At 45.3% G+C, this 230,686-nt stretch carries 181 protein-coding genes, 2 tRNA genes and 1 pseudogene (2 of these 184 running past the window's edge); 97 read left to right on the forward strand and 87 right to left on the reverse strand.

The features are described 5' to 3' along the window. Positions 1 to 2,450, reverse strand: partial view of a DUF2723 domain-containing protein gene (locus tag NQ542_RS14635; protein ID WP_005639749.1) — the 5' portion only. It extends 790 nt beyond the left edge of the window; the window shows 2,450 of its 3,240 coding nt (coding positions 1-2,450); its start codon is at positions 2,448 to 2,450; its stop codon lies beyond the left edge, outside the window. Positions 2,451 to 3,586: 1,136 nt separating this feature from the next. Here NQ542_RS14635 and NQ542_RS14640 point away from each other — a divergent pair. Both NQ542_RS14640 and NQ542_RS14645 read left to right on the forward strand, forming a co-directional pair. Continuing rightward, complete coding sequence (locus tag NQ542_RS14640; RefSeq protein WP_036723859.1) at positions 3,587 to 3,991, forward strand: hypothetical protein; 405 nt, start codon at positions 3,587 to 3,589, stop codon at positions 3,989 to 3,991. Positions 3,992 to 4,118: 127 nt separating this feature from the next. After that, positions 4,119 to 4,753 (forward strand): annotated as a pseudogene (locus NQ542_RS14645) (hypothetical protein); the annotation flags it as partial. On the opposite strand, the gene NQ542_RS14650 reads toward NQ542_RS14645, so the two are convergent. After that, complete coding sequence (locus NQ542_RS14650) at positions 4,750 to 5,223, reverse strand: arsenate reductase ArsC (RefSeq protein ID WP_005649828.1); 474 nt, start codon at positions 5,221 to 5,223, stop codon at positions 4,750 to 4,752. The pseudogene NQ542_RS14645 and the gene NQ542_RS14650 overlap by 4 nt on opposite strands. 355 nt (positions 5,224 to 5,578) lie before the next feature. Here NQ542_RS14650 and NQ542_RS14655 point away from each other — a divergent pair, with 355 nt between their 5' ends. The 9 genes from NQ542_RS14655 to NQ542_RS14695 all read left to right on the forward strand — a co-directional run bounded on the left by NQ542_RS14655 (position 5,579) and on the right by NQ542_RS14695 (position 13,670). Continuing rightward, positions 5,579 to 5,752: a hypothetical protein gene (locus NQ542_RS14655; RefSeq protein WP_224204145.1), complete on the forward strand. Its 174-nt coding sequence runs from the start codon at positions 5,579 to 5,581 to the stop codon at positions 5,750 to 5,752. Positions 5,753 to 5,881: 129 nt separating this feature from the next. After that, on the forward strand, positions 5,882 to 8,614 hold the full coding sequence (locus NQ542_RS14660) for a DNA gyrase/topoisomerase IV subunit A (protein ID WP_005639773.1): 2,733 nt from the start codon (positions 5,882 to 5,884) through the stop codon (positions 8,612 to 8,614). Positions 8,615 to 8,642: 28 nt separating this feature from the next. After that, entirely contained in the window at positions 8,643 to 9,521 is an 879-nt protein-coding gene (locus NQ542_RS14665; protein WP_005639775.1) for a DUF3316 domain-containing protein, read from the forward strand. A 13-nt stretch (positions 9,522 to 9,534) separates the two neighbouring features. After that, the gene (locus NQ542_RS14670) at positions 9,535 to 10,551 is read left to right on the forward strand and encodes a S41 family peptidase (protein WP_005639777.1); all 1,017 of its coding nucleotides are present in this window, start codon (positions 9,535 to 9,537) and stop codon (positions 10,549 to 10,551) included. 83 nt (positions 10,552 to 10,634) lie between these two features. Further along, positions 10,635 to 10,716: transfer RNA gene (locus NQ542_RS14675), tRNA-Leu, on the forward strand. Positions 10,717 to 10,803: 87 nt separating this feature from the next. Next, entirely contained in the window at positions 10,804 to 11,709 is a 906-nt protein-coding gene (locus NQ542_RS14680; protein ID WP_005649830.1) for a metal ABC transporter solute-binding protein, Zn/Mn family, read from the forward strand. Then, positions 11,693 to 12,454 (forward strand): metal ABC transporter ATP-binding protein, encoded by a 762-nt coding sequence (locus NQ542_RS14685; RefSeq protein WP_005649832.1) that lies wholly within the window; start codon positions 11,693 to 11,695, stop codon positions 12,452 to 12,454. The genes NQ542_RS14680 and NQ542_RS14685 overlap by 17 nt, the downstream gene beginning before the upstream one ends. Beyond that, complete coding sequence (locus NQ542_RS14690; protein ID WP_005645287.1) at positions 12,447 to 12,647, forward strand: PLDc N-terminal domain-containing protein; 201 nt, start codon at positions 12,447 to 12,449, stop codon at positions 12,645 to 12,647. The genes NQ542_RS14685 and NQ542_RS14690 overlap by 8 nt, the downstream gene beginning before the upstream one ends. A gap of 12 nt (positions 12,648 to 12,659) precedes the next feature. Then, positions 12,660 to 13,670: an NAD-dependent epimerase/dehydratase family protein gene (locus tag NQ542_RS14695; protein WP_005639784.1), complete on the forward strand. Its 1,011-nt coding sequence runs from the start codon at positions 12,660 to 12,662 to the stop codon at positions 13,668 to 13,670. 28 nt (positions 13,671 to 13,698) lie between these two features. Here NQ542_RS14695 and NQ542_RS14700 read toward each other — a convergent pair whose 3' ends face one another. The 4 genes from NQ542_RS14700 to NQ542_RS14715 form a co-directional block, all read right to left on the reverse strand. Next, on the reverse strand, positions 13,699 to 14,484 hold the full coding sequence (locus tag NQ542_RS14700; protein ID WP_005639785.1) for a head GIN domain-containing protein: 786 nt from the start codon (positions 14,482 to 14,484) through the stop codon (positions 13,699 to 13,701). A 79-nt stretch (positions 14,485 to 14,563) separates the two neighbouring features. Then, positions 14,564 to 15,373 carry a head GIN domain-containing protein gene (locus NQ542_RS14705; protein WP_005639786.1) on the reverse strand — a complete coding sequence of 270 codons (810 nt, stop codon included), beginning with the start codon at positions 15,371 to 15,373 and terminating at the stop codon, positions 14,564 to 14,566. Positions 15,374 to 15,510: 137 nt separating this feature from the next. Next, positions 15,511 to 16,572 carry a DUF6807 domain-containing protein gene (locus NQ542_RS14710; RefSeq protein WP_005639788.1) on the reverse strand — a complete coding sequence of 354 codons (1,062 nt, stop codon included), beginning with the start codon at positions 16,570 to 16,572 and terminating at the stop codon, positions 15,511 to 15,513. Positions 16,573 to 16,672: 100 nt separating this feature from the next. Further along, a complete protein-coding gene (locus NQ542_RS14715; RefSeq protein ID WP_036723957.1) occupies positions 16,673 to 18,061 on the reverse strand; it encodes a Gfo/Idh/MocA family protein in 1,389 nt (462 codons plus the stop codon). Between the two features lie 282 nt (positions 18,062 to 18,343). Here NQ542_RS14715 and NQ542_RS14720 point away from each other — a divergent pair, with 282 nt between their 5' ends. From NQ542_RS14720 to NQ542_RS14750, 7 genes are all read left to right on the forward strand, one after another. Beyond that, positions 18,344 to 19,105, forward strand: coding sequence for a LiaF transmembrane domain-containing protein (locus tag NQ542_RS14720; RefSeq protein WP_005639793.1), 762 nt, complete (start codon positions 18,344 to 18,346; stop codon positions 19,103 to 19,105). 3 nt (positions 19,106 to 19,108) lie between these two features. Next, a complete protein-coding gene (locus tag NQ542_RS14725) occupies positions 19,109 to 19,906 on the forward strand; it encodes a LytR/AlgR family response regulator transcription factor (protein WP_005639795.1) in 798 nt (265 codons plus the stop codon). A gap of 811 nt (positions 19,907 to 20,717) precedes the next feature. Beyond that, positions 20,718 to 21,500 carry a HipA family kinase gene (locus NQ542_RS14730; RefSeq protein WP_005639797.1) on the forward strand — a complete coding sequence of 261 codons (783 nt, stop codon included), beginning with the start codon at positions 20,718 to 20,720 and terminating at the stop codon, positions 21,498 to 21,500. Continuing rightward, positions 21,478 to 21,861, forward strand: a complete 384-nt coding sequence (locus NQ542_RS14735; protein WP_005639798.1) for a DUF3037 domain-containing protein — start codon at positions 21,478 to 21,480, stop codon at positions 21,859 to 21,861. Before NQ542_RS14730 ends, NQ542_RS14735 begins: the two co-directional genes overlap by 23 nt. 105 nt (positions 21,862 to 21,966) lie before the next feature. Continuing rightward, the gene (locus tag NQ542_RS14740) at positions 21,967 to 25,245 is read left to right on the forward strand and encodes a SusC/RagA family TonB-linked outer membrane protein (protein WP_005639799.1); all 3,279 of its coding nucleotides are present in this window, start codon (positions 21,967 to 21,969) and stop codon (positions 25,243 to 25,245) included. Positions 25,246 to 25,264: 19 nt separating this feature from the next. Next, on the forward strand, positions 25,265 to 27,019 hold the full coding sequence (locus NQ542_RS14745; RefSeq protein WP_005649837.1) for a RagB/SusD family nutrient uptake outer membrane protein: 1,755 nt from the start codon (positions 25,265 to 25,267) through the stop codon (positions 27,017 to 27,019). Between the two features lie 26 nt (positions 27,020 to 27,045). Beyond that, positions 27,046 to 27,924 (forward strand): endonuclease/exonuclease/phosphatase family protein, encoded by an 879-nt coding sequence (locus NQ542_RS14750; protein WP_005639836.1) that lies wholly within the window; start codon positions 27,046 to 27,048, stop codon positions 27,922 to 27,924. A 3-nt stretch (positions 27,925 to 27,927) separates the two neighbouring features. Here the strand turns inward: NQ542_RS14750 and NQ542_RS14755 are convergent, their stop codons facing one another. From NQ542_RS14755 to NQ542_RS14770, 4 genes are all read right to left on the reverse strand, one after another. Beyond that, entirely contained in the window at positions 27,928 to 28,698 is a 771-nt protein-coding gene (locus tag NQ542_RS14755; protein WP_005639839.1) for a helix-hairpin-helix domain-containing protein, read from the reverse strand. A gap of 118 nt (positions 28,699 to 28,816) precedes the next feature. After that, positions 28,817 to 30,184 (reverse strand): sodium-dependent transporter, encoded by a 1,368-nt coding sequence (locus tag NQ542_RS14760; protein ID WP_005639842.1) that lies wholly within the window; start codon positions 30,182 to 30,184, stop codon positions 28,817 to 28,819. Positions 30,185 to 30,240: 56 nt separating this feature from the next. Beyond that, on the reverse strand, positions 30,241 to 30,909 hold the full coding sequence (locus NQ542_RS14765; RefSeq protein WP_005639844.1) for an ABC transporter ATP-binding protein: 669 nt from the start codon (positions 30,907 to 30,909) through the stop codon (positions 30,241 to 30,243). A gap of 63 nt (positions 30,910 to 30,972) precedes the next feature. Next, on the reverse strand, positions 30,973 to 31,698 hold the full coding sequence (locus tag NQ542_RS14770; RefSeq protein ID WP_005639846.1) for a tRNA threonylcarbamoyladenosine dehydratase: 726 nt from the start codon (positions 31,696 to 31,698) through the stop codon (positions 30,973 to 30,975). 145 nt (positions 31,699 to 31,843) lie between these two features. On the opposite strand from NQ542_RS14770, the gene NQ542_RS14775 reads away from it, so the two are divergent. Further along, complete coding sequence (locus NQ542_RS14775; RefSeq protein WP_005639848.1) at positions 31,844 to 33,817, forward strand: family 20 glycosylhydrolase; 1,974 nt, start codon at positions 31,844 to 31,846, stop codon at positions 33,815 to 33,817. 187 nt (positions 33,818 to 34,004) lie between these two features. Beyond that, a complete protein-coding gene (locus NQ542_RS14780; protein WP_005639852.1) occupies positions 34,005 to 34,331 on the forward strand; it encodes a hypothetical protein in 327 nt (108 codons plus the stop codon). A gap of 96 nt (positions 34,332 to 34,427) precedes the next feature. Here the strand turns inward: NQ542_RS14780 and NQ542_RS14785 are convergent, their stop codons facing one another. The 7 genes from NQ542_RS14785 to NQ542_RS14815 all read right to left on the reverse strand — a co-directional run bounded on the left by NQ542_RS14785 (position 34,428) and on the right by NQ542_RS14815 (position 48,568). Beyond that, positions 34,428 to 36,290: an FAD-dependent oxidoreductase gene (locus tag NQ542_RS14785; RefSeq protein WP_005639854.1), complete on the reverse strand. Its 1,863-nt coding sequence runs from the start codon at positions 36,288 to 36,290 to the stop codon at positions 34,428 to 34,430. Positions 36,291 to 36,296: 6 nt separating this feature from the next. Continuing rightward, positions 36,297 to 39,299: an FAD-dependent oxidoreductase gene (locus NQ542_RS14790; RefSeq protein ID WP_005639856.1), complete on the reverse strand. Its 3,003-nt coding sequence runs from the start codon at positions 39,297 to 39,299 to the stop codon at positions 36,297 to 36,299. 51 nt (positions 39,300 to 39,350) lie between these two features. Next, positions 39,351 to 41,351 carry an FAD-dependent oxidoreductase gene (locus tag NQ542_RS14795; RefSeq protein WP_005639858.1) on the reverse strand — a complete coding sequence of 667 codons (2,001 nt, stop codon included), beginning with the start codon at positions 41,349 to 41,351 and terminating at the stop codon, positions 39,351 to 39,353. Between the two features lie 115 nt (positions 41,352 to 41,466). Further along, positions 41,467 to 43,305 (reverse strand): RagB/SusD family nutrient uptake outer membrane protein, encoded by a 1,839-nt coding sequence (locus NQ542_RS14800; RefSeq protein ID WP_005639861.1) that lies wholly within the window; start codon positions 43,303 to 43,305, stop codon positions 41,467 to 41,469. Positions 43,306 to 43,321: 16 nt separating this feature from the next. Continuing rightward, on the reverse strand, positions 43,322 to 46,669 hold the full coding sequence (locus tag NQ542_RS14805) for a SusC/RagA family TonB-linked outer membrane protein (RefSeq protein WP_005639863.1): 3,348 nt from the start codon (positions 46,667 to 46,669) through the stop codon (positions 43,322 to 43,324). Between the two features lie 117 nt (positions 46,670 to 46,786). Further along, positions 46,787 to 47,770, reverse strand: coding sequence for a FecR family protein (locus NQ542_RS14810; protein ID WP_005639865.1), 984 nt, complete (start codon positions 47,768 to 47,770; stop codon positions 46,787 to 46,789). 237 nt (positions 47,771 to 48,007) lie between these two features. Next, positions 48,008 to 48,568: an RNA polymerase sigma-70 factor gene (locus tag NQ542_RS14815; protein WP_005639867.1), complete on the reverse strand. Its 561-nt coding sequence runs from the start codon at positions 48,566 to 48,568 to the stop codon at positions 48,008 to 48,010. A gap of 196 nt (positions 48,569 to 48,764) precedes the next feature. Here NQ542_RS14815 and NQ542_RS14820 point away from each other — a divergent pair, with 196 nt between their 5' ends. Next, on the forward strand, positions 48,765 to 51,020 hold the full coding sequence (locus tag NQ542_RS14820; protein WP_005639868.1) for an inorganic phosphate transporter: 2,256 nt from the start codon (positions 48,765 to 48,767) through the stop codon (positions 51,018 to 51,020). Positions 51,021 to 51,177: 157 nt separating this feature from the next. Here NQ542_RS14820 and NQ542_RS14825 read toward each other — a convergent pair whose 3' ends face one another. Beyond that, positions 51,178 to 52,056, reverse strand: coding sequence for a hypothetical protein (locus NQ542_RS14825; protein ID WP_005639870.1), 879 nt, complete (start codon positions 52,054 to 52,056; stop codon positions 51,178 to 51,180). Between the two features lie 197 nt (positions 52,057 to 52,253). On the opposite strand from NQ542_RS14825, the gene NQ542_RS14830 reads away from it, so the two are divergent. The 4 genes from NQ542_RS14830 (at position 52,254) to NQ542_RS14845 (ending at position 56,473) form a co-directional block, all read left to right on the forward strand. Next, positions 52,254 to 53,600, forward strand: a complete 1,347-nt coding sequence (locus tag NQ542_RS14830) for a DUF5690 family protein (protein ID WP_005639871.1) — start codon at positions 52,254 to 52,256, stop codon at positions 53,598 to 53,600. Positions 53,601 to 53,636: 36 nt separating this feature from the next. After that, the gene (gene phnX, locus NQ542_RS14835; RefSeq protein ID WP_005639872.1) at positions 53,637 to 54,425 is read left to right on the forward strand and encodes a phosphonoacetaldehyde hydrolase; all 789 of its coding nucleotides are present in this window, start codon (positions 53,637 to 53,639) and stop codon (positions 54,423 to 54,425) included. Positions 54,426 to 54,442: 17 nt separating this feature from the next. Then, positions 54,443 to 55,540: a 2-aminoethylphosphonate--pyruvate transaminase gene (phnW, locus tag NQ542_RS14840; RefSeq protein ID WP_005649844.1), complete on the forward strand. Its 1,098-nt coding sequence runs from the start codon at positions 54,443 to 54,445 to the stop codon at positions 55,538 to 55,540. 129 nt (positions 55,541 to 55,669) lie between these two features. Next, complete coding sequence (locus NQ542_RS14845; protein WP_005639874.1) at positions 55,670 to 56,473, forward strand: phosphatase PAP2 family protein; 804 nt, start codon at positions 55,670 to 55,672, stop codon at positions 56,471 to 56,473. A gap of 36 nt (positions 56,474 to 56,509) precedes the next feature. Here the strand turns inward: NQ542_RS14845 and NQ542_RS14850 are convergent, their stop codons facing one another. Continuing rightward, on the reverse strand, positions 56,510 to 58,024 hold the full coding sequence (locus tag NQ542_RS14850; protein WP_005639875.1) for a GH3 auxin-responsive promoter family protein: 1,515 nt from the start codon (positions 58,022 to 58,024) through the stop codon (positions 56,510 to 56,512). A gap of 79 nt (positions 58,025 to 58,103) precedes the next feature. Here NQ542_RS14850 and NQ542_RS14855 point away from each other — a divergent pair, with 79 nt between their 5' ends. Continuing rightward, positions 58,104 to 59,117 (forward strand): ATP-dependent 6-phosphofructokinase, encoded by a 1,014-nt coding sequence (locus NQ542_RS14855; protein WP_005639876.1) that lies wholly within the window; start codon positions 58,104 to 58,106, stop codon positions 59,115 to 59,117. Here NQ542_RS14855 and rnc read toward each other — a convergent pair. The 3 genes from rnc to NQ542_RS14870 are packed head-to-tail and all read right to left on the reverse strand — an operon-like array spanning position 59,114 to position 61,544. Continuing rightward, the gene (gene rnc / locus NQ542_RS14860) at positions 59,114 to 60,019 is read right to left on the reverse strand and encodes a ribonuclease III (RefSeq protein WP_005639877.1); all 906 of its coding nucleotides are present in this window, start codon (positions 60,017 to 60,019) and stop codon (positions 59,114 to 59,116) included. The two genes, NQ542_RS14855 and rnc, sit on opposite strands and share 4 nt — an antisense overlap. Position 60,020: 1 nt before the next feature. Further along, complete coding sequence (gene fabF / locus NQ542_RS14865; RefSeq protein ID WP_005639878.1) at positions 60,021 to 61,286, reverse strand: beta-ketoacyl-ACP synthase II; 1,266 nt, start codon at positions 61,284 to 61,286, stop codon at positions 60,021 to 60,023. Between the two features lie 21 nt (positions 61,287 to 61,307). Then, the gene (locus tag NQ542_RS14870) at positions 61,308 to 61,544 is read right to left on the reverse strand and encodes an acyl carrier protein (protein ID WP_005639879.1); all 237 of its coding nucleotides are present in this window, start codon (positions 61,542 to 61,544) and stop codon (positions 61,308 to 61,310) included. Between the two features lie 154 nt (positions 61,545 to 61,698). Between NQ542_RS14870 and purN the strand changes: the two genes are divergently transcribed. Beyond that, positions 61,699 to 62,271 carry a phosphoribosylglycinamide formyltransferase gene (gene purN, locus NQ542_RS14875; protein ID WP_005639881.1) on the forward strand — a complete coding sequence of 191 codons (573 nt, stop codon included), beginning with the start codon at positions 61,699 to 61,701 and terminating at the stop codon, positions 62,269 to 62,271. A 9-nt stretch (positions 62,272 to 62,280) separates the two neighbouring features. Here purN and NQ542_RS14880 read toward each other — a convergent pair whose 3' ends face one another. Together NQ542_RS14880 and NQ542_RS14885 are read right to left on the reverse strand one after the other, a co-directional pair. Continuing rightward, complete coding sequence (locus NQ542_RS14880; RefSeq protein WP_005639882.1) at positions 62,281 to 64,950, reverse strand: TonB-dependent receptor; 2,670 nt, start codon at positions 64,948 to 64,950, stop codon at positions 62,281 to 62,283. Between the two features lie 11 nt (positions 64,951 to 64,961). Beyond that, complete coding sequence (locus NQ542_RS14885; RefSeq protein WP_005649849.1) at positions 64,962 to 66,152, reverse strand: DUF4925 domain-containing protein; 1,191 nt, start codon at positions 66,150 to 66,152, stop codon at positions 64,962 to 64,964. Positions 66,153 to 66,308: 156 nt separating this feature from the next. Here NQ542_RS14885 and NQ542_RS14890 point away from each other — a divergent pair, with 156 nt between their 5' ends. Then, on the forward strand, positions 66,309 to 67,160 hold the full coding sequence (locus NQ542_RS14890; protein ID WP_005649851.1) for a helix-turn-helix domain-containing protein: 852 nt from the start codon (positions 66,309 to 66,311) through the stop codon (positions 67,158 to 67,160). 10 nt (positions 67,161 to 67,170) lie between these two features. Here the strand turns inward: NQ542_RS14890 and NQ542_RS14895 are convergent, their stop codons facing one another. From NQ542_RS14895 to NQ542_RS14925, 7 genes are all read right to left on the reverse strand, one after another. Continuing rightward, entirely contained in the window at positions 67,171 to 68,370 is a 1,200-nt protein-coding gene (locus NQ542_RS14895; protein ID WP_005639887.1) for an MFS transporter, read from the reverse strand. An 18-nt stretch (positions 68,371 to 68,388) separates the two neighbouring features. Continuing rightward, positions 68,389 to 69,501, reverse strand: a complete 1,113-nt coding sequence (pdxB, locus tag NQ542_RS14900; RefSeq protein ID WP_005639889.1) for a 4-phosphoerythronate dehydrogenase PdxB — start codon at positions 69,499 to 69,501, stop codon at positions 68,389 to 68,391. Positions 69,502 to 69,536: 35 nt separating this feature from the next. Then, positions 69,537 to 70,391 (reverse strand): exodeoxyribonuclease X C-terminal domain-containing protein, encoded by an 855-nt coding sequence (locus NQ542_RS14905; RefSeq protein ID WP_005639891.1) that lies wholly within the window; start codon positions 70,389 to 70,391, stop codon positions 69,537 to 69,539. 859 nt (positions 70,392 to 71,250) lie between these two features. Then, entirely contained in the window at positions 71,251 to 73,743 is a 2,493-nt protein-coding gene (locus tag NQ542_RS14910; protein WP_005639894.1) for a carboxypeptidase regulatory-like domain-containing protein, read from the reverse strand. 18 nt (positions 73,744 to 73,761) lie between these two features. Beyond that, complete coding sequence (locus NQ542_RS14915; protein WP_005639896.1) at positions 73,762 to 74,619, reverse strand: GLPGLI family protein; 858 nt, start codon at positions 74,617 to 74,619, stop codon at positions 73,762 to 73,764. 95 nt (positions 74,620 to 74,714) lie between these two features. Continuing rightward, entirely contained in the window at positions 74,715 to 75,035 is a 321-nt protein-coding gene (locus NQ542_RS14920) for a HepT-like ribonuclease domain-containing protein (RefSeq protein WP_005639898.1), read from the reverse strand. A 60-nt stretch (positions 75,036 to 75,095) separates the two neighbouring features. Further along, on the reverse strand, positions 75,096 to 75,326 hold the full coding sequence (locus NQ542_RS14925) for a nucleotidyltransferase family protein (protein WP_005639901.1): 231 nt from the start codon (positions 75,324 to 75,326) through the stop codon (positions 75,096 to 75,098). Positions 75,327 to 75,473: 147 nt separating this feature from the next. Here NQ542_RS14925 and NQ542_RS14930 point away from each other — a divergent pair, with 147 nt between their 5' ends. From NQ542_RS14930 to NQ542_RS14960, 7 genes are all read left to right on the forward strand, one after another. Continuing rightward, positions 75,474 to 79,100, forward strand: a complete 3,627-nt coding sequence (locus NQ542_RS14930) for a glycosyl hydrolase 2 galactose-binding domain-containing protein (RefSeq protein WP_005639902.1) — start codon at positions 75,474 to 75,476, stop codon at positions 79,098 to 79,100. Positions 79,101 to 79,364: 264 nt separating this feature from the next. Then, positions 79,365 to 80,789 carry a sensor histidine kinase gene (locus tag NQ542_RS14935; RefSeq protein WP_005639906.1) on the forward strand — a complete coding sequence of 475 codons (1,425 nt, stop codon included), beginning with the start codon at positions 79,365 to 79,367 and terminating at the stop codon, positions 80,787 to 80,789. A 6-nt stretch (positions 80,790 to 80,795) separates the two neighbouring features. Next, positions 80,796 to 81,479 (forward strand): response regulator transcription factor, encoded by a 684-nt coding sequence (locus tag NQ542_RS14940; protein ID WP_005639908.1) that lies wholly within the window; start codon positions 80,796 to 80,798, stop codon positions 81,477 to 81,479. 52 nt (positions 81,480 to 81,531) lie between these two features. Beyond that, entirely contained in the window at positions 81,532 to 82,137 is a 606-nt protein-coding gene (locus tag NQ542_RS14945; protein WP_005639910.1) for a DUF4254 domain-containing protein, read from the forward strand. Continuing rightward, positions 82,137 to 83,165 (forward strand): glycosyltransferase family 9 protein, encoded by a 1,029-nt coding sequence (locus NQ542_RS14950; protein WP_005639912.1) that lies wholly within the window; start codon positions 82,137 to 82,139, stop codon positions 83,163 to 83,165. The genes NQ542_RS14945 and NQ542_RS14950 overlap by 1 nt, the downstream gene beginning before the upstream one ends. A gap of 90 nt (positions 83,166 to 83,255) precedes the next feature. Beyond that, the gene (locus tag NQ542_RS14955; RefSeq protein WP_022321706.1) at positions 83,256 to 84,245 is read left to right on the forward strand and encodes a hypothetical protein; all 990 of its coding nucleotides are present in this window, start codon (positions 83,256 to 83,258) and stop codon (positions 84,243 to 84,245) included. Then, a complete protein-coding gene (locus NQ542_RS14960; protein ID WP_224204158.1) occupies positions 84,229 to 85,149 on the forward strand; it encodes a lipopolysaccharide kinase InaA family protein in 921 nt (306 codons plus the stop codon). Before NQ542_RS14955 ends, NQ542_RS14960 begins: the two co-directional genes overlap by 17 nt. Here the strand turns inward: NQ542_RS14960 and NQ542_RS14965 are convergent. Next, positions 85,140 to 85,907 carry a glycosyltransferase family protein gene (locus tag NQ542_RS14965; protein WP_005639918.1) on the reverse strand — a complete coding sequence of 256 codons (768 nt, stop codon included), beginning with the start codon at positions 85,905 to 85,907 and terminating at the stop codon, positions 85,140 to 85,142. The two genes, NQ542_RS14960 and NQ542_RS14965, sit on opposite strands and share 10 nt — an antisense overlap. A gap of 27 nt (positions 85,908 to 85,934) precedes the next feature. Beyond that, positions 85,935 to 86,705, reverse strand: a complete 771-nt coding sequence (locus NQ542_RS14970) for a DUF5672 family protein (RefSeq protein ID WP_005639919.1) — start codon at positions 86,703 to 86,705, stop codon at positions 85,935 to 85,937. Between the two features lie 246 nt (positions 86,706 to 86,951). On the opposite strand from NQ542_RS14970, the gene NQ542_RS14975 reads away from it, so the two are divergent. Both NQ542_RS14975 and NQ542_RS14980 read left to right on the forward strand, forming a co-directional pair. Beyond that, the gene (locus NQ542_RS14975) at positions 86,952 to 87,650 is read left to right on the forward strand and encodes a glycosyltransferase family 32 protein (RefSeq protein ID WP_005639923.1); all 699 of its coding nucleotides are present in this window, start codon (positions 86,952 to 86,954) and stop codon (positions 87,648 to 87,650) included. A 21-nt stretch (positions 87,651 to 87,671) separates the two neighbouring features. Further along, positions 87,672 to 88,961, forward strand: a complete 1,290-nt coding sequence (locus NQ542_RS14980) for a nucleotide sugar dehydrogenase (RefSeq protein WP_005639925.1) — start codon at positions 87,672 to 87,674, stop codon at positions 88,959 to 88,961. A gap of 1 nt (position 88,962) precedes the next feature. Here NQ542_RS14980 and NQ542_RS14985 read toward each other — a convergent pair whose 3' ends face one another. Beyond that, positions 88,963 to 89,598 carry a ribonuclease H1 domain-containing protein gene (locus NQ542_RS14985; RefSeq protein WP_005639927.1) on the reverse strand — a complete coding sequence of 212 codons (636 nt, stop codon included), beginning with the start codon at positions 89,596 to 89,598 and terminating at the stop codon, positions 88,963 to 88,965. Between the two features lie 279 nt (positions 89,599 to 89,877). On the opposite strand from NQ542_RS14985, the gene NQ542_RS14990 reads away from it, so the two are divergent. From NQ542_RS14990 to NQ542_RS15035, 10 genes are all read left to right on the forward strand, one after another. Then, complete coding sequence (locus tag NQ542_RS14990; RefSeq protein WP_005639931.1) at positions 89,878 to 90,399, forward strand: shikimate kinase; 522 nt, start codon at positions 89,878 to 89,880, stop codon at positions 90,397 to 90,399. 82 nt (positions 90,400 to 90,481) lie between these two features. Next, a complete protein-coding gene (locus NQ542_RS14995; RefSeq protein ID WP_005639933.1) occupies positions 90,482 to 91,681 on the forward strand; it encodes an alanine dehydrogenase in 1,200 nt (399 codons plus the stop codon). Between the two features lie 89 nt (positions 91,682 to 91,770). Next, positions 91,771 to 93,627: a 2-oxoacid:acceptor oxidoreductase subunit alpha gene (locus tag NQ542_RS15000; RefSeq protein ID WP_005639936.1), complete on the forward strand. Its 1,857-nt coding sequence runs from the start codon at positions 91,771 to 91,773 to the stop codon at positions 93,625 to 93,627. A 3-nt stretch (positions 93,628 to 93,630) separates the two neighbouring features. Continuing rightward, complete coding sequence (locus tag NQ542_RS15005; RefSeq protein WP_005639939.1) at positions 93,631 to 94,647, forward strand: 2-oxoacid:ferredoxin oxidoreductase subunit beta; 1,017 nt, start codon at positions 93,631 to 93,633, stop codon at positions 94,645 to 94,647. Positions 94,648 to 94,758: 111 nt separating this feature from the next. Next, the gene (locus NQ542_RS15010; RefSeq protein ID WP_005645412.1) at positions 94,759 to 95,052 is read left to right on the forward strand and encodes a nucleotidyltransferase family protein; all 294 of its coding nucleotides are present in this window, start codon (positions 94,759 to 94,761) and stop codon (positions 95,050 to 95,052) included. 46 nt (positions 95,053 to 95,098) lie between these two features. Then, positions 95,099 to 95,275: a hypothetical protein gene (locus tag NQ542_RS15015; protein WP_227945697.1), complete on the forward strand. Its 177-nt coding sequence runs from the start codon at positions 95,099 to 95,101 to the stop codon at positions 95,273 to 95,275. Positions 95,276 to 95,290: 15 nt separating this feature from the next. Continuing rightward, positions 95,291 to 95,440 carry a HepT-like ribonuclease domain-containing protein gene (locus NQ542_RS15020; protein WP_005639945.1) on the forward strand — a complete coding sequence of 50 codons (150 nt, stop codon included), beginning with the start codon at positions 95,291 to 95,293 and terminating at the stop codon, positions 95,438 to 95,440. A 245-nt stretch (positions 95,441 to 95,685) separates the two neighbouring features. Continuing rightward, a complete protein-coding gene (pckA, locus tag NQ542_RS15025; protein ID WP_005639947.1) occupies positions 95,686 to 97,293 on the forward strand; it encodes a phosphoenolpyruvate carboxykinase (ATP) in 1,608 nt (535 codons plus the stop codon). Between the two features lie 153 nt (positions 97,294 to 97,446). Continuing rightward, positions 97,447 to 98,553 (forward strand): TlpA disulfide reductase family protein, encoded by a 1,107-nt coding sequence (locus NQ542_RS15030; protein WP_172676537.1) that lies wholly within the window; start codon positions 97,447 to 97,449, stop codon positions 98,551 to 98,553. Positions 98,554 to 98,645: 92 nt separating this feature from the next. Continuing rightward, the gene (locus NQ542_RS15035; protein ID WP_005639951.1) at positions 98,646 to 100,184 is read left to right on the forward strand and encodes a YifB family Mg chelatase-like AAA ATPase; all 1,539 of its coding nucleotides are present in this window, start codon (positions 98,646 to 98,648) and stop codon (positions 100,182 to 100,184) included. Positions 100,185 to 100,200: 16 nt separating this feature from the next. Here NQ542_RS15035 and NQ542_RS15040 read toward each other — a convergent pair whose 3' ends face one another. Next, positions 100,201 to 100,398, reverse strand: coding sequence for a VapE domain-containing protein (locus NQ542_RS15040; protein ID WP_005639952.1), 198 nt, complete (start codon positions 100,396 to 100,398; stop codon positions 100,201 to 100,203). Between the two features lie 241 nt (positions 100,399 to 100,639). On the opposite strand from NQ542_RS15040, the gene NQ542_RS15045 reads away from it, so the two are divergent. Continuing rightward, positions 100,640 to 101,287, forward strand: a complete 648-nt coding sequence (locus NQ542_RS15045; RefSeq protein WP_005649862.1) for an HU family DNA-binding protein — start codon at positions 100,640 to 100,642, stop codon at positions 101,285 to 101,287. Positions 101,288 to 101,409: 122 nt separating this feature from the next. Here NQ542_RS15045 and NQ542_RS15050 read toward each other — a convergent pair whose 3' ends face one another. Continuing rightward, positions 101,410 to 102,258 carry a helix-turn-helix domain-containing protein gene (locus tag NQ542_RS15050; RefSeq protein ID WP_005639958.1) on the reverse strand — a complete coding sequence of 283 codons (849 nt, stop codon included), beginning with the start codon at positions 102,256 to 102,258 and terminating at the stop codon, positions 101,410 to 101,412. Between the two features lie 288 nt (positions 102,259 to 102,546). Between NQ542_RS15050 and NQ542_RS15055 the strand changes: the two genes are divergently transcribed. The 12 genes from NQ542_RS15055 (at position 102,547) to NQ542_RS15110 (ending at position 121,303) form a co-directional block, all read left to right on the forward strand. Next, entirely contained in the window at positions 102,547 to 105,204 is a 2,658-nt protein-coding gene (locus NQ542_RS15055; RefSeq protein ID WP_005649863.1) for a DUF4493 domain-containing protein, read from the forward strand. A 2-nt stretch (positions 105,205 to 105,206) separates the two neighbouring features. After that, entirely contained in the window at positions 105,207 to 106,001 is a 795-nt protein-coding gene (locus NQ542_RS15060; RefSeq protein WP_005639962.1) for a DUF4493 domain-containing protein, read from the forward strand. Positions 106,002 to 106,062: 61 nt separating this feature from the next. Further along, positions 106,063 to 107,343, forward strand: a complete 1,281-nt coding sequence (locus tag NQ542_RS15065; RefSeq protein WP_224204161.1) for a DUF4493 domain-containing protein — start codon at positions 106,063 to 106,065, stop codon at positions 107,341 to 107,343. 15 nt (positions 107,344 to 107,358) lie between these two features. Then, positions 107,359 to 109,524, forward strand: coding sequence for a PCMD domain-containing protein (locus tag NQ542_RS15070; protein ID WP_005649865.1), 2,166 nt, complete (start codon positions 107,359 to 107,361; stop codon positions 109,522 to 109,524). 14 nt (positions 109,525 to 109,538) lie between these two features. Continuing rightward, a complete protein-coding gene (locus NQ542_RS15075) occupies positions 109,539 to 110,276 on the forward strand; it encodes a hypothetical protein (RefSeq protein ID WP_005639968.1) in 738 nt (245 codons plus the stop codon). 9 nt (positions 110,277 to 110,285) lie between these two features. Beyond that, the gene (locus tag NQ542_RS15080) at positions 110,286 to 111,920 is read left to right on the forward strand and encodes a PCMD domain-containing protein (protein WP_005639970.1); all 1,635 of its coding nucleotides are present in this window, start codon (positions 110,286 to 110,288) and stop codon (positions 111,918 to 111,920) included. Positions 111,921 to 112,014: 94 nt separating this feature from the next. Continuing rightward, positions 112,015 to 112,308, forward strand: a complete 294-nt coding sequence (locus NQ542_RS15085) for a nucleotidyltransferase family protein (RefSeq protein ID WP_005639972.1) — start codon at positions 112,015 to 112,017, stop codon at positions 112,306 to 112,308. After that, positions 112,301 to 112,678 carry a HepT-like ribonuclease domain-containing protein gene (locus NQ542_RS15090; RefSeq protein WP_005639974.1) on the forward strand — a complete coding sequence of 126 codons (378 nt, stop codon included), beginning with the start codon at positions 112,301 to 112,303 and terminating at the stop codon, positions 112,676 to 112,678. The genes NQ542_RS15085 and NQ542_RS15090 overlap by 8 nt, the downstream gene beginning before the upstream one ends. 330 nt (positions 112,679 to 113,008) lie before the next feature. After that, positions 113,009 to 116,851 carry an InlB B-repeat-containing protein gene (locus NQ542_RS15095; protein WP_005649867.1) on the forward strand — a complete coding sequence of 1,281 codons (3,843 nt, stop codon included), beginning with the start codon at positions 113,009 to 113,011 and terminating at the stop codon, positions 116,849 to 116,851. A 63-nt stretch (positions 116,852 to 116,914) separates the two neighbouring features. Continuing rightward, positions 116,915 to 118,954: a methionine--tRNA ligase gene (gene metG / locus NQ542_RS15100; protein ID WP_005639978.1), complete on the forward strand. Its 2,040-nt coding sequence runs from the start codon at positions 116,915 to 116,917 to the stop codon at positions 118,952 to 118,954. 59 nt (positions 118,955 to 119,013) lie between these two features. After that, entirely contained in the window at positions 119,014 to 120,180 is a 1,167-nt protein-coding gene (locus tag NQ542_RS15105) for a DegT/DnrJ/EryC1/StrS family aminotransferase (RefSeq protein WP_005639980.1), read from the forward strand. A 106-nt stretch (positions 120,181 to 120,286) separates the two neighbouring features. Next, a complete protein-coding gene (locus NQ542_RS15110; protein ID WP_036723888.1) occupies positions 120,287 to 121,303 on the forward strand; it encodes a Gfo/Idh/MocA family protein in 1,017 nt (338 codons plus the stop codon). A 28-nt stretch (positions 121,304 to 121,331) separates the two neighbouring features. On the opposite strand, the gene NQ542_RS15115 is transcribed toward NQ542_RS15110, so the two are convergent. Then, complete coding sequence (locus NQ542_RS15115; protein ID WP_005639984.1) at positions 121,332 to 121,802, reverse strand: Lrp/AsnC family transcriptional regulator; 471 nt, start codon at positions 121,800 to 121,802, stop codon at positions 121,332 to 121,334. Between the two features lie 175 nt (positions 121,803 to 121,977). On the opposite strand from NQ542_RS15115, the gene NQ542_RS15120 reads away from it, so the two are divergent. Continuing rightward, on the forward strand, positions 121,978 to 123,267 hold the full coding sequence (locus NQ542_RS15120; RefSeq protein WP_005639985.1) for an O-acetylhomoserine aminocarboxypropyltransferase/cysteine synthase family protein: 1,290 nt from the start codon (positions 121,978 to 121,980) through the stop codon (positions 123,265 to 123,267). A 128-nt stretch (positions 123,268 to 123,395) separates the two neighbouring features. Here NQ542_RS15120 and NQ542_RS15125 read toward each other — a convergent pair whose 3' ends face one another. From NQ542_RS15125 to NQ542_RS15140, 4 genes are read right to left on the reverse strand one after another with little or no spacing between them, the layout of a single operon-like run. Further along, positions 123,396 to 124,313, reverse strand: a complete 918-nt coding sequence (locus NQ542_RS15125; RefSeq protein WP_005639988.1) for a hypothetical protein — start codon at positions 124,311 to 124,313, stop codon at positions 123,396 to 123,398. A 31-nt stretch (positions 124,314 to 124,344) separates the two neighbouring features. Then, the gene (locus NQ542_RS15130; RefSeq protein WP_005639990.1) at positions 124,345 to 124,968 is read right to left on the reverse strand and encodes a slipin family protein; all 624 of its coding nucleotides are present in this window, start codon (positions 124,966 to 124,968) and stop codon (positions 124,345 to 124,347) included. Further along, positions 124,952 to 125,233 (reverse strand): hypothetical protein, encoded by a 282-nt coding sequence (locus NQ542_RS15135; RefSeq protein WP_005649870.1) that lies wholly within the window; start codon positions 125,231 to 125,233, stop codon positions 124,952 to 124,954. The genes NQ542_RS15130 and NQ542_RS15135 overlap by 17 nt, the downstream gene beginning before the upstream one ends. A 2-nt stretch (positions 125,234 to 125,235) precedes the next feature. Continuing rightward, complete coding sequence (locus NQ542_RS15140; RefSeq protein WP_005639997.1) at positions 125,236 to 125,619, reverse strand: GntR family transcriptional regulator; 384 nt, start codon at positions 125,617 to 125,619, stop codon at positions 125,236 to 125,238. A 137-nt stretch (positions 125,620 to 125,756) separates the two neighbouring features. Here NQ542_RS15140 and tnpA point away from each other — a divergent pair, with 137 nt between their 5' ends. From tnpA to NQ542_RS15155, 3 genes are all read left to right on the forward strand, one after another. Then, complete coding sequence (gene tnpA / locus NQ542_RS15145; protein WP_005635862.1) at positions 125,757 to 126,113, forward strand: IS66 family insertion sequence element accessory protein TnpA; 357 nt, start codon at positions 125,757 to 125,759, stop codon at positions 126,111 to 126,113. Between the two features lie 4 nt (positions 126,114 to 126,117). Beyond that, positions 126,118 to 126,465, forward strand: coding sequence for an IS66 family insertion sequence element accessory protein TnpB (tnpB, locus tag NQ542_RS15150; RefSeq protein ID WP_081446965.1), 348 nt, complete (start codon positions 126,118 to 126,120; stop codon positions 126,463 to 126,465). Positions 126,466 to 126,540: 75 nt separating this feature from the next. Next, positions 126,541 to 128,154 carry an IS66-like element ISBvu3 family transposase gene (locus NQ542_RS15155; RefSeq protein ID WP_005639999.1) on the forward strand — a complete coding sequence of 538 codons (1,614 nt, stop codon included), beginning with the start codon at positions 126,541 to 126,543 and terminating at the stop codon, positions 128,152 to 128,154. Between the two features lie 77 nt (positions 128,155 to 128,231). Here the strand turns inward: NQ542_RS15155 and NQ542_RS15160 are convergent, their stop codons facing one another. The 8 genes from NQ542_RS15160 to NQ542_RS15195 all read right to left on the reverse strand — a co-directional run bounded on the left by NQ542_RS15160 (position 128,232) and on the right by NQ542_RS15195 (position 148,247). Beyond that, positions 128,232 to 129,452, reverse strand: coding sequence for an IS256 family transposase (locus tag NQ542_RS15160; protein ID WP_005650368.1), 1,221 nt, complete (start codon positions 129,450 to 129,452; stop codon positions 128,232 to 128,234). A 294-nt stretch (positions 129,453 to 129,746) separates the two neighbouring features. Further along, positions 129,747 to 133,832, reverse strand: coding sequence for a hybrid sensor histidine kinase/response regulator transcription factor (locus tag NQ542_RS15165; protein WP_005635421.1), 4,086 nt, complete (start codon positions 133,830 to 133,832; stop codon positions 129,747 to 129,749). A 155-nt stretch (positions 133,833 to 133,987) separates the two neighbouring features. Continuing rightward, complete coding sequence (locus NQ542_RS15170; protein ID WP_005635423.1) at positions 133,988 to 135,592, reverse strand: right-handed parallel beta-helix repeat-containing protein; 1,605 nt, start codon at positions 135,590 to 135,592, stop codon at positions 133,988 to 133,990. 48 nt (positions 135,593 to 135,640) lie between these two features. After that, positions 135,641 to 137,332 carry a RagB/SusD family nutrient uptake outer membrane protein gene (locus NQ542_RS15175; RefSeq protein WP_005651377.1) on the reverse strand — a complete coding sequence of 564 codons (1,692 nt, stop codon included), beginning with the start codon at positions 137,330 to 137,332 and terminating at the stop codon, positions 135,641 to 135,643. A 23-nt stretch (positions 137,333 to 137,355) separates the two neighbouring features. After that, positions 137,356 to 140,118, reverse strand: coding sequence for a SusC/RagA family TonB-linked outer membrane protein (locus NQ542_RS15180; protein ID WP_005635428.1), 2,763 nt, complete (start codon positions 140,116 to 140,118; stop codon positions 137,356 to 137,358). A gap of 37 nt (positions 140,119 to 140,155) precedes the next feature. Next, complete coding sequence (locus NQ542_RS15185) at positions 140,156 to 141,985, reverse strand: RagB/SusD family nutrient uptake outer membrane protein (protein ID WP_005635431.1); 1,830 nt, start codon at positions 141,983 to 141,985, stop codon at positions 140,156 to 140,158. 11 nt (positions 141,986 to 141,996) lie between these two features. Then, positions 141,997 to 145,125: a SusC/RagA family TonB-linked outer membrane protein gene (locus NQ542_RS15190; RefSeq protein WP_005635433.1), complete on the reverse strand. Its 3,129-nt coding sequence runs from the start codon at positions 145,123 to 145,125 to the stop codon at positions 141,997 to 141,999. Between the two features lie 854 nt (positions 145,126 to 145,979). Continuing rightward, the gene (locus NQ542_RS15195) at positions 145,980 to 148,247 is read right to left on the reverse strand and encodes a cation:proton antiporter domain-containing protein (protein ID WP_005635442.1); all 2,268 of its coding nucleotides are present in this window, start codon (positions 148,245 to 148,247) and stop codon (positions 145,980 to 145,982) included. Positions 148,248 to 148,700: 453 nt separating this feature from the next. On the opposite strand from NQ542_RS15195, the gene NQ542_RS15200 reads away from it, so the two are divergent. Then, positions 148,701 to 149,132: a copper resistance protein NlpE gene (locus NQ542_RS15200; protein ID WP_005635446.1), complete on the forward strand. Its 432-nt coding sequence runs from the start codon at positions 148,701 to 148,703 to the stop codon at positions 149,130 to 149,132. Positions 149,133 to 149,568: 436 nt separating this feature from the next. On the opposite strand, the gene NQ542_RS15205 is transcribed toward NQ542_RS15200, so the two are convergent. Beyond that, positions 149,569 to 149,644: transfer RNA gene (locus NQ542_RS15205), tRNA-Lys, on the reverse strand. 78 nt (positions 149,645 to 149,722) lie between these two features. After that, a complete protein-coding gene (locus tag NQ542_RS15210) occupies positions 149,723 to 150,871 on the reverse strand; it encodes an AI-2E family transporter (protein WP_005635451.1) in 1,149 nt (382 codons plus the stop codon). Positions 150,872 to 150,960: 89 nt separating this feature from the next. Between NQ542_RS15210 and dacB the strand changes: the two genes are divergently transcribed. Then, on the forward strand, positions 150,961 to 152,418 hold the full coding sequence (dacB, locus tag NQ542_RS15215) for a D-alanyl-D-alanine carboxypeptidase/D-alanyl-D-alanine endopeptidase (protein WP_005635453.1): 1,458 nt from the start codon (positions 150,961 to 150,963) through the stop codon (positions 152,416 to 152,418). Between the two features lie 54 nt (positions 152,419 to 152,472). Here dacB and NQ542_RS15220 read toward each other — a convergent pair whose 3' ends face one another. The 14 genes from NQ542_RS15220 to NQ542_RS15285 form a co-directional block, all read right to left on the reverse strand. Then, positions 152,473 to 153,186: a LytR/AlgR family response regulator transcription factor gene (locus NQ542_RS15220; protein WP_005635454.1), complete on the reverse strand. Its 714-nt coding sequence runs from the start codon at positions 153,184 to 153,186 to the stop codon at positions 152,473 to 152,475. Positions 153,187 to 153,228: 42 nt separating this feature from the next. Then, on the reverse strand, positions 153,229 to 154,278 hold the full coding sequence (locus NQ542_RS15225; RefSeq protein ID WP_039849810.1) for a sensor histidine kinase: 1,050 nt from the start codon (positions 154,276 to 154,278) through the stop codon (positions 153,229 to 153,231). 264 nt (positions 154,279 to 154,542) lie between these two features. Then, the gene (locus tag NQ542_RS15230; protein ID WP_005635460.1) at positions 154,543 to 155,763 is read right to left on the reverse strand and encodes an ABC transporter permease; all 1,221 of its coding nucleotides are present in this window, start codon (positions 155,761 to 155,763) and stop codon (positions 154,543 to 154,545) included. 108 nt (positions 155,764 to 155,871) lie between these two features. Then, positions 155,872 to 156,612, reverse strand: coding sequence for an ABC transporter ATP-binding protein (locus NQ542_RS15235; RefSeq protein ID WP_005635464.1), 741 nt, complete (start codon positions 156,610 to 156,612; stop codon positions 155,872 to 155,874). Positions 156,613 to 156,657: 45 nt separating this feature from the next. Next, a complete protein-coding gene (locus NQ542_RS15240; RefSeq protein WP_005651393.1) occupies positions 156,658 to 157,890 on the reverse strand; it encodes an efflux RND transporter periplasmic adaptor subunit in 1,233 nt (410 codons plus the stop codon). A 170-nt stretch (positions 157,891 to 158,060) separates the two neighbouring features. Further along, positions 158,061 to 159,416, reverse strand: coding sequence for a TolC family protein (locus NQ542_RS15245; protein WP_005635468.1), 1,356 nt, complete (start codon positions 159,414 to 159,416; stop codon positions 158,061 to 158,063). A gap of 259 nt (positions 159,417 to 159,675) precedes the next feature. After that, the gene (locus tag NQ542_RS15250) at positions 159,676 to 160,227 is read right to left on the reverse strand and encodes a chromate transporter (protein ID WP_005635470.1); all 552 of its coding nucleotides are present in this window, start codon (positions 160,225 to 160,227) and stop codon (positions 159,676 to 159,678) included. A 1-nt stretch (position 160,228) separates the two neighbouring features. Further along, complete coding sequence (locus NQ542_RS15255) at positions 160,229 to 160,759, reverse strand: chromate transporter (protein WP_005635471.1); 531 nt, start codon at positions 160,757 to 160,759, stop codon at positions 160,229 to 160,231. Positions 160,760 to 160,765: 6 nt separating this feature from the next. After that, positions 160,766 to 161,044, reverse strand: a complete 279-nt coding sequence (locus NQ542_RS15260) for a type II toxin-antitoxin system YafQ family toxin (RefSeq protein ID WP_005635473.1) — start codon at positions 161,042 to 161,044, stop codon at positions 160,766 to 160,768. Beyond that, positions 161,041 to 161,235, reverse strand: coding sequence for a hypothetical protein (locus NQ542_RS15265; RefSeq protein WP_224204166.1), 195 nt, complete (start codon positions 161,233 to 161,235; stop codon positions 161,041 to 161,043). The genes NQ542_RS15260 and NQ542_RS15265 overlap by 4 nt, the downstream gene beginning before the upstream one ends. A 74-nt stretch (positions 161,236 to 161,309) precedes the next feature. After that, complete coding sequence (locus NQ542_RS15270) at positions 161,310 to 162,902, reverse strand: S41 family peptidase (RefSeq protein WP_005635477.1); 1,593 nt, start codon at positions 162,900 to 162,902, stop codon at positions 161,310 to 161,312. Between the two features lie 12 nt (positions 162,903 to 162,914). Next, a complete protein-coding gene (gene coaD / locus NQ542_RS15275; RefSeq protein WP_005635479.1) occupies positions 162,915 to 163,448 on the reverse strand; it encodes a pantetheine-phosphate adenylyltransferase in 534 nt (177 codons plus the stop codon). Between the two features lie 22 nt (positions 163,449 to 163,470). Beyond that, positions 163,471 to 165,336 (reverse strand): DNA topoisomerase IV subunit B, encoded by a 1,866-nt coding sequence (locus NQ542_RS15280; RefSeq protein WP_005635480.1) that lies wholly within the window; start codon positions 165,334 to 165,336, stop codon positions 163,471 to 163,473. A gap of 72 nt (positions 165,337 to 165,408) precedes the next feature. Continuing rightward, positions 165,409 to 166,548, reverse strand: coding sequence for a hypothetical protein (locus tag NQ542_RS15285; RefSeq protein ID WP_005635482.1), 1,140 nt, complete (start codon positions 166,546 to 166,548; stop codon positions 165,409 to 165,411). A gap of 343 nt (positions 166,549 to 166,891) precedes the next feature. On the opposite strand from NQ542_RS15285, the gene NQ542_RS15290 reads away from it, so the two are divergent. From NQ542_RS15290 to NQ542_RS15355, 14 genes are all read left to right on the forward strand, one after another. Further along, positions 166,892 to 168,205 (forward strand): UDP-glucose dehydrogenase family protein, encoded by a 1,314-nt coding sequence (locus tag NQ542_RS15290; protein ID WP_005635484.1) that lies wholly within the window; start codon positions 166,892 to 166,894, stop codon positions 168,203 to 168,205. A gap of 386 nt (positions 168,206 to 168,591) precedes the next feature. Next, a complete protein-coding gene (locus NQ542_RS15295) occupies positions 168,592 to 168,819 on the forward strand; it encodes a hypothetical protein (RefSeq protein ID WP_005635486.1) in 228 nt (75 codons plus the stop codon). Between the two features lie 16 nt (positions 168,820 to 168,835). Next, positions 168,836 to 170,281, forward strand: a complete 1,446-nt coding sequence (locus tag NQ542_RS15300; protein ID WP_005635487.1) for a lipopolysaccharide biosynthesis protein — start codon at positions 168,836 to 168,838, stop codon at positions 170,279 to 170,281. Positions 170,282 to 170,482: 201 nt separating this feature from the next. Further along, positions 170,483 to 171,136 carry a CatB-related O-acetyltransferase gene (locus NQ542_RS15305; protein WP_224204168.1) on the forward strand — a complete coding sequence of 218 codons (654 nt, stop codon included), beginning with the start codon at positions 170,483 to 170,485 and terminating at the stop codon, positions 171,134 to 171,136. 4 nt (positions 171,137 to 171,140) lie between these two features. After that, positions 171,141 to 172,337, forward strand: a complete 1,197-nt coding sequence (gene wecB / locus NQ542_RS15310) for a non-hydrolyzing UDP-N-acetylglucosamine 2-epimerase (protein WP_005635495.1) — start codon at positions 171,141 to 171,143, stop codon at positions 172,335 to 172,337. Continuing rightward, positions 172,334 to 172,978, forward strand: coding sequence for a hypothetical protein (locus NQ542_RS15315; RefSeq protein WP_005635497.1), 645 nt, complete (start codon positions 172,334 to 172,336; stop codon positions 172,976 to 172,978). Before wecB ends, NQ542_RS15315 begins: the two co-directional genes overlap by 4 nt. Positions 172,979 to 173,013: 35 nt before the next feature. Continuing rightward, a complete protein-coding gene (locus NQ542_RS15320) occupies positions 173,014 to 173,544 on the forward strand; it encodes a glycosyltransferase (protein ID WP_167454923.1) in 531 nt (176 codons plus the stop codon). Position 173,545: 1 nt separating this feature from the next. Continuing rightward, a complete protein-coding gene (locus tag NQ542_RS15325) occupies positions 173,546 to 174,553 on the forward strand; it encodes a glycosyltransferase family protein (RefSeq protein WP_005635501.1) in 1,008 nt (335 codons plus the stop codon). Then, the gene (locus NQ542_RS15330; protein WP_005635503.1) at positions 174,550 to 175,380 is read left to right on the forward strand and encodes an alpha-1,2-fucosyltransferase; all 831 of its coding nucleotides are present in this window, start codon (positions 174,550 to 174,552) and stop codon (positions 175,378 to 175,380) included. Before NQ542_RS15325 ends, NQ542_RS15330 begins: the two co-directional genes overlap by 4 nt. After that, a complete protein-coding gene (locus tag NQ542_RS15335; protein WP_005635505.1) occupies positions 175,381 to 176,670 on the forward strand; it encodes a nucleotide sugar dehydrogenase in 1,290 nt (429 codons plus the stop codon). It abuts the gene before it with no gap. A 1-nt stretch (position 176,671) separates the two neighbouring features. Further along, complete coding sequence (locus tag NQ542_RS15340; protein WP_005635507.1) at positions 176,672 to 177,577, forward strand: glycosyltransferase family 2 protein; 906 nt, start codon at positions 176,672 to 176,674, stop codon at positions 177,575 to 177,577. A 148-nt stretch (positions 177,578 to 177,725) separates the two neighbouring features. After that, complete coding sequence (locus NQ542_RS15345; RefSeq protein ID WP_224204866.1) at positions 177,726 to 178,541, forward strand: glycosyl transferase; 816 nt, start codon at positions 177,726 to 177,728, stop codon at positions 178,539 to 178,541. Positions 178,542 to 178,544: 3 nt separating this feature from the next. Further along, positions 178,545 to 178,910, forward strand: coding sequence for a sugar 3,4-ketoisomerase (locus NQ542_RS15350; RefSeq protein WP_005635509.1), 366 nt, complete (start codon positions 178,545 to 178,547; stop codon positions 178,908 to 178,910). After that, positions 178,903 to 179,982, forward strand: a complete 1,080-nt coding sequence (locus NQ542_RS15355; protein WP_005635510.1) for a DegT/DnrJ/EryC1/StrS family aminotransferase — start codon at positions 178,903 to 178,905, stop codon at positions 179,980 to 179,982. Before NQ542_RS15350 ends, NQ542_RS15355 begins: the two co-directional genes overlap by 8 nt. Before the next feature lie 560 nt (positions 179,983 to 180,542). On the opposite strand, the gene NQ542_RS15360 is transcribed toward NQ542_RS15355, so the two are convergent. Both NQ542_RS15360 and NQ542_RS15365 read right to left on the reverse strand, forming a co-directional pair. Then, positions 180,543 to 180,995 carry a glycoside hydrolase family 73 protein gene (locus NQ542_RS15360; protein WP_005635516.1) on the reverse strand — a complete coding sequence of 151 codons (453 nt, stop codon included), beginning with the start codon at positions 180,993 to 180,995 and terminating at the stop codon, positions 180,543 to 180,545. Between the two features lie 242 nt (positions 180,996 to 181,237). Beyond that, positions 181,238 to 181,687, reverse strand: coding sequence for an HU family DNA-binding protein (locus NQ542_RS15365; protein WP_005645551.1), 450 nt, complete (start codon positions 181,685 to 181,687; stop codon positions 181,238 to 181,240). A 221-nt stretch (positions 181,688 to 181,908) separates the two neighbouring features. Between NQ542_RS15365 and NQ542_RS15370 the strand changes: the two genes are divergently transcribed. The 7 genes from NQ542_RS15370 (at position 181,909) to NQ542_RS15400 (ending at position 189,555) form a co-directional block, all read left to right on the forward strand. Beyond that, on the forward strand, positions 181,909 to 182,133 hold the full coding sequence (locus NQ542_RS15370) for a DUF4248 domain-containing protein (RefSeq protein ID WP_005645553.1): 225 nt from the start codon (positions 181,909 to 181,911) through the stop codon (positions 182,131 to 182,133). A gap of 258 nt (positions 182,134 to 182,391) precedes the next feature. Then, positions 182,392 to 182,766: a hypothetical protein gene (locus NQ542_RS15375; RefSeq protein WP_005635522.1), complete on the forward strand. Its 375-nt coding sequence runs from the start codon at positions 182,392 to 182,394 to the stop codon at positions 182,764 to 182,766. Positions 182,767 to 183,046: 280 nt separating this feature from the next. Then, the gene (locus NQ542_RS15380; RefSeq protein ID WP_005635526.1) at positions 183,047 to 183,520 is read left to right on the forward strand and encodes a hypothetical protein; all 474 of its coding nucleotides are present in this window, start codon (positions 183,047 to 183,049) and stop codon (positions 183,518 to 183,520) included. After that, positions 183,520 to 184,887, forward strand: a complete 1,368-nt coding sequence (locus tag NQ542_RS15385) for a replicative DNA helicase (protein WP_005635529.1) — start codon at positions 183,520 to 183,522, stop codon at positions 184,885 to 184,887. The genes NQ542_RS15380 and NQ542_RS15385 overlap by 1 nt, the downstream gene beginning before the upstream one ends. Then, positions 184,884 to 186,167, forward strand: coding sequence for a DNA primase (locus NQ542_RS15390; protein WP_005635533.1), 1,284 nt, complete (start codon positions 184,884 to 184,886; stop codon positions 186,165 to 186,167). The genes NQ542_RS15385 and NQ542_RS15390 overlap by 4 nt, the downstream gene beginning before the upstream one ends. 80 nt (positions 186,168 to 186,247) lie before the next feature. Then, positions 186,248 to 187,009, forward strand: coding sequence for a glycosyltransferase family 2 protein (locus NQ542_RS15395; RefSeq protein WP_005635535.1), 762 nt, complete (start codon positions 186,248 to 186,250; stop codon positions 187,007 to 187,009). 26 nt (positions 187,010 to 187,035) lie between these two features. Beyond that, complete coding sequence (locus NQ542_RS15400; protein ID WP_039849802.1) at positions 187,036 to 189,555, forward strand: YfhO family protein; 2,520 nt, start codon at positions 187,036 to 187,038, stop codon at positions 189,553 to 189,555. 125 nt (positions 189,556 to 189,680) lie between these two features. Here the strand turns inward: NQ542_RS15400 and NQ542_RS15405 are convergent, their stop codons facing one another. The 6 genes from NQ542_RS15405 to rpsO form a co-directional block, all read right to left on the reverse strand. Next, positions 189,681 to 190,679, reverse strand: a complete 999-nt coding sequence (locus NQ542_RS15405) for a glycosyltransferase family 2 protein (RefSeq protein WP_005635541.1) — start codon at positions 190,677 to 190,679, stop codon at positions 189,681 to 189,683. A 2-nt stretch (positions 190,680 to 190,681) separates the two neighbouring features. Beyond that, positions 190,682 to 191,455, reverse strand: a complete 774-nt coding sequence (locus tag NQ542_RS15410) for a class I SAM-dependent methyltransferase (protein ID WP_005635544.1) — start codon at positions 191,453 to 191,455, stop codon at positions 190,682 to 190,684. 65 nt (positions 191,456 to 191,520) lie between these two features. Continuing rightward, positions 191,521 to 192,939 (reverse strand): adenosylhomocysteinase, encoded by a 1,419-nt coding sequence (ahcY, locus tag NQ542_RS15415; protein WP_005635546.1) that lies wholly within the window; start codon positions 192,937 to 192,939, stop codon positions 191,521 to 191,523. Positions 192,940 to 192,983: 44 nt separating this feature from the next. After that, on the reverse strand, positions 192,984 to 194,639 hold the full coding sequence (locus NQ542_RS15420; protein WP_005635548.1) for an AMP-binding protein: 1,656 nt from the start codon (positions 194,637 to 194,639) through the stop codon (positions 192,984 to 192,986). Between the two features lie 12 nt (positions 194,640 to 194,651). Further along, positions 194,652 to 195,236 carry a helix-turn-helix domain-containing protein gene (locus tag NQ542_RS15425; protein ID WP_005651432.1) on the reverse strand — a complete coding sequence of 195 codons (585 nt, stop codon included), beginning with the start codon at positions 195,234 to 195,236 and terminating at the stop codon, positions 194,652 to 194,654. Between the two features lie 157 nt (positions 195,237 to 195,393). Further along, positions 195,394 to 195,663, reverse strand: a complete 270-nt coding sequence (rpsO, locus tag NQ542_RS15430) for a 30S ribosomal protein S15 (RefSeq protein ID WP_005635554.1) — start codon at positions 195,661 to 195,663, stop codon at positions 195,394 to 195,396. Positions 195,664 to 195,834: 171 nt separating this feature from the next. Here rpsO and typA point away from each other — a divergent pair, with 171 nt between their 5' ends. After that, positions 195,835 to 197,631: a translational GTPase TypA gene (gene typA, locus NQ542_RS15435; protein WP_005635555.1), complete on the forward strand. Its 1,797-nt coding sequence runs from the start codon at positions 195,835 to 195,837 to the stop codon at positions 197,629 to 197,631. 251 nt (positions 197,632 to 197,882) lie between these two features. Next, entirely contained in the window at positions 197,883 to 199,493 is a 1,611-nt protein-coding gene (locus NQ542_RS15440; protein WP_005635557.1) for a dipeptidase, read from the forward strand. Between the two features lie 13 nt (positions 199,494 to 199,506). Here the strand turns inward: NQ542_RS15440 and NQ542_RS15445 are convergent, their stop codons facing one another. Further along, on the reverse strand, positions 199,507 to 200,427 hold the full coding sequence (locus NQ542_RS15445; RefSeq protein WP_005635559.1) for an AraC family transcriptional regulator: 921 nt from the start codon (positions 200,425 to 200,427) through the stop codon (positions 199,507 to 199,509). 197 nt (positions 200,428 to 200,624) lie between these two features. On the opposite strand from NQ542_RS15445, the gene NQ542_RS15450 reads away from it, so the two are divergent. After that, positions 200,625 to 203,783: a SusC/RagA family TonB-linked outer membrane protein gene (locus NQ542_RS15450; protein WP_005635561.1), complete on the forward strand. Its 3,159-nt coding sequence runs from the start codon at positions 200,625 to 200,627 to the stop codon at positions 203,781 to 203,783. Positions 203,784 to 203,796: 13 nt separating this feature from the next. Beyond that, positions 203,797 to 205,638 (forward strand): RagB/SusD family nutrient uptake outer membrane protein, encoded by a 1,842-nt coding sequence (locus tag NQ542_RS15455; RefSeq protein WP_005635563.1) that lies wholly within the window; start codon positions 203,797 to 203,799, stop codon positions 205,636 to 205,638. Positions 205,639 to 205,709: 71 nt separating this feature from the next. Here the strand turns inward: NQ542_RS15455 and NQ542_RS15460 are convergent, their stop codons facing one another. Together NQ542_RS15460 and NQ542_RS15465 are read right to left on the reverse strand one after the other, a co-directional pair. Continuing rightward, the gene (locus NQ542_RS15460) at positions 205,710 to 207,395 is read right to left on the reverse strand and encodes a DUF6057 family protein (RefSeq protein ID WP_005635566.1); all 1,686 of its coding nucleotides are present in this window, start codon (positions 207,393 to 207,395) and stop codon (positions 205,710 to 205,712) included. A 13-nt stretch (positions 207,396 to 207,408) separates the two neighbouring features. Next, positions 207,409 to 208,572 carry a TolB family protein gene (locus NQ542_RS15465; RefSeq protein WP_227945698.1) on the reverse strand — a complete coding sequence of 388 codons (1,164 nt, stop codon included), beginning with the start codon at positions 208,570 to 208,572 and terminating at the stop codon, positions 207,409 to 207,411. Between the two features lie 426 nt (positions 208,573 to 208,998). Here NQ542_RS15465 and NQ542_RS15470 point away from each other — a divergent pair, with 426 nt between their 5' ends. The 4 genes from NQ542_RS15470 to NQ542_RS15485 are packed head-to-tail and all read left to right on the forward strand — an operon-like array spanning position 208,999 to position 215,709. After that, complete coding sequence (locus NQ542_RS15470) at positions 208,999 to 210,480, forward strand: glycoside hydrolase family 28 protein (RefSeq protein ID WP_022322477.1); 1,482 nt, start codon at positions 208,999 to 209,001, stop codon at positions 210,478 to 210,480. 57 nt (positions 210,481 to 210,537) lie between these two features. Continuing rightward, the gene (locus NQ542_RS15475; protein WP_005635570.1) at positions 210,538 to 211,290 is read left to right on the forward strand and encodes a glycosyl hydrolase family 28 protein; all 753 of its coding nucleotides are present in this window, start codon (positions 210,538 to 210,540) and stop codon (positions 211,288 to 211,290) included. Between the two features lie 16 nt (positions 211,291 to 211,306). Further along, entirely contained in the window at positions 211,307 to 214,189 is a 2,883-nt protein-coding gene (locus NQ542_RS15480; protein ID WP_005635571.1) for a glycosyl hydrolase, read from the forward strand. A gap of 50 nt (positions 214,190 to 214,239) precedes the next feature. Further along, on the forward strand, positions 214,240 to 215,709 hold the full coding sequence (locus NQ542_RS15485) for a glycoside hydrolase family 28 protein (protein WP_005635572.1): 1,470 nt from the start codon (positions 214,240 to 214,242) through the stop codon (positions 215,707 to 215,709). 411 nt (positions 215,710 to 216,120) lie between these two features. On the opposite strand, the gene NQ542_RS15490 is transcribed toward NQ542_RS15485, so the two are convergent. The 4 genes from NQ542_RS15490 to NQ542_RS15505 form a co-directional block, all read right to left on the reverse strand. Next, positions 216,121 to 217,773, reverse strand: coding sequence for a glycoside hydrolase family 10 protein (locus tag NQ542_RS15490; RefSeq protein ID WP_005635575.1), 1,653 nt, complete (start codon positions 217,771 to 217,773; stop codon positions 216,121 to 216,123). A gap of 14 nt (positions 217,774 to 217,787) precedes the next feature. Beyond that, positions 217,788 to 220,109, reverse strand: a complete 2,322-nt coding sequence (locus NQ542_RS15495; protein WP_005635576.1) for a GH92 family glycosyl hydrolase — start codon at positions 220,107 to 220,109, stop codon at positions 217,788 to 217,790. A 310-nt stretch (positions 220,110 to 220,419) separates the two neighbouring features. Further along, on the reverse strand, positions 220,420 to 222,111 hold the full coding sequence (locus NQ542_RS15500; RefSeq protein ID WP_005635578.1) for a tetratricopeptide repeat protein: 1,692 nt from the start codon (positions 222,109 to 222,111) through the stop codon (positions 220,420 to 220,422). A gap of 243 nt (positions 222,112 to 222,354) precedes the next feature. Further along, positions 222,355 to 224,013 (reverse strand): trypsin-like peptidase domain-containing protein, encoded by a 1,659-nt coding sequence (locus NQ542_RS15505; RefSeq protein ID WP_005635580.1) that lies wholly within the window; start codon positions 224,011 to 224,013, stop codon positions 222,355 to 222,357. A gap of 127 nt (positions 224,014 to 224,140) precedes the next feature. On the opposite strand from NQ542_RS15505, the gene NQ542_RS15510 reads away from it, so the two are divergent. Beyond that, positions 224,141 to 224,578, forward strand: coding sequence for a PepSY-like domain-containing protein (locus NQ542_RS15510; protein WP_005651441.1), 438 nt, complete (start codon positions 224,141 to 224,143; stop codon positions 224,576 to 224,578). A 28-nt stretch (positions 224,579 to 224,606) separates the two neighbouring features. Continuing rightward, positions 224,607 to 225,449, forward strand: coding sequence for a PepSY-like domain-containing protein (locus tag NQ542_RS15515; protein ID WP_005635584.1), 843 nt, complete (start codon positions 224,607 to 224,609; stop codon positions 225,447 to 225,449). Positions 225,450 to 225,652: 203 nt separating this feature from the next. Here the strand turns inward: NQ542_RS15515 and cobC are convergent, their stop codons facing one another. The 7 genes in view from cobC to NQ542_RS15550 are tightly spaced (at most 56 nt apart) and all read right to left on the reverse strand, a layout consistent with a single transcriptional unit that may run on beyond the window. Beyond that, on the reverse strand, positions 225,653 to 226,186 hold the full coding sequence (cobC, locus tag NQ542_RS15520; RefSeq protein WP_005635587.1) for an alpha-ribazole phosphatase: 534 nt from the start codon (positions 226,184 to 226,186) through the stop codon (positions 225,653 to 225,655). 12 nt (positions 226,187 to 226,198) lie between these two features. Then, entirely contained in the window at positions 226,199 to 226,951 is a 753-nt protein-coding gene (locus NQ542_RS15525) for an adenosylcobinamide-GDP ribazoletransferase (RefSeq protein ID WP_005635588.1), read from the reverse strand. A 28-nt stretch (positions 226,952 to 226,979) separates the two neighbouring features. After that, positions 226,980 to 228,017: a nicotinate-nucleotide--dimethylbenzimidazole phosphoribosyltransferase gene (cobT, locus tag NQ542_RS15530; RefSeq protein WP_005635589.1), complete on the reverse strand. Its 1,038-nt coding sequence runs from the start codon at positions 228,015 to 228,017 to the stop codon at positions 226,980 to 226,982. Between the two features lie 15 nt (positions 228,018 to 228,032). Then, the gene (locus tag NQ542_RS15535; protein ID WP_005635591.1) at positions 228,033 to 228,548 is read right to left on the reverse strand and encodes a bifunctional adenosylcobinamide kinase/adenosylcobinamide-phosphate guanylyltransferase; all 516 of its coding nucleotides are present in this window, start codon (positions 228,546 to 228,548) and stop codon (positions 228,033 to 228,035) included. 4 nt (positions 228,549 to 228,552) lie between these two features. After that, positions 228,553 to 229,158: a S4 domain-containing protein gene (locus NQ542_RS15540; protein WP_005651443.1), complete on the reverse strand. Its 606-nt coding sequence runs from the start codon at positions 229,156 to 229,158 to the stop codon at positions 228,553 to 228,555. 15 nt (positions 229,159 to 229,173) lie between these two features. After that, a complete protein-coding gene (gene cbiB / locus NQ542_RS15545; RefSeq protein ID WP_005651445.1) occupies positions 229,174 to 230,127 on the reverse strand; it encodes an adenosylcobinamide-phosphate synthase CbiB in 954 nt (317 codons plus the stop codon). Between the two features lie 56 nt (positions 230,128 to 230,183). Continuing rightward, on the reverse strand, positions 230,184 to 230,686 hold the end of the coding sequence (locus tag NQ542_RS15550; protein ID WP_005635596.1) for a sensor histidine kinase. It continues 784 nt past the right edge of the window; the window shows 503 of its 1,287 coding nt (coding positions 785-1,287); its start codon lies beyond the right edge, outside the window; it ends in the stop codon at positions 230,184 to 230,186.

A 230,686-nucleotide genomic window follows, 5' to 3' on the forward strand; every position in this document is an offset into this window, starting at 1 on the left:
TCGGCCGGGATATAATCGAGTTCCTGGTTGATACCCGGAATCTTCTTGAACTTCGGATCATCGCTACGGACAAAGTTCAAGGCCGTGTTCAGGTCGATCGAATCTTTTGTCAACGGGAATACATAAGCTGCATCGCGGGTCCCTTGTATATACTGGTCGCGTGTCCAGGTGATCGGCAGCGGAGCGGACTCGTAAGCCTGTTTCTTCATCTGGTCGATATACCAGTCTGTTTGCAGGTAGCTGGTGTTACATACGCGGACATCGGTACGGACGCCTTCTACCTCCTGGGCATACCACAAGGGGAATGTGTCGTTGTCACCATTGGTGAAGATGATGGCATTCGGCTCGCAGGATTCCAGATAGTTAGAACCGAAATCACGGCAGACATAGCGGCCTGAACGGTCGTGGTCGTCCCAGTTTTGTCCGGCCATCTGGATAGGTATGAACAAGCAAAGCACGGTTGCCACCGATCCGGCGATGACCGGATTCAGTTTGCCGTATCGCTCCAGTCCCTTTGCCAGTGCCGCGACACCGAACCCGATCCAGATACAGAACGCATAGAACGATCCGGCATACGCATAGTCTCGTTCACGCGGCTGATATGGCGTCTGATTCAGATACAGAACGATAGCCAGACCAGTCATGAAAAACAGGAAGAAAGTCACCCAGAAACTCTGGATTCCTTTTTCGCCCGAATAAGCCTGGAACAGCAAACCTAAAATACCTAACAGCAACGGCAGCATATAATAGACATTGTGCCCTTTATTATTGATAATATCGAACGGCATATCTTTCTGCGGGCCCACCAGAACTTCGTCGATAAACGGAATGCCGGTAATCCAGTTGCCGTTCAGCACCTCTCCATTTCCCTGGATGTCGTTCTGACGGCCGGAGAAGTTCCACATGAAGTAGCGCCAGTACATAAAGTTCAGCTGGTAGGAGAAGAAGAACTTCAGGTTTTCCGCGAATGTCGGTTTCATTACGCTCTTCATCTCTCCGCAATAGTTATATTTCACCGGTTGGCCTTTTACCTGCGCCCATTCCTTATAGGCCTGTACATGGCGCGGATCGGAGCTGTACATACGCGGGAACAGCATGTTCAGTTCGTCGACATATTTGTATTCCTGATCGGTGCGGGACACGAAATAACGGTCTTTCTCGTTTTTGTCCTTCTTGATCACACGGCTCCAGGTCGGTTCGCCTTCTGTCGTGACAGGTACGCAGCTTCCTCCCTGGTTTTCGCGCTGTACTTCCGAAACGTAGGTCTGCCCATAAAGAAGCGGGGTTTTACCGTACTGTTCACGTGCCAGATAGGTACGCAACGTAAAGATATCGCTCGGCGCGTTCTGGTTCATCGGCGTATCGGCCGTTGCACGGATCAGTGTCAGTGCATACGAAGAATAGCCTACAACGACTACCATCAGGCAGACCAGGATCGTATTCAGCGTCTTGATATCCACCTTCTTGCTCTTGAACAGGTACAGGCTTAATGCAGCAGTCAGAATGACCGCCAAAACATAACCGCTACCGATAAACGGAATACCGATCAATACGACCGACAGGATGAAAGCGATCTTCATGCGTGTCGGATGGATCTCGTCGCGCATGGTTTCCCAGATAGACCAGATCAACACGCCTGCCACAATGATCACATAAGCGAATACCCCGGAATTGTAAGGCATGCCTAAGACATTGACAAACAACAGTTCGAAATAGCCGCAAACCTCGACCAGCCCCTGTACGACACCATACATCATCAGCGCAACGATGGCGAAGGAAGCGAGCAAAGCAACCAATGTACCCTTCATCGTCGGGTTCGGGAATTTCTTATAGTAATATACCAGCACGATAGCCGGGATACACAGCAAGTTCAGCAAGTGGACACCGATACTCAACCCCATCAGGTAAGCGATCAGTACGATCCAACGGTCTGCATGTGGTTTGTCGGCAACAGCTTCCCACTTCAGGATTAGCCAGAAAACAACGGCTGTAAAGAGTGATGAATAGGCATACACTTCTCCTTCCACGGCACTGAACCAGAACGTATCACTGAATGTATAAGCCAGTGCTCCGACCAGACCGCTACCCATAACGGTAATCATCTGGCCTAAAGACGCTTCTTCTCCGTCTTTCACCATGATCTTGCGGGCAAGGTGAGTGATACTCCAGAAAAGGAACAAGATCGTCAGTCCGCTAAACAAGGCGGACATCGTATTTACCATCTTCGCCACTGTGGACGGATCGGATGCAAGTTGTGTGAACAGGTTGGCCGTCAACATAAAGAACGGTGCTCCGGGCGGATGCCCTACTTCCAGCTTGTAAGCTGAAGAAATGAACTCACCGCAATCCCAGAAGCTGGCAGTGGGTTCCATAGTCATCAAATAGACGGTTGAAGCGATCGCAAAAACGATCCAGCCCAACACGTTGTTGATCAATTTATACTTTCCCATACTTTGTATAAAGTGTAATAATTAATTGTCTTAATTCTGTATCCTCACACGGATAGTCGGCCGCAAAGGTAAGCATTTACGTTTAATACCAACGTCCTGATACGCTATAAATTGTGTGGAAGAGATTAGAAATATATTAAAAGAATCCGTTGAATGACAGTCTGAAATCTGTCAGTTTGCCGACATTCGGATGGTGGCAAACTGACATTTGCGGACAGGATTCCATTTAAACTACTCTGTTTACCGTCCCTTCGAGTAAGGCGTTATTATAGTTTGTGTCAACAGCCGCCTGTACCGCACCTTGTCGGCTGTAATGTTATATGCGAATCCGACCAGACTGTTGCTTGCGGATTTTTCAGCCTCTCGTTTTGACGAAAATGAACCTTGAGCCATTTACTTATTCCAAGAAATGGATCGGTATTACATTTTTTAGGCTACCTTTGACCGTTGCAGATATTTACTTGCATTATAGCATCTTTTACCACTATCATTCTACCATCATACTAAATTGGCAAAATACGGTTCTTCATTCTACAAAAGCCCTCTCTTCTTTTAGCGAAAACAAGCAGATAATTCCGTAAACATCCCCATGTTGCCATCCTTTACATCCGGGTGTAGGGAGCTGGTACATCCGGGTGTAAAAGGGGGTAACATGGGGGTGTCCGGCAACTAAAGTACCGTGCCGGAGAATGAAAACCACCCGGTTTTACCTATTTTATAGCCGTTTTTACATAAAATAATCGAGTGATTTGCAGAGATGGGGATCTGGTGTTTATTGTTTGTTTTTATTTGTAATATGTCGATATACAGATATGTATAAGCGGAATGCCTGTTCTCCATCCAAGTTGCCAGTGATAGGGTTGTGATACTGTAGTGATAGAGAAAACGGGCATATATCACAAATAAAACAAGTTGAATATCAATTGGTAAAAAGGAATCAGTGATACAGTGACAGAGGAAATGGGAAAAACTTTGGTTCTTCGTCACTTCTGCAAGGGCTTGAAATAGCGGGTCATCCGCTTACGCTCATGGTCAATGTGAGTAAGTTCCGCTGCAGAAATACCGCGTGTCAAAGAAAAGTCTTCAGCGCCCCCCTCTCTCCGCTGGCTTCTTCGCACGCGCGAAATACCCGGAAAGTGGAGGAACGCATCCGGAGCATATCCTTGAAGACCACTTCCCGTATCGCCAGTAATCTGCTGCATGAACAAAACATCGTCTGCAGCCAATCTTCTTGCCTGAGACGTGCCAATGTCCGTATACTGGTTGCGGACAGCATAGGGTTACAGAGCCCATCTCAGTCGGTGCAATGGTCCGTAATAACTTCGGCAAACGTCGAATGCAAAGGAAATACTGCCGTTCTCAGGAAAGACGGTAAATCTTTTTCCTTGAAGATTGTTTCGCCTGTCTATGCTTCTTTTACGACAAGGGCGGCAAAAAGAGGAACGGAAGCAGAGAAACCGATAGAGGGATATACGATCCTATCTGCATCGGTATCAGGTGACCCTGTACAGGTGATTAAAGTTCTCCTGTCGGGAGAATAGAAGAGTAGTTACATTAAAAATAAATCATGGTAAAAGTGAAGTATTTAATGGGCATGGTACTCAGTGTTGCGTTGATTTCCTGCGGGGGGGGACAGGAGACGGGTTTGTTGAAGAGAACGTAGAATTTGCCCGTAAACAGATCAAAAACATCAAGTGGAACCATGATGTCGGTTTTATGATCTATTGCAGTTTTGGGAACGGTTTGCGTCTGACGGGCGATCCAGAATATAAGGAGGTGATTGTTGAGGCTGCCCGTTCCTTGTCCACCCGCTTCCGTCCGGTGGCAGGGATTATCCAGTCGTGGGATGTGGATAGAGGATGGATTTCGGAAAGGGGTTGGGAGTGCCCGGTGATTATCGATAATATGATGAACCTCGAGCTGTTGTTTGCCGCTACACGGTTGTCCGGCGACTCAACTTTCTATAAGGTTGCCGTTTCGCACGTCGACCGCACTATGAAAGAACAATATCGTCCGGATGGCAGTTGCTATCATGTGGTGGATTACAGTATGAAAGACGGTTCCGTACGCAATCGCCATACGACACAGGGATATGCGCACGAATCGGCGTGGAGCCGTAGACAAGCTTGGGGTATTTACGGTCTGATGCTGTGTTATCGAGAAACTTCTTGCTGATGCATTGTGTCGGAAGCATTCCGCATAATGGAGAAATAGATGTCCCGTTGAACTATGCCGACTATTACTTCTTGGAGGCTTTGAAGCGGAAACGGGATATCGAGCAGAAGGGCTCCAAAGGCTGCTAATTGCATCTGCAAAACCGGTTCGCGCCACAGGTACAAGTCGGTCCGTATCCGCCGTTTTGTATTTCGTCGCAGTACAGGTCGTACATTTTCATTTTGATTTGGTTGCTGATCCGACGAAATTCATTAGCAATGGATTCAGGCGTGCCTTTCGCACGTGTCGGGTTGTAGAAATTGCTGTGTATCAGATTGCGTACTTTTCCTGTGAAAGCAGGACAGTTTTCTTCCGCATCTCTGCTGACGGTGATTACATAGTCCCAAGGTTCATCTATATATTCTTCTACAGCTTCTGGTTTATGATGGCTGATATCGATGCCGGAGGATGCCAGTGTCTGGACGGCGAGCGGATGTACCTCTATGGCCGGACTGATTCCGGCGGAACAGACTGTGAGTGATTTGTCGAATGATTGCAACCAGCCTTGCGCCATTTGGCTAAGGCAGCTGTTGTCGGAGCAAAGAATCAATATTTTCATCGTTTTCTTTTTATCGTTACGGATGCAAAAATAATAAATGCCGGGCTTTGATGACTTTACAGTAAATTGATTTTGTTTATCGCATGAAAGATATTTTCTATATATGTTCGTTATTGTTTGCTCTGGCAGCTTGTCTCTTGTGAAAAACAGGTAGCCTCTTTTCCTGATCAATGAAGTTGTCGAATCTCTTTTACTGCTGCGTTTGCCCTATGCGTTTGTACTGGCTGGGATGCAGAAGAATTGGGTTAGGGATGTGTTGGAAGAGAAAATACGGTATTATGGAAGAAGGATGAAATATTATATGTGACCGGTTGTTGTTATGCCCAGTCGGGAAAACCTGTATATGTTGTCCGTTATGTACAAACATAAGCGAATCACTGTCGGTGTGGGAATGGGCAACCCGTTTGTCGATAACTACAAGCGGATTAATGAAACCTGGAATTTCCCGTTTGGACGGAACTATCAGAGTGGTGGAAAGAAAATCTGGAATCAGGATACGGATACTGGCGTGATGAATACTTCCAAATAATGAATTTTTGCAGGCCTTGTCTTGTTCTTTTTATTATTTCGGCAATATTTCGTATATTTACAGCCTATTATGGCTTATGAGCAATTACCGCAGAGCCCGGGATGATGCAAAAGATTTGGATAGAGATATATGAGACCAGAAGATATTACTGAACAGGACGAAAACGGAAAAATAAAAGATACGGAAGGACAACTGGCTGCTGATGAAAACAGGAATGAGACTGTCGAAACAGAAGTAAGCCAGGAGACACATTCGGAATATAAGATACCGGGCAAATCGGAAAGCCGGGTATCTTATCATTTGTCGGGTATGTATCAGGATTGGTTCCTCGATTATGCCTCCTATGTGATTTTGGAGCGTGCCGTTCCGCATATCAACGACGGGCTGAAACCCGTACAACGTCGAATTTTGCACTCAATGAAGCGGTTGGACGACGGACGCTACAACAAGGTGGCGAACATTGTCGGACATACCATGCAATTCCATCCGCATGGCGATGCTTCCATCGGTGATGCACTGGTACAACTCGGACAGAAAGACCTGTTGATCGACTGCCAGGGAAACTGGGGTAATATCCTCACCGGTGACGGTGCTGCGGCTCCGCGTTATATAGAGGCGCGCCTCTCCAAGTTTGCGCTGGAAACGGTCTTCAATCCGAAAACGACTCTCTGGCAACTTTCCTACGACGGGCGGAACAAGGAGCCGGTGACGCTTCCCGTCAAGTTCCCTTTGCTGCTGGCGCAAGGTGTGGAAGGTATTGCCGTAGGGCTTTCTTCCAAAATATTGCCGCATAATTTCAACGAACTTTTGGATGCCTCCGTCGCTTATCTGCGGGGGGAAGAGTTTACCCTGTATCCCGATTTCCAGACTGGCGGGTATATTGATGTCTCAAAATATAATGACGGCGAACGTGGAGGTTCCGTAAAAGTACGTGCCAAGATTACGAAACTGGACAACAAGACGCTTGTCATCAGCGAGATCCCTTATGGAAAGACAACCTCTACTTTGATCGAATCGATCCTGAAAGCAAACGATAAGGGAAAGATCAAGATCAAGAAAGTGGATGATAATACGGCTCGTAACGTGGAGATTCTCGTGCATCTGGCTCCGGGTGTATCTTCCGACAAGACGATCGACGCGTTGTATGCTTTCACGGATTGCGAGATCAGCATTTCGCCGAACTGTTGTGTCATTATGGACAACAAGCCGCACTTCCTGACGGTAAGCGATGTGCTGAAACATTCGACTGACGACACGCTGCATCTGCTCCGTACCGAACTGGAGATACAGAAAGGGGAACTGGAAGAATCGCTCTTCTTTGCCTCCCTGGAAAAGATATTCATCGAAGAACGTATTTATAAAGACAAGGAATTTGAGGAGGCGAAAGATATGGACGAGGCGATTGCTCATATCGACCGACGTCTCGATCTGTTCAAACCGCACTTTATCCGCGAAGTGACTCGCGAAGATATCCTGAAACTGATGGAGATTAAGATGGGACGTATCCTCAAGTTTAATACGGACAAGTGTAATGCGACTATTGCCCAATATAAGGAAGATATTGCCAAGATCGACGATCATCTGGCGCATATCGTCGATTATACGGCTGACTGGTTCATGATGCTGAAAGAAAAATACGGCAAGAACTATCCACGTATGACCGAGGTGCGCAACTTCGACACGATCGAGGCGACCAAAGTGGTTGAGGCGAATGAGAAACTGTATATCAACCGTGCCGAAGGATTTATCGGGACAGGTTTGAAGAAGGATGAATTTGTCTGCAACTGTTCCGACATCGACGATATTATTCTTTTCTATCGCAACGGTACATACAAGGTTGTGAAAGTGAGCGAGAAAATGTTCGTCGGAAGGGATATCCTTTACCTGAATGTGTTCAAGCGGAATGATAACCGCACGATCTATAATGTGATCTACCGAGATGGAAAGGTGGGTTATAATTATATCAAGCGTTTTGCCGTAACAGGTGTGACACGTGATAAAGAATATGACATTACCAAGGGAACGGAAGGTTCGCGTATCCTTTATTTCAGCGCCAATACCAATGGCGAAGCCGAGACGGTGAAAGTGATCCTGAAGCCGAAACCCCGCCAGAAGTTGTTGGTGTTCGAAAAGGATTTCAGCACGATCGCGATCAAAGGACGCGGTTCGATGGGGAATATCCTGACAAAGGCGGATGTGCATAAGATCAGCCTGAAGCAGAAAGGGAGTTCGACACTAGGAGGCCGTATGGTTTGGTTTGACCGTGATGTGTTACGCCTGAATTATGACGGGCGTGGAGAAGAGTTGGGCGAGTTCCAGAGTGACGATCTGATCCTGGTGATCCTTCAGAATGGCGATTTCTATACGACCAATTTCGATTTGAGCAATCATTACGAACCTGATATATTGAATATTGAGAAGTATGATGCGAATAAGGTTTGGACGGCAGCCCTTTACGATGCCGACCAGAAGTATTACTACCTGAAACGTTTCCAGCTGGAGGCTGGAAGCCGCAAGCAGAATTTTCTCGGCGAGAACCCGAAAAGCCGCCTGATGCTGCTTACCGACGAGGCCTATCCGCGAATCGAGGCAGTGTTTGGCGGGCATGACGCTTTCCGTGAACCGCTGGTGTTGGATGCGGAAGAATTCATTGCCGTGAAAGGATTCAAAGCGAAAGGAAAACGTATTTCGACTTTTGATATAGAGACGATCAACGAACTCGATCCCGTCCGTTTTGCTCCGGCGGAACAACCGCAGGAGCAGAATGACGACGATGGAGAGGATCCAGATCTCGATCCGGATGCCGATAAGAGTAACTCGGATATTATTGATGAGATTACCGGGCAAATGAAGCTTTTTTGAGAATGAATAATTAAAAACGAATGATTTAGTGGCAACTGTTAAACGTCAACTATTAATTGTTAATTCCCTCTGCCTTCTCTTCTTTTGCCTCGCTTTCCCGGCAACCGCTCAGGCAGAGGACGTACCCCGCTCGATCAATGAGAGCACTATGGTTGGGATCGGCGGTTATAATTTGAGGGACACCTATCTATCGCCCAGTACGGACATTAATTATACGGGCTGGGTGGCACGGGTCCTCAATGAACGGATGAAGATCGTTCGGTTGGCAGACTATAATGTGTCCCGCCAGCAACTGATCAACGTGGAGTTCGGTTCGACCCGCAACGGCGCGGAGACGGCAAACGAATATGCCGGATTTGTGGACTACAGTCTGGGTTATCATTACCGTTTTCCGCAAGTGCTGTCCGGATTAAAGGTCTTGACCGGGGCATCCGCACGTCTTTCAGGTGGTTTTATCTATAATACGCGTAACAGTAATAATCCGGTTTCCGGCAAGGCGGATTTCGACTTGAATCTGTCAGCCATGGCGATCTATAATTTCAGGATCAAGGATTTTCCGCTCACGCTCCGTTATCAGGCGGAGATACCGTTTGCCGGTGTGCTCTTCTCAGTGCATAAAGGCGAACCCTATTATTTCTTGACGCAAGGCAGTGCGGACGGGGTTGTGCGATTCAGTTCGTTCCATAATAAGTTTGCGATGAAGAATTATTTCACGCTCGACATTCCGGTATCGAGCTTTACGGTCCGTGTCGGTTACCTGAACAGTATGTACCGGACGGATGTGAACAGCATCAAGACTCATGTCCTTTCCAATTCGTTTATGATCGGGCTTGTGAAAGAGTTTGTTTCTTTCGGAGGCAAACGGTTGAAGAGCGAGCGATATCGGTACAAAAGCGCATACTATTAAAGATTTATGATTTATGAAGCCTTTCTTCTTTTTCCTCTGTTTTCTCTTTCTCTTCGGTTGCGAGAAAGCGACAAAATATAACTCGTCTCCCCGTGATAATTTCGAGGCGCTTTGGCGTATCATGGACGAGAATTACTGCTTCTTTGCCTTCAAGGATGTGGACTGGGACGATGTGTATGACCGCTATAATCTGCTTGTTAAAGACACGATGAACCAGTACGAATTGTTTGATATCCTCGGAAAAATGCTTGCCGAGGTGAAAGACGGACATACCAATCTGATCTCTTCTTTCGATATGTCCCGTTATTGGGCTTGGTATGAAGATTATCCGGCTAACTTCTATAAAGAAATACAGGACAATTATCTTGGTACGGACTACAAGATTGCCGGGGGAATGAAGTATAAGCGTCTGGCGGACGATCAGATTGGATATGTCTATTACGGTAGTTTTTCAAGTGGCGTGGGTGAAAACAACCTCGATTATATGTTTGCGCATTTCAAGGAATGCAAAGGATTGATATTCGATGTGCGCGACAATGGGGGCGGTTCCATGCTCTATTCCGACCGCATCGCCTCGCGTTTCCTTGAGGAAAGGATTCTGACGGGTTACACGCAATATAAGAAAGGAAACGGGCATAACGATTTTACCCAGCCCAATCCGGTCTATCTTTCCCCGTCTGACCGCACTCGTTGGTTGCGCCCGGTCATCGTCTTGACTAACCGGCATTCTTACAGCGCTACGAACGATTTTGTCAATGTGATGCGTCTCCTTCCGCAAGTCACGGTCATGGGTGACCGTACGGGAGGTGGCAGCGGCCTGCCTTTCAGTTCGGAATTGCCGAATGGGTGGAGTGTCCGTTTCTCGGCTTGTCCGGTCCTGGATGTGAACAAACAGCACACGGAGTTCGGAATCGATCCCGACACCGCGGTAGCCATTACGGGCGAGGATATCATGAAAGGACGGGACACGATTATAGAGGCGGCGATAGGGTTGTTGCTGGCAAAGGGGGATTCGGCCATCTCATACTAAACTGGCGTGAAAACGAAAATTCATTTAAATCCTATGGCAACATTTGCATATTAACAGAATTTGTTTACCTTTGCAAACGCAATGCGGCTGTGGTGTAATTGGTAGCCACGTCAGACTTAGGATCTGATGCTTCACGGCGTGGGGGTTCGAGTCCCTTCAGCCGCACAAAAGAGTTTGTTCGATTGAGAGCAAGCTCTTTTTTTATTTGTCGGATGTTCCTATCTTTGTGTCCTTGTCAAAATAATGAATAAGATGAAATATACCGGAATATATATCCTGTTGACGGTGCTGTTGTTACTTGCCGCATGTACCGGAAAGCTGACGGAAGGAAAGGTGGTGACGGTGACGATAGAGACGCAACGCTTCTTTGCAGAAAGGATTGCAGGAGATAAGTTTGTTGTCCATTGTGTAGTTCCATCCGGGCAGAGTCCGGAAACGTATGATCCTACTCCGAAGCAAATGGTGCAGATCGGACAGAGTGAAGCGTATTTGCAAATCGGTTATATTGGCTTCGAGCAGGTATGGATGCAGAAGATTCGCGAGAATAATCCCGATTTGAAGATATTCGATGTCTCGAAGGGCATGCAGTTTGTAAAAGAAACGGAAGAAGGGGAGCACCGGCACGAGGGGCATGAAGCGGATGACGGACATCATCATCACCATGCGGGTGGTATCGATCCGCATATATGGAGTTCCATCGAAGGGGCAAGGGTCGTTGCCTGGAATACACTGAACGCTTTTATCGAGCTGGATAAGGAGAATACGGAGTATTATTGGAAAAATTATAACGATTTACTGGCGGAGATCGATAAGACAGAGGCCGAGATCAAACGTTTGCTCGATCCGCTGAACGACCGTACTTTTATCATCTATCATCCAGCATTGACTTATTTTGCAGCTGAATTCGAACTCGTCCAGCTTTGTATCGAAATGGATGGGAAAGAACCTTCACCTGCTCAATTGAAACAATTGGTGATGACGGCAAGGGAGAACCATGCGAAAGTCGTTTTTATCCAGCAGGAGTTCGATCAGAAAAATGCCGAACTGATTGCGAAGGAAACAGGTTGCCGGCTCGTGAAAATCAACCCGCTGGATTATCATTGGAATACGGAACTGATTCATATAGCGAAAGCATTGGCTGATGGAGAAACTGATTGACATAGATCATGTGACGGCTGCCTACGGCAATAAAACCGTATTGCGGGATATTTCCCTGACAATCTGGAAAGATGATTTCCTGGGGATTATCGGACCGAACGGGGGAGGGAAGACGACTTTGCTGAAGGTTATACTCGGCTTGTTGCCGCCTGTCTCCGGCGTGATCCGCTTTTATGAAGACGGACGATCTGTCCCTTCTCTACGGATCGGTTATCTTCCTCAGTTGAACAATATAGATAAGAAATTTCCGATCTCTGTGCGCGAAGTGGTGACTTCGGGGTTGGCCTCGGAAAAGCCGCTTTTCCGTTCCTACAGTGCAAGCCAGAAACAGCGCGTGGAGGAGGTGCTTGGAAAAATGGGACTGGAAGATTTGGCGAACCGGGCAATCGGCGAACTGTCCGGCGGACAGTTGCAACGTGTGTTGTTGGGGCGTTCTATCGTTTCCCGTCCGCAAGTGCTGATCTTAGACGAACCGAATTCGTATGTGGACAAACGGTTCGAGTCTCATTTCTATAAGCTCTTGGACGAGATTAATAAAGAAAGTGCAGTCATTCTGGTTTCACACGATATCGGGACTGTATTGGCGATGGTGAAAAACATCGCTTGTGTAAACGAAACATTACATTACCATCCCGGAGCGGATGTGTCCGAAGAGTGGCTGGGCGAGAAATATGCTTGCCCGATAGAGCTGATCGGACATGGCGATTTGCCGCACCGGGTTTTGAAAAAACACGAACATGAGTAATCTTTGTTTGATAGGCCTACCGGAAGTCGGATATATTGCTGGTATCGCTGTTCTTATTTTCGGCATTACTGCGGTGAGGCAAAATCCTTTCATCAGTCGCGGACAGAAGATTCTTTGGATACTGACTATTGTCGTATTGAATTGGATCGGTCTGTTGCTGTATTACTATACTTATTACATTAAGAAGAATTGACAATTGACAATTATGAAAAAGATATTGATTACGGGGGCCAGTGGCTTTATTGGCGGTTTCCTGGTGAAGGAGGCGCTTAACCGGGGATATGAAACCTGGGCAGGTGTCCGTTCGACAAGTAGCCGCGTTAATTTGCAGGATGAACGGATTCGTTTTATCGACTTGAAATATTCCGACCGTGAGTCGTTGACCGCCCAGTTGGCTGATTTTGTCCGTGAGCATGGTCCTTGGGATTATGTGATCCATAATGCCGGACTGACGAAGACGCTTGATAAAAGAAACTTTTATCGTATCAATGCCCAGAATACGGCCAACTTGATCGAGGCACTTGCCGCATCGGGTTGCAAGCCTGAGAAATTTCTTTTGATGAGCAGCTTGAGCAGCTACGGGCGTGGAGACGAGAAAACATTCCGCCCTATCTCTCTGGATGATCCTCAATTGCCCGATACAGATTATGGAAAGAGCAAGCTGGAAGCGGAGAATTATTTGCGTCACCAGTCTTATTTCCCGTATGTGATCCTGCGTCCGACAGGGGTGTATGGACCGGGTGAGAAAGATTACTTCATGGAGATTAAAAGTGTAAAGTCCGGTTTTGATTTTGCTGTCGGCTTTACGCCCCAGCGTATTACTTTTATATATGTAAAGGATTTGGCTACCGTTGCTTTCCTTGCTTTGGAGAATGAGGCTGTCCGGAACCGCCATTATTTTGTAGCGGACGGTGATGTCTATACGGATGAATCGTTCGCCCGGATGATACAGGAAATCCTGCGGAAGAAACATGTCCTGCATGCCCGTATTCCAATGGGACTGGTGCATATAGCCTGCCAGGGGTCCGAATGGATAGGCAAGCTGCTGAAGAAGAGTATGACATTGAATACGGATAAATATATAATCCTGAAACAGCGTAACTGGATTTGTGATGTTACACCGCTTCAGGATGAATTGGGCTTCGTTCCGGCTTACCCGTTACGCCGTGGCCTGGAAGAAAGCATAGAATGGTATAGGAAAGAAGGTTGGCTGTAGACCAACTTTTCTTTTGCCGATTCGTATTTTATTTTACTTCTTCAACAGTTCCTTTGCCGATGACTTTCTGTTGTACGGCTGTCGGGCCTTTATAGCGGATATTTCCTTTACCTACGATTGTTGCTTTTAGGTTGTCGGTCGGATGGATCTGGGCGGAACCTTTGCCTGTGATTTTACAGTTCACTTCGGGCACTGCCACCCCGAAAGCCATGATTTCACCGTCGGTCGTGATGCTGTAGTCTGCTTCTTCGGCGTTTCCAGCTTTTAGGTTGATCGTGCCGGAACCGTTAATGCTGCATTCCAACTTGTCGGTTTTGAGTTCATTCACGACCATATTGGCGCTACCGGACACGTTCAGGTCGAGCTTGCCGACTTCGACTTTCTGCTTTAGCTGGACGAGGCAGTTAGAGTTGGCGTTGATTTTCAATTCGTCACCCTTCAATGGGCTGTTGGCTATGAAGTTAGCATTGCCAGAGGCTTTTACCTCTTTCAGCCATTTGGAGTTAGTCTTGACGATGAATTTGGTGAAATGGTCGACTTTGGCACCTTTGAATCCAACGGTCAGGACACGGTCTTGGATATCGATGTTTACGTATGGGTGCAGGTTTTCATCTACGGTTATTTCGATATGCGGAGTAGATTCCGATTGTTCGTAGTTGAAGTCGATCACCCCGTCGAACTTGATGGCATTGAAGTCGTCGATCGTTATTTTCTTGGTCGAGAGCTTTCCGTTTCCTTTCACATGATCTGCTGCCTGGGTAGAGAAAAACATTCCCATTAGGAAAGCGATCATTAGTAAACCTTTTGTTTTCATGTCTATCTTCTTTATGTTACACTTAGGAATGCGTTTGCCGCACTTTGGTTACAAATGTAGAATGAATTTTATAGAAATACTAATTCTTTTTGATCGAACCTCCGCCTATGACGCTTTTGCTTAGCTCTGGATCGCCTTCATATTGTATATGGCCACCGCCGGCTATACTGGCATCCAGTTGTTCGGACGCATGTACTTCGATGTCTCCGCCACCGGCTACGCTGCATTCCGCTTTCCGAAGGACACATCCGAAAGCACTGATATCCCCACCGCCAGCTACGCTCAGATCTCCTCTTTCTGCCTCTCCTTTGAGCAGGATGGAACCACTGCCTGCCACGCTACAATCCAGGTTGTCTACTTTCAGTTGGGTTGCGTTGATATCTCCTGATCCAGCCACGCTAAAGTTGATTTTGCGCGCTTCCAGCTGCTTATCGAAGTTTATTGTGCTGCTTCCGGCAATACTGATATCCAGTTTGTCGGTTTTAAGAGGGCTTTTGGCGATAAACTCTCCGCCTCCTACTGCACTTATCTCTTTCAGTTCACGGGAGCTGGTCTTTATCTCGCATACGGTCGGTTGGAGATTGAGTCCGTAAGAATTTCCGTTAAAATATTTTTTTTCATTTTTGGGCTGTATGATCAATGTCTTGCCCTTTATCTTTATGTCGAGGTGGGGTAGTATGTTCTCGTCTATTGTTATCTTAAAAAAGGGGGAGGCGTTGGATTGTTCATATTTGATGTTTACTTTTCCTACATATGAGATCTCATCATAATCGGATATGGAAATTTCTTTCGTGATGATGTTCCCGTCCCCTTTTATTGTATTCTGGGCAAATCCGTTAGTTGTCAGCAACCAGATACAAACCATAAAGAAAAATGCTTTTGTTTTCATGTCTTGTTATATTTTCGTTTATTTTCTTTTATAGACGAGAGGGGGCATATTACGGTTGCATATTTTCTTTACTTTTTGATGAATTAGTTTTTATTATATGCTTTACAACACAAATTAGTACTTTAACTATTGACGAATTAGGAAAAGCCCGTATCTTTGTATCGTGGTTTTTTCATAATAGTATTAGATTTAAGGTTAACAAAGTTGGTTAGGGGTTGTCGTGAGACAGCCTTTAATTTTTTATAGGATTTCTGTACTACAGAAATATTTTCTATTTCCTGGTTGGAAAGATAATCTCCGTCCTTTATCAAAATCTGATGGGTGAAAGTGATGGAATCCTCTTTTTTTAGCAGGATTTGAACTTTTTCCGCCTGTTTATCGAAACACCGTCCTCCCAGGTTATTAATCGCAAACAGGCCGTATTCACGTGCATGCGACCAACCCGGATAATTGGGATTTTCAGGATGGTCTATGATAGCTATCGATATTTTCTCATCTTTTATCTTCCCGTTCAAAACAACCCAAGCCGAACGTTTTCCCCAAACATCGTTACCGGTATCTCCTTCTTTATTTTGATAGATTCCGGAAATGTCGGCTTCAAGGTTTCGATCTAAACGCATACCGAGTAAGCCTTCTTTATTTTCCGTAATGAAAATAGAATCGTTGAAAGCAGTCAGTGTAGTGGTTCGCTGAATGCCTCTTTCGTGTGGCTTACCGGTGAATGCGTAGGTGGTTTTTTCTTTTAGTAGGATATATCCATTGTGGTTTGTCCAATTTGCTTCGACTGTAAATTGGTTTTCTTTTTCGTTTATATTTTTGATGCCGGTAAACCGGATAATGCCGTAATGTTCTTTTTTATCGAGGGGAATGCGATTCGAATTATTCCAAAAATCCAATCCGTTGATGCTTCCGAAGCTAAACCATAGTCCCATCTGATGAGGATGGTCTGTCCGTTCATCGGCTTTCGGGCGGGCAGGATAGCCGCGAGTAATTTCGGTACCGGATGCAGTATAGATAGGATAAAGGACTTGTTTATATAAAGTGTCAGAGTAAAGAAATTCTGTAAAAAGAGTCTGGTCTATGTATATGCTTATTTTTTGTGAGTCGGGCTTCTCTATAAAGTGTATGTGTGAATCCTGACCTATTACAGAATTGCAATAAGACAGAGAGAAGAGGATAAGTAGAATCAGTTTGTTCATGGAGTAAAAATAATTAAAATGGGCTAAAAAGAAGGGCTAAACCTACCCTGTCCCCACACTTGACGCGGGGACAGGGTAGGTTGACATCCTCTTTGAATGTTTATAAGATACGTTTATACAACTTCTTTTCCTGTGGTTGGATCGATGTTAAATCTGCAATTTTTACCGGTTGTCCGGATGCTATACTGTTGCGGGCCGCGATTCCGACCAGACAGGCCAAAGCTCCGTCGCGGGTATTTGCACACTGTTGGAACGGATCGTCGATATTGGGCAGGAATATCTGGTCTTTTAATAATGCATCCCCGCCGCCATGTCCGGATGTTCCGAACGGAATCTGGATATATTGCCGTTTATTGAAGTTCTTGAACAAAACGATTTCGTCATAATTGGCATCCGATGTCGGTTTGGATTCCTGAATCCAGGCTTCCAGACGTCCTTTTGTTCCGTTGAATGCAATCCGGTAACCTTCGTATGGAGAATAGGTTGTCAACGAATAGGCTACTTGTACACCATTTTTATATTTGATTGTTGCTGCCATTTTGTCGAAGATGTTTACATCTTTTTTGAACACACAACCGTCGCGCAGGTAACCGTCGTGCTTTTCATTGGCCACGTACAGTTCCATGTAGTTCTTGTTCTTGGTGATGTCAAAAAAGAACTTGCATTTGTCTGTATGCGGGCATGTACGGCAGTTTTCTGCCCGTATGGTTCCATTCTTTCCATAATGGTTGAGAGCCCCAAGCGCATAAACACTTTCGGGATCGCTGTCGATCCACCAGTTCAGGAGGTCGAAATGATGGCTGGCTTTGTGTACCCATAACGAACCGCTACATTCAACGAGCCTGTGCCAGCGGCGGAAATAATCGGCTCCGTGTGAGGTATCCAGATACCAGTGGAAATCGACGGAAGTGATATCACCGATTTCTCCGGCACGAAGCAGTTCCCATATTTTTGCCCGGTGAGGGGAATAACGGTAGTTGAACGTGACCCGGCATGTCTTGCCCGTCCGCTTTTCAGCATCCAGAATCGCTTGGATTTTCTTTTCATCGGTCGTCATCGGTTTTTCCGTGATAATGTCGGCTCCCAACTCCATTCCCCGGATAATGAATTGATGGTGTGTGCTGTCCATTGTCGTGACAATCAATACATCCGGTTTTGTCTCGTTTATCATTTTTTCAAAATCGGTATATGTCGGACAAGAAGTGCCGATGATACGTTTGCCGGTTTCAACACGTCCTTCGTTTTTATCGCAAAGGCCTACGAACTCAAGGTAATCAGGATAACTTTTCAGAATGTCCCTTCCCCACATGGATGTCCCGCGGCCCCCTGTCCCGACAAGTGCGATCCGGAGTTTTTTACCTGTCGGTGCTGAAATACCGGTAGTTTTTGCTTTTATATCAGATAAGGGATTGAGCAAGGCCGTTCCGGCAATCGCCCCTGTGGTTGCAAGAAAATGTCTTCTTGACATTTGGTTTGTTGTGTTATGCATGGTAATGATGTTTTGTATGTTTTTGTGGTCTGTTTTTAGATTTTCGATGATTTCATATTCAGCTATACTTGAATTTTTCTCGAATAGTTCCTCCGAACATTGCAAATATATGCAATTTTGGGGCATTGGCAAAGATCGAATGAATATCTTTGGGGAGGCTATCAATGCTTTTTTATCGGGATTATTCCGTTATTCGCCGGGATTTAGTAGTTACTGACCGTTTTTTTATTGTGTAAGCGGTTATGTGGCGGTAGTTTTGCAACAAATTAAAAATGTACGAGTATGAGAACGAATCAACAAGGGAATTTTATCAGAGGCGGTTATCCCAGCCACAGTAGACTGAACACGGTTACGACAGCTGCTGTGTTTATCATAGTAGGTCTGTTGTTTCTTGGGCGGAATTTCGGGATAATAGACTCTGATCTGTTCGGTATCCTGGTTTCCTGGCAGATGTTGCTGATTGTGGTTGGCGTTGTCAATTTGATTAAACGGCATTTCTTCGGGGGAGTGATTACGATTGCCATAGGAGCCTATTTCCTATTGCCGGAAATAAGCTGGGTAGAGGGCGAATGGCTCGATATGTTCTGGCCGGTATTGTTTATTTTTGTGGGAATCATGATACTCTTTAAACCGGAACGTCACCACTTCAATGCTCATTGGGATGGCAGAAGGCCGGAGTATACAAAAGAGGTATATGGTTCTGAAGACGGTTTTATCGTATCGGACAATACTTTTGGATCGGTTCAGCAGATTGTTTTGGACCCTGTGTTCAGAGGGGCACGACTTAGGAATGCGTTTGGTGGGACTGTCCTGGATTTACGGAGGAGCAAGCTGGAAGCTCCCCAGACGTTTATAGATATCGACTGTACTTTTGGAGGGGTCGAGATTTATTTGCCGTCGGATTGGAATTTGCTGACGCAGATTGATGCATTTATCGGCGGATGTGACGATAAACGCTATAATTCGTCTGTGGAGATAGACAAGGAACACATTTTGATCGTGAGAGGAAAAGTCTCTTTCGGAGGTATTGAGTTTAAAAGTTGATTTATGCAGACGCATCCATTTATAGGGTCGGTCATCAATCGCGTGATGGGGATTACCCTGTCGGTTGTGGCCTGGATGATGTGTTCATGGCTCCTGTTCTGCTATGGAGGAGAGGAGATATGGATAGCCTGCCTGGATGGATTGGTCTCTGTCGGATTATTGGCTGCCGCCGGTTTCCTGTACGGATATGTTGACGGGACTATTCATGCTCTGCAAATACAGGTCGCATTGGCGGTATTGGTTCAGGCGATCAGTCTGGCAGGGGCTTTCGAGCTACAGGTGCTTTTGGAACGAGGAAATGCCGGTGATTTTATGGATAGTGTTTCCCTCCGTCTGGTCTTTGGCATATTATGCTGGATCATCCTGTTGCAATGGTATCGGATGAACCGGACGGATGAATCGGATTTTGAGGAGATATCCGGAACTGAGGCGGATAAGGGACAAGAAGAAGCGGTTCCCGCTGGTGAAACTTTTCTGGATCGCGTAGCGGTAAAAGACGGTTCCCGCATTCATATCATCCATCTCGAGGAACTGTTATATCTGCAAGCCGGAGGCGATTATGTGACGATTTTTACTCCGGATGGCCAGTATGTGAAGGAACAGACGATGAAATATTTTGAGACACATCTTCCACCTGCTCTGTTTGTGCGGATTCACCGTTCTTGCATTGTCAATACCGAACAGATTTTACGAGTGGAGCTATTCGGAAAAGAAAATTATCAGGTCCGTTTGAAAAACGGAGTTTGTTTGCGGGCAAGCAATGCCGGTTATAAGCTCCTGAAAGAGCGTCTTTCTCTTTAAGAAAGAGGAATTGAAATGTTAATTTTAGCAGAATTTGATACCATTGTGTAAAGTTTTGCCCTTTGTAACACTTTTTATTGCAAAGCTCTTCCGGACTTAACATATATTGTCTGTAAAAGGCTTGACAAACGGTCTTGACGCATGTATCTTTGCATTGTGGTTTTTTCATAATAGTATTAGATTTAAGGTTAACAAAGTTGGTTAGGGGTTGTCGTGAGACAGCCTTTAATTGTTTATAGAGGGGAGCTTTTCCCCTTTTTTATTTTTCATATGACGGATCTTGTTATGTTTTGGCTTCACCTTGTCCTTTCACTCTTTGATTATCAAAGTGTACAAGGGTGAAGGTGAACATCGGGACTGCCTTCACCTTAAAAATTTGCTTTCACCCAGTGTCTCGTCCTGAAATAGGTTGACTATGCTCCCCCTTCTGTCTCTTATCCGAAGCAACCTATTTAAGTGAAAAATAAAGAGATTATGAATGTGTATAATGGTTTAATATATAATCATTTAATGTTTGTCTTATATCCTTCTATCTTATCGACCTAAGTCGAAAACCTTTTTGCCCATTGTCGAAAGCCTTTTTGCCCAAGGTCGAAAAGGTATTCGACTTAGGTCAAAAGCTCTATGGCATTATAGTTTGGCGATAGAAGCATGGCAGTTGTAGCTTTATAACACACTTTCCGTACTCGGTTTACTTTTTCCGGTGAAGGCGGTTGGCAGATTATGGCGAAAAAACAAACAGATAGTGTGTAGTCAACCTTCGTTTGTTTAAAAAGAACGTGTATCTTTATCTTCAAATAACTGGAATGTGATGGAATTACGAACAGAGAATGTGACGCGTTATATCATGCCTCTTCGGGAAGGCGGATCGTTGCCGGCATTGGCGGAAGCTGATGACGAGTTTAAATATGTCGTGAAGTTCCGTGGGGCAGGCCATGGGACGAAAGCGTTGATAGCCGAGCTGATTGGCGGTGAGATAGCCCGTGCACTTGGTTTCCGGGTTCCCGAGCTGGTCTTTCTGAATCTGGACGAAGCTTTCGGGCGTACCGAAGGTGATGAGGAAATCCAGGATCTGCTGCAAGGCAGCCGGGGATTAAACCTCGGCCTGCATTTTCTGTCGGGAGCTCTTACTTACGACCCGGTAGTGACGAAGGTCGGGGCTGAGTTGGCGTCCCGTATCGTGTGGCTGGATGCGTTTCTGACCAATGTAGACCGTACATTCCGGAATACCAATATGCTGATGTGGCATAAGGAACTGTGGCTGATCGATCATGGCGCTTCGCTTTATTTCCATTATTCATGGGTGAACTGGCAAAAGCATGCCGTAAGTCCGTTCGTGCAGGTCAAAGATCACGTGCTGTTGCCCGAAGCTTCCGGGTTGGAAGAGGCAGATGCCGAGATGAAACGCCTGCTGACGGAAGAGAAGATCCGGGAGATCGTGGCTCTGATTCCCGACGACTGGTTGCACTGGAGTGAAAGTCCCGGTAGGCCGCAAGAGATAAGAGAGATTTATATCCGGTTCTTATGTGAGAGACTGGCACATTCCGAAACATTTATAAAAGAAGCACAAGATGCAAGGAAAGCACTTATATGAATATGCCGTTATCCGTTTGGTCCCCAAAGTAGAACGTGAGGAGTTCTTTAATGTGGGAATTATTCTGTTCTCGAAAAGAGCGAAGTACATCAAGGCGCTTTATAAGGTAGACGAGAACAAGTTGAATCTGTTTTCTTCTGAGTTGGATCGTGAATCGTTGTTTGCCAATCTGCATGTTTTCGATAAAATCTGTTCCGGTACGAAGGAGGGCGGTCCTATCGCTGCTCTGGACGTCCCGGAACGGTTTCGGTGGCTGACAGCAGTGCGGAGTGCATCTATCCAGACTTCACGTCCGCATCCGGGTTTCTCCGATGACTTGGACCAGACGTTGGAGATACTGTTCAGGGAATTGGTTCTGTAACGATATTGTAATTGATAGTAAACAGCGATTTAATACTCCGGTTGTTCCTTTGCAGCGGTTTTAATTAGGTGAAAATATATTTGTTTTAACGCAAAAAGAACAAACATGGAGATTAAGAGTAGAGTGACCCGATTTGCGGGTTTGCTATGTATCGCAGGTGCATTACAGGGATTCCCTGTAATCTATTCCGCCAATCCGGGCGGAATCATAAGCGTAGCCCGGCAGGGCACGTATCATCTGACAGGTACGATTGTGGATGGATACGGAGAACCCGTTATCGGAGCCAATGTAGTGGAAAAAGGAACGACTAACGGGGCGGTGACCGATATTGACGGGAAGTTTTCGCTGGAGGTAGCCCCTGACGCTGTGTTAACCATCTCTTTTATCGGATATATCTCGAAAGAAATCACACTGAAAGGAGAGAAAGAGCTGAAAGTGGCCTTGGTGGAAGATACGCAGACGCTGGACGAAGTGGTCGTGGTCGGTTATGGCACACAGAAGAAAGTGAACCTGACCGGAGCTGTCGAACAGGTGACCAGCGAAGTGTTTGACAATCGTTCCGTTCCCAATGTGACACAAGCCCTGCAAGGTTCGATCCCCAACTTGAACATCCAGTTGACTGACGGCAAGCCGACCCGTTCGGCGAGTTATAATGTCCGCGGTACGACTTCGATCGGGCAGGGTGGTAGCGCGTTGGTCCTGATCGACGGTGTGGAAGGTGATCCCTCGATGTTGAACCCGAACGATATCGCCAGCGTGTCTGTCTTGAAAGATGCCGCTTCGGCTGCCATCTATGGGGCGCGTGGTACTTTCGGGGTCGTACTGATCACCACCAAAGAGCCGACTAAGGACAAGACTTCCATTACCTATTCCGGAAATTTCGCCATGCAGAAACCGGTGACGGTTCCCGACTTCGTGACCGACGGATATGAATATGCCAGTCATTTCTATGAAGCCTATCATGCATGGAACAACTATTCGGCCGACCCTAAGAACATTAACAAGACGCAGGAATTCTCCCTCGGCTGGCTGGAAGACTTCAAAAGACGGAAGGAGCAGGGCATAACTGACGAGGTGACGGTCGATGCTACCGGCAAATATGTCTATTACGGCAACGAGGATTATTATGACGCCCTGTACAAGAAAACGACTTTCGCACAGGACCATAACTTGTCGGTGACCGGTAACAACGGGAAACTGAACTACTACGTTTCCGGACGGTTCTATGGCTACGACGGTTTGTTTCGCTATAATACCGACAATTATAAGATGATGAACCTGCGTGCGAAAGGTTCCGTACAGGTGTTCGACTGGCTGAAGATCGAGAACAATATGGATTTTTCCAATATGGATTACCATAACCCGATCAACGTCGGCGAAGGCGGCTCCATCTGGCGTAACATTTCCGATGAAGGTCATCCGACCTCGCCTATCTTCAACCCCGACGGTAGCCTGACTTTCTCGGCCGCTTATTCGGTCGGTGACTTTATCTATGGCAAGAACGGTATCGATACCAATAACAAGGTGTTGAAGAATACGACCGGCTTTACTGCTTCCTTTCTGGAAAACAAGTTGCACGTACGGGGCGACTTCACGTTCCGCAACACGGACGAGGGACAAACGCAACGCCGTATACCGGTTCCCTACAGCACGCACGAAGGGCAGACGGTCGAACTGAGCGCCAAATACAATGACTTGAAGGAAAGTAATATGCGGACCGAGTATATTGCGACCAACCTGTATGCCGATTATGAGGATACATTCGGTGATGCGCATTATTTCAAGGGTATGGTCGGTTACAACTATGAACAGTCTACTTATAAGAGCACCTATGTGCAGCGCAACGGGTTGCTGCTCGACGATTCGGAAAACATCAACTTGGCGCTGGGAGATGCGATCACTACGTCGGGAGGTTATAACAGATGGCGCGTGGCAGGTGGCTTTTTCCGTCTGAACTATGCGTTCAAGGATCGCTATCTGTTGGAAGTGAATGGACGCTATGACGGTTCTTCCAAATTCCCGACCGATCAGCAATGGGCGTTCTTCCCTTCTGTCTCCGGTGGATGGCGCGTGTCGGAAGAGGCGTTCTGGAAGGTGAACCCGGATTTGTTCTCCAATCTGAAAATACGTGCTTCATACGGTTCGTTAGGGAATGGTAATGTTTCTCCCTATAGCTTCCTCGAGTTGTTGAGCATCAGCACTTCCGGTCGTGTCCTGAACGGTTTGAAGAACAAGTATACGAGTGCTCCTGCCGTCATGCCTGACGGACTGACCTGGGAAACGGCAACGACGACCGATGTCGGACTGGACTTCGGCATGTTGAACAACCGCTTGCAATTTAACGGTGACTATTACATCCGTAAGACAACGGATATGTACACGGTCGGCGAAACGCTTCCCGATGTGTTCGGCGCCTCTTCTCCCAAAGGCAACTATGCCGACATGACGACCAAGGGATGGGAAATCACGCTGACTTGGCGCGACCAGTTCACATTGGCGGAGAAACCGTTCAACTACGAGATCCGTGGTACGCTGTCCGACTATATCTCGACCATCGACCGCTATAACAACCAGACAGGTAACCTGGATGACTACTATGCCGGCAAGCGTGTAGGTGAAATCTGGGGATATGTGACTGAAGGGCTGTTCAAGGATCAGGCTGATATTGACAGCCATGCCGACCAGACACTGATCCAGTCTTCATCCAAGCGCATCACCTATCCGGGAGATGTGAAGATCAAGGACCTGAACGGTGACCATGTGATCGACTACGGCAATAATACCGTGGACGACCACGGTGACAAGACCGTGATCGGAAATGCGTTGCCTCGCTATGCGTATAGCATCAACCTTTCCGGTGACTGGAACAACTTCTTCCTTTCCGCCTTCTTCCAGGGGGTGGGTAAACAGGATTGGTATCCCAGTTCGGAATGTATTTTCTGGGGACAGTATAACCGCCCGTATAACAACATGCCTACTTGGCATCAGGGCAATTATTGGACAGAAGACAATACGGATGCTTATCTGCCCCGTTATGCCGGCTATAATGCTTCCCTGAAGTCTACACCGCAGACCCGCTACTTGCAGAATGTCGCTTATATCCGTCTGAAGAACCTGCAATTCGGCTACACCTTGCCACAGCCGATCGTTTCGAAAGCCAAATTGCAGAATGTACGGGTTTATATTTCGGCCGAGAATCTCTGGTGCTGGTCCCCGCTCTACAAGCATACGCGTGACCTCGACGTGACGAACATCTACGGTTCCGATCCCGACCTGACGGATGCCGATATGTCGTCCGGACTGAACGGGAACCGTGGTAGCGGTGACGGGAACAGCTATCCGCAGATGAAGAGTGTGAGTTTAGGTTTATCAGTAACATTTTAATTAAAGAACTATCAACGACATGAAACGGATTATATATTCTTTTGTATCAGTCTGTTTACTCCTTTCGTCCTGCTCAATGGACGAGACACCGCAGGCTTCGGTGGACAAAGACACAGTCTTCAGGACGGAGAAAGGGCTGGAAACATATTCCTATTCTTTCTATAATATGCTCCCTTCCGTCAGTGACGGTTTCAGGCAGGATGCCATGTGCGATTATGGAGCGGTGACCAGCTTCGACAACTTTATCCGCGAAGGGGCTTACTCGGCCGAGTTGAGCAGCGGGTGGTCGTGGAGCGATCTGCGCAACATCAACTACTTTATTGAGAACTGTACGAACGAGGCGGTCGATGAATCTGTCCGTAACAACTATATCGGCTTGGCCCGCTTTTTCCGCGCTTACTTCTATTACGAGATGGTAGTACGTTTCGGCGATGTGCCTTGGATAGACCGTACGTTAGGTGTGGACGACGAGTTGCTGTATGCTCCCCGCGATTCGCGGACTATCGTCATGGATCATGTGTTGGAAGACCTGGACTTCGCTTGTGAGAATATCTCGCGGACGAAGGACGAAACCGGTTCTCTGGTGACGAAATGGGTGGCTTATGCGTTGAAATCCCGTATCTGCCTCTTCGAAGCTTCTTTTCGCAAGTATCATACGGAGTTGGGATTGACCGACTCGGCCGACGAATGGTATCAGGAGGCTGTCCGTGCTGCCGAAACGGTTATGAAGGAAAGCGGCCATTCTATTTATACGGGTGAGGGTACGGATGCTTCTTTCCGCTCGCTGTTCATCAGTGATAAGCCGGTAACTAGCGAAGTAATGCTGGCGAGCTGTGCCGATGCCGGGCTGGCTGTGTTGGGCGAAGCTAACTGGTGGTGGACTTCAGGCACGTACGGAGCGCGTTTCAGTATGATCCGTACCTTTGTCAATACTTTCCTGAATACGGATGGGACACCGTTTACGGATCGTGCCGGTTACGAGACGATGGAGTTCTATGACGAATGCCAGAACCGTGACGCACGCCTTGCCCAGACGATCCGCACACCTGGGTATGAACGCGACGGGGTGCCTGCCGCTCCTAACTTCAACGGTTATTCCTATACGGGCTACCAACCGATCAAATATACGTTGGATGATACCAAATACGATGCCGGTGCTTTGAATACGAATGCGATTCCGTTGTTCCGTTATGCCGAAGTCCTGCTGAACTATGCCGAGGCAAAAGCTGAGTTGGGGACGCTGACGGATGCGGATTGGGCGAATACGGTCGGTGTGCTGCGTGCACGCGCCGGTATCACTGGCGGTCTTTCTGCCAAGCCGACCAAGGTGGATGCTTATTTCCAGCAAAACTATTTCCCGAATATTTCCGATCCGGTCATCCTCGAAGTGCGTCGTGAGCGCTCCATCGAATTGGCTCTGGAGGGGTTCCGCTTCACCGACCTGAAGCGTTGGAAACGCGGTGAGCTGATGACGATGCGTTGGACTGGTATATATGTTCCCGCCTTGAATGTCCAGATGGACCTCGACAAAGACGGTACGCCGGACGTGATCTTCTATAAGGGAGAGAAGCCGACCGGTCTGCCTGCTTCCTGTACGCCTGTTTCGGTAGGAGAGGGCACGCAGCAGGGATTGACCGGGGCGGATTCGGGTAATCTGACTTGGTCGGACGATGATCCGCGTATCTGGTATGACGATGGCCGCCAGTATTACTACCCGATCCCTCAGTCGGCAATCATCAAAAATGGAAACCTGAAACAGAATCCGGGTTGGTAAATGTGTAATCGATAAATGATAAGGATATGAAAAAGACAATAAGTGTATTTGTTTCGGTCCTCCTGCTGGCAGCTTTGCTCCAGTCATGGGCCATGAAAGAATCCCATCCGGCCACTGGTGGGAAGAGCGAACTGAACGTGGCGACTTTCAACCTCCGTATGGACACGGAGAAGGATGGCGTGAATGCCTGGCCGAACCGCAAAGAGATGGTGAAAGGACTGATCCGCTTTCACGATTTCGATATCTTCGGGACACAGGAAGGGTTCAAGCACATGTTGGACGGGGTTGCCGAGTTGGATGGGTATGCCTATATCGGTGCTGGGCGCGATGACGGCGAGGATGCGGGCGAACATTCCGCTATCTTCTATAAGACCAGTCGTTTTGATTTGTTAGACAAGGGGAATTTCTGGTTTTCCGAAACACCGGATGTTCCGGGCAAGGGCTGGGATGCTACTTGCTGCAACCGTATTTGTTCCTGGGGTAAGTTTCGCGATAAGGAGAGTGGCAAGGTGTTCTATTTTTTCAATTCCCATTACGACCATCAGGGGAAGGTGGCACGCCGGGAATCCTCCAAACTGCTGATCGCTCGTATCAAGCAGATTGCCGGAACGGATGCGACGGTCTTTGCGACGGGAGACTTCAATGCCGTTCCGACCGATGAACCGATGGTGACGCTAGCATCCGACGGTCTGTTGCTGGACTCGTATGACCTGAGCGAGCAGCCGCGTTATGGTACGGAAGGTACTTACAACAGCTTCAAGACGGATTCCGAGATGATGAACCGCATCGATTATATCTGGGTGACGAAGGGGACGAAGGTGAAAAAGTATGCTGTTCTCAACGATATGCAGTACGGTCGTTTCCCGTCGGATCATTTTCCCGTGATGATACAAGTCACGTTTTAAAGTTTATTTGAATGACAGGTACGGTGTGAGCCGTTTCTTGTCCGTATCTGTAAATTCTTCTATCAATTGCAGGTTCTCCCATCCGGAGAGCCTGCTTTTTTGTTTCCGGAGCTGTTCGATCGCTTTTGCCTGTCGGTAGTCGAGGTAAGGGTGTTTGCGGAGAGCGGCGGCGGGTAAGGCGTTGACCTCTAACCGGCGTACATGGAGCGTGTCGGCAATGAACCAGGGGGCGAGGGCTTGGTAGCGTTCTTCATCGATCCCATACACTTCCGCCAACTGGCTGACATCGTAGAAGCCCCCTAAGAGTTCTCTGTATTTCATGATCCGCCGAGCGAAGGTGCTGCCGATGCCAGGGACTTTTTTCAGGATCGTGGTGTCGGCGGTGTTGAGTTCGACGAGGGTTCCCGGCGCGTACTTTTCCGTTCGAGTGTATAGGGTATATCCTTTCCTCTTCTTGCCTGTAGGGTAGGAGTTGTTACCTGTAAGGGTAGGACTTTTATCTTTAAGGGTATTCTTGGTTTTATTCGGATGAGGTCCGGATTCTTTCCGGATGAAATTTTTTCCCCCTTCGGATGTATTTTTTCCGGTGATGATCCGTCTTTCGCCCGGTGCTTGTCGGTTTTCCGTTCGATGGGCATCTGTCTGCGCTTCGATAGGCATCCGTTTCGTGTTTGTCCAAAGCAATAAGATCCAGGAAATAGTGATGAGGCAAAGGAGTAAAGCCAGTGCTCTCCGTTCGCCTTTGGAGAAGTAGAGAAGGTCGCGCCAGTTCATGGTAAGAAAGTATTTTTTCGAATGGTTTTGGTCTCCATAAGACAGTTATTATTAAATGAATACTATTTTACAAAGGTATAAGTTCCCTGCCGATATGCAAGGAACTTACGGGTTTATTTTAAAATAGTTTCTTCAGCTGGTCAAGCAGGCCGAGTTCGTTTAGGAATACGATGCCGATGGCGATCGGGGAAACGTATTTCATGAAGAAGACATAAATGGAGAAGAGACGGAACTTGATCGTCCCTTCGTTGGTCAGCTCGGCTTTCAGGATTTTCTTGTCGACACGTGTTCCGACGAAGATGCAGGTCAGCATTCCTCCTAACGGCAGCATGATCTTGGCCGTCAGGTAATCCAGTGCATCGAAAAAGATCAGTCCACCTATCGTGAACTCTTTTAATAATCCGAACGAGAGTGAACTGAGAATGCCTAAGATGAATACACCGATCGAAACGAGCCAAGCCGCTCTTTTCCTTGTCATACGGAACTCTTCATGGATATAGGCGGTCACCACTTCATGCAAGGAAATGGTAGAAGTCAGTGCCGCCATCGCCAGCAAGATATAGAAAATAAGCGACCACAAGCTGCTGAACGGTAACTGCTCGAATACATTGGGCAAAGTGATGAATACCAGTTGGGCGCCTGCCGATGGGGCAATCCCGAAGCTGAAGACTGCCGGGAAGATCATGATCCCTGCCAGGACTGCCACAAAAGTATTGATGATCGTCACCTGCCAAGCTGTTGCCAACATGTTGGTGTCTTTCCCGAAATAAGAAGAGTAGGTGATAAGGCAACCCATGCCGAGACTCAGCGAAAAGAACGCCTGCCCGACGGCACTCAGTACAACGGATGAAGTCAGCTTGCTGAAATCCGGTTTGAACAGGTACACCAGTCCCGCTTCTGCATTTGGCAGCGTGACGGAGCGTACACACATCACGACCAGGATAAAGAACAGGAGTGGCATCATGATCTTGGAGGCCCGTTCGATGCCTTTCTCCACACCTGAGGCAATCACGAAATGCGTCAGTCCGATAAAGACTGCTGTCCAGAAGATCGGCCGGAGTGCATTGGAAGAGAAGTTGTCGAAGCCGGCGGTAAAGTCCACACCCGGCGTACTGTAGAGGTTGCCGTTTACTGTCTGCCAGACGTATTCGAGTGTCCAGCCGGAAACGACCGCATAGAAGCCCAGGATCAGGAAAGCGGCCAGGATGCCGTTGTATCCGATCCAGCACCATTTCGTCCCGGGGGCCATTTTCTTGAACGAACCGACCGTATTGCTGCGGGAGTAGCGGCCGATAAAGAATTCGGTTACCATTACCGGAATTCCTAAGAATATCATGAAGAGAATATAGATAAGCAAGAATGCGGCACCGCCGTTCGTCCCTAACATATAAGGAAAACGCCAAATACTTCCCAGTCCTACGGCGCATCCTACGGTAGCTAGGATAACTCCGAGTTTACTACCGAATGTGACTCTGTTGTCCACCATGTTTGAATGAATAATTAAGAATTAAAGATTAAGAAATAATTGCCCTCTTTTCACTTTCAACTTTCCCCTTTCAACTGTTGAACCGTTCCGTCCTTGATATGGATCACGCGGTCTGTATCGGTTGCCAGTTGCTCGTCGTGTGTGACGATGACGAATGTCTGGTGCATCTGGTTGCGCAAGTCGAAGAAGAGCTTGTGCAGCTCTTCCTTGTTCTTGGTATCCAGGCTTCCTGATGGTTCGTCTGCGAGGATTACGGACGGGTTGTTGATGAGGGCGCGGGCAACGGCTACGCGCTGTTTCTCTCCGCCTGACAGTTCGTTCGGTTTGTGGGACATCCGATCGGTCAGGTTCATGAAGTCAAGAATCTCCTTCGCCCTTTTCTCGGCTACAGCCGGTTTTTCACGGGCGATCAGTGCCGGGATCATCACGTTCTCCAAAGCCGTGAACTCCGGGAGAAGCTGATGGAACTGGAAAACGAAGCCGATGTTCCGGTTGCGGAATGCCGCCAGTTTTTCTTCCGAAAGGCGGACGGTTTCGGTCCCGTTTATATATAGTTTGCCGCTGTCCGGAGCATCAAGTGTCCCGATGATCTGAAGCAGGGTAGTTTTTCCCGCCCCGCTCGGACCGACAATCGCTACGATCTCACCTTCGCCTATCGTCAAGTCGATTCCTTTCAATACTTGCAGGGAGCCGAAGCTTTTGGTTATTCCTTCTGTTTGTATCATATCAGTTGAAAGTTGAAAGTTGAAAGTTGAAAGTTGTATAAGGAAAAGAATAACTTCTCATTTTCAACTTTCAACTTTCAACTGGTTAATAACATATGAGGCTAAGTAGCATCCGAATATTGCCGGCATATAGGAAACGGTTCCGGTCGTTGTCCGTTTGCATTGTTCGCCTTCCACTTCTACGACGGCATCAGGATTGGCTATCTCGGTAGAGAAGACAACCGGAATCCCTTTGTTGACGCCCAGACCGCGCAGTCGTTTGCGTACGGCTTTTGCCAATGCGCAGTTGCAGGTCTTCGAGATATCCGCGATCCTGACTTGTGACGGGTCCATCTTGGCTCCGGCACCCATTGAGGAAACGACAGGGATATTTCTCTGATAAGCGTGATACAAGAGGAATACTTTCGGACTGAGGGAATCGATCGCGTCGACGACAAAATCGTACCGGGTCGCCGAAAGTACCTCTTCCGTCCGTTCGTCGCGCAAAAATTCGTTCAGGACACCTAGTTTCAGACGGGGATTGATATCTAACAGGCGACGGGCTACGACTTCAGCTTTCGGCATCCCCAACGTCGAATGTAACGCCGGCAGTTGGCGGTTGATATTGCTTTCGTTCACCGTGTCGGCGTCGACGATCGTCATGTGGCCGATTCCGGCGCGGCATATCTGTTCGGCTGCATAAGCTCCCACACCTCCTAGTCCCACTACCAGCACATGGCTATGTGCCAGCCGCTCCATCCGGTCGGCGCCTAACAAAAGTTCCGTCCGTGTGTTCCAATTGTAACTCATTAAAATGATTTTGGATGCAAAAGTAATAAATCAATCAGAAATGCCCTGCTATTTAGCCATCTTTTAACGAAAAAGGGGCGATACACTCCGATTGTGAGAGATAAGGAATAATTTGTATCTTTGTCCGCAATAAATTCAAATACTTATGAAGATACAACTCTATTGGCTGCTTTTGGCAGCTTTATTGTTATTGTCTGGAAAAGCAGACGCCGCAAATAACAAGAAACCGTTTGTCATCCCTGAATTGCAGGAATGGAGAGGAGCTCAGGGGATGTTCACTCCTACGGCTACATCCCGGATCGTGTATACCGGAAAAGATCCGTCTGTAGCCCGTGTTGCCAATCAGTTTGCCGAAGACTACGAGCTGATGTTCGGCCGTCGGATGCAGGTCGTGCAAGGTCGTGCGGCTGCCGGCGATTTTGTGTTCTCCCTCTCGTCCGACAGCCGGTTGGGAGAGGAAGGCTACACGATGAAGATCACTGACCGCGTCATCGTTACTGCTCCTAAGAGCAAGGGGCTGTATTGGGCTACCCGCACGTTGCTACAACTGACCGAACAGCAGGGTAATCAGGCTTTGCCGAAAGGGACAGCCCGTGATTATCCCGACTATGCGATCCGTGGTTTTATGATGGATTGCGGGCGTAAATTTATTCCAATGAGCATGTTACGTGATTATGTGAAGATGATGGCCTACTATAAGATGAACACATTCCAGATCCACTTGAACGATAATGCTTTCAAGCAATATTACAATCACGACTGGAACAAGACCTATTCGGCTTTCCGCCTCGAATGTGAAACTTTTCCCGGACTGACCGCCCGCGATGGCTATTATACAAAAAAGGAGTTTATCGCCCTGCAACAACTCGCCGATAGCCTGGGTGTGGAGATCATTCCGGAGATAGATGTCCCGGCACATTCGCTTGCTCTTACACAGTATAAGCCGGAGATCGGCAGCGAAGAGTATGGCATGGATCATCTTGACTTGTTCAAACCTGAAACTTATGAGTTCGTGGATGCTCTTTTCCGCGAGTACCTGGAAGGACGTAATCCCGTCTTTACCGGCAAACGTGTCCATATTGGAACGGACGAATATTCCAATAAAAAGCAGGATGTGGTGGAGAAATTCCGTGCTTTCACCGATCACTATATCCGTTTTGTGGAAGGTTTCGGCAAGCAGGCTTGTGTCTGGGGAGCTTTGACGCACGCAAAGGGTGAAACACCTGTAAAATCTGAAAACGTGCTGATGAGCGCTTGGTATAACGGGTATGCCGATCCGAAAGAGATGATCAAACAAGGCTATGACCTGATTAGTATCCCTGACGGGTATCTGTATATCGTTCCCGCAGCAGGCTATTATTATGATTATCTGAATACGGAAATGCTTTATAAAGAATGGACGCCCGCCCATGTAGGGAAAGAAGTGTTTCCCGAAAAGCATAAGCAGATCAAAGGCGGTATGTTTGCTGTCTGGAACGACCATGCGGGTAACGGCATCAGCACGAAGGATATTCACTATCGCGTGTTTCCTGCTATGCAGACGTTGGCTGTTAAGATGTGGACGGGAAAGGATTGTACGGTTCCGTATGCGGACTTTAACAGCGCCCGTATGGCGATCAGCGAAGCACCTGGCGTGAACGTGGCCGGACGTATCGGGACGGAGCCGCGTTCCGTTTACAACCTCGAAACTTTGAAGCCGGGAATGGAAACGGGGTTGAAAGAGATTGGCTATCATTATACCGTCTCTTTCGATATCAAAGCGGAGGCGGAGGAAAAGGGAACCGAATTGTTTCGTTCGCCTGATGCTGTCTTTTACCTGTCTGATCCGGCTTCCGGAAAGTTGGGATTTATCCGGGATGGATATCTGAATACCTTCAACTACCAGTTTTATCCAGAAGAGACCGCATCGGTAACCATTACTGGGGACGAGAAATCTACGCGGCTTTACATCGACGGTAAGTTGAAAGAGGATCTGGCTATCCGGAAACAGTATTTCAATGGAGGAAAAGATTCGATGAATTATGTCCGCACATTGGTATTCCCATTGGAAAAAGCGGGAAATTTCAAGAGCTCGATCCGTAATGTGGAAGTGCTGAACTATTGCAAGTCGGAGATGTAGGCTTAACTGGTGACAATTGTGGAATTATAGACGGGGCGTGTGGATTTTTTCTACACGCCCCGTTTGTTTTATGGGGTGACTTCCCGCTTTGCAAGCGCTTTTATCGGTTTGGCATGGCGTTTGTATTTATGTCAATGTAATGGAGTTTAGGTTATAAGAAGATTGTTTAGATTTAGGTTTTAAGATTATGAAAAAGATTGTTTTAGCATTAGTCGTTGCAGTTGTTGCATGTGTGGTGGTATTTGCATCTCAGGATGCGAAGTGTAGACAGGCTGCTGTATATTCATCTTTCGAACAGGTTACTCCCGATGGGTTTCGGAGAATAGATATGCAAAACCTCCCACATGCCGTATTACGGACAATGGGAACCTCTTCTTCTTATGAGGGTTGTACTTTTGAAGGAGCTTATATGATGGGGAATCCCGGACATGAAACTTATAAGATCGAGATTGGTAATCCGGACCGGAGCGAGGAGTTTGTGTTGATGAACGGCCGTGGAGAAGTGATCAAGTAAGAAATTATATTGGATGATTATATTGGAAGGAAGTGTGTCGAAATCTATCTATTGTCCTATCAGGGAATAGATGGTTTTGACACATTTCCTTTTAGGTTATTTTATTTTCCGATAAATCATTTCCAAAGCCACTAATCTTGTCGTTTTACCGGCTTCTATGCCCGGCAGGTCCTTTCCGCTCAGTTTTTTCCAGGCGGTTAGAGTCGCCATATCCACCGGCTCCTGCAAACGTGCAGTCCATTCGGGAAGATAGCCGCGAAGTCCCAGATATTGCACCATGCGGAAGTGAGGACTCGTGTAATCCACATCCTTGAAATACATAAGTGTCGCCTTCTGGTCGACCAGCTTGTCCTGCAGACGGGAGAGGTCGATGTTCTGCACCTTCACCTTTCCGTCAATCGAAAGGGCGGAGGCGATACCAGCGGCCTGTCCCATTGCCATCCAGCAAGGCTCCATGCGCAGGGTGGAAAATCCGATGTGCGAACCCGACACCGGGACGGGCAACAGGAGGTTGCCCACTTCTTTCGGGACCATCACGCCATAGGGGACTGTGTATACTGCCGACGGATAGCTCAGGAAGCCGTCCAGATGCACTCTTCCTTCTTCTCTTTTCCGTACCGCATGCGAATCCAACGCATAATGGCTCGCCGTTATGCTGCTTTGGTGGATGGGCGGGCGGCTACCGATCGTTACCGGAATGGCATCGTTGGCGGTAAAGAAATATGCACCTTCGAAACGACGGCCTTCACGGACGTAGACCTGGCGCGGGAAATGTCCGTTGTCCGCATATTCGTCTTTCGAAAGTCCCCATTCTTTTGCTGCTTTGCGGAAGTGGGCGGGCAGTTCGGGGTCGTTTTGGGCGAACCAGAAAAGGCCTTCGGTGTATTCACGCAGACGTTGGGCGAACTTGTCGCGCCATTCCCACGAAGAGGTGGGCCAGGGCCAGTTCTCCTCAGGCAGGTCGGTCGATACGAACACACCGTGCTGGTTATTGGCGTCCGTCTTCATGTTCGGGACATGGACGATGTTGGTGATCTTGGCGATCCCCCATTTGTCTCCCGGAAGTTTGGAGGGGTTGCCGGCCTTGATATGTTTCCGGTTCTCTTCCATCATTTCGGGTGTCACGCGTTGCATGGCGGCATCCGTGTTGCGTCCGGTCCAGACATCCTCCACGATGGAGGCATAGTCTTCGCGGTTATAACGGGCCGGCTTGGTGAAGGCCACGCGGTTCGCAGGATTATTGGTCAGACAGAGGCGGTAATTGTAGGACTGCACGGCATTGTCTTTCTTGAACGTGCTGCCGTCCCCTTCCGGACCGCCCCAATATTTGTAGACGCGCCCGGCTCCGGGCTCGCCGAACTCGTCTTTCCCTTCGCGCCCTACACGGAAAGGAACGCCGGCGGCAGCTCCGAGGTCACCTTCGTAGGTGGCATCCAGGAATACAGAACCGGTATATTCCTCCATCTCCCCGGTTTCGCGGTTCAGGATACGGATCTTTTCGATGCGGTTGTCGCGCATGACTATGTTTTCATCTTCGGCATCGAACTGGCGCATGGTCAGGACAGTGATCTTGTCCTTCTGCCCGTCGAGCATCTTCTGGAAGATGCGTGCCCCGACGGAGGGTTCGAAGTGGTAGCCGTCGCTGCATACTTTCACCTGCTCGGAGCCAGGACCGTAGGTGTCGATATAGTGTTGTTTCACTCCGTCCACAAACTCACGGAACAAGCCGGTCGTTGCGGCACGGGTGGCGATGTCGGTTGCTCCGAGTCCGTTGGCGGGAAGTCCGCCTACATAGCGGGTACGTTCGAGTATTACCGATTTTTTCCCCATCCGGGCAGCCGAGATGGCTGCCATGATCCCTCCGGGGTTGCCGCCGACGATCACCAGGTCGTAGGACGACTGGCCGAAAGCGGTCGCACAGGCCAAAAGGAGGGAGAGTACAAGTGTTTTCTTTCTCATAAAGTGCTATTTACTGTTTAATATTTCTTGGGCATAACGGGCATAGTGGCCTTGCAGACCGTCGGCATACCGGCGGAGCACCTCTTCTCCGATACCGTCCTGGTCGCCGCATAGGTAAAGGGCTCTTGCCAAATGCAACTCCTTCAATGCGAGGTTACGGGTAGACGTGTCGTTGAGGTCGGGGACCGCATTGCTACGTGCTTCGGCAAATGAAAGGATCGAATGGCCCCGTACACCCGGTGTCGTCAGCATGGCCAGCAGTACGGGGACAGCTTCGCGGCTGCCGATTGCTTCGGTGGCCATAGTGATGGCACGGAAGTGGGAAAGATAGTCTTCCGGCTCCAGCTTCTTTGCTTTTTCCAATATGGTGGGAAGGACGGATGTATCGCGGGCGTTTCCCAATGCGGTGATAAGGGCATCCAAGCGGCTGAGGCACATCCCGAATTGTCCCATGCCGGTGTAGTGCCAGCCCTCGTCCCAGTTTTTATATTGCCGGATGGCTTCAGCCAGTACCGGGGCATGTTTCCCTTGTCCTAAGATACACAGGATGCTGGCAAGGATCACTCTCTCTTCCGGCATAGTGGCTCCGGCGATTTGTTTGCTGGCGAGCTGTATGCAACGTTCGGGATCGGTTAGTAATATTTCGAGCCCTTTATAATTATCCGTCACGCTGGCGATAGCCTTCTTCATCTCGGAATTACTGAAACCTTTAAACTCCTTATCCGTCAGCACCCGTTGCGGCAGATTCCCGATCTCGACCAGGTGACGCTGCACCTTTTTGATATCTATCTTGCGCGGAGATTTATTTTCTTTGACACATAGGGCGGAGAGGTAGCCGACTGCATATCCCTGGTTTTGCAGGCAGGGCTGCATACGAATCACCGGCATGACATCTCGGTGCGCACTTGCTCCCAGGCCGGTGGTCAGGATACCTTCCAATCCTTTCGGTAACAGGCAGCGCAAGGGGACATCTGCATCATAAATCTTGTGGCGCTTTTCCGGTGGGTTTAGGATGAAGAGCGGGTCTATGATCATACCGTGTGTATCGAACGAACTTTTGTGATAAGAAATCGTGTCGGGATAGCGGCGATGGTTGATCACGTCGTATACCGAGATGATGTAGTCTCCGATTATCCGCCGGCGTTCGCGTGTCTGGGGGATTTTGACCAGATCGTATTGTCCTTGCAGTTTTGTTTTGGCTTGGACAAAAGCGCGTGATACATCCAGAATATCCGTGTCGTCTACGAACAGCCAGTCGTTGTTGTTGTAATAGTCGCCCGGCGCCCATTTTCCAGTTCCCGCACCTTGTACGGCGATTGTTTTTTTACCTGTATAATCGAATGCCGCTCCGGCAGCAATGGCTATATCTGCGCTTCCAGTGCTGTCTATCAATATTTTGGATAGGATGACGCCTCGTCCGAAGGGAGTGGCGACTACGACTCCCTTTACTTGGCTTCCTTCTATCAAAGCACCGCATCCCATCACGCCGAACCAGAGTTTGCCTCCTGCCTGTAACAGCTCTTTACGATGCCATTCCATTTTCCAGTCGGCAGGGAAACGTCCTTCTCCTTTGGGTTGTCTTGGATGGTCTTTAGGTGCCATTGCCAGGACACTCTTGTCTATATGAGCGGTATATCCGCCTCGGAACCCATCCCAATAGACACCGATCATTCCTAGTGTACTCAATCCTCCAAGCCCGTGCAGGTATTCCAATACCAATGTATTGGCTCCCTGTTTGGCTGCAGATATTCCGGCGGACGCACCTGCTGTGCCGCCTCCCATCACAACTACATCGTAGCTGCCTAAAACCGGAAGCGCACCTGCTGGAGAGGCGACGAACCCCTTTTGCAGGGACGGACGGAGTGGGGAGAGCAGTTCGCCTGTTTGTCCGTAGTTTGAAGCGTTTACTTTAAGCTGGCGGACAGTGGCCTGAGCTGGTACGGGTATATCCTTTATCTGCCTGGCTACTGTTTCGCCCATCATTTCTCCTATGAACAGGGCCGGAACGGGGCGCATCACTTTGGCTGCCAACTCTCTTGGTATCTCAGCACAGGGACCGAGTACCCATAGGTTTGCAATATTCTTAGATTTGAATGCTTGCATCGGTAACTTGCGCCAGGACACCGGATTCCCGTTATATGCTTTCTCGCTGTTAATCGTTTGTTTCGGAATATACCAGAGCAGATCCGAGCTGTCGACCTGGTCTATATCCCATGTCCGGTTACGGATGATCTGTTCGACCTCGGCCAGTGATGCATACGAGTCGTCTTTGAGTGGTAAATGGAATGTATAGCGGGTGACCGGATAGCTTTTCTCACCAACCTTGATGGGCTGGGATAATTCTTCGGCCTGGATAATTTCCGGTGCTTCTTTCGGGGTATTTCCTACTACGGTATAGCAGAATTCTTGCGAACCTGCGATAAAAGGTTTACGTTCTGCTCCTAATAGTCCGGCAACGGATGCATTGTGCGTCGCATCGATAATCGCTTTGCAACGGATAGCCTGTCTGCCCGAACGGTTTGCAATCACGACTCCCGCAGGTTTACCGGACGGGTCCGTCAGCACATTCGTTACATAGCTGCTGTAGAGGAACTGTACGTTGTTGTCGATCAGCTCGTCTTCCAGCGTTTTCTTTATATGAAGCGGAGTCGGGAAATTTTTCCCCGGAAAGAGCTTGCGTGCAAGTGCTGTCTGCAGTTTTTCCCCTGCTTCTCGCTCGTAGAGATGTGAGCCGCATATGTCTTCACCCAGATAGGGCATATAGCCAACCAGGTAAACTCGACTACCTGTTTTCGCTGCGGCAACAGCAGCGGCAATAGCACGTGAACTTCCACCCGCGACCACAAGATCTACTTCTGCAATCACCGGAATCTTACGCGCCCCTTCATGGCAGAACCCTTCATCTGGAACGGCTGACTTCATGGCCGCTTTTGCTTCCGTCACGCTACCTAAAGAGGCTAATGCGCCTCCGGCTGCCGTTACTTTTAAAAAATCACGTCGTGTAATCATGGTATTCTCTTTTTATACTTGGTTTTTATGGGAACTATAAAGATAAGAATTTTATTTTTTAGGAACTAATATAATAGCATCGGCAAATAAGGCACCCTTCGAACGGCAGCCGTCAATCTTGATAGAAGATGTCCAGTTGCCTTTCTCAAACGCGTATGTGCCTAAACTTACCCATGCACCTTTGTGAGATCTGGGAGATATTTCTACTTGCTTGGTCCCCTCTTTACCCGTAATGTCAAAAGCCATAACTTCGGGCATTTCCTGGTCGGGAAGAGCTGTGCAGTAAAAGAACACTTCGTATGTATCCGCCTTTTTAATAACAGGCATAAAGGTGAAAGAGCAATTGTTCTTTTGGTTCGCCGACTTTAAGAAGCTGTTCTTATAATGCGCTCCAAAGCTTTTTTGCCAATGTCCGGATCTTTCTATTTTGTCGATATCGCTGTCATCGACTAATATTTCGGGAGTAGAACCGTCCAGATAAGGATTCTCTTTCAGGATTTTCCTTAGCTTGGTTACGTCTATTGTCTGGACGTCGGTATTATCGTCGATCGCTAATGCCGATGCTACGGCTGCCGACTGTCCCAGCACCATAAAGACCGGTTCCATCCGGATCGATCCGAAAGCGATATGGGTGGAAGAAATACATACGGGGACCAGTAGATTAGTACATTCTTCGCGTTTAGGCGTAATGCTCTTGTACGAGATCGGATAGGGTGGGAAGCCATGATATTGGACATCCCCTTCATTTTTTACCATACCGTTTGTAACGATACGTTGGCAATTATGAGAGTCCATTCCGTAGGCGGCCATTCCGATTGCATCTCCCACAGTCTCTTCCCCTTGGCAATTTTTTTGTGTCATGATATATTCCCCGTTCAGGCGTCGGGCTTCGCGCACATATAGTTGGGTCGGAAAGTTATCATTGTCAACAAATTCATCTTTCGCCCATCCGAATCTGGAAACCTGGTCGCGAAGTTTGGAAGGGACTCTTTCATCGTGTGTGAGGAAATAGAGCAGTCCTTTTGTATAGTCTACATGTTCTTGCCAGATCCGTTCGCGGGTTGCATAGTTGCCATCCGGATATTCGTAATTCATACCGATCATATCAGTTGATAGTGGTCCGCGATTATTCACGTCATACTTATTATCTGGCATCATACCCCAGTTAAATAAGAGATAATTATCTATGTGTAAATCCATTTTACGGATAGCACGTGCCAATAGTTCATATTTGGCCGGATCATAGTTTTCAGGTTTTTCGAACGGACGTTGATTTTCTTTATTGTCGGTAAGGCATAAACGGAAATTGTATGCTTGTACGAGTTTATCTCCACTTCCTCTTTCTTTCAGTGTATTAGGTTGGATTCCCCAACATAAGCCACTATTCGGATCGCCTTCTTTTAGATATGGGTCTACTCCGTCCGGAAATTGATGCCAGAAAGACATCTGGACTCCATTAAGAGTCTCGTCGTATTCTTCGTTTCCTTCACGTCCGACAAAGTAGGAAACACCGGCTTTTGCCATTAAATCTCCTTCATACGAACAATCGATGAATTGTTTGGCTTTAACTTGTATCAAGGTCTTTTTGTCTGGTTTCTGGGAGTCTTCCAAAGTGATACTTTGTATTCTCTTATTCTGAACTTTAGCATTTGTTATCCGGCGATAATACAGGACATCTAAATCTGCATCTTTCACAAAGCGGTTCATGGTTGCTGTTGCGACACTCGGCGGAAAGGTCCATTGCTCGAATTTATTATAATGCTCTCCAATGCGACGATAGAAAAGGCGTGCCAATCCGGTAACTGCATATTTGTTTCCGATATCTGTTGCACCTAATCCACCAGTAGTCATACCTCCTAAATATTTACCAGGCTCTACCAAAAGAACGGATTTACCCATCTTTTTTGCAGAGTAAGCAGCTACAACACCTGCGGATGTTCCTCCGTATATGCAAATATTGACTTCTTTGACAGCGGATGTATTTTCCTTTTTTTGAAAATGGCAGGAAAATAATGTTATACAAAGAATACAAGGAAATAATTTATACTTCATAATGGCGATATTTATTAATCGAAGTTTTAAAAATATTATTTCAATGGATAATCGAAGCCTCAATTATGGATTTTCAACATTGAAAATCCATAATTGAGGCTTCGATTGCTAGAGATTAATACCCGTCGTTTTGCGTTAGGTTACCGTTGACCAAAATATCGTTAGCTGGAATAGGCCACAAATAGTTTTTCTTTGGGTCAAAAGACATTTTGTAGAATGTAGTGATATATCCAGCGGTTTCCATAGGTGCAAGATTGGGCAGTCCGTTTTCATCGATTGTCGGTATGCCACCGATAGGATAGTAACCTTCGTCCCAGTTCTTTAACAAAGTTATGAAGTCTTGAGACAATTCGATGTTTGATTCACTGCCGGTCAAACCATTCCAATTGGCGGAGTTAGACCAGGCACGATTCAAGTAATACATGGACTTGTTGTGTGATTTTTCAGCAATGCGCCAACGCAACAGGTCGCGATAACGAATCCCCTCGAATGCGAATTCCGAACGACGGTCCATGCGGATGATTTTGCGTAAAGCCTCTTGTGATTGTACTTCTACGCGGGGGTAAGCGATACCTGTTTCGCGATAGGCACGTTCACGGATCAGATTGATCGTTTTGTCCAAGTCGTCTTGTGTACATTGTCCCATTTCGTTCTTCGCTTCCACGTAAGTCATCAGTACCTCAGCATAACGTAGGTATGGATAACAGTTGTCTGCTTTTAGATTATAATTGTTGAAATCTTTCCAGTCATCCTTCACAAATTTACGGAGAATCAATCCGTTATAAGCTGAATGTTGATTCGATGCTTTGGAGTCAGTGTTGACTACCATTTTACCGGTAGACACTTCGTATACCGTATTTGCATAAGGACTGGGATTGAATTCATAGCCTAATGTGATATAATCTGGATATTTTTCAGGAAATGTCCCATCTTTTTTGGACTGTTCATATTCTGCATAGTCAGCAGAGTATTTAGTTTTGAAAGGTTGGATTGTCATTGCCAGACGCGGGTCTCGGTTGGCAAATGGATCTTTCGGGTTATAGAGCGGTGATTTGTCAATAGGCAAACCGTCCGTGCAGGTGTAGGAACAGAACAGCTCCAATGATGGACTTTGGTTGCAATGGCCACCGATTTTGCGTATGACAAAGTCACGTACATTTTCCATGAAACCATATCCTTTTTTTAATGTCAAGTCTCCTTTGAAATAAAACATAAATTCGGGAGAACTGGTAGCTTGGAACATTTCCCGATAATTGTCGTGTAATTTGTAGACTCCGAGATCCATACATTTTTGTGCAGCATCAACGGCGGTTTGCCAGTCTTCGTGGAAGAGGGCAAAACGGGCTTTGAAACCGAGGGCGGCTCCTTTGGTCGGCCGTTGTTGACCTTTGTAGGAATTGGGCAGATATTCGGCCGCTTTGTCTAAACATTCAAAAGCATATGCAAGCACTTCGTTTTTGGGTGAGCGGGTTGCCACGTATGCTTCATCCAAAGTCATACCTTTATTCAACACGCAATCTCCATAATAGGCAGTCAGTTCACAGTAGGCAAACCCTAACATGAAATAGGCTTCCCCCTTGTATTGGTTTACTTTGCTTTCACTGATTCCGGTCGCAGAACCATTGTCCAATGCTTGAATTACTTTTGTTGCACGGGCGATGGACTTGTATAAGGAACTCCAGCGTGTGGAGGAGGTCCCCCATTGAGAAGTGACTGTTCCGAGCGTAACTTCGTTGGAACCATTTCGGTTTAACAAATCATCATCCCAATAGATGGCGTCAATCGGAAAGAAGTCTGGTCTCCACAAATCATTAAGTGCCATTTCTATTTCGGTTTCATCGTGATACCAATTTTCACTCGATCCTTCAGAAAGTGGATTTAGGTCGAGGTTTGCACAGGCTGTCATGCTTAGTGAGACTATTCCGGTTAATAGATATTTGTTTATTTTGTTCATAACAGGATTTTTTTAATTAAAATGAAACATTCAAGCCAAAAATATAAGAAGACATGATCAAGTCTTTTGCGCGATCCCCCCATTCGGGATCGAATCCTTCGGGATATTTCGAGAAGGCAGGCAGGTCATTCGCACTGAAATAGACTCTCAACTTGTTAACAAAAAACTTCTTCGTGAATTCAGATGGGAGCGTATAACCTAATGTGATGTTTTTGATACGCATATAAGCTCCGTTGAAAATATAGAAGTCACTTTTTGCATAAATATTGGCACTATTGGTCGTCAATTTCGGATATTTTGCCTTGGCATTTTCTGCATCCGTTGCTGTCGGACTCCAATGGCTTTCGATCAGATTTACCGGACAAGCATATGCTTGATAATTGAATGGTGTACCGGGCCAGTTCCAGTAGGCTAATTGATGTCCAACACCTTGAAATGATAAATTGAAATCCAAGCCTTTCCATTCTGCCCATAGAGAGCCACCGTATTGCATTTCTGGTAGGGAATTGCCCAAGCGTACACGATCGGCGGAAGCAGTGATTTTGCCGTCTCCATCTATATCTTGGTAACGTATGTTACCTGCTTTATCGTTGTTAGTCAGAACTGGAATGGTATTTCCGTTTTCGTCCAACATGGCAGCATCATTCAAGATAATGCCCATACTTTTGTATCCGTACCATTCGTTAAAATAAGACCCTTCTTCAGTGATCTTGTTATCATCGATTTTCTGTCGGTTTGCCATGTATCCCATTTTAGAACGATAATCGGACAAATTGAAACTTACACCGTATCTGAAATCGTTGATTTGATCGCTCCAGGAAAGTTCAAGATCCCAACCTTTCGTATTCATATCGGCTGCGTTGTTTTGCGGTGCGTTATAACCAAAATAAGAAGGGAATCCAACTTCCATCAGCATATCAGTTGTCTTTTTGTAATAATAATCGGCTGATGCACGAAGTCTGTTATTTAGCAAAGTGATGTCAGCTCCGAAACCATAGGTGGTGGTCGTTTCCCATGTTAGGTTGTTGAAAGCATAGTCTGTCTGATAAGCCGTTTGTACGACATCTGCTACACCTGTAGTTGCATTTGGAATAAAACCTGTGCCAAAACTGAGTATTGCTTGATAAGGAAACTCCTTCCCTAGACGTTCGTTTCCCAATTGTCCAATTGAACCGCGTAACTTTAAATAATCTACAATGCTTTTGTTGAACCAAGGTTCTTCGGAAATAACCCAACCTGCACTAACGGAAGGAAATGTACCCCAACGGTGGCCATCAGCAAAACGTGGAGAACCATCTGAGCGAATATTAGCTTGCAGCATATAGCGATCTGCCCATGAATACATGATACGACCGAAGAATGAACGATAGGCATTATGTCCAGCTTTTCCGCTATTGTATTGGTAGTCTTCAGGCCCTAAATTCAAGTAAGGATAATTGACCAAATTAAAATTGGTTCGTGAAGCACCTTCTTCTTCCCATTTGTAAGAATAATCTTCATAACCAGCCATCAATCCGATAGAGTGGCGTTTCAGTTGCATTTTATAGTTGGCATAGAACTGCTTAGTCAAGCTATGGTTGTCGTTACGACTTTCACTGAGACTAGTTGAAGCATAGCCAACTCCGGGAATCGGGTCACCGGTGATCCGGTAGACTTCGTATCTTTTGCGATGGTCTTTTCCTTTGTAAAAAGAATATTTTGGTGCTACGATGGCAGTTAATGTTAATCCTTCTATGGGTGTGATATCTAATTGTAATTTACCACCCACACTGTAGTTCTGTTTTTTCATGGAACCGCCTAATTGGTGCTCGGCAATAGGGTTGTCACCATCTTTGCCATCGGCAAAACGTCCGTCAGACCAATAAGCATTGTAGATCGGTGCACGCTCCATTAAGGTAAAGATCGATCCGTGAGGTTCATTTGCGTTAGAATAGAGTAAATTCAAGTCAACATTGGCATGTATCCAATTATTGATTTGGTAGTCATTGTTCGTGCGGATATTGAAACGCTCGTAGTCTTTTGTTTGGATAAGTGCTTCCGAATTGTAATAGTTGAGACTGAAGTTTGTTTTCAGTTTTTCTGTACCTCCACTGAGCGAGAGAGAGTGTCTTTGGTGATGTGTGCTACTTTTCAATCCTAAATCCATAAAGTCGGTATCTGCATAGCGGTCCGGATCTTCAGCTCGTAGTTGTGCGTAATTGTTGATTACATCTTCGGAGTAAAGTGAATGGAGGGATGATGCACCATCGTTGAAAGCTAATTCGTTAAGACCACTCATCCATTGTACGGCATTAGCGAATTTAGGTTTTGCGGTCGGTGTGTTGATGCCGTATTCTCCATTATATGAAAGATGGAATTCCTTGTTTTTGGCACGTTTGGTTGTGACCAATATGACACCTGCCGCTGCGCGTGAACCGTAAATAGCAGCCGAAGCTGCGTCTTTCAAAACCTGAATGTCTTTTACGTCTTCAGGGGCAATATCTGTAAGAGTGCCAGGCACTCCATCCACGATCACTAATGGGTCATTAGTTGACATGGTCGTGACACCACGTACGCGGATAGTAGCTCCGGCTGACGGGTCACCGCTGGAACGTGTGATCTGTACGCCGGCCATCTGTCCTTGTAATTGACTGGAAAGCTGCGGTGTACTCTTCATCCGAAGTTTGTCGCCTCCCAAAGAAGAGGTCGATCCTGTCAGGTCGATTTTGCGTGCCGTACCGTAGCCGATCACGACGACTTCATCCAATGTCTCCGAATCTTCTTCGAGGGTGATGTTGTAGGAGTTTTGTGAACCGACTTTTATTTCGGTCGGCTTGTATCCGATGTAGGAGATCGAAAGTATAGCACCTGGTGCTATACTGATGTTGAAGAGGCCTTCAACATCAGTAATGGACCCGTTAGTCGTTCCTTTCTCTACAACATTGGCTCCGATGATCGGGTCACCGTTATTGTCTAGGACTTTCCCCGTGATTTGCTTGGCCTGTTGTTGCCGTGCGTATGCTTTTCGCATAATGTTGATATTCCGATCGTTGATCGTATAAGTCAGTCCTGTTCCTGTCAATGCTTGTGTCAGGATTTCATCGATTTGATTACTGTTGGCCTTTATGTTGACTTTAATGTCTGCAACATCTTTATCTACATAGAAAAATAGGAATTCGCTTTGTTTTTCTATCTGTGAAAACAAGTCGGTGAGAAGCATCCGTTCAGTTTTGATGGATATCACTACCGATTGTGAATAGGTAGGTTCCGCTTGCATAGTGGAAGGTAAAACTGTTAATAGCGAAACCGCCGTAATTTTTGTAATTGCTACTAATTTTTTCAGGCTTTCAGGATGAAGATGCCTGTAATACGAAACATTTTTCATGCTTATGTATTGATTTAAGAGATTAATAATTTACTTGTTTCATGGTGTGACCCTGTTCGCTTAGTGTAGGTCTCAGTGCTACTTTTAACATTAGCGTTTTCTCATAGGCATTATTTTTTAGTGTGCATGTTGGATATGATAATTTCCTGTTTTATTCGTCCACCGTATAGGCAAACTGTGTGAGATTACTTTTAGGATCTGTTCTATGCTTTGTTTTTGATTGAATGTACCGGAAACGGTGATGGATGGATCTGCCAGTCTTTCATCATCAATCCGGATTTCTACTTGGTAGATGTCTTTCAAGTTCTCGATCAATTCGGTGAATGGAATCGATTTGTATTTCAACAGACCGTCTTTCCAAGCTGTGAAAGTGTCGGTGTCTATTTCTTTGACATCCACCTTGTTTGTCGACCGGTTGAAAGTCAGTTGTTGGTTTGGGGTCATCACGATATTTTGCTTTGCGCCTTCGAAACGGATGGAACCTTCCACAAGGGTTGCCGTGATATCGTCTGACTCTGCATCTGCCTTCACGTTGAAGTGCGTACCCAATACGGTGATAGAAGCACCGTTCATCTCTACTTGGAAGGGCTTGCTTGGATCTTTTGCCACTTCAAAATAGGCTTCACCTTCTAATTTGACGTTGCGGCTGTCTTTCCCGTATTTGTCGGAATAGCTTAAGCGGCTGTTTTTGTTCAATGTGATGATGGTTCCATCTTCCATCGTGAAGTTGGAGGTATGTTCGTCTGTCAGCAAGGTGTAGTGTTCGGATATACGGTCATTTGTATTATAAAGGAAAAGGGCTGTTGAGAAAATGAAAAGCAAACAGGCTGCGGCAATTAGTGGAATGGCGTTTCTCCATAATTGCCGCCGGGCAGTCTGCCTTCTTTGTACATTGATCTTTTGTTGCAGTTTGTCGGCCGAGAAAGCAGGGGCAACGGAATGTTTGAAAGCGACATCTGCATCCCAATAATTCTTGAGACGTCGGAATTCATCTCGATTTTTTTCGTTTTCGTTCAGCCATTCACTTAACGAAAGGATATCGTCCGAAGAACTTTCTCCACTCAGGACACGTGCGATTATATGGTTTATTCTGTTTTCCATTCTGTGTGTTTCTATATGTATAGTCGCTGGGAAGCGAGAATACCCTTAGTCGAAATGAGAAAAAGATAGAAAATTTTCATCTGTTCCCATTCGGAGAAAATAAATTTCCCACTGTGGGAAAATTTATTTTCAATAGGAGGAAACAAAATTTTCAATAGGTGGAAACAAATGTTTCCTGGGCATGAAACAGAAGTATCCTATGCATGAAATTTTTGCTTCATGCCAGAGTGTTGCTTTTCAGATGCAATCGTCGGCAAGTGTTTCCCGCAGTTTGCGGACGGCATTCGTCAAGTGTGCCTCCAATGTTTTGACGGAGATGTCGAGGATGGCAGCCACTTCTTTATATTTGAGCTTGTCCTCGCGGACGAGTTTGAAAGCCATCTTGCATTTGGCGGGTAGCGAGTCGATTGCCAAGTTCAGGCGGTGAATTCCTTCTTGGCTGATAAGCTCTTCTTCGGGAGTCGTTTCGGTCGATGTGAAAAGGTCGATGGAGATTTCGTCCAGCGATACCTGCTCCATGTGCTGTTTGCGATAATAGCTGATCGCCTTGTGGCGGGCTACCGTATATATGTAAGAATCGAAATTAGAGATGCCGGGTAGCTGTTTGCGGTTGTTCCAGATAGCTAAGAAGGTATCGGATACGATCTCTTCGGCTTCTGCCGGCGATGAGACATACATACCCGTAAATCGCATTAGTGGCCCGAAATAGGTCATGTAAAGCGATTTAAGAGCGGTTTGTGAATCCGATAAGGCCATTTCACAAGCCCACTGTATGATATCGTCTCGATTCTCTCCCAAGTGTGAGTAAGATTAACAATGTTCTTATAATAAAAGTCGCGAATATAGCGAAAATCCCTTAGTCCGGTAACATTATTTTTTTATTCAACTGTTTCTGTGGATGTATGGTTTGACTTGTAACATGTTTGTAATATCTATGTCATTTTTGCGTAATATTTGTTTCAGACCTTTGCAACCAAATACATAACAAGCAATTATGGAGACATTCTATCTCTTTCTGATCATTTTCCTCTTTGTGCTGGCGGTGTTTGACCTGTCAGTCGGAGTTAGTAACGATGCAGTCAATTTTATGAATTCGGCAATAGGATCGAAAGCTGCATCTTTTAAAGTAATAATGGTGATTGCCGCGATCGGCATCTTTGTCGGTGCTTCGCTATCCAACGGAATGATGGATATTGCCAGGCACGGAATTTACCAGCCGCAACATTTCTATTTTTCAGAAATTATGTGTATTTTGCTGGCTGTCATGCTCACCGATGTGGTGTTGCTGGATATTTTTAACTCTCTGGGGATGCCTACTTCGACTACCGTTTCGCTGGTATTCGAATTGTTGGGCGGTACGGTTGCAATTTCATTAATCAAGATTGCCAATTCTAATGGTGCACTCCAGTTGGGTGACCTGCTGAACACGGATAAGGCTTTTACGGTGATACTTGCCATTTTTCTTTCAGTGGCGATCGCTTTCTTTTTCGGGGCCATTGTTCAATACATTTCTCGCTTGATTTTTACTTTCAACTACAAGAAACACATGAACTATTTTATCGGCTTGTTCGGTGGTTTGGCTGCCACTTCCATCTTGTATTTCATGTTGATAAAAGGTTTGAAAGAAAGTTCCTTTATGGAAGGTGATCTTAAAACGATGATTTATAGCAATACGGACACGATCGTGTGGGGAGCACTTATCTTTTTCACTTTATTGATGCAGGTTCTTCACTGGTTGAAGGTGAACGTTTTTAAAGTGGTGATCTTGCTGGGAACGTTTGCCTTGGCTTTGGCGTTTGCCGGTAATGACTTGGTAAACTTTATCGGTGTTCCGTTGGCAGGCTATTCTTCTTATATGGATTTGATGGCGCAGGGAGGCACGACTACAACCGACACTTTCCTGATGGAGTCGTTGCTTGAACCGGCCAAAACCCCGTGGTACTTCCTTGTTGGTTCCGGCTTGGTCATGGTGATTGCCTTGGCTACTTCGAAAAAGGCGCAGGCGGTGATCAAAACGTCTGTAGACTTGGCCCGGCAGTCGGATGGAAATGAAAATTTCGGAACATCGCCCGTTGCACGTGTTCTGGTGCGTACGTGCAACAATGCCTCCAATACGATATTGAGCGTGGTGCCTTTGCGAGTGAAGGACTGGATTGACAGCCGTTTCAATAATAACGAGATAATACTTGAAGATAAGGCCAGTTTCGACTTGGTGCGTGCTTCGGTGAATGTCGTGCTTTCCGGTCTGTTGATTGCGTTGGGTACTTCGTTGAAGTTGCCGTTGTCTACGACTTATGTCGCTTTTATGGTGGCGATGGGTAGTTCTCTGGCCGACCGTGCTTGGGGGCGTGAAAGCGCAGTTTACCGTATCACCGGTGTGCTCTCCGTGATCGGTGGTTGGTTTATTACGGCAGGTGCAGCCTTTACGATCTGTTTCCTGGTTGCTCTGTTGATCCATGTCGGTGGTATTGCGGCAATGGCGGCGATGGTGGGGCTGGCGATCTATATGCTGATCCGTAACCAGATTCTGTATAAAAAGAAGATGAAGAAGGAAGCCATGCAGGAAGAAGTTGATTCCACGATTTCCAAACTACGTGAGACAAAGGACAAACGTGAAGCTCTTTCGCTGTTCCGTGAACATAGTCGCGACGAGCTTTGCGACGTGCTGAACTTCGCTTCCGACACTTTCAACCGCTCTGTTCATGGCTTTATGGATGAAAACCTGCGCGAACTTCGCAAGGTTATGAGCGCGATTGAGGAAAAGAAGAGTTACTTGAAACAGGTCAAACGTGTCGGCACGTTGGGCGTTACCCAGTTGGAGCATGATATTGCGATCGATAAAGGTTTGTACTATTATCAGGGGAATGATTTTGCCAGCGAGATCGTGTTCAGTATCCGTCGTCTGACGGAGCCAGGCAAAGAGCATGTCGACAATCATTTTAGCCCGCTTTGTGAAGTACAGAAGGAGGATTTCGGAAAGATGACCGATGAGATCGTTTCTTTCCTGAACCGCAGTTCGGTTATGATCGAAAGCAATGATTACCATCGTATGGATGACCTGATTGCCGAATCGGTCGATCTGACGGCTAAACTGACGCTTCTGAAGAAGGAGGAACTGAAACGTATCCAAGGACAGAGCGGTAGTACGAAGGTCAGCATGGTCTACCTAAATATGGTACAGGAAGCGCAGAATGTGGTATCTTTTACGGCAAATTTACTGAAGGTGAGCCGGAAGTTCCAAAAAGAATAATCGGTGTGTTACTTTTCTCTTGAAAGAAAAGTAACCAAAAGTTCAAGGCTTAACCGTCTGGGCTACTCCGGGCAAAGACTACGCTGTCGCCTGCCCGGAGTAGCGAAGCAGGTTCGGCCTTGACTTTTTGGTTACTTTTGGGTCAAGCCAAAAGTAACTATAACAATAGCATTGTCTTTTCTTTGACAAGATCACTCTCATCCATCTGAAGCGAAGGAACCGTGCACATCTTGATGTAGTCGCCGGTCTGACAGGTATAATCGTAATAAGCCTGTTGTTCGGAGGTGAAATCCTCCTTTTGGATCAAGCCGCTTTCCATGGATAAAAATTCTTCCGTATCCGTGCAGTCAGACTTCTTGATAAGTAGGATGCGGCGTGCAACCGGGTTCCGGTTGTAGTCAAGTCCGATATATAAACCGCGCAGTTGCCGGGGATTCCGGAAGAATGGGATTTGCAGATAGATTGTTACCAGCGTGAATTGAGGCGAGGGGTTTTCGCTGAACATGCAATAAAAGTTCTGTGGATCACCTGTGACTCCCATGCCCCATTGCGCCTCCCCGTAAGCATTTAACCGTCCGATGCGGATGTACTCCTTGTTTTCGGATAGACTGATGATAAAAGGTTCCATCTTCAGGCAGTCCGAGGAAGAAGAAAGGCTGTAACTCGTGTAAAGTCCGCATATGTTGTCCACCCGTGTGGTGGAAAGCAGTATTTCTTCTTGCAAATGGTCGAGGAAAGGATTGGCTTTCCGGTCGGGTTGTATGTTCGGTTCCATCCCTTCCAAGCGTTTCAACAATTCCGGCAGGACGGACAGCAGGCGTCGTTTGGATATGTTGTTGACCAATACGATCGCATGGTCCAATGCTTCCTCGTGCGAGCAGTTTTTCAGTTCCTCGAAATAAGTCGGGAGCACTGTTGTGTACAGAGAAGACAGGATGCTGGGAGCCATTCCGGCACAGTCGGCAATCTCCTTCATCTTGATCCCGTTATTGCGCAGATATTCTATCCGGCGGTAGAGTTCACGGAAGTCGTCCATGTTGTTCTTATTTACTGTTTTATATTGCAAAATAAATACAAGCGTGTTGCATTTCCGTTACATGAATGTTACATAAATATTGCTTTATAATCGGTTGATTTATAATATATATAAATAATGAACATTCATGTTTTCAGTAATATTCCTGTAACATGCCACGTCTACTTTTGCAGCCGTAAACAAAATGACAGCATGTTATGAACAACGAACAACAAACTAAAAATCCATCTCGGAAACGGTTATCCGATTTTCTTTTTATCCTCTGGGCCGGCGGTGCGGCTCTTTTATCTTATTCATTGGTATATGCACTGCGCAAGCCTTATACGGCGGCGGCTTTCGAGGATGTCGAGTTCTTCGATATGGATTATAAGGTGGTTGTTACGATCTCCCAGATAGTAGGATATGTGATTTCTAAGTTTATGGGGATCAAGCTGATCTCCGAACTGAGACGGGAAGAGCGTTTGAGGTTTATCCTGATGTCTGTTGTGATGGCAGAGCTTTCGTTGGTTTTCTTCGGTCTGCTTTCCGCTCCTTACAATATTGCAGCTATGTTCCTGAACGGCCTGTCGTTGGGTTGCATGTGGGGGGTGATCTTCAGTTTTATCGAAGGACGTCGGATGACGGATATCCTTGCCAGCCTGTTAGGTGTCAGTATGGTGATCAGTTCCGGGACGGCCAAGTCGGCTGGGTTGTATGTTATGAATAACCTGCATGTGAATGAGTTTTGGATGCCTGCATTGATTGGTGCTGTCGCATTACCTCTGTTAGCATTGCTCGGATATGCCCTGAACCGTCTGCCTCAACCGACCGAAGAAGATATTGCGATGAAATCGGAGCGTGCGACATTGAATGGGAAACAACGTTGGGAGTTGTTCAAGAATTTTATGCCTTTCCTCATGATGTTGTTCGTTGCCAATATAGCCATCGTGGTGTTACGCGATATAAAAGAAGACTTTTTAGTGAATATCATCGATGTTTCCGAATATTCGCCTTGGCTTTTTGCGAAGATCGACAGTGTGGTGACACTTATTATCCTTGTGGTTTTCGGATTGATGGTTTTTGTGAAGGATAATCTGAAAGCTCTTTCTATTCTTTTCGGGTTGATTATTATGGGGATGATCGTGATGTCTGTTGTCTCTTTCGGGCAGGAACGGTTCCAGCTTCCTCCTGTTGTCTGGCTGTTCGTCCAAAGTCTTTGCTTATACATCGCGTATCTTACTTTCCAGACGATTTTCTTCGACCGCTTCATTGCTTGCTTTAAGATTCACGGGAATGTAGGGTTCTTTATCGTAACGACGGATTTTTTGGGATATACCGGGACGGTGCTTGTGCTTGTGCTGAAGGAATTTTGCAACCCGCATATCGATTGGGCGGTATTTTATAACCAGTTTGCCGGGTATGTCGGTATCTTCTGCTGTATCACCTTCATTTGTTCTTTTGTATATTTGCATCAGCGTTTCCGTAAGGAAAACGGGTTGGCTGTCAAGAGCAACGAAGTACTCGAATTGGATACGGCTTCGCGGAATGCGATCACGATGGCTTGATAAAAGAATCAGTATAATAAAAGAAATAAATCAGTTATGAAAAAGATTTCATGTGTGATTATGGACTGGGCCGGAACGGCTGTCGATTTCGGCTGTTTTGCCCCTTTGAATGCTTTCCTGAAAGTTTTCTCTGAAGAAAAAGGAATTGATATAACCTACCGGCAGGCGCGTGAGCCGATGGGATTGTTGAAAATAGATCATATCAAGGCGATCCTGAATATGCCGGAAGTAAAAGCCAAATTTCAGGTTCGCTATAACCGTGACTGGAACATGGACGATGTAAACGAAATGTATCGGAGCTTCGAAAAGCATTTGTTCTCGTCTCTCCGCAACTTTACGGATCCGATCCCCGGTGTGCTGGATACGATGAAGCTGTTGCGTGAAGAAGGAATTAGAATCGGTTCTACAACAGGCTATACACAGGCGATGATGGAAGTGGTTCGTCCCGATGCGGCAGCTAAAGGCTATGTGGTGGATAACCTGGTTACTCCGGATGATGTTCCCGCCGGGCGTCCTGCCCCGTATATGATCTATAAGAATATGATCGACTTGGCTATTCCTTCCGTTGATAATGTGGTGAAGGTAGGAGACACGATCGCCGACATCAAGGAAGGAGTGAATGCCAAAGTATGGAGCGTCGGCATCGTGACCGGTAGCAACGAGATGGGATTGACAGAAGAGGAATACAACCACCGTTCGTCCGACGAATTGATCGAACTCAAGCGCGAAGTGCGTGAACGGATGCTGAATGCCGGTGCCCATTTTGTCTTGGACAACATTATGGAGCTCCCCTCCTGCATTGAGAAGATTAATGGTAAATATTGATTTATAATAAGGATATCATGAATACAAAAAGAAATTACCTGTTGCTTACCCCAGGTCCCCTGAGCACATCTGAAACAGTTCGCGAAGCGATGCTTCAGGACTGGTGTACTTGGGATAAAGATTATAACGAAGGAATTGTAACCCCCATCCGTAAGGGCTTGTTGGCTATTGCCGGACTGGATGAAGACGAATATACGGATGTCTTGTTGCAAGGCAGCGGAACATACTGTGTGGAGGCCACCATCGGTGCAGCCGTGAAGCCGACCGACAAACTTCTGATCCTGGCGAACGGTGCTTACGGCAAACGTATGGCACAGATTGCGGAATACTATCATATTGACCATGTACTGGTCTCTTTGCACGAGACGGAATTGGTGACTGGTGAAGTGGCTCGTAAAGCCCTCGAAGCCAATCCGGATATTACGCACCTGTCGATGGTACATAGTGAAACGACAACCGGTCTGCTGAACCCGATCGAAGAAGTGGCCGAAGTCTTGAAAGGTCGTAACATCACCTTTATCGTTGATGCTATGAGTAGCTTTGGCGGTGTGCCAATTGATATGAAGAAGCTGGATATCGACTTTTTAGTCAGCAGTGCCAACAAATGTATCCAAGGTGTTCCCGGTTTCGGTTTTATCATTGCGAAGAAAGATAAGCTGATCGCAACGAAAGGAAATGCCCGTTCTCTCTCGCTCGACATCTATGCGCAGTGGGAAACGATGGAAAAAGGCGGTGGCAAATGGCGTTTCACATCGCCTACACATGTGGTGCATGCTTTTTATCAGGCCATGAAAGAACTGAATGAAGAAGGCGGTATCGTTGCCCGTTCGGAACGCTATAAGCAAAACCACCGTACGCTGGTCGACGGTATGCGTGCGTTAGGTTTCAAAACTCTGCTGCCGGATGCTTCGCAAGGCCCGATCATCACCTCTTTCCTGTATCCTACTGCCGATTTCGATTTCCATTCTTTCTACGATCAGTTGAAGGCAAAAGGTTTCGTCATCTATCCCGGTAAAATCTCCGACGCTGATACATTCCGTATCGGAAACATCGGCGATATCTTCCCTGATGATATGGAAGCACTTTTGCAGGCAATACGATCAATAAGCTACTAAAAAATTTCAATAACCTTGTAAATAGTTCCCACATACGGGAACTATTTTGCCGTTAAGAAATAGCAAATCGATAGTTGTAATGTAAGAAGATTTTTGTTCCTTTGGGGGCGAAAATCAATAAGGTACTTAGTGAAATCTTTTATTTGTATTCTGCTGGCATTATTCCAGTTTACAATATTTACAGCGATAGGGGCGGTTGGTGAACCGCCCCTACATGAATTGCCCCTAAACCTTTCCCTGTCCGATGCAGGGGTACGGGATAGCACATCCCGGATGTCTGTCGTCGAATATAAATTCAAACCGAAAAGCCTGATCCTTCCCGCTTCCCTGATAACAGTCGGAGCGATTGGCACTGCCATAGACGGGATGAACGATTTCCATCTCTTTTCCCGCAAGGATTCCGTCAAGAAGATACGGATCGACGATTATATGGAATGGGGCATGTTGGGTTGGGTGTTTGTCTGCGACCTGATGGGGAAGGAGAAGCATAATTGGGTGGATCAGCTTTGCCTAGTAGTCATAGCCGAAGGCTTCAATGCTGCCATGACACGAACGGTCAAGTATACTGTGGGTGAAATACGTCCTGACGGTGGTCCTCATTCGTTTCCTTCCGGGCATACTGCCAATGCTTTCTTGGGGGCGCATATCGCTTGGAAAGAATTTAAGGACAGCAGTCCGGTGTTGGCCTATTCCGGCTATGCGTTGGCGACCTTTGTCGCCTGTTCGCGTTTATATAACAACCGTCATTGGGTGGCCGATGTAGTGGCGGGAGCCGGCTTTGGTATCCTTTCTGTCGAGCTGGCTTACTTGACCTATTTCCCTATCCGTAATGCGATCGCCCGTAAAATCAATATGAAGGGAAATGATCGCTTGGTCGTTGCCCCGACGTTTAGTCCTGATGGGGGCGGCCTTTATCTGTCATGGAAATTTTGAAGATTTATGATTTATGAATTATGATCGACATATAAATCATAAATCACAAATTTTCCCCAACTCCTCGATAAATGTCCGGTCGTTGCTGAGGCGGGGTATTTTGTGTTGACCGCCTAATTTTCCTTTCCTGCGGAGCCATTCGTAGAAGGTCCCTTCACGGGCAACTCGGATTTCCAGCGGTTGGAGGGAAATTTCTTTATAACGTTTTGCCTCGTAGTCGGAATTAAGCTGTTGCAAGGTCTTGTCCAGCAAGGAGGCGAAATCATCGAGTGAAGGCGGCATTTTCTCGAATTCGATCATCCATTGATGGCGGCCCTTTGCCTTGTCCAGCATGAAAAGGGGAGCGGCGGTATACTCTTTCACTTTGGCTCCTGTCTGGCGGCAAACCCTGCTGATCGCTTTGTCGGCATTGTCTACCATCAGTTCTTCTCCGAAGGCATTGATAAAGTTCTTGGTGCGTCCCGATATTACGAACTTGTGCGGATAAAGGGAGGTGAAACGGACTGTGTCGCCGATCTGGTAACGCCATAATCCGCCGGAGGTCGTGATCACCATCGCGTAGTTTTTCCCTACCTCTACAGCTTCTAACGGAAGGACGGTCGGATGTTCTTCCCCCACTTCGTTAATCGGGATAAATTCATAAAAGACACTATAGTCGATCATCAGCAAAAGGCTGTGTTCCTCCGGATTGTCTTGGAGGCCGAAAAAACCTTCCGATGCATTGTAGGTCTCCATGTAATGCATCCGGTCCGAAGGAATCAACGCTTTGTATTGGTCCCGGTACGGCTCGAAACTGATCCCGCCGTGGAAGAATACCTCCATGTTGGGCCAGACATCCGTCAGGTATTCGCTTCCTGTCTTTTGTAATACGGCCTTGATTAGTACCAGCATCCATGAGGGAACACCGGATAGGCTGTTCACGTCGGTTTTCCAAGTGCTTTCGACAATCGCCTTGATCTTGCTTTCCCATTCATCCATAAGGATGATCTTTTTGTCGGGGACGCGAATCAGGTTGACAAGAGGATTCAGGTTCTGCAACAGGACGGCAGAAAGGTCCCCGCAATGTGCATTCCGGTTCAAAGGGGAAGGACTGTGGCTTCCGCCCAGTATCAACCCTTTGCTGGCGAAAAAATGGCTGTCGGGATTATTCTGTAGATAGATGGAAACGGTGTCGAAACCGCCTTTGTAATGACACCCTTTCAGAATTTCGGGTGTGACGGGAAGGAACTTGCTTTTGTCGTTTGTGGTGCCGCTGCTTTTTGCGTACCATCGCACGACCGAAGGCCAAAGGATATTTCTTTCTCCGTTTATCATACGGGTGACGTATGGTTTTATGTCATCATAGGTCTGTAAAGGAATCCGCTCACAAAAGTCTGCATATCCCTGAATACTTTTGTAGTCGTATTTTAAACCCCATTCGGTATTTCGGGCGGTAGATAAAAGGGACTTCAGCTGTTTGTGCTGGATGGCATCTGCATCCTGGGCAAACCTTGCGATCTCTTTTTGCCTGGGGCGGAAGAGTAGTGATATTGTATTTGTCAGAATATCCATGCTCCTGTTGTTTGAATTGCATGCAAAGATACGATAAATTTAGTATCTTTGTACAACAAGTACTTAATCCCAAAAAACGATGAAAATAGGTATTCTTTCCTCTGGTGGCGACTGTCCCGGAATAAACGCCACGATACGTGGTGTCGGTAAAACGGCCATTATGCACTATGGTATGGAAGTCATCGGCATACACAGCGGCTTTGTCGGCCTGCTGAATAAAGATGTCCAGACTTTTGACGAACGTAGCCTTTCAGGTATCCTGAACTTGGGCGGTACGATCCTGGGGACTTCCCGCGAGAAACCTTTCCGTAAACTCCTGGCTTCAGGCGAAAGCGAGAAACCGCAGCTCATTAGGCAGAATTATGAAGAACTCGGCTTGGATTGCCTCGTCTGTATCGGCGGCAACGGGACACAGAAAACCGCAGGTATGCTCTCGGCGATGGGTTTGAACGTGATCGGTGTGCCGAAGACTATCGATAACGACATCTGGGGGACAGATATAACGTTCGGTTTCGATACGGCTGTCAATATCGCGACTGAAGCGATCGATCGCCTGCATTCGACCGCCAGTTCGCACAAACGGGTAATGGTGGTGGAGGTGATGGGACACCACGCCGGCTGGATTGCGCTATATGCCGGGATGGCCGGAGGTGCTGATGTGATCCTGCTACCTGAACTGGGCTTTGACATGGACCAGATAAACGAAGTGATCTTGGACCGTGCCCGCCGTGGTAAGCCTTATTCCATCGTGGTTGTGGCCGAAGGGATCGAAACACCTGACAAAGAGCGTCCTTCCGTCTATGTGACGCGTGTCATAGAGGAGGCGACAGGTATCGAAAGCCGCGATACCGTCTTGGGGTATATTCAGCGTGGAGGCAATCCTTCTCCCTTCGACCGTAACTTGGCTACCCGTTTGGGCGGACATGCTACGGAACTGATCGCAAACAGGCAATTCGGACGTATGGTTTGCATGAAAGGCAGTGAAGTCGAATCAATCCCTCTGTCTGAAGTGGCCGGTAAGTTAAAACTGGTAACTCCCGAACATGATCTGATCATTCAGGGGAAACGGATGGGAATATCGTTCGGGAATTAATTTTCAGCGGGAACAGCTTCTATGCTTGTTTCCGCTTTTCTTTTCTCTGTATCTGCTATTTCCTGTCCGCTATTTTCTACGGCTTCTTCAGGTAGATTTTCGAATTCGTTTTCGGCTGTGTTCTCACCGGTTTTCTTCTTCTTGAGTTCCGAGATGAATTGTTGGAATGTCTTGTCAGTCCGTAATTTCTTGATCGCCATCTTGGCTGCGCTCTGCTGGGATTCCTTTTTCGAATAGCCGATGCCTACGCCTATCTGTGTGTCAGAAAGCGTCACACCTGTCTGGAATACCGGATTTCCATCGTTGTCGGTAAACGATTCAATTAGGTCGAACGATATTTCAAGCTTGTTCTTTTGGCTCCATTCGATCAGACTCGATTTGAAATTGACTTCCTTACGGGCGATGGTTTCCAGATTGACATGTTTTTTGATGAGTACGTTTTGGATGAAATTATAGCAGACTTCGTAGCCTTGGTCCAGATAGATTGCACCGATCAGTGCTTCAAGGGCATTTCCATACATGTGGTTGTTGTGGGAACTAAGTTTGGCGGAGTACACGACCATCTTGTCGAGTCCCAGTTCGACAGCAACACGGTTCATCGTCTCGCGCTGTACGATTTTGGAACGGGTGTTGGTCAGGAATCCTTCCCGCTTGTTCTGAAAGTGTTTGTAAACGATATCGGCTACGACCGCATCCAATACGGCATCACCCAAAAACTCCAACCGTTCATTGTTCAGCCATCTGCCGTCACCGCTTTCTACGGAAGAAGATTTATGGAGGAAGGCTTGTTCATAAAGGTGGATGTTATCGGGATAAAAACCGAGTATCTTGTATAAAGAAGAATAAGGCTCCTTGTTCATGTTCTTGAGGAGCCTTATTCTTTTGTATAGCTTTGTAAACACGTTACTTCACAAATTTTTTAACAATAGCACAAGCGTTGTGACCTCCAAACCCGAAAGTATTGGAGAGTGCTGCCCGCACTTCTCTTTTTTGAGCTTTATTGAATGTGAAATTCAGTTTATAATCTATTTCAGGATCATCATCACCATCCGCATGGTTGATTGTCGGAGGAATGATACCATCGTTTATCGCCTTAATGCAGAACATTGCCTCGATCGCTCCGGCCGCTCCCAAGAGGTGTCCGGTCATTGATTTCGTCGAACTGATATTCAGGTTGTAAGCGTGATCTCCGAAAACTTCCTTGATCGCTTTTACTTCTGAGATATCTCCTACCGGCGTAGAGGTTCCGTGAACATTGATGTAATCTATGTCTTCCGGAGTCATTTCTGCGTCTTCCAGTGCGTTACGCATAACCAACTTGGCTCCTAATCCGTCCGGATGGGAAGCTGTCAGGTGGTAAGCATCGGCAGACATGCCGGTTCCGGCAATCTCGCAATATATTTTAGCACCACGAGCCAACGCGTGTTCCATCTCTTCCAGGACCAGACAGGCAGCACCTTCTCCCATAACAAACCCGTCACGGCTTGCGCTGAACGGACGGGAAGCGGTTTCGGGCGAATCGTTGCGGGTAGACAGCGCGTTCATCGAGTTGAACCCACCGACACCAGATTCCGAAACGGCAGCTTCGGCACCACCGGTTATAATTACGTTAGCTTTTCCTAAACGGATATAGTTAAACGCGTCACTGATCGCGTTGGTTGAAGATGCACAAGCTGATACTGTCGCAAAGTTGGGACCATGGAATCCGTAAAGCATGGAGATATGTCCGGCTGCAATATCGGAAATCATCTTCGGTATGAAGAACGGATTGAACTTAGGACCGATCGTGTCTTTGATCTTTGCATATCCTAATACTTCTTCGTCGAATGTCTTGATACCACCGATACCAGAGGCAAAGATAACGCCGATACGGTTCTTGTCTTCCTTGTCCAAGTCCATAGCAGCGTCGTCAATCGCTTGTTTTGCGGCATTTATTGCGAATAAACTATAACGGTCACATTTGCGGGCTTCCTTACGATCCATTACTGTCAACGGATCGAAGCCTTTTACTTCGCATGCAAATTGTGTCTTGAATTTGGATGCATCAAACTGAGTAATAGGCCCGGCTCCACTCTTCCCATTGATAATACCTTCCCATGTTTCCGGGAGAGTATTACCAAGAGGAGTAATAGCTCCAAGACCTGTTACCACAACTCTTTTTAATTCCATACCTTTAATTAAAAGGATTGATTACTTCGCGTTAGCTTCGATGTAAGCAATGGCGTCGCCTACAGTTGTAATCTTTTCTGCTTGATCATCAGGAATAGAAATACCGAATTCCTTTTCGAATTCCATAATCAGTTCTACAGTGTCAAGAGAGTCTGCTCCTAAATCGTTAGTAAAGCTTGCTTCGTTTGTAACTTCTGTTTCTTCAACACTTAATTTATCAACGATGATAGCTTTTACTCTTTCAGCAACTTCAGACATAACTTTTTCAATTTAGATTAATAAATACGAATATACTTTTTAAATTTGCAGTGCAAAGAAAAGAATTTTTTATGTTACAAAACAAATTTAATGAGCTAAAAATGCGGAAAACTGCACATTTTTTCTTTTCTTGTGCACAAAAAAAGGAGAAAACATGAAAAACGTAGCAATTTTTGCTTCCGGGTCGGGTACGAACGCGGAGAATATCGTCCGATATTTCTCTAAAAGTGAAACTATTAAGGTGGCAGTTGTTTTGTCTAACAACCGGAACGTTGGTGTGCATGCCCGGGTGAATAAGTTGGGTGTTCCTTCTTTTGTCTTTTCGAGGGAGGAATTTGCAGATGGGGCGCCTGTCTTGGCAAAGCTTGCGGAATATGATACGGATCTGATTGTCCTTGCCGGCTTCATGAATAAGATCTCCGATCCCTTGTTGAATGCCTATCCGGGTAAGATTATCAATATTCATCCTGCACTTCTGCCTAAATACGGAGGCAAAGGCATGTACGGGATACACGTGCACAAGGCGGTCATTGCCGCCGGCGAACGGGAGACCGGTATTACGATCCATTACATAGACGAACATTACGACGAAGGAACGGTTATCTTTCAGGCAAAATGCCCCGTCCTGCCGTCCGATACGCCGGAAGAGGTTGCCGCGAAGGTACACGCACTCGAATACGCTCATTATCCTAAGGTTATAGAAGATTTGCTTGCAGCCCGTATTTGAGGGATTGTATCAGAAGTTCGCGCTCAGCTGCATGACATAGGTACGGGGTGCGGAAACGAGCATCGGACGTGTGCTGTATTCTTTGTTGAACAAGTTATTCACCATGAACTGGAAAGACAGTCCTTTCATGATCTTCACGCCAGCACGCAGGTCGACCACACAGTAGGGCGTGTTGTTTTTCGCCCAATAGGAATGAAGTGTTTGTCCGTTTACGTTGCCGAAGAGGATGTCGCGCACGTAGTCCATGATCTCCGGCTGTTCCTTCGCCCGTTCGTCCACCATCAGGTAGTCGACGGCCAGCGTTTTGCTTTTCCACACGATATTGGTCCCTAGTGTCAGTCGTTTCCATTGGAAGTCAAGGATGGCTTTCACTGTGTGTTTTTGGCGGTACTTCAGGTATTTGGATGTATTGGACTTCTCTTTCATCTGCATCGGATCATCGTAGGTCGCCTCTTCTTCGTTCTTTTTCTTATAATCGGCGTCCTCAGGTTCGATGAATACATATCCTAAGTTGTAGCTTAGCGTGGTATTGGGATTGAACGTGTAGACACCGTTCGTACTGACTTCCGCCCCGTAGATACGTGCTTTCGACACGTTATAGAACTGGGCGCCGAATCCCGGCATCTGGCCTTGGGTGATCATGCTCAAGAGGTCGCGCACACCGTTGATATACTGAAAAGTCGTATTGTTGAAGATTCCGAAGCGAAATTCGATCATGTCGGTATATTGGGTATAAAATCCCGCCAAGTCGAAGAATCCCGTCAGGTTTCCGAACTTATATCCCTGTTTGAAGCCCAGTTCGGCATTTACACCTTTTTCGGCATTCACCTCTTTGTTCGGGTACACGCCGACACCGCCGATGTCCTTACGGGCATATTTCTCGGTCAGAGAGGGATAGCGGTAGCCTTGCCCGAAGCTGGCGCGGATAAAGCTGTAGTCGGCAAGTTGGTAGTTCAGTCCGGCGCGGAAGATCGGTTTGACCGGAATCTTGGTTCCGAACAGTTTGGTATCCGCTTCCCGCAGGTAACCGTCCACCCGGTAGTATTCGGCACGCATGCCGGCCGATACGCTCAGGCGGTCGAAGAAACGCTGGTCGTACTGGACGAACAGGGCGGCATTGTCGCTGTCGTGCGTCCCGGTGGTTTTCGAAACGCTTTTCATGTGTTCGTAGGTTGCCCCGGCGGTGATCTGACTTCCGCTGTCCCATTTCTTATTGAACTGGTAGTCTACATAGTAGGTGTAGTTTTTGTCCGTCCCTTTGGGAACATTCTCCTTGTTGTTGTTCATCACCCAGGAGATCAGGTCGCAGTAATCGGCTGTCGTGGCAGTCGGGAATACCCCGTTCAGGATGTTTACGGCCCCGTCCACGATCCCGTTCAGGTCGCCTTGCAGTATCGGCTGGATCAGCGGGAAGAACGGGCTGTAGTCTCCGTTCTTGATGTTGTCGATATAGGCGTTGACTGTGACTGCATCGCTTCCCATATTGCCTAAGATGTCGTCGAGCGACTTATGGCTGGAGCTTCCGTCGATGATGTTGTCTCCCCGGTAATAGAAACGGGTCTTGATCTTATGCGAGGTATTGTTGGTCGGATTGGTAAAATTGAAGAACGGGTCGATATAGAAGGTGTTCCCCTTGCGACCCATGTTGGCGATGGATGACGGCTGGTAGACTTCTACCGGAGAACGCCAGATGAAGAAGTCGGCATATTTGTCGGCCAGATAATTGAAATTGAACCCGTAGTTCAGCAGTTTGCCCTCTTTCATCGGATGGTGGTATGTCATATTGCCTCCGAGTCGCAGACGCCGGTTGTATCCTTGATCGCGGTATCCGTCATCGGAAAACAGGTTGAGTCCGCCCGATACATCGAAGTTTCCGATCCGTCGTGCGTGCGAGACGTCTGCCCCTTCATATTCGTCATGAACCGGATGGTCGTATACTCCGACATAGGCGCGGGCACTTGTGGTCGGCGTGAGTCCCGGCCGTTTCGTGCGGATGTTGATCACCCCGTTCAAGGCCGATGAGCCGTAGAGCACAGAGGAAGCACCCTTCATCACCTCTACCTGTTCGATATTTTCGAGCGGGACGATGTTCCAGTTGATCACTCCGTTGCCCGAACTTAGAGCGCTCATACCGTCTACCAACACAAGGCTGCGTGAACCGACCCCGTATGTCCATCCGTTCCCACCCCGTATGGAGGGTTGCTTGTCGTTGATATCCACACCCGGCATTGTGTTCAGTGTCGAACTCAGGTCGGTAGGGGCCTGCTTGGCGATATCGCCTGCTTTCAGCAGGTCCATCGAAACGGTGACATCGCTTAGTTTCTGTTCGAAGCGTCCGGCACTGACCACTACGTCTCCCAATAGGTTCGTTTTGATGTTCATATAGACATCTTTTGTTTTGGTATCCCCCTTGCGGAGTATCAGCGGGAGTTGTTCGTTCTCGTACCCGATGTAACTGAACAGGAGGTCGATCCCACCGTCCGGCAACGCGATTTCATAGGCTCCGTCGGCATCCGATATGGTTCCGTTCGTATCCCCGTTTATTTTCTTGTAGGTGATGTTGACGCCCGGTAGCGGTTCATGGGTTTCCGCATCATAAACGTGCCCTTTCACCATTTGTCCGAATGCGGTCCCGGTGAAAAGTGACAGGGCGAAAATCAAGATATATAGCTTTCTCATATAAAATGCTTTTAATTGATGTTTTTGTCTTTGTACAAATAGATACCGATCTCAATGGGGATTGTGCTCAGCTCTTGGCTCAACTGGTCCAAGATCGTACCGAACGTCTTTCCTTTCAGGAGTATGGCTGCGATACTTACGAACTGGGGCGGGATCAGGTTGCCGATCAGATCCATGACAGGTGCGTTAAGCGTCTTTTCCGGAATAAAGACTTTCACGATCTCCAGCAAGGCGAACAATTCCTGTATTTCCGATTTGTCGAGGAGCAGGATGAGATCACCTTTTGCCGGGTCTTCGCTTTCGCGAATTGTCATTTTAATACCGGTTGTAGACCAAGTATTGATCTTCTGGTAGGCTGCCAGCAGCGCATTTTCCATAGAGCTATCCCCAGAGTTGGCTTTCGTCTGTCTGTTTATCATCACTTGGCGGATGATCATGTCGATCTGCGGGATTACATATAAGGATGTATTGTCGTTCACATAATAAGTCGCCAGGTTGGGAGGTGAAGCGTTCCAGTCGTTTGCCGGATGTTTGACGTAGTTGCCTATCAGACTTCCTATTCGGACCGAGTCGGGCAGGGGAGCATAGCGGGCGATGATGTTTCCGTCCGCCTGGAAGGTCAGACCGTCGAGCAGGGAACTGATCAGGTTGCTGACCAGTTTGCCGCCCACCAGGTTATACAGCATTCCGATCATCGTCTGCATGCTGCCATTGTCTACATTGTAATAAGAGGCATTTTCGTGGGCGACATACCAGGTACCGTTCATTGTCAGCCGGTTCTCTGGAATCGTGATGTCCGACAGTTCCAGTATCAATTTTCCGGTCTGTATACTACCCAGATAATGAAATGCCGTACCGGTTGAGGTTGTCACGCCTCCACTGAAAGAATAGCTGCCGGAACCTGCTGTCAGAGAGATGCCGGGGATAGCCGTTTCTGTATCGTGCGGTAGTACATATTTAAGAATGAGGAGTGCGGTTTTCCCGTCATCCGTCTTAAATTCCACATCTTTTCCGATAAATGTATTCCCGTTATAGCTCAAAATAAGGGAATCCCCGTTTGCAGGGGCACTTAGTTTGTTAGAATAGGTCCCGCTTAGTTCCGCCGGGGAAAGGCCATCATAATCATCCTCGTCATTGCAGGATATCAAGAGAATAGCCAGCATCATGGCGCAAAGTAAACTGCATATTGATTTTCTGTCCATATGTTTCGCTTTTAGTCATATTATAGGATGATACAAAGAACAGGCTTAAGTTTGAAACAAACAATCTCCATGTTTGGGAATAAATATTCTATTTTTAAGATTGTTAGGTGAACTAAGCATATTTTGCTACTTTTGAAACAACAAAACGATGTTTTTATGAAGATTGACGTTGACTTGCCTAAATTCGATATTCCGAAAGATTTTATCGTAGGCGATGGTATTATGGGTGACATCCTGAACATGTACGGGCTTTTTCCCTGCAAGATAAAAGCGGGCGTGTTTGCTTTTTGCACGCGGGGGACGATCCGTGTGACGATAAATCTGGATGAACATACGGCGCGGGCGAACGATTTCATCACTTTGCTGCCCAATACCTTTATCCAGATTCATGAAGTGTCGGAAGATGCGGAAGTCTGTTTCGTCGCTTTTTCTTCCCGTTTTCTGGAAAGCATCAATTTTATCCGGACGATCTCCAACTTGATTGTTACGATCATCGAGAATCCGGTAGTCCCTTTGTCCGGTAATGCCGCCGCTATCTATAAAGATTTTTTCTCCTTGCTGGTACGGGCTGACAACGCTCCGGACTCTATCCTCTTTACCGACAGTTTGAAACCGGTCCTTGACCTGCTGATCCAAGGGGTGGTCAATATGTACAGGAGGTTCAATACCTGGAAAGAACCGGTCCTGAGCCGTGATAAGGAGATCGCTCGCGAGTTCGTGCAGCTTGTCTGGCAATATTATACGAAAGAGCGGAGTGCCTCTTTCTATGCAGGAAAGTTGCGGATCACCTTGCCTCATTTCTGCTACGTGATCAAAAAGACGACCGGGATGACAGCCCTCGATATTATTGCCAACGTCGTGATAATGGATGCCAAAGCCCAACTGAAATCAACGAATCTCCCGATAAAGGAAATCTCTATCGGACTGGGCTACAGCAACGTCGCTTTCTTCGACAAGTATTTCCGTCGCTACGTGGGGATATCACCGCTGGAGTATCGCAACAGCTAAGCCAACCATCTTATCTCAATTTGTTCCGGTTGAAATGAGGACCTGCTTTCAATAAAAAGAACAGTGTCGAAAAAATTGTCAGGCACGCCCCGAACAGGTAAGCGTAGTTGAATCCCCCGAAAGCCTGTGCGATGCTTCCGCCTATCATCAGCCCGATCCCGATCCCCACATCCCAACTGGTGAGATAGGTGGAAGTCGCTGTCCCCCTCTGGCTGTTGGGAGCGAGGTTCACGAACAGTGTGTTGAAAGCCGGGAACATCGTACCGAATGCGACTCCTTGTGAAAGGGCGATCCCGATATACAGATAAGAAGTGAAAGCCGAATTCCACTGCATCAGCCTTTCCAGAGCTGCCAGCCCGAAGAAGCTGGCGGCGGCAAGATACATCCCCAACGAGATGACCAGCGTGATTCTCCCTTTGTCGACCTGCCGCCCGGAGAACATGCGCGAGACGGCCAGACCGATCGCCATAAAGGTGAAATATAATCCCGAATTGACGGAAATCCCGATCTCATCGGCATACATGGCCACATATGTGGTTGTCATGCCGTAGGGTATGGAGAGCAGCAGTAAGGAGATGCCAGCCCAAGTGCCTTTCACCAAAAAGAAACGGTCCAGCGAGATCGGTTCTTTCTTTATCGGCTGTTTCCGCGGTGTCTTTACCAAATAGGCCATGATGAAGCCGAGGAGGCAGGAAAGGAGAGAGCAGGCGAAAATCGTTTCGTAGGAGAAGCTGGTGTGCATGAACAGCCCTGTCATCGGTCCGAAACTCATGGCCGTATTGTTTGCCAGCCCGTAATAACCGATCCCCTCGCCACGGCGGGAGGAGGGCAGGATGTCGATCACGATCGTATTGCCCGACACCGTCACCATGCCGAAGGCGAAGCCGTGCAGGATACGGAGCACGATGAAGATGCTCAGCAGGCTGGCGATCATATATCCGGCGAAGATGACCATGAAGACGGAGTAGGCTAAAAGGTACAACGGCCGTCTGGCGAATGTGTCCAGCAGGTATCCGGAGAACGGACGAATACAGAGGGCAGCAATAGTATAGCACGAAAGGATAAAACCGATCATCGATTTATCCGCATCGAACTGGTCCTGCAAGTAAAACGGCAGGATCGGCAATATCAGATAAAATGCGAAGAACAGCAAAAAGTTGGCTGCTAAGATATAGCAGAAGCTGGGTGATATAAGTTTGTCTTTTGCCATTGTTTCATTTTGTTTGTGTTATTGTTGGATTCCGAACCCCAATCTTCGGAGCTGTCCGGTTTCTTCCGGGGTCGCATGGACGATTGTGTATGCACCGTATTCTCTTGGGTGATGATAGTTTGTCCGGAACCACTCGAATCTGTCGGGATTTTCCCGTAGCGCCCGGTCTATGGCAAGCGGGTTAAAACTGGTGAGGATCGCTTGTTCGATCCGGTTTCTGTCAAACCGATTCAAGTCGATAACCGGAGTTTCGGGAGCTGGCGGAATCACTTCGCTGATCTTCTCGATCTTCACTTGGAAGAATTTTTCGATGTTTTTCAGACACATACGCGTACCATTGGCTTTCCCGTCTGCCGAGAAACCGGCAATATGCGGGGTGGCTATCGTGGCCAGTTCCAATAATTCCCGGTTTATATCCGGTTCGTTTTCCCAACAGTCCAAGATCAGTTCACTGATCTTACCCTCTTTCCGGGCATGCAATAGGGCATCCGTATCATGGACGGCTCCTCTGGATGCGTTGACGAACCAAGGTTTCCGTTGGAGCTTGCGGAAGAAGTCTTCTCCTGCCAGGTGGCGGGTGGCAAAACGGCCTTCTTTTGTCAGCGGCGTGTGGAAGGTGACGATGTCGGCTTGCTCTGCGATCGTCTCCAGTGAGACGAAACCGTCTTTCCCCTCCTTCTCCGCACGTGGCGGGTCGTTGCGGAGCACGTTCATCCCGTAGGCCGAGCATAACTTCTCCACCTCTTTTCCGACATGACCGACACCGACGATCCCGATCGTCTTCCCCTGTAGGGGTTCACCCTTGCGAAGCGCGATCGTGACCAATCCGGAAAGCACATATTGGGCGACCGAGACGGCATTGCATCCCGGTGAGTTCTTCCAGGTGATACCTGCCTTATCACAATACCGGGTGTCGATATGGTCGAAACCTATTGTAGCGCTGGTAATCAGTTTCACCCGGCTTCCTTCGAGCAGTTCGCGGGTACATTTATCGATACTCCGTACGATCAGTATGTCTGCATCTTGTACGTTTTCTGGTGTAAACTCTTTAGAAGTGAGATACTTTACCTCTGCGATCGGTTCTGCGATTCCTTTCAGAAAAGGAACGGTATTGTCGGCGACTATTTTCATCTTGCTGTCCTTTTTCGAGAAGACAAAGGTAGGGATTATTTTCCAATCTTGACATAATTCAACCGCGTGTACTGTATGCCATAACTTTCAACCGTCGCGGCGATACATGCCGAAGAGATGTGTAGCACTTCACCCGGCCGGTAGGCATGTTCCAGGGAGGGCAACTGTCCGGATGCATGGCTGGGATTGCCGGATGCAAAGGTCAGGTTGACCAGGTTGCCGCTCGCATCGATGGCCGTCAGGCGCTGGCGTACGAAGAAGACCGGAGTCGTCCCGATGACGCAGGTCCTGTATGGGTCGTCTTCTACCCGTACTTTGGTTATTTTCAGGGTGAGATTGGACAGCTTGTCCCCTTTCTTTCCTAAGAAACGGCTGGTGGGACGTGGCTGGTATTTCTTTTTTAGCATCTTGTCCAGGTAGACGCAGTTGTAGGCTTGTGCCATTTTGACGAAACGTTCTTGCTTGGGGATGATAGGGGTATATTTAAAGGCGATCCAGTTCACGTAGCCCGGATCTATCCGCAAGATTTCATACAGGAAGTGTCCGCGGTATTTGCCGAAAGCGATCAGGTCATCTCCGTGTGTCGACATCCTCTTTTCATTGTAGTCCGTGACCAGGATCTGTCGGTTGGCATACCACAATTCGGAAGTGACGATGCGCAGCGACTGGATAATGTCCGGTTTCAAATCTTCGATAAACAAGATGCACCGCCTGTCAAGTAGAGGCGTGTAGAACCACAGGCTGTAGTCCGGATGTCCTTCCCTCGGTAAAACCACAAGGTAACATCCCGCCTCCTTATAAGAGGCTTTCCCTTGGTTGTAAACATTCAACTTCTCATAAAGGAGTTCCTGTTCCGCCTCTGTGATATTGGGTAATCTGGGGTTTGCCATATTGTTACCTCCTTTTTATGTTTTGACACATTGCCCGTTTTGCGTTTACCGTGCACTATGGACAGATTCAACTGTTTTAGCACTGTCTTTGTTCCAAAATCATGTGCTGAAGTCAATCTTTATTCATGCCGTTCATGCTGACAATATGAGTTGTGAACGAAGATCGAGAAAAATATTGATAATATCCATGTATTTCTAACTTTAATTGTTCATTTTCTTAGATTCAAACCACCTATTTGGTTTCACCGCCTTTTGAAATATTTTGATTATCAAATTGTATGGGTGGGTGAAGGTGAACATCGGGACTACCTTCAACTTAAAAATTTGCTTTCACCCTTGTTTTGTCCCGATCTCGGTTGACTATGTTCCCCTCCCGTCTCTTATCCAAAGCGATTTATTTAAGTGCAAAATAAAGCGATTATGGGAGTGCATAATATGCATATATTATAGATATTAAAACTCATCTTATATTCTTTTTTATTATCGACCAGGGTCGAAAGCCTTTTTGCCCATTGTCGAAAACCTTTTTGCCCAAGGTCGAAAAGGCTTTCGACAATGGGCAAAAGCTCTATGGTTTTATAGCTTGGCGATAGAAACATGGCAGTTGTCGGTTTATAACACTCTTTCCGTACTCAGCTTATTTTTTTGATGAAGGCAACTGTGACCGGTGAAGGCACTTTTACTCTTTGCATTTACCCTTTAATGGTCTTGTAATTAAATTATTATGCACGTAGGTGAAGATGAATCCTTCTATCGTCCGGTAAACATCTCGGATAACGATTGGCGGGATATCGTCTATTTCCAGCAGGCGGATGGCGTTATGCTGGTAGAGGGAACCGCTTTGGCAGTTATAAAATATTCAGAACTTGTACCGCACCGAGGCCATAAATTCCCGCGGACGGATATTGATCCAGGAAGTATAGCTTTCGGTGACGGAATACTGCGTGTAGCTATACTGTTTCTTGTTGAACAGGTTGGTCGCTTCGGCTGTGAACTGCCAGCTTCCCATTTTCCAACGTAGGAAGAGGCCGGCGAAGAAAGCGTTGACAGACTTGTCCCGGCTGACATCGTTGTGGTAGTGGTCTGCCGAAAGATTGATCTCTACAGGGAAAAGCTCGTAGGAGAGCTGGAACTTCTGGACGACGTTCAGGAGCGGATCGAGGCGTGTGCCGGTTCCGATCTTCGACCGTCCGAGGTAGATGGTCGCTTGATAGCTGGCAGAGAAGCTGCGCAGGGGCGACCAGATCAGCTTCGGTTCATATTGCATGAAATCGTACCGGTAAGGCAACCGTTCGCCGGCGCTCAGTTGTTCCGCGTTGTTGCGTCCTAAGAGGTAAGAGAGCGACGTCTTCAGTCCCCAGTCGTAGAAGCCTTTGGAAAGGGTTCCTTTCACCGTCCAGCCGGAAGAATAGTTGGACAGGCGGTGGGAGACAAGCGAGACTTGCCCGTCGCGGACCTGCTGTTCGAAGATACGGTCGGACCATCCCCGGTTATGGTTGAGCGACAGGGTGGAAAAGAACTCGCGCACCGTGCTCTTGTACTCTCCGTACAACGAATAGCTCTGGTTGCGGTAGACGGGCAGGATACCGTTGTTCATCCGATAGTTGCGGTAGTCTGTGCGGTATGCAGCCGGGTAGAGGTCGGTGATGCTTCCGTAACTTTCCTTGTAGTTGGCATGGAAAGAAAAACGCCAGGCATAGTTGAACTTATAGTTGATGTACAGGAACGGATTGGCAGCCAACCGGGAAAAGCCGGCTGCTGGAAAGGTGGTCCATACGAACGGAAGATGGAAGGTCAGATTCCATTTGTGCAGGTTCCATTGGTAGTTCGGTTTGAAATACAGACTCGTTCCGTTCCGGATCGAATTGATATCGCCTGTTATACCGGCTGTATATTGCCGGGTCAGGTTCCTTTTCTTGCGCAGGAAAGCGAATGAATGGTCCAGATAGAACTGTTGCAAGTGTAACGTCTGTTCGTTCCCGTCTATCAGGATGTGGGCAGGCTGGTTGTGATAGCGGAGCAGTGAACGGAGTTCGAGCGTGTATTTGTCCCGTGGCCAGATGTTTTGCAGGTAATTGCGTATGCCCATGTCCGGTGTCCGGATGTGCTGGTTGACCGATGAGGCACCGGAGATACGGGACGTGCTTCTTTCCCAGTTGCCGGAAAGGTTGAAGTCGTTTGTCAGGTAATGGCTGTCGGCGTTGTTTTCCAGGCTTGCCGCCACTTCCGCCCGGTCGGTACGGATGTGCGTGTCGTTTTGTTCCTTTAGGGTAACCGTATCTCCTGCCTGGTAATAATGGGTGATACTTCCCCTTTCTTGTTGTATGAGATCGTGCAAGTAGTTGATGTTGAAGCGTAACTGTGTCGCTTCGTTTAGCTTGTATATCCGGTTGCCGGAAAAGGAATGTACGTTGTTAAAGAGCAGCCGTTCCTTTTTCAGTGGAGCGGAGAAGGAGGGCTGGGAAAGGAATGACGGGATCGAAGGGCCTATTCTTCTTTTGGCTCCTGTTTGTGTAAGTACGTTCTGTTCGTCTGTTACATTGTTTCCCCGGTTGTTCCCTTTATAAATATAGGCGGACTGGCTTTTACGGCTGATCTGGATGGCATTGCCCATGCCTTCCCACAAAAGGGGGGGAATGCCCATGCTTCCTTCCAACGTCCCCATCCAGCGGTCTCGGAAATTGTCTTTCAGTTTGAGGTTGATAGCGATATCTTCGGTTGTCAGCTTCTTTTGCAGGGCACGGATGGGTTGATGGTTTTCCAGTATTTGCACGCTCTTGACAGCACCCGCCTGCAAGTTATTGGTTAGTTGGTTGTACCGCCCGTCTGTCAGGTCCATGCCTTCCACATAGAACTTGCTGATGTTTTTCCCGTTGTACGAGATTTTCCCGTCGTCGTCTACATCCACTCCCGGCAGTTTTTTCAGTACGTCTTTGATCGCTTCGTCTTTCGGACTGATGAATTGTGACACGTCGTAATTGATCGTGTCGTGTTGCCCGTAGACGCGCCCCGGACGTATCTCGACCTCTTTCAGAGTGAAGATTTCCGGTTCGAGGCGGATGAGAAGTCTTGTCCCGGCTGTGATCTTTTGCCGGATCGCTTTATATCCCAACAGTGAGACGTGGACAAACAGTGAGTCGTCTGCTTGGTGGAGCGGGAGGATGAAGGTGCCGTCGGCCTTTGTCAAGGTGTAGGTCAGCGGGAGCTGCCGTCCGGTTTTACGTATCTGCACGGTTGCGGCATCTACCGGCTGGCCGTTTCCGGCATCGGTCACGGTCCCTTTGATGACTTGCTGGGCAGACAGGTTGTAGGCGGTGATCAGGAGAATGGATATATATAGGAGGCTCTTCATTGTTTGTTCTTGTTTTTGTTACTCTTTTTCTATCGGATTGTAAGGCGTGTTCTTCGGGTGCATCGGTTGTCCGTCTTCTCCTTTGACGATGATCTGCATACCGGGGGAGGTTTCCTTCAGATAGCCGATCGGGTCGGCGGCGAAACGTTCGTGTATCCGGAGGAGATCTTTGCGGGAGATCGGTTCGTATTCGCTTCCGATAAACAGGATGGCTTCTTCTTTGCCGGCTTTCTCGATACCGGTGCAGACGAAGGTGTAGTGCTGCCGGCTGTCGGAGGCTTTCAGGATCAGTCCGGGCAGTCCTTGCAGTTTCCAAGGACCTTCGCTGCGCGGAATTTCCGGAGTGTACCAAGCTTCGTAGTTCCGCCCCCGGAATCGGCAGGTCGCTCTGTAGCAGGTGTAGGCGAGGAAAGTTGCTGTGTCGGGATGCAGTTCCCAGACAGGAATCTCTGTTTTTTCTTCCGAACGGAAGTTACTGGCGGCGATAGGTTCGAGTTGTGTCAGTTTGCCTTCGGGATAGTTTTTGAATATCTGGTAGTTCACTTGGCTGGTGCCTTGTTTCATATGTTCCTGGATGATTTCCTGCGAAGCTCCGGTCGCTTTGTCCATTTCGATAAGCGAGTCCATACGGAAACGGGCATAGCTGTAGAACAGGGAACTTTTGGAACCTACCTTCAGCATCATAGTCTCATCGATGTGTTTGTCTTCATGGGCTGTGTCGCCGACAAAGGAGAGGTCGTACTGGGCGGTGAACAATACCTTGTCGATGGGTTTCGCCTTGAGCACTTCGCTCATGTTGTACACGCGGATATTGAATTGGGCCTGTACAGCCCCGCATGCCAGTAAAAGAACTGCGGATAATAGGATTCGTTTCATAACTTTAATCGTCTTAGAGTGTTTGTCTGCTGCAAATGTAGCGGACGGCAAACCTCCGGGGCGAGTAAAGTTATTACTGAAATATTACGGTGGGGTTATTCCTGGCTATCCAAATCCTTTTCTATATCTTTTATAATAAGTAAGACGGTGCTTTTTAGGGGTGGGAGATGTTTCTTAATTGTAATGAATATCTTTTCCTCATCAACAGCAGAGTATTCGTGCGAAATGATATTACGCTGTCCTATCACCTTAACCCAAGGTACTTGGGGATATTTAGGTAGTAACTGTTTATTTGTTTTATCGTCTATTTTCTTGACGTATTCACCGATTGTCTGTAAGCGCATGACACAGGAATCAAATATGGTCATTCTCCAAGGTGTGGAAAGGAAGTCGTCCGGTGTTTGTATTTTATACATCGGTCGAGAATTACATCAATAGCCTCGGCTATAAGATACAATCTGTCTGTAATTTCATCTTTATGCATAAATACCCTCCTTTAGTATCTTATCCAGTAACAGAGGCCTTAAACTTTTACGCAAGCGAATCAGGTCGATCGGGCAGCCACACCGTTTTTCCAAATCACTTTTCTCTGTTTGTTCTCCACGAACAACTGATCCGAAGATGCCGATTTTGAGGATACCGTATTTATCGGCAAATTTGGATTTGAATTGTTTTAGCAAAGTAATATAATATCTGTAATCTTTCATGAAGAATCCTGTATATGGGATCAAAGATACATAAAAAACGGTGATTCCTATGTAAATAGTAGTTTTTTCCGTAAGTTTGTGCAAACTTCTTTCAAGTAAGGGGTTAAGTGATCAAAAAACACAAAATAATAAAGCAAACTTTCATAAATGAAGACTTTGGATAAACAGAAAAAGAACGTCCTTACCCTTTGTGGGGCGGCGATGGCATCGTTGCTTCTTTGGGGATGTGGCGGAACAAACCCTACGGCCGAATCTTTCGAACGGTCTGATTATTATACGCGTGGTATCGGACAGTATCCGGGTGACCCGAAGGAGGATTTCTCGCCTTCTCTGGCTCCGGATCCTTCCACTTACCGTAACATTGCCCGGTTGCGATCGGCTTTTGCCTCTTCCAGTCATGACTATAACCTGGTGGCGCAGTTGGCGACAGACGGCATCGTGACGGACGAGCAGCCGCAGTATCTGAACTTGTCTACGCCCGATGGAGACGTTCCGAGACGCGAACGCGAATGGATGATCGACGAAGGGCCGTATTCACGGAATACTTTTCCCGGCGAAGATACCTATTTCCGGTTTACGCTGGCAAACTATAGCAAAGCGGCCGGCAAACTGTCGCTGGTAGGAACGGTCGTGTATGACGATAAAGTGTCGAAAGGCGGCTACGAGATCATCTGCCAGGGTTCCAATGACGGAAAGAACTGGACGGAAATCGGCAAACTGAGCGGTAGCGGTCTGCCCGGTCAGGCAGTCTCCGGACGGGTGGTGGTGACCGACCCGAACAAACAGACGGGCGAAACAACCATGCCGGTCCGCAAACTGAATGAAACGATTACTTTCAATTCCGAAAACGCCTACTCCGATTACCGCGTGCTGCTGAAGATGGCAGGCGCACACGATTGGGTGTTTACGGAAGCTAATTTCATGGATAAGGACGGTGGTTTAGTGGAAATGAAACCGTCCCAGTTCTTCAACAGTGCCTGGATGAGTGCTACTGGGGGTGAAGAATGGTTGTATGTGGATCTCGGCAGCATGTCGGAGTTCGATAAGGTCGTGTTGCACTGGATCAACAAAGCCGTCAAAGGAAAAGTGCAGGTGTCGGATGATGCCAAGCTGTGGAAAGACGCAGCCGAACTGCCGGGCGGTGACGGCCTGATAGATGAAATCGCATTGAACGGCAAACAGAATGCCCGCTATGTGCGTGTCCTGATGCAACAGCCGGCGAACGATAGCCGTTATATCCTGAGCGAAGTGGAAGTAATGGGTAAAGGCGGATTAGTGGCTCAGCCTGTGGCTCCTCCTCCTGCTTCGAAGGGAAAGATCATCTTGTCCGGCGGCAACTGGGAGCTGCAACGTGCTTCTGAAGTGACTGCTTCGGGTGAAGAAATATCTACTCTGGGCTACAAGCCAGAGAACTGGATCGTGGCGACAGTGCCGGGAACGGTATTGAGCAGTTATAAGAACATCGGGGCAATCGCCGATCCGAACTATGCGGACAACCAGTTGCAGGTGTCCGAATCGTTCTTCTGGTCGAACTTCTGGTATCGTGACGAGTTCGAAGTGCCGGAAGGATTCAAGCAGGACCGCCTGTTCCTGAACTTCGACGGGATCAACTGGAAAGCGAATGTCTTTCTGAACGGAAAGAAACTGGGCCGTATCGAAGGCGCCTTTATGCGAGGCAAGTTCGATGTGACGGATCTGGTTGTTCCGGGTAAGAACGTGGTGGCTGTAGAGATCATCCGGAATAACCATATCGGGGCGATCAAGGAAAAGAACAAGCAGAGCACGGACTTCAACGGCGGAATCTTAGGGGCTGATAACCCGACCTTCCACGCGACGATCGGTTGGGACTGGATTCCGACGGTTCGCGGCCGCAATATCGGTATCTGGAACGATGTCTTCCTGACCTCAACCGGAAAGGTGACGGTTGCCGATCCGCTTGTTACGTCTGTCCTGCCGTTGCCCGATACGACTTCCGCTACGTTGACAGCCGAGGTGATCGTGAAGAACCACGATGCCAATACGGTAAACGGTACGTTGGAAGGCAAGGTAGGAGATATCACATTCCAGCAACCTGTTTCCCTGGCGGCGGGAGAAGAGAAGACAGTCGTTTTCGATGTCAAGGACTTCCCGCAACTGAAGATGGAAAACCCGCGCTTGTGGTGGCCTAAAGGTTACGGCGCGCCGAACCTCTACGATGCCAACTTCACCTTCAAAGTGGATGATAAGGTTTCGGATGCGAAAGACTTCAAAGTCGGTATCCGCCAGATGACATTCAATGAGGACAATCATATTCTGAGCCTCTTTATCAATGGCCGTCGCTTTATCGGCCGGGGCGGTAACTGGGGCTTCGGTGAATCGAATTTGAACTATCGCGGTCGCGAATATGATATTGCCGTGGCTTACCATGCCGATATGAACTTTACGATGATGCGTAACTGGGTCGGCATGATCGGCGACGAGGAGCTTTATGAGGCTTGCGACCGCCACGGTATCATGATCTGGCAGGACTTCTGGCTGGCTAACCCGGCCGACGGACCCGATCCGTATTATCCGGAAATGTTTATCGCCAATGCGGAAGATTATGTGAAACGGATTCGCAGCCATGCGTCTATCGGCCTTTACTGCGGACGTAACGAAGGTTTTCCGCCCGAACAGATCGACAAGGCGTTGCGCCGTATCATCAAGGAAGACCATCCGGATATCCATTATATTTCCAGCTCGGCCGATGATGTGGTGAGCGGCCACGGCCCGTACCGTATGCTTCCGGCAAAAGAATATTTCACGCTGAAGACCGGCAACGATAAGTTCCATAGCGAACGAGGCATGCCGAACGTCATGACCTACGAAAGCATGCTCCGCACCTTCTCGCCGGAAGGAATCTGGCCGCAGGATAACGAATGGGGGATGCATGACTATACCCGCGAAGGGGCACAGGGCTGCACCTCTTTCAACGAGATCATCGCGAAAGGATATGGCGAACCGCAGAGTGCGAAAGAGTTTGCCTGCCTGGCACAGTGGGTGAACTACGACGGCCACCGCAGCCTGTTCGAGTCCAGAAGCCAGAACCGCAAAGGTCTGCTGATGTGGATGAGCCATTCCTGTTGGCCTTCAATGGTATGGCAGACGTATGATTATTATTTCGAGCCGACTGCCGCCTATTTTGCTATCAAGAAGGCTTCCGAGCCGCTGCATATCCAGTGGAATCCGGCAACGGACGAGGTAGAAGTGGTCAACTACAGCGCTGGCACGCATAAAGGTCTGACGGCAAAAGTACAGGTTCTGAATATGGATGCATCCGTAGCCTGGGAAAAAGAAGCGACTGTCGATAGCAATGAAGATACGACCGATAAGTGCATCAAGTTGGAATTCCCGGAGAACTTGTCGAAGGTCCATTTCATCAAGATGACGCTGACCGAAGATGGCAAAGTCGTTTCCGACAACTTCTATCACAGAAGTTTGGAAGAAAACAACTACCAGGATTTGTGCCAGTTGGCAAAGGTTGCTTTGCAGTCCGCAACAACCGTGGATAAAAATGCAGACGGAACCTGGAGTGCCGTGTCTGTTATCGAGAACAAGACGTCTACACCGGCTTTGATGATCCGCCTCAATGTTGTAGGTGGTAAAGACGACCAGCAGATTCTACCGGTATTTTATTCCGACAACTATTTCTCTTTGCTTCCGGGTGAAAAGAAGGAAGTACGTATGAGCTGGAGAGATGAAGATACCAGAGGTAATGAAGGCAAGGTCTTAATTACCGGATATAACGTGGAATAATATTATAGGTCGGCGACGGAAGGCGTGCAAAGTACCTTTATTACGATCCTTTAGGCACAGATTTACACGGATAAATTTATTTTCTTTCCGTGTATCTGTGCCTAAATTATGCCTATTAGTAAGCAGAATTTTGTTTCGACACACCTCCTGTCATATTTTTTTCTTGATTATTACTAAAATATTACGCAGCCTGAAAAAGATCTATTTTTGTATAGGACTTATCGGGAAGCTCTTTACCTTTGCCGGAAAGAGTATCGGAAGTAGATGGGAAAGCGGATCAAACTGATTTATATATTATCGTTATTCTCAGCTTTAATGGCGATAAGCGTGCAGGCCTATTGGCTCTATAATCAGTATCGTTATGAAGTGGAGCGATATGCTGATGAAATTGCCGCCGATGTATTGCGTGTCGGAGATGAAGAGTTTGCCGAGCGCCGGAAAATGGCGATAGGTGATGATACTTCTTATATAATAGATCGTAGTTCGCGTACTCAATCCGGAACTTCCACTATCAGGAATGTGCAGACACAACTTTGTTTTGATTTTAAAACGGATGTCTTGGTCGATTCGATAATTGGCGGTCAACTGAATATGACAAAACTAAACCTCTCGTTTGATGCGACCTTACCGGAAGACAGCATTATTCATGGTGTGGAACGAAATGTCGTTAATTACTATATTCCTTTCCAGGTTGAACGTTTAGATAGTCTGCTTCGGGCGCGCTTGTCGCAATACGATTTCCAGATCGCTTTTTTGCCGGAAGGAGATACATTGAGCCGTTTCAATTCTTGGAAAATTTTACCGGAACATCTGTTCCCGCCTTGCTTGGGAGTTAAATACCGGTATGCTCCGTTGGAGCGGAAAGGGGTGATGATAGAAGTCGGTTTCCCGATAAACCCTCTTCTGAAGCGGATGGTGGGACAACTGATTTTGAGTCTGTTTCTGATCCTGTTGCTGCTTTCCTGCTTGGGTTTGCAAATTAATACGATACTTAAACAGTATAAGCTTGGCGAAATGCGTGAAAGTTTTGTTCATACGATGATTCATGAATTGAGACGTCCGGTACAGACTTTGAAAATGTGTGTCTCTTTCTTGAATGATAAAGAGATGCGCACGGATGAGGCTGCCTGCGACGGTATTGTCCAGGACGCCTTGTTTGAGCTGGACAATCTTTCCGCTTATCTGGAGAAACTGAAAAATATGGTGAGTGCCGACGGTAGTGCGACACTGCTGCATCCCATTCTGTTCAATTTGCAAGAGTTGGTTGAAAAGGTGATCCGTTTAGTTCATATTCCATCTGGAAAACAGGTTGCTTTTTCTACTGCTTTTCCACCTGATCTCCCATTGGTTACAGCTGATCCTGTGCATATTGCCAATATTCTGAGTAACCTGATAGAGAATGCGATTAAATATTCCGGCTCTGGAGTCAATATCCGCGTAGTCGTTATCCGGAATGACAAGCTGATAGAACTGACCGTAACTGATGATGGCGTTGGTATTTCTGCCGACGAACAGACGAAAGTCTTCGAGAAATTCTATCGCTCCGTCCATTTACCGGATAAGCAAATTCCTGGATTGGGACTGGGATTGAGTTATGTACGTCAGATAGCCGAAGCCCATCATGGGCAGGTCTCGCTTCGTAGTGAAGTGGGAAAGGGCACGGAAGTAACAGTAGGATTACCGATATAAAACGATATGGCGACACCATTAAAAATACTTTTTGCAGATGATGATCTGAAATATTCACTTCTTCTCAAACGTTTTCTTGAAAAAGAAGGGTATGATGTGGCTTATACCGGAAACGGGATGATGGTTCTCGAACAATTTCCGGTTGTTAAGCCTGATCTTGTCCTTTTGGATATCAATATGCCGGGTTTGAATGGTTTTGAGGTCGCAGAAAAGATACGGGAAAACGATCGCCATGTCCTGATCTTTTTCCTTTCCGACCGTTCGGACAAAAACGACCGCCTGAAAGGCTTCAGCCTCAAAGGAAATGACTATCTTGCCAAGCCTTTCTATCCGGAAGAGCTGCTGGCGCGGATCAAAGAGCGGTTTGAAGTGAATCCCGATGTGAAAGTCGAAGAAGAAATCTATCATTTCGCTAATACCGTGTTTGACTATTCCACAAATGAAATCCGTACAGGCAACAGCAAGACGTTGGTCACTTCCCGTCAGGCAGAAATTCTTCGTATCCTCGCCCGTAATCCAAATGTTGCGATCGACCGTGAAATCATCCTATCTGCTGTATGGGGAAATGTCTCTTATGCCAACTCCCTGGCTTTGAATGTGCAGGTCACTTATCTTCGCAAAGCCTTGCGTAACGACCCTTTGACCAGTATCGTTTCCCTTACAAAAAAAGGCTATATGCTGAAAGGATAAAAAAACTTGCTATCTTTGCGCAATTGAGAAGTATAGACAAATAAAAAAGCGTATGAGTTTCAGCGAAAAGTCTTGCCTGGTATTTGAACAGGCTACGAAGGCATATCATATCACCGATCATATAGATGCCACGGTACATAATCCTTATGAGGTGAAGAGTATAGAGTTCTATCTGTATTTGAAGAATTGGATTGATGCTGTGCAATGGCATATGGAAGATATTATCCGCAATCCGGCTATTGAGCCGACTGAAGGATTGGTGATCAAACGACGGATTGACAAATCCAATCAAGATCGTACGGATCTGGTTGAGTTAATTGACAGTTTCTTTTTGGATCAGTATAAAAATGTGAAAGTCTTACCGAATGCAACGATCAATACAGAGAGCCCAGCATGGGCGATTGATCGATTGTCCATCTTGATCCTGAAGATTTATCATATGCAACAGGAGGTAGATCGTTCGGATGCGACTCCTGAGCATAAGGGAAAATGTGAAGAAAAATTGCGTATACTTTTGGAACAAAAAAAGGATTTATGCGTGGCATTGGATCAGTTATTGGCAGATATCGGTGCTGGACGTAAATATATGAAAGTCTATAAACAAATGAAGATGTATAATGATCCGGCCTTGAACCCAGTATTGTACGGTAAAAAATAATGGCAAAGGTATTAGTAATACGACTCTCGGCTATAGGCGATGTCGCTATGACAGTGCCTGTCATTTATTCTGCCGCCAAAGCTAATCCGGAAGATTCCTTTACTGTTTTGACTCAAGCTTTTTTGATGCCCCTGTTTATGAATCGTCCACCTAATGTGGAGGTTATCGGTATTAATACAAAGGGGGCTGAAAAAGGGCTTATCGGGTTGTTGAAATTTATCTCGGCATTGTTGAAATTCGATTTTGATGTTATCTTGGATTTGCATAATGTGATCCGTACGATAATAATCTGTACTTTTTTCAGATTGAATGGTAAGCGTGTGTTTGTGTTGGATAAAGCGCGGAAAGAACGTAAAAGATTGACTGCAATTAAAGGCAAACGACTTTATCCTCTTCGTCCGGTTATAGTCCGTTATGCCGATGTGTTTCGGGCTGCTGGGTTGAACTATACAGAAACGTTTACATCTCTTTATGAAGAATCTCCTGCCGAATTGTCTGGAATGGCCTCCGTTGCTGGAATTAAAAAAGGCAAATGGATCGGTGTTGCTCCATTTGCCAAACACCGAGGTAAAATTTATCCAGTGGACGAAATGGAACAAGTCGTTGCCTGTTTGTCGAAATGTGAAGATTATACTGTTTTTTTGTTCGGAGGGCGAGGATATGAGGAGGCAATCCTTGAACAATGGGAGTTTCAATATCCACGTGTTAAAAGTGTTGTAGGTAAATATGCCTTGGATAATGAGTTGGCGTTAATCAGCCAATTGGATGTGCTATTGTGTATGGATTCTGCAAATATGCATTTTGCCTCTTTGGTAGGTACACGAGTGATTTCGATTTGGGGAGCGACGCATCCTTATGCCGGTTTTTATGGTTATCATCAAGATTCCGGTGATGTTATTCAGGAAAATTTACCTTGTCGGCCTTGTTCTGTATTTGGGCAGAAACCATGTTTGCGCGGTGATTGGGCGTGTATGACACTGATAACACCGGAGAGGATTGTTGAAAAGGTAAAGGCATCAATAAAATAGTAAAGAGAAAACTACGATATCATGAGGGTCTGTTATTTTTCAAAATGTTATAAAGAACTATATAGTGCGGGAAGTAAAGCAAAGACCGATATGGAACAGATTATGTGCGATTTAGGATATCGGAATATCGGGTTTCCTTGTCTCGTTTGTTCGAATAAGATACTTGGCTTTGTCATAACTTTGCTCAGTATGATTAAAGTTTGTTTTAAGTTAAGGTCAGGTGATATTTTGATTATACAATATCCTTTGAAAAAATATTATACGTTATTATGTAATATAGTGCATTATCGAGGAGCTAAAGTTATAACCTTGATTCACGATTTAGGCTCTTTCCGACGGAAAAGATTGACAGTCCTTCAAGAAATTGATCGTCTGCAGAATTCTGATTATTTAATAACATTGAATGATTCGATGTCTGCTTGGTTACAAACTAAGGGGTGTGAAGTCCCGAAAGGAGAACTGAAGATTTGGGATTATTTATCTCCAGCCATTGTCTTAAACAAAATAGAACCAGCTACTGACTATACGGTTGTTTATGCAGGCGCGTTGGGATATAATAAAAATCGTTTTTTATATGAGTTGGATCGTTTACCTCGTCAATGGCATCTGAGTGTGTATGGTAAAGGATTAGAAGCTGATAAGATTCTCAATAAAGAATATTTCTCATATAACGGCTTTTTGCCGGCAGATCAATTGATATCTTCGGTACAGGGTGATTTTGGCCTGGTTTGGGATGGAGATTCTTATGAAGCATGTACTGGCAACTATGGTGAATATTTACGATATAATAATCCTCATAAAGTCTCTTTGTATGTCCGTTGTCATCTTCCGCTTATCATTTGGGAGAAGGCTGCATTGGCTCCTTTCATAAAAGAGAAGGAAATAGGTATTTGCATAAATTCTTTGGAAGAACTGGATGGTAAATTGGAGAAATTGACGGTGGATGATTATTTTAAGATGAAATCTCGGGTGATTGAGATAAGTAACTTGTTGTCTGTAGGATATTTTTTTACTAAAGCCTTGGATGAGGCTGTTAAGTTTCTGACAAAATCGGATGTGGCAGATGAAGGTCGTAATTAATCCTAAATACAATTTTCTCACTGATTTTATTTATCATCTTCCTGGATGTTTTTTCAAGGACGGTGAGACTATATACCAAGGACGTAATATCCTTAAAAAGTACGATATACAAGGATATCGTTTGATAGTCAAGAGGTTTAAACGTCCTAATATAATAAACCAGATTGTATATTCTTTTTTTCGTAGATCGAAAGCACGACGCTCTTTTGACTATTCGCTTGAAGTTCAGAAGCGTGGATTTGGAGTTGCAGATCCTATTGCATATATTGAGATAAAGCACGGAGGTTTACTTACCGATAGTTATTATATATCCTTATATATGGAAAGGATGGAAGAACTTCGCGAGTATATGGCTGTGTATAGAGCAGAAGATCGAGAGCTCAGACTGGCTTTTGCACGTTTTACGGCACAATTGCATAAGGCGGAAATATTGCATGTCGATTATTCCCCTGGCAATATCCTGGTAAAGAAACAGGCTGGTTCGTATGTGTTTGCGTTAGTGGATGTCAATCGGATGAAATTTAAAAGTATTTCAGTTGTTGATGCTTGTAAGAATTTAGCTCGTTTGGCAACATCCCGTAAAGTTTTGGATGAAGTGGCGTGTGAATATGCCTCTCAGCGGGGATGGGATAGTTTGGAAATAATGCGCTTGATGGGAGAATATAGTGATCGTTTTTTCAAGAATTACGCATTTCGTCTTGGCAATAAAGCGTGGCGAAGAAATGGGGGAAGTTGTTTTGCCCTTCCTTCTTTTTTCTATAAAGCATATGATCTGTTAAGTTGTTGTAAATTACTTCCAGAAACGACACGCAATGTTTACCATCATAAACGGATTTGGGTTTATGATGATTATTTGCGTCCGTTTGATTTTCGGAAAGTGTTTCCTGAAAGTCTTCAAGACTGAGTTTTAGTATCTAATTTTGATTTAGAACTCCATTCCGTGATATGTGTACAATGGCTAATGTAGTATTGTTCTTCTTCGGACAGATTCGAAGAGTCGTTATACCAAGGCAAATGTTCTGCTTGGTAGGGATATGCTGTTCGGTAAGCTTCGACTGAACGGCTTCTGCTCAATCCGACACGAGGGCGATAAAGGGCGAAGGTTGTATCTATTGGTGCTCTGTACAGACCTCCTTCGGCAGGTTTGAGATAATATTGTTTTTCTAAATTGATAACTTCTTCTTTGTGTATATAGGAATCGGGGATATTATCTATTCGTAGGGAAAAACCGATCTTGCGGGCGAATGGATGTTTTTTTAATTCTTTAAAAAAATAGTCGATGAAGTCTTTAGGGCAATAATCGGAAGGGATTACATCCGAATCTGTATAGATATAATAGTCATTGCAGAATCTTTTTTTTAAAGGCGATTCCCAAAGTGCTTTAAAGCCTAAGTTTTGATTGAGATGGAATACTGTAAATGGGCAGGTTTTGTAATATTCCAGCAAAGGTGGATAAGTCGATGCATTATCCAGAATGTAAATATTGGTATATCCACAGGCAGTCAATGTTTCTGTTAACAGCCGTAAGGTTGTGAGACGATTAAAATTATTGATGATAATAGGAATCTCTTTGGCATCTCTAATTAGAGATGGACTTATTATTTCTCGAAGGAAATAATAGTAAGAGCCGATATTGCATGTTAATGTTTTGAATATACTCATATGATTTTGATGAACAGGTTGTTAATATTATTGGAAAGGAATAAAATCCATCCAGAATTTTTTCATCTTACGTTTATACCAAGAATGGCAACCGAAAGGTAATTGCCAGTTGTTTAATTTGTAGCAATAACTTGGATATTTGTCAAATGAAAAGCGAATCGCTTCTTTTACTTTGGGATATGTGAATCCGTTTGCTTCCGTTGCCCAAAAAACATCTTCATTGTAAAGATGATATCGCTTTTGTGCCAGATAGTGATCGATTCGTTCCTTTTGTTCACAAGTTACCCGATAATGACTGGCAACTTTTCTCAGAGATAGACCACCATTTCCGATTTTGCCGTACAGATCTTGCTTGGAGGGTTTTCCCTTGAATTTATGGTAAGAATGTATCAATTGCATGATTTCAGCAATGACGGGTAGTTTATAAACTGGACGTTGCAACCAGGGTGCACCAATATAGTCGTATCCTTTATTACACCATTCTTTCAATTCGTCTCGAAATACATAAGCGTCCAACTGATAGATCAAGATATAGGTACAATCTAAAAAACGTTCATAAAATTCTTTAGCCAGCATGAGCCGGTTATAACCACTGATCCCTTTGAAATAAAAATCTGCGAATGAGATAAATGACAATTTAGGAAATTCGGTCGCTAGTTCTGACAAGTCTAAATGGTTTGGTTTGATTACGACTAAAGGATGCATTTGTAATATTTTGTATACTTGTAATAAAGATTTTCTTTCTTGTTGGGACAAAGAGGCTTGGTAAATAGGTATAACAACTTTTACTAAATTCATATGAACCTTTCTTGTTTATGTTTAATATAAGTAACATATATACAAAGATATGCATATTTTACAAAACAGAATGAGGAAAATGTTTTATTATAATTTATTATATATCTGCTATATGATAGTTGTGAGAAATATTGTAATTTTGTAATATACATTCGATGCATTGATGTATAGTTTCTTATGGATGATTTGGATTCTTTATGTACGATGTGTTGATGATTTTGTGTGGATTATTTTTGAAAAAAGTTTATGATTCCAAAGATTATTCATTTATGTTGGTTCAGTGAAGAATCTTTTCCTGTTGAAATAAAAATTTGTTTGGCAAGTTGGAAACGTATATTGCCGGATTATACGATAAGGTTATGGACATATGCAGATGCATTGGCAATAGGTTGTGATTATGTCTCGGAGGCTCTGTCTGTTAAAAAATGGGCTTTTGCAGCAGATGTTATCCGTTTTTATGCAATCTATAAAGAAGGCGGAATTTACATGGACAGTGATATGCTTCTTAAAAAACGTTTTGATGAATTTATCCCGGAGCATGGTTTTGCAACTTTCAACGAATGTTGGGGAACAGTCCTTTTACAAGCTGCTTTTTTGATAGGTGAGCAGGGTAATTCTTTTTGCGAAGAAGTCTTTAGTTATTATAAGCAGCGTCATTTTTTATTGCCCGATGGTTCTTTCGACATGTTGATCTCTCCCAAAATAATGGTGATGGTTGCTGAAAAAAGAGGATATAAAAGGGAAGATATTGAACAACATTTAGGAGAAGATGTCGTTATTTATTCAGGATGTTATGTTTCTCCCTGTAAGAAAATTCAGTATCCCGAGGCTTTTGCTTGTCATCAAGTGTATGGGAGCTGGCGGAAACATCGTTTTGGCAGAAAAGTGGAACGTTTTCTGAAACATGCGTACCTCGTGATTCGTTTTGCGTTATTTAAACGATAAGTATAGAAGATTGAATAATTAATGGAAAATATAAAACTTGCCGTTATCGGCCTCGGATATGTCGGTTTGCCGTTGGCACGGTTGTTTGCGACGCGTTATCCTGTGGTCGGGTATGATGTGAAGCGGGAGCGGGTAGCAGCCTTGATGGAAGGGCGGGACGCGACGCAGGAAGTATCGGATGAATTGTTGAGGTCCGTGCTACTGCCCCGGTTGCCGGAGGAAGGTGAGGCGGGATTGTTTTGTACGTCCGATGCGGAACAGCTCCGCGGATGTAATTATTACATTGTGGCGGTCCCTACGCCGGTCGACTTGCATCATAGCCCTGACCTGACACCTCTTTATTCGGCCAGTGAAACGGTAGGGAAGGTCTTGGGCAGAGGCGATATCGTGATCTATGAATCGACAGTTTGTCCCGGTATAACGGAAGACGAATGTGTTCCCATTCTGGAGAGAACGTCCGGATTGGTTTTTAACCGCGATTTCTTTGCCGGATATTCGCCGGAGCGTATTAATCCGGGAGACAAGGAACATACGGTGGAGAAGATTATGAAAGTAACATCCGGTTCCACTCCCGGAGCCGCAGAGAAGGTCGATGCCCTATACCGATCGGTTATCCAGGCTGGAACCTTTCCGGTATCCAGTATCAAAGTGGCGGAGGCTGCCAAAGTGATCGAAAACTCCCAGCGTGATATCAACATCGCTTTTATGAACGAACTGTCGAAGATTTTCCATCTGATCGGTATCGATACGAACGAAGTGCTGGCGGCAGCCGGGACGAAATGGAACTTCCTGCCTTTCAAGCCCGGTCTGGTCGGAGGGCATTGCATAGGGGTTGATCCTTACTATTTGATCCGTAAGGCTGAGGATTACGGTTTCCATCCGGGACTGATTCTGTACGGACGTCGTATCAACGATACGATGGGCGAATATATTGCCGGTCGCGTCGTGAAGTGCATGATCAAAAAAGATGTTCCGGTGCGGAATGCGGAAGCACTGGTTTTAGGCTTTACCTTCAAGGAAAACTGTCCCGATGTGCGTAACTCCAAAGTCGGTGATGTCGTTCGCTATCTCGGTGACTACGGTATCAACGTGACGATCTATGATCCTTGGGCACGTCCGGATGACGTCCGGCGCGAATATAGCCTGGAAGTCCTGTCCACCCTGCCGGACAAGAAGTTCGATGTTGTCGTCTTAGCGGTCGCCCATACCGATTTCCTGTCACTGGACATTCCGGAGCTGGTAAAAGAGCACAGCGTGGTATATGATGTGAAAGGCTGTCTGAATCCGGCTTGGGTAGATGATCGTCTGTGAGTTATTTCCGTCCGAAGTCTGCCGGGATCTCTCCCCATTCCGAAGTTTCCCATTTTAGGATAGGAGTGGTATAGGTATTGGTTTTGAGCCACTTTTCAGCTCGTTCGATCATATCGAAGATCGGTTCGTTCTCTGGTACGCGCTCTAAGAGTGTTTTGCATTTCTTCTTTTTTACCCAACCGATGGCGTTCCGACTGTCCGAATAGATCGGAAGGCTGCTTCCTTTCTGTTTCAGTAGGGCAAGTCCGTGTACCAAAGCCAAGAATTCACCGATGTTGTTCGTCCCTTTTTTTAACGGCCCGATCCGGAAGATCTCTTGCATGGTCGGCGGATAGACGCCTCGGTATTCCATGTCTCCCGGATTCCCGCTACAAGCAGCATCCACACAAAGGCTTTCCCAGATCGGTTTCCCGACCGGAGCTTTTGGAGTCAGGCCTGCAGCCGCTTTGGAGGAAGACGCTGTTTTCAGATAATGCTCGTATCCTTTTTCAAAGGCTTTCGTCGCCTCCTCTTTGGTTTCGAACGATTTATATTTTGCTCCGTCCTGTCCGTCCACCTGCGCTTTGCATTCGCCCCAGTTGTCATATACGCCCGGAGTGATACCTTTCCATACTACATAATATTTGTTTTTTGCCATTGTTCTCTGTTTAATAAGTCCTTGTCCGACTTCTCCTTCTTCTGGTGAGAAATCGATTCTATCCTTTGGAAAAATGCCTTCGGCTTGCCGGATAAGTTTGTTTTTTCGGCATCTAATCGCTTACCGACAATTATCAGCAAACCTGTCGACAATTACCGACAGGCAAATCGTTGGGCATGGAATCGAAGAAGTATGCGGTCAAAGATAAAAATTTATCCGGCACAAAACAGAACTTCTTAATGGAAAAAGTTTACATTTGCAGGAAACAATCATATAGATATGAAGCGTATATTTCTGATTGGATATATGGGAGCCGGAAAAACCACTGTGGGAAAAGTGCTGTCCCGGCAGTTGGGACTCTCGTTTATCGATCTGGACCACTATATAGAAGGCCGTTACCATAAGACTGTCGGGCAGCTTTTTGCCGAGAAAGGGGAAGATGCGTTCCGAGATATCGAGCGGAGGATGCTCCGCGAAGTCGCCGCTTTTGAAGATGTCCTGGTATCGACCGGAGGCGGTGCTCCTTGTTTTTTCGATAATATGGAGTTTATGAACGGGGCCGGACAGACCGTTTACCTGAAAGTCTCGGTAGAGGAATTGGCGAAGCGTTTGGAGCTCTGTAAATCGACCCGCCCGATACTGAAGGGTCGTTCGGGTGACGAATTGAAAGCCTTTATTGCCGAAAGTCTGGAGAAAAGGGAACCTTTCTATTCGAAAGCGTCGATTGTGTTCGATGCGGAAGAGATGATGACCGATCAGGATGTATATAAGATATCACAAGAACTGGCAACACGATTATAGAGTTGAGAGTTGAAAGTTGAAAGTGAAAACTGGCACAACCTTAACTTTCAACTCTCAACTCTCAACTTTCAACTATTAAATTATGGATAGACAAGGGCAGGGGGCTTATATTCCGCAGGAGCTATTAAAAGAACTCAGTAAGGCGAGTAATCGCTTACTGATAGGTATACCCTGTGAACGGGTGGAAGGAGAACGCCGTCTGGCTCTGACTCCCGAAGCGGTCGACATGCTGACCGACCGTGGGCATCGCGTTCTGGTGGAAGCCGGGGCAGGCCTGGGGATCAATTACTCCGATAACCATTATTCGGAAGCGGGAGCCGAGATTGTGGCGACTCCGGCCGAGGTGTATCAGGCGGACATCATCCTGAAAATCCTGCCACCGCTGACTGCCGAGGTGATGATGATGAAGCCGCGTACTACGCTGTTTTCAACCGTCCAGTTTAATACCTTTTCGCATGAAGCCTTCGAACTGATGATGGCTAAACGGATTACAGCTGTCGCCTATGAACTGTTGGCGGATGACAAACAGCGCTGTCCGGTCCTGAATGTGATCTCTGAGATAGAAGGAACAGCCTCTATCACGATCGCTTCCGAGTTGTTGAGCAATACGCAGGGCGGAAAAGGGATCTTGTTAGGAGGCATACCGGGCGTTTCACCGACCGAGGTCGTGATCATTGGAGCCGGTAATGCCGGGACTGTCGCCACCCGTGCCGCTATGGCACTGGGGGCTTCCGTGAAGGTGTTCGACGACGATATAAACAAGCTTCGGACTATCCAGCAGGTATTGGGGCAAGGCTTGTTCACTTCCACTTTCCATCCGAATGTGCTGCAAAACGCTTTCCGTAGTGCCGACGTGGTGATCGGGGCGATGCGTTACATCAATACGCGTCACCGGTATATCATCGCCGAAGATATGATCCGTATCATGAAGCGCGGTGCATTAGTTATTGACCTCAGGATCAATCAGGGAGGGTGTTTCGAGACGACCTGTTGCCTCTGTCCTTCCGATCCGGCTGTTTTCGAACAGTACGGCGTACTGCATTATTGCCGGCAGAACATCAGTAACCGTGTGGCGCGTACCACTTCGATGGCACTGAGCAATATCTTCGTCCCGATGCTTTTCCTGCTGGGCGATGCCGGTGCCGTGCAGGGGATGATCAAGAGCGACCCGGGATTCAAAAACGGAGTCTACATGTATTGCGGTAAGCCTGTTAACAGCTACGTTTCCAATCGATTCGGTTTATCATCGAATAATATCGATCTATACCTCTCTGCGTTTTAACCCATAAAAGTTTTGAACTCGCAAAGTTTATTCTTTACTTTGCGATGATCTTAAATATCAACAAGCGATTAAGCTAATATAAGTATATTATGGCAGAACAGACAAAAGTAACAACTCTGGAAAAGGTTGTCATCCGTTTTTCGGGCGATTCCGGTGACGGTATGCAGCTGACCGGAACAATCTTTTCCAATCTGTCGGCTATTTTTGGGAATGAAATCTCTACATTCCCCGATTATCCGGCAGAAGTGCGTGCTCCTCAAGGAACACTTAGTGGTGTATCAGGTTTCCAGGTTCATCTGGGATCCCGTAAAATTTTTACTCCCGGCGATAAGGCGGACGTGCTGGTCGCAATGAATCCCGCTGCGCTGAAAGTGAATGTGAAAAACCTGAAACCCAATGCGATCGTTTTGATCGATACGGATTCGTTCCAGAAGAGTGACTTGGACAAGGCGCAATTCACGACAGACGATCCGTTCCAGGAATTAGGGCTTGGCGGCGTGCAGGTCGTGGCGGCTCCTATCTCGACAATGGTGAAAGACGGCCTGGCTGAATTCGGCTTGGATAACAAGTCTGCGCTCCGTTGTAAGAATATGTTCGCACTGGGGTTGGTTTGTTGGCTGTTCGAACGTCCGCTGGATGAAGCGATGCACATGTTGCAGAACAAGTTCGCCAAAAAGCCGGCTATCGCACAGGCCAATATCAAGGCGCTGACAGACGGTTACAACTACGGACACAATATCCATGCTTCAGTCTCCACTTACCGCATCGAAAGTAAGAAGGCTGCACCAGGTTTTTATACTGACGTGAACGGTAATAAGGCCACATCCTACGGGTTGATCGCTGCTGCGGAGAAGGCCGGCTTACGGTTGTTCCTCGGAAGCTACCCGATCACTCCGGCCACCGATATCTTGCATGAGTTGTCAAAGCATAAGGAGCTTGGTGTCATCACTGTTCAGGCGGAAGATGAAATTGCCGGTATCTGTACTTCCATCGGAGCCAGCTTTGCCGGTTGCTTGGCTGCGACTTCCACATCCGGTCCCGGTCTGGCGTTGAAGAGCGAAGCGATCGGTTTGGCCGTGATCGCCGAACTGCCGCTGGTTGTTATTGATGTGCAGCGTGGTGGTCCTTCTACGGGTATGCCGACCAAGAGCGAACAAACCGACTTGATGCAGGCGCTTTACGGACGTAACGGTGAAAGTCCGGCTGTCGTGATTGCTGCTTCGACTCCGACAGACTGTTTCGATGCCGCTTACTGGGCAGGAAAGTTGGCCCTCGAACATATGACTCCTGTCATCCTGTTGACGGATGCCTTCATCGCCAACGGTTCTTCCGCATGGAAGCTGCCGAACTTGGCTGAATATCCGGAAATCAAACCGAATTATGTCTCCAACTACGATGCGAGTGAAAAAGTATGGAAAGCGTATCGCCGCGACAAGGAAAGCCTGGTTCGCTATTGGGCTATTCCGGGAACCGAGGGCTTTGCCCATCGTCTGGGCGGTCTTGAAAAAGACTATGAAACAAGTGCTATCTCGACAGACCCCGTCAACCACCAGAAGATGGTTACCACCCGCCAGGCCAAGATCGACAAGATTGCCGATTATATCCCCGAACTGGAAGTGATCGGAGACCCCGATGCAGACCTGCTGATCGTCGGATGGGGCGGAACATACGGACACCTCTACGAAGCAATGGAAACTATGCAGGAGCAGGGAAAGAAGGTTGCTCTGGCTCACTTCAAGTTCATCAGTCCGCTGCCTAAGAACACGGCTGAAGTGCTGAGCAAATACAAGAAGGTGGTCGTTGCCGAACAGAACAACGGGCAGTTTGCCAACTACCTGCGTGGTAAAGTGACGGGATTCAATCCGTACCGTTTCAACCGCGTAAAGGGACAACCTTTTGTCGTAGCGAGATTAGTTGAGGAATTCACGAAAATATTGGAGGCTTAAAAGATGGCAACTGAAGAAGTAAAATTTCAACCGAAAGATTATAAGAGCGATCAGTATGTACGCTGGTGTCCGGGTTGTGGAGACCATGCCGTGTTGAACTGCTTGCACAAAGCAATGGCCGAAGTAGGAGTGGCTCCTCATAATATGGCTGTTATCTCTGGTATCGGATGTTCTTCCCGTTTACCTTATTACATGAACACATACGGTTTTCATACGATTCATGGTCGTGGTGCTGCTATCGCTACCGGCGTGAAGACGGCTCGTCCGGACTTGAGCGTCTGGTTGATTACTGGTGACGGCGACTGTCTGGCTATCGGCGGTAACCATTTTATCCATGCTGTCCGCCGCAACGTGGACCTGAATATCGTGTTGTTCAACAACAAGATATATGGTCTGACGAAGGGGCAGTATTCCCCGACTTCCGATCGTGGTTTCGTTTCCAAGAGCTCTCCTTACGGGACGGTCGAAGATCCGTTTATTCCGGCTGAACTGGCTTTGGGTGCCCGTGGTAATTTCTTTGCCCGTGTGATCGATGTGGATCTGAAGAATACGACCGAAGTGTTGGCTGCTTCTGCCCGCCATAAAGGTGCTTCCGTGACTGAAGTGCTGGTGAACTGTGTGATCTTTAACGACGGTATCCATAAAAAGATTGTCGATAAGGAATTTCGTGCCGACCGTACGATTTTCTTGCGCCACGGCGAAAAGATGTTGTTCGGCAAAGACAATGAAAAGGGTATCGTGTTGGAAGGCCTGAAACTTAAAGCCGTAACGATCGGTCAGGATGGTTATACGCTGGATGATGTTTTGGTACATGATGCACATGAAAAGGATAACACCCTGCACATGATGCTTGCCATGATGAGCGGGGATATGCCAGTCGCTCTCGGTGTGATCCGCGATGTGGATGCTCCGACCTACGACGAAGCCGTACACCAACAGATCGAAGAAGTCCAGGCCAAGAATCCGATCCGTAACCTGCAGGATTATCTGATGAGCGGAGAAATCTGGGAAGTAAAGTAAGGCGGTAAGCCGATCTGTGATAAGAAAAGCTGTAAACCTTGAAAAAAGATGCAAGGGTTTACAGCTTTTCTTATTTATATTTCTATCTTTGTGAAACAAAAGGGTATAGCAATGAAGACAACAGCCGAAATCATAGAAATCCTGAGAGATTACAAAGCCCGTTCCGCCGAAAAATACGGAATCGAAACATTGGGCCTTTTCGGTAGCGTGGCTCGTGGTGAACAGAATGAGAAGAGTGACATCGATGTTTTTATTAAGTTGAGAAAAACAAGTTATTACACATTGATGGATATAAAAGATGATTTAGAACAAGTTTTCAGGCAAAAAGTCGATTTAATAACTTTGCATGAAACAATGCGTGCTTTGTTTCGGCGTAAAATAGAACAGGATGCAATTTATCTTTAAGGATCAAATAACAGATAAGCTTCTTTTTGTTATACAAAGATTTGAATTGGCATTGAAACGAACTTCCGATGTTGCAGACTGCGATGATTTGCTTCGTACTCCGGAGGGTGTCGATTTATTTGATGCAACTTGCGTGAGAATACAGACTATCGGTGAGACATTGAAACAAATAGATACTGAAACAAAGGAGAAGTTGCTAGTCTATTATCCGGGAATTCCCTGACGCAAGATTTTTGCCATGCGAAATATTATTTCTCATGAATATTTGTCTGTTGACCCGGAGATTATAACCGATATCGTTAAACATAATTTATCCCCTCTGCTTGTCGTTCTTTACCGCATCCAGGATGACTTAAATGCCGGGAAACATGATGCTATCTTTGGATAAAAGTGTCTGATTTGTAAATTCTATGTTACAAAATGGTAGGGTTGGGTGTTAACGGCATGGAAAAGAATAATTATTACTGAAAAATTTCCTTAATTCGATATGTACTATGAAAATTTGTATTACTTTTGTACCGCGATTAACAAGGCGAGGGAACAGCAAGTAAAAACAAAGATGATTTGCCTTGTGTTTTAACATTGAGTAGAGAGAAAAGTTATATAAAGTCAATCAATTAAATTAATTTCAAGATGGCTACATTAGATTTAAGCAAGTACGGAATTAAAGATGTGAAGGAAGTTCTTCATAATCCGTCTTACGATGTTCTGTTCGCAGAAGAAACAAAACCGGGTTTGGAAGGCTTTGAAAAAGGTCAGGTAACTGAACTGGGTGCTGTAAACGTGATGACTGGTGTTTACACAGGTCGTTCTCCTAAAGATAAATTTTTCGTAAAGAACGAAGCCAGCGAAAATTCAGTATGGTGGACTTCTGAAGAATATAAAAACGATAACAAGCCTTGTTCTGAAGAAGCTTGGGCTGATCTGAAAGCTAAAGCTGTAAAAGAATTGTCTGGCAAACGTCTGTTCGTTGTCGATACTTTCTGCGGTGCTAACGAAGCAACTCGTATGAAAGTTCGTTTCATCATGGAAGTAGCATGGCAGGCACACTTCGTAACTAACATGTTCATCCGCCCGACAGCAGAAGAGCTGGCTAACTACGGAGAACCTGATTTCGTATGTTTCAACGCTTCTAAAGCAAAAGTTGACAACTACAAAGAATTAGGCTTGAACTCTGAAACTGCTACAGTTTTCAACTTGAAGACGAAAGAACAGGTGATCCTGAACACTTGGTACGGTGGTGAAATGAAGAAGGGTATGTTCTCTATCATGAACTACATGAACCCGTTGCGTGGTATCGCTTCTATGCACTGCTCCGCTAATACGGATAAAGAAGGCAAGAGCTCTGCTATCTTCTTCGGTCTGTCTGGTACAGGTAAGACAACTTTGTCTACTGACCCGAAACGTCTGTTGATCGGTGATGACGAACACGGATGGGATAACGAAGGTGTATTCAACTATGAAGGTGGTTGCTACGCTAAGGTTATCAACCTGGATAAAGAAAGCGAACCGGATATCTACAACGCTATCAAACGTGACGCTCTTCTTGAAAACGTTACAGTTGCAGCTGACGGTACAATCGACTTCGCTGATAAGAGTGTAACAGAAAACACACGTGTTTCTTACCCGATCTATCACATCGAAAACATCGTTAAGCCGGTTTCTAAAGGCCCGCACGCAAAGCAGGTTATCTTCCTGTCTGCCGATGCATTCGGCGTATTGCCTCCGGTATCTATCCTGAACCCGGAACAGACTCAGTATTACTTCCTGTCTGGTTTTACAGCTAAATTGGCTGGTACAGAACGTGGTATCACTGAACCGACTCCGACATTCTCTGCTTGTTTCGGTGCTGCTTTCTTGTCACTGCACCCGACAAAATATGGCGAAGAATTGGTTAAGAAAATGGAAATGACCGGTGCTAAGGCTTATTTGGTCAACACAGGTTGGAACGGTACTGGCAAACGTATCTCTATCAAGGATACAAGAGGTATCATCGATGCTATCCTGGACGGTTCTATCGACAAAGCTCCGACAAAGGTTATCCCGTACTTCGATTTCGTTGTACCGACAGAATTGCCGGGTGTTGATCCGAATATCCTGGATCCGCGCGATACTTATGCTGACGCTGCACAGTGGGACGAAAAAGCAAAAGATCTGGCTGGCCGTTTCATTAAGAACTTCGCTAAGTTCACTGGCAACGAAGCTGGTAAGAAGCTGGTTGCTGCTGGTCCGAAATTGTAATAACATACATAATGACTCTATAAAAGCGCAGGACTTCGGTTCTGCGCTTTTTTTATATATATACATTAATTTTATCATAAATGTTAGGATATTTTAAAATCTATTCCTACCTTTACCCCAAATTATCTGTTAATGTGGGATGTGAGGTATAACATGATTAGACGTTTATTACTGGTCGTTGGGATTATCGTTTCTTTGTCATCGTGTGGCGGAGATATTGCTTACCGGATAGAAGGAAAACTAACCAATCTGGAGGATCAGACCTTATATGCCGTTTTCGAAAATGAAGATATAAAGGTTGTAGATACCGTAACTTGCGGGAAGCCGGGGGAATTTTTGATCGAAAAGAAACAGGGAGATTTCCGGGAAGTGACGATTTTCTTTGCTGATAAAATGCATTGGGTTACGGCTTATCTGGAAAAGGGAGAGAAGGTGACGATCACCGGAGACGCTGATTATCCCGCCATGTTACGTGTCAAAGGAGGGCGGATCAATGACCGTCTTTCCGCGATAAGAAAAGAAATGGCTCCTTTATTGAAGGAGCAGGCCGACTTGATCCGTCAACTGAATAAGAAGAACAGGGAAAACCTCAACAGCTCGATCGAGGAAGCGGATATGGCTTCGCGCCTGGCGAATGTAAACCATCTGTTGAGCGAGGAAGCTGCTGCCGCCATCAAGAAATATCCGGATGAAGAAGCTTCCGTCGTATTGATACAGCATTATTTTAACCATCCTGACGATACCCGGCAAATGGACGAATTGCTGGCTGTGCTGAATCCGAAACTGAACGACTTTTATCTGGTGCGGAAGTTGCAGGAATACAGCACGAGGGCAAAAAGGACTGCTTTAGGCGCCGAAGCACCCGGTTTCAATGTGAAGAATATTTACGGGACTCCTGTCAGTCTGGATTCTTTTCCGAAGAAATATTTACTGCTTGCGTTTACGGCTCCCTGGTGTGATATGTGCCAGACGGAAGACCTCTATCTGGATGAAGTGGCAATGAAATATCCGAAAGAAAAGGTGGATATGTTGCTGGTCAGTCTGGATGACGATCAAGCCGAAGTGCGGAAAGTCCTTGCAAAGGATAGCATCGGCTGGAACTTGGTTACCGATTCCGCCGGACAGGCAGCCATGTTGGTTGATCTGTATAACGTAAGCGCCTTGCCCCGCTGTTTCCTGATCGATGAAGAAGGGAAGATCATCTTGAAAACGGACAATGGGGTCGAGATAAAGCAAACGTTGGAAAAGCTGATGGAGTAGGAATTTATGATTTATGCAATGTTGCTATCCATAAATCATAAATCCGGCCTCATAAATCCAGACCCATAAATTTAAATCATAAATCTTTAACTATGTTAGTCAAATCTTACGCTGCCGCCGTGCAAGGCATATCGGCAACGGTCGTTACGATCGAAGTAAATTGCACGAAAGGTATCCAATTCTTTTTGGTAGGGTTGCCCGATGTGGCTGTCCGTGAAAGCCATGAACGCATTATCTCTGCTCTTCAGGTGAGTGGCTACAAGTTTCCCCGTAACCGCATTGTGATCAATATGGCGCCTGCCGATATCCGGAAGGAAGGTTCGTCGTATGATTTGCCGCTTGCGATCGGCATCTTGGCAGCAGCCGAAGAGCTGGATGCTTCCCGGCTAGGCCACTACATGATGATGGGAGAGCTTTCATTGGACGGCAGCTTGAAGTCGGTAAAGGGAATTCTGCCGATTGCGATCAAGGCGCGTGAAGAGGGATTCAAAGGTTTTATCGTTCCCAAGCAGAATGCCCGTGAGGCCGCTGTCGTCAATGACCTGGATGTGTATGGCGTTTCGACCATCAAAGAAGTGATCGAGTTCATTGCAGGAAGACGGGATTTGGAGCCGACGGTTGTCAATACCCGTGAGGAATTTTATGCCCGGCAACTTCAGTTTGAAGCGGATTTCTCGGATGTACGCGGACAGGAAAATGTGAAGCGTGCGCTGGAAGTAGCCGCCGCCGGAAGCCACAACCTGATCCTGATCGGTCCGCCGGGGAGTGGCAAATCGATGCTCGCCAAACGTCTCCCTTCCATCTTGCCACCTTTTACCTTGCAGGAGTCGCTCGAGACCACCAAGATACATTCGGTCGCCGGCAAGATCGGGCTGGACACTTCCCTGATGACGCAACGTCCGTTCCGTTCGCCCCATCACACGATTTCGAATGTGGCGATGGTCGGTGGAGGCGCTTTCCCGCAGCCGGGAGAGATCAGCCTGGCACATAACGGAATCTTGTTCTTGGATGAATTGCCCGAATTCAACCGGAGCGTGCTCGAGGTCATGCGCCAACCATTGGAAGACCGGACGATAACGGTCTCTCGTGCCCGCTTATCTGTTGATTATCCGGCCAACTTCATGTTGGTCGCTTCCATGAATCCTTGTCCTTGCGGATATTATAATCACCCCGATCGCCCTTGTCTCTGTTCTCCGGGTGCTGTCCAGAAATACATGAATCGTGTTTCCGGCCCTTTGCTCGACCGGATCGATATACAGGTAGAAGTCGTGCCGGTCCCTTTCGAGAAGATATCCGACGGACGCCCTTCCGAATGTAGCGAAGCGATACGCGAGCGCGTGATGAAAGCCCGCGCTATCCAGGAAAAACGCTTTGCCGCGCATGAGGGTATTTACAGCAATGCCCAGATGACCTCCAAACTGCTTCATGAATACGCCGTGCCTGATGCTGCCGGCCTGTCTTTACTGAAGGTCGCCATGCAGCGCCTCAATCTTTCCGCTCGCGCCTACGACCGCATCCTGAAAGTCTCCCGTACGATCGCCGACCTGGAAGCCTCTCCGAATATCGAGGCACGCCATCTGGCGGAAGCCATACAATACCGGAGCCTGGACCGGGAAACATGGGGGACGTAAGCCGGTTTCATTTATTTTAAAATTGGAGATCGGAAAAAGCATTAGGAGAAAATAAAATGAATGCCTCTGGCGTGAACCAATATCTTTCGCCTGCCCGGAGCGCGGCGACCGCCTGTGCGTATAGCTGTCCGTATTCGACAGAACGGTCTGGACGGATGTTCCCGTTTATCTCGATGCAGACGAAACGGCGGCTACCGGTCGGATCAGCCAGCAAGTCCCAGTTGTTGCGTTTTTTATTTAGGATAAAAGTACCGCCTCATTCGTGTTTATCCTATTATTATTTGTATCTTTACTGCCACGTTATTGACTATTCGACCTAGGGCGAAAAGCCTTTCGACTTAGGTCGAATACCTTTTCCACCTTGGGCAAAAACCTTTTCGACCTTCGTCAAAAACATACAAAGAAGGCAGGAAAGCGATAAAGTCTTATTATTCACCATTTAATCTATTACTAATATGACAGCACGTTACAGAATGGAGCGTAACCCGGATTCCGGGAAGAACGGCAATAAAATGCCTCTTCACCCAAGATTGATCCCCTATGAGACCGTCAGCATTAAAAAGTTGATGAAATATGCCAAATCCCGCTCCACCTATTCGGAGGCCGACATTGCCGGCGCCTTGCAGCTGATCACCGACTTGGTGACGGAACGCTTGCGCGAAGGCGATAACGTGGAGATCGAGGGTCTCGGCTTCTTCAGTGTCTCGCTCCAATCTCGCGCGGTGATGTCTAAAACGGAACTGAGGAGCGAATCTGTCCGTTTCAAGAACGTCAATTTCCGATGCTGCCAGCAGTTGAAGAAGGCCTTGAAGACGATGCCGCTCACGCGTATGAAAAGTTCAGGTCACTGTGCACCCGGCATGGCGGACCGGGAGGAACTTCTTTACCGCTATCTGGACGAGAACTCTTATATCACCGTCCGTTCCTACCGTTATCTTATCGGGCTGTCTGACTACAGTGCGCGCAAGGATTTGGCCGCATTGGTCGCTTCCGGCCGTCTGGTGAAGGGAGGCAGCCGTTTGTTTGCCATCTATACCCTTCCGAAAGAGGAAGACACGGGCATCCCTCAACCTTTGGTGGTCGATTCGAACTTGCCTGGATGAAGGCCGGATACCGGGGTTGAAGGCAATCCGGGCGGGTGCCTTCACCTGTTGAGGCTTGTTGCAAGGCGGGTTGTACAGGGTGGGTGAAGCTGAAATGACCCAGCGGCCCGGAACTTTTGTTTTTAGCTGTTCCGGTATTCCAACGGCCCCATCCCCACATGCCGCTTGAAATATTTGCCGAAGAAAGACATATTCGTGAAATTCAGCGAATAGGCGATGTCGTGGATCGATAGGTCGGTCGATTTCAACTGTGCCTTCGCATCCATGATCACCATAGAGGTGATGATCTCGACACAAGTCTTGTCGGTCGTCTGCTTGACAATCGTGCTGAGATGCGCCGGAGTTATGCCGAGTTTCTTGGCATACCACGCAACGGAACGTTGCGTGGTATAGTTCTGCATAACCAGATGATTGAAGTTTTTGCTTATTTGTTCTGCTTTGGAGAGATTCGTTTTGTTCAGTGTCTTGTCTTTATACATGGCCCCTACTCCGAGAAGCACGCCTGAAAGCAGATGGTTAAGGATATCTTTGTTCAGCTTGGGGCCGCAGAATCCATACGTTTTGACAAGTAGCGAAAAATAATCTTTCAGCAATTGGGCCGGCTGTTCTTTCAGTTCGATAATCGGGCTGTCTTTTACGACATACAGCATGTCCATTGCCGATTTGCCTATATTGGCATGGTTGGTGAACTCGGACGAAAAACCCATAAAATAGATCTGCAAATCTCCTTCCACTTTATGAATTTGTAAGATTGTTCCCGGCAGGATCGTGATAAAGCTGCCTGGCTTCACTTGGTAGCGTGTCAGATTTATGGAAGCCTCGATCTCGCCTTGCATGCAAAGCACGAATATCTCCGCTTTCAACCTGCAAGGATAGTTGGCATACAAACTCAACAAACCGATGTCTTTATGCGAAAGGTTCCCGATGATCCAATCGTCGGGAAGGTCTATTTTGGGGATGTCGTTTTCCATATTCAGAATACATTAGAATATATGCAAAGATATGAAAAATAGGACACGCAAAAAGTGTTGAATGATAAAATCCGGTTTAAGTTAGGATATTATAATTGACTATTTGGAACAAAATCTAAAAAAGCGGACAGGTAATCGTATAAATAGACCTTGTGAGATCTTTTGTGTTGTCGTTATTTTGCATCGATTTTGATAGGTGGAGAAAGAGCATTACTCCGGTTGTTTTGTGAATTTTGACAGCCAACAGAATTAGGGCTAAACTATATTACTATATAGATGAAGAAATGTATGATTGAATATGGTCTTGGGAAGATCATGGCTTTATGGATATGTGTTTTGGGGGTACTTATCTGTGCCTCTTCTTGTGATTCCGATCGTGTGCCTGCCGATGGAATTGGAAAGCTGCGCTTGTCATTATCGGCAGACACTACTTCTTTGAACAAAGGTATCAACAACTCCACTAAAGCAGCCGTTTCGGATGAGTTCGAAAAGTTCCTGACTACGGCTGATTACAAGATCCGTATCGTACAGCAGTCCGATACAGTCCAATCGTATGACCGCTTCGATGAGATGCCTTCTGAAATCGAACTGAAAGAGGGGGCTTATACCCTCATCGCCTCCAAAGGTGACAACCTCCCTTCTGCTTTTGAAAACCCTTATTTTGAAGGAAGTACCGACTTTACGGTGAAAGCTGACATGAGTACGCCTATCGATGTGACTTGTACACTTGGAAATGCGAGAATCACGGTCGACTATACCGAGGACTTCAAGGAGGCATATTCTGATTATACTGTTTTGTTGAGTTCGGCCTTTACATCCGGCAGCCTGGAAATAAAGAAAGATGAAATGCGTCCGGCCTATATGCAAGTAGCTAAAGAAGGGTCGGAATTAGGTATCGCCATCCGTTTGAAGAAAATCACCGAAGACAAGGAAAAAACATATAAAATCCCGACTCCTCTTTCTATCGAACGTCGCCAGAACATTCGCCTGATCTTTAAAACGGATGGAGAGGCCTTGGATGGCATCGGTCTGGAAATTATCCTGGATGATGAAATGACAAATGTCACGCTGAATGAAGGGATACCTGATTTTATGTGGAAGCCGTTTGAGAAGCCGACACTGTCTCCGGATGATTTTACGAATGGAGAATCTTTTACCATTAAAGTCGGAAAGTTCGAGAAGAGTCCTACAGTTGGATTTGCTATGCCGGCAGGTATTGCCTCTTTGTGTGTCAAGCAATGGCGGGAAGAAAAAGAAAACGAAGAGATTACCTACGACTTGGCGACGGACGAAGGAGTTACCGCCGCTTTAGGGAAGAATTTCAAATGGTCGGTCAATGGTAAGGCGAATACTAATGTGAAAGGAGAAAGAAAAACCGGACAGCTATTTTTGAAAGATGCAATCAATAGTTTGGAGGCTCCTATCGAGGAAGACCAAACTTATACTTATCATTATGAGTTTTCTGGAGTTGATGCGACAGGAAAGGCACATGCGACAAATGTATTGGGGGTAACAGTTGTTGTACAGCCAGCCGGCCAGCCGATCATAACATTTGACGGCTTTCCTGAAACAACGATTATAGAGGGTGATGACATGTCGAAAGAAATAGAAGCTAAATTTGAGGCTGAAGGTATAATCGATGAAACGAAAACGACATTGACAATTAATGACGGGGTAGATGATAAAGTGTATAATATTCTAACCGATGGAACTGTTTTATATAATGATTGGGGTATTAGTGTTGAGTCGGGTAATAATGCGACAGCAACGCTTAAATTCCCAAAAGTCTTTTCTTCCCGGTTAGAGGCTCCTATGGAAGGAGAGAAAACATTTACTTATAAATTGGATTTAGCGGATAAGAAAGGACGCAGTTTCCCGACTCTGACAAAGACATTGACGGTAAAGGCGCCGGTGTTTGAGTTGACACCGTCTGCTAATGGTGGGGATGCTTTTGCTTGCCGGGCTTTTCTGCGGGCAAAGGTTTCTGATGGAACACATCCTGATAATCTTAAATTCCAATGGAGAAAAGTCGGTAATGGAAGTTGGAACAATTGCAAGAACCATACTTACCAAACGGATGAGATATGTGATACATTGAAGAATCTGACATCAGGAGGACAGCAATATGAAATACGTGCAATTTACCGGGAAAAAGAAAAGCGTGTAACGGAACCGATTGTGATAACAACCGAAAATGTGGTGGAGTTGGAAGATGGCTCTTTTGAAAATTGGCATAAGAAAGAAGTTTATAAGAAAACAATATGGTCTGTTGGAACTACCGGTTTAGGGATAGATCAGTGGTGGCCTTATAATGAAGGAGGTTCTTCGTGGTGGGCAACCCGAAATGCGTTGACAACTTCACAAAGAAGCGGTGTTTCATGTTATTATACATCCTATTCCGGAACAGTCCCTGTTGATAATGGGTATGAAGGGAAAGCGGCTGAAATCAGTACGCTTGGATGGAAAGAAGGAAATACATTTACGGAACTTGGAGGTGAAAGTGGAACGCATTCTGCCGGAATGTTGTTTTTAGGCTCTCATTCTGCAACCAGCAATGGGGTTGAGACAATTGATTATGGGCATGATTTTAATGTTCGTCCTAATGCGTTTGAATTCTACTATAAGTTCAAATCTTTAAATAGTGAATCTTTTGAAGCTTATATTGTAGTAGAAAATAGGGAAAACGGAACTGTAACGCAGTTGGGAAGTGGTAGAATCATGAGTAATCAGGATCAGGCTTCATTTGCTCCGGTAAGAGTAAATGTTCATTATACCAATACATCATTGAAGGCAACACATATGTATATTGTGTTTAGATCCAGTACTGCGGATAACCCTTCAGTGGAGGGTGTACAAGGTAGTTTAGGGGCTTTTGACGGATACAGTGATTCTCGGTATGTGGGTAATGTCCTGACGATCGATAATGTTCGACTAATTTACGAATAAATATGAAAAAGACATATATCTTATTTTTAACGGTAATTCTTTCCCTTTTGGCTGCTTGCCAAAAAGAGGAAAATAGCAGAAGCGACAACTTTGGTGAAGGTTCCGGAGCGCTGCGGTTGGAACAACCTGCGGTTCTGAGCAAGACGGAGATCCCGGTGATTGTGATGAAAGGAGCTTTCGGAATGGATGCGAATACATTCCCGATTCGGATCGATCAACAGGGTGCAGATGGTACATATACGAAACATACGAGTTTTGTTTCTTATTCGGCTATGATCGATTCCGGTATGCCATTGGTTTTACCGGTAGGAGATTATCAGGTTGTTGCTTCCTCGTACGATCAGGCAGCGGCTGAGGGTCGAGTGTCTGAAACTCCTTATTTCGAAGGGAAACAGGATTTTGTGATTGAAGAAAAAACAGTCACGTCTGTTCCTTCTTTTACTTGTACGTTTGAAAGTGTGGGAGTGGAGGTTCGCTTGTCTGACCAGTTCAAAGCGAAGTTGGAAGCCGAACCTCTTAATTACAGTTATTCAGTGACCGTTTATGATGGTGAAGTGTCGTGGACGTTCGATCCCGATAAGCATACAAAGCCGGCTTATTATCTGGATCCATGTGAGAATCTGGTGCTGAAAGTCACGGTTAAGCTGGATGGGCTGACCTATCCGGAACGGACATATTATGTATGCAACCGGAATACAGATAAAGTGTCGATTGGGGAATACTATATTATAACTTTGGATGCCGGAGAAACTGAAACAAAAAGTTTACGGTTAACGACTAAATGCATAGGAGAATAGGCATATGAAATATAAATACCTGTTATTGTTGCTTTTTTCTCTTCTTTTTTTCTCTTGTGAGATGAAGAAAGAGATATTGGGACAGACTGATAAAGGTCAGACTGATGACACGACCGTAGAAAACCAGGGGCTGTTAGATTTGGAGTTGAAGCCGGAAAAAGAAGCGGATATCCCTGTTTCGAAGGGAGGAAGTACTACTGGTTCACAGACTGTTATATTGGATGTTAATGAGTTTGCTATCGATATCATTGATGTCAATGGTAATACGGTCAAGCATTATGACAGTTATGCCGATTTGAAGAATGAGGGAGGTTTGTTGCTTCCTGCCGGTCACTATTCGATTCGGGCGACGCTGGGAGAAGACGTGAATGCCGGTTTTGACAAGCCCTTTTATTCCGGTACGAATGTGTGTGAAATCACCCCTCAGGAAGTGGCAAAGGTGATTACGGACTGTGTGTTGAGCAATAAGAAAGTTACGTTCCGTTGTTCGGATGATTTCTTGAAGAAATTTAATGACGATTATTCGATCGTTATTGATAATAAAGTGGGAGCTTTGACTACCCAAAACGGGGAAAAAAGGACAACCTATTTGAAGAATACCGGCATCTTACAGTTTACTGTATATGCGACTATGAAGAATGGTGGAAAGACTTTGGTATATAATTATGATATGTCGAAAAATGAAGATATCCAGCAATATAATAATATATTGATCGACTTGGATCTTGAAGAAGGCGACAGCTCTCCTGATGAACCGGATGATAACGAACCTGTCGAACCGGATGATCCTATTGTGCCGGATGATTCAGTATCAGTTAAAAATCCGGTGATTAAGGTCGACATATCCTTGATCGAGAAAGAATATGTAATCGAGATCCCTTCAGATTTTATCGATGCCGGTGGTGAGGGTGATGGTGGCGATGATAATGAAGGAGGTGACACGGTGGCTAAACCTACAATTGTAGGGGATGCAGGATTAGACATAAGCCAACCGATCGAGATATCGGGTGCAGGTAATAAAACTGTGCGTGTGAAGATTAATACACCGGGTAAATTGGCTTCGTTAGTTGTAAAAATAACTTCATCAACATTGGAGGCATTATTACCGGCTGTCGGGCTGACTTCCGAGTTTGATATTTGTGATGAGGGTTTGAAAGAAACTTTGTCAAAATTAGGATTGTCAGCAACAAAAGGTGCTACGTCTACAACGTTTGATATATCTTCTTTTATGCCGATGATTGCAGGTTTGGGAGGAGGTGATTATCTCTTTACCATAACTGCGACGGATCAGTTGGGGCAAAAAGCTTCCAAGACATTAACGGTAAGAAACTTGAACGATTAATGAGTGATGAACAGTATGAAGTTATATATATTTGCTTGCTTGTGTAGTTTGATATTATGGGGAGTGAGCTGTAATGAAGAATCGGCAGGGATACCGACAGGCTCGTTGTTTTTAGGTATCGAAGAGGATGCTACATTGTTGACAAAGGCGGAATCGGCTGTCACGAATGAATCTCTTCGTGTCGATATCATCGCTGCGGAAGGGGATACGATAAAAAGCTACTCCGATTATATCGATGAGGTGAAAGGCAAAAAGATCGTTCTTCCGGTAGGAACTTATACGATTTCAGTAAAATCAAACCAGTCGGAAGAGGCAGGATGGGAAAAACCGTTCTATTCCGGTTCGAAAGAAATAACCATTCAGTCCGGTGAGATAACCTCCGTACAGATTGTTTGCAAGATTTCGAATACGAAAGTAGCAGTCGAGTATGCTGACAATCTTGCTGACTATTTCAGCCACTATGAAACGACGGTTTCCAATACTTCCGGGAGCTTGCTTTATACGCGGGATGAGACTCGTGCCGGTTTTTTTAAAGCAGAGAAGCTTACGGCTGATTTGAAATTGGTCAATCAGGATGGAAACGAGTTTGCCATGCAACGTGTGTTCCCGGATATAAAGGAACGGTATTTTTATAAGATAAAATACTCGCTTGACGATGGTGGTGGTGATAATGAAGAAGCTGGAGCCGATTTCGGTGGAATCATAGTGGACGAAAAGGCCGATACGATATATTACGGAATCTTCATCAAACAGGAAGATCTTTTCGGCAAGTCGGTTCCCAAGTTGGCACTTGACGGCTTTACGGAAAATAAGATTGTCTATAAAAAGACTGAAAATCCGTCAGTTCCCGAACATTCTCTGACGATCGAAGCGCCGAACGGCATCAAGCAGTTGAAAGTGGAAACAACTTCTTTCCAGTTTGCCGATGTTCCATCGTTTGATCTTTGTAATCTGACGGATGCTGCACGGACGCGTTTGCAGCAATTGGATTTCCCGATGCAAGAAGTAAAAGACAAACAAGAGTTGACATTCGTGTTGACCGATTTTGCTAAAGCATTAGAGCCTGCTTCTGTCACTCAAATGGCCACTCATACGTTTACGTTCTCTGTCTTGGATAATTTGCATCAGGAAACGACAGTACAATTTATTTATGAAATTCGTCCGAATGTGAATGTAACAACGGAAGAGCCGGTCGTATGGGCGAAATTTGTGACATTAAGAGGTAATTCCATTGACAGAGATAATATCGGCTTCATGTTGAAAAAGAAAGCAGATGCAGATTTTCAAAGATATGATGCAACTATTTATAATGAGCAAACAGGTGATTTTTCTTTATTGTTGATTGAAAATATCATGCCTGGTACAGAGTATGAATACTATGCAGTCTCAGGTACAGATGCTCAAGGGAATGTCAAAACTTTTACAACATCTCCGATTGTAAATTTAAAAAATAATACATTTGATGAATGGTTCAAAAATGGTAAGACTTGGTTTCCTAATGTAGATGTATCTAAATGGTGGGATTCTGGAAATACTGGCGCAAATACTGCGGGCGAAAATAATCCTACTTCTCCTGAAGAAAGTGTTGTAGTCAAGGGTAAAGCTGCTAAGTTACAGTCTACGTGGATTGGCTTTATTGGCATTGGGGCATTTGCTTCAGCGAGTATGTTTACTGGTAATTTTGTTGACATAGATGGAACGAATGGTATCTTGTCATTTGGACAACCATTTACTGCTAAGCCTACAAAATTGACTGGATATTATAAATATACTCCAGTAAACATAGATTATATGGAACAATGGGATTCAAAAGTAGATCCTGATTTGAAAAGTGGAGATTCTGATCAATGTATCATTTATATAGCATTGTGTACAAAAAATTATGAGATACGTACAAATCCGAAAAGTCGCCAATTGTTTGACCCTAACGATGCTTCTGTCATTGCTTATGGTGAATTAGTGGCGAAAGAAGCTGTTTCCGGAGAAGAAGCAAATGGTTATAAAAAGTTTTCAATAGATATCAAATATCGGAAAACAGATGTAACTCCATCTTATATAGTGGTTGTAGCTGCGGCAAGCCGCTATGGAGATTATTTTACAGGAGGTAAAGGCAGTACATTGTATATCGATGAATTTAATTTGGAATATGATTACAACGCTGCCTCTTTCACAAACGAATAACGAATAAACAAAATATGAGAAAAATAACGAGTCTGCTTTTGCTTCTGCTTTGTGCCGTGACGGTACTTTCGGCGAGAGAGAATAAATATGATCGGGGAATCGTGATGAAGACATTTATCCCGAAAGGGCAATGGATGGTAGGGGCGACGTTCTCCTACTCGGAACATGTGGATGATAATTTCGAATTTATGTCGTTGTTGAAAGATATCGATTCGGAAGGATATACATTTAAAGTGACACCTTTGGTTAGCTATTTCATCCGTGACAATATCAGTATCGGCGGGCGTTTGGCTTATTCGCGTTCTTATACGAAATTAGATAACCTGTCACTTTCGTTAGGAGATGATATCAGTTTGGATATAAACGAGTGGAATGATAAATCGAATACCTATTCGGCTGCTTTTTTTATCCGTACATACTTAAATTTGGGAGATAGCAAACGTTTCGGTTTGTTTAATGAGGCACGTTTGCTGTACGGCTTTTCAAAAAGTACGAGCAGTTCGGATTTGGGAAGCGGATTGTCGGGCGTACATCAGTTGAAGCATAACTTGAATATCGGTGTTGCACCGGGTATCACCTGTTTTGTCAACGATTTTACGGCAGTGGAGGCTTCTATCGCTGTCGCAGGCCTGAACTTTAATTGGTATGACCAGAAAAAAGATCAGGTGTATGATGGTAAACGTACTTCCAGTTCGGCAAACTTTAAGATAAATCTGCTCTCGATCGACTTGGGCATTGTTTTTTATCTATAAGGAAGTGGTATGAAACGAAAAAGCATATTTCTTACGTTCGGATTGCTGGTATTGTCTTGGATAGGATGTGTCGAAAACGATTTGCCGTATCCGACCATTGTTGGACAGATCACGGAGATGGAAGTTGCCGGTATGACTTCCTGCCGTATCCTCGGAGCTTCAAATACAGTGGAGATAAAAGTGGCCGATACGATCGACCTGAGGGATCTGCGTGTTGAAAAGCTAGTCGTGACAGAGGGTATGAAGGTTTATCCGGATTCGGCTGCCTGTCTCGATATCGCTCATTTTCCGGATACCGGTTTTGTCTCGGCTGACAGTTTGCCTGCCGGAATGGATACACGGATGAATTTTCTGAATCCGGTGAAGTTCCGCCTGAGCCTTTATCAGGATTATGACTGGACGGTCAATGTCTCGCGGGATATCGTACGTAAGATAAAGATAAAGAATCAGGTAGGTTCGGCCTTGATTGACGATTATACGAAGAATGTCATTGTTTATGTCGATTCGACCGAGCAACCCTCTTTACGAAATATTGAAATAGAAGAATTGCAATTAGGGAGTTCGATCGCACAGACGACTCCCGACCCTTCGAAAGTGGTTGATTTTACCCGTCCACGTGTTTTCTATGTGACGGCATTTGACGAGACGGAAGAGTGGACCTTGAGCGTCCAATATCCGAATGCGAATGTCCAACTGACACAGCTTTCCGCTTGGACACGCCGCGCATATGTCAGCGGGTCGATATCGAAAGGGGAAGTGGAAGCCGAATATCGTAAGGCTGGCGAAACCGTTTGGGAGTCAGTGCTGCCTAACGAAATAAGCTATGAAGGAGAAGATTTTTTGATCATGATGACCCATCTGGCAGCGGGGACGAATTACGAATATCGGTTAACGATGAACGGGACGGTAGGTGAGATACTCACGTTTACAACCGATACGATCATGCAGGTCCCGAATCTCGGCTTTGACGATTGGGTGATGAAAAACGAAAAGACTTGGTATCCGAATGCAACATTGGATGATGCCGACCATTTTTGGGATTCCGGCAACGAGGGGGCCAGCATCGCTAGTCGTAACCCGACTGCACCTGAAACGGGTGATGTGGTGAAAGGCCGTGCTGTTAGGATGGCTTCTGATTACATCAGCATTGCCAGTAAATTCGCTGCTGGTAATATTTATACGGGCGACTTTGTTGGTTTGGCAGGAATCGAAGGGGCTGAACTCGATTTCGGACAGCCTTATACCGGACGACCTTCGGCATTGAAAGGGTATTACAGATATACACCGGGCGTGATCGACCAAGCAAAGGCTCCGTACGATGCCTTGATGGGGCAGACGGATTCATGCCATATCTATATTGGCTTGTTCGATTGGAGTGCCCCATTCCGAGTCAACACGACAACAGGTACGTTTGTTGATCTGACTTGGAACAACGAATCGATGATCGCATTCGGAGAATTGAAATCGAACGAAGCGACAGGCAGCGAATACAAACAGTTTAAAATCAACTTGACTTATCGCGACTACTTCACCCACCCGAAATACATCCTGATCGTAGCCTCCGCCAGTAAATACGGTGACTATTTCACGGGTAGCACGAGCAGCGTGATGTATTTGGACGAGTGCGAGCTGGTGTTTGAGTAGATTGACAATTGAACGTTCTTTGAAAAGGTTGGATTTGAGGAGTTTGTTTGCAGAAACAAAAGATTTTACTTTACTTTGTGAAAAATGTTTGTTTATGCGATCAAAAGAAGAATATATGGAACTATTGCGTAGCTATTTCCTGAATAAGGCAAAGGCTTACGGGGTTGTCAAGATGGCGCTGTTTGGTTCTGTGGTGCGTGGTGAACAAACAGAGACCAGTGATGTAGATGTAGCCTATGAAGGTAAAGCAGATATATTGTTGCGTTGCCGGATGAAGCAGGAATTAGAGGACTTATTCGGTTGCAGAGTCGATATTATCCGCCTCCGCGAGCAACTTTCCGGCACTGCATTCTTGCAAAATATCTCTAAAGAATTACTCTATGTTTGACAAGGTCCGTATTGAAACGTTGCTGAATCGGGTAGAAAATGCGATTCTGCTGATTCAAAGTAAAGCCGGTCAGTTGGAAACACCAAATGATTTTTTGTTGGATAAGGAAGGGACTTTCTTGCTCAGTGGAATATGTATGCAATTGATCTTTATTGGAGAAAGTATAAAAACAATAGATAATAAGACTTCTCATGCTTATTTGACGAATTATCCCAATATCTGTTGGACTCAAATTATGGGATTGCGTGATATTATCGTTCATGAATATCATCGAATAGATGAAGAAGAAATCTTTAATATTATAAAGGTGGATCTATCTCCTCTTCTGTTAACGATCCGGCAAATGAAAAAAGAATTGCCGAATTATTGACTTCTTTTCAAATCCTAAAGAATTAAAGATAGCTGGAAACAACGTTTCCGGTATCATGTCGGGCGGAAAGCGACTATAAACGCCTTGCACGGCGGTTATCGTCAATGCGGCGCTCTTGGAAACGGCGTTTCTAAGACTTCGCATTCGTGATTGCTTCCGGAAACAGTGTTTCTGGCAACAATCCGTTCCGGAAGTAGCAAAAAACACCGTTTCCGGGAGGATTCCCTTGGGAAACAAAGAATAAACGGTGTTTCTACCTGCTTTCTCCCAAGAATGAACTTAGAAACAACGTTTCTGGCGTGCCGGAACAAAAAATATAAAGAAAGAAGGATGAAAAGAAATAGTGGATTAATCGGTTGGATCGTTTTGATCGTGGGACTGCTTTGCTCGGTGAGGGGCGGGGCGGTGGATGTGGGTTCGGCTGCGGCGTTGAGGGATGCGTTGGGTAATGCAACGGTGAGTGGAAATGTTGTGATGTTGACGGGGGACGTTTCTTTGAGTAGTACTTTGAACATTACTGGGGGGACGATGATACTCGATTTGAATGGGATGCAGATTTCTATAACAAAAAATAAGGCAGAGGCAAAATGTATAAGTGTTACAGGAGGAACTCTTGAAATAACGGGCGGAGGATTTATTTCTGCACAGACCACAGGAACTGAATGGTTTTCCGATAGAGCAGCAATTGCATTGTCTTATGATGGTGGAACTGTTAGAATATATCGGGCGACATTTAATGCAATAGCAAGTGATGGTACAGCTTATACCCTTGATCCCAATAATGATTATACTGTTGATAATATGATTCCTGCTGGTGCATATATGACCAATAGTTCTGATTATGGTAGTACTGGGTTAGTATCATCTTCTATAACCGTGGCTCTTACCAATTACAACGTATCCTATAACACCAGCGGCGGGACAACCACCAACCCCGGCACGCCCTCTTACACCATCGAAACCCCAGATTTCACCCTGCCGACAGTGACAAAAAACGGTTACACTTTTGCCGATTGGACATATAACGGCAATCCGGTCAATCCAACCGCCCTGCCAACAACGGCAGACCGTGTAACCAGCAAAGACATGGCTTTTGGTGCCACATGGACCCTGATCTCTTATAAAGTCGTTTACGATGTGGCAGGGGGAACTGCTATTCAGGATGGTTTATATAATATTGAAACCGGGATATCTTCTTTGCCAACTCCTAAAAGAGAAGGATATGTTTTCAATGGATGGTATCGGGATAATCAGAAAGTAACCTCTATCCCTGCCGGAACGGGCGATATTACCCTTGTGGCGCATTGGACGGAGATTTCTTATACGCTTTCCTTTAAGACGAACAACGACACTTTTATAGCAGATATCTCCTATACAAAAGCAAAACCGGGGATTTTACCTTCCGGTCTGACAAAAGAAGGATATATGTTCGGAGGATGGTTTCAGAATGAAAATTTTACTGGAAGCGAATTAGAGGCCGTACCTTTTCCGGCAGGAACGGCAGGACAAACGAATATTCCGGTAATGATCTATGCCAAATGGATACCTATCTCGTACACCATCACCTTCAACACCAACGGCGGTTCCGATCAGGATGCTCTACCCTACACTGTTGAGACCGAAACATTCAAACTCCCAACGAGAACGACGAAAGCAGGTTATACATTGGTGGGCTGGTATATAGATGAAGCTCTGACCAAACCTTATGGAGAAGTTGTAAAGGGTACCCACGGAGATTTTACTTTATATGCCAAATGGAAGTTGACCGAATATACAATCGAATATGAACTTTACGGGCATGGCAATAATCCTCCTGATGCCGTGACTTGCTATAATATTGAAAAAGAAGTCGAATTGCCTACTCCGCAACGTGACAACTTTACGTTTGTCGGGTGGCATAAAGATGACCTGTTGAAGGATCAGGCATTAATGATCATTCCTGCTGGAACGACCGGCAATTTGAAACTATATGCCGAATGGACAATGGGAAACTCTGTGCAGATCACGCGTCCGGAGAACGGAACAATCACGGTGATGAGCGGAACGACGGAAGTGAAATCCGGTGATAAGGTCGGGGCGAACACCTCGTTGACAATTACGGCAACACCTGCTTCGGCCGATTATAAATTGTCGAAACTGGTTGTCAATAATACTGAATATACGACCAGCTCTCAAACGGTAAAGATGCCTGCCGAAGGCGGTTTGACCATCTCGGCTGCCTTTGCTGATCCACGACCGGCAGCCTCGGCTCCCAAAATAACGACCGATCCTGTCAATACGGACTATATCCCAAGCGGAGAATCTGTGACGGTCACGATGGACAAAGGCGGGGAATGCGACTCCTTGCTGTACAGCATCGACGGCTCTACCCCGAAACGTTATACCGGAGCTTTCCAGGTAAGCACCATTACGGCTGCCACGAAAACGGTTGCCGTGCAAGCCATAGCCCGCAAGTCCGGTTGCAAGGATGGCGTTACGACCCGCAACATCACGTTCCGTTCCGGAAAGATCACTATTACGTTCAACCTGCCGAAAGGAATTACGGCCTGCAATCCCGAAGGGGGTGAGGTCGTGGAAGCTGTAGCAAGTGGCGGGGCTTTTGAATTCAAATTGATTGTGGATAAGAACTATTTCCAGACATTGGATTCTATAAAGGTGACGGCTAACGGAACTGTTATCACTCCCGATGTTTATGACATTTACACATTAAGCAACCAGACTACTGACGTAGCTGTCAATGTGACTGGTATTTCCGGAGTAACCCATCTGATTACTTTAGTACAGTCGGCTAATGGTGTGATTGCTTTTACCGGTGATGAGGATGCAGAGAATTCAAGGACCGTCAATCATGGCGATCCTGTTTCGGTGACGGCTACGGCAGATGAAAATTATAAATTCCAGTCGTGGACGGATGGTGAGACAGCTAATCCCCGTACGTTTGTGGCTGAGTCGGATGTGACGTTGCAAGCTCGTTTCGTGAAGGACAGTGCCGGGTTTTCTGTTATTCTTCCCGAATTGGAAGGGGTGACGGTCAAACCGCTTACTGGATATCCGACTGAAGTCAAGCCGGGTGGTAAATTCAAATTCTATTTGCATCTGGATGCAGATTACAACGAATCTGTCCCTGTCGTATATGTCAACAATGAAGAATTGAACGTGAACCAGGAGGTGTATAGCATATATAATATTTCGGAGAATATCCGTATTTCTGTAGATGGAATCGTCCGTAATAAGGTGAAACCGGTATTGCAGGAGCATGTGTCGGCTATCGATGTGGAAACCGGTTCAGATGTATCCGGCCTCTCTCTGTTAACGGATGCCTTGATCGTATTGCAGGCTGATGCGCCTGAAGGACAAGTATTTTCGAAATGGAATGATGGCAAAGCTGATAATCCCCGTATCGTGACGGCAGCCGATGCATCACAACTGTTCCCGTTGTTTCTGCCTAAAACAGGGCAAGGTGCCGTATGCGTCAAACTACCTGTCCTTGCCGGTGCAGGTATGGGAGCTGTCAATGTAAATGCGGCGGCTGTGACAGAAGGAGAATCTGTTCAGTTGAAACTGGTCGTTTTACCGTCATATAGCCAAAGCAGTGTTAAAGTTTTCGCCAATGGAAAAGAACTGGATGCAACTTTGTCTTTGAGAGCTTCTTCTGAAACGAAAACTTTATTCTATACGCTTTCAGGTCTGTCGGAAGATGTGGATGTGGAGGTTTCCGGGTTGAAACAGAATGAATATGTTGTTTCTCTCGAACAGCAGGATGGCGGAATCGTCAGAGCTAGCCAGGTCGGTATGGTAAAACATGGAACGATTGTCACATTGGAGGCAGCGCCGGACAGAGGGAATATGTTTGTAAAATGGGAGGATGGCAACACTTTGAATCCTTATCGATATGTGGTGACGGACAATTGTACGTTAAAAGGTTCTTTTGCCGCTTCGAATATGCCGGTAGGCAATGAAAACGTATCGGTTCCAGCTGTACGTATCTGTACCACCGGAAGTTTTTTGCATATTCAATCTCCTGAAGTTTCTGAGCTGTCTGTTTGGAATATGGAAGGAAAGTTGATAAAAAGGGCAGGTGTCCCGGCCGGTTATTCGTCTTATCTGCTGCCGGCAGGTGTGTATGTGGTGAAGGTCGGAAATGGCGAATCGGTAAAGATTGTAATCCGATGAGCTATCTTTTCCATCTAACCAAATTATTCCTTACCTTTGTGCCTCAAAAAGAGAACACAAGGTATGGAAAAACAGTTTAAGAGAACGCTGATAACTACGGCGTTGCCGTATGCGAACGGGCCGGTGCATATCGGACATTTGGCCGGGGTGTATGTGCCTGCTGATATTTATGCACGCTATCTTCGCCTGAAGGGGGAAGAAGTTTTGATGATTGGTGGATCGGATGAGCATGGAGTGCCTATCACGCTGAGAGCGAAGAAAGAAGGGATTACGCCGCAGGATGTGGTGGACCGTTATCATGGTATTATCAAGAAGTCTTTTGAGGAGTTTGGTATCTCGTTCGATATCTATTCCCGTACGACTTCGGCTACACATCGCCAGGTGGCGTCGGATTTCTTCCGTACCTTATACGATAAAGGAGAGTTTATCGAGAAAACAAGCGAACAGTATTACGACGAGGAAGCAAAACAGTTCCTTGCCGACCGTTATATAACCGGGACTTGTCCGCATTGCGGCAATGAAAAAGCCTATGGCGACCAGTGCGAAGCCTGCGGTACCTCTTTGAGTCCGACGGATCTGATCAACCCGAAATCCGCTATCAGTGGTAGCCAGCCGGTGATGAAAGAGACCAAACACTGGTATCTGCCTTTGGATAAATGGGAACCGTTCCTGCGCCAGTGGATACTGGAAGGACATAAGGAATGGAAACCGAACGTATACGGACAGTGCAAGAGCTGGCTGGATATGGGATTGCAGCCTCGTGCCGTAAGCCGCGACCTCGACTGGGGGATTCCCGTGCCGGTGGAAGGAGCGGAAGGGAAAGTGCTGTACGTCTGGTTCGATGCGCCTATCGGATATATCTCCAATACAAAAGAACTGCTCCCCGAAAGTTGGGAAACCTGGTGGAAAGATCCTGAAACCAAGATGGTACATTTCATCGGTAAGGATAATATCGTGTTCCACTGTATCGTGTTCCCGGCCATGCTGAAAGCCGAAGGTTCTTATAACCTGCCGGAGAATGTGCCGGCCAATGAGTTTCTTAACCTGGAAGGCGACAAAATCTCCACTTCCCGCAACTGGGCTGTCTGGTTGAACGAATATCTGGTGGATATGCCGGGCAAGCAGGATGTGTTGCGCTATGTTTTGACGGCTAATGCTCCGGAAACAAAAGACAACGATTTCACCTGGAAAGATTTTCAGGCACGCAATAACAATGAGCTGGTAGCTATCTTAGGAAACTTCGTCAACCGTGCTTTGGTGCTTACCGAAAAGTATTTCGAAGGTAAGGTGCCGGCTGCCGGCGAGCTGACCGATTATGACCGTCAGACATTGACCGATTTCGCGAATGTAAAGGCCGACGTGGAACGTCTGCTGGATACCTACCATTTCCGTGACGCCCAGAAAGAAGCGATGAACTTGGCTCGTATCGGAAACAAATACCTGGCTGACACTGAACCTTGGAAATTAGCAAAGACCGATATGGCGCGTGTCGCCACGATCATGAACATCGCTTTGCAGATCACGGCAAATTTGGCAATCGCTTTCGAACCATTCCTGCCGTTCAGCATGGAGAAATTGAACAAGATGCTGAATGTGGAACCGTTAGGCTGGAACCGCTTGGGATCGACTGACTTGTTGGAAGCCGGTCATCAGTTGGGCAAATCGGAACTGCTGTTCGAGAAGATTGAAGACAGCGTGATCGAAGCGCAGGTACAAAAGCTGTTGGATACGAAGAAAGCAAACGAGGAAGCCAACTACAAGGCGAAACCCATCCGTGAGAATATCGAGTTCGATGACTTCATGAAGCTGGATATCCGTGTCGGGACCGTGTTGGAATGTACGAAAGTGCCTAAGGCGGACAAGTTGTTGCAGTTCCGTATCGATGACGGTCTGGAAAAACGTACGATCGTTTCCGGTATCGCTCAACATTACAAGCCGGAAGACCTTGTGGGCAAGCAGGTTTGCTTCATCGCTAATCTGGCTCCGCGCAAGCTGAAAGGTATCGTTTCCGAAGGGATGATCCTTTCAGCAGAAAACTTCGACGGTAAGCTGGCTGTCATCACTCCTGAAAAAGAGGTAAAACCGGGCAGCGAGGTGAAATAATCTGGTTAATCCTTCGTTGTAGTGACGAAGGATTAATTAATCGGAAAACAGATAATATAATGTTGGAAGAACAGATACAGATGGTCGACTTGCATGGACAATATCTCCGGTTCAAAGAGGAGATTGATGAGGCCATGCAGGTGGTGATCGACAGTTGTGCTTTTATCAATGGTCCGCAGGTGAAAACCTTTGCCGGGCATTTGGCTGATTATCTTCAGGTTCCATACGTGATTCCTTGTGCTAACGGGACGGACGCTTTGCAGATTGCTCTGATGGCATTGGAGCTTCAGCCTGGCGATGAGGTGATTCTACCGGCATTTACTTATATAGCGGCAGCCGAGGTTGTCGCTTTGTTAGGGTTGACGCCCGTGTTGGTGGATGTCGATCCCTGTACCTTTAATATCGATCCCCGGAAAATAGAAGCGGCTGTTTCGGAACGGACAAAGGCGGTCGTGGCCGTCCACCTGTTCGGACAAGCCTGCGATATGGAGCCGATTATGACTTTGGCAGATGTCTATCATCTGTATGTAGTGGAAGATAACGCCCAATCCGTTGGTGCCGATTATATCTTTTCCGACGGGCGGGTACGAAAGGCCGGGACGATCGGACATATCGGGACGACATCTTTTTTTCCATCCAAGCCGTTAGCCTGCTATGGCGATGGGGGGGCGTTGATGACTTCCGACGAGGCGTTGGCTACCCGTATCCGCATGATTGCCAATCATGGCCAGGAATGCAAATACCACCATAGGCGGATCGGATGCAACTCCCGTCTGGACACGTTGCAAGCTGCTGTGCTGGATGTGAAGTTGAAGCATCTGGAGGAGTTCACGGAAACCCGTCGGCAAGTTGCCTCTCGGTACGATGAAGCTTTGTCCTCCTGCGATTCGTTGGTTCTCCCTGCGAGATCGATATTTTCGACTCATGTCTATCACCAATATACGGTCCAGGTAAAAGATGGCAGGCGGAATGTCCTTCAATGCCTGTTGAAAGAACAGGGAATCCCTTCCATGATCTATTATCCTGTACCAGTGCATCATCAGGAAGCTTACCGGCATATCTCCCGTGTATCTGGTAATTTGGACGTCTCCACCCGTTTGTGCGAATCCGTCCTTTCCCTGCCTATTCATACGGAAATGTCCCTCGGACAACAGCAATATATAACAGAAACTCTAAAAAAGGGGGTGTGTCGAAACTATCCTGTTCCCGCACTTGACGCGGGATAGCATTAAAACCGACCCTATAAAAATCTGATTGATAAGGTCTGTCCTTTTGCGGCTCCGCGTCAAGCGCGGGGACAAGGAGATTTTGACACACCCCCATCGAATGCTTATGGATAAAAAGATAAAATTTGCAGTTATCGGTTGTGGCCATATCGGCAAACGTCATGCCGAGATGGTGACACGCGATCCGGGAGCCGAATTGGTGGCCCTTTGTGATATTCGTCCTCGTGAGGAATTGGGTATTGAGGCATACGATGTCCCGTTTTTCTCTTCCCTGACGGAGCTATTGCAGAGCGGAATTTCCATAGATGTCGTAAATGTTTGTACCCCGAACGGCTTGCATGCAGCAATGGCCATTCAGGCTGTCGAAACCGGTTGCAACGTCGTGATCGAGAAGCCGATGGCACTGACGCTTGCCGATGCCGAGAAGGTGGTCTATGCTTCGCTGAAATACCGTAAACAGGTGTTCTGCGTCATGCAAAACCGTTATTCTCCTCCTTCCGTCTGGATCAAGGAGATGGTGGATTCGGGTAGGTTAGGCAAAATCTATATGGTCCAGTTGAATTGTTATTGGAACCGTGACGAGCGCTATTATAAACCCGGTGGCTGGCATGGCGATGCCGTTTTGGACGGAGGGACGCTTTTTACCCAGTTCTCCCATTTCATCGACATTATGTACTGGCTTTTCGGGGATATCTGCAATATCCAGGCTCGCTTTGCCGATTTCAACCATGCCGGACTTACGGCTTTTGAAGATTCGGGCTTTGTGAATTTCAACTTCGTGAACGGCGGGATGGGGAGCCTGAGCTATTCCACTTCTGTCTGGAACAGGAACATGGAAAGCAGTATGCTGATTGTTGCGGAGAACGGAAGCGTGAAAATCGGCGGACAGTATATGAACGAAGTCGAATACTGCCATATCAAAGATTATGAAATGCCGGAACTGGCGCCGACGAATCCGGGAAATGACTACGGCCCTTATAAAGGTTCCGCCCAGAACCATAATTTCGTGATCCGCAATGTGGTCCGTGTCCTTTCTGGTGCAAGTTCGGAATGTATTACGACCAACGTATTGGAAGGCATGAAGGTTGTGGACATCATCCAGCGGATTTATGCATTGAAGTAATAAATGTAAGATAGGGACGGGGCGGCGTTTAAATATGGATTCCGTATTCATGCTTTACCTCGTCCATCACAAAGGTGCTTTCGAGCGATCCGAGGCTGTCGATCGTGCCTAACACGTTCAAGATAAACTCCTGGTAATACTTCATATTCGGTGCATGGATCTTCAGCAGGTAGTCGTAACTTCCCGATATATTGTAGCATTCTGTGACTTGCGGAATTTCCTGTATGATTCTTGTGAACTCTGCCGCAATCTCTTTGTTCAGTCTCCTCAACTTGACACTGCAAAAGACCACGAAGCCCTGGTTTAGCTTTTCGGCGTCCAGCACGGCAATGTACTTCTTTATATATCCTCCGTTTTCGAGGCGTTTCAGGCGTTCGAATACGGGTGTCGACGAGAGGCTGACACTCGCGGCGAGCTCTTTTGTGGTGAGCCGGGCATTCGATTGCAGGGTACGGAGGATCTGCAAGTCTACTTTGTCTAATTTCTCAAGTGTGTTCATAAGAATAAAATTCTATCAGAATCCTTTTTTCGATCCTGATACAGTTTATGCGTTCTGTTGACGACCGTAAAAATAGCGTTATTTTCTGTATTTTCCATATATCTTGTCTGATATCTCTGTCTGCTATAGTTTTGCTGGAAAATGAGCAAGAAGAACAATTTAAAATAATACGACTATGGCAACAAAGAAATTACATTTCGAGACATTACAGGTTCATGTAGGGCAAGAACAGGCCGATCCCGCAACAGATGCTCGTGCCGTCCCTATTTATCAGACAACATCTTATGTATTTCATGATTCACAACATGCGGCAGACCGTTTCGGCCTTCGTGATGCTGGGAATATTTATGGTCGTCTGACCAATTCGACACAGGGAGTTTTCGAAGCGCGTGTCGCTGCTCTCGAAGGGGGAGTGGCTGGTCTGGCGGTGGCTTCCGGTGCGGCGGCCGTGACATATGCCTTGCAGAATATACTTGGAGTGGGCGACCATATTGTGGCTGCCGATAATCTCTATGGCGGTTCCTTCAACCTGATTACGCATACGTTAGCGGCTCAGGGCATTACCCACACGATTGTAAATGTCAATGACTTGCAGGCGTTGGAGGCGGCTATTCGGGAGAATACGAAAGCGGTGTATGTCGAAACGTTCGGTAATCCCAATTCTGATGTTACCAATATCGATGCTGTGGCGGAGGTGGCCCATCGTCATAATATTCCGTTGATAGTGGATAATACGTTCGGTACACCGTACCTGATCCGTCCGATCGAGCACGGGGCCGATATTGTTGTTCATTCCGCCACCAAATTTATCGGCGGACATGGATCGAGCTTGGGAGGAGTGATTGTGGACAGTGGCAATTTCGATTGGAAAGCAAATTCCGATAAGTTCCCGACCTTGGGCACACCGGACCCAAGTTATCATGGAGCGGTCTTTGCCGACGTGGCAGGTTCGGCAGCTTTCGTCACCCGCATCCGGGCTGTCATTCTGCGTGATACAGGAGCTACGATCTCGCCTTTCAATGCTTTTATCTTGCTGCAAGGTCTGGAAACATTGTCTCTCCGCGTGGAGCGTCATGTTGCCAATGCTCTGAAAGTCGTCGAGTATTTATCCAAACACCCGAAAGTAACCAAAGTGAACCATCCGGCTCTTCCAGACCATCCAGACCATGAACTTTATAAAAAGTATTTCCCGAAAGGTGCCGGAAGTATTTTCACTTTCGAGATTGAAGGCGGACAGGTAGCAGCCTGGAAGTTTATCGATTCGCTCGAAATATTCTCCCTTCTTGCCAATGTGGCTGATGTGAAGAGCCTGGTGATCCATCCGTATACGACTACCCATTCTCAAATGACTCCGGAAGAGCTGGCCGGACAGCATATCACGCCTTCCATTGTGCGCCTGAGTATAGGTACTGAATATATCGATGATATCATTGATGACCTAGACCAAGCTCTGGCAAAGGTTTGATGTAAGATGGCAATGTGTTTTTGTTTTGATGCAAGTGTAAGTTGTTTTCGACGTTGTCGGGAATGTATACGGCAATGTAGAAAATAACTTATGCTTGCATCTGAATGAAGAAGTATGGGGTCGAATTTTTATTTTATCCTGAATAGTTTGTTTTTGTAATCGATAATCACGGTGTTTTCAAAGAAATAAGCATTTCCGGTTATTCCCCAGACATCGAGGGAACTATAAATACTATCCCAAAGGCCGTCTTTGGCGTAGTAGACTTTCGAATTGTTCAAGGCTTTTCCGCCGAACTCGATCGGTTTGGTTACATTAAAGCCATAAAATGTTATTTCTTGTCCCCACCATAAAGGACCGCTTAGAGAGTCGACAATAGTAAGGTCTGATACGCTCCAAGCTCTTTCTTGTGTCGTTATTAACTGGAAAGGGCTTGAACCTGTATCGAACAATACTTTACATGTTTTTCCATTAATCCGTAAAGGCAATTTTATTACCCCATATTCTGATTCAAATTCTTCAGCCGGCAGATTTTCGTATTCAGCCGGTAAAAAGTCTGTGATTGCAAGCTTGTTTGATTTGTAATTAATGATTAAGACTTTATCTTGCACCATGTCGGATGCGATCGTTCCAATATGCTTGGGTGTATTTGAATGAAGTGAATCTTTAGGGATTTCATTTCCGAAATTCTGCATGAATCCGATATTGGCATTGCTAAACTCCACTGTCCCTATTTGCAGGTTGACATTCTTATACATCCCGGTTGAATCTTTTTTGTTCATTAAAGATGGGGCTTCTTTGAGATAAGGAGCAAAAGTATTCCCGTAAAAGACAGAATTATATGTTCCTAAATCAAACTGCATTGTGAATTCGTAGGGTAAATTCTCTATTTTTACCGGAACATTTAGAAAAGCTTTTTCAATGTATATCCCCGAAATTGTATCACCTTCCCAACTGAAGGGAATCCATTGCAGCGATGGTTTTCGTGAACAACTTGTGAAGACTAATAGAAGGAGAACAAAAGTAATCCCTTGTTTGTGTATTTTCATAAATGGTAATTTTTTGTTATTAGAAAATAGTTTATTTCGGTGTCTCGTTGTTCTTAGCCAATGAAACCAAGCCTCCCATAGCCCCTAAGTTCATGGTGTCGAGTGCCGAACTCGGTACGATAACCATTGATCCTTTTTCTTTTAAGCCTTCGAACAGCATATTCATCCCTCTGAGATGTAATGCCACAGGATTATCGGTATATTTTTTACTGGCTTGTTCGAACTTTTCTGCGATTTCCGTTTCTGCCGTTCCCAAGATGACACGAGCTCTTCTTTCACGTTCGGCTTGGGCCTCTTTGCTCATTGCTTCGGCCAGGTCTTGCGGAATAGCGATATCTTTGATACCGACAGTCTGGCATGTGATGCCCCACGGATTCGTATTTCTGTCTAAGACCTGTTGCAAATCCTCAGCTATCTTATCGCGTTCCTGCAAGAGATCCGACAGTTCGTGCTTACCGATGGTATCTCTTAGACCAGTCTGTGTGATATGTTCGATCGCTTTTTGGTACTCCTGTACTTCCAATGCAGCTTTTTCCACGTCCCAGACGGTCCAATATACGACTGCATCCACATTTACCGGAACCGTATCTTTGGTTAGAGTTTGTTCGGCCTTAAATGCACTTACCCGTACACGCTGGTCAATATAAGTCGACACACTGTCCTATAACCGGGATAATCATAAAGGGGCCGGGACCTTTCAAACCGTTGTATTTCCCCATACGAAGGACTACCGCCCGTTCCCATTGGTCGGCTATGCGGATTGCAGAAGCCACCAACCCGGAAAGAAGAAGCAAGAGGATGAATACCGGTATGTTTATAATCTTCGAAACATACAAAACGGCTGATACGATAACCAGTATCAGCAATACGGAAAGGGATATGGGATTGAACCAACCCTTGTTAATTACATTTGTTGTCATATTCATTGTTTTTTAGAAGTTTCGATATTCTTTAATTCTCGAATAACCTCATTTAGGCTGAAACCGTAACTCAGTACAACGGAAGAAAATTGTGTACAAATTTCTTTTAACTTGTCTTCCCGTTCTTTTTCCGGTACTACATGATCTGTTTTGCTAATAAACGTTCCGGTTCCTTGCTGAGTTTCCAAAATATTCTTGATCTCCAATTCTTTATAAGCTTTGGATACCGTGTTTAGGTTTACCTTTAACTCTACGGCAAGTGCTCTGACCGTAGGAAGCTGTTCTCCCAACTTAAGTTGCCCGGATGCTATGCCAAACCTGATTTGATCAATGATCTGGCGGTATATCGGTATACCGCTAGAGTAATCTAATAAAAACTTGATCATATGATTTTATATTATTCTATATTAATATTGTACTACTATTATAGTACAAAAATACAAGAATAAATTGTAAGCATCCGATAAAGTACACATTGTAGACCTAAAAACTCTTCTATTACTTTGCGTTCAAAAACGTAGTTATGAAACGATCAATGAGTAAAGAAGAGTTTTTAGCGCTATATCAGCGCCAACAGTCCAGCGGACTAACCATAAAGGATTTCTGTGATAATGAATCGTATCCTGCTTCCTGTTTTCATTATTGGAAGAAGAAATATGGATTGAGTCACCCATATACCAAACACACCGAACCTACAGGTGATTCGTTTATCCCTCTTAATATTAATCATACTCCTGCCATTCCCACTTCATCATGTGGTGACAGGCATGTAACCATAGAACTTCCATCCGGCATAAAGATCCACCTCAACATCCTAAGTAATCCGGAGATTATTTATGGCCTGATCAGTAAATTATGTAGCCATGTTCTGCCTGAATGATACGATGCGCTACTTCCTGTGTCCCGGGAAGACAGATATGCGCAAAGGAATAAATTCCCTTTGTGGGCTTGTTCATGATAAAATGGGATATGACGTTCGACTTGGCGATGTGTTTATCTTTGTCAACCGAAGCAGAACAACCATGAAACTTCTGCATACCGAAGACGGAGGTATGGTTTTATACATAAAACGCCTTGAGGAAGGTACCTTTAGACTTCCTTCCTATGATAGTGAAAGCCGTTCCTATCCCATGGAATGGCGTGATTTAGTACTGATGGTGGAAGGCATAACCGATAATCCGAGTGATAGACTCAAACGTCTTAAAGCCGGTCGAAAAGAAGGATTTTATTGATTAAAAAGAGCTTCCTAAACTTGTATAGCTGTACGATTTTCAGTATCTTTACATTATAATAAGATACTAAAAAGAATGATTCATACAGATACGATGGAACTAATAATCAAGAATCAACAGGAGCAAATAAAAGGGCTTCTGGAGACAAATCGTACCCTTGTAGAATCAAATCAGAAACTTATGGAACAGACGGGAGAACTGCAGCAAAAAGTACAGGAACTCCTGTCGCAAGTAGCCTGGTTAAACAGACAGCTTTTCGGCAGAAAGAGTGAAAAGCTGGCATCCTTGGATCCCAACCAGCTTGCCTTGTTTGATACCTTGGCTAATCCCAGGCAAGAGGAAACGGATCTTGTGGAGACTGGCGTAGGCACTAGGACATGTAAACCGGACGGAAAGAAAAAAGAATCCCGCCGTAATCGGGAACTGTTAGAGGGGCTGCCCGTTGTGGAAGTCATTGTCGAACCTGATAATGTGGATCTGAATCGATATCGTCGTATAGGTGAAGAGCGCACACGTACGCTTGAATTTGAACCGGGAAAGCTATATGTCAAAGAGACAGTACGTCCCAAATACGGACTCAAAAATAATTTAAGTCTTCCCAAAGAGGGTGAAAGCGGTGTCATAATAGCACCGCTTCCACCTTCCCCTATATACAAATGTCTGGCAGGACCTTCCTTGCTAGCCGAAATACTTCTGCAGAAATATGAATATCATGTTCCCTTTTACCGTCAGGTAAAGGAATACAGACATTTGGGTGTACGACTGCCGGAAAGTACTTTAAGCGGGTGGTTTAAGCCAGTATGTGAGTTATTAAGTCCTCTTTATTCGGAATTAGTAAAGCTCGTAACGGGCAGCGGATATGTTCAGGTCGACGAAACCACAGTACGGGTCATCAACAAAGGAAAGGGAAAAACCGATAAGGAGTATTTATGGATGGTCAGGGCAGCTATGGAAAAACTGGTCATCTTCCATTATGATGACGGTTCCCGATCCGGACAGACAATCAGAAATTTATTAAAGGACTTCAAAGGATATCTTCAAAGTGACGGATACAGTGCCTACAATGCGTTTGATGGCACTAAGGACGTGTGCCTTATTGCCTGTCTGGCCCATATCAGAAGACATATGGAGCTGGCACTGGATGAAAATAGATCACTTGCTGAATATGCTCTTAAACAAATACAGGAACTATATCATATTGAGCAGATAGCAGATGCCCGGAAACTCGATGCGCAGGGACGATGTGCACTCCGCCAGCGTTTGGCAACTCCCATACTTGACTCCTTTGAAAAATGGATGGAACAGACTTATGGCAAAGTACCACCAAGAAGTCGCATGGGACAAGCTATTACCTATACTTATCCTCTTTGGCCAAGAATGAAGAATTACCTGAAAGATGGAAATCTGAAAATCGATAATAATCTGGCGGAAAATGCGATTAGACCACTTACTTTGTCCAGAAAGAACTTCCTCTTTTGTGGTAACCACGAGGCAGCTGAAAATACAGCAATCATATGCTCACTATTAGCTACCTGTAAAGCACAGGAAATTAACCCAAGGGAATGGCTGAATGATGTCATAGCCAAACTTCCATACTATCTGGAAAGAGACTCCGGGAAAAATGTTCGTGAACTTCTTCCGGATGTTTGGAAGTTAGAGAAATCCAACACGAATCCAATTGGAGTTTAAATATTTATGTTAAAGAATAAAAGACACTGTCCAGAATTTTGTGTAAATGAAAACAGGATTCAGTTGTAAGTTTGTTCTTATATCTGGATTCTGTTTTCAAACATAAGCATAAATTGATTCATAATCAAGCCCCAGTTTGAAATAGGCATTGTCCATTTCTTTTCAATCTCCATAAGCGAAAGATATACGGTCTTTTTTACAGCATCGTCCGAAGGAAATGAAAGTTTTGATTTCGTGTACTTTCTGATTTTTCCATTCAGGTTCTCAATGAGATTGGTTGTGCAGATTATTTTTCTGATTTCCAGCGGGAATTGGAAGAAAACAGTCAAATCATCCCAGTTGTTTCTCCATGAAAGTATAGCATAAGGATACTTTCCTCCCCATTTCTTTTCCAGATTGTCAAGTTCTGTGGCTGCAACCTCTTTGTTGGGTGCATTATAGATATTCTTCATATCCGCTGTAAACTCTTTCTTATCCTTATAAACGACATATTTACAGGAATTTCTGATCTGATGTACCACACAGACTTGAGTGGATGACTGAGGGAATACACTGCGGATAGTATCCGTAAATCCATTCAGATTGTCGGTACAGGTAATCAGTATATCCTGCACTCCACGGGCTTTTAAGTCGGTCAGGACACCCATCCAGAAAGAAGAGCTTTCCGATTTGCCAACCCACATGCCAAGAACTTCCTTCAGGCCGTTCTGTTTCAGTCCGACGCAAAGGTAAACGGTCTTGTTTATGATCTTGCCGTTATCCCGTACCTTGAAGACAATACCGTCCATCCAGACTATCAGGCAAACAGGATCAAGGGGACGGTTCTGCCACTCCTGGGCAGCCTGATTGACTTTGTTGGTAATGATGGAAATGGCCGATGTAGAGAGCTCTATTTCATAAATCTCACGCATCTCTTCCTCTATGTCAGAAACGCTCATTCCTTTGGCGTATAGGGAGATAACGAGCTTTTCTATAGAAAGTCCACGACTTTCATGTTTGGGCACTGCTATCGGCTCAAACTGGCCGTTACGGTCACGTGGAATAGAAATGACAGACTCTCCATGTTCGGTCTGGATTTTCTTCGGATAACTGCCATTCCGGGAGTTGCCGGTATTGTTCCCTGTCACAGAATTCTTTTCATAGCCCAAATGGGCATCCATTTCGCCTTCAAGCATCTTCTCCAGCACCTGGGCATGCAACTGTTTCAGAAACTTGCTCACATCCGCTTCTGTCTTGAACTGGCTAAGGAACTCCTTGCTTAACACCTCATCGGGCACTACTTGATTCTTTTCTTTCATAATCTTCTTCATTTTGCAAATCTATAAAATAAAAAATACGAGACTCAAACTTGAATCCCGTATTTTCCATTTACACAAAATATTTTATAGTGCCGAATAAAAAACTCGATATTAGCTTTTGACTAAAGTTGATATCGAGTTTTCTATTTTATGAAAATACAATGTGTACTTTATCGGATGCTTACGAATAAATTATTCCACAAAAACTTTTTGTGGAAATTTTTGAGGTGTATGGATGAAACTTTTGTGTTTAAATAGACTTTAAGAATACTTCTTTTTATTTTTTCCCAAAAGCTAAGAACATATAGTTTCCATATATTCTCCTGGTGTCATGTTAAATTCTTTCTTGAAACAAACACTGAAATAATGTGCATCTTTAAAACCTACCAAATAGGCAATGTCTGAAACATTACCCCTTCTTTGTTTAATGAGTTCTTTTGCTGTATTCAAACGTATACTACGGATAAATTCATTAGGAGACATATTTGCCAAAGACTTCAACTTGCGGTATAACATAGAATTGGACACTTGCATAATTTCACAAAAATGTTTGACATCAAACTCGGGATTTTCCATATTCTTTTTGACAATATCCATGGCCTCTTTCAAAAACTTTTCATCGTATGATGAGATCGTAATATCTATATTCTGTGTCAAAGGGTTGGATTTAAAGCTATCTATAACCCTTTTTCTATTAGAGATGACCATGTCTATATTTGCTTGTAACACGTTAAAATTAAATGGTTTGGTTATATATGCATCTGCGCCGCAGTTCAATCCTTCCAAATAGTCTTTATCATTTATTTTTGCCGTAAGAAGTATAATCGGAATACAGCTTGTCTCTTTCTTTCTCTTGAGTTGTTTACATAGTTCGAATCCATCCATGATAGGCATCATGACATCACTAAGAATCAGATCAGGCTTAATTTCTTGTACAAGTTTCAGTCCTTCCTCCCCATTAGCGGCCATTGATATCGTATACTTTTCTTGTAACAAACGCTGAAGTGAATCTCGCAAGTCTTGATCATCTTCAATAACCAAAACGGAATTCTGTTTTGAAGATTTTTGAATTTCAGAATTGGACTGTGATTGTTGGATGGCTGCTCCTTCAGGCGAGTCGTTTACAATGAAACGATGTTCTATCGTTTCATTTATTTGTTCGTTGCTATAGCTTGTTTTGTTGATAGGTATTCTGATTGTAAATTCTGTCCATTCTTCCAGTTCACTAGTTACACTAATCGTTCCTTTGTGCAATTCGACAAGACTTTTAGTTAATGCTAGTCCTATGCCATTCCCTTTAAGGCCCAATTGTTTAAAACTGTTTTCATAAAAACGATTAAATATATAAGGTAATTCATCGGTTGCAATACCTTTTCCTATATTTCTGATTTTAATAAGTAATGTTTTATACTGAAATTCACTTTCCTGATCCTCTGCTTTAAGGAGAATCTCTATTTTTCCCCTACCATCCTGATAGCTGAACTTTGTTGCGTTAGAAAGTAAATTATATAAAATTTTATCGATTTTATTCGTGTCAAACCAAGCAGCGATATGTTCAGGTTCCGACTGCATACATAAGCTGACATTTTTATTCTTTGCTAATAAAGCAAAGTTCTCTTGACAAAGATTACAGACAAAAGAACTTATATCTCCATAAGATATGTTGAGTTTTAATTTATTGTTTTCCAGTTTTTGAAAATCAAGAATCTCTTCAATCAACCTATTAAGTCTGATCGTATTCGACTGGGCCGCTTTTAATATTTTATTATCAATATTATACATACGCTTAAGCTCCTCAATGGAGCAACTGATAATAGATAACGGCGTCAAGAATTCATGAGAGATATTGGCAAAAAATTTGAACTTGGATTGATGTAATTCTTCCGCTTTTATTCTCTCTATTTGTTCGACCTTCACAGCTTCTTTCAATTTATACCTATAATTTTGAAAACGATAAAAAACATAACCTGAAATAGTTATCAAAAACAGATAACATACCAAAGCCAAATTCGTTTTGTAAAAAGGAGGAAGCACTTTTATGCCGAATTCTTCATAATTTTCATTTTCCACTCTACCTTCATTCAATGTCTTGACCAAAAAACGATATTCACCTGAAGGTAAGTTGGTGTAGAATGCTGTTCGTGATGTCGCATCCGTGTAGATCCAATCTTTGTCAAATCCCTCCAATTTGTAAGCATATTTTTTCTTTTCAGGATGTACATAAGAAAGTGCGGCAAATTTGATCCCGATATTATTATCAGAAGAAGTCAGAGTAATGTTTTTAGAGTAGAGTGGATGAGTTTTTCCAGATAACTGTTTTTTCTTCTTATTCGGCAGTTCATCAAAAGATTTGTGGAAAATCTTAAAATCACTAATGATAGTTGGAGTATGGGTTGAGTCATAGTTCACCAAGTTTGGATGAAATATGCAGAAACCACTAGGGGTTCCGTAATAGATCTGTCCTTTCTTGTCATTGAACATTGAATTTTTTAAACAGCTTTTATCCAACATTCCATCTCTATCATCAAAAATAAGTGATTTATGAGTCTGACTGTTATACAACACCACCCCCTTATTAGTTCCTAAGACAAGAGTTCCGTTCACTTCCGTTATATTAAAAACGATATCGCTAGGTATTTCCTGTATATTAGGAGCCGGTTCAAACCAGTCTTTTTCTTGGTTATACTTCTGTAAGCCATAACCATTTGTTCCAATCCAAAGGTTCCCCATTTTATCCTCATAGATACACATGATCTCATCAGCAACAAGCAGTTTGTTTTTACTGTTATAAGTTTTAAAAGACAGTTTATGCACATTGGATCCTGATGCCAGACTGTATAGCCCATCAAAGTAAGTTCCGAGCCATACTGTACCTGTGTGATCCTGATAAATACACTGTATGCGGTTATAAGTATCATAAGAAAGTGTATCATTATTAGTCGTAATAATATTTAGTCCCTCATCAGAGCCGATCCAAATATTGCCATCCTTGTCACTTATGATAGAATTAATACAACTTCCGATTTTTGTTTTTCCTAAATGATGAAGATAATACTGGCAGGACGAGATTTCTCTATCTTTTAACTGACAAATTATCAATCCGCCAAATTGTGTACCAAACCATAATTCCTTTTTAGACGGATGTTTGAATATAAATTGCACATTTCCAGGCCATTGGTTAAATAGTTCATTATATTTTGATATTTCTTTATAACCGGTATTTTTTCCCACTTTTTTGTCATAAAAGGAAAACCCGATTTTATCGACTCCAAGTAATAAAACATTTTTATTCCATTCATACAACGCATTCACTTTTAAGTTTTGATATGGCTCCAATGAAGATTTCATCGGGTAATTGGTAAAGATCTTTTTTTCTTTATACGCGATATAAACACCTGAATTTGCTGTTGCTATCCAAATATTCTTTTGATTGTCAATGAATAGATCATTAATATCCTCGTTGGAAATAAAACCAGACGAATAAACATCGGTATTAATTGGTATCAGTTTATTGTTATTATCTATCCTATATAGCCCTTGATTAGTCCCTACTAAAATGTTTTTGTCCGGAAGTTGCTGTAAACATTTAAAAATGCACTCATAATCAGTCTCATACCCGAACTGAGTATATCGGGCGTGTTTAGAAGTTTCCCGATTGTTCATTTTGGATACACCATTACCCCAGTTGCATATCCAAATGTTTTCAGCTGTGTCTTGCAATAAAAAATTGGTTCTATTCAAAACGGTTACTTCAGGATATTGGTAAAAACGTTGTTTTTTCACATCAAAACGGCATATTCCATTATCAAATGTTCCCACCCAAATATCTCCTGATTTGTCTTCCAGTAATGCGTGAATTGAATTTCCTGCTATGGATGTTTCATCATTGGGACGATTTTTATATTGGAAAAAAGAACCGGTTTGTCTATTATATTTTAAAAGTCCAACTTGTGTTCCTACCCATAACGTACTGTCACGAGAGATCAGCAAAGAATGTATAAAAGAGTTAGGAAGACTGTCATTGCTGATACAAACAATCTTGTCGGTCGATTTATCCAAAAAGTGTAACCCTTGTTCAGTCCCGATCCACAAGTTATGATCAATGTCTTCAACAATTGCATTTACAATATTACTTTGCAGCAATTCCGGAAATTGGCTTGATGACTTGTATGTCTTAAACTCATATCCGTCATAGCGACAGAGACCATTGTTTGTGGCAAACCACATAAATCCGTCACTGTCTTGAAGAATTTGATTAACATGTTTATCAGGGAGACCTTCTATATTGTTGATCGCCCGTACATTATAATCATTCCATGCCGGATAGGCACAAAAAGTTATAAAAAATAAGTATAATAATAGTATTAAAATTTTACTCATAAAACAAAGATTTCTAATACATTATTAAATACATAGCAACCTGTATCTTTTGATTTTCTTTATTTACGCAAGCCCCAAGCATTTTTTGATACTAAAGTAATTTAAAGTTTCCACATAATCCAATTTTGAATTTATATATTTTTTATTTTGACTATTTATTTACTAAAAAACGAGTTTATAGCATCACTGTCGACAATCTGTAACTCTCCGGTAGGAGTATTGACTGAATGAAGAAATGGCTTGAGCGATTCAACCCCTGACAGATCATTTTTTATCATATTGCTATATGTTTTATTTTCATATGTTGCCCCTTCGTCTTCAGGTATATTTTTGATATTTCCAAGGTAACAATTATCTTTAAAAAAATTATTTGTTGAATTTCCAAGCAAGAAACAGCTGTTTTCTGCCACATAAAACAGGTTCTCACATACTGTTGTACTGTCTGCATCTCCATAAGATTGTGTTGCGCTTAACAAACATCGCTGTACGTCGGAATTGACTTTCTTGGTCACATGAATGATATTATGCCGAAGTGTACTGCCTTTAGCCGGTCCTGAAATATGAATACTCGGAGAAAAAAATCCTGTTCCTATTTTCTTCGTTCTATTTCCGTCGTTTATGCTGATATTACCCTGTATCAGCGTGTTATTTGTTCCAATATTTTCTGGCATTCCTGTTTCTCCGGTATTACAAATCAGCAGAAAGCCTCCTTCATTGTCATGGCTGTAATTATATTGAATAATAGTATTGTTACAATTATTATCTGAATCAAACCCTTGAGCATCGCCAGGAGCCTTATGATCGGAAACTTCATTGAACTGTATGAGTGTGTTGTCACAACTCCACGGCCAAATTCCAGCAGCAAATTCTCCATCAGGTAACAGGTCCGGACAATTTTTGATTCGATTATACTCAATTACAGCACTATCGCATCCTATAGGAACGATACCATCTCCTGGAACTCCTTCGATAAGATTGTTTCGTACAACAACATGACGATTCGGATGCCAAAAGTCACGTGTTACATATCCCCACCAAATTATTCCGTTCCGCTCACAACGACGAATAATACAATTCTCTATTGTCAGTCCGTCAAAGATACTCGGTTTCTCTCCTTCATTCACAATATATATCCCCGATCCTCCACCTTGCTTTTTTACGAGACTACCGTTCACATCATGAATATACAGATTTCTTAACGTGATCGAACGAGCTGTACCATAGTTTTCCAAATGAACTTTTACACCGGTCCTACCAGGTAATCTATCCTTTCCGGTATTAACTATCTCCAAATTTTGTATGGTAATTTGAGAAGAGTTATAGACATACACGGCATAAGGAGACTGATCATATCCTATGATACAAGGATCATGTCCCTTATCTCCATATCCATCAATGATTATGGGAGCTTCCGCTGTTCCTGTCCCATTCAAATAAAGTTCTCCGATAAATGTCTCCCCTTTTTTGAGAAGAATCTTGTCTCCTGGGGAGAGTTTCAGACCTCGAGTCTTTGCTAAATTTTTCCAAGCTTTATCTGGAGATGTTCCATTGTTATCATCACTTCCGTTTGTTGCATCAAAATAATATGAAGTAGAATTATCGGATGATAAATATCCTGATGGTGAAATACAGGCATTAAGAAAAAAAATCAGAAAAACAGATATATATTTGTTCATATTTTTGATTGCCTTCCAGAAAAATAGCATTTGTTTTTTGTCTCCGGTAAATATTTTTTGCTTAAAAATGTCTACTTGTTTCATTTGTTTATAATTTAAACTCCCGGCGGATTATTTCCGCCGGGATACGGTTCACCATCCTGGATTTTGTTCCAATTCCGGATTAATATACCTCTCCGATTGTGGAATCGGATACAGATACATACAGTCTTTAAATATTCTTTTCTCTACCAAAACTTTTTTGTAACTGAATGAGCCATCTTCTTTTTTTGTAATGTCAACTCCATATATGTCTGTTGTCTGATCTGCAATCTTCCAACGGCGAATATCCCAAAAACGATGATCTTCAAATGAAAGTTCGACTCTACGTTCATTTCTTAACTTGGCTTTAAACTCATTTAAAGTCAGATTATTTGGAAATGGTGGCATGTCCACATGTACACGGCTTCTTACAATATCTACAGCTTCTTTAGCCGACATCGGATATCCATCTTTATAGTTAGGGTCTCCATATGCTTCAACCATAGCTTCCGCAAAATTTAACAAGATCTCGCTGTAACGCATAATATTCCATACATGTCGTTTGCTTGTCACGAATTCGCTTTTCAAACTGGTGCTTCCGTCTACATATTTTCTTAAGTAGTATCCTGTAACCGTTGCATTTTTTTGTGGCTTTCCACTTCTTCCTCCGTACCAACATTCTACTTGCTCATCATATACCCACCAAGCTCCGTTTTGGGCCACCAATTCATACATACGGGGATCCCTTCCTTCATATGGATTCTGTGAATTATAGCTTGGATCCATATGTTCATAGCCTGCATCAGGTGCAACCGGCAATCCACTTGCCTGCATTTCATACGATTCGACTAAGTTTTCTGTTGGGCAATGTCCCGTATTACCACCACCTTCGATACCTATAGGAAAGTTAACCCGTTCAAACCAGTTATCTTCCCGTTGCATTACTCCAAAAATAAGTTCATTATTATTAGAATAGTTATTATTCCAAAGACTCCATAAATCCGGTAACGGCATGTAACCGAAATCCCAAGCTTTTTCGATGACATCTGCAGCGGCACGTGCAGCAGACTTCCACTTGTCTATATTGCCGGACTTATTGAACAATGGACTTGCTGAATATAGTAAAGCTCTTGATTTCAAAGCCATTGCTGCGCCTCTTGTTGCACGCCCTGTTTCGCTTTTTATCAGTTCTTTGTAACTGATAGGTAAATGAGGAGCAATCGCGTCACATTCATCTACGATAAACTGAATAACCTCATCGAATGACGTCCTTTTTTGCATGTTGGCTTCTTCTTCAGAAAGCAAAGTCGTAATAAGAGGAATATCACCATAACGTTTAGCCAATTCAAAATAAAAATAGGCACGTAAGAATCTTGCCTCGTATGGATAATACTTGAACTGTGCCATGATATCCTCATAATCTTCGTTATGCTTCAATTCATCGAATTCCTGTCCTTCAACTTCTTGAAGAAACATATTCACAGCTCGTATCCCCCTAAAATAATTCCATCGATCATCCAAAGTATTAATAGCACTCCAGGCACCATTGTTGAAACTATGTACAGGTGACAGTTTGTCAACATAAACAGCTTCGTCACATGCTGCAGAACGTAATGCATCTCCACCAATCGTACCAAATGCGGCAGGAACATAAGAGTATATATTAGTTAGGAAATCCCGGGTATATTGGAAACTAGAGAATACTGCATCTTTTTCCAAGAAATCCGATTCATCATATTCCAGATAATTACAAGAACTGGTACAAAGAATCAATATGCTAAATATCAATAATTTATTTTTCATCTTTTTTATTTTTATGATAAACATTAGAATGCGAGATCAAAACCAAAATGCACAGAACGTTGCGCAGGGTAAGTAGACCAAATTACTTCCGGATCTGTTTCATTTACGTTGTCTATGGAAAAGAGGTCCATACCTTTAGCAAACAACTTGAATTCACGTAAGCGTAAAGGCTTTATACAACTTTCAGGCAACTTGTAATAAATTTCTGCTGAGCGTAGTTTTAAAAAAGAAATATTTTTCATGAATACGGAATTTCCACGATAGTTATTTGCACTTTCTGTCGTTGTAAGACGCGGGTATATAGCATCTGTATTGTCTTTTCCTGATCTCCAGCAATTTTCCAGATAATGTTCTGAAATAGTCTGATTATTCATTAGGGGAGCATAAAAGCAACTTAGGCTGCGTTGTACGGTATAATGGCTGGCACCTTGAAACTGGGCATTGATTCCTAATCCTTTATATTCGAAATCGAATCCCATTGAATAGAATAATTCCGGGCAGATCGTATTATATCCCATCGGTACCACATCCAATTCATCTATCCGATTATCACCATTCTGATCTTTATATTTCAAGTCTCCTGGATATACAGTTGAGAATGTTTGTATCGGACTATTATCAATATCTGCCTGATCTTTGAAGAACCCTATAGCTTCCAACCCGTAAAATTGCCCTAAACGTCTGCCGGTCGATTTTAGGTAATCGTAAGGTTTAAAAGCCTCGTTCATGTTTACAATCTTGTTTCTAGCGAATGCCAGTTGAGCATTGACATTAAAAAAGAAATCCTTCATCTGCTTGCCTACGTTCATACCGACTTCCACGCCATAATTATTAACAATGCCACTTGGAGAGTTGGAAGCCGTAGCTCCAAAGAAACCGGAAGTAATGTTGCCATCTGCAACCATAATATCATATCGATGATCGTAATAGCTTTCTACATTGAAGTCTATCAAGTCCAATATTCGTATATCAACTCCGATATTCGCTTTACTACTTTTTTCGAATGTCGCATTCAAACTTGGCAATTGTCCTTCCGTAATGCCTCCATTTGCAATGAAGTCATCACCGAAAACAAAACCTCCACCTCCTCCAAAAGGATATTTGTCCATATTTTTCCAAACGTCATCGCTCCCTGTTAATCCGTAAGAAAGCCGTAATTTAAGCAGGTCTAACCAATCGATATTGTTCAAAAAAGACTCTTTATTAAGTAGCCAAGCTCCGGAAATTGCAGGAAATACTCCCCAACGATTGGCTTTTGGTAAACGACTGGTCCCTGAAGCAGCGATACTAAAGTCCAAATAGTATTTGTTCAATAAGCCATAATGGCCTGAAGCGATGACGTCTTGATGCATATACGTATTATATTGACCGAGATAAACATTTTTATCCTGCTTATAACGAATAGAAGCGAACAAATTGCTTTGGGAAAAATCTTTCTGGTAATTCAAAGCAAATTGAATATTGGAATGTCTGTTCTGATTGTTCAGCCAACTGTTGAATCCTAACTGTTTTTCCTCCTTTCCATATTGGGTGTTTACCGTATCGGTTGGAATACCACTATTGTCTAAATGCGCAATATTGGACTCATACAAATATTGTTTTGAACGAGCATCCCATGTCTCTGAATAGGCATCAAAACCAATACGGAATTCTGCTGACAACCCTGGAGCCAAAGCTTCCAGATCTTGTGTCAATGTCAGATCCGCCAATAATGTACGGGCATGAGATGTGGTATATCCTGTCGATGATGACTCGGCAACCGGATTCTTCGGATACATGTTTGATCCCCCCCAAATACCGTTATGGCTCCTGACAGGATATGCATTAGCAGGCAAAGCATATAGGGTTTCCATGAGCACTCCATCTGAAATACTGCCAGGAGAATATTTTTCTTTCAGCTTACCAGACAAATTAACCTTTACCTGGGTAGACGATGTTATGTCTATATCCAAGTTTGTACGTACGTTGAGTATCGAATTGGCTAACTGAGTGGAATAGCTTCCTTGATCCGTATTCTTTAACAATCCTCTATCCGATATGAAATTAATCATCGAATAATATCTGATCCGGTTGGATCCTCCGCTTGCAGTGAAATTCACTTGATCTCGCTGCCCATGATCCCGTAACGTTTCATTAAACCAGTCTACATTAGGGAATAAGATTGGATATTTTCCACTTCTATAAGCTTCAATTTCTTGTTGGGTATATCTGGGAGCCAGACCTTCGTTTGCCAAACCCTCATTAACCGCTTCGGCATAAGTGGCGGCATCAGCCATTTGGGGTAATCGTACAGGTGTAGTGACGCTATGCTGATAGGAAACATGAATGTCAGTTTTACCTTTTTTCCCTCGTTTGGTTTTCACCAAGATTACCCCGTTAGCTCCTCTAATTCCGTATGGAGCCAAAGCAGCAGCATCTTTGAGGATCGTTATTTCCTCAATTTCCTCTAGAACCAGTGAATTTATATCACGCTCCAAACCATCGACAAAAACAAGTATCGAATTGTTATTAAGCGAACCGATTCCTCGGATATTCATGCTTGGATATCCTTCTCCATCCCCATACTCTCCGTTTTGGCGGATAAACAATCCGTTGAGTTTCCCGTAGAGTGCATTGGCGGGATTAATATTCGAACGTTTCATCAATTCCTTCCCACTGACAGTAGAAGCAGAAATGGTCGTTTCATCAAATTGTAACATATCAGATCCTGTCGTTTTTTCTTGTGCCCAGACAGAAGCAATGCATAAAACAGGTAGTGATATGATGGTTATTAATTTATTCCTCATTTTATTATTCTGATTTTGTATTAATGACTGGTTAGCATCACCATCCCGGATTTTGAATCAATCCGTACGATTTGTTGATTTCATTACTGGGAAATGCACTTAAATACCATTTAGGGGAGAATTTCCCAGGATTTGCCCATTGTCTAAGTTCTCCATTTTCAGCCGGTTTGAATAATTTATATTCATACTTGAACTCGCTGGTTTCCGGATCCTTAGTAATAACAACTCGGTGTGGAGTTTTTTGGAAGATATCCACCCGCTTATAACGAATCATATCAAACCATCTGACTTCTTCATAAGCAAATTCGCAAACCCGTTCGTTCATCAGTGTTTCCAGAAAATCCTTTTTGTTCAATCCCGCTTTCAAATGACCGATATTAACGCGATCACGCAATTTATTGACACATTCATAAGCTAGTGCCATGTCCCCGTTTGTCTGGCAAATAGCTTCAGCATATCCCAAATACAACTCAGGTAATCTTAAATAAGGCCATTGAACCACTTTTCCGGATATCTCTGCAGGCCATTCAAACAAAGGACCGCCACCACCATCGAGGATGAATTTACGTGGGCGATAACCGGACATGAATGCTCCATATGATCCTTCAAAGTCTTGATAATGTTTACCTCCTACATATATTTCAGCAATACCTCCATAATATTTGTCTCCATTTACAACTACTGTTTCATATAAGCGGGGATCACGTTGTTCATACGGGTGTTTCGGATCATATAATTTACTTTCTGTGATAGGTAAACCATCTATCATTGGAAACATATCAACAAGTTCCTGTGTCCCACAGGCAGTACCGGCATCACCGGCTGTTTCATAATAGCTCCATCCCCAAGTCCAATAATCAGGTACGGTATAACCATAATGTGTAGCAATGATTGCTTCTCCTGTACCCCGATCAAGATAACCGGAACGAAACGCTTGTCTGGGATCCGATTTATAGACTAAACCATATTGTCCATTCTTATTCAATTCATCGAAAAATGCTTTATGAGCTGCCAATGCTTGTGTCCATAGTTCAGGTTTATAACTTCCAAACCACATCAAACGTTTATCCGCTGCTTCACCTGGCATATATGGTTCTGAACTGTTAAACAATGGGCTGGCAGCAAACAATAGGATACGTGCCTTTAGCCCCATTGCCGATGCTTTTGTTAATCGTCCTTCCCATTCTCGGTTTTCAGCAGCAGACATAGCCCAGGGCAATACATCTGCTGCCTCATCCAATAGATTTACAATAAAATCAAGCGTTTCCTGTACAGTACCTCTTTCTTTTTGCATATCTTCATTCGCTGTGTATGCATGGTCCACAATCGGTACCCCTCCATAATGGCGAAACAAATCACAATAGTGCATAGCGATAATAACTTTTGCTTCTGCTTTTAAACGCTGTTTTTCAGCCTCTTTCATATCAGGAACTCGGTCTACATTTTCAATAAACAACCATGCGCGACGAATGCCTAACCAACAAGGTCTTTGATAGTAGCTGTATTTGGATGAATAGCCATTATTTTCATAATCGGCAGAATAAGTGCCATTATAATGTATAGCAGCTCCTGATACACCATCAGTCCAAACATTGGAATAAACAAGGTCGGTCAGGCAATCCAGAGGATCTGAGCCCATCAGTTGATTACCTTGATTACCTAAGTTCAGACCATAATGCAATGTGGCATACGCACTCCAAAGGGCTGTCCGTGCATATTGCGCATTAGAATAAATTACATCGATATCGACATCATTGGAAGGAGCTTTTTCTAAGAAGTCATCTCCAAATTTTAAATCCTGACAAGACAGGAAAGAACCGATAAATCCTGCAAGGACAAATATATGTTTAATATTTATTCGTATCATATTCAACAATATCAAAAATTAAGATTAAGACCAATATTAAAAATCATCTGAAGAGGATATTGAAACTGTTTGTCGTCAGTTGCTTCCGGATCTGCTATTTTCAAATGATCAAATGTCAGTAAATTTTCGCCAGAAGCGTAAATACGCATATTTTTCAAATGAATCTTTTTCATCCACTCCCCCTTGAACGTATATCCGATTTGAACATTTTTCAGACGGATATAGGAAGCATCCTTTAGCCAAAGGGTTGAATTTCGAGTGTAATTATTCGCATTCGCTGCACCTGAAAAACGAGGTGTTTTAGCTGTTTCTGCGGTTTCCGGTGTCCAATGGTCATCAATCATATATTGTAACAGCCCGTAATTTCCACCGCCGAAAGGAACACGTAACCCAGCACTTATAAAGCGTGACACCTTTCCGCTACCTGCCCAAAGCATACTGAAGTCGAATCCTTTATATTCAAATCCAGCGGTGATGCCTGCAGTCAATTGCGGGTATATAGGATTACCAATGGGGCACTGATCATTGTCGTCAATTATATTATCACCATTCAAATCTTTATATTTGGCGTCCCCAGGCTTTAGGTCGAGCTTATGATCCGGAAGCTTCCCGGATTCAAGATCAGCTTCTGTTACAAAACCGTCAAAGATAAAACCGAAAGGTTGTCCAACGGATTGTCCTGTTTCATATAACCAAGGATACTTGTGTGGTATCTCATCCTTATAGACAATTTTATTTTTTGCATATGAGAGGTTTCCATTGATCCAGTATTTAAAGTCTCCTATGGAGTGATTCCATTTCAGAACCAACTCGAATCCTTTGTTATCAACTTTGCCAATATTAACAACAGGCATTGTTATAGCTATAAAATTCGGAGCTGTATTGCGTGTTGTAAGGATATCGTGACGTTTCTCGATGAAATAATCAAAAGATCCAGATAAATGCTCATCCAATATTGAAAAATCCAAACCGTAGTTTTGCTTTCCTGCTTTTTCCCAAGAGACAAGAGGATTCCCCATTTGTAACTCGGTTGCTCCGTCACGATTTCCAGAAACGTCCACTCCGAAATTATAACTTGTTCCATAAGGATTGTAAGCATCAGGCAAATAGAAAAAGCGTGATTTAGTATTCATCAGGTCATTTCCGACTATTCCATATGATCCTCTAATTTTTAAGTAGTTTATAAAAGACTGATTTTTCATGAACTTTTCTTCAGAAAGAATCCAGCCGGCAGAAAAAGCTGGAAAAATTCCATATCGATGTCCTGGCGCAAAATTTTCCGAACCATTATAACCTACGTTAAAATCAACCATATAACGATTGTCAAAATTATAGGTAGCTCGTCCGACCAAACCTACATATCCGCGAGGAATACTAACATAGTCGAATTGAGCTGGATCTGGATATTGGTCACGCCACTGATTATACAAAATCAAAGCACCAACTTGATGTTTCCCAAATTTGCGATCATAGTTCAAACTACCTTCCAAATACCAATTTCGCCCACGATCAGTAGATTCCTCAAAATACAACTGGCTTTCTTCACGGAATTTTCGGAAGAATAATTCATTGGTTTCCGGATCTCTATGCGCAGTGTAATAGGGGATTTCTTTGTAACGGTTTTTCCTATGTGTATAGCCGCTATTATAAGAACCTTTTATATTAAGAGATAGCCCTTTAGTCAAAAAATCCAACTTTTGCTGCAAAGAAAGGTCCAAATTGATTTCGTTATAAATACGTTGGTTATATCCTTTCCCGAAAAAACATTCAAATGGATCGGCATTTTCCAAGGCTCCTTTGTCCCAACCGATGTTATCCGGACTTGTATGTATCCATTTACCATCATAAAGTCCGGCTCCTCCGAACGGAGTGACTCTTGTCAAGAATGTAAAAAGGTTGCTTTTAGTATTAGGTTCTTTAGTATCTTCAAGACGACCTCCTAAATTGATTTTTAATAGAGTGGAACGTGTCACATCGATGTCTAGATTTGCACGATAGTTATATCTGTTGTAAGTAAAATTAGAATTATATCCAGCATCGAAAGATCGAAACAGACCGTTTTGTGTCAAAATACCTACAGAAGTAAAATAACGTACACGGTCGGTTCCACCTGATATGCTCAAGTTATGCTGAGACTGAAAAGATGTTGGTTTTAGGATAAGTTCCATCCAGTCCATATCCGGATAAAGTAAAGGATCTGTATGATTTTTGAAAGCATCCAAGATCTTCTCGCCAAATACAGGACTGGCTCCATCGTTTGTCAGTTTCTCGTTAAATGCAACAGCGTAGTCATAACTGTTGGCATATTCATAAAGCCGGATCGGCTTTTGCAAACTGGCTGATGTCGATACAGATATTTGAGCTTTACCTTCTTCTCCTCGTTTCGTAGTTACTAAAATGACCCCATTTGCCCCACGAACACCAAATACGGCTGTTGCAGAAGCATCCTTCAGCACGGTTATATTTTCAATTTCGTTGGGATCAAGACGAAAAAAAGAGCGCTCGACACCATCGACCATAACTAATGGTGCAGCTCTTTTAGCATCAAGGGAACCTATACCACGTACGAATATAGCAGGATCATCAGCTCCAGGTTGACCGGAATATTGAATAGTTGATAATCCAGGAACTTTACCAGTCAATGCTTGTGCAACATTTGGAACAGGTGATTTCAAAATATCTTTAGTTCCAACGGAAGATACAGCCCCCGTGACTGTAATTTTCTTTTGTGTTCCATATCCAATAATCTGGACTTCGTCCAACATTTCGGAATTCTCATTTAAAGTGATGTTCAGATTGCGATTATTTTTAATCAAGACAATCTGATCCTCATATCCAATATATGAGAACTTGATTTTGATAGAAGTAGACGGCACGTTTAAAGTAAAGTTCCCATTACTGTCTGTCATGGTTCCGATGGTAGTCCCTTCTACAATAACATTGACTCCGGCCATTGGTTCTCCTGACTGGTCTCTGACATTTCCTTTCACAGAAATTGTTTGTTGTGATACATGAGACAAACCAGTTGTTTGTTTTTTAAATGAAGTTGGCATGCTCATTCTTTCCCCAGCCTGTATATTTTGGGCTGTGGCCATTCCGATTAGAATAAGCATAAGACTTCGTGATACAAGTTTTTCCATTTATAGATGTTTTATGGTAAAATTTTATGACAAAGTAACATGTTTTAGACATTATGAGAAGATGAAATTTTATTCAAATGTGTTCAAAATCTATTCATGATATTCCATTATATGGTTAAAATTCAAGATTCAGCTATTTCAGAACCATAAGTTTAACATTATTGATAGAGATATAAATATCTAAAATCCGTCTATTTTTAGAATAACTGTAATAAATCTCATCCGCTGTAAATGAGATGATCTCCATTTACAGCGTACTTATAGTTTAAACAAACGGTTTATGCTAAAGAACTGATGAATATTATACATAAATATTAGTAAGTCTGAATGAAAAGAAAGCAATATCTTTTTCCTCCTTTAGATTGTTTGAAAACTTTATTTTTCAATCTTTGAACTGTTAATTTGTAACTTGTTCGTTAAAAAGAAGATGTGCCTTAGTTTTGACACATCCCCTTGCTTTTTCTTTTGTTTTCAGTGATCCGTCTGGAATCTGAATGTTATTTATAACATGACTGATTATCAAATCGATTTTGAGTGTTGCCATTTCAATCCACTGATTCCACCTTGTGACAGTTTCCGCATTATACTTGCGGTCTAATCGACAATCCTGTTATCTTTATATGACAAGAAGAAAATATAAGATATTATTTGAATAGACGATATAACTTTATAGATGCTAAAGTCGTTGTCGCAACAGAAGAGGATATTGTTGTAACTCCAAAAGCATATGACGGCTTTTAACAACCATATGTAGGTCATAATACAGTCCGGGGATTATGCTTTGGTATCCTAAAAGAGGTAAACGTAATCCTTAATTTCTGCTTAATACTTATTTTGTACTTTGACTAACAAACTTAATTGGAACTTGAATCTTCGCTTAATTGGACAATTTGACGATATTCTCCGGCAACCCATACGCTATCGTTTTCCTCGAAAACTGTTTGGGATGAAAGATTCATTATCGGTCTCCCGTCCCGTTCGATACCCAAGATTAGACATGCGTTCTTTTCCCGAATGCCAGACTGTTGAATTGACTGACCGATCAACTGAGATCCCGGTTCAATATTGAATTGCTCTATTTTTATATTTTTATTGGTGCTTTGTGTCAACCGATCTCTATGTTCTTTTTCCTGTTTTTGCATTATTCCTTGGAAGATATCCAATTCTTCATCTGTTCCAACAATTATGATCTTGTCAAAAGGGTAAAGGCGTTCCTCACCTTTTGGTATATTGATTTGTTGTTCACCTCGAATGATAGAAACGACGTTTATTCCATATTGTTGGCGGAAGTTGACCTCTTTCAAACTCCGACCGACAAGGGAAGACGCTTGGTCAACAGTGAAATCAATCAAGTGCAAATCATTGAAAGGTAAAGATTCCAGAATTTTGTCGGTCAAAGGGCTTTCAATGTTTGATCCATTTGTTTTCCCGTTGAAATTATCAATAAATCTTTTTTCGATTGAGAGAGAACGCTTTTTCAGTTTTTTGGATAAGATAATCATTGCCAATATCAACAGGGTAACAATAAATCCGACACCGGATGCCACGTTTAATATATGAACTATAACCGGCATTAGGATACTTGCGCAAAGGAGTATCTTTATTGCTATCAGAGAAACCAATGGCCCCCGGTTATATTTGCTGTCATTCCATAATTTCTGAAATTCAGGAGAATGATTCTTTTTCATAATGATGGCCCAAAGGAAAGGCAATATAACAGCCAGAATAATAGATAAGCTCAATAAAGCCCCTTTGATTCCAGATATGTTTTCGCGAATAATCGGATTTATATAAGTGAAAAATAGGATGATGCTGAATATTGTCAATACTGTATATAGTATTACATCCAGTAACATAGATTTCAACAACTTATTCCATGTACTTTTATGTTTGACAGTGTTGGACCCGGAAGAATAGCGGTTCAACATTAGTTTTACAGATGAAGGCAAATGATTTTCGATCAATTGATAGGTCGGAATTGCCAAACGGATCATATAAGGAGTAAGAAATGTTGTAACAACCGATACAGCGACAATAACAGGATACAGATAATCGTCCGTTACTTTCAAGCTAACTCCCAATGAAGCAATAATGAACGCGAATTCACCTACTTGAGTCAGGGAGAATCCTGATTGCAGGGCTATCTTCAAAGATTGTCCGGACAAAAGGATGCCAAGGCTTCCGAAAAAGACTTGTCCGACGATTACCAATATGGTTAAGATACAGATTGGGATAAGGTATTCGATTAATAAGTCCGGTTGTATCATCATACCTACAGAGACAAAAAATATGGCAGCAAACAGATCTTTTACTGGTTTTACCAGCTTTTCTATCTTTTCGGCCTCAATAGTTTCCGCTAATAATGATCCCATGACGAAGGCTCCAAGTGCAGAGGAGAATCCAGCTTTAGTCGCAATCATAACCATACCCAGACAGAATCCTAATGCTATGATCAATAAGGTTTCGTCGTTAAGAAACGGTTTGACCTTTTTTAGAAAACTTGGAATAAGATAGATTCCGAGTAATGACCAAAATATAAGAAACGCTCCTAGCTTTAGAATGCTTTTCAACATTTCCATTCCTTCAACTTGCTGGCTGACTGCTAAAGTCGAAAGCAAGACCATCAGAACAACGGCAACTAAATCTTCGACAACTAAAACACCCAATACAACTCCGGTAAATTTTTGCCCTCGAAGTCCCATGTCATCAAATGCCTTGAATACAATTGCCGTGGATGACATAGAAAGCATACCCCCTAAAAATATGCTGCTTATATGTGAGAAGCCAAGTGCGTTTCCTGCTGCATAGCCTAGAAACATCATTCCGGAAACTATGGTTATAGATGCAATAACGGCTGTGCCTCCTACAGTCATCAACTTCTTGAAAGAGAATTCTAACCCCATGGCAAATAAAAGAAATATAACGCCTATGTCTGCCCATATTTTTATATTGGCAGGATCGGATACTGTTGGTATATAAGGTACGGCAGGTCCGGCAATAATACCGGCAACAATATACCCCAAAACGACAGGTTGTTTCAACCATTTAAAAACCAATGTAATTATTCCCGCAGCAATTAATATAACTGCCAGGTCGGAAATTAGAGGTGCAATTTCAGACATGTTATTTATTATTATGTGCTTGCAAATTTACATATTAACTTAAAACTTTGTTGGAACAAAATAAAATACTCTTGTTCTAAAATCATAATATAACGTAAGTTCGAAACAAGCATAAATATCGTCTGTTTCAAGCATTATTACAAGTAGTATGTCTGCAAACGTCTGAAGCACTTATTGTTACGGAGCGTTTGCTGGGTACGGAGACTTATGTCAAGTAGATGGCAGGTTTCTTGGCAGTCTACCCATTCCCCCCATTTTTTCATCGTACATTTTGCAGATAGGATTAAAAAATAATAATGCAATAAAGATATATGTATTATATTTGTGGCAATCAGTTAAACAGTATTTGAATGTATCCAAATACTGTTTAACTGATTCTATATTAGAGAAAAGTCGAAAAAATGAGATATGATACAGATATATTGATAATAACTAAAAAAGAAAGGATTTTTTATGAAAATGATTTTTTTATGGGCTATATTTGGGGTTGTCATGATCAGTTGTAATTCTTCTCAGAAGAATAATGCCCCAATTAAGAACCGCGAAATAAAAACAGAAAGCCAAGCCCATACTTCTAATTTATTTGGAACTTATGAGGGAACTCTTCCTGCAGCAGATTGTGAAGGCATAAAAACGATATTAGTTATAAATGAAGATAAAACCTATACCTTGAAGAGCGAATACATAGGGAGGGAAGATGCAACATTTGAAACTAGTGGTATATATCATATAATAGGGGATTCAATAATGGAATTAGTCACTCCTTCTTCAGGAGAAAAGACCTATTATAGAATGCTAAATAATAGACAAGTAATGCTGTCCGATAAAGAAGGAACCATTAGTCAAAGTCTTTTGGCTGAGCATTATATTTTAAATAAAAAATAACAGCCTATTCTCTTTGTTATTCTCTAAACAAGACGGAAAGTAAGACAAGAACTGCATTGGACAAATAGAATAAATGAAAAGTGAGAACAAATGCCCTGTTAATATGCTCTCTAATCTCAAGTGCAATCATTTCATGGGATGATTGTACTTGAGACGGGCGATTTCAAATGTGGTCCGTTTGTCCTTCAGCCTTTGTCGGATCGAGAATTTGCTTCTTATCCCTTTCATTTCTTCGGAAACGGTCTGGTCCAAAATCCTCGTGTATATTTTGTTGTCCTGATGTCTGTATGTCCGAGCATTTTCACAACAGATTCCATTGAAATCCTGTTGGCTAGCGCGACGGTGGCGAATGTATGTCTAGCCATAAAATGATGTTACAAAATTAATTTCGAACTATGTAAAAAAAGAAAAGGTCTTCAAGACTGAAGACCTTCTTTGGTGATCCGCCTGGGGTTCGAACCCAGGACCCCATCCTTAAAAGGGATGTGCTCTACCTGCTGAGCTAGCGAATCATTCTGTGCGTTACTTCTGTAATGCGGGTGCAAAGGTAGGGCTTTTTTTTATATATGCAATAGCTGATGCAAGTTTTTTTATTCTTTTGGGAATGTTTTTTTCTTTTGGACCTTTGACAACTCGTGCTTCTCTACAAGAGACTGGTCTTCTTCCATAAGTATAAAACGTTTATAATAAGAGAGAAAGAGAGTTGTCAGGGGGAGAGCGATGATTAAGCCGATAAAACCTAATAAAGTTCCCCAAATGGATAAAGAAAGAAGGATGATGGCCGGATTCAGTCCCATAGCCTTTCCCATAATGCGGGGAGTGAGATACAAGTCTTGTATGCACTGCACGATGCAAAGGACGAGAATTCCCGATCCGAAGATCAGCCAAAAGTTTTCTCCGGTCTCCGCAGCTTTGAGGAGACTCAGCAAGATCATCGGGATGATACCGATCGTTTGCATATAAGGAATGAGGTTGAGGAAACCGATGAATAGCCCTAGGATAACGGCCAGCGGGAAACCGACGATCTTAAATCCGATGGCGAAGAGGATGCCGACACATAAGGCAATCAATGACTGTCCGCGGAAGTAGCGGTTCATACTATATTCGACATCGTCGGCTAACCCTTGGACAAAGGGGCGGTAACGTTCGGGAATCAGGCGGATCCAACCGTTGACAATCCGTTCATAATCCAACAGGATAAAGATGAAGTAAAGGAAGATTACAAACACGATCGTAATACTGAACAGAATGGAGAAAGTATTAGTCAGTACGATCCACATTTTGGGAGCGATCTGTTTGACCGCCTTTTCTATGTTCTCTTTGCTCAGGAGCTGTGCCAACTGGTCCGGGTCGATATTCTTTTCCAGATACTCTGCCCATGACTGCGGAATCATCGGGATATGTCCGTAGCCGCTGTTATGTTCCTGCATCAGTTCCAAAGTCCGGTTGAACTCCTGGGTGACAGAGGGGACGATCACGACACCCACCAGCGAGATCACCAGAAGGGTAGACACGAGAACGGCCAGGATAGACAGCAAACGACTTTTCAGCTTGACTTTATACTGGAAGAACTTGACGAACGGCTGCATCATATAAGCCAGCAGCCAGGCAATCAGGAATGGTAACAAAGCATTTCGCAGGACGGCGATCAGATAGATAATACCACTGATAACAGCCAGGCCGAACAGAATACGTGCCACCCTGTCGAATGTGAACGGTTTATCAAACAATGGGTTCATATTAAATTCTTATCTTTGCAGGCAAAGATAATGCAAACCGACTTATCTTTGCCTTTATGGCAAAGATAAAATAAAGTTGAATAGAAAGGATGATACGAAACAAAATAGTACTGCTTTGCCTGTTGATTTGCCTTCATTTGCTTGCCGGTGCACAGACTCCCGCCCCCGTCAAATGGTTATTGCAGGCCCCTTATATGCGGGGAGCCTCTTTTTCTCTGGTAGTGAAAGATGTGCAGGAGGGAAGAACGGTCTACAGTTATGATACGGACCGGCTGCAATCGCCCGCTTCGGTGTTGAAGACGGTAGCCACGGCGACAGCGCTTGAGATATTGGGAGAAGACTATCGCTATCCGACCACGTTGGAATATGACGGAATACTGGAAAACGGCACGTTGGAGGGAAACCTCTATATAAAAGGAAGCGGTGATCCCTCCTTGGGCTCTTCGCATTTCGCACCGGGGCAGAACAAGTTTTTGTCAACCTGGATAGCTGCTTTGCAGAAAGCCGGCATCAAGCATATAACAGGATCGGTCATATCGGACGAAAGCATTTTCGACACCGAAGGCGTCTCTATTAAATGGCTCCGGGAAGATATGGGAAATTATTATGCCCCCGGAAGTTATGGTATTTCCATCTTCGACAATATGTATAAGTTATCCTTGCAGACTGGGGCTGCCGGGACGCGGCCGGTCTTGAAGGGGACAGAGCCGGATATCCCTTTTATCCGGTTTAAGAACTACCTGAAAGCCGCTCCGGTTTCTTCGGACAGCGCTTATATTATCGGTGCTCCGCTCGATGACGTGCGCTACTTGTATGGTGTCCTGCCTGCGAACCGGGAGGCGTATGTCTTGAAAGGAGATATCCCCGATCCTGCCTTATATTTGGCACGCTATCTGACGGACCAGCTTCAGCAGAAGGGAATACGGGTGGACGGGTCCCCTTCCTGCTACCGTATCGAGGTGGAGGAAAACCGGTGGAAGAAGGGAGAGAGGAAAGAGATTGTCACGACCTATTCGCCCACGCTGCGGGAGATAGCAAGCGTATGCAACCATGTCAGCCATAACCTATATGCGGATGCTTTGGTCAAAACGGTCGGATTGCAATACAAACCGCGAAGGAACGAGATGATCTCCTCGTTCGGTCGTGGTGTGCAGGTCGTGAAAGAATATTGGGAGAAGAAAGGTTTGGATGTCTTTCCGCTCCGGATGAACGACGGCAGCGGCTTGGCTCCGGCAGATAAGGTGTCGGCCGGATTTATGGGAGAGCTGTTGGTCTATATGGCGACGGAATCTGCTGTTTCGGATGCTTTCATAGCCTCTTTACCACAAGCCGGGATAGAGGGATCAGTGCGCAATTTCTTGAAAGGATCGAAGTTGCAGGGAAAAGCCCGCCTGAAAAGCGGGGGTATTACGGGTGTCAGGAGCTATGCCGGCTATATCACGAAAGATGGAAAGACGTATGCGGTAGCCGTTTTCTCGAATAACTATTCTTGCCCGATGAGCCGGATGACTAGGGCTTTGGAAAAGTTGCTGTTACAACTTTTTTAATTAATTGAGAATTGGGCTACGCCGTATCATTTTAACAAAGTTAATTGTCCATTGTCAATTGAAATTGAGTGACCGTTGCGCCAGAAATTCGACAAGCCTCGGTTTGTAGTTGTCGGAGATCGGGATATATTCTTTTCCGAACACGATCCGGTTCCGTTCGATCACCTTGATCTTTTCAGGCTGTACGATAAAGGAACGGTGTACGCGGATAAAGCGGCTTGCCGGCAGCATCTCTTCCAGCGACTTCATGCTCATCAGTGAAAGGATGGGATGCGGTTCATCCTCGATAAAAATTTTGACATAGTCTTTCAGCCCTTCGATATAGAGTATTTTGCGCAGTTCGACCTGTACCTGCTTATACTCAGTCTTGATGAAGATCGACTCGATCTCTGCCGCAGGCGCTTGCATATGCTCGTACCATTGCAACGCCTTGTTGGCCGCCTTGAGGAAATCCGGATAACTGATCGGTTTCAGCAGATAGTCGAGGGCATTCACCTTGTAGCTGTCGAGGGCATACTGTTCGAAAGCCGTCGTAAAGATGATGCGGGTATCCGCCTCCAGTATCCGAGAAAATTCCATGCCGCTCAGTTCCGGCATCTGGATATCGAGGAAAAGCAGCTCTACCGGCTGGGCGCTCAATACGGGCAAAGCCTCGAGAGCACTGTTGAACTTTGCCGTGAGGCGGAGGAACGGAGTCTTGTTCACATAACTTTCCAGCAGACTGATGGCCAGTGGTTCATCATCGATGATTGCACATGTTAACGTCATAATTTGTTGTATTGATGTACCGGACAAAAATACAATAAATCCTTATGTCTGCAACTCTAACAGGCAAACATATTCGTCCCCTTTTTGCCCGTACGTGAAAATATGATGCGACGGATACAGCAATTCCAACCGCCTGCTGAGATTCTGCAGCCCAATGCCGGAGCCGCTCTTGTCCTGTCCGTTGTCTTTCGGGAAGTGGCTGTTGCGGATAGAGCAGACGATCCGTGTCCCTTCCTGGTGAATCTTCAGGTCGATAAAAGAAGGTTTGTTGTGGCTTACCCCATGCTTGAAAGCATTCTCGATCAGGGAGATGAAAAGGAGAGGCGCCACCTGAGTTTCTGGTGTGGCAGCCGATATGTCGGTGGTCAGTTTCACATGTTCCGGCAGGCGTATACGCATCAGTTCCACATAGTTCCGGATAAAGTCGAGTTCCTTCTCTAACGGAACCATCGGTTGGCTGCTGTCGTAGAGCACGTAGCGGAGCAGGCGGCTTAGGTCGTGCACGGCTTCTTGCGCTCTTTCCGGGCTGAAAGCGATCAGACTGTAGATGTTGTTTAGTGTGTTGAAGAGAAAATGGGGGTTCAACTGGCTCTTCAGATTCTGCAATTCTGCTTCGGCACGGCTTTTCTCCAACTCCCGGCGGGACGACTCCATCTGATACCAGCTCCCGGTCATCTTGATGGCGACGCTTAGCCCTGCCACCAGCATATACAGCATGGCGTTCACCATGAAGAAACCGACCGTCTCCTGCCATTCCCTTTCCGGCCTCGGATGTTCCCATTCGGGATGCGGGAGCAGTTCGAACATCAGATGGACGGCCCCCATCGAGGCAGCGATCAGTACGACATTGCATAGCAAGAACTTCCAGGGACGCTTGGCGAACAGGAAATGGTCGATCAGCACGAAATAGTTGGCATAGAACACCAGCATGAACGACAGCGGGACGATCATGGAGCGGACGTAGCTCAGGACCGTCACCGTCTGCGACTCGCGTCCGGTGAAGAAGAACGGCAGCCCGAAGAGGATGGCCCAGGCTGCGATATGGATCAGCTTCCCCATGCCTTTGAAGGGGGGAGCCGGTAATGTGTGCATTGTCTCTGTTGTTCCCATTTATGCAAAGATACTGTTTATTATATATCAGAGAAGCATCGGGCATGGAAGAAGTGTTGTTTCTCTGTCGAACGCCAGGCGGCATCGGTCATGGAAGAGGCTCTGCGTCGAGCATGCCTCATCACTATGAGGTGTATTGCCTCGTACCTATGAGGTGAGTTGCCTCATATCTTTGAGGTACGTTGCCTCATACCTATGAGGCATGCTTGACGCAGAGCGTCTTCTTCCCTCGATGCTTCCCGCCTGCTATTCGTAACGTATCGCCTCTATCGGATCGAGTTGTGCTGCCTTTTTGGCCGGATACCATCCGAAGAATACACCCGTGACGGTACATACGGCGAACGAGAGGACGACGCTCCAGGGCTGGATGTAGATCGGAAAGTGGGCGACTCCGTTCACGACAAGGGCCGCGCCCACTCCAAAGACTACACCTATCAAACCGCCTGTCACACTGATCAGGATGGACTCGATCAGGAACTGTGCCAGGATGTCGATGCCTTTTGCCCCGATACTCATACGGAGGCCGATCTCGCGTGTACGCTCCGTCACGCTGACGTACATGATATTCATGATCCCTATACCGCCTACGAGGAGCGAAATACCCGCCACAGCCGCCAACAGCACGGTCATCATATCCGTAGTGCTTGTCAACATCGTGCTCAACTCCTGCTGACTACGGATGGTAAAATCATCATCGTCACTTTCCTTCAACTTATGGTTGCGGCGGAGTATTTCAGAAATCTCGTCGATGGCCTGGTCGGTGTATTCCTCCTTGAGGGCCGAACAGGTAATGCCTTGCAGATGGGTGATGGCCAGGACCTTTTTCTGAATAGTTGTGTATGGAGCTAAGATTAGGTCGTCCTGGTCCATTCCCATGCTGTTGTATCCTTTGCTTTCCAGCACGCCTACGATGCGGAAAGGTAATTTCTGAAAACGTATGACCTTGCCTACCGGGTTGCTGCCGTCGGGGAAGAGGTTGTCGACGACGGTCTTGCCGACCACGCATACTTTGGCGGCTGTCTGGATGTCCTGTTCGGTGAACATGTCGCCGTCCTCGACTTTGTAGCGCCGTATCTCCAGATAGTCGGGACTGATGCCGTAGACCGTGGTCGGGGCGTTGTTGGCGCCGTAGATCGCCTGCCCGCTGCTGTTGACGGAAGGAGAAACGGCCGAGACAAAGCGTGTTTCGTCCACAATGTCTTCGTAATCCTGTAGTTTCAGGGTTTCCATCGCGGAGGCATCCTGCCGGACACCGCCACGCACGTCGGCGCCCGGGTGTATCATGATCATGTTGGAACCCATCTCACTGATCTGAGCCTGTATGCTTCGCTTCGAGCCTTGTCCGATGGCAAGCATCGTGATCACGGAGGCCACGCCGATGATGATGCCCAGCATCGTGAGGAAGCCGCGCAATTTGTTATTGGCGAGTGCCCGGACGGCTATTTTTATTAGGTTTGTTCCGTTCATTGTTATTGTTGTTTTATAAGTGATTCTTTAAACACCTTTGCCTCCTTCCGCTTGTATCGGATGATTCCGGTATTCGCATAAAGGGCCCCCCACGGAAGGGTGGCAAGATCAATCGTCATTCTTCGGCAGCCGCGCCAACGCTTCTGCCGCGTTCAGGATATTCCGGTTGACCGTGTCGGAGGTGACATGCCCGTCGCGCAGCGTGATGTTGCGGCTGCTGTACTGGGCGATCTCCGGGTTGTGGGTCACGAATATGATGGTACGTCCCTCGGCATGCAGTTTCTGGAAAAGAACCAGTATCTCGAAAGAGGTACGGGTATCGAGATTTCCGGTCGCTTCATCGGCGAGGATGACGGCGGGGTCGTTTACCAGCGCCCGGGCGATGGCGACACGTTGCATCTGTCCTCCGGACATCTGGTTGCTTTTATGCATCAGGCGGTCGCCCAAACCTACGGCAATCAGCGATTCGACTGCTTTCTTGTGTCGTTCGGCTGCACTGTAGGACGGATTGTACATCAAGGGAAGCTCCACGTTCTCGACCGCTGTCGTCTTAGGCAGCAGGTTGTAGTTCTGGAAGACGAACCCGATTTTGCGGTTGCGCAAGGTGGCGCGGGCGTTCTTACCCATCGTGCGGACCGATGTGCCGTCGAGGTAATATTCTCCGCTGGTCGGTGTATCCAGACAACCTAACGTGTTCAGCAGGGTACTCTTTCCTGAGCCGGATGTCCCCATGATGGTGACAAATTCGCCTTCGTAGATCGTGAAGGAGACACCACGCAAGGCATGGACCGTTTCGTCTCCGACCTTGAAGTCACGCTTGATGTTTTCTAATTTGATTATCTCTTTCATATTGTTGTACTCCTTGTTTGGAGGGCAGATATATAAAGCCTGCCCCTACTTGGCACTCTTCTTGTTCTTATTGCTTCCCGGAGGGCCTGGCATGAACGGGCTTCTTTCCGTTTCGGCTTCGGCTGCCGGAGTAATGGAGGAGGCTTCGAGATCGACAGCCAATTCTTCACCTTCGTTCAGGCCGTCGGTTATCTCGATCATGTTTCCGCTGGTGGAACCGACGGTAACGGCTTTCGGCTTCAGCTCCTGCCCGTTCTTGATCCATACGAGACGTTTCCCGGCAGGGGCTTCCTTGCCGGCTTCGGAGACGATGTAGCCCAGTTGCGTCAACATCCCGGCATCCGGTACGAAGCGGAGTGACTTGGTCGGGACTGTCAGCACGTTATCGCGTTCCAGCGTGAAGATCGTCACGTTGGCTGTCAGGCGCGGCTTCAATTTAAGGTCGGGATTATCGGCCGATATCACCACTTCGTAGGTAACGACCGTCGAGGTCGAGGTGGAAGAAGAGCTGCTGGTGCTTTCGCTGTCGCCGAGGCGGATTTGCATGACCGTGCCTTCGAATACGTCGTTCGGGTAGGCGTCGACGGTGAAGGAGACACGTTGCCCATTTTCTACGTTACCTATGTCGGCTTCGTCCACGTCGGCTATCACCTGCATCTTGGTCAGGTCTGCCGCGATGGTGAACAGGGTCGGAGTCTCGAAGCCGGCGGCTACGGTCTGTCCTTCTTCAACGGCACGGTTGATCACGACACCGTCGATCGGGCTGGTGATCGTCGCATATTCGAGGTTGCGGTTCACTTTGACCATTGCCGCTTGGTTTTGTTCGTAGGCGGCTTTTGCTTTCTCATAGTTGTATGTGGACGTTTCATAGTCCGAGTCGCTGATCAGCTTTTTTTCGAAGAGGATCTTGTTGCGGGCGTAATTCTTCTGTTGGTACTCGAATTCGCTTTTGCTGCTTGCCAGCTGTGCCTCGGCGGATGCGAGTTCGGCTTTCAGGTTGACCTTGTCCATTTCGGCGATCAACTGCCCTGCTTTGACCACGTCGTTATAGTCTGCATACAACTTGTCGATGATACCGGACACCTGCGTGCCGACTTCGACTTCCGTTACCGGCTCGACTGTTCCGGTTGCCGTTACCGTGTTCGAAATGGAACTGCGGCCCACTTTGGCGGTTTCGAGCCGGATACCGCCTTTCGACGTTTTGCCTGTGAAGAACCAGATGCCTCCGGCCACGACCAATACGCCTACTATACCGATAATTAGTTTCTTCTTGTTCATATCTTTATCTGTTTTTATTTCTTTCTGGATGTCGATCCCTTTTGCAAGGGAGGTGTGCCAAAAGTGCCTTGTTCCTGCGTCAGGCGCGGAGATAAGGAGATTTTGACACATCCTCCGAAACAAAAAGAGAGTGAATATATTCATTAGCGGTTCACCCCTAATGTCATGTCTCAGAATAAATTGATTTCTTCTCCTTGGTAGAAGCGCAACAAGCCTGCGTTCAGTATGGCCGTGTATTTGGCCTGGAGCGTTTCCTGTTGTGCGCTTAACAGGTTATTTTTTTCCGTGAGCAATTCTACTGTATTTTTCATGCCGACGTTGAATTGTTCGCTGACGAGAGAGTAGCTGGTTTCCGTGCTCTTCAACTTCTGTGAAGCTGCCACGTATTGCTGTTGTGCGCTGTTGGCGGCTAGCCAGAGGTTTTCGATGGTCTTGTAGAGTGTCTTCTTGTTGTCCAGCAGGTCCAGCTGGCTAGTCTGCTTTTGCAGCTTGGCCTTGTTGATGGAACTTTTCGTCTGCCGCTTGTCGAAGATGGGGATGCTGAGGGTCAGTCCCAGCGAGTTGTTCCAGTTCTGCTTGACCTGTTCGCTGAAGCTGAAGTCGCTGCCGTTGGCATTCGTGCTTCCGATGCCTGCGCTGAGGTTTAAGGTCGGGAGATATCCTGCACGTGCCATCTTGATGCTCAGGTCCGAGCTCTCCACGTTCAGCTTTCCTGCTTCTATTTCGGGACGCAGGCTGAGGGCGGTGTTGTAGACATCGTCTTTTTCGGGAAGCGGGATCAGGACGTTGCTGTCGCTCAGTTGCGGCAGGTAGAGGTCCATTTCGATGTCTCCGTCCAGTTCGAGAAGCTGTTTCAATTGCAACTTATAATCCTGCAGGGTAGCCTGGGAGGTCACCAGCTGGTAGTTGTCGCTGCTGACCTGCGCTTCCAGTTGGGCGAGGTCGCTTGAGGCGATACTGCCGACGTTGAACAATTCCTGTCCCCGTTCAAACTCTTTCCGGCTTACTTCAAGTGTCGATTCGTTTACTTTGACAGCTTCGGCCGAGTAGAGGATCTGTACATACAGTTGGGTGATACTTTCCTCGATCGAGTTTTCGCTTTCGTCCACGTTCAGTTCGGCGATGCGGTTGTTCAGCTTCTGTTGTTTGACGGTGTTCACCCGTTTGCTGCCGTTATACACAGTCCAGTTGGCGTCGATGCCGTAGCTGCCGTTGTACGAGGTTTTGCTTTCGCTTGTCGTGATGTTATCGCCGCTGATGATGGTGCCTCTTGCACTGTTCGGGCGGTTGACGACGCGCTGGCTGATGTTCCCGCTCAAGGAAGGCAGGAAATCCGCCTTGGCTGTCTTTACGTCTTCTTGGGCACTCTCGGCGCTGATGCGGTTCCGCTGTATGGTGATGTTATGCTCCAGGGCGTAATCGATACAATCGCGAAGCGTCCATTGTTTGGGTGCGTCTTCCTCCGCATTCATCCCGGCGGGCAGGAGAAGCAGGCAGGAGAGGAGTAGGGAAGAAATCTGTTTCATGATGCTTTCGTTTTGTAACCTGACAATCTTTTTACCTTTTTACGAAAGCAAAACTACAACAGGATGAAAGCCTGCACAATCAGATTAGAAAAAGAGGAGCGTTTCCTCGACAAAGAAGGACTTTCTATCGATGAAAGCCTGACTTGAAATAAGGGTGTTTTTTGAGAGAAAGCCCTGAATATTGATTGTGGAAGTCCAGGTTTTTTACTCTGAAGGTCCTGACTTCTTGTTACGAAAGTCTTGACTTTTGCGGTAAAATTTACCAATAGAGAACTATCCCGGCGATTCCTGCCAGGATAATCATCAGGATCGGGTTGATCTTGAACTTCCAGGTGAGGATGAACGCAGCCCCGAAGATCAGGAAACTTTTATAGTCGATGAAGTTCTCGCTATTCATCAATAGCAAAGCCGCTGCCGCAATCAGGCCGACCGTAGCCGGACGAAGGCCGTAGAACGCGGCTGCTACATATTTGTTGTTCCTGAATTTTGCAAAGGCGTATGAGATGGCCAGCACTAGCAGGAAAGAGGGCAGGCAGACGGCAAATGTCGTTAGGCAGGAGCCTAATACGGCCATCGCGGGCGAATAGCCGGCATTGTGGATGGCTGTATATCCGATATAGGTGGCGCTGTTGATCCCGATCGGCCCGGGGGTCATCTGCGAGATGGCGACGATATCCGTAAATTCCTGTGACGAAATCCATCCGTAGCGGTCCACCACGTCTGCCTGTATCAGGGAGAGCATCGCATAGCCGCCACCGAAACCGAATATCCCGATTTTCAGATATACATAGAATAATTGCAACCAGATCATATCAGTCTTTCTTTATTTTCAGTCCGTAAACAAGTCCTCCTATGATAGCTGCCAGAATAATCCACACAGGAGACAACCCTCCCTGCCAGATCAGCAGTGCGGCAGCGATAGGGATAACCAGCTCTTTGTAACTCATCTTGATCGAACGTGCCGTTGTCAGGCAAGGCACGGCAATCAGGGCGACGACCGCCGGACGCAATCCTTTAAACGCCTTCTCTACCCATACGTTGTCCTGCACGTGTGTAAAGAACAGCGCGATAGCCAGAATGATGAAGAAGGAGGGAAGGATGCTTCCCAAAGCGCAAACAATACCACCTGGCACTTTTTTCAGTTTATATCCTACAAAAATAGAGATGTTCACGGCGAAAATGCCGGGCAAGGACTGGGCTACGGAGAAGAGGTCGATGAAATCTTCCTTCGAAAGCCATCCTTTATCTACCACTTCCCGCTGTATCAGGGGCAGCATCGCATATCCTCCCCCGATAGTGAAAGTCCCTATTTTGACGAATGTCAGAAAAAGTGTCCAGTACATAATCCTTTAGAATAAATCTGAATGTGTTCCGGTTGAGGTTAATATCAAAATGAGTTCATCATCGTTTTGCTCCCATATTAATAACCAATCGCCTTTAATATGGCATTCCCAATAGTTAGCATAATTACCACTTAGTTTGTGGGCACGATATTGTTTTGGTAATGTCCCGTTCAATTTGAGTTGCTCTATTACAGTATAGAGGAGGCTAAGTTTTAGTCCCCTCTTCTTACATATTTCCAAGTCCTTTTCAAATCGTTTAGTGATTAGGATCGTGTATGAACTCATAATCCCATCATTTGTTTTAATTCATCCGTAGAAACTTCGCGAACACGCCCGGCTTTGATATCGGCAATGCCTTCATCAAGACTTTTCTGAGTTTTTGTGTGTTTGGTTGTCAGAGTCCATCCGAATTTCTTCGCTATTGTCTTAATGAAAGGCAATTCCGAATCCGGCAAAGTAAGTTCTATCGTTTTCATCGTTGTGTCCATCTTTTGTGTTCCTTTCTTTTCGTTGATGAATACAAATATAGGAAGTATTATCGATAATAGGTTTACCGTCCCAATTCTTTTTTGTACCGCTGTTCGTCGTTGATGAGGCGCAAGGCTTCCTGGAAGCTTTCGTTGTCGTCGTTGATGACCTGGAAGTATTCGGCCATATCATACAGGTCGCGTGCGATAAGCGCCTTGATTTGGAGCATGATGAGCGGCTTGGAACGGTTGTATTGCTCTTCGTTGAACTCGATCTTGTCGTCTTTAGCCAGTGTGACCAGTTCTTGCATTATGTCGTCTGTCACGTTGAAGTTCTGCTTGTATTGGGCGAACTTCGGATATTTCTTGTTCAGTTCGGCACGATGACGGTCCAAATAATTCATGGCGATGCGGTTCACCAGGCCGGCAGCCACGACGCTGCGGTGATAATCCGTGTAGCGCGAGGTGTCGACCGGGATAAAGACATCCGGCATGATACCGCCGCCGCCATAGACGATGCGTTTCGTCTCCAGCGTATTGTACTTCATCGAATCGGGGAAATGGATGCTATCCGCACTCATCAGTTCGCCCCGGTTGTAGCGGTCGATCAAGTCATGGTTGTATTGCTCCTGGTTGCCGTTGACATACGGTTTCTGGATAGAACGGCCTGTAGGCGTATAATAGCGGGCAACCGTCAGGCGGATCATTGAGCCGTCAGGCATCGGGATCGGTTTCTGTACCAGCCCTTTTCCGAACGTACGGCGGCCTACGACCACGCCACGGTCCCAATCCTGCACCGCACCGGAAAGGATTTCACTGGCGGATGCGGATGTTTCGTCTACCAGCACAACCAAACGTCCTTCTTCAAACCCTCCGCGGGCCGAAGACTTGGCTTCCTCGCGCGGTTGTTTGTTTCCTTCGGTATAAACGATCAGCTTGTCCTTGCCTAAGAACTCGTCGGCCAGGTCGATCGCGATATTCAGATATCCCCCGCCGTTCCCCTGCAAGTCGAGGATCAGGTTCTTCATTCCCTGTTTCTTCAGTTTCTCCAGTGCTTCCCGGAATTCGTCGGCCGACGAAGCGGCAAAGCGGTTCAGCTTGATGTATCCGGTAGCCTTATCCGCCATGTAAGCGGCATCCAGGCTGTATACCGGAATCTTTCCACGTGTGATCTTGAACTCGATCAGGTCGGGCACTCCGCCGCGCAGGACCTTTACCCGCACTTCCGTATTCTTCGGACCGCGCAGGCGTTTCATCACATCCGTATTCTTCATCTTGACGCCGGCAATCAGCGTGTCGTCCACCATGATGATGCGGTCGCCAGCCATCAGGCCGACCTTTTCCGAAGGCCCGCCGGGAATTACCTGGATCACGTATAAAGTATCCGTCAGCATATTGAACTGGATGCCGATCCCGTCGAAGTTACCTTGCAACGGTTCCGTCATCTCTTTCGTCTCTTCCGGGTCCGTATAGGTAGAGTGAGGGTCCAGCTTTTCCAGCATGCCGACGATGGCGTCCTCCACCAACTTCGTTTCGCTTGTAGAGTCTACATATAGGTTGGAGATGGCATACAGGGCCAACTGGAGCTTGCGGGCATCTATGTTGTTACCGCGCTGTGCCGACATCGAGGCGGCAAATACACTCAATATAAGGAGTGGAAGTAAAATTCGTTTCATTGTTTTTATTTTTTAATAAAGATTTGTCCCTTTCGGCACAAACTGGGAAATATCTTTGCCGTAACGCAGCAACTCCCGCACGATGCTGGAGCTGATATGCGTATGTTCCGGTTCCGTAAAAAGAATAAATGTCTCGATCCCGCTCAACTTGCGGTTCACATCGGCTATGCTCTTTTCATATTCGAAATCGTTCACCGTACGAATACCGCGCAGGATAAACCCGGCATTCATCTGTTGGGCGAAATCGACTGTCAGGGAGTCATACGACATGACCCGTACGCGCGGTTCGTCCTTGTAGAGCTCTTGGATCGCCTCCAGCCGTTTCTCCAGTGAGAAATAGGTTCGCTTCGTGTCGTTGATACCGATCGAAATGATGATCTCGTCCACCAGTTCGAGTCCTCGGCTTACCAGCGATTCGTGCCCGATCGTGAAAGGATCGAACGTTCCGGGGAAAAGAGCGATCCTTTTTAATGGACAACTGGCAATTGACAATTGATAATTATCGGTCGATTCCTGTCCCTCCCCTGTTTTTATCGTATTATCCATATTCTCAATTTATTGTCAATTATCAATTGATAACGTCTTCTTCTACAACTAAGTTATCTATGATAAAGTTCTGTCGTTCCATCGTATTCTTGCCCATATAGAACTCCAGCATATCTTTCACAAGGTCCTCTTTCTTCATGGTTACCGGGTCCAGGCGGATATCCTTTCCGATAAAATGCTTGAACTCATCCGGTGAGATCTCTCCCAAACCTTTGAACCGGGTGATCTCGGCGTTTTTTCCGGCGGCAGCGATTGCGTTCACACGCTCTTCTTCGCTGTAGCAATACCAGGTCTTCTGCTTGTTGCGTACACGGAACAGTGGTGTTTGCAGGATATAGACATGGTTCCGCTTGATCAGGTCCGGGAAAAACTGGAGGAAGAAGGTGATCAGCAGTAGGCGGATATGCATACCGTCCACATCGGCATCGGTCGCAATGATCACCTTATTGTAACGTAAGCCTTCCAATCCATCCTCTATGTTCAATGCAGCCTGTAGCAAATTGAATTCTTCGTTTTCGTATACGATCTTCTTCGTCAGTCCGAAACTGTTTAACGGTTTGCCGCGAAGGCTGAATACCGCTTGCAGGTTCGGATCGCGGCTTTTCGTAATAGAACCGCTTGCCGAGTCTCCCTCGGTAATGAAGATGCAGCTGTCTTCCAGATTGTCGCCTTTCGTGTCGTTTAGGTGAATACGGCAGTCGCGCAGTTTCTTGTTGTGCAGGTTCGCCTTCTTTGCCCGTTCGCGGGCCAGCTTGGTCACACCGGCGATCGCCTTGCGTTCTTTTTCCGATTCCTGGATCTTACGCAGCAGGGCGTCCGATGTCTCTGCGTTCTTGTGCAGGTAGTTGTCCAATTCCTTCTTGATGAAGTCCCCGACAAACTTGCCGACCGAAGGTCCGTCCGGTCCCATGTCTTTCGAACCTAACTTGGTCTTTGTCTGGCTTTCGAACACCGGTTCTTCCACCTTGATGCTGATGGCTGCTACTACGCCGGCGCGAATGTCCGAGTATTCGAAGTTCTTGTTGTAATATTCCTTTATGACACGTCCCAACGCTTCGCGGAAGGCGGAAAGGTGCGTACCTCCCTGTGTTGTATGTTGGCCGTTGACGAACGAGTAATATTCTTCTCCGTACTGGTTACTGTGGGTAATGACCACTTCTATGTCTTCTCCCTTCAGGTGGACGATCGGATATAAAGGCTCTGTCGTCATGTTCTCGTTCAGCAAGTCCACAAGTCCGTTGCGTGAATGGAACTTCTTGCCGTTGAAGACAATCGTCAGTCCGGAGTTGAGGAACACGTAATTTTTCAGCAGACTCTCGATATATTCGTCTTTATACTGATAATCCTTGAATATCTCTTTGTCCGGGATGAAATAGGTGAGCGTCCCGTTTGCCTCCTCCGTCGGGCAGATCGGGGCTTCCTCCGTGATGACTGCCTTGTTGTATTCTACCCGCTTGCATTCGCCGTCCCGGTAACTGGTGATCAGGAAATAGCTGCTCAACGCATTTACGGCTTTGATTCCGACTCCATTCAATCCGACTGACTTTTTGAAAGCCTTGCTATCGTACTTTGCTCCGGTATTCATCTTGCTGGAGACATCGACTACCTTGCCCAGCGGAACGCCGCGGCCATAGTCGCGTACGGAGACGGTGCCTTCTTCGACGGTCACTTCTATGGTTTTACCGTAACCCATCATATATTCGTCGATGGAGTTATCCAGCACCTCTTTCAGCAATACATAAATACCGTCATCGGCATAACTACCGTCTCCTAATTTCCCGATATACATACCGGGACGGCGACGGATATGTTCCATCCAGTCAAGCGTCTTGATATCGTCATCGTTGTACGCTGTCGGCTGTTGCATTGTTGAATTTAGTTCGTCCATTTTGAAAATTGAAAATTGAAAGTTGAAAATTGAAAGACTGGGAATAAAAGAATAAAGAATCACTTTCCCCTTTCAACTCTTCCCTTTCAACTGTTTAATGTATGCTCTTCTTGTCTTGTGATGCTCGCGTTTGAAGTAATCCCACTGTGCCTGTACGGCATTGTTCGTTTCCAGTTCCGGATTGCTTTCCGCATAAATAGCTCCGACACTCTTGTAAACAGGTATCAGGTCGTTGAACAGCAATGCGTTCACGCCTTTGCTCTGATATTCCGGCAAGACACCCGTCAGGTAGAGGTCGATCACTTTCGGCTTGCTCTTCAAAGCCTTCAGCAGATAAATCCAACCGAACGGGAAAAGATGCCCTTTCGCTTTCTGCATAGCCTTGGACAGGTTGGGAAGCGAGATTCCGAAACCGACCACTTCGTCGTCTTCCTCACGGACGATAAGCGTCACCAGGTCGTAGCGAAGCATCGGAATGTACATATTGATGTAGTAGTCGATCTGCTTTTGAGTCAGACGTGCGAAGCCGTATAACGGCGCGTACGACTCGTTCAATGTCCGGAACACCTTCTGCGCGTACGGCATGATCGATTTCGCGTTCTTAAACTTCATAACCTTCAGTCCGTATTTCTTCTTTACGATCTCGCCGATACGCAGATGTTTTTCCGGTACTCCGTCCGGTATATAGATTTTGAACTCATGCCAGTCCTGGTCTTTTGTATATCCCATACGTTCCATTTGTTTCGGATAGTAAGGATAATTATAGATGGTCGCCATCGTCCCGATCTGGTCGAATCCCTCTATCAGCATTCCTTCGTGATCCATATCGGTAAATCCCATCGGCCCTTGCAGCGCCTCCATGCCTTGTCCTACCGCCCATTTTTCTACAGCACCGAACAGGGCATCCACCACTTCGGCATCGTCAATGAAGTCTACGAACCCGAAACGTGCATATTTCTGGTTCCATGTCTCGTTGCTCCGGCGGTTGATCATTCCTGCGATGCGTCCCACAACCTTTCCGTCTTTGTATGCTAAAAAGTAGATCGCATCACACACTTCGAACGCCGGATTCTTCTTTTTATCCAACGTCACCATCTCTTCTTCGATCAGGCCGGGCACATGATACGGGTTGCCTTTATATAATTCGATATTGAACTTTACGAACTTTTTGAGTTCCTTCTTACTGGTAACTTCTTTAATTACTACGCTCATCGGTCATTTAGTTTGAACGGCAAATTTACACAATTAATTCATTTTTAGTGCCGGTTGGCAAGAAGAAAATGTTTTCTCTCCTTGAGCCCATAAAATCTTTGGCGTCTATTTTGCATCGGAATTGAAACGGATCGTAATGGTTTGTCGATGGAATGAAAGGGATTGTGCTTTTATCTCTGTATTGTCCTTTTGTACAAATAACTCGATTTTAAGGTGTGTAATGATTCCAATTTCTTATCTTTGTGGCGTTTTCGTTGTTCCTTGTGTGGGAGTGACGGACCTTTGTGTATCCGAAACTTTATTTGGAAACACTTAATCGTAACTTTTATTTGATTATAAAATCATGAAAATAGCTATCGTCGGGACAGGTTATGTGGGGCTTGTCACCGGTACTTGTTTTGCAGAAATGGGAACCGAAGTTTTCTGCGTTGACGTAAATGCCGAAAAGATCACAAACCTGAAACAAGGTATCATCCCTATCTACGAACCCGGCCTTGAAGAGATGGTTCACCGCAACCAGCAAGCCGGCCGTCTCCATTTCACAACCGATTTGACAGAATGCCTGAACGAGGTCGAAGTCCTCTTCAGCGCCGTAGGTACTCCGCCCGACGAAGACGGTAGTGCCGACCTGAAGTATGTGCTCGAAGTAGCCCGTACCGTCGGCCGCAACATGACCAAACATCTCCTTGTCGTGACGAAGAGCACCGTTCCGGTAGGCACGGCCCGTAAAGTCCGTGAGACGATTCAGGAAGAACTGGATAAACGGGGTTTGCCGCTTGAGTTCGATGTTGCTTCGAATCCTGAATTTCTGAAAGAAGGTGCGGCCATCAAGGACTTTATGAGTCCGGATCGTGTGGTCGTCGGTGTCGAATCCGAACGTGCAAAGGAGTTGATGACCCGCTTGTACCGTCCGTTCCTGTTGAACAACTTCCGTGTGATTTTCATGGATGTACCATCCGCCGAGATGACGAAATATGCGGCCAATGCCATGCTGGCTACCCGTATCAGCTTTATGAACGATGTGGCGAACCTCTGCGAGATTGTCGGTGCCGATGTGAATATGGTGCGTAAGGGGATCGGCTCGGATGCCCGTATCGGCAACCGTTTCCTGTATGCCGGTATCGGCTATGGAGGTTCCTGTTTCCCAAAAGATATAAAAGCGTTGATCAAAACGGCCAAGTCGAACGGTTACCGGATGCGTATCCTAGAAGCGGTCGAGGCGGTCAACGAAGAGCAGAAATCCATCTTGTTCCGCAAGTTGGACGATTATTTCAAGGGTGATCTGAAAGGTAAACGTATCGCTATGTGGGGCCTGGCCTTCAAGCCGGAAACCGACGATATGCGCGAAGCCCCTTCTCTGGTCTTGATTGATAAATTATTGGCTTCCGGTTGTGAAGTGTATGTCTACGATCCAGTCTCGATGGAAGAAACCCGTCGTCGTTTGGGAGACACCATCCACTATGCCAAAGACATCTATGACGCGGTAGTGGATGCCGACGCCCTCCTGCTCGTCACGGAATGGAAAGAATTCAGGATGCCTTCCTGGTCGGCCGTCAAAAAACTGATGGCAACCCCGCTGATCTTGGATGGCCGGAACATTTACGATGTGAAGGAGTTGGAGGAGAATGGCTTTGTTTATCATTGCATAGGGAGATAGATAAGATTATCCAATCTTTTTGGAATCAAATCAATAATAAATAGAAAGTAAGCGACAACCCGCTTTTTCATCGTCAGGTTTATACCTTTTCTATTGAAGAAAAAGACGCCGTAGCTATTGAAGGGAGCATCAGTGATCTGTGTAATGCGATTGTGTTTAAAATGTTTGTATTATTTGGGAGTGTCTTATCACCCCAAAGAACATCAAACAGTATATGAGTGACTTGGTTGAATATGGTCTGTTAATCCCTTTAATCCCGGATAATCCGGGCCATTCGAACCAAAAGTTTGTATCAGTCGGATAATATTTATTCTGTCCTGACTTCGCTTAATTATGAAGAGTGGATTGAGATTGGAGAAAGGAAAATCGGAGGAATGTAAGGAATAATGCAAAGATCAAAATTAATACATAAAGTCAGTAATTTGCTTCACCCAATAGCACCTGAAGTGGATATCAATTTTTATGGTTCGCAAGCTAAGGAGAATGTAGGGCTGGATTCGGATATCGGCTTGCTGATCCTTGTCGATAAAGAAAAATTGTCTTATGATGCGGAAATATTTGATGCGTTAAGCCATCAATCAGAAGAGTTTATTTCTGCTATTGAAAATTTTTAAAGGAATGAAATAATAAATGGCAGAACAAACTCTGAAAGAAAAAACAGCCAAGGGACTTTTCTGGGGAGGGCTGAGTAATGGGGTACAACAGGTGTTGAACTTGGTGTTTGGTCTTATGTTGGCCCGTATTCTGGATGCATCCGACTACGGAATGGTTGGAATGTTGGCAATCTTTAGCGCGATTGCTTCAACGATTCAAGAAAGCGGCTTTACTGCAGCACTTACAAATCAAAAGGAAATACGGCATGAGGATTATAATGCCGTATTTTGGTTTAGTACGCTAACAGGAGTATTGTTCTATTTGATCCTTTTCTTTTGTGCACCGTTGATCGCCCAATTTTATGATAAACCGGAATTAATAGGTTTGTCTCGTATTGTCTTTTTAAGTTTTCTATTTGGAGGCTTTGGAATTGCATCGAATGCTTATATGTTTAAGATGTTGATGGTTAAAGAGAAGGCGAAGATTGATATCATATCGTTAATCTGCTCAGGAACTATCGGAGTCATATTAGCTTTAAACGGATTTGCTTATTACGGATTGGCGATACAAACGACAACTTATATAGGAATCAGTTCGTTGTTGAAACTATATTTTGCACCGTGGAAACCTACATTTCAGATAAATTTTAGCCCTCTGAAATCAATGTTTGGCTTTGGCTCAAAATTGATATTGACAAATATTTTTACACAGATAAGCAACAATGTCTTTTCTGTTGTTTTAGGGAAATTTTATACCCCACAGCAGTTGGGCTTTTATTCACAGGGGCAGAAATGGATGGGAATGGGGCACCAATTAATAGGTGGAATGATTAATGGAGTAGCACAGCCAGTGTTAGTTCAGGTAATGGATGATAAGGAAAGACAAGTGCTTGTTTTTAGAAAGATGGTTCGTTTTGGCGCATTTATTTCTTTTCCGGCCATGTTGGGATTAGCCTTTGTTGCAAAAGAATTTGTATGGATTTTATTAGGAGAAAAGTGGTTGGACAGCGTACCTTTTCTTCAGTTGTTTTGTTTTTGGGGAGCAATAGGATATTTATCTCAGTTGTATGTGAATGTATTGATGATTTATTCTCGATCAGATATTTATTTATTGGGAATGGTTCTTATAGGTATATTCCAGATATTGATAATTGGGGTGTTATATCCTTTTGGCATATTTAATATGGTAATTGGATATATAGGAATTTATTTCCTTAGTCTTTTCTTTTGGCATCATTATGTGAAGAAGATTCTACCAATAAGATTTATTTTCATATGTAAAGATGTCTTATCTTATTTGATTATTAGCGTTCTACTTTTTGTACTGCTAAGTTATATATTAAGTGGAATGACTAATTTATATATTCTTTTGTTTGCAAAGATTTTTTTATATACTATTTTTTATATTCTATCATTAAGATTGTTAGGATCTAAAATATTCGAAGATTGTTTGGAATTTGTAAAAAGCAAAATGCTATGTTAAAAATATCAGTGGTGTTGTGTACATATAATGGTGAAAAATATTTTAAGAGAACAATTAGATTCTATTATAAATCAGACATATCCTATTTATGAGATTTTTTATGCCTTTTTTGCTTATAGAGATTGTGGGGTTTCTGTATAGTTTTACGTATTGATTTCGTATATTATGTTAGTAAAAATATATAAAAAAATACCTTCTAGATTGAGAAGTAAGATTTATGATATTTTTCTAAGTAATATTTTGTTGTATTATAGAAAAACATCTGTTTCGTTATATTTTCATAATAAGAGTTGGCGACGTTTGAATAGGCATAATAGTACTTATTTATGTGGAAATTATCCATTTGGAATGATATCAGTGGGAAATTATACTTATGGAAAGATTGATATAAATTTTTTCACAAATAAGGAAAAGCTAATTATTGGAAACTTTTGTTCTATTGCAGATGGTGTTAAATTTGTTACAGGAGGGAATCATTTTGCGGATAGATTATTGACATTCCCAGTAGGAAGTATTTATAATATAGGAAAGGATGATGGATATACAAAAGGGCCAATAATAGTGGAAGATGATGTTTGGATTGCAACTAATGCTTTGATTTTATCAGGAGTGACAATTGGACGTGGTGCTATAGTTGCTGCAGGAGCGGTTGTTGTAAAAGATGTTCCACCATATGCAATTGTTGGTGGAAATCCTGCAAAAATATTGAAATATAGATTCCCCTTAGAAATAAGAGAATCTTTGATGAAGATGGATTTCTCTTTGTTGACGAAAGAATATATAGAACAGAACATAGATTTTTTTTATTCCTATATTTCAGTAGAATCTAAATGGTTTACAAATTTGTGTAAATGAAAATATGATAAATGTACTAATTATATTTGGAACTCGCCCAGAAGCAATAAAGATGGCTCCAGTGGTGAAAACACTACAGAAAAATAATAATATTTTTGATGTGAAAGTCTGTGTGACAGCTCAGCATCGTGATCTATTAGACCAGGTTTTAGAGATATTTCAAATAAAGCCTGATTATGATTTGAATATTATGAAATCGGGACAAGATTTATATGATATAACAAGTCGGGTATTATTGGAGTTGAGGTCGGTTTTAATAGAGGCTAAACCAGATGTCGTATTGGTTCATGGTGATACTACTACTTCTATGGCCGCATCGCTTGCAGCATTTTATGCTCAAATACCGGTTTGCCATGTGGAGGCTGGTTTGCGCACTCATAATATTTATAGTCCTTGGCCAGAAGAAATTAATCGACAGATAACGGGGCGTATTGCTTCATTTCATCTTGCTCCCACGGAGTTGAGTAGAAAGAATCTTCTGAAAGAAAATATTGATCCGACAAAAATTGAAGTAGTCGGCAATACAGTTATTGATGCTTTGCACATGGCACTTTCATTATTAAAAGAAAATAAGTCTTTGCAAATCAATAATGAAAATCTTCTTTTGCAGAGTCGAATACCTGTTGAGCTATTATCAAAATGGAAAGAACATGAAAGAGTATTAGTTTTGATAACAGGGCATAGAAGAGAAAACTTTGGGAAACCTTTTATTCAAATTTGTGAAAGTATAAAAACTTTGTCATTAAAGTACTCTAATGTGGATTTTGTTTATCCTATGCATCCGAATCCTCATGTTAAGGAAGCTGTGGAGTCTGTTTTTGGAGAGATAGAATCGATTTCAATGAAATACACGAATTTGTTCTTTTGTAATCCATTGGAGTATTTGCCTTTTGTTTCATTAATGGAGCTATCTTATTTGATATTAACGGATAGCGGAGGGATCCAAGAAGAGGCACCAGGATTAGGAAAACCTGTTTTGGTTATGCGTGATACGACAGAACGTCCAGAAGGAGTAGAGGCCGGTACTGTAAAATTAGTAGGGACAAGTAAAATGAAAATTGTAGATGAAGTTTCTTCTTTATTGGAAAATCATCAATTATATATGGCAATGAGCCAAGCCCAAAATCCTTATGGAGATGGATATACATCTGTTCGTATCTCAGAAATAATTAAAAGATTGTTCTCAAGTAAATTATCATGAATGTAGGAATTGTAACGACTTGGTTTGAGCGAGGGGCGGCTTATGTTTCCAGACAATACTTGGAGGCTCTTCGATCTGATTCAAACAATAGTGTGTATATATATGCGAGAGGTGGAGAATCATATGCTCGTAATCAGTCAGAATGGGATCGTGATTTTGTTACTTGGGGAAAAGTAAATAAGAAATATTATTGTGGAGCAACTGGAATAGAAAAAAAAGATTTTATAGATTGGCTTAAAAATCGACAAATAGATGTTGTTCTATTTAATGAACAAAATTGGTGGATTCCAGTAATTTGGTGTAAAGAATTAGGTATTAAAGTTGGTACATATGTGGATTACTATACTGAAGAAACAGTACCTTTTTTTGCTATATATGATTACATTTTATGTAACACAAAACGTCATTATCGGTTGTTTAAAGATTTACCTCAGAGTTTTTATATCCCTTGGGGTACAGATATTAATCTTTTCTCTAATAATATTGAAGAATCATGTGAACAATCACAGATTACATTCTTTCATTCGGCAGGAATGAATCCGATAAGAAAGGGTACGGATACTGTTATTGCTGCTTTTTTGTCATTACCTGCTTTTTATAAGGATAAGGCAAAATTACTTATTCATCTCAAGTCGCATTAGATAATTATGTAGCAAGGTATGATCAATCAATATTATTGAGTTCAAATATCGAAGTGAGGACGGAGACTGTTGCTGCGCCAGGACTGTATCATTTGGGAGATATTTATGTTTATCCTTCTATATTGGATGGTTTAGGCTTAACTGTTGCAGAGGCTTTGTCTTGTGGATTACCCTGTATTGTACCAGATAATGCTCCAATGAATGAATTTATACAAAGTGGAATAAATGGACGTATCGCGGACGTAGAATATTTGTACGCTCGTAGTGATGGATATTTTTGGCCTCAATGTAAAGTTTCAGTTAAATCGATTCAAGAACAGATGATTTATTATTTGAATAATATTGATAGAATAAAGGTATTTAAGAAAGAGGCTCGTATTTATGCGGAACAAAATTTGAATTGGAAAGATCGATATATGCAAGTTTGCGAGATATTGAAGAATGCAACTATAGCACCATATAAGGAAGATTTAGTTGATCAAATAAAATGTTTTGAACATAGAAAAACAGGTAAGTTTAATGTACTACCTTATGCTTTCTATTATTGGAAAAAACTGAAAGGATAAAATGAGATTATTATATATTGCAGTACATGAGCAAAATAAAGATTGGGGGGCTGAACATTTTTTAGCAAAGGCGTTCCTCTCTTTAGGTGTGGATTTAGTAACTATCGATTATAGAAAACATAGGAAAGATATAATTCAACGAATAAAACAAGTAGGAGATTTTGACTATTTTTTCTTACAAAGAGGAGATGATTTTCCTATAGGAATATTAAAATCAATCAATAGACCCAAGTTCTTTTGGGCATCTGAATTAGTTTCAAGGAATAGAGATCAAGACCGATTGTTAAATTCGGGCTTATTTGAACATGTTTTTGTTCACACATTAGCCTGTAAACGTTCAATTATAGAGAAAGGTTGGTTGACAGAAGATAAAGTAACTGTTCTATTAAATGGCTTTGATCCAATGTCACATTATCCAATAGAGGGAATAAAAAAAGATATTGATGTCTTATTTATTGGAAATATGCTTGGTCGACGAAGAAAGTGGCTGGATGAAATAAAAAGATCGTGTAATCTATATGAGGCAGTTGGAATTTATGGTGCTGATATGGTTCAATTGGTAAATCGGGCCAAAATAGTATTGAATATTCATTCAGAGGAATATTTGGATACAGAAACAAGATTATTTGAAGTAATGGCATGTAGATCTTTTTTGTTATCCGAGAGACTGTCTGAAGATTCTCCATTTGTAAATGGTTTACACCTGGTTGAGGTTATGGATGTAAAGGAAATGATTTCTTCTATTCAGATATATCTGGAATCTTCTGAACTTCGTCAGAAGATTTCAAATGGAGGGTATGAATGTGTTATGGAAAATCATACTTATTTGAAAAGGGCTGAGTTGTTGTTATCACTGTTTACTTCTTATTACAAAACTGGACAGAATCTGTCTGTTGATCCTATCCAGTTAAAGAAAGCGGTGTTAGAAAGTTTTTATTTGTATGAGAAAAATCGTTTGCTTGATTCTTATAGGCAATTAAGGTATTCGATAAGAAAAAGATTTAAATGAAAAAGAAGGATATTATTTTAAGAGTTTGGGGTGGAGTTGGCAATCAGTTATTTATTTACGCTTTTGCAAAAGTCTTATCTTTGATTACTGATTGCAAAGTTACATTAGATATAAGAACGGGATTTGCTAATGATGGATATAAAAGAGTTTATAGATTAGGAGACTTTTCAATTTCATTATTGCCAGCTTTACGCTTTTATACATTATTATCCTTTGCACAAAGGAAGATGCCTTATATAAGGCATCTTTTAGCATATAAATTTGATTTTTTTGAAGAAGATCAAAAATACCCTTTAGAAACTTTGGATAGTTTTTTTAAGATTTACTCGGATAAGAATTTGTATCTTCAAGGATATTGGCAATATTTTGATTTTAGTTCCTATCGAGATGTTTTGTTAAAAGATTTAAGATTTGAAGTTGAAATTAATAACACTTATTTGTATTATTCTGATTTGATAGAAAAATCGAACGCAGTAGCTATTCATTTTAGAAGGATACAATACGAACCTGTTATAAGTATAGATTATTATAAGAAGGCAATAAAATATATATCTGAAAATGTAGAAAATCCTACCTTTTTTATTTTTTCAGATGATATAAATTGGTGTAGAGAAAATCTATCGATTAATGGGATTTGTTTTTTTGTTGAGAATTTTAAAGATGAACTTTATGAACTAAAATTAATGAGCCAATGTAATCATTTTATTATTGCTAATAGTACTTTTAGTTGGTGGGGAGCGTGGCTTTCAGTGAATGCAGATAAAAAGGTTATTATGCCAGATGGTTATACAGATGTAAGTATGAATGGTTCTATTGTACATATATAAATGAAGAATATGAAAATAGCAGTAATCGGCCTCGGCTATGTTGGTATGCCATTGGCTGTTGAATTTAGTAAAAAGTATCCGGTTGTCGGATTTGATATAAATGAGGCTCGTGTAAAGGAGCTTCAAGGTGGAAGTGATAGAACAAGAGAGATTGATAGTTCATCTTTGAAAGAAGTGCTATCGCTTTCTGATACAAATCATGCGATAGGCTTGAAATTAAGCCATGATATAGAAGCATTGCATGATTGTAACTTCTTTATTGTGACGGTTCCAACCCCTATAACCAAATTTAAAACTCCGGATTTGAAGCCTTTGTTAGGGGCTTCGTCCACGGTTGGCAAAGTTTTGAAGAAAGGTGATATTGTTGTGTACGAATCGACCGTGTATCCAGGTTGTACAGAAGAAGATTGCGTGCCTGTATTGGAAAAGGAATCAGGTTTGAAATTCAATCAGGATTTCTTTTGTGGTTATTCCCCTGAACGTATTAATCCAGGTGATAAAAAGAATACTTTGACAACGATAAAGAAGGTGGTATCTGGATCAACACCTGAGATTGCAGATAGGATAAACGAACTTTATAGCTCCATAATTAAAGCCGGTACATTTAAGGCTTCTTGCATAAAAGTCGCAGAAGCTTGTAAAGCTATTGAGAATGCGCAGCGAGATGTCAATATTTCTTTTATGAATGAGTTGGCTCTTATTTTTGATAAGATGGGTATTGATACGCAAGAGGTATTGGATGCTGCCGCGACAAAGTGGAACTTTTTGAAGTTTGCTCCTGGCTTAGTAGGTGGACATTGTATCGGTGTGGATCCGTATTATTTGTTACACAAGTCACAATGCTTAGGATATAATCCGCAAGTAATACTATCAGGGCGTACTGTTAATAATGAAATGGGACGTTTTGTGGCTTCTAAAACTGTTAAACTGATGATCCGTCATGGCATAAAGATTGTCGGAAGTAAGGTTTTGGTCCTTGGTTTTACTTTTAAAGAGAACTGTCCGGATACTCGAAATACAAAAGTTGTCGATATTATTGATGAGCTAAAAGATTTCGGGGTTGACGTAGATGTTTATGATCCTTATGCTTTAAGAGATGAAGTAAAGGAAGAGTATGGCGTCGAACTGTTGGAGCAGATGTCGGATATCAAGAAATACGACGGTATTATTTTAGCTGTTGCTCATGATGAGTTTAAACAGTTGGATTTTGGCTTCGTTCGTAACCAGCCGACCGTTTTATTTGATGTAAAAGGCGTCTTGGATAAATCATTAGTGCACGGGAGACTTTAAAATGAAATTAGCACCAATTGTTATATTTACTTATAACAGGCCGTGGCATACTCAGCAAACGGTTGAAGCATTGTTGAAGAATGAATATGCTTCAGAAAGTGATTTGATAATTTTCTCTGATGCTCCTAAAAATGAAGCGGCTAAAAAAGGGGTGGAAGAAACTCGTTCCTATATTCGAAATATTACAGGATTTAAATCGTTGCGTATTATTGAGCGAGATCGGAATTTTGGCTTGGCTAATAATATTATTGATGGTGTCACTTCCATTGTCAATGAGTTTGGAAGGATAATTGTTTTAGAAGATGACTTGCTTACTTCCCCCTATTTTTTGAAGTTTATGAATGAAGCGTTGTCTTTGTATGAAGATGAAGAACGGGTGATAAGTGTTCATGGATATATTTATCCGATAAAAAAAAGCTTACCTGATACTTTTTTCATAAAAGGAGCGGACTGTTTAGGGTGGGGTACTTGGAAGCGAGGTTGGGATTTGTTTAATTCAAACGGAAGTGAATTGCTTCATTGTTTGAAAGAACGGTCTCTCACTAGAACGTTTGATTTTGAAGGAAGTTATCCATATACTCGAATGCTGGAGAGACAAGTTAATGGAGAAATAGGCTCTTGGGCAATACGTTGGTATGCATCGGCTTTTTTAGAAGATAAGCTAACGTTGTATCCGGGTAAATCATTGATTTATCACAATGGAAGTGATGGAAGTGGCACTAATTGTGGAACAAGTGAGGAGTTTGATGTGGAGCTATCGCAAGAACCGATATTAGTTTGTCCGATTGAAATTAAAGAATCCGAATATGCTCGAAAACAATTTATTTTTTATTTTAAATATGTGATCTTATGGGCAAGAATTAAAGATCGGTTAAGACATATTTTTAGATTAAAAACGCATGCTTAATTTCTGTACTCTTTTTGATTCTGGCTATCTCTCCAGAGGATTGGCGATGTATGAGTCGTTGAATCGACATTGTAAAGATTTCCATCTTTATGTGTTCGCTTTTAATGATGAATGCTTTTCGGTTTTAAAATCTCTTTATTTGGCAAATATGACGGTTATTTCCTTGCCAGAGTTTGAAGATGAAGAATTATTGAAAGTAAAGCCAACCAGAAGTAGGGGAGAATACTGTTGGACTTGTTCTTCTTCAACGATTTTGTATGTGTTGGATAATTATGATGTCGATCATTGTACCTATATTGATGCGGATTTGTATTTTTTTGCTTCTCCTCAAATACTGTTGGATGAAATGGATGAAAGCGAGTCTGTGTTAATTACTCCACACCGTTATACGCCTCAATATGATCAAAGTGAAAAAACAGGAATATATTGTGTTCAATTTGTTTATTTTAGGAATAATCAACAAGGGCGTAAAGTTCTAACGTGGTGGCGTAAGGCTTGTTTGGAATGGTGTTATAATCGTTTTGAAGATGGACGTTTTGGTGATCAAAAATATTTGGATGATTGGCCTGAACGTTTTGAAGGCGTGCACGTTCTCCAACATTTAGGTGGTGGTGTCGCTCCTTGGAATATGCAGCAATATCGTTTTGAGCAACAAGGAAAAGAGATAATAGGTATAGAATTGGAGACGGAAAAACAGTTCCCTCTTGTTTTTTATCATTTTCATTCATTAGTATTTGTAACTCCGTTTTATTTTTCTCCTCGTCCTTATTATAAGAGGAATGATTCTACTATTATATTGCTATTTAATCCATACGTGAAAGAGATAGTGAAGTTGAGAAAACAATATGCGTTAGGTAAAATGGAACATTATTTATCCGGATGGAAATTTTTTAAGTATCTTGCGGAAGTTTTTGTTAGAAGAGGATTTAAAGAAATACATTATATAAAATTATTACATCAATAATAAATGGCTCATATAATTGATTTAAAGACTTTTACGGATGATAGGGGAAATCTGACTGTGATAGAAAAAGTAATACCTTTTGATATCAAACGTATTTTCTATATTTATGGAGTTGATGATTCTACTAGGGGAGGGCATCGGCATCATAAGACTATGCAAGCAGCAATTTGTTTGCAGGGACATTGTACGATATCAAATAATACCGGAGTAGAAAAGCAAGAGTTTGTATTGGATTCACCTCATAAATGTTTGATATTGGATCCGAATGATTGGCACACGATGCATCATTTTAGTAAAGATGCCATATTGATGGTACTTGCTTCGGAATTTTTTGATCCTAACGATTATATTTTCGAACCTTATGATTGAATATGAAAATTTAGGAAGGACGAATAAGTCTTTAGAAAAGGAATATAAGGAGTGTTTTTCTTCTTTTTTGGAAAGTGGCTGGTATGTCTTGGGCAAAGAGGTGAGAACTTTTGAAGAAAGTTTTGCCGGTTATTGTGGAGTCAAGCATTGTATTGGAGTTGCTTCAGGGTTGGATGCCTTAATGCTGGCTTTGCGTATTTATGATTTTCCGCAGGGAAGTGAAGTCTTGGTTCCTTCAAATACATATATTGCAACCATTTTGTCCATATTGCAGTGTGGCTTGAAACCTGTATTAGTAGAACCAGATATTCGTACTTATAACATTGACCCTTTAAAGATCGAAGAACATATCTCTGAAAAAACAAAAGCGATAATGGTGGTTCATCTTTATGGGAAAGCCTGCGAAATGACTTCTATCATGCAGCTCGCTGGAAAGTATAATCTACAACTGATAGAAGATTGTGCTCAAGCTCATGGAGCTAAATATAAGGGACAGAAAGTTGGTACTTTTGGAACAGGTGCATTTTCTTTTTATCCTACAAAAAATTTAGGAGCACTGGGAGATGCTGGGGCTATTACTACTAATGATTCAAAAGCTGATTCTGTGTTTAGAGCGTTAAGAAATTATGGTTCAAATATCAAATATCAGAATGATTATATTGGCTATAATTCTCGTTTGGATGAAATTCAAGCAGCGTTATTGAATGTCAAACTAAAACATTTAGATGAAATAAATGCTCATAAAAGAAAACTAGCTCAAATTTATATAGAAGGTTTAAAGGAAGATTTTATTAAGCCAATAGTTACCTCCGACTGTTTTGATGTGTATCATATCTTTAATGTTCGACACCCTAAAAGAGACATGTTGAAAGAGTATTTGCTGAAAAATGAAGTTAAGACAGATATTCATTATCCTATACCTCCTCATAGGCAAAAAGCTATGCAAGGTATATTAAAAGGGGAGTATCCTATTTCAGAAGAAATACATCGTACGACATTAAGTTTACCTATCTCTTATGGGCATTCGGAAAGTGATGTATATAGAGTCGTAGAGATAATGAATAAATTTTGAAATATGGTTCATAAACTACTTGTGTACTATAAATATCAGCGATTTTTTCCTGGGCTAATTAGTATATTAATTAATCTCTATTCCTTTTTTCATTTGTCTTGTTCATAACACATAAGAAATCAACGAAAACAATCAAGAGCCGTGGCCTTCAGGACACGGCTCTTGATTGTTTTATCTCACCCCATCAGCCACCTGCAGACGCATCCCACTCCCCCGCAGGCGATCAGTGTGTAGCCTGAGATTCCCAGCCAGTCGGCTGAGGGTGGCTGGTGGTCGGGGGAAGAGGGGGAGGGGCGTCGGGATTCTTGGGAATGTGGGGAGGGGGTTGGTTGTTCTTCAGGAGGGAGAGAATCCCGCCGATGCAGGCCAGGGTCACTTCCGTTTCCCCCTTCCAGAGGGAGAGGAGGGACAGGAGGAAGAGGCTGGGGAGGAGGACAAGGACGGTCGCTGGGAGACGGTTTACGCTTGCGGGGAAAGATGACTTGGGCGAGCGTGAGGAAGAAGCTGAGTACTGTTTCAAGGACTTTCATAAATTAGAAGGATTTTTCAATTTTTAATTCTCAATCTTTAATTTTCTCGATCTGTCGGCAGAGCTTTATCAGCAAGATGCGGTAGGCTTCGCGGTTGTCGCCGTTGACTTCGCTGATGTAACGGCTGTATGAGATGGAACGGGCGAAAGCCTGCGGGTTGTTGCTGACGTCGGCCGCCGGGGTGTAGGCATGGCGGATCAGGCGGGCGTAGTCCATGAAGGAATCCTGCGGAGTGTCGTAGACACGGAAACGGAGGGAGTGGACGCCCAATTCGATACCTTCGCCTTTCCACCAGACGTTTTTCTTGCCGTAGGCGGTGATACCGAAAAAGTTATGGTGCTCGCGTGCGAGGTCGCTCTGTCCCCAACCCGATTCGATGACCGCCTGTGCCAGGATCACTATCGGATTGATCCGGAAACTTTCTCCCGCCTTGCGGGCAAGAGGGAGATATGACGATATAAAATCAACCTGTTCTGCTTTCATTTTCTTGTTGTTTTTGGACACTGTTTTGATTTTTTACAAACAGCCCCTTTTAATTATATTCTTGTTGTTTTCGTCTGATGATTTGAGCGTCTTTTCGGTCATATCCCCCCCCCTCTTGTCTTCGTCAGATAGTTCGCTTATCCTCCTCGTCAGAGTGACGGATCTGCCTCAAAAAGACTTCTCAAATCATCAGGCGGAAAAATCAAAACAGTTTCTTAGTCTGTTTGAATTTAGCTTCCGGCCTACAGTTCACCCGGTTTCTCCTCCCCGCCTCCGGAAGACGGTTTGTCACCGGCCGGGACCAGGTCGAGATGTTCGAATGTGACATTCTTTTTCACCTGCGTCAGCATGGTCCCCGGCGAGAAGACGATACGCGCCTTATTGAAGAAAGACGTGTTGAAGTCTGCTTCGTTCTCCACCCCTTTGCTGCCTGCGACCATCCGGAAGTTACCCAGGCGGCCCAGCTGGATCACATCCCCTTCTTCCAACCGTTCCTCCATGACGGACAGGATGCCGTCGATGACCAGTTTCACATCTCCCACGAAGGCGGAGCTGCGCACTGCCACCATGTTACAGAACTTTTCGAATTTCAATTTCTTCAAGGAACGGACCTGTGCATAGTACAGCTTCGACCCCTCGGCTGCGTCTTTGCGCATATCCGGTCTTCTTACCAAGCGATAGTTTAATGACATAAGCGTGATTAGTTTTTAAATGAATACTTTTACGGAATCTTTTTTTCATTATCGATAACAAGACAAAGGTAAGGTCCCGGTACAGGCAGAAATACAGATTGGGGAACATCGGCGAAGATCGGTGCGGAAACAGGTAGAAAGAAGTAGGATATAAATGTGATTATCTATTGAATATTGATTTTTATTCCGTATCTTTATAGGACAATGAAACGATGGGAATTATGATCGTAAACGAATTCGAAATCAGAAGTTACGGGTGGCAGGAATTGGCGGTCCTTTACGGGCCGGATTTGATGCCGGAATCGGCCGGGAAACGGTTGTCCAAATGGGTGGGGGCAGACCCGGTGTTAGAGACGGAGCTGCAGGGCTACGGTTGGCGGAAAGGGAAGAAGACGTTGACACCCCGGCAGGTGAAGACAATCGTGCAGTTTTTGGGTGAGCCTTGAAACAAGGGACTTCTGTGTACGAAACAAGGGACTTTGACGTGTAAGACCAGGGAGCTTGGGAGACAAAAGACCGGACTTCCGGATGCGGAAGAGGGTACTTTTTCCCATCGATAGGGAGAGGATAAAGGTCGGCCGGCATTGCAGGCAATAAATAGATAAGCATATGAGCAAGTTAAAAAAAAGCGGAAAGGTGACTATTGCCGCTCGTACAAGAAAATCAGAAAAGAGGTACGGGACGCGTCCGATCCGCTGTACGAAATGATCGTTTATGCACTCTTCCTTACGGAGGAGGCCAAGGGGAAGCAGGAGAGGATGTGCGCCGTGGCGCAGAATTTCTTCAAGGAATTCGGGGATGACCTGCATCGTCTGATTTTCGGGATAGAAGAGAATGCGTATAAGAACCGCATCCCGGTGTCGAAGCCGGAATTTCTGATCGGGATTTTTAAGACGCTGTGGTTGATGGAGGTATTCGGGGACGTACGGCCCCGGTATCTGATCGGTTTTATGTCGGAGACGTTCGATCTGGGCCTGGCGGAGTCTTCCATACGGACCATCTGGTATGACAAATGTGGGATGTATGACCAATTGAGGCCTGTTTTGCAGGAATTTTTTCGGAATTTGTATAGGAAATAACGTGTAAACCCGCTTGCAATGCGCCGCGCCGGCTTTTTTATCCGACATTTTTGGGTATTACAAAACGCCCCTTTCCTGTCGTACCTTTGCCCATGCCGATTGAAAAGGGCGCAAATTAATGAGCTTATATATATATTAATATATTTATTCTAAGATGTAGGATTGAACCGAAACTGACGGAAAACCTCTACAAGTAGCTGAAAATAAATTGTTTATATTGTGCTATTGACTGCACCGTTTTTATTTGGGGTAAAAATGTTTAATTTTAAATCCGTTCATTATGAAAAAGGATATGACGTTTTCGGCCGATTTTGCAAGATGCGGCTATACGAAAGTTTCCCGGCAGGCCATGCAGATTGCTTTTACGCCGGGAGACAAGTGTGAAAAAGAGGCAAAGGTGCTCCTGTGCATATTGGGTTTTGCCTATTTCAAAAAAGGAGAAGTCTCCTTTCATTTCAAAGACTATGCTTGTGAACGAGGCGAGTGGATCACCTCTTATTCGGAACTGGCACGGCGTACGGGGTTGATACGCAGGGCGGCAGTTACGGCTGTCGGACATCTTGTCGAGGCAGGATGGTTGACGGTCACGGCGGTGGGCAGGATGACGAAGTTCACCTTGACCTTCTATGACGCGCCTCCCCAGCCCGACGGCCACGGCTCTCCGCAGGGGGGCGGCGGCGACGGTTTGTCGCTTGCGACAGCCCTCTACATGTACCAGAACGGGACGGTCTATAACACCGGGGAGACTGTCTGATGGGGTTGAATGCCGTACAATCGTATCCGGCGGAGCGGGTCTTGGTGGCCGCTCTGCTGGGACGTCCCGCCTCTTTCCACGAATTGGGCGGACGGGTGACGGAAGAGATGTTTACCGAACCGGGGCTGCGCCTGGTGTTCCGTGCCTTTGCCGAGCTGGCCTCGCGCGGCGAACGGATCGACATGGCGACGGTCGAGGCGGAGATGTTCCGGCTCGATCACCGGCTTTATGGCGAGCTGAACGGAGTCTCTTTCCTAAGCGCCATGTTGCAGGCGGTGCGCAACGACAGCCACATCCACGAATATGTGCGTCTGGTACAGCGCGAATGGATGTTGCGCGGCTGTGTGGCGAGCCTGAACAAACGCGGCCTGGAGGCGCAGCAGCCGGATGTCGACGTGATGAAGCTCCTCGCCGGTGTCACAGACGACATGGACGGCTTGCGTGAACACGCCTCCGGAGGCGTGGATGTCCGGATGGCGGCCGAGGTGGCACGCGAAGTCCTGGCGCGTTCGTTCCGTAACCAGGAGGCACGCGAAAAAGGGGAGCATATACAGGTGCGTACTGGGTTCGACGAACTGGACGACTTGACGGGCGGCCTTTACCGGGGCGAACTGGCGGTGCTCTCCGGGCGGCCTTCGATGGGAAAGACGGCGGTAGCTTTGCACATGGCGCTTCAGGCGGCGCGTGCGGGGCGGAATACGCTTTATTTCAGCATCGAGATGAGCGAGGAGGAGGTGACGGAACGTATCCTTTCGATGCTGAGCGGCGTGGAGGCCGGCAAGATCCGTTTCAAGGGGACGAACCGCGAGGAGCGTGCGTTGTTGGAGAAAGCGGCGGCTGAGCTGGCGGGGTTGCCGTTGAGGATCGTCTATTGCGGTTCGCTCGCCATCGACGAGATCCGTGCCGTGCTGATGACGCGCAAGGCTCGCCGGGAGCTGGACATCTTCTTCATCGACTATCTGAACCTGATCCATATCCCTTACACACGGGGCAGCCGCAACGAGACGACCGATCTGGCCCTGGGCGATGTGGTGCGGAAGGTGAAGCTGATGGCGGTCGAGCTGGATGTGCCTGCCGTCCTGTTGGCGCAGATGAACCGCGACAGCGACCGGCGCCTGGCTCCTTATCTGCCGATCTTGAGCGACCTGCGTAACTCCGGCGCGATCGAGCAGGTGGCGGATCAGGTGATCTTCGTCTACCGGGCCGAGAAATACGGCATCTTGTACGACAAGGATACGAAAGAGGACCTGCGGGGCGTGGGCTATCTTCTGGTCGCCAAGAACCGTAACGGGGCGACCGGACGGGCGCGTTTCCGCTACAATGTTTCGATGACACGGTTCCTGTCTTATGAAAACCGGTTGTTATGAGAGGCGATTCGTTGAAAGAGAGAATCCTTCGGGTGGCCACGATCGAGGAAGTGGTGGCTGCCTATGTGCCGTTGCAGCGCAGCGGTGCGGGATATGTCGGCTTGTGTCCTTTCCATGCAGACAAGCATCCTTCGTTGCACGTCCATCCGGGAAAACAGTTTTTCAAATGTTTCGCTTGCGGCGAAGGCGGAGACTTGTTCGCTTTCGTGCAGAAGATCGAGGGATGTTCGTTTACGGAAGCGATGGGAATGCTGGCGAAACGGTATTCGATTGACAGTAGGGAGTGGACAGTAGACAATTATGCAGGGAAGAAGAAAAGGACGGACGGAAAGGGGACGACCGGAAAGAGGACAGCCGGCTCCTCGGACAAAACGGCAAATGAAAACAGTGACGACCAATTGTCTGTTGTCAATTCTCAATTGTCCATTCGGACGATTGGCGCCGCCAATCGTCTGTTCGCCTCCCTGTTGCAGCCTTACGTGCCGGAAGACGAGGCTTTGAGGGAGACGTACCGCCTTTTCGGGGTGGGGATCGCTCCTCCGGAAGTGCCGGCGGATTACCGGAAGATGCGGTCGCGGTTGATCTTCCCGATCCGGGACGAGAAGGGAGGGCTGGTGGCGTTTGCGGCCCGCAGGCGGACGGATGGTGAGGAGGGAGCCAAGTATGTCAACTCGCCGGCCAGTCCGGTCTATAGCAAGAGCCGGGTGCTTTATGCGCTGGACCGGGCGGGGGAGGCGATACGGGAGAGGCGGTTCGTCTTCGTCACCGAAGGCTACAAGGACGCCCTGGCGATGCATGCCGCCGGATTTACGAATACGGTGGCGCTCTGCGGGGTGGCTTTCACTGCCGGGCATCTCCGGTTGCTGGCGGGATATACGCAGCGGATCGTCCTGCTGCTGGATGCCGACGGGGCGGGAGAGGCGTCGATGGAAAAGATCGTGGCGATGCTCTCGTGCGGGACAGACCCGGAAGGGGAGCGGTTGGAGCCGGCCTGTTTGTTCGAAGTGAGCCGGATGCAGCTTCCTTACGGGGAGGACCCGGACAGCCTGCTGCATGGATCGGGCTTCGTCTCTTTCCGCCGTCAGATCACCACTTCCCTTCATTTGGCTTTGCTGGAAACCTACGAACACCGCCTGCTTCGGCAGATCGCAAAGACCGTGAGCGATTTATCTCTCTGTCTTTCATGTGAAGACCGAATATCTTTGTTATCTTTGCTCGCAAAACAGAAATCCCGCCTCTCACGCGTGACGATGCGGCTGGGGAGGAATGTGGTGGTGTAAACAACCGGTCACCGTTGAATTTGCCGGAGTCATTCGCGGGAGACGGATTGTTAAGTTAAAAGGAACATAGTCATAATTATATGCAGTTACAACCTACATTTTCAATCATAACGATTACCTATAATGCCGTGCGCCTGGTGGAGCAGACGTTGTTGAACGTGTTGAGCCAGTCCTATCCGAACATCGAATATATCGTGATAGACGGCGGTTCGACAGACGGGACGGTGGATATCATCAGACGGTATGAATCGGGACTGGCCTATTGGGTGAGCGAGCCGGACAAGGGGATATACGATGCCATGAACAAGGGGCTTCAAAAGGCGACGGGAGATTATGTCTGGTTCATCAACGCCGGCGATACCCTCTGTTCGTCCGATACGGTCCAGTCAATCGTTTCCAAGCTGCAGAAGAGGAAGGTTTTGCCGGATATCATCTATGGGGAGACGAACATCGTAGACGAGGAAAGGCGGTCGCTGGGACTGCGCCGCCTCAGGGCGCCGCGGAAGCTCTCGTGGAAGAGCTTCAGGATGGGGATGTTGGTTTGCCACCAGTCGTTCATACCAAAACGTGCGATTGCCCCGTCATATGATTTGCAATATCGCTATTCGGCCGATTTCGACTGGTGTATCCGTTGCATGAAGCAGGCCCGTTCATTCTGTAACACGCATCTCACCCTGTCCGACTTCCTGGACGGCGGTACGAGCACGACGCAAAGAAAAGCATCCTTGCGGGAGAGATATGCGATTATGTGCAAATATTATGGTACTTTTGTTACGGTTTTGCTCCACGGCTGGTTCGCCATCCGTTTTTATACGGCGAAGTGCCTGAAGGGGCGGGTGTAAAGAATATGAATTTTAATGAGACATATATGAAGGATTTGCTGAAGCAATGGGGGAAACATGTTGTTGCCCTGATTTTGTTTTTGGGACTGGTGATGACCTATTTTTCACCGGCGGTGTTTGATGGGAAAGTAATCATGCAGGGCGATAATATCAAGGCGACCGGAATGGGATCAAGCCAGATGGATCAATACGCCGAGACGGCACAGCCGGGTGAGTTCAGTGTCTGGTCGGATGCGATGTTCGGAGGGATGCCGTATGTGACAGGATATGGGCAGGCCGCACCGAGTATGCCTTCTTATTCGATTGTGGATGGTTGGTTGAAAAAGGTGGGATATGGTGATGCGGCTATGGTATTTGTCGGATTGGTGTGTTTCTACCTGCTGATGTGCGTCATGGGAGTAAACTGGTGGCTCGCGATTGCCGGGGCGTTCGCTTTTGCATTCGCATCCTATAATATCATTATTATCGAGGCGGGGCATATCGTGAAAGCCTATGTGATCGGTTATATGCCGGTGACGTTGGCCGGTATGGCATTGCTTTTCAGGCGCTCCTATCTGTGGGGAGCCGTCTTGTTCCTGCTGGGGGTAGCCTTATCCTTGGCGAACGGGCATATCCAGATCACCTATTATCTGGTCCTGCTTTGTCTGCTGATCTATGTAGGATATGCAGTCAGAAAGATCAAGGAGAAAGCCTATGGCGAATGGTTGAAGACCTCCCTGATTATGGCCGCTTGCGTCGTATTGGCCGTATTGCCTAACGCGCAGGGGATGTATTCCAATTGGGATCTGGGACAGCACTCCATCCGTGGCGCTTCGGAGCTGACGCCGAAACCGGATGTTTCGGGCAAAGTGGAGAAGGCTTCCACCGGCTTGGATAAGGATTATGCTTTTCAATGGAGTTACGGCTGGAAAGAGTTGATGACCGTTCTTGTGCCGAATGTATATGGCGGTGGTTCGGGAGGAACGTTGGACAGCTCTTCCGAGCTATACAAGGAGTTGAAGAAAAACGGGGCCCAGGTGGGGAAAGAAGTACAGACCTATACCTATTGGGGAGATAAGATATTCACTTCCGGGCCGGTCTATTTCGGGGCGTTGGTCTGCTTCCTGTTCGTCTTGGGGATGTTCGTAATCCGGAACCCGATGAAATGGTGGCTGCTGGCTGGATCGGTGTTCCTGACATTCCTTGCGTTGGGACGTAATTTCGATTCTTTCAACGACCTGATGTTCCATTATCTGCCTTTGTACAATAAGTTCCGTACGGTCGAGATGGCGTTGGTGATACCGGGATTGGTATTTCCGATCGTCGCTATTTGGGGGTTGCGGGAAATCTTGGCCGAAAAAGTGGAGGAGGCTCGTTTGAAAAAAGGATTCCTTTGGGCTTTGGGGCTGACTGGAGGACTTTGTGTGATCCTTTGGCTGATGCCTTCCTTGTTGTTGGATTTCCGGTCTGCATACGATGCGCAGTTCCAGAGCCAGGTTCCGGAGTGGTATTACACGGCCTTGTTGATGGACCGTGCTTCGCTGGCTTCGGCCGATGCGTTGCGGTCTTTGATCTTCATCCTGTTGGGAGCCGGGTTGCTTGTCTGGTTCTGGAAGGCGAAGAACAAGAAGACTGCGGCGACTTTCGTAAGTGCAGGGGTGGCAGTCCTTATTTTGATTGATCTTTGGACGGTGGATCGTCGTTATCTGAATGACAGTAATTTCGTCAGGCAGCAGCCGGCGGAGATGTACAAGGAAACGGTTGCCGACAAGGCGATTTTGCAGGATACGGGTTCGACTTTCCGTGTGTTGAACATCAATAACCCGTGGCAGGAAACGAATACTTCCTATTTCCATCATTCTATCGGAGGGTATCATGCCGTCAAGCTGCGCCGTTACCAGGAACTGATCGACCATCGGCTGGACGGTGAGTTGCGTGGGATTATCAGTGCTTTGCAGAAGGCACAGACGGCTGAAGACGTGATGTCTGCGTTGGCAGCCTGTCCTACCTTGAATATGCTGAATACCCGCTATGTCATCTATAACCCCGAACAGCAACCGTTGAAAAATCCGTATGCATTCGGGAATGCCTGGTTTGTAGACAAGCTGGATATGGTGGACAATGCGGATGCCGAGATAGAAGCCTTGAATACGATCGATCCGCTGAGAACCGCTGTGGTTGATAAGCGTTTCCAAGAAGATTTGGAAGGATTTGTGCCGCAGAAAGATTCAACCGCAACGATCGTGTTGGAAGAATACCGTCCGAACCGTCTGACCTATAAGAGTAAAGCGGATAAGGAACAATTGGCAGTCTTCTCCGAAGTATATTACCAGCCGGGTTGGAAGGCTACGGTCGATGGCAAGGAAGTGCCTCATTTCCGTGCGGACTGGATATTGCGTGGCATGCGTGTTCCGGCAGGCGAACATACGATCGTATTCGAGTTCCGTCCGTCCGGTTATGTGACGGCTGCATACGTTTCTTCCTACAGTTCGTTCCTGATCTTGTTATTGCTGATCGCTGCGATCGGTTGGTCGGGATGGAAATATTGGAAAAAGAGTAAAAATTGATATTGTTCAAAAGCATCACTTTTGACGGTCGTCGTGGTAATAAAGACGACCGTCTTTATCCCGATGAAGTCAATGTTCGTATGGGATGAAGACGGTTGTCTTGACAATGACTTTTGGGAGTCTTTTTATTTGTAGAACGTCTTTTGGAATGCCGAAAACTCTTCCTTTTTCAAAACCAGCCTGTTCCAGGCAGCATCTAAAAATCCACAACCGTATCCTGACAGTTGGATAAAGGAGGCGATAATCGACAGGAAGCCGATTTTGATGCTTTTATTCTGAATCGAAGAATCCGCAAAGATAAGCAAACAGAAAAGTCCGAGCGGCAATAAACTCCAAGTGCAGAAGAGGCTTCCGACCAGGAAAAAGAGTACTCCTAATGTAAAGGCCGCCGGCAATAGATGTACCAGTTTAAGCGAGTCCGGATATTTCTTGTACAAATTGATACGGGCGATGCCGGAATTATAAACCTGGCGGAAGAACTTGTGCCAATCCGTACGTCTCTTGTGATATACCCAGGCCGAGGGAAACAGGCATACTTTGTAGCCGTTCTTGAATAGGCGGATACTGAAATCGATATCTTCCCCGAAGCGCATGGGGGAGAAGCCGTCTAACGCTTCGTAGGTGCTTTTCCGGATTCCCATGTTGAAGCTGCGGGGGTAGAACTTATCCATCTTCTTTTTGCCGCCACGAATGCCGCCTGTCGTAAAGAAGGAGGTCATGGAGTAGTTGATGGCTTTCTGCACGTCCGTAAAGCTGTCAGAGGCCTTGTCCGGCCCTCCGAAAGCGTCCGCCCCGGTTTCCTTCAGTTCCTTGTTTACCGATTTGATGTAGTCGGGAGGCAGGATGCAATCTGAATCGAGAACGATCAGGTAATCGCCTTTGCTCTGCTTCGCCCCGTAGTTACGGGCATTGCCCGGACCGCCATTAGGAATATAGGAATAGGAAACATCCAACTTATCTTTGAAAGCTTCGACTACATGCTGGCAAGTCTCCTTCGAGCCGTCTTCGACGATGACGACTTCGAAGTTTGTTTCACTCTGCCGTGTAAGGCTGTCCAATAACTCCTCTACCTCGTTGGGACGGTTGTAGACAGGGATGATAAGGGATAAATGGGATGTTGCCATATTTATGAATTCTTTAAGATGTAATATCCGCAGGTTGTATAGAAGTTACGGATATACGGGATATTCAGGAATCTCCATAGTCTGCGGGGACGGAGATTGAATTTTGTTTCGTAATTAGGGTTGATGAAATAGAGGACTTCTTCGACTATCCGGTATTTTTCTTTGTGCACGATCGAGAGAAAACGTTCCAATGAAATGCCGGTATCTTTGATTTCCAAAAGTCCTCCGGGATTGACATTCCCCCATTCCAGCACTTTTTTATATACGGGACGGGGCAATAGATGGAACCAGGGCAAATGGCTTAGGAGCTTGTTGTTGCAAATCTGCTGGTGACCTCCGAATGGATTTTGCCAGGGTGGAAAGGCTACGAAAATAATACCGTGAGGACTTAAGAACCTCTTTATAAAAGGCAAGAATAATTCTTGGTTGGGGATGTGTTCTATCACATCCCGGATGATGATAATGTCGAACTTGTTGTGCAGTTCGGTTACTTTGTAGATATCCTCGCAGATCAATGTCAAGTTTCTGTTGTTGGGATGTACGCTGTAGATTTCTTTTGCGATTGCAATCTGGCCTCCGTTGATGTCTATGCCGGTCACTTGGCAACCGAGATCCAGAAAGGGCTTTATGTTTCCTCCTTCCCCGCAACCGATTTCGAGAATGTGGGAATCTGCCGTAATCGGTTTATGCTTTTCAATGAAAGGTATTACATATTTTTGTGTCGTAATACTTTGTTCGTTGAAATATAGTTGTCTGTCAGCGTGTCTTTTTTGCATATCTACAAAATAAAAAAGAGGGTGTGCCGAAAGCCTTCATACTTTTGAGCACACCCTCAGATATATTAATATCTGTAATGTTCGGCCTTATAAGGTCCTTCGACCGGTACGCCGATGTAATCGGCTTGCTTCTGAGTCAGTTTGGACAGTTTGACGCCGATGCGCTCCAGGTGGAGGCGGGCAACTTCTTCGTCCAAACGTTTCGGCAGGCGGTAGACACCTATTTCGTAAGGCATTGTCCACAAATCCATCTGGGCCAAGACTTGATTTGTGAAGGAGTTGCTCATTACGAAAGAAGGATGGCCTGTCGCGCAACCCAAGTTCACCAAGCGGCCTTCTGCCAACAGGAAGATAGAGTTGCCTGTCGGGAATGTGTACTTGTCAACCTGCGGTTTGATGTTGGTGTGCTGGATGTTCGGATAGTTCACCAGCTTGTCGACCTGGATTTCGTTGTCGAAATGGCCGATGTTGCAAACGATGGCCTGGTCTTTCATCTGGGCCATATGTTCGATGGTGATGATGTCGCAGTTACCGGTGGTCGTAACGAAAACGTTGCCTTCCTTGACGGCTTCTTCCATTGTCGTCACTTCGAAGCCTTCCATGGCGGCTTGCAGGGCGCAAATCGGATCGATCTCCGTGATCAGGACACGGGCTCCGTAAGAGCGCATGGAGTGGGCACAGCCTTTCCCTACGTCGCCATATCCGGCTACTACCACGACTTTGCCGGCGATCATCACGTCGGTAGCGCGCTTGATGCCGTCGGCCAGTGATTCGCGGCAACCGTACAGGTTGTCGAATTTCGATTTCGTAACGGAGTCGTTGACATTGATGGCCGGAACCAGCAGTTCACCTTTTTCCATCATTTGGTACAGGCGGTGTACGCCGGTAGTCGTTTCTTCGGAGACACCTTTCATTTCGGCGATCGTGCGGTGCCAACGGGTATTGTCTTCAGCCAGGATACGGTTTAAGGTATCCAGGATGACCTGTTCTTCGTGATTGCCACCTTTGCGGTTGATCGTTTCGGCATCGTTCTCTGCCCGGTAACCCATATGAACCAGCAGGGATGCGTCGCCACCGTCATCCACAATCATGTGCGGACCTTTGCCGTCGGGGAAACGGAGTGCCATGTCGGTACACCACCAGTATTCTTCCAGTGTTTCACCCTTCCAGGCGAAAACGGGAACACCATCGGCAGCGATGGCTGCGGCAGCGTGGTCCTGTGTAGAGAAGATGTTGCAGCTTGCCCAGCGAACATCTGCTCCCAACGCAACTAATGTTTCGATTAACACTGCGGTCTGAATCGTCATGTGCAGTGAGCCGGTGATACGAGCTCCTTTCAGAGGTTTCTGATCGGCGTACTTCTTGCGAAGTGCCATAAGTCCCGGCATTTCGTGTTCGGCGATCTCGATTTCTTTACGACCGAATTCAGCCAAACTCATATCTGCCACTTTATAAGGCAGATTAGTTGGAAATAATTGTGACATAAATTGATACTAAAATGTTAATGCTGCAAAGGTAGTAAAAAAAATCATACCGGAGTGATTCCCTGGTCGGCCAATAACTTCAATCCTAAATCCTTCAGTTTGAACTTCTGGATCTTTCCGCTACCGGTCATGGGGTAGGTGTCGACAAAGAATATGTATTTCGGAATCTTATGCCGGGCGATCTTTCCGCGACAGAAGTCCTTGACGATATCTTCCGTCATGGTGACGCCTTCGTGCAGGATGATAAAGGCTCCCACTTCCTCCCCGTATTTCTTGGAGGGAACGGCAGCGACCTGCACATCTTTCACGCCTTTCAGGTGATAGAGGAATTCCTCCAGCTCACGGGGGTAGATGTTTTCTCCTCCCCGGATAATCATGTCCTTGATGCGTCCGGTGATGCGGTAGTTGCCATGTTCGTCTTTCACGCCCAGGTCGCCACTGTGCAGGAAGCCGTCTTTGTCGATGACCTCGGCCGTGGCTGCCGGGTTGTTGTAATAGCCTTTCATGGTGTTGTAACCTCGGTTGCACATTTCACCTTGTACGCCTACCGGACATTCTTCGCCCGTTTCCGGATCGATCACGCGGACTTCGGTGAATTCGTAATCACGGCCTACCGTATTGTAGCGGACTTCCGCCGGATCGTCGATGCGCGAATGTGTCATGCCGGGCGATGCTTCCGTCAACCCGTATACGCTGGTCACACGCATGAACATTTTTTCTTCCACCTGTTTCATCAGTTCCACAGGGCAAAGGGAGCCTGCCATGATGCCGGTGCGGAGGGAGGTCAGGTCGAACATGCTGAACATCGGGTGATTGAGCTCGGCGATGAACATGGTCGGAACGCCATAAAGGGCCGTGCACCGTTCCTTGTGGATGGAGGCGAGTACGACCAGCGGATCGAATTTTTCGACCATGACTTGTGTGCATCCATGCGTCAAGACGTTCATGGAGGCGAGCACGACACCGAAGCAGTGGAACAGAGGTACGCAGCAGCATAGTTTGTCGTCTGCCGTGAATTTCATGTGTTCTCCTGTCAACAATCCGTTGTTGGCAATGTTATAGTGCGTCAGCATGACCCCTTTGGGAAAGCCGGTCGTGCCGGATGTATATTGCATGTTCACGACGTCGTGCGGGGTCACCAGCTTTTTGGCTTCCAACAGTGTCTCGTCACTGACGTTTTCGCCTAAAAGCAGCAGTTCGGGAGTGTTGTACATTCCTCTGTATTTCTCCTGCCCGATGTAAACTACATTCTTCAGAACCGGGAAACGTTTGCTTTTCAGGTAGCCACGTTGTGATTCCTTCAGTTCGGGCAACATGGTATATACCATGTCGACATAACTTCCGTCGAACACGCCGTCGGTAATGCATAATGTATGGATATCCGCGTTTTCGACCAGGAATTCCAGTTCGCTCTGCTTGTAGTTGGTATTGACGGTAACGGCCACTGCTCCGATCTTGGCGGCAGCATACAGGAATGTAAGCCAGTCGGGGACATTGGTCGCCCAGATGCCGACATGCGTGCCATGTTTGATCCCGATCGAAAGCATGCCTTTCGCCATCCGGTCTACACGTTCGTTGAATTCCTTCCAGGTGAAACGGAGGTCGCGGTCGGAATATACCAGATATTCCTTGTCGGGTGTCGTCTCGGCCCAATGTTCCATCCACTGGCCGAGCGTCTTATCTTGTAATTGAATGTCCATAGAAGCTGCAGATTAATAGGGGGTGTAGATGACTCCGAGGATTTTCGCCGTATTGTCGGCAGCGGCATGTACATGGTGGGCGACGATAGAATCGTAGTAGATGCTGTCGCCTTCTTCCAGGATATAGGTATTCTTGCCATAGTTGATTTCGAGGATACCTTCCAGTACATAGATGAATTCTTCCCCTTCGTGTGTGGAGAGGACGAAATCCACCCCTTCTTCGCTTGGAGCGACATCGATCAGGAACGGTTCCATATGGCGGCCCGACTTGTCTTGTGACAGCGAATGGTATTCCATGTGTTTGCGTGCCTTGCTGTCGTTGTTGCTGAAACCGATGCTGTTTGTGTCGTTGCTATCTTTCTTGCGGCAAATGACGGGGCCCAGTTCGGACTGATCGTCCAGGAATGTGCCCAGGCGTACGCCTAATACGCGGGCTATCTTGATTAGCGGGGCGAGAGACGGAAAGTCTATATTGCCCTCGATACGTTCTATTTGTTCGATACTCAGACCTGAGCGTTCGGATACTTCCTGGGTGGAAAGTTGTTTGGATTCACGGATACTTTTGATTTTAGCTCCTATGATTTTGTTGTTTCCCATGAGCATTATATGTTTATTGTTTATTGAATCTTTTAATTTGTAACAGAACGGCGCAAAATTACATTAAATTTTCATTAAACAAAGGTATTAGGTAAAAGAAAAAAGGATGACCCCCGTGGAGACCATCCTTTTGAACTTCTTGCGAAGAAATTGTTTCTTACTTTCTGATACCAAGCTCTTTGATGATAGCACGATATCTTTCGATATCAACCTTGATCAGGTAATCCAGTAAACGACGACGCTTACCTACCAACATTTTCAGAGCTCTTTCGGAGCTATGGTCTTTGTGATTAGCCTTCAAGTGTTCAGTCAAATGTGCGATACGAACTGTGAACAGTGCGATCTGGCTTTCTGCAGAACCTGTGTTGGTTGCAGACTTGCCATACTTTTCGAAAATCTCTTTTTTCTTTGCTGAATCTAAAAACATGATTCTTGTGTACTTTAATAAATTAATACTATGTTATCTAAGCGGGGACAAAGGTAGGGATTCATTTTTGATTGACAAATCTTTTTATGTATCTTTTTTTATTTTGAAGTGTCAATGTCATATACTTCTCGCAAATTTATTGTAATTTTGCGGCCAATAAATTAGTTTTCAATGCAAAAGATTAGAAACATCGCGATTATCGCGCACGTAGACCACGGTAAGACAACGCTCGTGGATAAGATGTTATTAGCCGGTAAGCTTTTCCGTGAAGGACAGGCAGAGCCGGATCAGTTCCTGGACAATAATGACCTGGAACGCGAACGAGGGATTACGATCCTTGCCAAAAATGTATCTATTAATTATAAAGGTTATAAAATCAACATTATCGATACTCCGGGACACGCCGACTTCGGAGGTGAAGTGGAACGCGTATTGAACATGGCTGACGGTTGCTTGTTGCTGGTCGATGCTTTCGAAGGCCCGATGCCGCAGACTCGTTTCGTGCTTCAGAAGGCTATCCAGTTAGGCTTGAAACCGATTGTGGTCATTAATAAGGTAGACAAGCCGAATTGTCGTCCGGAAGAGGTGCAGGAAATGGTGTTCGACCTGATGTTCAGTCTTGATGCAACGGAGGAACAGCTCGACTTCCCGACGATCTACGGTTCTGCCAAGCAGGGTTGGATGTCGGAAGATTGGAAAGAGCCGAAGGAAGATATTACCGCTTTGCTGGATGCTATCATCCAGTATATTCCGGAACCCCAGGTATTGGAAGGCTCTTCCCAGATGTTGATTACTTCGTTGGACTATTCCAAGTATGTAGGCCGTATCGCTGTGGGGCGCGTGCATCGTGGCGAACTGCGCGAAGGACAGGAGATCATGCTTTGCAAGCGTGACGGATCGATGGTGAAATCGAAGATCAAGGAAATCGACGTGTTCGAAGGGCTGGGGCGTACGAAAGTAGATGCTGTCCAGTCCGGTGATATCTGTGCGATTATCGGTGTGGAAGGTTTTGAAATCGGTGAAACGATTGCCGATGCCAATGATCCGGAACCGCTGCCGACGATTGCTATCGACGAACCGACGATGTCTATGTTGTTTACGATCAATAACTCTCCGTTTTTCGGGAAAGATGGCAAGTTCGTGACATCTCGCCATATATATGATCGTTTGATGAAAGAACTGGACAAGAACCTTGCCTTGCGAGTGGTTCCGACAGATTCTGCCGATTCTTGGTTGGTGTATGGACGCGGTGTTCTCCACTTGTCTGTCCTGATCGAAACCATGCGTCGTGAAGGTTACGAGTTGCAGGTTGGTCAGCCGCAGGTCATTATCAAGGAAATCGACGGTGAGAAATGCGAACCGGTCGAACAGTTGACGGTCAATCTGCCGGAAGAATGTTCCAGCCGTATCATCGATATGGTAACCAAGCGCAAGGGTGAAATGACGATGATGGAAAGCAAGAACGACCGTATGCATCTGGAATTCACGATTCCTTCCCGTGGTATTATCGGTTTGAATAATGCTGTTTTGACTGCGTCAGCTGGTGAAGCGATCATGGCGCACCGTTTCCTCGAATACCAGCCGTGGAAGGGAGAGATCGAACGCCGTACGAATGGTTCTATCATCGCGATGGAAACAGGTACTGCCTATGCTTATGCTTTGAATAACTTGCAATCCCGTGGACGTTTCTTTATTGCTCCAGGCGATGAGGTGTATGCCGGACAGGTTGTTGGCGAGCATACGAAAGACAATGACTTGGTGGTTAACGTGACGAAGTCGAAGAAGCTGACGAATATGCGTGCTTCCGGTTCGGATGATAAAGTGTCTTTGGCTCCTCCTACGGTGTTCAGCCTGGAAGATGCTTTGGAATATATCAAAGGCGATGAATATGTAGAAATCACCCCGAACAGCATGCGTATGCGCAAAATCATCCTTGACGAACTTGAACGTAAGCGCCAGGGAAGATAAAAGCTATCACAACATAATCGCGCCGATAATGCAAATCATACTTGGACTTGCGTTATCGGCTTTTTTTGTTTTAATTCCAAATACATGCACTACTAATCCTATTTATATCGGGAGGGCAGTTTGTAAATCGTATTCAAACGTGGTACGGTTGTTGATTGTCAAATTAATAATGAATAATATCAAAAAATAAGGGGAGGCATTTGCGTATACTGATTATTTTTGTCCTATTAAGTAAAAAACTTTAAAGGAAAATGAAGAAAAAAGTATATACAGCGTTCATATGCCTTTGTTGTGCTGTGGTGTCTCTCTTTGCTCAGGAGCGCGTAGTAGAATTAACGAATCCGAACGAAAGCTGTACGAGTATTGCTGCTGGCAAATTGGCGACGACTGATGGTTCGGTCATGACATCGCAGACGTGTGACGGGACTTCTCGTACTTGGATGGAGGTTGTGCCTGCCCAAAACTGGCCGGACACCGCAAAACTCGATCTTTATTGGGATCTCCGTCATACGGAAAGCAAAAACGACCGTTTGGGTGTGAAACTGAAAGGTTCTATCCCACAGGTTCCTTATACATTTGCTTATCTGAATACCGGTTATCCTTGTATGAACGAGAAACAGCTGGCGATGGGAGAAACGACTATCGTGGGACGTAAGGAGCTGCGTAATCCCAAAGGCTTGTTCCATATTGAGGATTTGCAGGGGATTGCTTTGCAACGTTGCAGTACGGCACGCGAGGCGGTCTTGCTGATGGGACGTTTGGCAGAACAATATGGCTATCGTGATGGAGGGGAATGCCTGACGGTTGCCGATAAGAGGGAACTCTGGTTTTTCGAGATTACGGGTGCAGGTTCGGAAGATATGGGGGCTTTATGGGTTGCCCGGCGCATACCGGACGACCATGTGACGGTTTCGGCTAATACACCTCGTATTTCCGATGTCGATTTCGGGGACAAGGATAATTATATGTATAGTGAAGGACTGAAGGAGAAAGCACGGAAGTTAGGGTATTGGGACGGGAAAGAGCCTTTCAAGTTCTGGAAAGTAATCCATGAAACGGGGAAGAAGCCTTTTACCATCCGGGATTTTTTTGTTTTGAAAACGCTGGCTCCTTCTTTGAACCTGACGATGGACATGGAGGAGTTACCTTTGTCTGTCAAGCCCGAACAGAATGTTTCTTTGGCGGATATGAACCGTCTGCTGCGTGAAACATATGAGGGAACAGAATGGGATATGACAAAAGACATGATGGTTACGAAGAAAATCAAGGATAAAGATGGAACCGAGCGCGATACGATATATAAAAGCCCGTTGGCACAAAACTGGATGACGAATGATATGTTTGAATTCCTGAATGCCGGGCGTGGTGAAAAGAAGATAGAGAAACAGCGGACGATATCGGTTGTCTGGTGTGCTTATTCGTTTGTGATCCAGTGCCGAGATTGGTTACCGGACGAGGTTGGAGGCGTTTGTTGGTGGTCGGAAGATAATCCGGGTGAAAGTCCCCGTGTCCCGTTATTTGCCGGAATGACGGATGTCCCTGAAAGCTTTAAGGTATGCGGGCATAAACGATATCGTCCTGATGCCGCCCTTTGGACCTATCGACGTACAAACCGTTTGGCGCAAGTGAGTTGGGGGCATGGTCGTAAATTAATCGAGCCTGCCGTCCTCTCTTTCGAGCAGAAGGCTGCCGACGAAATGCCTCTGATAGAAAACAAGGTATCGGCCCTTATTCGGGAAGGCAAGAAAGATGAAGCCCAAGCTTATCTTACCCGTTATTCCTTCGATTTTATCTATTCGACTTTGCGTTGTTGGGAGGAAATGGAAGGACAGCTATGGCATAAGTTTGGACGGGGTTTCTGATTGAGGGCTTCTTTTAGTGTGAGTTCTTCTTGGCTTTTTCCCGCTGCTTTTCGATTTCTTTTCGGTAGGAGAGTGGGTTTATGCCTGTTTTGCTCCTGAAAAAGTAAGAAAAATAGTCGGCCGATTCAAAATTGAGCTTCATTGCGATGTCTTGGATCGACATTTCCGTACTGCTCAGTAAATCTTTGATCTTGCTGAGCTTCAGTTGCAGCATGTATTGATGGGGAGCGATCCCAGTGTATTGCTTGAATGATTTCCTGAAATTGGAATAGCTCATGTTGATGGATTCGGCGATATCTTCCGGTGTAAACTTGTCGTAAATGTTTTCCCGCATCAATACGCATGCTTCCTGTATCTTCTGCATAGAAACCGATCCATAATCCTGATTTTTGTTGATCGAATAGATCAAGCCGATCGTATGCATCGTAATTCCCGCCAAAACAGCTTGGAACCCGGATTTCTGTGCCCTGGCACAGTCAAGCATTTCCCCGAAATGCTTGACGATTTGGTCATTCATGCCGATATGAAATATGGGATTTGCGCGATTAATAATTCCGTTTAATAATTTTTCAAAATAATCACCTTGAAAGGTTACGTAATATTCATCCCAACCTATATTGGCGATAGGTTGGTAGCTATGCCATTGTCCGGGGAAAATAAAGAATGCGTCTCCTTTTGATATTTTCTTTTCAAAGCAGTTGATGGAAGCAAAAGTTCCTTCTCCTTTTACAATATATACCAGGGCGAACTCGTCAATAATTCTGCCCCGGTCGGGATTAAATGTATATCCGATTGGGTGACCTTTAAGGGGATAACTGCCTTTTGGATCAATAGACTGAAATCCTATGCCGCTAATAGACATTCCCCAGATGTTCTCATCATTGTTTGTCGGTAAGTACTTTATGACATTATGTTTACTGCGATCAAAATCCATTTGGTGATTATTTTGAGTATTTCAGAATAAAATGTTTCTCGCTTGAGAGATTACATTTATCTCTGTTTACAAAGATATTAAATTTATTACATCTGTCAAAAAGCAAGGGAAAAATATCATTTTTTCATGATTATAAAGATAATAAAGGCAGACATTTGTGAAAATAAATATCGTTTAACCTAATAAGTTTGGAGATTATGAGAAATCGAATTCTATTTTTGCTATGTTTCCTATGTATAGGATTGCAAGCATTTGCCCAGATTTCTATTTCAGGAAAAGTGGTTGATGCAGGAGGGCTTGAACTTCCAGGCGTAAATGTGATGGTAAAGGGAACAACTATCGGTACATTAACCGATGGTGATGGAAGGTTTACGATTCCAGATGTTCCGGGTAGCAGTAATGCCGTATTGGTATTTTCTTATGTCGGTTTCCAGACACAAGAAATAAAAGTAGGAAATACCAAAAATTTAACTGTGAAATTGCAGGAAGATAATATGGCATTGGATGAGGTTGTGGTGGTTGGTTATGGTACATCCCGTAAAAAAGATTTGGCAGGCTCTATTTCTAGTGTTAAATTGGATGATTCTCCGTTGACGCAGTTGGCAAACGTGAATGCTTTAGTTGCGTTGTCAAGCAAGATTCCGGGTTTTAATTATTCCCCGACAACAGATGCCGGTGGTGATAATACGGCTTCAATGACGATTCGTGGTATGAATTCTATTATTACAGGTCCTTCGGAGGCAAGCTTGAACAAGCCGTTGTTGGTTGTCGATGGTTCTATCTTTAATGGTAGTATCAACGAAATTGCCATGACGGATGTTGAATCCATTGATGTTCTGAAAGATGCCAGTTCTGCTGCCATCTACGGTTCACGCTCTGCAAATGGTGTAATTATTATTACAACAAAGCGTGGTCGTTCTTCCAAACCTACGGTTAATTTGGATGCTTATTACGGAATTCAGAGTTGGACAAGAAAGCCTCAGATGGTAACGGATCAAAATGAATTTTTGAATCGTCGTCGTGAAGCGATGATTGCTGCCGGTTCGATTGATCCGAGCGTAGGTTTGGACCCCGCACAGCTATTGAATGCTGAGGAACTGGAAGTTTACAATGCTGGTGGTTGGGTTGATTGGATTGATGAGGTCTCTCAAAATGCGCAGATTCAGAATTATAATCTGAGTATTTCAGGAAATGCTTCCGATAAAGTGAATTATTATTTGTCGGCCGGTTATATGAAACAGGATGGTCTGATTGTTGGCGATGACTATAAAAAGCTGACTTTTATGGCTAAAATGGACGCAAAAGTTACAGACTGGTTGACGGTCGGTATGCGCGCATCTTATTATAATGCCTCTAATCCTGGTCAGATCGCAAATATTCAGTCTGCAACATGGCTGTCGCCCTATAGCCATAAGTATGTACGTTATGATGGCTATACTGATTGGTATGAAAGATATGCAAATGGAAATGTCGCCAGCCCGTTTTGGAGTTCTTCCGAAACTACTTCCTATTTGTGGACAGATCGTGAGAAGAAATATGATAACCTAAATGGAACAGGATTTGTACAGATCGATTTCCCGTTTGTAAAAGGTCTGAGCTATAAGTTTACCATGAATGCTGTAAAAAATACGAACAATGTTGATATGTTTGTAAATCCCCAGTATTTCTTGGATACGAGAAAAGTTGAGGAATTGGCTGATCCGTATAAGTATACGGCGGAGGCAAATGGTAAATCGGAGATTAACCAGACTTATGCGTGGACAATGGACAATGTGTTCACTTATACGAAAGATTTCGGAAAGAATCATTTGGATGCAATGCTCGGTTATACGCGTGACGCCACTCATCAGAATCAGTTGAAGACTGCTTATAGTGGTTTCAAACTGCCGACTGTATTAGGCTCGTACGGACAAAATTTGGCAACGACTCAGCAGATTAACAAGACATTGAAGGAATGGCAGAATGTCGGTTATATGGCTCGTGTCAATTATAACTATGCAAACAAGTATTATCTGACGGCGAACTTCCGTCGTGATGGTTTCTCTGGATTTGCAAAAGGTAGTAAATGGGCTAACTTCCCAGGTGTGTCTGCAGCTTGGACATTGTCCCAGGAAGATTTTATGCAGAATGTAATTCCGGGATTGAGTTTCTTAAAGCTGAGAGGATCCTATGGTTTGACCGGTAATCAGAGTATCGAAGCCTATGCTACATTGGCTACAGTCGCTTCCGGTTATACTTGGTATGATGCATCTTCTTTGTATATCTATCAGAATTCGTTGGCAAATGAGGAATTGACTTGGGCGACAACTAAAACAGGAAACTTCGGTCTTGATTTCGGATTCTTGGACGGACGCATTTCTGGTTCTATCGATGTTTATAAATCAAAGACAAATGATATGTTGTTGAACCGTTCATTGCCTTATATGACTGGTTTCTCGGAAGCAAAGTTTAATGCGGGTGAGGTGATGAACCGCGGTGTCGAACTATCTTTGAATACGGTTAATATAAATGGAGACGGTAAAGATAATTTCCGTTGGGAAAGCGGATTGACTTTTTATCGTAACAAGAACAAGATTGTTCACCTTTTTGGCAAGGATGCTAATGGCAAGGAAGCGAACGATACGGGTAATGCGACAACAAATGGTTACGAAACTGCTCGTGCGTTGGTTATAGGCGAGTCGATCAATGCTGCATGGGATTTGAAAATGTTAGGTATCTTCCAATCTCAGGCTGAGATTGATAGCTATGTAGACGCGAATGGTAATAAGATTCAGCCGGATGCTGTACCTGGTGACATCAAGTTCCTGGATTATAACGGTGATGGTAAGATCAGTACGGATGACCGTCACTGTATTGGAGATATGGACCCATTGTTCACGATCAATTTTAGCAATACGTTAAGTTGGAAGAACTTCTCTTTGTATTTTAACTTCCGTTGGGATGCAGGTAACAGTTCTCATTTTATCGGTAGTGATCCGTTTGGTAATTACCATAATACGGCAACGACATCAGGTGCTCAGTTGAAAGTTGCTCCATGGAGCGAAAATAATCCAACAAACGAGCATCCGCGCTTGGGCTATGTAAATACTTATTCCTATTATTTTTGGTCACAACGTCAGTATCTGAAACTGAAAGATTTGAGTCTTTCCTATACTTTCGATCAGCCGTGGGTAAAGAAAGCCAATATTCAGAATTTGCGTCTTTATCTGAGTGGTACGGACTTATTCACAATTACCGGCTGGTCTGGTCTGGATCCTGAAACAGGTGGTACGATTGCTGCCGGTCCTGGTAGTAGCCGTTATGGAAGCAAGCCTGCTTATCGGACACTTACAATTGGTGCTAATATAACATTCTAAAAATTGAACGGATATGAAAATTAAAAATATATTGTTAGGAACGGTTGTTGGCTCTTTGTCCCTATGTGGATTGGTTAGCTGTGACAATGATTTTCTAGAAGAAAAGTCATATGAATATACGTCTTCGACTTCGTATAATACACCTGAGGAATTGGACATGGCAATCGGTTTTCTGCATGGGCGCATCCAGTATTTGTTTTTTGGTGTATGGGGTAATCATAACTATTTTATGACAGGCATGGGACTGGACACCTTTGCTGCAACAGACCAAAATTATATTACAAGTAACTGGAAGACATTTACTCCTGACGAACCGGGATATTCACGTCACTGGTACGATAATTTGTGTCAAATAATCCAACAATCGAATATAATTATCGATGCTATCGATACTCGGGATATCAAATGGGATAGCGAGACTCAAAGAAATGAGATTAGGGCGGAAGCGATCTTTTTCCGTGCGTGGGCTCATCGTTGTTTAGCCGGTATGTACGGTGACACTCCTATTATATTGGAACCGGCTCGCTCTGCAAAAGTAGATTATGAACGTTCTCCCCGTATGGATGTTTGGAAACAGTGTGCCGCGGATTTTGAATGGGCAGTTCAGAATTTACCGTTGACAACGACGAAAAATGGCCGTATCGTAAAAGCGGCTGCAGACCATATGTTAGCTGAAATGTCTATCTGTATCGGTGACTATGATAAGGCGATTGCGGCGGCAAAACGTGTAATTGATGGAACAGACGGAGATTACCATCTGATGACCGAACGTTTCGGAACACGGGCTGGTGAGGCAACGGACCGTTATGGCAATCCTCATAGCTCTTATTGGGATCTGTTCCGTATGGGTAATTTTAATTATCAGGAAGGAAATAAAGAAGCAATCTGGGTAGCTCAATATGATTATGAAGGACGCATCAGTAATACTGGTGGCGGTGGTGTTGTAAGTTGGGGATCTGCTCCAGCAAAATGCCATATCGAACAGGCTTTTGTCTCTAATTTCTATAATGTGGACAAGAAAAGGACTTTGTCAAATGGTGACGTTATTCAGATATTTGGTTGGGGGGCTGTAACTTTTACAAATAGTAAAGCGGATTATGATGCGAATAAGAATAAGTCGAATGTAGCAACCGACTCGACGGGGTATGGTGGCGGTGGAACTTGCCATCCGACCGAATGGTTCTTAGGTGATCTATGGAATAATTGTGGAAGTGATGTCCGTGGCTCTGAAGAGATGATTCAACGTAATCTATATCAGTCGGGAGGTAAGCCATGGAGGCAGGCCATTGATGAGGCGAAGGCTTTATATGAATCTAAAAAAGCGTCCGGTGATCCGGATGCCGATCTTTATAAAATCACGGCTAATGATACGGTCACTCTTTTCCCGCGTATCTGGAAGTTCGGTACGGATAAGCATGTGGATGGCGACTATCGCCGATATGATCCGGATTGGTATGTAATTCGTCTGGCTGAAACTTATCTGTTGTTGGCAGAAGCATATTTGAATAAAGGAGATAAAGCAAGTGCGGCAGATGCTATCAATGTTGTTCGTGCCCGCGCCAAAGCTCCATTGTGTACGGCTGCTGATGTGACGATTGACTATATTCTGGATGAGCGTGCCCGTGAATTGTATGGCGAAGAACATCGTGCAGTAACACTCTCTCGTCTGTCGACAAAAGAAAATCCGGTGTTGGTACAGCGTACCCGCAAATATGGATATCGTTTCCCGGCAGCTACAAACGAATTGAAGGATGCAGGTCCCAATATTCAGGATTATCAATGGCAATATCCAATACCATTACAGGTAATCGAAGCTAACTCTGGGGCTAACTTCCCGCAGAATGAAGGTTATTGATTAAATCTATCTGTATAAAAATAGAAAGCCTGGATGCAGAAATGCTTCCGGGCTTTTATTTTGTGTCGAGTTTAGGCGGTACGGATAAATCCATAATACCAATAGGTGTTTCCGTATTTTTGCCGGAGTACATGATCCGTATTCGGACGCTGTGACATCAGTACGCCGAAGTCTTCGAAAGCCAGCCTGCAGGTTGGGGTAACCGGGTAGTTGCGGGTGGCATCCAAATGAGGAAACATGAGGTCGACCACTAACAGAGCTTCCTGATAATGAATCGGTATCGCTTCACCTTGTGGAAAGTATTGCTGGAATAAATTATAGAAGCCTTTCAAGTCTTTATCCAAAAGGACGCCGCATAACAAATAGTCGAGTGCTTTACGGTTGGTTGTATCGGCTTTTATCGCTTGTGTCAGAAGAATGAGGGGGGAAGATGCGTCGATAATGAAATCTTCCTTGTATGCTTCTTTGGAAGTTGTTAGGGACTTGGAGATCCGTTCGGTTCGTTCTTTTATCCATTGATTGTGACAGGTGGAGGTTTGTAAAATGTCCATATATTTCTGGGCCAGGGGAAGATTCCCGGATTCTGTTTGCCAATCAATCAATCTTCTGAGCCGGGAGAAAGAAAGACCTTGTGGAGACATGGCATTGGCTTGTGCAAGTTGGTGGAGAGCTTCGTGTTTCAGTCCGAGAGCATAGGCGAAAAGGCTGTTAAAATTGGCTCCGCCCAATTCGTTTGCCGGAAAATAAATGCGGTCTGCTGACTGTACTGGATAGTGGAAGAGTTGCTCCGGCAGGATACCTTTTTCATTAAGGGCAAGCATCAGGTAAGGATGATAGTAGGCTTCGCTGCTGTTACTGGTATGGATCGTTTGTAGTACCCGATCCCATTGTTGTTCTTCCGCATACCGTTGTACAGCCAGGCGTTTCTCCCTTTCCCGGTTGGGGGAAGAATAAATGCTGTAACAACTGAATGCGATTAAGAGAAGGGGGAATGCGATAGAGATATAGCGGTTTTCTTTTCTGCCGGAGAGGAAAACAGAGCAGAGCGGAATTAGGAACAAGGCATAGTATACGTAAATATATCGCATTCCATATTCAGGATTAATGAATGTGTACAGCTGATTGACCGGGGTGTAAAAAACAAAGTTTTGCCATAACAGAGGCCATACGGCAACAAGTACCAGATTTATAACCGGTAACATAGGGAAGCCTTTTTGTTTGAAGAAAATTCGTTCGAAAACAATTCCATACAGATACAATAAAAGTAAGCAGTTTTCCGGTAAAAGAAGATATAAGAAAGGAATAGCGATCAAAGCGCTGGTATAGCGTATTACTTTGTTCTGGATGAAAAGATAAAAAACGAGTGTCAAAAGGAATAGATTGTATTGTAATAGTGCGGATAAGTTCCAGGCATATTGATAGATGCAGAACATGATGATCGGTACGGTGATTATCCATCCGTGCAGTGCTGCTTTCCATTGCCTTAAGTAGAGGAGGAGGATGACTGCGGTAATTAAAAGTAAACCTGTTTCCACGAAAAGTCCCAGTGAGAGCGAATGGTAGAACTGAGACAAAAAGTTCGTTATCAGACTGTTCCATCCGGTTGGGGCAAGTAGATAACCTTGCAGGTAGTCGTTTGTCATCAGGAATAATCCGCCTGCCTCCTGATAACGAATATATTCGGGATAGAACATATATTCGATAACGAGTGTATAAATACTTGACAGGACCAGAAGTATGATGTTTCCTTTTTTCATTTTTATGTACGTTTTAATCGGTTACGGTATGATCCAGCTGAGATCTGGTGATTGTGATTTTATCCTTGATAAATTCCGGAATGTTGAATGATTTCATTCGGAGGTTGTTCTCGTCAGGATCTTTCTGCGGGAGTAGGAACGGTTTACTGAACTTTCCGTTCTTATTTAGGTGGGCGATAAAGAAACGGGTGTAAAGCCCGTCTAGGCGTCGGCTGCTGAATATGATCCATCTTCCGTTTGAAGACCAGGAGTGATAGCTTTCCACGTCTGTGCTGTTTAAGATATCGGTATCCACGGGGGCAGAACCTTGTAAAGATATCATTTTCAGATCCGCTTCCTTATGCCAGATCGGGAAAGTTGCATAATCCGATTCGGTGAAAAGCAGATATTGGTTATCTGGTGAGATACGGGGGAATGAAGCGCTTTTATTGTGTGCCGTATAGATCGTGTCGATTGTCTCTCCGAAAGAACCGTTGTCCGGGTTAAAGGAGACACTGCAAATAGAGTATTTAATCTCTTTCAACCTCTTGGGCAATTGTCTGGCAGGAGCTGTGCAGTAATATAGGCGTTTCCCGTCAGGAGCCCACGCTGGAAATGTTTCGAAAGATGCCGGACCGTTGAAACGGGGATCCGTTATGACTGTGTTATGGACCAAATCATATAAGACCAGGTCTGATTCCAGATCGTAGACTTCTATTAGGTTCGGGTTTCGGCTATAAAAAGACTGACGGGTGGTATTGGTTGAAAAAATGATATATTTGCCAGATGGATGCCAGTGGGGATAAGTTCCTTCTTTGGATGATCCGAGTTGCGATAATTGCACTTTGGTAGGCTGGTTATTTTTAATAATGATTGTCCCTCCCGGAGAAGTCCGTGCATGAAACATGAACTCTGTAGGGGAATAATTGCAGAATGAGTGGCAATTGACACATCCTTTTTCATTCATATTGCTGGATATGATAATATCCTCTTTAAAACAGTTTAAAGCTCTTTGGCGGATATCCATTTCATGCCAAGATTCATAACCCGGTTCGATTAATCGGTAGGCAATATAAGGGTCGATAGAGTCTGTTGTAATATAAACAGGAAAAGATTTGTATTGTATACCTTCCGGATAAGATTCATTCCATACGGATATGGATATATCTATTTGCTTGCCAGTATTATCGGATAACATATGTTGCCATTTCTTTAAGGGTATATCGATTTTGTTTTTCCCTTCGATGCTGAATAATGGTTGGTTATTGTTGGAAAAAACAGCTTTTATATGAGAGGAATTTCTGACAGTAAAGTTTAAAGGTGCAATATTGATGGGGATACTTATTCCTTTATAATCCGGAAATATATCCGGATAGGTATTTCCGAGTTTAGATGCGACTCTATTTTCTGTGCATCCGATGTAGAGAAAGAAGGTCAATAAAGATAATAATAATTGTTTCATGGCTCATTCTGTTTATGATAGCACTCTGCAAAGATGTATCAAATTTTTAATTATAAATATCAAAAGCATAGATAAAATTTGTGCGAGGGTGAATATTTTTGTCCATTGTGAAAGACACATGGGAACATGGATTAATCTTATTTTTGTAAATACCGTATTATGATGAACAGATACAGATTTTTCTCTCTTTGCCTAGGTTTGATGTGTGGACTGCACTTGTCGGCCAAAGATTATTATGCCACGGATTTCGGTGTGAAAGCGGATGGTAAGACATTGAACACGAGTTCCATTCAGAAAGGAATCGACTTTGTGAATGCACAAGGCGGGGGGCGCTTGGTCTTTACTGCGGGTAATTATCAGACTGGGACGATTTACCTGAAGTCGAACGTGACACTCCATCTTGAAGAAGGAGCGACTTTATTGGGATCGACCAATCCTTGGGATTACGAAAAAGATCCGTATATTCGTTGGATGTCTATGATTTTCGCAGTTAAGCAGCAGAATATTGGTATAACGGGGAAAGGGACGATTAACGGGCGTGGTTTTCAAACAGCCAACAATATGGTGGACTATATCCAGCGGGGTATCTACGAAGATCCACTGAAACTGGGCCGTCCGAACGAGACGAACCGTCCGCAGAACATCTATTTCCGTGAATGCGAGAATGTGACAATCAAGGATATCACCCTGCGGGACCCGGCAAGCTGGAACCAGACATACGACCAGTGTAAGAATCTTTATGTCGACGGAATCCACGTGGATAGCAAATCCTATTGGAATAATGACGGTATCGATGTGGTAGACTGTGACGGCGTTGTGCTGAAAAACTCTTTTATCGATGCGGCGGATGATGCGCTTTGCTTTAAATCGCATGATGCGAACAGCATGTGTCAGAACGTGGTTGTCGAGAACTGTGTGGGACGTTCGAGTGCCAGTGGCTTGAAATTCGGGACGGTATCGAGAGGTGGTTTCCGTAACTTCAAAGTGAAAAACATCAAGATATATGATACGTATCGTTCGGCCATAACATTTGCAGCAGTCGATGGTGCTCTGATCGAAAACATCGAAGTAGATGGCGTTCGTTCCATTCATACGGGAAATGTGATCTACCTCCGTATCGGTGACCGTTGGAGTGCAGGGAAGAAACCGATTATGAAGAATATTACGATCAAGAATGTCTATGCCGAGATCCCGATGGACAAACCGGATGCCGGATATAATTATGAAGGACCGATCGAAGATCTTCCCCGCAATATCTCACCCGCCAGCATTGTTGGATTGCCGGAATATAAGATTCAGAACGTGACACTCCAGAATATCGAGATTGTTTCTCCCGGAGGTGGTAATCCCTACTACGCTTACCGTGGATTGGCACCGGCCGAGCTGGACAGTATTCCTGAAATGGCGACTTCCTATCCGGAGTTTTCGCAGTTTAAGGAATTGCCGGCTTGGGGCTTCTACATCCGTCATGCCGAGGGAATCACTTTTGATAATGTGACGTTTAAGGCTTTGAAAAAAGATTACCGTCCGGCTATCGTGATGGATGATGCCGGGGAGGTGACATTCAAGGATGTCCGGTTTATCGAGCCGGAGGGCGAGGGAAAGAAACAGATATTCCCTTATAAGTCAAAAGTGATAAAATGAGAGTACGATATCGGACTGGAAGGATGTATAGGATTAAAAACAAAAAAGTGAGACGATATGAATAAAAATAAATTATTTGCAAGTGTGATAGGCCTTTTGGTCTTTGTGGCGGGACTTTCAGCTAAAGATTACCAAGTCGCGATGTTTGGAATCAAATCGGACGGAGTGACACTCAATACCCGTTCTATCCAGCGAGCTGTCGATTATATCAGTGAACAGGGAGGCGGCCGGCTTATTTTTTATGTGGGCCGTTATCTGACTGGTTCAATCGAACTTAAGTCGAATGTGACGATCCGTATCGAAGAGGGAGCCGTCTTGGTTGCAGTTCCCTCCGTTTATGATTTTAAAGGGGTTGGAGGATGTAATGCGATTATTTACGCAGACAAGCAAAAGAATATCGGTATCGGTGGAAAAGGCATTATCGATGGCCGTAGCATCGCTGTGCGGGCAAGCGTGGAAGAGCAATTGCAAAAAGGGCATATCGAAGGAAATGTATCCGATTATGCACCAGCTTTGATCTGCATGGAAGGCTGCGAGGATGTGAAAATCGAACAAGTCACCCTGCAGGATGCAGCGAACGTAGCCGAAATATATAAGGACTGCCATAATGTGACAGTCGACAAAGTCGTTGTGAATGCCGGTGCATCGGACCGGAAAGCAATCTCGATTTCCGGCTGTGACGGAGTGAAGATGACAGATTGCTACTTTAATATGGCGGGGAATCCGTTGGAGAGTGCTGGGACATCCCGTAATCTAATATTTACAAATTGTATAACACCAGACGGCAAAGCTGTCTCAAGCGATCAATAAGAAGGAGGAGAAAACTATGCAGAGGAGATCTTTTATCAAACAGAGTGTTTTATGGACAGCCGGTTGTGCCGTCGGTAGCCGTATGTCGCTATGGGGTACGGTTAGTGCAGCCGATGAGGTGAAGGGGACGGTTTTGCGTTCCGGTGAGCTATATAAATTGTTTCGTGATCCACAATCCATTTACCGCCCGTTTGTCCGTTGGTGGTGGAACGGAGATAAAGTAGAAGCGGATGAATTGAAACGTGAACTGCATATATTGAAGGAGGCGGGTATCGGAGGAGTGGAGATCAATCCGGTTAAATTTCCCGGCAATGACACGGACGATTTGGGAAAGAAGTCGTTACCTTGGCTGAGCGACGAATGGATTGACATGTTGAAGGTGGCTTTTGACGAGGCGAAGTCGCTTGATATGACCTGCGATCTGATTGTCGGTTCCGGCTGGCCGTTCGGGGCGGAGTTCTTGAAGGGAGATGAACGGGCGGATGTTGTAGTGAACTATTCCGAAAAGCTGAGTGGTCCGATCGACTATGAAGTCTCTCGCGACGGTCTGTTCTGTGCGGCCGATCCTGCTATCAGTTCTCCTTTTCTTGGAAAGAAGATGGAGCTGGTTTCCCTGCAGCTGGTTCCTGAGCCGTTTGGCAGTCTTGACCAGGCTATCGATCTGATGGATAAGGAGGTCGATGGAACGTTTAAGTTCAAAGTGCCTGATGGGAAATATGTCTTGTTTGCCTTGGTCAAGATACGCGGTTTCCTCGAAGTGATCAATGGTGCTCCCGGTGCTACGGGACCGGTGTTGAACCATTTCAACAAGCTGGCCGTGCAGAAGTATTTGAATAATATGTCGGATAAGATTCAGAACCGTTTGGGTCCGTTGTCCGGCAATATCCGTTCCTTGTTTACCGACAGTATGGAACTGGAAGGATCGAACTGGTCGTATGATATGGCGGAAGAATTCAAGAAACGCCGGGGATATGACGTGCAACCCTATCTGCCCTTCATCCTATTTAAGATGGGCAGCATGGGGAATGTGTTGACCTATGAGCCGAAGGTCCGGTTCACTCCCGAACTGGACGATACGATCCAGCGTGTACGCTATGACTTCGAATATACGAAAGCCGAACTGCTGCGCGAGCGTTTTACACAGACTTACCTGGACTGGTGTAAGGGGTTGAATGTGAAATCGCGTGCACAAGCCTACGGGCGTGGTTTCTTCCCGCTCGAAAGCAGTCTGGATTATGATATTCCCGAATGTGAATCCTGGACGATGACCTGGTTGAGGCATCGTCTGGGCGAGGAGATGTCGGAAGAGGATTATCGTCGGGGGCGTGCCTATACGATGGTTAATAAATATGTGTCTTCTGCTGCCCACTTACGTGGAAAGCGCTTGGTGAGTTGTGAGGAGATGACCAATACTTATACCGTGTTCAATATGACATTGGAGTTGTTGAAGATTGGAGGTGACCAGACGGCTATCTCCGGTGTGACGCATTCTATCTTCCACGGTTTCAACTATTCTCCTAAAGAAGCTCCGTTCCCCGGATGGATTCGTTACGGGGCTTATTATAACGAAAATAACAACTGGTGGCCGTATTTCAAATATTATACCGCTTATAAAGGCCGTATGGCTTCCGCTCTGCAACATGGAACCATGTATGCGGATATCGCGATCCTGCATCCGATAGCCGATATGTGGAGCACGTTGGGAATGCAGAACGAACCGTTCCCAGCTACTACCAATGTGAAATATAAGACATTGGTATGGGAGGCGATCCATAAGAACGGCAGCGGTTGCGACTATGTTTCCGAATCGATCATCCGGGATGCCGAGATGAAAGGTGGTTACCTGTGTTATGGTCCCCGCAAATATAAAACGCTTTTCCTGATCGAGGTGGAGAGTATGGAACCGGCAACCGCGCGTAAATTGTATGATTTTGTGGCTTCAGGCGGGCGTATTTTCTGCATCGAGGCTTATCCGCATAAATCGGTCGGTCTGAAAGAGCATGACAAGCATGATAAGGAAGTGCAGGAATGGGTGGAAAAGATGAAGCAGATGGACGGGCGTTTCATACTGCTCCATAAACCGGAAAAAGACTTTGTCGGTTGGTATCAGGGTGTGCAGAAAGACTATGGATTGACACCGTATATGACGATTGAAAAACCTGATCCTTATCTGATGCAGAACCGTTATCAGGGTGATAACAAAGAAGAGATGTTCTTTTTCAGTTATGCACACCGCTATAATTCGCATCAGACCCGTATTTCCTTCTGCAACGAGGTTGTAAAAGGACGTCAGGGTTGGGTGTGGGATCTGGAAACGGGTGAACGATACCGGTTGCCGCTGGATGCAGCCAACAGTTTCCTGTTCGACTTCGGTCCGGCTGACTCTCTCCTGATTGTGTTCGATAAGCAAAAGAGAGGAAATGATTACAAGCCGCTTCCGGTTTCCGGTGAGGATTTGAAAGATCTTTCGTCTGATTGGGATGTGGAGTTCCGTCATAGCCGTGAGAATACGGTGCAGAATACTCATTTCGACAAACTGAAGGATTTAAAGGATACGGACTATGTGAATTTCTGCGGAACGATTGTTTATAGAAAGAAAGTCAACGTCTCTTCGCCTGTCGGGATGGTTCTTAACCTTGGGTTGGTACATGGTGTATCGGAAGTATTCGTGAACGGGCAGAGTTGTGGTGTCAAATGGTATGGCCGCCGTATCCATCCGGTTGCAGCCCGGTTGAAACAGGGAGAAAACAGGATTGAGATACACGTCGTGACGGTAATGGGTAATTATTTGAAGACACTGAAGGATAATAAGATCGCTCAGGCGTGGACCCGGAGGCAGGATGTTGTGCAGCCGGCGGGATTGGTAGGACCGGTAACCGCTTATAGAATTAAAAATTAAGAATTAAGAATTAAAAAATTAAGAAGCTGAAATTAAGAAATTGAAGAATTATGAATGTGATTAGAAAAATAATGATCCTGTGCTTGTTGGCAGGAATGCTGATGCCGGTGTGGGCAAAAGATTACCAGATGACTATGTTCGGGATCAAGTCGGATGGGACGACCATGAATACCCGTTCCATACAAAAGGCGATCGACTTTATTTCCGAGAATGGGGGAGGACGTCTGGTGTTTACTGTCGGACGTTATTTGACCGGCAGTATTCATCTGAAGTCAAATGTGACGATCCATTTGGGAGAGGGTGCCGTGTTGGTCGGTTCCACCAATCCTTATGATTATGATATGGAACTGAATGCCTGGTACGGCTTGATCTTGGCGAATAAGCAGGATAATATCGGTATCACCGGCAAAGGGGTGATCGACGGTCGTGGACGTGAGCTTGCCAATAACTTCATCAACCAGGTTTATTCAGGGGTGATCAAGGACAAACTGCAGTTGGGACGTGTGGCCAACCGTCCGAAGCTGGTCTATTTCCGCGAATGCAAGAATGTGGAGATAAAAGGTGTGACGATGATGAATCCGGCTTTCTGGACACAGACCTACGATCAGTGCGAGAACCTGTTGATCGATGGTATCACGGTGCATAGCCGTGCTTACTGGAATAACGACGGGATGGATATTGTCGACTGTAACGGCGCATTGATCCAAAACTGTTATGTGGATGCGACAGACGATGCGATCTGCCTGAAATCCCATAGTGCCGATGCTGTTTGCCAGAATATCGAGGTGCGTAATAATACGGCTTGTTCAAGTGCAAGCGGTATCAAGTTCGGTACGGCTTCGACTGGTGGCTTCAAGAACATAAAGATTATCAACAATACTATATTCGACACGTTCCGTTCGGCTATAACGATCCAGGCGGTTGATGGCGGACTGGTTGAGAATATAGTGGTGGACAGCCTTCGTTCCATCAATACCGGAAATCCTATCTATTTGGTCGTGGGAGAACGTCGTGAGGGACGTCGCAGCCGGATGGACAACGTGCATATCTCGAATGTTTATGCCGAAGTCCCGGCAACGAAACCGGATGCAGGATATGACTACGAAGGGCCGACGGAAGATAATCCGCGTAATGTCTCGCCTTCCGGCATTGTCGGCTTGCAAGATAACAAGATTACGAATGTCTCTATCGAGAATGTCGAGATCGTCTATCCGGGCGGTGGTAACCCGTTGTATGCTAAAGTTGGGCTGGACGAACTGGATAAAGTTCCGGAAATGCCGAAAGCTTATCCTGAATTCTCTCAGCATAAGGAGTTGCCTGCCTGGGGATTTTATGTCCGCCATGCCGATGGGGTCACTTTCAAGAATGTGAAGCTGACTGCTTTGAAGAAAGACTATCGTCCGGCTATCGTCTTGGACGATGTGCACAACGGGGCATTTACAAAGATCAAAGTGGTTGAACCGTCTGCCGGAAAGAAGGAAAAGATACACGCTTACAAGTCTACGAAGATAAAAAAATAGAACGGGAGATACGGGAAACACATAAAAGGGGAGGGAATGCAAAATGTGCATATCCCCCCCGCTTTTTTATGTAGCGGAACAGACAATACTCCCCCTTCCTTCTTCGGAGCAGGATAAGAAGGAAAAAACTGTTTAAGAAAGACTGAACCAATCAAATGATGGTTTATCTGGCAATTACTGAATACGACTAGGAAAGACTGGGCTTATTTAAGTGACGATAGCTATGTTTCTGTCGTCAGACAGCCTGGTCATAAACCTTTTGCCTTTGGTCGAATACGTTTTCGCCCTTAGTCGAAAAGATTTTTGACAAGTGTCGAAAGGGCTTTTGACCAAGGGCGAAAAGTAAAGGTCTGGTAGTAATGGCCGTAAATACCTGTATGTTTTTGTTTTCTTTTCGTGATAAAGACGGCTTTAGAAATACCCGTGCGTTTCCACATCTCCATATTTGAGGGCTATCTCTACCCGTTTGACAGTGAATGTATCGTTATCTTCGGACTGGAACCCGATGCGGTTGTATCCCTGTTTGAGAACTTCGTCGGGTAGGATAAAGGCATATTCCTTTTCTTCTTTTTCCAGCCCTCGTTCCCTATCGTATAGGTGGGTGTAGGCCGGCATTTCTTTCTCAACGGCTTTTCCGTTTACTGTCAACCGGCAGGATGCCGGCCGACTGGTGCGGATGAATAGGATTGCTTCTTCCGGATATCCTTCCTCTACCGAATCGCCGATATAAAGATTGACTTCTTTCTCTTCTCCCTTGCCTATTTTTAGCGGGAGTGGAGAGTCCGGCTTTATATTATACTGGACAACCCCGTCAGACAGTGCATATATCTTATTCCTGTCTTTTAAAGTTTCCAACGATCCTAATTCCTGAAGCAGTTCCGGCATCATGACCCGGCAAACCTGGCCGCCGTCTTCCAGATACAGTTTCCCGTCATGTTCGGTATTGAGCGTGCCGAAATAATAATTGAACAGGTAGATCCCGTCTGCCCCCTGTGAGAGGATATGGGAACACATCCCCCTGTGCATGCCGTGTGACCAGAATTCCCGCGGGCGGTAGCCTCCGTCGTCGATCGAACTGTAGAACGGAATGTTGAGCTCTTTCCCCATTTCTTCCCTGAACTTGGCTACCGGCATGGCGGGATCGCCTCTCCAATGGACACCTGTACTGATAAAGTCCAGCAATCCGAGGCGTAGCCATTCGCGTATATCCAGTCCTTTCATCATGTTTTGCTCGACCGTCGGTGCCACACGTGCGGAGAGTAGGATCTTTCTGCCTTGTTTGGCTGAAATTTCATCTACTTTCTGACGGATGTCTTTCACCAACTGTGTCATCAGCGGTGCGTTCTGCGGCCCTGTGCCAGACTTGAAGTAAACGATAAAGCGCATGAAGTCGAGATCGTATCCGTCGATTATGTCGGCGTAATTTTCCAATTGCTCGGAAATAATCGCCAATTTGCGGTCGCGCACTTCCTTTATGGCAAAGTCAAAAGCCCCGCCGCTGTTATAACCTTGTGTCGTGTCGTTCAGCCAGTATTCCGGATGCTGAATCCAGAAATCGGTGTACCAGATCGGACAATGGGTAGTCGTATCATTGAAATGCAAGTCGTTCATCCGGTAAGTGATGAAGGCTTCCATCCCCTTCTCCTTTGCCCTTTTTAAGGTATAAGCGACCAAGTCCGTCCCCTCTTTTTCCAGGTTCAGATGGTTCCGGTAGTATTTTCGGAAAGAGTTGTATTGAGCTGTGTCGCAACCGCAATCCAACGTTCCGTTCAGATCGTCTCCCATCACATGGCCGTATTTGGAACGAACATAGAAGAAATCGCTGCCGGAACACATCATATAGGTCGTGACCTGTGAGTTCGCCACCATATCGACGCAGGAGTCCAAGTCGGCAAGCGTAAGCGGACGATACTTGAACCAGCGGTTTCCTAACAGGTCGGAACCGTCGTTGTTATGAATGATCCGGAATGTCCGTTCGGGAGTCTTTTTTACATCGGGTGCACAGGCAAAGAAAGCCTGTGCACATAAAAGAATCGAGAGATAGTTAATTATAAGTGATTTCATGGTGTGTTGTGTGTTTATTCGACTAATGAGTACGGCTTTTCCTCTGCTGTGAACTGCCTTCTCTTATTGGGGCTTGAAGTCATTTGGAAGACGAGTTCCCCTCCGTTCATGATGTCCTGATGGGTGATGTATGCCTTTTTGTAAGGTTGACCGTTTAGGGTGACAGATTTGATGTAGCGGTTCTTGTCACTGACCTTGTCCGCTCTGACTGTAAATGTTTTTCCGTTTTCCAGGTTTACCTGCATATAGGGCAGGTAAGGAGCTCCGATCACATACTGATCGGTTCCTGGGCATACCGGATAAAAGCCCATGGCTGAGAAGATGTACCAGGCGGACATCTGGCCGCAGTCGTCGTTGCCGCATAAACCGTCGATATTGTTGCGGTACATACGGTTCATGATTTCACGAATCCAGTATTGCGTTTTCCACGGTTCGGTAGTCCAGCTATATAAATAAGGGATATGGTGGCTCGGTTCGTTACCGTGGACATAAGTGCCGAGCAGGCCTTCTCGTGTCACATCTTCGGTCTGGGCGAAGAATTCATCCGGCAGATGCATGGTAAACAAGGAGTCCAGCTTGTTGATAAAACTGCGGTTTCCACCCATCAGGCGAATCAGATCGGACGGAGCCTGCGGAACATAGAAAGAGTAGTTCCAGGCATTTCCCTCGATAAAACCTTGTCCGTGTGTGCTGAGCAGATCGATCTCCTCTTTCCAGCTACCGTCTTTGTAACGCGGACAGGCAAAACCGAGACCGGGTTTGAACACGTTCCGGTAGTAGAGGGCACGTTTCTTGTAAGTATCGGCAATCTGTTTGTCTCCCAGCAAAAGGGCGGTGTGATAGACCGTCCAGTCTTCATAGGCATTCTCCAACGTGATGGAGGCGGAAGTGGGGGATTGGTCGAAAGGGACATATCCTAATTGTTTATACTCATCCGTATGATCATAATAAGGCACGTTTGAACTGCTGACCATCGCTTTGACTGCTTCCTGCTTGTCGATTGGCAAGCCTTTGGTGATGGCATCGGCCAGGACGGAAACCGAGTGATAGCCGATCATGCACCAGTTTTCGTTACCCATATGCGACCAGACCGGCAGCAGATGATGCACGCTTTGGCTGTAATGGGCGAGCATCGACTTTACAAGATTCGTACTGACATCCCGTTTGATGATGTTGAACAGCGGATGTAAAGCCCGGTACGTATCCCAGACTGAAAATACGGTATAGTTTGTAAAGCCCTCGGCCTGGTGGATGTTGTGGTCGATCCCTCGGTATTTCCCGTCTACATCCATATAAACGGACGGGTTGATCATCGTATGGTACAAAGATGTGTAAAGCATGGATAGCTGGTCGTTACTGCCCTCTGCATCGATGACGGATAGTGCGTTCTCCCATTTCCCATTCGTTTCCTGGCGGATCGTGTCAAACGATTTACCGGTAGCCTCTGCTTGCAGGTTCTTTACGGCTCCGTCTGTTCCGACAGCCGAAAGAGCCACTTTGATTTCGAGCGGAGCGCTTCCTTCTTTGAACTCGAAATAGGAAACAACTTTACGTCCTCCGATCTCCGGGAAGTTCTCTGCTGTATTGAAACGCCGGAAACCACCCGGATAGTTGACTTTTTCCCGGTCTGTATATCCGTAACGGGTGACCGGCTGGGAGAACGAGATGGCAAAATAGGTATAGTTTACGCGACTCCATCCGTTGGTAATGCGGTAGCCCGTAACCAAAGTGTCGTTTTCGACCCGGAGGTTTGCCCATAACACCTTGCCATCGTAATTGTAGATACCGTGGTTGAGGTCGAGTATCAGCTGTTTCTTCTGATCGGCCGGATAGGTGTATTTATGAATACCGGTCCGTTCGGTTGCTGTCAGTTGCACTTTGATCTGATCGTCGGTCAGCAACACTTCGTAGTAGCCTGGACGGGATATTTCGGTGTCGTGGCTGAATCGGGAACGATAGCCGCTGTCCGGATTATCAGCCGTACCAGGGTTGATCTGCAATTTTCCGGTGAAGGGCATCAGCAGAATATCACCGAGGTCGGAATGCCCCGTTCCGCTGAAATGGGTATGGCTGAAGCCGACGATGGAACTGTCTTTATGTTGGTAGCCGGCACAGTATTCATACGCGCGAGGCTGATAGACACCGTCGATGTTATGAGGAATGGTATCGGTATCAGGACTTACTTGTACGATACCAAACGGAGCGCAGGCGCCGGGAAATGTATGTCCCATCCCGTTTGTTCCGATGATCGGGTTTACCAGATCGGTCTTTTGTGCCATAATCGGCATGCTCATGTAGGCAAAGGCGACGATCAGTGATTTCATTAGTTTTTGCATATGTGTGTTTTTCTTATTTTCTAGGATGTCCAAAAGTAAGCAAAGTCGCAAATATGCAAATGTATTTTTTGTCGGATTTATTTAGATATTTGGCTAAATGGTGAAAAGCGGACGTTGGTCCTAACCGGCTTGTTTCCCTTGCGGACGCGATTTACCTGTTATGGCCATCAGACTGGCGATTGGAAAATAGATCAGTTTCCTCATGGCAATCACTGTTTTAATTCTTACGAAAATGCGTTTCCTGGTAAGAACAAAAAGGCCGCCTTTTTTTACAGAGGCGGCCTTTCGGATATATGGAATAAGTTTGTTATTACTTAACCAATGCAGCGAATTCGCTGTTAGTTGCATATTTTGCAAATTCCAGGTCGATAGCAGCTTCTTTAGCCATAGCCTTATCAGCAGCGATAGCAGCTTTCAGGTTGCTGATAACTGCGTTAGCGTCGTTTGTACGAGCAGCTACGATAGCTTTCAGGTAAGAAGTTGTAGCGTCGGGTTTAGCAACTGCGTTCAGAGTTTGAGAAGCTTTGCTGTAATCCTTAGTCAGGATCTGAGCCAAAGCAGCGTTGTTAGACTTAACTGAACCGAAAGAGTTGGCAGCCTTAGCCCATTCGCCCTGTTCCAGATACAGAACACCCAGAGCTTCGCCTAATTCAGCAACGCCTGCTGCGCTACCGAACAACTGTTGAGCCTTAGCCTGGTCACCCTTAGTCAGAGCGATCAAACCTAAGTTCATGTTAGCTTCCGGATTAGCTTTTACAGAGTTTGATTTGTTGAACATCTGTTCTGCCTTAGCCAAGTCGCCGGCACGGAATGCCATCATACCGATGTTGTTCCAAGTGCGGTAGCAGTTAGGATACAGTTCAGAAGCTTTTGTATAGATAGCCATCTTTTCTGCGTCGTTGTTAGTCAGAGTAGCAGCATACAGAATTTCTTCGATGTTCAGTTCAGAAGGATTGCTCTTGGCTAATGCGCTGATTTCGTCGTCAGACTTGCCGATGATTTCGATGTTGGCAGTCAAACGAGAACGACGAAGTTGCGGCAAGATTGTTTCTGCCAGATCAGAGTAAACAGCAGAGATATTCTTGATTTCTTTTTCTCTTGTTTCGGGATCCTGGTACATAGAGATAACTCTCAGTACGAGGTCTTTATCTTGCAAGTTAGATGCAGCTACCAATTCTTTGAAGCCTTCCCAGTCCTGAGCAGTGTAACGAGCGTCAACTGGAGCGTCAACCTTCATCTTCTTCAATTCTTTAGACAGGTATTTGCTTGTGTTGCCTTCACGTCTTTCAGCCAAGCCAGTGTTCAGTTTAACACCACCATCAGGAGAAGCGTAAGCAGAGATTTCGATTGCTACGTTCTGGTTAGGAGCTTCGTCTGCATTCTTAACAAGTTCTTTCCATTCTTTGATTGCGTCAGAGTTCAACTCTTGAGCACGCAGGTTAGCCTGTTGGATAAGGAACATGATGTTTGCGTCGTGAGCTTCTTTGATGATACGTTGGAATTTGTCTGCTGCAATAGCTGCATTAGCAGTAGCTGCGTCAGCCAGTTCGGATGTAGCGATCACACCTTCTCCGATTTTTACATCCGGCAATTTAACTGTCTTGTTCTTGATCTTTGCGTCGAAAGTCAGATACAATTCAGATTTCTTCATTTCCGGTTTGTAAGTGAAAGCAGATTTCATGGTTACGTTAGCACCTTCTTTCTGTGGGATAACTTGGTTGTTGCCCTTTACTTTTTCACCTTGGTAAGTGTAAGATGTTCCCCATGCTTCACCACCGGCATAACGAAGAACCGGAGTCACAGTTACAACTGCTTTTTTGTTGAACCATTTTGCAGGGAATGTGGCATTAATAGTCACAGGAACTTTGCCTCCGATGGCCTCAAGCGGCTGCGGTTCAGCTTTGATGTACTCTTCAGCTAACGGTTTCAACTTGTTTGAACAAGAAGAAAAAGTCAGAATTGCTGCCAATACGAGGAAAGGCATTAAATACTTTTTGTTCATAATTTGATGTAAGTTTAAAATGTTACTATGTTTATATATTCACTTTCAAATATCCCTTAGCCATCAAAGTGCAAAACTAAAGCATTTTTTTGTTATGAAGAGCAAACAAGAGATAAAATCTTTCCAATTAATACTTATTAATGAATCTTGTCTCCATTTTTTTCAGTCTGATGTCAAAACAGATAGGAAATGAATCCGGTGAATCCTTTCGGATTTTGTCTAACCCTTATTGTCAAATTTTAATCAAAACAGGGCTTTTTGAGTATAAAGTTTGTTATTGTAAACAATTTTCACAATATATATGCCGGCCGGGATCGAACCAATCGGCAAGGTCGTTTGTTGCCCGGTGATGGAATAATTGCGTATAGCCTTTCCTGTGAGCGAAACGAAGGTGAGGGAGGCCCGGCTGACGGGAACTGCAAAGTCGATGTGGATCGTATGCCGGTATCTGTCGACAGACAGGCTGACATCCGTTGCCGCTTCTATGTGCTCGTTGGCCGTTCCGCTTCCTTCGTTCGGATCCATTCCGTTGCAACTGCGAGCTGTTACTCCGATAGGATCGAGCCAGTATTTGAGCTGCTTGCTACTATCGGCCGGTTCGGACCAGCTTTTTTGTATGGAGAAAAAGAAGTCTTCGACCGGATTGAGACAGCTGGAAGCACCGCCTGTCAAGCCTCCGATGATCCGGTTGTCGCTATCAAAAAGGGGAGAACCGGACGAGCCTCCGGCTGTACATCCTGTCGCCCAACGGGCTACCTTCCAGTGTGAATTTTCATTGAAGTCGGTAACCTGTATTTTATAGGTCGTCAGCTCTACGTTTCCTTCGGCGAGGTTAAGCCTCTTGAGCGATCCACCCGGATGGTGGATACACGTATAAGGAGCTGTCCCCGCATCCAGAGCGTTCCAGCCGGCATAATAGGCTCGGTAATCGGCGGGTGGTGTGTCCTGCAATTCCAGTAATGCCATATCCGTTGATTCATTCACAGCCCGGAAATGGGCCGAAGCGATTGTCTGGTCAGTACGTCCAGGTTCAACCGGACTGCATTGGGGGCTGTTGTAATTGAAGTAACAGACAATATTGCCTGCCACCTCTTCATAATCTGGGTTTTTGATCTGGAACTGGTTATTCAAGCAATGCGAGGCTGTAAGGAGGTAAGGTTTTCCGTCGTTAGCCGTGTTGTTGACAAGCGTTCCCGTGCAACCGGTCGTCCCGTTGATAATCATCAGGACTACGCTGCGTTCGATAGCGTCGTAACGGGTTGTCGAATCCTGGTAGCAGGCGATGACCGGCATACATCTGAAAGCCGCAAAGTCGGGCTGCGGTTCCGAGAGTCTGAGGTTTCGATAGCCGTGGTTCACCTCGCCGACCGCGAGTTTTCCAGAGAAAGCGGTTTTCGCCGGTTCTTGGTATTCGATGATCAACTCGTCTCCCTGGATCGAGGCCACGGGCAGAATACCACGTTCCGAATTGTTCAGGTGGTTGAACGAGCCCAAGACTTCCGATTGGTCGCTATTGTACAGGAATACGCGTGCGCCTTCGGGCAGATGGTATTTACTGAACATTATATTGAGGGAGAGCGCACCTTCGGAACGTATCCCGAGTCGCCAGACCTTTGTCCCGTCGGACAGGGTGAAATGGACTCCGGAATTCTCCGGCGTATAGTCTGTCACGAACTTATAGGCAAAGCGGAATCCATTCCGTAGGCCGGTTGCTTCTAGCGAATCGAGCCGGAGCTGTTCCGCCAGGTCGAATGGGGGCATTGTAATAAACATATCCTCTGTCAGGCTTTTGGTGGCCGTGAGAGGGAGTGGCTGTCCTCCGTGACTGATCTGTGCCTTGACGGAAACACCGAGAAACAGGCATAATCCGAAATATATTATAATAATAAGATGCTTTGCCATAATAGCGACAAATATACGATTTTAGGAAAATAATCAGCTATTTCAGATTCATTTTAAAATTGCTCCTGATATTTGTCCTGTCAAAAGATTAGACAGATAAAAAGTAGAACTATAAAAGATGAATGAAATGAAGAAAATTTTAGCACTGTTAGTTTGCCTGCTTACCATAAGTACGGGCGTTCGCGCGGACGATGACCGTCCGGTTCGTTTCGACCAGCTGCCCGCTAAGGCACAGGCATATGTAAAGAAATATTTCCCACAGGAAAAGGTGGCGCTGGCAAAGATGGAAAAGGATTTTTTCGACAAGAAGTATGAAGTGATTTTTGCCAACAGCAGCAAAGTGGAGTTCTTTAAGGACGGAACTTGGAAAGAAGTGGATTGCAAGTATTCCACTGTTCCCGAAGCTGTCATTCCCGAAGCCATCCTACGCTATGTAAAGGCTACTTATCCCGATCATAAGGTCGTTAAGATCGAAAAGGAAGACCGGGGGTATGAGGCGAAACTTGCCAACGGTATGAAGCTGGAGTTTGACAATAAGTTTAACTTGATAGATATAGACAATTAATTAAGAACCGATTTTAAATAGAAATGGTATGATTAAAAATGTATTTTTACTTGCGGCACTATCTCTGTGCCTGTTCCAAAGTTGTGACAATGATGATAACGAACCGGTTCCCGGTTATGTGAGTGCCGAAACCAAAGCTGCTTTTGACGAAAAATATCCTGCGGCAAAAGATGTGGAGTGGGAGACGCGTAACGATTATTTGATTGTGGATTTCAAACAAGATAAAGTAGAGAAGGAAGCTTGGTTCGACAATAGCGGAACTTGGTATATGACGGAAACGGATATCCCTTTTGCACAGCTTCCCGATGCGGTGAAGACTGCTTTCCAGCAAGGTGAATATTCGACTTGGAAAGTGGACGATGTGGATATGATCGAACGCCGGGATGTCGAGACCGTCTATGTGATCGAGACGGAACAGGGCAATAGTGAGGTGGATCTTTATTATTCTCCGGACGGTATCTTGGTGAAAACCGTTCTCGATGCGGGTGGGAACGATGGATATGAAGATTTCATCCCGTCACAGCCTTCCTCTTCCGTAGATGCTTATGTCAAAGAACATTATCCTTCTGCCCGTATCTTGGATATCGACCGGGAAAAAGGTGTTACGGAAGTTGAAATATTGGATGGAACAGTTTGCCGCGAACTCCTGTTCGACGATGGAGGCGCTTGGATGCAGACTAAAACGGAACTTCGTATTACAGCGCTGCCGGACGCGGTAATGGCTGCTATCAAGGCTTCGCAATATGCAACCTATAGGATCGACGATGCTGATTTCATCGAGACTCTGACTGGCGAATGGTATCTCGTTGAACTAGAATCCGGCAAGCAGGAAGTGAAACTTCGCATAGACGCTACCGGAAAGATATTGTAGAAACCTACCGTTATCGCTTTCAGGTTCGTGAGAGAAAATTGGACATGGTATCCGGTATATCGGAGATAATCCGGCTTTGTTTTCCAGCCACCAAACAGGTGATAGCCCGTTCCCATGTCCAAAACTTAGTATTTGCAGTCGTGTAGGAGATGTGCAGTAGCATCCAAGGTAATTAGTGCTTCGGAGAAACGGACGCATGTTGCTTAATCCAATTCCAGCCTGATGACCGTTCCGTATGAAGGGACATTTTTGAATGCTTCTTTCAAGTCATATTCTCCGGCATAGACACGGGCACAGGTCAAGACTCCGCCATGTGCGAAAATGCATACTTTCTGCAGGTCACTTTCTCTTATTTCATTTAGGAAATGACTGACACGGGTATATTGATCTTGCAAGGATTCGCCCGAAGGAGCCGGAACATTGATCCAGTCGTTGAACCAGGCTTCCGATCGAGGATCGGAGGATAGTTCATCCCAAGATTTCATTTCCCATTCCCCGAAGCTGATTTCCTTAATGCGGTCTTCCTTTTCTGCGTCCGGGTAGCCGCAATAGGCGGCGAGGCGGGTACAGCGTGTAAGCGGGCTGCTCCACACTTTGTCGAATGTATGGCCGGATAAGTTTTTTTTTACGGCTTCGGCTTCATCTTCGAATGAAGGACGAAGGGGAACATCGGTTTGTCCGTATGCATAGCCGGCGGGAATGTCGACGGATGTATGTCTGACCAGATAAATTTCCATGTAATATATGTTTTATATGATTGTCGTATAAATAACGGCTATCCCTAAATAGAAACTCAGTTCGCAAAGCAAAAATGTTGCTCCGCAGCAGTCACCTGTATAGCCTTGTATTTTCTTTTTCATTAGAGAGGTGAGAAAATAAAAGACAAGAACAGGCAGTAGACCTGCCAGGAGATAAACGGGTTCCGGCAGCCAGAACATCGGAATCAGAGCGGAGAAAAGGCAACATGTATATTCACTTGTAGTCATCCGGCTGTAGACCGTTTTGTTTTTGGCCTCTTCTTCCTTGCGTGCGTAGGGAAGCCTATTGATGATCATTCCGGCAACTCCTTTGGAAAAAGGATCGCCTGCCAGTATCGCACTTCCGGCAAGAGTCAGTGGCAGGCTGCTCAACAATGTATATAGAAGTGCAAAATAAAGAATCAACCCGATCACCCCGTAGCTTCCTATATGTGAGTCTTTCATAATTGAAAGGATACGTTCGCGCGAAGTCCCTCCCCCGAAGCCGTCGAAAAAGTCGGCAAGTCCGTCTTCATGTAGGCAACCGGTTATCAGCAGCCGGGTGACGATTGCCAATAGTACGGCAACACTTGCCGGCAGTATCAGTGAAGCTGTGTAAAGTACGATTACGGAAAGCCCGGCTGTGAGCCAGCCGACTAACGCCCAGCGGCTGACTACATTCTTGAAATATTCCGAAGGAACTTCAGCCAGTCGCCAGAATGGTAGCCGGGTGAAAAATATAAAGGCGGCAAGGATACGGAGCATGGATTGGAAATTAATAATTAAAAAGAAGTTAGAAATATTTGGTGATGGAGGCTTGCTGGAAGCTGTGCATCTCGTTGATCATGCGGACTGCCGAGTCCACAATCGGATAGGCGCATACGGAGCCGGAACCTTCACCCAGGCGTAAGCCGAGATTTAGCAACGGCTTGGCTTGTAGGATATCCAGTACACGTTTGTGTCCGGCCTCGTCTCCGCAGTGTCCGAATATGCAGTAGGGAAGCATTTCCGGATACAAGTGTGAAGCAGCCAGTACGCAGTTTGTCATGATAAAGCCATCTACCAGAATAACCATCTTCAATTCTGCCGCGCGGAGCATGCCTCCCACAGCCATCACCATCTCGTAGCCGCCGAAATAGCGGATTACATCCAACGTGCTGTTGTCTCCCTTGTAGTTCTCGAGTGCCTTTCTTAAGATATTATATTTATGTTTGACCCCTTCGTTATCCAAGCCGCTTCCGGCGCCTACGCAATCGACCAGTGGAATCCCTGTCAGGCAAGTCATCCACATACTTGACGCAGCGGTGTTTCCGATTCCCATCTCACCAAAACTGATCACGTTGCTCCCTTTGTCGTGGCAATCCGTGACAATGTCGGCTCCATATCGGATGGCCAATTCCATTTCATCCTGTGTCATGGCTGCTTCATACAGGAAGTTGCGGGTCCCTTTCCTGATTTTCCGGTCGATCAACTCTGGGATGGCAGGGAAATCGAAATCCACACCACCGTCGACTATCTTGATTTCGAAGCCGTGCTGGCGTGAAAGGAAACAGATGCCTGCTCCCCCGTTCAGGAAGTTGTGTATCACCTGGCGTGTTACTTCTTTGGGTGATTTGCTGACGCCTTCGTCGGCGATCCCGTGGTCGGATGCGTATATAACGTTGACCGGATGATGGAGCACCGGGGATAATGTTTGTTGGATCAGACCGATTTGAAGTGCAATTTCTTCAAGCGTACCCAATGACCCTTTGGGTTTCGTCAGATTATCGATTTTGTCCTGCAGGGCTGTGGCAATGGCGATATCAGGTTTTTGAATGTTGAAAGAGATCATGGTATAGTGTTTTTATTATTTTACCTTCATGGGAATACCGCTCACCATGAAGACAACTTCGTCGGCACGGGATGCGATGTATTGGTTTAACCACCCTTGCAGGTCCGTGAACCGGCGTTGCACCGCATCGGGAGAAACACCGCCTAACCCGATTTCGTTTGTAACGAAGATCAGATAGGCGTCCTGCTCTGTCAATTTATTAAATTCTTCTTTTAACTCGACCAGGGAACGGTTCGTGTCACCTTCATTGTCGAAGAAAAAGTTTGTACCCCAGAGGGTGACACAATCGATAACGACCACACGGCCGTTCAGATCGTGGCGGCTCAGGTATTTCTCTTCTTCGATATTCGTCCATTCCGGTCCCCGGTCGGCCTGATGGCGAAGTACACGCTCGCGGAACTCCTCGTCCCAGACACGTGATGTCGCCAGGTAAACCGGATTAGCTGTCAGTGACAAAGCAAGTTTTTGCGCATATCCGCTTTTTCCGGAACGTTGGCCGCCTGTCACTAAAACGATATGCTTTTTTCCCATTGTCTTATTCTCCTTTCGGTTTATTGCGGGCGGCAGCGCGTTTTGCCTTGTTGAGCGGGTTGTTCTTGCTTGTCTTGCGCAACGCAGCCGATTTTGGAGAAGAAGCCAAGCGTTGTGCAACGGCCGACCGTCCTAATGATTTGCCGAATTTGGGGCGCAAAGCCTCTTTCAGCATCTCTTTGTCGATGCCGGATGCCTTTGTCTCTTTTCTCGGACTTTCTCCATTGCGTGCAGCATGGCGGGCGGCTGCATATTTATTGTATTTTACATATTTGCCGGGGCGTAGGCCTTTTGAACCGGTTGCAGGAGAAGCCGCCTTCTTTTCGGAAGTCGCCGTAGACAAAGGCTTTGTCTTCTTCGCCTTTTTTTCTTGTCCGGCAAGTTCCAACTCTTGGATATTGATCCGTGCGGAAGATGTTTGTTTGCCCGTGTTCTTTCCGATTTTAATTTGTATGTCATCCAGCATGACGATATCGGCTTCGGTTACTTTCTGCCCGACTTGAGGTAGGCTGCCATTTACGGTGACACGTCCTTCTTCGATGAATTTGTCCGCTTCCCTGCGTGAACAAAGGCCGGAATCACTGATGAGTTTATTTAATCTTACTTCCATTCTGTACATCTTTATTTAGTGGATAATTATTGATATTAAACAAACAATAAGCCCCATGGCAAGTTCGGCATTGCTGTTTGTTTTGATGGCAATCAACATGTCTTCTGTTGTGAAAGTCCGTTCGTTGGTTCCGATATAAGGTTTTTCTACCGGCTTCCCGAAATAATCGTGGGTTCCTCCGAAACGGCAATTCAATATAGCGGCAAGGGCAGATTCCGGATAGCCTGAGTTCGGGCTGGCATGAGCCGGGCCGAAGCGCTTAACGAAATCCGTTTTGTTCAAGTTGCCGGAAACAGCCAGCATCAACCATGCTGTCAACCGGGCAGGGATATAATTGGCAAGATCGTCGAGCCTTGCGGCAATCTGCCCGAATTCTAAGTAACGTTCGTTTTTGTAGCCGATCATCGAATCGAGCGTATTCACCATTTTGTAAGTCATCATGCCGGGAAGTCCGAGCAGGGCAAACCAAAACATGGGAGCTATCACTCCGTCGCTCAGGTTTTCCGCGAGCGTTTCGAGAGCGGCGGCCCGTATCTCTTGTGGGGAGAGACGGGAAGTGTCGCGGCCTACGATCCGCCCGACCTGTTTGCGTCCTTCTTCCGTGCTGCGGTCTACTGCTTCGAAAACGGCTTTCACTTCTTTGACCAGCGTTTTTCCCGCCAGGCAGTAAAAGACGCCTATCCCGGATAGAATAGATGCTACTATCGGGTGAAAGTATCCGGCAAGCGCCAGTATCCGTTCGCAGAGCAAATACGTTCCGGCAACCAGTATGAGTGCCATGACGCCTCCTTTGACAGCCCGGTCGTTTCCTTTGTTCAGCGTCTTCTCTCCTAAAGAAATCACTTTGCCGAAACCAACAACCGGATGTGGCCATCCTTCAGGATCACCCAACAAGCGGTCTGCCAGCCATCCGCCGATGAACGGGAAGGCTTTTGCCATATAAAACGATTGATGGAACCAATAATACATAATAGTGGCAAAGGTAAAAATATAATTTCAGTTATGGAATCCATCGCCTATATTCCTTATGATTTATCGAGGTAAAATTGAAGGAGGAAGATATGCTCTTCACCCTGATACCGGTAGGAGATGTGCAACCCGTATTGACGACAAATCGCTTCGGCTATGGCGAGGCCGAGTCCGGTCGATTCCTTTTTCTTGCTCCCCTGGTAGAAACGTTCGAAGATATGCTCGCTGTCGAGAGGTACGGTTTGCCCTGTGTTGGCGATAGTCAGCGAGTCTGCCTGGATCGTGACACGGACGTGTCCTTTTTCCTTGTTATGGATAAAAGCGTTTTTCAGCAGGTTGGAGATGAGTGACTCCGCCAGTGTCTCGTTCATCGTTATCTTCAGTAGGCCCTGTTCCTCCAGTGAGATCTGGGCTTTGTAGTGGCTGAATATCTCTTTGTAATCATCTAACAGCCGTTTGACGATGCTGTTGATTTCGACCGGACGGCTGTCGGTGAATTGTCCGTTGTCGATCCGGGAGAGAAACAGCAGGGATTTATTCAGCCGGACGATGTAGTTCA

Source organism: Parabacteroides merdae ATCC 43184, from assembly GCF_025151215.1.
Taxonomy (GTDB): Bacteria; Bacteroidota; Bacteroidia; order Bacteroidales; family Tannerellaceae; genus Parabacteroides; species Parabacteroides merdae.

Coding starts and splice junctions, on each gene's coding strand:
- NQ542_RS15230 (WP_005635460.1), bottom strand. CDS start 155,763: ATGAACGGAACAAACCTAATAAAAATAGCCGTCCGGGCACTCGCCAAT.
- NQ542_RS14790 (WP_005639856.1), bottom strand. CDS start 39,299: ATGATTACACGACGTGATTTTTTAAAAGTAACGGCAGCCGGAGGCGCA.
- NQ542_RS14920 (WP_005639898.1), bottom strand. CDS start 75,035: ATGTATAAAATACAAACACCGGACGACTTCCTTTCCACACCTTGGAGA.
- NQ542_RS15485 (WP_005635572.1), top strand. CDS start 214,240: ATGAATGTGATTAGAAAAATAATGATCCTGTGCTTGTTGGCAGGAATG.
- NQ542_RS14915 (WP_005639896.1), bottom strand. CDS start 74,619: ATGAAACGAATCCTATTATCCGCAGTTCTTTTACTGGCATGCGGGGCT.
- NQ542_RS15385 (WP_005635529.1), top strand. CDS start 183,520: ATGGGGTTGAATGCCGTACAATCGTATCCGGCGGAGCGGGTCTTGGTG.
- NQ542_RS14735 (WP_005639798.1), top strand. CDS start 21,478: ATGCAAGGAAAGCACTTATATGAATATGCCGTTATCCGTTTGGTCCCC.
- NQ542_RS14705 (WP_005639786.1), bottom strand. CDS start 15,373: ATGAAAACAAAAGCATTTTTCTTTATGGTTTGTATCTGGTTGCTGACA.
- NQ542_RS14895 (WP_005639887.1), bottom strand. CDS start 68,370: ATGGCAAAAGACAAACTTATATCACCCAGCTTCTGCTATATCTTAGCA.
- NQ542_RS14685 (WP_005649832.1), top strand. CDS start 11,693: ATGGAGAAACTGATTGACATAGATCATGTGACGGCTGCCTACGGCAAT.
- NQ542_RS14730 (WP_005639797.1), top strand. CDS start 20,718: ATGGAATTACGAACAGAGAATGTGACGCGTTATATCATGCCTCTTCGG.
- NQ542_RS15295 (WP_005635486.1), top strand. CDS start 168,592: ATGCAAAGATCAAAATTAATACATAAAGTCAGTAATTTGCTTCACCCA.
- NQ542_RS14780 (WP_005639852.1), top strand. CDS start 34,005: ATGAAAAAGATTGTTTTAGCATTAGTCGTTGCAGTTGTTGCATGTGTG.
- NQ542_RS15065 (WP_224204161.1), top strand. CDS start 106,063: ATGAAGAAAGAGATATTGGGACAGACTGATAAAGGTCAGACTGATGAC.
- NQ542_RS14890 (WP_005649851.1), top strand. CDS start 66,309: ATGAAGATTGACGTTGACTTGCCTAAATTCGATATTCCGAAAGATTTT.
- NQ542_RS15405 (WP_005635541.1), bottom strand. CDS start 190,679: ATGGCAACATCCCATTTATCCCTTATCATCCCTGTCTACAACCGTCCC.
- rpsO (WP_005635554.1), bottom strand. CDS start 195,663: ATGTTTTTAGATTCAGCAAAGAAAAAAGAGATTTTCGAAAAGTATGGC.
- NQ542_RS14695 (WP_005639784.1), top strand. CDS start 12,660: ATGAAAAAGATATTGATTACGGGGGCCAGTGGCTTTATTGGCGGTTTC.
- NQ542_RS15250 (WP_005635470.1), bottom strand. CDS start 160,227: ATGATCTGGTTGCAATTATTCTATGTATATCTGAAAATCGGGATATTC.
- NQ542_RS15120 (WP_005639985.1), top strand. CDS start 121,978: ATGGCAACAAAGAAATTACATTTCGAGACATTACAGGTTCATGTAGGG.
- NQ542_RS15445 (WP_005635559.1), bottom strand. CDS start 200,427: ATGGATTTTGATCGCAGTAAACATAATGTCATAAAGTACTTACCGACA.
- NQ542_RS15365 (WP_005645551.1), bottom strand. CDS start 181,687: ATGTCATTAAACTATCGCTTGGTAAGAAGACCGGATATGCGCAAAGAC.
- NQ542_RS15290 (WP_005635484.1), top strand. CDS start 166,892: ATGAAAATAGCTATCGTCGGGACAGGTTATGTGGGGCTTGTCACCGGT.
- NQ542_RS15095 (WP_005649867.1), top strand. CDS start 113,009: ATGAAAAGAAATAGTGGATTAATCGGTTGGATCGTTTTGATCGTGGGA.
- NQ542_RS15285 (WP_005635482.1), bottom strand. CDS start 166,548: ATGAGCGTAGTAATTAAAGAAGTTACCAGTAAGAAGGAACTCAAAAAG.
- NQ542_RS15440 (WP_005635557.1), top strand. CDS start 197,883: ATGAAGAAAAAAGTATATACAGCGTTCATATGCCTTTGTTGTGCTGTG.
- NQ542_RS15080 (WP_005639970.1), top strand. CDS start 110,286: ATGAAACGAAAAAGCATATTTCTTACGTTCGGATTGCTGGTATTGTCT.
- NQ542_RS14750 (WP_005639836.1), top strand. CDS start 27,046: ATGAAAAAGACAATAAGTGTATTTGTTTCGGTCCTCCTGCTGGCAGCT.
- NQ542_RS14830 (WP_005639871.1), top strand. CDS start 52,254: ATGAACAACGAACAACAAACTAAAAATCCATCTCGGAAACGGTTATCC.
- NQ542_RS15300 (WP_005635487.1), top strand. CDS start 168,836: ATGGCAGAACAAACTCTGAAAGAAAAAACAGCCAAGGGACTTTTCTGG.
- NQ542_RS15090 (WP_005639974.1), top strand. CDS start 112,301: ATGTTTGACAAGGTCCGTATTGAAACGTTGCTGAATCGGGTAGAAAAT.
- NQ542_RS15155 (WP_005639999.1), top strand. CDS start 126,541: ATGATTCATACAGATACGATGGAACTAATAATCAAGAATCAACAGGAG.
- NQ542_RS14880 (WP_005639882.1), bottom strand. CDS start 64,950: ATGAGAAAGCTATATATCTTGATTTTCGCCCTGTCACTTTTCACCGGG.
- NQ542_RS15185 (WP_005635431.1), bottom strand. CDS start 141,985: ATGATACGAATAAATATTAAACATATATTTGTCCTTGCAGGATTTATC.
- NQ542_RS15315 (WP_005635497.1), top strand. CDS start 172,334: ATGAATGTAGGAATTGTAACGACTTGGTTTGAGCGAGGGGCGGCTTAT.
- NQ542_RS14805 (WP_005639863.1), bottom strand. CDS start 46,669: ATGAAAAATGTTTCGTATTACAGGCATCTTCATCCTGAAAGCCTGAAA.
- NQ542_RS14930 (WP_005639902.1), top strand. CDS start 75,474: ATGAAGACTTTGGATAAACAGAAAAAGAACGTCCTTACCCTTTGTGGG.
- NQ542_RS15400 (WP_039849802.1), top strand. CDS start 187,036: ATGAAGGATTTGCTGAAGCAATGGGGGAAACATGTTGTTGCCCTGATT.
- NQ542_RS15085 (WP_005639972.1), top strand. CDS start 112,015: ATGCGATCAAAAGAAGAATATATGGAACTATTGCGTAGCTATTTCCTG.
- typA (WP_005635555.1), top strand. CDS start 195,835: ATGCAAAAGATTAGAAACATCGCGATTATCGCGCACGTAGACCACGGT.
- NQ542_RS15370 (WP_005645553.1), top strand. CDS start 181,909: ATGATCGTAAACGAATTCGAAATCAGAAGTTACGGGTGGCAGGAATTG.
- purN (WP_005639881.1), top strand. CDS start 61,699: ATGAAAAACGTAGCAATTTTTGCTTCCGGGTCGGGTACGAACGCGGAG.
- NQ542_RS15165 (WP_005635421.1), bottom strand. CDS start 133,832: ATGAGTAAAATTTTAATACTATTATTATACTTATTTTTTATAACTTTT.
- NQ542_RS14995 (WP_005639933.1), top strand. CDS start 90,482: ATGGATAGACAAGGGCAGGGGGCTTATATTCCGCAGGAGCTATTAAAA.
- NQ542_RS14905 (WP_005639891.1), bottom strand. CDS start 70,391: ATGGCAAACCCCAGATTACCCAATATCACAGAGGCGGAACAGGAACTC.
- NQ542_RS14720 (WP_005639793.1), top strand. CDS start 18,344: ATGAGAACGAATCAACAAGGGAATTTTATCAGAGGCGGTTATCCCAGC.
- NQ542_RS15180 (WP_005635428.1), bottom strand. CDS start 140,118: ATGAGGAATAAATTAATAACCATCATATCACTACCTGTTTTATGCATT.
- NQ542_RS15535 (WP_005635591.1), bottom strand. CDS start 228,548: ATGGGAAAAAAGCATATCGTTTTAGTGACAGGCGGCCAACGTTCCGGA.
- NQ542_RS14870 (WP_005639879.1), bottom strand. CDS start 61,544: ATGTCTGAAGTTGCTGAAAGAGTAAAAGCTATCATCGTTGATAAATTA.
- NQ542_RS15495 (WP_005635576.1), bottom strand. CDS start 220,109: ATGCAAAAACTAATGAAATCACTGATCGTCGCCTTTGCCTACATGAGC.
- cobC (WP_005635587.1), bottom strand. CDS start 226,186: ATGGAAATTTATCTGGTCAGACATACATCCGTCGACATTCCCGCCGGC.
- NQ542_RS15135 (WP_005649870.1), bottom strand. CDS start 125,233: ATGACAACAAATGTAATTAACAAGGGTTGGTTCAATCCCATATCCCTT.
- NQ542_RS15325 (WP_005635501.1), top strand. CDS start 173,546: ATGAGATTATTATATATTGCAGTACATGAGCAAAATAAAGATTGGGGG.
- NQ542_RS14910 (WP_005639894.1), bottom strand. CDS start 73,743: ATGAAGAGCCTCCTATATATATCCATTCTCCTGATCACCGCCTACAAC.
- NQ542_RS15515 (WP_005635584.1), top strand. CDS start 224,607: ATGATTAAAAATGTATTTTTACTTGCGGCACTATCTCTGTGCCTGTTC.
- NQ542_RS14965 (WP_005639918.1), bottom strand. CDS start 85,907: ATGAGTATATTCAAAACATTAACATGCAATATCGGCTCTTACTATTAT.
- NQ542_RS14770 (WP_005639846.1), bottom strand. CDS start 31,698: ATGAGTTACAATTGGAACACACGGACGGAACTTTTGTTAGGCGCCGAC.
- pckA (WP_005639947.1), top strand. CDS start 95,686: ATGGCTACATTAGATTTAAGCAAGTACGGAATTAAAGATGTGAAGGAA.
- NQ542_RS15345 (WP_224204866.1), top strand. CDS start 177,726: ATGACGGTTATTTCCTTGCCAGAGTTTGAAGATGAAGAATTATTGAAA.
- NQ542_RS15360 (WP_005635516.1), bottom strand. CDS start 180,995: ATGAAAGCAGAACAGGTTGATTTTATATCGTCATATCTCCCTCTTGCC.
- NQ542_RS15075 (WP_005639968.1), top strand. CDS start 109,539: ATGAGAAAAATAACGAGTCTGCTTTTGCTTCTGCTTTGTGCCGTGACG.
- NQ542_RS15010 (WP_005645412.1), top strand. CDS start 94,759: ATGAAGACAACAGCCGAAATCATAGAAATCCTGAGAGATTACAAAGCC.
- NQ542_RS14690 (WP_005645287.1), top strand. CDS start 12,447: ATGAGTAATCTTTGTTTGATAGGCCTACCGGAAGTCGGATATATTGCT.
- NQ542_RS14885 (WP_005649849.1), bottom strand. CDS start 66,152: ATGGACAGAAAATCAATATGCAGTTTACTTTGCGCCATGATGCTGGCT.
- cobT (WP_005635589.1), bottom strand. CDS start 228,017: ATGATCTCTTTCAACATTCAAAAACCTGATATCGCCATTGCCACAGCC.
- NQ542_RS15125 (WP_005639988.1), bottom strand. CDS start 124,313: ATGAAAATACACAAACAAGGGATTACTTTTGTTCTCCTTCTATTAGTC.
- NQ542_RS14925 (WP_005639901.1), bottom strand. CDS start 75,326: ATGAAAGATTACAGATATTATATTACTTTGCTAAAACAATTCAAATCC.
- NQ542_RS14775 (WP_005639848.1), top strand. CDS start 31,844: ATGAAGATACAACTCTATTGGCTGCTTTTGGCAGCTTTATTGTTATTG.
- NQ542_RS15510 (WP_005651441.1), top strand. CDS start 224,141: ATGAAGAAAATTTTAGCACTGTTAGTTTGCCTGCTTACCATAAGTACG.
- NQ542_RS15355 (WP_005635510.1), top strand. CDS start 178,903: ATGATTGAATATGAAAATTTAGGAAGGACGAATAAGTCTTTAGAAAAG.
- NQ542_RS14800 (WP_005639861.1), bottom strand. CDS start 43,305: ATGAACAAAATAAACAAATATCTATTAACCGGAATAGTCTCACTAAGC.
- NQ542_RS15450 (WP_005635561.1), top strand. CDS start 200,625: ATGAGAAATCGAATTCTATTTTTGCTATGTTTCCTATGTATAGGATTG.
- NQ542_RS14820 (WP_005639868.1), top strand. CDS start 48,765: ATGGAGACATTCTATCTCTTTCTGATCATTTTCCTCTTTGTGCTGGCG.
- NQ542_RS14945 (WP_005639910.1), top strand. CDS start 81,532: ATGAGTTTCAGCGAAAAGTCTTGCCTGGTATTTGAACAGGCTACGAAG.
- NQ542_RS14785 (WP_005639854.1), bottom strand. CDS start 36,290: ATGAGAAAGAAAACACTTGTACTCTCCCTCCTTTTGGCCTGTGCGACC.
- fabF (WP_005639878.1), bottom strand. CDS start 61,286: ATGGAATTAAAAAGAGTTGTGGTAACAGGTCTTGGAGCTATTACTCCT.
- NQ542_RS15490 (WP_005635575.1), bottom strand. CDS start 217,773: ATGAAATCACTTATAATTAACTATCTCTCGATTCTTTTATGTGCACAG.
- NQ542_RS15465 (WP_227945698.1), bottom strand. CDS start 208,572: ATGTTATCCGATAATACTGGCAAGCAAATAGATATATCCATATCCGTA.
- phnX (WP_005639872.1), top strand. CDS start 53,637: ATGAAAAAGATTTCATGTGTGATTATGGACTGGGCCGGAACGGCTGTC.
- NQ542_RS15235 (WP_005635464.1), bottom strand. CDS start 156,612: ATGAAAGAGATAATCAAATTAGAAAACATCAAGCGTGACTTCAAGGTC.
- NQ542_RS15060 (WP_005639962.1), top strand. CDS start 105,207: ATGAAAAAGACATATATCTTATTTTTAACGGTAATTCTTTCCCTTTTG.
- NQ542_RS14970 (WP_005639919.1), bottom strand. CDS start 86,705: ATGAATTTAGTAAAAGTTGTTATACCTATTTACCAAGCCTCTTTGTCC.
- NQ542_RS15330 (WP_005635503.1), top strand. CDS start 174,550: ATGAAAAAGAAGGATATTATTTTAAGAGTTTGGGGTGGAGTTGGCAAT.
- phnW (WP_005649844.1), top strand. CDS start 54,443: ATGAATACAAAAAGAAATTACCTGTTGCTTACCCCAGGTCCCCTGAGC.
- NQ542_RS15115 (WP_005639984.1), bottom strand. CDS start 121,802: ATGAACACACTTGAGAAATTAGACAAAGTAGACTTGCAGATCCTCCGT.
- NQ542_RS15425 (WP_005651432.1), bottom strand. CDS start 195,236: ATGGGAAACAACAAAATCATAGGAGCTAAAATCAAAAGTATCCGTGAA.
- NQ542_RS15005 (WP_005639939.1), top strand. CDS start 93,631: ATGGCAACTGAAGAAGTAAAATTTCAACCGAAAGATTATAAGAGCGAT.
- tnpA (WP_005635862.1), top strand. CDS start 125,757: ATGAAACGATCAATGAGTAAAGAAGAGTTTTTAGCGCTATATCAGCGC.
- NQ542_RS15350 (WP_005635509.1), top strand. CDS start 178,545: ATGGCTCATATAATTGATTTAAAGACTTTTACGGATGATAGGGGAAAT.
- NQ542_RS15260 (WP_005635473.1), bottom strand. CDS start 161,044: ATGAGTTCATACACGATCCTAATCACTAAACGATTTGAAAAGGACTTG.
- NQ542_RS15045 (WP_005649862.1), top strand. CDS start 100,640: ATGACAGCACGTTACAGAATGGAGCGTAACCCGGATTCCGGGAAGAAC.
- NQ542_RS14990 (WP_005639931.1), top strand. CDS start 89,878: ATGAAGCGTATATTTCTGATTGGATATATGGGAGCCGGAAAAACCACT.
- NQ542_RS15380 (WP_005635526.1), top strand. CDS start 183,047: ATGAAAAAGGATATGACGTTTTCGGCCGATTTTGCAAGATGCGGCTAT.
- NQ542_RS15105 (WP_005639980.1), top strand. CDS start 119,014: ATGTTGGAAGAACAGATACAGATGGTCGACTTGCATGGACAATATCTC.
- NQ542_RS14960 (WP_224204158.1), top strand. CDS start 84,229: ATGAAGGTCGTAATTAATCCTAAATACAATTTTCTCACTGATTTTATT.
- NQ542_RS15460 (WP_005635566.1), bottom strand. CDS start 207,395: ATGAAAAAAGGAAACATCATACTTCTGGTCCTGTCAAGTATTTATACA.
- NQ542_RS15525 (WP_005635588.1), bottom strand. CDS start 226,951: ATGCTCCGTATCCTTGCCGCCTTTATATTTTTCACCCGGCTACCATTC.
- NQ542_RS15110 (WP_036723888.1), top strand. CDS start 120,287: ATGGATAAAAAGATAAAATTTGCAGTTATCGGTTGTGGCCATATCGGC.
- NQ542_RS14745 (WP_005649837.1), top strand. CDS start 25,265: ATGAAACGGATTATATATTCTTTTGTATCAGTCTGTTTACTCCTTTCG.
- NQ542_RS14980 (WP_005639925.1), top strand. CDS start 87,672: ATGGAAAATATAAAACTTGCCGTTATCGGCCTCGGATATGTCGGTTTG.
- NQ542_RS14855 (WP_005639876.1), top strand. CDS start 58,104: ATGAAAATAGGTATTCTTTCCTCTGGTGGCGACTGTCCCGGAATAAAC.
- wecB (WP_005635495.1), top strand. CDS start 171,141: ATGATAAATGTACTAATTATATTTGGAACTCGCCCAGAAGCAATAAAG.
- NQ542_RS15395 (WP_005635535.1), top strand. CDS start 186,248: ATGCAGTTACAACCTACATTTTCAATCATAACGATTACCTATAATGCC.
- NQ542_RS14670 (WP_005639777.1), top strand. CDS start 9,535: ATGAAGCCTTTCTTCTTTTTCCTCTGTTTTCTCTTTCTCTTCGGTTGC.
- NQ542_RS14710 (WP_005639788.1), bottom strand. CDS start 16,572: ATGAACAAACTGATTCTACTTATCCTCTTCTCTCTGTCTTATTGCAAT.
- NQ542_RS15050 (WP_005639958.1), bottom strand. CDS start 102,258: ATGGAAAACGACATCCCCAAAATAGACCTTCCCGACGATTGGATCATC.
- NQ542_RS15160 (WP_005650368.1), bottom strand. CDS start 129,452: ATGAAAGAAAAGAATCAAGTAGTGCCCGATGAGGTGTTAAGCAAGGAG.
- NQ542_RS14740 (WP_005639799.1), top strand. CDS start 21,967: ATGGAGATTAAGAGTAGAGTGACCCGATTTGCGGGTTTGCTATGTATC.
- NQ542_RS14680 (WP_005649830.1), top strand. CDS start 10,804: ATGAAATATACCGGAATATATATCCTGTTGACGGTGCTGTTGTTACTT.
- NQ542_RS15505 (WP_005635580.1), bottom strand. CDS start 224,013: ATGGCAAAGCATCTTATTATTATAATATATTTCGGATTATGCCTGTTT.
- NQ542_RS15335 (WP_005635505.1), top strand. CDS start 175,381: ATGAAGAATATGAAAATAGCAGTAATCGGCCTCGGCTATGTTGGTATG.
- NQ542_RS15480 (WP_005635571.1), top strand. CDS start 211,307: ATGCAGAGGAGATCTTTTATCAAACAGAGTGTTTTATGGACAGCCGGT.
- NQ542_RS15265 (WP_224204166.1), bottom strand. CDS start 161,235: ATGAAAACGATAGAACTTACTTTGCCGGATTCGGAATTGCCTTTCATT.
- NQ542_RS14950 (WP_005639912.1), top strand. CDS start 82,137: ATGGCAAAGGTATTAGTAATACGACTCTCGGCTATAGGCGATGTCGCT.
- NQ542_RS15540 (WP_005651443.1), bottom strand. CDS start 229,158: ATGGAAGTAAGATTAAATAAACTCATCAGTGATTCCGGCCTTTGTTCA.
- NQ542_RS14660 (WP_005639773.1), top strand. CDS start 5,882: ATGAGACCAGAAGATATTACTGAACAGGACGAAAACGGAAAAATAAAA.
- cbiB (WP_005651445.1), bottom strand. CDS start 230,127: ATGTATTATTGGTTCCATCAATCGTTTTATATGGCAAAAGCCTTCCCG.
- NQ542_RS14825 (WP_005639870.1), bottom strand. CDS start 52,056: ATGGACGACTTCCGTGAACTCTACCGCCGGATAGAATATCTGCGCAAT.
- NQ542_RS15035 (WP_005639951.1), top strand. CDS start 98,646: ATGTTAGTCAAATCTTACGCTGCCGCCGTGCAAGGCATATCGGCAACG.
- NQ542_RS15070 (WP_005649865.1), top strand. CDS start 107,359: ATGAAGTTATATATATTTGCTTGCTTGTGTAGTTTGATATTATGGGGA.
- NQ542_RS14935 (WP_005639906.1), top strand. CDS start 79,365: ATGGGAAAGCGGATCAAACTGATTTATATATTATCGTTATTCTCAGCT.
- tnpB (WP_081446965.1), top strand. CDS start 126,118: ATGCGCTACTTCCTGTGTCCCGGGAAGACAGATATGCGCAAAGGAATA.
- NQ542_RS15410 (WP_005635544.1), bottom strand. CDS start 191,455: ATGCAAAAAAGACACGCTGACAGACAACTATATTTCAACGAACAAAGT.
- NQ542_RS15175 (WP_005651377.1), bottom strand. CDS start 137,332: ATGAAAAATAAATTATTGATATTTAGCATATTGATTCTTTGTACCAGT.
- NQ542_RS15475 (WP_005635570.1), top strand. CDS start 210,538: ATGAATAAAAATAAATTATTTGCAAGTGTGATAGGCCTTTTGGTCTTT.
- NQ542_RS14725 (WP_005639795.1), top strand. CDS start 19,109: ATGCAGACGCATCCATTTATAGGGTCGGTCATCAATCGCGTGATGGGG.
- pdxB (WP_005639889.1), bottom strand. CDS start 69,501: ATGAAAATAGTCGCCGACAATACCGTTCCTTTTCTGAAAGGAATCGCA.
- NQ542_RS15190 (WP_005635433.1), bottom strand. CDS start 145,125: ATGGAAAAACTTGTATCACGAAGTCTTATGCTTATTCTAATCGGAATG.
- NQ542_RS15270 (WP_005635477.1), bottom strand. CDS start 162,902: ATGAAACGAATTTTACTTCCACTCCTTATATTGAGTGTATTTGCCGCC.
- NQ542_RS14755 (WP_005639839.1), bottom strand. CDS start 28,698: ATGAACTGGCGCGACCTTCTCTACTTCTCCAAAGGCGAACGGAGAGCA.
- NQ542_RS15195 (WP_005635442.1), bottom strand. CDS start 148,247: ATGTCTGAAATTGCACCTCTAATTTCCGACCTGGCAGTTATATTAATT.
- NQ542_RS15210 (WP_005635451.1), bottom strand. CDS start 150,871: ATGAACCCATTGTTTGATAAACCGTTCACATTCGACAGGGTGGCACGT.
- NQ542_RS15470 (WP_022322477.1), top strand. CDS start 208,999: ATGAACAGATACAGATTTTTCTCTCTTTGCCTAGGTTTGATGTGTGGA.
- NQ542_RS15055 (WP_005649863.1), top strand. CDS start 102,547: ATGATTGAATATGGTCTTGGGAAGATCATGGCTTTATGGATATGTGTT.
- NQ542_RS15245 (WP_005635468.1), bottom strand. CDS start 159,416: ATGAAACAGATTTCTTCCCTACTCCTCTCCTGCCTGCTTCTCCTGCCC.
- NQ542_RS15030 (WP_172676537.1), top strand. CDS start 97,447: ATGATTAGACGTTTATTACTGGTCGTTGGGATTATCGTTTCTTTGTCA.
- NQ542_RS15140 (WP_005639997.1), bottom strand. CDS start 125,619: ATGATCAAGTTTTTATTAGATTACTCTAGCGGTATACCGATATACCGC.
- ahcY (WP_005635546.1), bottom strand. CDS start 192,939: ATGTCACAATTATTTCCAACTAATCTGCCTTATAAAGTGGCAGATATG.
- NQ542_RS15500 (WP_005635578.1), bottom strand. CDS start 222,111: ATGAACAAAAAGTATTTAATGCCTTTCCTCGTATTGGCAGCAATTCTG.
- NQ542_RS14810 (WP_005639865.1), bottom strand. CDS start 47,770: ATGGAAAACAGAATAAACCATATAATCGCACGTGTCCTGAGTGGAGAA.
- NQ542_RS15225 (WP_039849810.1), bottom strand. CDS start 154,278: ATGCACACATTACCGGCTCCCCCCTTCAAAGGCATGGGGAAGCTGATC.
- NQ542_RS15340 (WP_005635507.1), top strand. CDS start 176,672: ATGAAATTAGCACCAATTGTTATATTTACTTATAACAGGCCGTGGCAT.
- NQ542_RS14700 (WP_005639785.1), bottom strand. CDS start 14,484: ATGAAAACAAAAGGTTTACTAATGATCGCTTTCCTAATGGGAATGTTT.
- NQ542_RS15255 (WP_005635471.1), bottom strand. CDS start 160,759: ATGTACTGGACACTTTTTCTGACATTCGTCAAAATAGGGACTTTCACT.
- NQ542_RS14715 (WP_036723957.1), bottom strand. CDS start 18,061: ATGCATAACACAACAAACCAAATGTCAAGAAGACATTTTCTTGCAACC.
- NQ542_RS15455 (WP_005635563.1), top strand. CDS start 203,797: ATGAAAATTAAAAATATATTGTTAGGAACGGTTGTTGGCTCTTTGTCC.
- NQ542_RS15375 (WP_005635522.1), top strand. CDS start 182,392: ATGATCGTTTATGCACTCTTCCTTACGGAGGAGGCCAAGGGGAAGCAG.
- NQ542_RS15220 (WP_005635454.1), bottom strand. CDS start 153,186: ATGACGTTAACATGTGCAATCATCGATGATGAACCACTGGCCATCAGT.
- NQ542_RS14940 (WP_005639908.1), top strand. CDS start 80,796: ATGGCGACACCATTAAAAATACTTTTTGCAGATGATGATCTGAAATAT.
- NQ542_RS14795 (WP_005639858.1), bottom strand. CDS start 41,351: ATGAAGTATAAATTATTTCCTTGTATTCTTTGTATAACATTATTTTCC.
- dacB (WP_005635453.1), top strand. CDS start 150,961: ATGATACGAAACAAAATAGTACTGCTTTGCCTGTTGATTTGCCTTCAT.
- NQ542_RS15420 (WP_005635548.1), bottom strand. CDS start 194,639: ATGGACATTCAATTACAAGATAAGACGCTCGGCCAGTGGATGGAACAT.
- NQ542_RS15200 (WP_005635446.1), top strand. CDS start 148,701: ATGAAAATGATTTTTTTATGGGCTATATTTGGGGTTGTCATGATCAGT.
- NQ542_RS15240 (WP_005651393.1), bottom strand. CDS start 157,890: ATGAACAAGAAGAAACTAATTATCGGTATAGTAGGCGTATTGGTCGTG.
- coaD (WP_005635479.1), bottom strand. CDS start 163,448: ATGGATAATACGATAAAAACAGGGGAGGGACAGGAATCGACCGATAAT.
- NQ542_RS14975 (WP_005639923.1), top strand. CDS start 86,952: ATGATTCCAAAGATTATTCATTTATGTTGGTTCAGTGAAGAATCTTTT.
- NQ542_RS15390 (WP_005635533.1), top strand. CDS start 184,884: ATGAGAGGCGATTCGTTGAAAGAGAGAATCCTTCGGGTGGCCACGATC.
- NQ542_RS14650 (WP_005649828.1), bottom strand. CDS start 5,223: ATGAAAATATTGATTCTTTGCTCCGACAACAGCTGCCTTAGCCAAATG.
- NQ542_RS14655 (WP_224204145.1), top strand. CDS start 5,579: ATGTACAAACATAAGCGAATCACTGTCGGTGTGGGAATGGGCAACCCG.
- NQ542_RS15000 (WP_005639936.1), top strand. CDS start 91,771: ATGGCAGAACAGACAAAAGTAACAACTCTGGAAAAGGTTGTCATCCGT.
- NQ542_RS14985 (WP_005639927.1), bottom strand. CDS start 89,598: ATGGCAAAAAACAAATATTATGTAGTATGGAAAGGTATCACTCCGGGC.
- metG (WP_005639978.1), top strand. CDS start 116,915: ATGGAAAAACAGTTTAAGAGAACGCTGATAACTACGGCGTTGCCGTAT.
- NQ542_RS15020 (WP_005639945.1), top strand. CDS start 95,291: ATGCGAAATATTATTTCTCATGAATATTTGTCTGTTGACCCGGAGATT.
- NQ542_RS14850 (WP_005639875.1), bottom strand. CDS start 58,024: ATGGATATTCTGACAAATACAATATCACTACTCTTCCGCCCCAGGCAA.
- NQ542_RS14760 (WP_005639842.1), bottom strand. CDS start 30,184: ATGGTGGACAACAGAGTCACATTCGGTAGTAAACTCGGAGTTATCCTA.
- NQ542_RS14765 (WP_005639844.1), bottom strand. CDS start 30,909: ATGATACAAACAGAAGGAATAACCAAAAGCTTCGGCTCCCTGCAAGTA.
- NQ542_RS14955 (WP_022321706.1), top strand. CDS start 83,256: ATGGAACAGATTATGTGCGATTTAGGATATCGGAATATCGGGTTTCCT.
- NQ542_RS15280 (WP_005635480.1), bottom strand. CDS start 165,336: ATGGACGAACTAAATTCAACAATGCAACAGCCGACAGCGTACAACGAT.
- NQ542_RS15170 (WP_005635423.1), bottom strand. CDS start 135,592: ATGAAACAAGTAGACATTTTTAAGCAAAAAATATTTACCGGAGACAAA.